Below are 230,686 nucleotides of genomic sequence, written 5' to 3' on the forward strand. Positions count from 1 at the left end.
TTGACACCAGTCGCACCGCAATTGTTGGAGGCGGCACGTGCAGAGGTGCGTGCAGTGCAGGTGGAATCAGCGTTGTTCGACTATCTTCTTGCCATTGTGCGGCGCACACGAGAGTGGCCTGCGTTGATGCTTGGAGCATCGCCCCGTGCAGCTACAAGTCTGCTGTTGGTTGCCAAGGCATATGCGGCGCGTGATGGGCGCGACTATCTTCTTCCTGACGATGTGAAGTTTGCTGCCGCGCCAGTCTTGCGTCACAGGCTGATCCTGAAACCAGAAGCAGAGCTGGAAGGATTCAACACGGACCGCGTGATTGCAGATGTGCTAGCTGCGACTCCATTGCCTCGTTAACAAAGCATGCAGACGCTGATCCCATTACCGGTTACCGCTATTGCGCATCCCAAAGGGAGGCGTTTGGGCAGGCTGCTGGGCTTTGGCGCCACACCGCGTCTATTGCTTCTGCTGGCCGCATCGATACTACTCAGCATCCCGGCTTTCCTTGCCAGCCGTACACCATGGTTGATGTTTGGTTTCGATGCGTTGCTGCTTGGAGCATTCGTCGTGGACGCTCTATTGTTACCAGCGCCTGAGCGGTTTGAATTAACGAGAAGATTTCTTCACGCCCCAGAGTTGGGAACACCGATCGCTATTGAATTGCAGGCAACGAAGTCTGCGGTTGGAATTCATAAGTTGCGCTTTACGGATGACCTTCACGCATCCATGTTGTTCTCTGAGGCGATCGGAACCGCTGTCAGTTATCCAAGCGAGCCGTCGAAAGTGGAATACGTGGCGACGCCGTCGCAACGCGGCGATTTGGCGCTCGGAAAACTGTACTTCCGATATCGCAGCGCGATTGGATTTGCCGAGCGGTGGGCGGTAGCCGATCTTCGTCAGACCATTCGTGTCTTCGCAGCGGGCGAGCAAGCGAACGAGTCTTCGGAATTATTTCTTTTGCGTGCGCGACAGATTGAACTAGAAAAAAGAAGGCTGCGCCGCATTGGTCTGGGGCGCGAATTTGAACAATTGAGGGACTATCGCATCGGCGATGAACTGCGCAATATTTCATGGAAGGCGACGGCACGGCACAATCGTCTGATCACGCTGCAATTCACTACAGAGCGTTCGCAGCAGGTGTGGATTGTGCTGGACGCCGGAAGGTTGTCGAGAACAACATTCGCGTTGGAAAAGGCGCTTGCGGTCAACGGTGAAGGGGATGCAACACAGATTGTCACGCAGTTGGATCAGGCGGCGTCAGCGGCTGGACAGCTTGCGCGCGTCATCCAGCAGTCGGGCGATCGCAGTGCGCTATTGACGTATGGCCGCAGTGTCCAGCAGCAGTTGCTGCCATCGTCGGGAACGTTACATCTGCGTCGCATGATTGATGCGTTGTCGCAGGTGCGATCCGAGACAGCGGAGGCTGATCATCTGATGGCTTCTGTTCGTTTGCGGCAGTTGCAACGCCGACGCGGACTAGTTTTATGGATCACGGAGATGACCGAAAGCGCGGGGAGGCCGGAGATTGTGACGGCTGTCAGCGCGCTGGTGCGCCGTCATCTGGTCGTGCTTGTTTTGCTGCAGCAACCAGAGTTGGAGGCATTGGCTTCGTCTTCCCCGAAAAACGCGCACGAGATGTATGCCATTACTGCAGCGCAAGAAATGCTCGATCGTAGAAGAACCTTGCTAGCTCAGTTGCGTTCACAAGGTGTGTTGGTCGTGGAAACCAATGCGGCCAACGTTGCCGCCGACAGCATTTCCAAATATTTGGAAGTTAAATCGCAGGGACAGCTTTGATATCGAGCTGACGATTGCGTCCGCCCTCGCTCAACCAGAAAAACAGTCCGGTCAGCAACAGTGCACAAACAGAAAATTTCACTGCTCTTGGCACGTGCGTGGGATCGAGAAAAGCTTCTAGAATTCCCGCGATGAAAAGCATGGGTATGGTGCCTGCAAGCAGCCTCACAGCTTCACTGCCTGCGCGCGCAAGTGAGGTTCGCCGTGTTAATGTTCCTGGAAACAGCAAGCCTGTGGCTATGCGAAGGCCGGCGCCACCGGCTATAAAGATGCTCGGCAGTTCCAGTGCGCCGTGAGCCGCGACAAAGCTCCATAAGTCCAATGCCATACCGTGCTGCGCGCAGGCGGTGGAGATAATGCCGACGCTCATGCCATTCCAGAACAACATCAACACGGTGGGAATGCCCGCGAGAATGCCGCCCGCAAAGACATAGAACGTAACCGCAATGTTGTTCGTCATGATGGCGCTGGATTCCTGTGGCTTCGCGCTCAATACACTCTCAGTCCACATCTCATGGCGCTCAATGGTGGCCACCATCTCCGGCCCCAGAACGGCGCGCATGAAGTGTGGGCGAGCAATTGTTTCCAGAGAGCCAAGCAGCGCACCCAGAAGGCAAAGCGTAACTGAGGCGGCGATGTATGGCCACAGCCGTCGCACCAGTATCGGGAAATCCGCACTCAGAAAGCGCCAGACGCTGAGCATACTGGTGCGCTGTCCGCTATAGACATGATTATGGGCGCGGCTAACAAGGCGATTGAGATATTCCGCTAGCGATTGCGCCGTGCGATCGCTCCTTACCGCCGAGAGATCTGCCGTTGCGCGCCGATAGAGCAGGCCGAAGTCGCGCAGTTCGTCTGCTGTGAGGGACTTCAATCCCTTGGTCTCCACAGTTGTCGTTAGCGCATGCAGCCGATCCCAATCTTCACGTCGCGCCGCAATCCAGCCGTTGGAGACCATATAGTGAATGCTAACTGGAGAGTCTGCCTCTGTGAGCACGTTTTCCCAACCGCCCGCCACTTTTGACGACCACGCAATCGACACGCCGGAGCAGGTGGCGCTTTACTTTCCACTGGCTGGCTTGGGAAGCCGGTTTCTCGCGGCTGCACTGGACATTGCGATCCAGACTGCGGTTACGTTATTGCTCGTCCTTGTTGCGGTAATCGTATTCAGCGCCATTGGCACACACAGGCTGGACAATATGTCCAACACTGCTGCGAAGTGGTTTACAGCACTGCTCATCCTTGGATACTTCACGCTGATCTGGGGTTACTACACGCTATTCGAGGCATTTCGTAACGGACAGACGCCGGGTAAGCGAGTTCTGAAGATCCGCGTGATCAAAGACAGCGGACGACAGATCACGTTCTTCGAGGCATTGGCGCGCAATCTACTACGTGTAATCGACAATTTGCCCGGAGCTTATCTCACAGGTGTAATTTCCATCCTTGTTACGAAGCAGAATAAGCGGCTAGGCGATCTGGTTGCCGGCACCATTGTCGTGCATGAACGTACCGACGAGTTTGGTGGATACTTGTCTGCACCTGTGAGCCGTAGTTTCACTTCCAACATTTTTCAGGCCCCTGCGGCTCCGCCTCCAATGTTGTCTGAGATTCCAGCGGATCGCGTTGCACGTCTCACTCCTAATGATTTGCATCTGATCGATAGCTTTCTGGCTCGTGCGATTTCGTTGCCCATGGATGTACGCGCTCAGCTTGGGTCGCGTCTTCTGGATACGCTATGCACGAAGATGGATGTGCCCGTGCCGACGGATGTGCCTCCTGAGAGAATATTGGAGGCGCTCGCTTATACCTTGCGCGGCGCGGGAAGAGCGTAATGCCAGCCGCGTATACTTTGCGATGCAGATAGCTTTTATCCGTGGAGAGTAAGTGCATGGCATTTCCGCAGTCGTACGTTGCCAACCCTGATCGCTACAGCAATGCGCAGTTCCGCCGCTGCGGCAAGAGCGGCATTCAGTTGCCCCTGATTACGTTGGGCCTATGGCAGAACTTTGGTGGCGATGATGTCTATGAGACAGGCCGAGCCATGTTGCGTCGTGCATTCGACCGTGGTGTGACGCATTTTGATTTGGCGAATAACTATGGGCCACCGTATGGCTCTGCTGAGGAGAACTTCGGCAAAGTGCTTCGCACAGACTTCGCAGCGCATCGCGATGAACTCATCATTTCGTCCAAGGCTGGCTGGGATATGTGGCCCGGGCCGTATGGCATTGGTGGATCGAAGAAGTACCTTGTTGCTTCGCTGGATCAGTCGCTGAAGCGTATGGGGCTCGAGTATGTCGATATCTTCTACACGCACAGGCCTGATTTCGATACGCCAATTGAAGAAACAGTAAGCGCTCTTGCGCAAATCGTCCGCCAAGGCAAAGCGCTTTATGTAGGCATTTCCTCCTACTCTCCAGAGCGCACGAAGATTGCTTATGAATTGTTGGCGAAGGAAGGCATTCGTCTGCTGATTCATCAGCCTTCGTATTCCATGTTGAATCGCTTCTTAGAGCAGGGACTGCTGGACACGCTGGGAGAACTCGGCGTGGGATGCATCGCGTTTTCGCCGCTCGCACAGGGACTGCTAACAAACAAGTATCTGAAGGGTGATGCAACACAAAACACACGAGCAAGCGGCGGCGACAGCAGTTTCAGTAAAGATCTGTTGAAGCCGGAAACGCTTGATCGGGTACGCGCGTTGCATACGATTGCGGAAAAGCGTGGACAATCGCTCGCGCAGATGGCTATCGCGTGGACACTGCGTGATTCTCGCGTTACTTCATCGCTGATTGGAGCTCGCAACGTTGCCCAGTTGGACGATTCGCTGAATTCTTTGAACAATCTCGCATTCACCGAAGAGGAACTGAAGCAGATTGATCAGTTTGCCGTCGATACGCCAGAGATTGATTTGTGGCGTCCGGTAAACAGCAGATAACTTATCGACCGAAAGAAGAGGCGCGGAGGCGTGTGATCACTTTCACGCCTTCGCGCCATTTTTCATTCAGACCTAATACTGTCCATTCCACTTCCGGTTTGAGATAACGCAGAACCGTTTCTGTTACAGGATGAATGCGTAGCGATGGTGCAACCAGATACAACCGCGGCGGTAACGCACTGAGGCGCAGCGTAGGGAAGTATCCATGTTGCTGCAGCGCGCCGAGGCCTGAAGATGCGTCTATGGTTTGCGTGTGGTGCCAACGAACGCGGAGCCAGTAATCCAACCCCTGCAGGGCAAAGTGCATGTCTTCATTTGCCTTCAGTTCCAACACCGCAAGACGACCATCGCGCGTAACAGTCAGCAGGTCCAACATACCGCGATCACCCGCCTGGAATGCAGGAACCTGAGGGTAGACATGTTCCGGATCAAACTGTGACAGGCTGCTTTGCCCATCGGTCAATGGTCCTATGTCGGCTCGTAAGGAAGACTCAAGCCATGCTTCCGGAGCCATGCGATACAACGGATCTTTCTGCGATCCTGCTGCGTGACGTCGTTCAAAGAGCCGTTGCACAAAGTCTCGCAACATCGGTTCCGTATCTGGTTCCAGTGGCGTTTCCTGCGCGCCGCTTCCAAACGTGATCTCTGTTGTGCGGTCAAACGAGTTTGGCGACGCGCCATGACGAATCCGTGCAAACTCCAGGCCGTGCAGTAGCAACGCCATCTCCGTTGTGGAGCGCGGACGTAACTCAACGTGACTGCGCATCGTCTCTGGCACGAGAGAGACAGCTTGCTCGATGGCAGAGGCAAAGCGCTCCGTCATGCGTTGTTGATCCACGGCATGAATCAGGCGAGTTGCAAGGTTGCCGGTATCGGCCAGGTCACACTCTTCTAGCGCTTCCGTACCTTCTTCCAGTTCGTACAACTCCCACTGGGCCGCGTCGGGCCGCAACCATCCCATGCGCGAGAGTGTCGTGAGCGCAGCTCCCCTTGGGAGGACGACGCGCAAGCCTCGAAACAAACGCTTGCCACCTGCATGATCGCGACAGTGTTGCAGCCACAAAATGCCAACAGTCAGAATGCCGTCAATGGTGCTTTGCGACTCCTCCGCATTCACACCAACAACAGCCCATGCATCTTGCCCCCGCGAGAGTATGCCGCGTGCGTATGCAGGACCGAATGATTTCTCCAGATCCATAGCAGAGCGAAATGCATCACACTTCCAATCAGAGAACTGACGCTGTAGTACTCGCTCGAGACGTGCAACATACTGTCTCCGCGTAGTGTCGCGTTCTGTCGGTGTACGACGATCAGGACGCGATACGAACTCCAATGTCTGAGGCTTGCTCTGACCGAAGCGCATGCTGGCGAGTCGCAACGTGTCCTTGCGTAGCGCGGTACCGGTGATGCGCCGCACCATGTTGCGATCTTCACTCCATAGGTGCAGTGTGCAACGTCCGCGATCCTGTTGAATGGAGTAACGTGCGGATCGCATGTCGAAGATTGCGTTTCCTTCTTCCAGCACGAGGGATGCCGGGTAGTCCGCAAGGAAGTCTTCCAACGCGCGCGCAACCACTTCTGGCGATTGCTCCTCCACTGTCCGCGAAGATGCCAATGCTTACCAGCCTTTGGCTTCTCGGAGGGAAGTGATATGGGCGAGGTGATGTCTGCTGTGCCAGTCGTACATCAGCACAGCAGTTTGCAGGTTAAGCGGGCCATGCTCAGGATGCGCAAAGGTGCGTTGCCATTGTTCATCCTTCAGAGAACGCAGCATCGTTACCCAGCGTGCGTGTAACGCTTCCAGAAGCTGCAGCGACCACTCCACGGGCGCGTTCTTGCCGTCGGACAATTCTGCCCAAAGCGCCTCTTCGTATGTCTTGATCACGGGCGCATTTTCCGTCAGTGCAAGCTTCATACGGATGTACGCGTTCATGTGCGAGTCGGCTACGTGATGCACCGTCTGTCGCACCGTCCATCCACCTTCACGATACGGTGTGGCAAGTTGTGCATCGTTCAGATCCTTCACTGCATTCCGAAGCTGCTGTGGCAATTCTTGTAGTGTCTTCAATGCGTCTTCGATAGCGGCAGCGTCGATGGTCGGTGGATTGTGGAAGCGGCCCATCGGGTACCGTGGATCGCTGGACGGTTGCGCTGGGGTGTTGGTTGTCATCCTCCTGAACCTAGCACACCGCAGGCGTAGAATCAGGACAGAATGAGTAGCCTGGCCGCCACGCCTTCCGCATCGACTTCTCCCAACTATTTCCAGGAACGCTTCGGCGTCGACCATGCGCTTGTTACGCGTTGCCTTGCTGCCGCTTTGAGCGCTGGTGGCGACTTCGCAGAGCTGTACTTTGAGTCTGTTACCTCCTCCTCTATTGGGATTGATGAGGGGATTGTGAAGTCCGCTAGCCAGGGCCACAGCATGGGTTGTGGTGTCCGCGTGCTCAGCGGCGAACGCACTGGTTACAGCTATACCGATTCGCTTGAGGAAGATCGTCTGATCCATGCGGCGAAGACGGCCGCGTTGATAGCCAGCGGGCCCGCGAAGCAACAGGTTGTGCCGTTTGTCGAGACGCAGGTACATGATCTGTATCCGGTGATTGGTCTTGATGCGGAGATACGCGAGAAGTTGGCGTTAGTTCAACGTGCGGACAAAGCGGCGCGCGCGTATGACTCGCGTATCACGCAGGTTCGTGCGGGATTCAACGACGAGGTTCGCCACATTCTGATTGCGGCCAGCGATGGAACATGGGCTTCTGACACGCAGCCATTGAGCCGGTTCAGTGTTTCTGTAATTGCCAAGGGGGCGGACGGGGTCACCACGCGCGGGTCTGGTGGAGGCGGTGGCCGTGTCAAGCTGGACTACTACACGACTGAGCGTACTCCGGAGCACTTTGCCCAGCAGGCAGCACGGCAGGCCATCCTGCAACTGGATGCGGTAGCTGCGCCGGCGGGTGAGATGGAAGTGGTGTTAGGGCCGGGATGGCCGGGTGTGCTGATCCATGAGGCTGTGGGGCATGGTTTGGAGGCGGACTTCAACCGGAAGAAGCAGTCGGCTTTTGCCGGGTTGATGGGACAGCGTGTTGCCACGGACAAGGTCACAGTAGTGGACAACGGCACCATTGCTAACCGTCGCGGGTCGCTGAACGTGGATGACGAAGGCACGCCTACGCGTAACAACGTCCTCATCGAGAAGGGCATCCTGAGGCAGTACATGAGCGACAAGCTGTCGGCCAAGGTGATGGGGCTGCAGTCGACGGGCAGTGGACGACGTGAGAGCTATGCCTGCGTGCCGATGCCGCGCATGACCAACACCTACATGCTCGCTGGCGAGGACGATCCTGCGGATATCCTGCGGAGTGTGAAGTGCGGGTTGTACGCGGTGAACTTCTCCGGTGGTTCGGTAGACATTACCAACGGCAAGTTCGTATTCGCCGCCAGCGAGGCGTACCTGATTGAGGATGGCAAGGTAACTGCGCCGGTGAAGGGCGCGATGCTGATCGGCGATGGTGCTACGGCGTTGAAGCACGTCAGCATGGTGGGCCATGATCTGGCGTTGGATGAGGGCATTGGTACCTGCGGTAAGCGTGGGCAAGGCGTGCCTGTTGGCGTCGGGATGCCGACGGTGAAGCTGGACAAGGTGACGGTCGGCGGGACTGGTCACGGAGCAGGGAACTAAGCATGGCGATGACAAAGCAAGTGAAGTTGGCTCTTGTGCAGGAGATTGTGGAGCGTGCGTTGGGGGCGGGGGCTACCGATGCTGAGGCTGTGGTGGTGGAGGGGGATGAGTTCTCCACCAAGGTGCGGCTGGGGCAGGTGGAGACGCTTACGGAGTCTACGTCGCGGGCGATTGGGTTGCGGGTGTTTCATGGGCTGCGTACTGCGAGCACCTCTACCAACGACCTGAGTGAGGAGAGCCTCAAGCGGTTGGTGAGTGGTGCGGTGGAGTTGGCTCGCATCACCGAGGAAGACCCGTTTGCGGGGTTGCCGGATGCGAGTGCGTACTCGACCGTGCGCAATGCGGATGGTCTGCATATCTACTTCGAGGATGTGTACAAGCTGCCTGCTGCGGAGCGGATTGAGATGGCGCGTGCGACCGAGGCTGCGGCGATGGCGGCGGATGTGCGTATCCAGAACAGCGATGGCGGGACGTTCTCAGCCGCGACATCGTACAAGGCGATCGCCAACTCGCGTGGGTTTGCGGGTGAGTATCGCAAGAGCTACTGCGGCATTGGCGTGACTGCGATTGCGCAGGATGCTTCTGGGATGCAACGCGATGGATGGGGCAGCAGCGCGCGTACGCTAACGAAGCTGGAGTCACCTGAGGACGTTGGCAGAGAGGCAGCGAAGCGTGCGGTGCGTCGCCTTGGCTCTCGCAGGGTGAAGACGCAGAAGGCTTCCGTAGTGTTCTCGCGGGAGATTGCGCGCGGGATTATTGGGAACATCTTCGACGCGGTGAATGGCGATGCGATCTATCGTCATGCTTCGATGTTCGAGGACAAGTTGGGCGAGCAGATTGCCAATCCGCTGGTGACGGTTGTGGATGATGGCACGATGATGCTGGAGCCGATGCTTGGTGGCTTTGGCACGTTGCCGTTTGACGGTGATGGTTTGCCGATGCAGCGCAAGGTGATCGTGGACAAGGGCGTGTTGCAGACCTATGTGACGAACACTTATACCGCGCGCAAGCTGGGTGTGAAGAGTACGGGTAACGCTTCGCGTGGGTTGGCTGGAGCGCCTGGTATTGGTGCGGGGAACTTCTACCTAGAAGCCGGAACGCTGACACCGCGCGAGATCATTGCCGAGGTGCAGAACGGGCTTTATGTCACCGAGGTTCTTGGTAGCGGTGTGAACCTTGTTACGGGCGACTATTCGCAGGGCGCTGCAGGTTTGTGGATTGAGAACGGCGAGTTCACGGGTGCTGTGGAAGAGATCACCATTGCGGGCAATCTGAAGGACATGTATCGCAACATTGTTGCGGTTGGGAACGACCTGATTTTTCGCGGTGCTTCAGCTTCTCCATGCTTCCGCGTAGAGGGCATGACGATCGCCGGCTCCTAGTACTTCGTACCGTTCTCGAGTACTTCGTACTGTTCTCGACGCCTTCGGCGTGTTCTCTGGGGATAGGTGGGTACCCCCTCCCCCCTGTTTTTCTAAAATCGTCTTTCTATTCGACTTACGATTTTAGTGTCGCTAAAATCGTCTTTTCATTGGAGTTAGAGGCAAAATCGTCTTTCTAAAGGGGTTAGGAGCGGAGTTTGCAGCTCCGCCTATTCCGGGATTGATGGCTCTATTTCTATTTTAGAGATTGCGAGGAAATAACCTGCCAACTCTATTTGGTTTGTTTTGATGGAGATGGGTGGGTTAGGGGCTTGACAGGATTTTCGCTCGTGCCTGTTCGTGTCTGTCTATAGGAGCTTTTCGACGATCTTCGCAATGCCGGAGATGTTTGCGAGTAGGTTCTCCGGGATGTGGTGGCGCGCGGCTAGATAGGCCGGATCGTTGTAGGCCAGTTGCGTTGCTCCTTGTTCGTCTTCCCAAACGAGAATCTTGAGCGGCAGGTCGATCGCGCTGGTGATGGACGCGAGCATGAGTGGAGTACCTGCTTTGGGATCGCCGAAGATGAACAGCTTTGTCGGTCTCATGGTGAGGCCAGCCTTTACGGCTTCTCCGCTGTGGTCGATGAGAGCGAAGAGATGGATGCTTTTTGCGACTAACATCGCCTGCAACGACTGCACGACTTCATCAACAGTGTGACTGCTGCGGCGTATTACGAGACCGTTGGTTGCTTCCTGCTGCATGTTGTTCCTCCGACCTGTGTGCGTTTGGATTCGTGATTACTGTTTGTTAGTTCGAGGTCGTTCCAAATCTCACGAGTCTTCCCGGTCTCACGTATCGTGCATACCCCACAGTAATTGCAGTGCATGCATCGCTTGTTGTGTGAATGATGCAGCCCCGCAATTTTTCGCTGGTTGAGACGATTCAATTAAGGCTAGGATGGTGCGGCCCGGATTCCTGAGTGGGCACTTCTTCTGAATGAGAATATCTATGGCTTCGTGGTCGCGCAGGGACGTACTGAAGAGTGGTGTGGCGCTGCCTACGTTGGGCCTGCTACCTGCAGAGTTATTACCAGCGCAGACTTCGGCTTCTCACACCGTACGCGAACGACTCTGTCTGGACGCTGGTTGGCGGTTTCATTTTGGCCATGCGACCGATGCGACCAAGGATTTTGGTTACAACTCAGGCCGCAACGGTTCGTTTCAGAAGACGGGAAACTTCCTGCCCGCGGCGGCACTTCCATTTGATGACACTGGTTGGACAGACGTTGATTTGCCGCATGACTGGGTGATTTCACTGCCGTTCAAGAACGATCCGTCGCTGAGCAGCAAAGGCTTTTATCCGATTGGCCGTTCGTATCCAGAGAACAGTGTGGGTTGGTATCGGCGTGTGTTCACGCTTGCGAAAGACGATGCGGGAAAGCGCATCAGCATTGAGTTTGATGGTGTGTACCGTGAAGCGCTTGTGGTGTTTAACGGGTACTACATTGGGCGTCATCGCGGCGGATATGATCCTTTCCGTTATGACGTGACGGACTTCATGAAGCCGGGCGAACCGAATGTGTTGTTGCTGCGTGTGGACGCGACTGAGAGCGATGGCTGGTTCTATGAAGGCGCGGGGATTTATCGGCACACGTGGCTGGTGAAGACGGCTCCTGTTCACGTGGCGCAGTGGGGAACGTTTGTTCGCTCGACGGTGGAGGGCAGAAAGGCGAATCTGCAGATCCGCACCGAGGTGGAGAATAACGCTGGTGCTTCAAAGGCTGTGCGCGTCACATCGACTGTGATTGATCCGAGCGGAAAGACTGTTGGGAAAGTTACAAGTAAGCCGATGGCGGTTCCTGATGGCGAGACCGGAACGTTTGAGCAGCAGGTGAGTGTGAATGATGTTGCGCTGTGGTCGCTGGAAGAACGCAATCTGTATCGGCTTGTGACTGAGGTGGATGCAGATGGTGTGGCGATGGATCGATATGAAACGCGCTTTGGTATTCGCACGTTGCGTTTCGATGCCAACGAAGGATTTTTCCTGAATGGGAAGTCGGTCAAGATCAAGGGCACATGCAATCACCAGGATCATGCGGGGCTTGGCGTGGCACTGCCGGATGCGGCACAGCGCTTTCGTGTGAAGACATTGCAGGAGGTGGGATGCAATGCGTATCGCAGTGCGCATAATCCGCCCACGTCGGAACTGTTGGATGCGTGCGATGAGATGGGCATGTTGTTTCTGGATGAGACGCGCATGATGTCTTCGAATCCGGAAGGCATTGCGCAGTTTGAAAACCTGATTCGTCGCGATCGCAACCATCCTTCTGTCTTCATGTGGAACATGGGCAATGAAGAGCGCGAGGCGACGACTGAGACGGGGTTGCACATCCTGTCGACGATGAAGCGGTCGGCAATAAAGCTGGATGGCTCGCGACCGGTTACAGTGGCACCGCCACCGCTTGGCATGGGGCTGGGGCAAGGCGGTCTGATGGTGAGCGACGTGATTGGTTATAACTACACTGACCCGCAGATTGAAGCGTTCCACAAGACGCATCCCACGCTGCCGTGCCTGGGGACGGAGAATGTCAGCGCCGTGGCGACGCGCGGAGCGTACGCCATTGATGAGGCCAATGGTGCTGTGAGTTCTTATGATCCGTACACCACGTCGGGGCGCGCATCGGCTGAAGGATGGTGGCGCTTTGTGAACACGCGTCCGTGGATGAGTGGCGGATTTGTGTGGACGGGATTTGATTATCGCGGTGAGCCTTCACCGTTTCAGTGGCCCAATATCAACTCAGAGTATGGCTTTCTGGATACGTGCGGCTTTCCCAAGGACACGTACTTTTACTACCAGGCATGGTGGACTGCGAAGCCGGTGCTCCACATTTTTCCGCACTGGAACTGGCCGGATTTTGTAGGTAAGGAGATCGCAGTCTGGGCGCACTCCAACATGGACGAGGTGGAGTTGTTGCAGGATGGCACGAGTCTTGGGCGGCAGCGTGTGCCGAAGGATTCGCACCTGCAATGGATTGTGACTTACAAGCAGGGAACGTTGGAGGCTCGCGGCTTCAAGGCAGGAAAGCAAGTGATGTCGACGAAGCGTGAGACAACGGGTAAAGCAGCGAAGTTGGCGATTCGTGTTGATCGTACTGAGATGGATGCTGACGGTGCGGATCTGGTTTTTGTCGTGGCGGAAGTACACGACGCTGAAGGTCGCGTGTTACCTGTTACGGATAACGAAATCTCTTTCAACGTGAGTGGGCCCGCGCGTGTGAAGGGGACCGGGAATGGTAATCCCGTGTCGCATGAGCCGGACACGGGGAGCAGTCGCAAGGCATTTGCAGGGATGTGCATGGGGATTGTGCAGGCGACGCGAGAGAGTGGCAACGTCGTGATCGAGATCACTTCGCCGGGGTTGGAACCGGCTTCAGCGACTGTGACATCACGCGTTGTGAAGGAACGGCCAGAGGTCGTTGTTTGGAAACGTGAGGTGCCTGCTGGTGAGGGAGTGACCGGACTGTGGCGACCTGTGTTGCAGGATGGTCCGAGCGGACCTGATCCGCTTCAGCTGGCTGTATCTGGTGACACGCTGTATACATTCATCCAGCGTGGCAGTGTGTTGACGGGATCTATCGATGCTCCACCAGCGATGTTCGGACCTGCTACTACTGGCGCGGTGCAGGGAACGGTGGAAGGTGGGCGCGTTCACTTTACGTCTGGAAGCACGACGTATGACGGCGGTGTGACGGGAGACCGTATGGAGCTGCACCGGACGATGCCGCCGCGTGGAGGACAGCCAGCGCGTGCGGCTGAGACTGGTGCGCATCCTGTGATTGGACCGCCGCCGGATGGTTCGGATCCGTCGTTGGGGCTTGGTCGACGCGGAGCAGGCACTCAGCCTGCGTTGATTTTGCAGAGGGCGAAACGCTAGGAGCAAGCCTTCTCCAAAGAGCGAGTGGTGACAATGCTGCTGCGCGCTTCCTCCACTTACGTTGGACGGTTGTTTTTTCGCTGTCTGCTCGAAGTTGTTCCATTTTGGACAAAGTCAAGAATCCTATATTTTGCCTAACGCTTCTTTCATAGCGCATCTTGACTTTGATATGTATTCTCCCAGTGAAGATGAACGTTAGTACTTCGGGCTAGCGATTCAGACTATTGTTCTCTCTTGCTTCTTCGTTCCAATTTTCTGTTTTGGAGATTCGGTGAAAAGTTTTTCTCTCTTGTGTTCTCGTGTCGTTCGAACTGTCTGCCCAATTCTCAACAAAAAGAATGTAATAACGGCAGCGGCGATGCTTTGCGGCATATCTGTGGGAACGATGGTCCCCTGTGGCTATGCGCAGAGTGCGCACTTTAGCGGATCGCAAGTTACATTGCCGATCACTGGTCTGAACAACCCTGAGCAGATTGCGTCGGATGCCAATGGGAATTTATACATCGCCGATGTACTGAACAATCGCGTACTGAAGGAAACCCCGACTAACGGGAGCTACGTCCAGACCACGATCGGTGCCGGACTGTCTTCTCCGCGCGGTGTTGCGGTGGATGTCAGCGGCAACGTCTACATTGCCGACTCCGGTAATGGTCGGCTACTGAAAGAAACGTTATCAGGCGACACGTACTCCCAGAGCACGGTCAGTAGTTCTGTTGGTGCGGCATGGAGTGTTGCTGCGGACGCGAGCGGAAATGTTTTTGTTGTAAATCCCGGCAGCAACCAAACACTGAAGGAAACACCGTCAGGCAGCAGTTACGTTGAAAGCACGATCGGTACCGGGATATTGCTGCCGACCGCCGTAGCAGTGGACACAGTCGGCAATGTTTATGTCGCTGACCTATACATGAACCAGGTTTACAAAGAGACGCTGACCGGTGGAAGCTACGTCCAAAGCACGGTCGTCAGCGGCCTGAACGCTCCCATCAGCATCACCGTGGATGCCAACGCGAATGTCTTTATTGCGGTCCTCGGTATCCCGGGCAATGCGCAGGCGAGCCAGATCCTAAAAGAGACGCCGTCGGGGAACAGCTACACCCAGAGCCTGGTGGGGAGCACTGCCTACAACGTTGGTCTTCCCTATATTTCGGCGGATGCCAACGGCGATATTTTGATGGCAGCTTTGGGTAGTGGTTCAGGCTTCATTGCCAAAGTGAGTCCGTCGTCCGGAGACTTCGGTGCCGTGAATGTTGGCAGTTACAGCTCGCCGGTATCGTTGATCTTTACGTTCGACTCGGCGGGTACCATTGCCACTCCGTCGGTGCTGACTCAGGGAACAGAAGGTCTCGATTTTACGGATGCTGGCACCGGAACCTGCACGAGTTCTACATATGCCGCAGGGACGAGCTGTACCGTTGATGTGCTTCTGAACCCGAAGTTCTCTGGCCCCCGTTATGGTGCGGCAGTGCTTCGATCGACTTCAGGAAATCTGATTGCTACTGGTTATGCTCACGGCTCTGGGGTAGGACCTCAGATCAACTTCCCGGCTGGCAATCTAAGCGCCCTATCCCTGAGCAATGTGACGAGCCCGATTGCAATTGCTCAGGATGCAGCCGGAAATCTTTATATCGTCGAGGCCGTAAGTTCCGGCAGCCCTCAAAACGCAGTCGTTAAGGAGACCTGGACGGGAAGTGGCTATACCCAGAGCGTTGTAGCTACGGGCTTTACGTATCCCATTGGGGTGGCGGTGGACGGAGCCGGAAATGTCTATATTGCTGACCAGAATGCTACGAGAGTAGTGAAAGAGTCGCCCCTGAGTGGGGGTGGCTACACGCAAAGTGTAGTCTTCAGCGGCCTTGGCAATGTAGAGTCCGTGGCAGTTGATGGTAGCGGCAATGTGTATATCGGAAGCCTGGCCTACAAACTATTGAAGGAAACATTGACTGGTGGCAACTACGTCCAGAGCCAGATTACAAGTTCTGTCTATCCGTGGGGAATTGCAGCGGACGAGAAAGGCAATTTGTATGTGAGTGATGGCTCAAATCAGCTTCTTAAGCAGACCCTATCCAACGGCAGTTATACAGAGAGCACGATTGCCAGTGGGTTAAGTGGACCCCATGGGACGGCTGTCGATGGAAACGGTAATGTCTACATTGCGGAAACCTTCGGAGATCGGATACTCAAAGAAACGCTTTCGGCTGGCACTTACTCGCAGAGCACGATCGCCAGCAACTTCGGTAATCCTTTCGGTATAGCAGTCGATGGGAGCGGCAACGTCTTTGCATCCAGTGCTTCTGCCAACAGGGTCTGGAAATTGAATGTTGTAGATCCCCCGAGTTTGACCTTTGCAACAACGACTTCGGGTTCGACAAGCAGTGTGCAGAATGTAACGGTTCAGAACGTTGGCAATTCCCCATTGAGTTTTCCGATTCCGATCTCTGGAAATAACCCCAGCATCGCTACGAACTTTAGCTTGAACAGTACGGGAACGACGGCATGCCCTCTTATTGGGTCGGGTGCCTCGAACGCGGGAACACTGGCTGCAGGTGCTTCCTGCCAACTTTCTCTAAGCTTCGCGCCAACTGCAGCGGGCAACATCACTGGTTCGCTGGTATTGACGGATAACAATTTGAACGCGGCTGCTCCGAGCTATGCGACCCAAAGCATCGCGTTGAGTGGTACCGCGCTTGAGTTGCCGATACTGACTTTTGCAGCCATTCCTACGCAGACGTATGGCAATGCACCTTTCACTGTAAGTGCAACATCGGCTTCAACTGGAGGGGTTACCTACTCTGTTGTGAGTGGTCCCGCGAGCATCTCGGGGACGACAGTGACGTTGACTGGAGCAGGCACGGTCATGTTAAGGGCAAGCCAGGCAGCGAGCGGAAACTATGGCGCGGCGACTGGGACGACCAGCTTTGTTGTTATGCCCATGGTGCCAACGCTGACGTTTGCCGCGATCCCTGCACAGACGTATGGCAACGCGCCTTTCACTGTGAGCGCAACGTCTGCCTCAACTGGAGCCGTTACTTACGCCGTTGTCAGTGGTCCGGCAAAGATCGCCGGAGCGACGGTTACATTGACTGGAGCAGGTACGGTGGCGCTGAGCGCTAGCCAAGTGGCCGACGGAAATTACGCGGCTGCAACGGCCACTACGAGTTTCAGCGTAGCGGCACAGAGCTTTACGCTTTCTGCCGGAACAGGTTCCAGTAGCGTTACAACCACTGCAGGCGGGGCAGCAACCTATACCCTCTCGTTGTCGCCAGGGGCCGGAACAACCTTCCCAAATGCGGTGAATTTCTCGGTAAGCGGTCTTCCTACAGGAGCGACTGCGACGTTTTCTCCGACGACACTTCCAGCCGGTAGCGGGACGACATCGGTCACCTTGACGATTCAGACCAGCAAAACCCAGACGGCACGCAATGAAAGCTCTTTCCCAATAAGCCCTATTGCACCTGTTGCATTGGGATTGTTGTTGCTGCCGATCGCAAGTAGTAAGTCTGCTTGTAAGCGCCTGCAACATGGTCAGCGTCTATTGGCGATGCTGGCTTTGGTATCGCTCTCTCTGGGGGCAGCTATGGGCTTGAGTGGTTGCGCTGGCAACGGTTCGGGCTCATCGGGGCAAACGACTGCCAAAACTTACACCATGGTTGTTACAGCTACAGACGCGACAACCGGTCTCCAGGGCACGACCAATTTGACACTGACCGTGCAGTAGAGTGGCGTGGTTTTGTAATTGGAAGTAAATGCAAATGGCGGAAGTAACTTAGTTACTTCCGCCATTCATTCATTCATTTATTTGTTTGGTTGACTAGGAGAGAGCCCAGCCGGTGCGGTTGGGGCGCTTGATGTATGGGGCTGCTTGTGGGCAGTTCTTTGCTTCCATCTTGTGGGCGTCCCACTCGATTTTTTGGCCGACGCGCAGGGAGACGCAGCCGAGGAGCATGATCTCTACGAGGCGGCCTGCTACGTCGAAGCGTGAGTAGCAGTCCTCGGGCTTGTTGGCCTTGATGGCGGCGAGCCATTCGGCGGCGTGCGCCTGGACGAGGTTCGCGTTCTTTCCGTCGGTGGACACCACGTGCTGGTTGCGCGGGATGCGTTCCGGATACTTCGCCATTGCCGGGTGCTTGAGGTAGTTCACGAATTCCTTCTCGCCCTTGAGCTTGATGAAGAAGTTCGTGCCGTAGTCGTCTGGCGAGAAGATCATACCGCCTTCGCCTACGAGCAGGCAGCCGCTGTCAGGGAGTTTGCCCTGCAGAGCGGCGATGTCTGCGGTGAGTTCAGCGGGTGGCTTGTTGGTGAGGTCGTGGCCGCCTCGGAGCGATTCGTCGGGCTGTCCGCCGTCATACCAGAAGAGAGTGCAGGGATCGTATTCGACCTTGCGGCTGTGGTGGAAGAAGCTGGGGTGCTCCAGCGGCACGTGGGCGGTGCGCTTCGGGAACTCGAAGCGGATCTTGGTGCCAACGGGGTAAGACTCCTTGTTCATGGTGCCGAAGGGGACGGCTTCAATTTCAGTTGGTGCATCGAAGCCGAGCGAACGGAACGGCATGTTGACGGTGTGGCATGCCATGTCGCCGAGAGCGCCTGTACCGAAGTCCTGCCAGCCGCGCCAGTTGAATTGCGTGTAGACGCCGTTTTTGTCTTTGGGATTGCGATGACCGACATACGGGCGCACGGGCGCGGGGCCAAGCCAGATGTCCCAATCAAGTGTGGAGGGGATTGGGTCTTCTCCGACGGGGCGGTCCATGGCCTGCGGCCAAACGGGGCGGTTGGTCCAGACGTGTACCTGATGCACCTGGCCGATGATTCCGTCCTGAACGACTTCGACGCCGCGGCGCAGACCGGGTGCTGCGGAACCCTGGTTGCCCATCTGCGTGACGAGTTTCTTATCGTGCGCCATGTTGCGGAGGTAGCGGGCTTCGTAGATGGTTTGCGTGAGTGGCTTCTGGCAGAAGATGGCCTTCTTACGCTTCATGGCAGCGGACGCGATGATGGCGTGCATGTGATCCGGCGTGGAGACGGTCACGGCGTCGATGCGGTCGCCCATCTGTTCGAGCATCTGACGGTAGTCCTTGTAGAACTTCGCGTCAGGATACTTCTTGGTTTGGATCGGATAGGCGTCGGTGCCGGCGTCGACGTCGCAGAGCGCGACGATGTTTTCACCGGCGCAGGCGTCGGTGTCGCTGCGGCCTTTGCCGCTGATGCCGATGCAGGCGATGTTCAGCTTGCTGTTGAGATGTTGTCCGCGCACGATGGCGGGCGCCCCGATAGCGAGTGCACCTGCGGCCAGAGCGCTGGTTTTAAGGAAGTCACGGCGGTCGACACGCGCGGGGGCAGCGGTCTCAATTTTCAGAGAGGGCAGATTATCAATAGGTTTGGACACGGGCACAGGATACACATGGCACATTACAGATGCCAGTGTGCTGTCATTACAGGTGAGGGGATTGGATTAGTTGGCGGAAGATGACTCGTCCGCGACGATTACGACCGCGGTCAGAGGCGCTACGCTGATGGCGCTTGCGGCGTTGTTATCGAGTGACTTACCGACGAGCTTTGCGTTGGTTGGAGTCGTGAGGGAGCCGTATTCGTAGCGCGTGATGTTGGTAAGTGCGCCCTTGCCCTGCACGTTGACGTATGCCGTGTCCGTGGTGCCGCGGTTGATGAGCATGACGGAGAGCTTGCCGCTCTTTTGCTTTGCCGCGTGGACGAGAAGATTGCTGCTGGCGCTGGTGGTCATGACGAGTTGATCGCCTGCGCTGGCTAGGATGGTGGCGAGTTGGAAGCCGTAGAAGGCTGGGCCGGGAGCTTCGGCTTCACTGAGGAATGTGCCTGCGCCGCCGTGCAGTTCGAGCCATTCGGCGTTGTCGATGCCTGATTCAAATGAGGTGAGCAGATCGTGCGCGGCGAAGAGCGCGGTGGCAACGTCGGGTGTGGTGGTGGCGAGTGTGCCGTTGGGGTTGGTCTCCGTCATGAAGATGGGCATGGGAGTGCGTGAGGTGGTGCAGAGACTGTTGGTCTGCGATTGAATGCCTTGCACGATGCCGGGGAAATCCTTTTGCGGATTGCTGAGGAGTTCGTCGGTGGTGACGGCGTTATAGGTGCCTGGGTAGTAGTGCAGGATGGTGAAGTCGAAGGTGGCCTGGCTGCAGGCCGCGGTGAGTACGTCGCTTGTCCATGTGGATGGGATGGGGTCGATGTCAGAACCGACAACGATGCCGACCTGGATGGTGGGATCGACGGCGCGCATGGCGTTTGCGTATGCCGCTGCGCCGGTGCCGTATGCGGTGGGTGATAGTGTGCTGATGCCTTGTCGGCTGTCGGGATCGTTTGAGTATCCGTTGGAGTAAATGAACGGCGCGTGCAGATCGGTTTCTGTCAGGATGCTGTTGTAGCCGTTGTAGTAGATCTCGTTACCGATCTCCCAATAGCGGACGCCGATGGGTGTGGTCATGCCGAGGCGTAGGAAGTTGAAGCCGTCGTCTTGTGCGAGCGGTTGACTGGCGCGCAGCGATGCCCAGTAGCCGACGGTCTTCCAGTCGTAGCCGGTTGCGTCAGTGCCGATGGTTTGAGTGTTGCCAGGGGCTCCGTTTGCGTAGGCGACCCATGCTGCGGCTTCCTGCGGCTGGCCTCCGGTGTTGGGTGCGGAGCAGTCGTTGTCGCCGCTCCAACTGGTGGAGATTGTGCCGGAAGCATCGGCTACGCTGGTGCCGTAATTTACGGTGACGATGCCCGTGGCGCCGCTGGCCTGGAGGAGTTTCGCAAAGTTTCCGAAGTCAGAGTTGGCGGCGAGGTAGCCGTTCCAGATGTTGGCGCAGGCTCCGGTGTCGTTGGGCGAGAAGTTTGGCGTGAGAGTGTGTTGCGCCCAGTGGTAGCGATCGGAATACGAGCCGCCGGGGAAGCGGAGTACCTTTGCGCCCGCTGTTACCAGTAGCGGAGCTGTGCCGGTGATGTCGCCGATGGAGTGGTCGTAGACCGAGGTATGGATGCCGTAGGCTTCGGCGGAAATTGTGCGCAGCGGGATGTCGGAGTTGACGTGCACGCTGGTGGTGGAGACGAGGAACGAGACGGGGATGGTGATGGTCTTGCTTGGGATGGTGCTGTCGGTGACGGACACCACGACGTTGTAAGTGCCGGGTTGCGTGACTTGTCCTTGCAAGGTGCCGGTGGAGGTGAGTGTGACGCCGGTTGGCAGTGTGCCGCTGGTGATGGCGAAGGTATATGGCGATGTGCCACCCTGCACAGTCAGCGGTTGCAGGATGTTTTGGTTGATGGGGACTATGAGCGGGGCAACCGTCGTGGCAACCAGCGGCGGTGATGTGACGAGGATGTCTACGGTGCCGGTGCCGGTTTGGCCGACAAAGTCTGTCCAGCGAATGGTCGCGGTGAAGGGAGCTGCCACGCTGGCGGTGCCGGAGACGCTGCCATCTGCATTCAATGCGACTGAGTCAGGCAGAGTGCCGCTGGCGATGGAGAAGCTATACGGTGCTGTGCCTCCGCTTAATAAACGCGAGGTGAAGGATGCTCCGCGCGCAATCTGCACAGACACCGTGGATGCCACTTGTAGGCGTGTGGATGAGTTGAGTGAGAAGGATTGTGTTGCTGTCTTTGCAGGGGTTTCGGAGTCAGTGAGTGTGATCTGAAACGCGTAGGTGCCTGTGCCGGTTGGATTGCCAGTGAGTGCGCCACCGGAGCTAAGAGTGAGGCCCGTGGGCGGGGCGCCGCTGGTGACTGCGTAGGTGTACGGCGATGTGCCGTAGCGCGCGAGCAGGCTTGTGCTGTAAGTGGTTCCTACGATGGCTAGCGGGAGCGTAAGCGGCAACAGTTCCGGCGCAGTGATCTGCTGCGGGGAATCTGGGGTCTTTGTCTCTTGTTGGCCGCAACCGGAGAGGAGCAACAGGCAGCAAAGAAAAAGTCGGGGGATGGTGCGTGTTTGCATCATGCAGCGCTTGGTTGAGGATAGCAGCGCGTATTGCGTGACATAGTGACCGCTTCAAAAGCGCTTTCACTGCACAGATGCACGAATGCCCAGGCTCATCTTGTGAACCTGGGCATTCGGTTTGTTTCTCTCTACTTGAGGCCGTAGACGACGATGGAAGCCGAGCCTGAGGCCATGGGCCAGGTGTTGGATTTCATGCCGGAGGTTACGGCGATGCGTTGTTTGCCTGCGATGGCGTAGCTGATGACGCCGCCGCCGATTGCGCCGCCCGTGGCCGTCTTCCATGCGATGTCGCCGGTCTTAGCGTTGAAGGCATAGAGAGTGCCGCCGAGGTCACCTGCGAAGATGAGATTGCCTGCGGTGGGTGTTATGCCGCCTACGACGGGTGCAGGTGTGCGGAAGCTCCATGCTTCTTTACCCGTTGCCGGGTTGAATGCTTTGACCCAGCCGGTGGCTTGTGTGGGTGCGTCAAAGGTGATCTTTGGTTTCGGTGTGTTGGTGCTGGTGAGTGTGGCGCACCAATCAACGGCTCCGTTGTAGATGAGCTTGGTCGCGGGCGAGTAAGCGGGGTTGCTCCATTCATTGCCGCCGAGTGTGCCGGGGCAGACGTGCGGGCCGGTGGCGGTGAGCGGTGCGGTCTCGTTACTTACTGTTGTGGCGTTCGCTGTCCATGCGGGTTTGCCAGTCTTGATGTCGCCTGCGTAGATGCGGCCGTCCTTGGTGGCGGAGGCGACCATGGCTTTGCCGTTGATGGAGTAGAGCAGCGGAGCCGCGGAGACTTCCCAATCGTGGAAGTCATGCTTCACGGGGAGATAGGTTTGTTTAACGGCGCCGCTCTTCGCATCGAGCGCTACGGAGAAGGCAGCGTCTTCGGTGCTGATGGGGTCGCCGCCGGGAACGTAGAGCGTGCCGGTGGCTTCGTCGAGTGTGAAGGCGGTCCAGGGTGTGCCGCCTTCGTCAGCGGTGCCCTTCACTTTGGGTGCGGGGGCTGCGGGGCCGCGTGACTTATCGTCTGCGGAGCGCGGCACCATGTACTGCTCCCAGATGATCTTGCCGGTGGCGGCGTCGATGCCGTACATGCGGCCCTTGGTGGGCATGCGGCTGCTGCCTGCGTTGCCGGTGAAGACCATGCCCTTCCAAGCGAGGACTGCGGCGGAGGTGGTTTCAAGGTGCTTGGGGTCGCCGAGGGAGATGTCCCAGAGTTTCTTGCCGGAGGCGGCGTCGTAAGCGAGCAGGCGCGCGTCCTGTGTGCCGCGGAAGACGCGGCCATCGGCGAAAGCAACGCCACGGTTGGTGTCGTTAGGGATGGCCATGGTGTAGTCGTCGTGCGCGCGCCATTTTTCAGCGCAGGTGTTTGCGTCGATGGCAATGGTGTCGTGTGCGGTGGTGATGTACATGGTGCCGTTCACCACGACGGGGCCGGTCTGGAAGCTGCTCTGTAGTTTGAGGTCGTAGCGGCAGAGTTCTTTCAGGTTGGCTGCGTTTGCCGGTGTGATCTCAGTCTGCGGGGCGAAGCGCTGGCCGTTGAGCGTGCGGTTGTAGCTGGGCCAGTCGGATGCGTTTTGTGCGTGCGCGGCGAAGGGCAGAAGGACGAGGCTGGCTGCGATGATGTGACGCATGATTGTGCTTGCTCCCAAGGTGCATGGCGGGTGTCACGGCTGCGTTCACGACGCGGTCTGTGCGTGCCATGCGGACACGAGGATTGTAGTGCTTCGCACCGTTCTCGACGCTACGTGTGTTCGCGTTTTGGTAGAACGCTAGAATCGGTGAGTGGCAGTCGAACCCATCTTCGAGCATGAGATTGCGTTTGATCCGGCGCAGGCGGCGGATGCGTTGAGGCAGTTGCCTGCGGGGCCTGCGGTGGTGGGGCTGTTTGGGCATAGCGCTACGGATCGTCCGCATTTGATGAAGAGTGCGAATGTGCGTCGGCGGTTGCAGCGTTTGCTGGAGCCTGCGGAGGGGCAGACGAAGCGGCTGAATCTGCGCGATCGGATTGCTCGGATTGCGTGGCGTGAGGCGGGCAGCGAGTTTGAGTCGTTGCTGTTGCTGTATCGCGCGATGCATCTAGCGTTTGGTGCGGATGAGGCGCGGAAGCGGATGCGGTTGTTGCCTCCGTTCACGATTCGGTTTGCAGCGGAGAATGCGTATCCGCGGATTTATGTGACGAACCATTTGCGTCGGCGTTCGTTAACAACGACATTTGGTCCGTTTGCTTCTCGCACTGCTGCGGAGCGTTATTGCGAGGCGGTTGAGGAGTTGTTTCTGATTCGTCGTTGCTACATGGAGCTGCATCCTTCGGTGGATGATCCGGGTTGCATTTATGGCGAGATGAAGAAGTGCATGGCGCCGTGCCAGATGCGATGCAGCGATGAGGAGTACAGCGCGGAATGCTCGGCTGTGTTGAGCTTTTTACAGACGCGTGGTGGCTCTCGCATTGCGGCTCTGGAGGCGGAGCGCGATGAAGCTTCTGCTGCTATGGAGTTTGAGCAAGCCGCGGCGGTGCATGGACGCATTGCGAAGGTGAAGGCTGCGGCTGCGTTTGCGGATGAGTTGGTGCAGCCGTTGAGTGAGTTGAAGGCGGTGTTGGTGATGCCTTGTCCTTCGCGCGCAGAGGATGATGCTCCGCATGTGGCGGTGTGGAGTTTTGCGGATGGATGTTTCCGCGGACCGGAGCGTGTGTCGTTGCTGGGTGTGCGGTTGGCGAAGGAGCAGGCGGAGGTTGGGTCCAGCTTGTTTGCGCAGCCGATGATGCTTGCGGCTACTCCGCTTGAGGGTGGTGCTGCTTCTGGTGGTTCGTCTTCGGGTTCTGCGGAGGAGCGGATGCTTGCTGCTGTCGCGCGATTGTTGGATAGTGCTGCTGGTGCGCGGGACATGGTGGAGCTTGGGGATCAGTTGTCGCTGTTGAAGCGTTGGTATTACCGGCCGGAGAAGCAGCGTGTGGGAGCGATCTTCTTTATGGCTCGTGGGGAGTGGCCCGTGCGACGGATGGTGCGGGCTGCGGCTAAGTTGGTTGCTCCGGTTGAGGCTGCTCCGAAAGTCGATGTAAAGCCCGAATAGTTATTAGCTTTCTTTTCGTGATCTACCCATCCTCGATTTCCTAATCAAAGAGCAGGCAGTCAGGCGAAAAAGCTGTGCTTGACATCTTTCTGAAATCCACTACCATTTGGTTGTGAATCGATTGGACACTACGTTTGCGGCTTTGTCTGATCCGACTCGGCGAGCTATGGTTGAGCGGCTTGCGCGGGGGCCGGACTCGGTGCATGGGTTGACCGAGCGATTTGATGTGTCGCAGCAGATGATTTCGAAGCACATTGCCGTTCTGGTGCGCGCACGGATTGTTGTGAAGACGAAGCGTGGGCGTGAGAGTGTGTGCTCGCTTCGGCCCGAGGCGATTAAGACAGTGAGTGACTGGGCTTCTAACTATCGCCGACTTTGGGAAGAGCGTTTGGACAGGCTGGATGCGGTTGTAACTCAACTGAAGAATGAGGAGATCAGAAATGGGAAACAGCATGGCAAATGAAACAGAGCGGATGACCATTACGCGCGTGTTTGATGCTCCGCGCGAGTTGGTTTGGAAGGCTTGGACAGACCCGAAGTATGTTGTGCAGTGGTGGGGGCCGAAGGGATTTACGACGACTGCATGCAAGATCGATTTTCGCGTGGGAGGGAAGGCGCTCTTCTGCACGAAGTCGCCGGAAGGGCAAGAGTTCTGGAACGGGATTGAGTATTTGGAGATTGTGCCGTACGAGAAGATCGTCTCGCTTATGTACTTTGCTGATGTGGACGGGAACAAGATTGATCCCGCGCAACTGGGAATAGAGCATGAGGCAATTGAAGGGGCGTACGACATGACTCTGTTTGAGGATCTTGGAGACGGTACGACGAAGCTCACCTTTATTGGCAATGAGCCGATGAAGGACGCGGCAGAGAGCGGTCAGCTTGAGGGCTGGATGGAGACTCTGGACAAACTTGCTGACGTTGTCGCGGAGTTGGTTTAAGGCGAACTAAGAAGCCGACGATTGATGATTGTCGCGTGCGAGATGCAGTCAGGTGTGGCGAGAAGGTTTCTCGTCCCTTGGCTGTATCGTCGTTTTGGTCGACCTACGAGCGCTTATTGAATGTGATAGGGATGCTTGTATCTGAAGTGGGTGGCGGAGATACATCCTCACTGCCCATCTTTAGTTTACAAGAGGCGGGTGGGCTTGCCGCAAGGTCCGGGTGTTGGTTCATGATCGTCATTCGGCGTGGAAGAATGCGCCGCGGAAGATGCTTCGTCTGGACCTGATGCTGACTTGATCTGGTTCGACGTTTCGTCACTTCAAAGGAGCGATTGAACTTATGTCGGAAGTGGATAGCAGGTTTCGTCGGCAATACTTTCATGGCACCCGTGCTGATCTTCAGCATGGCGATCTGATCACTGTTGGCTACGCGTCGAACTTCGGAGAAGGGAAAGTACTGTCGTGGGTGTATTGCACGGGAACGCTGGATGCTGCGATATGGGGTGCGGAATTATCTGTTGGGGGTGGGGCGGAGAGGATCTACGTGGTAGAGCCGACCGGGGATATTGTGGATGATCCGAATTTGACGGATAAGAAGTTTCCCGGGAACCCGACTTTGTCTTATCGATCGCGTGAGCCGCTTCGCGTTGTGGCGGAAGTTACGAAGTGGCAGGGACATTCACAAGAGCAGATTCAGAAGATGAAGGGTGGTCTTGAGCGTCTCAAGACGGAACGCGCTGAGATTATCGACTGAGCCTTCCTTTGTGAGAAAGCGGAGCGCACAAAACTTCAGAGCGGCTGTTTTGGTTATGTAGGGCGACTCTAAAGAAACCGTCTAGGCTGCAGTATCCTGATGGCATGCGAGAGCAAGAGCTTCGGCAATATTTTCTAGGTCAAAGATCTGACTCTGAATTGAGCCAAGATTTGATCGGCTCTGTGGCGCAGATTGATCAAATTGTGTCCTCCGTTCAGATCGTCGACATGCAGGAGTCTTTCTGCGTAACGAGGCCACACCTCGTAAAACTTTGTGACGCTTTTGTCAGAAGGGCACTATCGGCAAGTGATCTGAGTGTTGTTGCTTTTGCATTGCTGGCTTCAGACGCTTTCGAGTGGCATGACGAAATCGTGAGTGAGGTTCTATCGGACTGGTCTGCGCCTGAGGTGAATTACGTATTGAACGCAGACACGATCAACATGCATCGTGACTGGTTGCTGGGATATGCAGAACCTTCTGAACGAACACCCAGTAATACCCATCTCAAAGTGGGCAACCTGCTTGCAGTGAGAACGAAGACAGTATCTAACAATTAGGATGTCGTCATGCGGAAGACCTCGTCGAGCTTTGAACCGAATATAGCTGACGAAGACTTTTTCCAGAGGCTTCGCCGTGACTTAGATCGCCAGATCGCAGATTATGTGTACAAAATTCCCGAGGAGGCGATAGGAAATCCCCTTCCTGCTGAGACGATTTCGGACTACCTCGAGTCGATGCGTCTCTGCCTTGTTGACCCTCATTGGGAAGAAGCAAACATTTGCACTCCTGAAGAATCGCTCGCTGGTACGGGTGTGAAGCGCATGTGCGTGACTATGGCCGAAGAAGATAGTTATGTCCTCATTTTTGATCCACTATGTGAGGAATACCATCTGGCATGGCGAAGCGCTGAAGGCCTTGGGACATGGGGTATCCGAGGGGCTGGAGTGGATTGCTTTATCGCGCGATAGCAAAGCGATATGTGCTTTGTACCGGGTTTTACGTCCTGATTTGTGGGAAGGCGGAGATGCGGAGTTTGGCTCCTGCGTAGGGGACTAGTGTGATGGTTTCTTGTGGGCGGGCGCTGGCCAGGTCTTTGCCTGCGAGTGGGCTTTCTGGGAGTGGGTTGGCTACTCCGTCGGTGCTGCGCCAGCGGTCTATCTGATGGGCTTGGACGCTGATCGTTACAGCGGGTGTTGCGGTGGCGAATGGGTGATCGCCGATTGGTTTCTCTTCTACTTTGAGTTTTGGAATCGTGGATTCGTCTGCGGCTAGTGCGTAGTTCCAGGGGCCGGTGGGGAAGACTTGCCAGTCGGCGGTGGGTTTGCGGTCGCGGAGTTTCATCCAGCTTTGGCCGGGGTCGAGTGAGAAGAGTAGCGGGCCGCGTTCGATTGCCAATGAGTTGTGGAACCAGCGGGTGGCTCGGGGCTGCATGGGCAGCTTGAGGGTGATGGTGTCGCCGGATTTCCATTCGCTCGTGATGGGCGTGAAGGCTGCAGGTTTGAGTGGGGTGGATTGGCCTGCGATGGTTGCCGTCGCTGCATCCGTCCATGCGGGGCCGCGGAGATGCAGCGGGAATTGAACAGGTTTGTCGGTGTTGATGGTGATGCGGACGGTGTCGCGGAAGGGGTATTCGGTTTCTACCGTGATGTGGACGGGCGTATCGCGGACCTTGGTTTTGATTTCGCACGGCGCGTAGAGGGTGATGGCCAGGCCGTCGTCTGGTGTGCGCATGGCGAGGCTGGCGGCGAATTTGGGCCAGCCTTGGTGGAAGTTGGCTGTGCAGCAACCGAAGTGCGGTTCGAGGCCGTATAGGTTGGATTCGGGGCCGTTGGTGCTCCAGGGTTTGCTGTTGAGGCTGCACTGGACCTGGTTGGGTTGCTGGTCGTACTGGTGTGCCCACATGTCGTCCGTGAATGTTCCGGGCAGGGCGTTGTAGGCGATCTTCTCGATGCGGTCTGCGATGGCGGCGTCGCCGAAGGTGGCCAGGGCGACTTCCAGCGAGAACATGGTGTCGACCACGGTGCAGAGTTCGGTGCCCTGGACGGGATTGGGGCCGGCGAGGTGTTCGTCGCAACTGAACATGCCGTTGGGTAGGCCGTGGTACTTGTCCAGCGTGGCGAGCTGATAGGTGAAGTTGGCGTGTTCTTCGGGCTTGCCGTTGGAGCGGTACTGGACGGCGGCCGTCTTGAGGGCCATGCCGTTGTTGACGCCGTGGGCCTGCATGGCGCGGTCGGGCAGCGGCGAGTCAAAGCCCTGCGGGCCGAGGATGGTTTTGTCCGTGGCTTGCTCGAAGGGGAAGTGACGGAACTCGGTCTCCCAATCAAAGCCCTGCTTTTGCAGGAGGGCGGCAAGTTTGGGGAGTTCGGGGTCGTGGGTCTGGTCGTAGAGCCACTGGACGCCGTAGGCTGCGTCCTGCCAGCGGTAGAGTCCCCAGCTTTGCAGTGGGCGGGTGGGGAGTTCGGCGAGCTGGTGATGGAAGTATTTGGTGAGGAGTTCGGGGACACGCTTGTCGCCGGTGGCTTCGTAGTGCTGGATGAGGACTTTGACCATGACCATGCGGGGCCACCAGTCGTTGTTGCTGGCGGGGCCGATCATGCCGTTGGGTTGCTGGTGGGTGAGTGTCCATTCGACCCAGCGGTTGGCCTTGGCTTTGAGCTTGGGGTCATCAAGGAGGACGGCGAGGGGGTAGAGGCCGTCGAGGAAGTAGGGGCCGCGCTCCCAGCTTTCGCCGGTGCCGCCGAGCCAACCGCTGTTGTTGCTGAGGTCGGGCCAGAATTCGTCGAGGTGGCCGCCCATGCCATCGGCCTGGACCTGGAGTTGGCGGCGGAGCCAGCCGGTGGGCTTGATTTCGCCCAGGGGGAGCGGCTGGAAGGCTGTGGGGGCCAGCTTTTGCGCCTGGTCCTGCGTTTGGGCGAAGGCGCTGGGGAGCATGGTGGCGGCGGCGGAGAGGGTGCCGAGTTTCAGGGCGTCGCGGCGGGACAGGTTCATGGCTGGCAGGAGTCCTTCAGGGGAAAAGGGTAGCGCCGGATGAATAGACCTGTCATCCGGTAGCCAGAACCGCTGTGGGTGATGCACAATAAAGGCAGGTTTCAACCCGTCTGCTGGCGCGTCTCGCCGCCGCCGGGGAAGTGTAGCCGCTGACGTGCGCAAAGGTCGCCGGGGCGGTTGAACAAAGTTTAGTTGTAACGAATTGCAAGCTGCCGGTTACGGGCCATTGGGTCACGAAGGGCGGCTGGGTACAAAGTTCTGAACTACAGCAGTTGCTTCACCGGACGGTAAACGGCCCCGCCTCCACCCCTTTGTAACGGAGGCAAGCGTGGTCACAAACTCCGGAAAGCAGTTGATACGAAGAGGTTTTGCAGGAATGCATCACTGGTCGCACACGAGAGTTCCATCACCACCCGGAGGGCGTTTTGGCGCTCGTTCGGGGGAGCTTGTGCTGCGCTCGGGTAGCCTTGGTTCAGATCCCACCCTGCCGTTTGGGATTGTTTCGCGCTAAGACAAGCGCAGCTCCCGCACTGACCTGAAGTCTCTCGTAACCGTTAGCGGAAACGAGCAGGACACATGTCGAAGGAAATTTATATCTCCACAACGCCGCATGAGACGCGGCTGGCCATCGTCGAAGACGAGCAACTGGCGGAGATTTACTACGAACGCGAGAACGAATACACACTCGCAGGCTCCATTTACAACGGAAAAGTGACCCGCGTGCTGCCAGGCATGCAGTCGGCGTTTGTCGACATTGGCCTGGAGCGCGATGCCTTCCTGTATGTCACCGACTTCATGGAAGAGCAGGGTGACTCCGCAGATTTCGATTCCAGCGAAAGCAACGGTGGCGGCGGTGGTGGTCGTCGTGGCGGACGCGAGCGCGGTGGTCGTGAACGCGGCGGACGGGATCGTGAGCGTGGTGGCGAGCGTCGCCAGGCTTCGGATGCTTCTGCAGAGACCGAAAGCACTGTTTCTTTTGATGAGCCGATTGCACCTTCGCCGACTGAAGGCGTGGGCACGATTGATGCAGAGGGGACGGGTGGCAGCCGACGGTGGCGTGGACGTCGCGGACGTCGTCGCGGTCGTGGTCGCGGTGAATCGCCTGAGGTTACGGCAACGACTGCGGATGATACCGAGTCGGTGACGATTGAAGGCGGTTACGACGAGGACGAAGAGACGACCTCGTTGAATGCTGCTGATGAAACCAGCGCTATTGAGATTGATCTTTCTGCTGAGGCTGAAGCGCCGACGCAGGGTTATAACCCGAGCCAGGGCCGTGAGCGCGGTCGTAAGGATGATCGTCGCGGTGGCCGTGGTGGACGGGATCGTCGTGGACGTAACGGTGGGCGTGACCGCGATCGTGGTGAACGTAACAGCCGTCCGGCAGAGGCTCCGCTGTATGACAACAGCTATGCGGGATACGATGCACCGGAGGACCTGCTGCCGGAGTCGACGGGTGAGCCGATTGTGCTGCCCGGAGAGTCGATCCGTAAGTATCGTGACCCTGCCGAAGTAGCCGCGGAAGAAGAAGAGGCACGGAAGAACGCGCCGCCGAAGGCTGAGGTGGTGACGGTTTCTACGCCGTCGATTGAGATTGTGGGTTGGGATGGTGGTTCGGTGTTGCCGGGCGAGACGCTGTCGCGCCATAAGAATCGTGCGCCGAAGGTTGTTGCTCCTGCAGTTGCAGAAGCTCCGGAACCCGCGCTTTCGCCGGAGGTGGAAGAGGCGCTGAGTGCTGATGCTGGCGCGGCCTTCGATGATGTGCCGGTTGCTCCTGTTGTGGAAGATGCGGAGCCGGTGGCACCTGAGGCCGAGTTTGAAGTGGCCCCGGTGACCGAGGTTGTTGAGGTCACTGAGCCGGTTGAGTATGAGCCTTCTGAAGGCGAGAGCGTGAGTGTGAAGGATGAGACTCGCCGCGATCTTCGCCGCTTTGAGCAGGAGCCAGATAAGCCAGAGATTTCTGCAGAGGCGGAAGCCATCATCGAAGCCGAGACGGATGCGATTGGCGAGAGCACTGAAGAAGTTGAGTATGTAACGGCGGCAGAGCCTGCGGAGACAGTGGCTGCAGAAGAGGCCATTGAAACGGGTGCGGAGACTGACCCGACTACTTATGATCTGCATGCTGAAGCGGAGACTGTTGCGGAGCCGAATTTCGCTGCTGAACCTAACTTCTCTACGCTGCAGGCTTCGGGCGAGTTGTTGTCAGTTACTGCTGGTGTGGAAGAGCAGGGTGTATCGCCGATTGCGCAGCAGGATATCTATGAGCCTGCAACGCCGGTCGCGGTTGAAGGTGCAGTGCAGTCTGTGACGCTGGCTGAGGCAGAGACCACGCCGGAACCGGTGGAGTCTGAAGAAGAGTTCCAGCCGCAGATTCATGCGTATGGCGATGGCGACTTCCACGAAGAAGAGATCGACGAGGAAGATGAGTTCGAGTACGAAGCTCTGACTGGCCACGCAGACGACGAAGAAGACGAGTACGAAGAAGAGACGCTGGAGGGTTCGTCGGATCTGGGCGGTGTGTTGCACGAGATGCACCTGGACCGGGAAGTACAGACCGAAGAGTTTGACGAGGAAGAGGATGCCAGCGGTGGATTCACCGAGGCTGACTTTGCCGGTGGTGATGAGGAAGAAGAGGAAGAGCCTTCCGAGTCTTCGACCAGTGAACCGAAACCGGAACGCAACGAGCGCAGCCGTCGTGGTGGACGTGATCGTCGCGGAGGTCGCAACAGTGGTGGCGATCGTGGACGTGGGCGTCGTCAGTCAGTGCAGACGCAGGACCTGCCGGCGATCAACGAATTGCTGAAGCCGGGTCAGGAGATTCTGGTTCAGATTGCGAAGGAGCCGATTGCAAAGAAGGGTGCGCGTATTACTTCGCACATCGCTTTGCCGGGACGCTTCCTTGTCTTCATGCCGACGGTGAATCACACGGGCGTGTCGCGCAAGATTTCATCGGATGACGAACGTCGTCGTTTGAAGTCGATTCTGTTGTCTGAAAAGGGCGATGCGCAGGGTGGATTCATTGTGCGTACCGCTGCGGATGGTGCGAGCGAAGAAGAGCTGCGTACCGATCTGCGCTTCCTGATCCAGATCTGGACTGACATTAAACAGCGGTCGGAGTCTTCGAAGTCGCCTGCGCTGATCTATCACGATCTGAATCTTGTCGAGCGTATTCTGCGCGATCAGGTGACGGACAACTTCTCTGCGATCTGGGTGGATACGGAGCAGGAGTATGAGCGTGTATTGCGCTTCCTGCAGCGCTTCCAGCCGTCGCTGGTGCGTCGTGTGAAGTTGTACACGAAGGAGACGCCGGTCTTTGAACACTTCGGCATTACGCAGGAGATTGATAAGGCGCTGAAGTCGAAGGTGTGGCTGAAGTCGGGTGGATCGATTGTGATCAACCAGACGGAAGCGCTGGTGGCTATCGACATCAACACCGGTAAGTATGTTGGTAAGACGGCTCGTCTGGAAGACACGATTGTGAAGACGAACCTGGATGCGATTCCGGAGATTGTGCGTCAGATTCGTCTGCGCGATCTGGGCGGCATCATTGTGATCGACTTCATCGACATGGATGACCGTAAAAATCGTGCGAAGGTGCTGCAGGCACTTGAGGACGAGATGAAGACGGATCGTGCTCCATCGAAGATTCTGCCGTTCAATGATTTCGGCCTTGTGATCATGACGCGTAAGCGTGTGAAGCAGAGCCTGGAGCGCACGCTGTGCATTCCTGATCCGATCACTGAAGGTACGGGCATGATCAAGTCGCCCATCACGGTTGCGAATGAAATCTATGTGGAGATGCGGAAGATGCATCGTCACCTGGAGAAGCAGGATGTTCTGCTGCGTGTGCATCCGGAAGTGGTGAAGACTCTGAAGCTGAATAATGCGAAGCGACTTGTGGAACTGGAAGAGATGACTCGGAAGACGATTCTGTTGAAGAGCGATCCTTCCCTTAGCCCTGAGGCGTTTGATATCCACTAATCGTTTTGTGAGTAGGAATAAGAAAGGCGGATGCGATTGCATCCGCCTTTTCTTGTTTGTGAATTTTTGTGTGTTAGTTGCAGAGTTTGAAGCCGGGATCGGACATGGAGGGTGGTGGTGTTGCTTTGCCCCATGTTGCGCTTGGAGATGAGCCCATGGTGAGGATAAGTTCGCCTCCGTTCGCAATGTCGGCGTGACGGAACCATGTGTTGTTGAGTGGCTTGCCGTTGAGTGTGGCGGATTGGATGTAGCGGTTGAGGCCGTCTTCGCCTGCGTTTTTCGCTACGATATGCAGCGTCTTGCCGTTGCCGACTGCGATGGTGGATTCAGGGATGGCGGGTGTGCCGAGGATGTAGATGCCCTGGCCTGCGACGGGATAGAAGCCGAGTGTGTTGAAGATGAGCCAGCTCGACATGGCACCGGAGTCGTCGTTGCCGGGGATGCCGCTGCGTGTGTCGCTGAACCATTTTTCAAGCGTGAGGCGCAGAACGTCTGCAGTGTGATCCGGGTGGCTGGACCATGCGTAGAGCATGGGTAGAAGGAAGCCGGGTTCGTTGCTGACGTCGTAGTGGCCGTGGGTGAAGGTGTAGTCGAGGCGGCGTGCGAATTCTTCCGGGCCGCCTGAGAGTTCGACGATGCGACGCATGTCATGTGGTGCGTAGAGCGAGTAGGTCCACTCGTCGCCTTCGTAGAAGAAGCTCCACCATGAGCCGCGTACATCTTTGTTAGGTGCGGCCCATGTGCCGTCGGGATTTTTCGGACGGGTGAAGCCTTTGAAGCCGGGAACGCTGCGTTTGGCGCGTGGATTTACGTCAGCGCCCTCTTCCAGATTTTTATCCCAAAGGTTTTCAAAGTTGTGTGAGCGGGCGAGGTACTTCTTTGCGATGTCGTCTTTGCCGAGACCGCAGGCGACTTCCGCGATGGAGTAATCGTCGTTGCTGTACTCGACTGTGCGGGAGCCGGAACGCTCGTCTCTATTCGTTACGTAACCTAACTTGTTGTAATCGTCGATGCCGCCACGGCCTTCCTTTTGCAGGTCAGCGGGAGTGACTTCCGCGTTCTTGATCATTGCCTGCAGAGCGGTGTTCCAGTCGATGCCGGGAAGATGTTTCACGTAGGCGTCGGCAACCATTACATCGGTATTGCTGCCGCCTTGCGTGCGGCCGGTGACGTTGCCGCTGCGTGCGTCGGGCATGTAGCCGTCGTGCTGATAGATGTTCAGCAATGAGCGTACGAGGTCACGTTCACGATCGGGTGCGACGAGTGTGAGGAAGGGCGCGGAGGAGCGGAAGGTGTCCCACACTGCGTAGTAATCGTCGTAGTAAGGTTCGGTGGATTGCCAGAGCGGATTCTCGCCGGTGCGGTCTACGGGCATCATCATGGTGTGGTAGATGGCCGTGTAGATCATGCGGCGTTGCTTCTCCGTTGCGCCGCTGAGGTGGATGGTGTCGAGCTGTTTCTGCCACTGCGCTACGACGTTGCGACGCGCTGCGTCGAGATCGTAAGTGGGCATCTCTTCGCGCAGGTTGTTGCGTGCCTGATCGATGGAGACGAAGGAGATGCCGACGCGCACGTGGACCTGTTGCTGCGCACTTGTTTTGAAGTCGAGGATGGCGCCGATGGGTGTTTCTGCGTTCACCGTTGCGTTGTGGTCATTGGTGATGCGGATGGTGGACGTGTCAGGGATGCTGTCTTTCCATGGGTTGCTGCCGTTGCCGGTCCATGTGCGTGCTGTGGTGACGGGCGCGTCGGTCTGGAGAACGAAGTAGACGCGGTATTCGCCGCCGCGATTCCATCCGCCACTGTAACGGCCGATGCCGGTGATCTCATGCAGGTTGGTAACGTGGACTTCACCGCCGACGAAGTGTTGGTCTTCCCATCCCTGCGAGTTGCCGCGCGAGAGGCAGTGTTCGAGATCGAGTGTGAGATGTGCGTTCTGCGATGCGGGGAAGGTGTAGCGATGGATGCCGGTGCGGCGTGTGGATGAGAGTTCGGCGCGGATGTTGTAGCGCGTGAGTGTGGCGGCGTAATAGCCGGGTTGCGCGGTTTCTTTTTCGCGCGGCGATGCGATGGCGAGTGGTGTGACGTCGCCCGTTGTGGGCATGACGAGGATGTTGCCGTACTTGCCTTGCGCGCCACTGAGATGTGTGTGGCTGAAGCCGAGGATGCTGCCGGTTGACGAGTAGCCGAAGCCTGAGGGCCTGTGGTCAAACGTCTCCATGTCTGGGCCGAGCTTGACCATGCCGAAGGGAATGGCGGAGCCGATAAAGGTGTTGCCGCCCCAGTCGACGCCGATGTAGGGATCGATGTATGAGGTGAGCGGCTTCGGCTGCTGCGCGTGAAGCGTGGAGGCAAGGAGGAGCGCGAGGGCAAGAGTCTGCTTCGTCATGGCGGGTCTTGAGAAGGGTACAACTTTGCGATGACGATTTGGTTGACGGAAAGTTTGGCTCGCAATGCGAAGTGCCCACATCTCTTGATCGAGATGTGGGCACTGTTGTTGGCTTTGGTTGTTGCTGGCTTACTTGGGGGTTACGCGGTAGACGCCGCCCTTGGCATCGTCTTCGAGGAACCAGAGTGCGCCGTCGGGAGCTTCTTCCACGTCGCGGATACGCTTACCCACGTCCCAGCGCTCTGCGGGCTTCGCCGTGGAGCCGGTGATGATGACGCGGTTGAGGGTGTGTGTGGCCATGCCGCCCATGAGCAGGTTGCCGTCCCACTGCGAGAACATCTTGCCCTTGTAAAACATGATGTTGCCGGGGGCGATGATGGGCGTCCAGTAGATGACGGGCTTCTGCAGGTCAGGGCGCGTGTCCGGGCTGGGGATGGGCACGCCGTTGTAGTTCACAGCGTAGGAGACGAGGGGCCAGCCGTAGTTCTTGCCCTTCTCGATGAGGTTCAGCTCGTCACCGCCGCGGGGGCCGTGCTCCGCTTCCCACAGCTTGCCATCGGGAGCGAAGGCGAGGCCGTAAGGCGTGCGGTGGCCGCTGGTCCACGTTTCAGACGGGGTAAGGTTGGGGCCTGGGAAGGTGTAGTCGCGGACCTTGGGTGCGGTCTTGGCGGCTTCCGTGTCTGACGGCGGATCGATCACAGGAACAGTCGGCGCGCCGGTCTTGCCAGCCCAGGGGTTGCCGGGTGCGGGCTTGCCGTCGAGCGTGAGACGGAGGATTTTGCCGAGGGGCTGGTTGGGATCCTGTGCTGGTGTCATGCGCTGACGCTCGCCCACGGTGAGGTAGAGGAACTTCTTGTCAGGTGAGAAGGCGATCTGCGCGCCGAACTGGCCGCCGAGTCCGCGTTCGCCGTCGCGCCAGATGACCTTCAGGTCTTCCAGGCTTGCGGCGTTCGGCTTTAGATCAAGACGAGCTTTTGCCAATGCAAGGCTGGAACCGCCCGGTTCACCGGGTTCGGAGTAGGTGAGGTAAACGCTGTGATCCTTTGCGTAAAACGGCGAAAGGAAGACGCCGAGCTGACCGCCCTGGCCCTTGTACAGCACGGGAGGAACGTTGGCGACGGGAATGCTTTCACCCTTCTGCGTCATGAGGACCATGCCGCCAACCTTTTCTGTGATGAGCATGCGGCCGTCTGGCAGGAAGGCAATGCGCCAGGGATAACGCAGCGTGGCCACCTGGGTCATGGTGAAGGGCAGGCTAGCTTCAGGCTTCTGTTCACCTGCGTTGATCTGTGCCAGGGCAGGCTGGAGAGCGGAGGCCAGCAGCAATCCTGTGAGTGCAAACCGTTTCATGGGTTTCCTTCCTTTTATGGGGACGTACACGATGAAAGATGACGAACTCAAGGATACGATGCGCGTTGTTTTCTGTGCATGAAAGATTGCGCCTGCGAGCGTCAGAAGAAAATTCGGTTCACGAAGATGTATGGGGTCACTTAGGATGAGGTGCCTTACAGGAGATCTTCTGGTGATGGGTTCTGGCTACATGGGGTTGAGATTTGCGTTGTTGGGATTGGGTGTTTGGGTTCCGGGTGTCGCGATGGCGCAGGCTGCAGGAACGAATCAGGGATGGACGCGATGGAACCCGGTAACTCCGCTAACGGCCCAGAGCTTTGCGCACCCGTCCATGTCGGACAGGCCGTGGGTGCGGATGAATACGCCAGATGGGCTGACTTCCGATGAGTTGAAGGCGGAAGTGGATGCGATGGCCACTGCGGGTATTGGCGGCGTGGAGATTGGGCAGGGAACGTTTCCGGCGACGCCGCAGTTGATTGCGATTTTGCAGGAGGCGAATCGCAAGGGGCTGAAGGTGAGTTTGAGCCATGGGGCGACGACGGCTCCGAAGGGATACAGCCTGGACGAAGAGAACGTGCGTAAGACGTTGTTGTTTACCGCGTCGGATGTGAAGGGCGGGCTGACTGCGGATGTGACCTTTAAAGCTCCGTTGCCGCCGGTGAATCGTGGGTTTGGTGGAGGCGGTGGTGGGGGCAGGCCTGCACCTGCGCCGCAGCCTCGCCGCAGCACGCTGATTGCAGTGATGGCTTACAAGTGTGTGTCTTCCTGCGAGAGCGGCGTCGCTACGCTGGATTTTTCTTCGGCTGTGGATGTGACGTCTCAAATTACGGCCAAGGATGCGGCTGGAGTGGGTGGTGGTCCTACTACGGGCAAGCTTGCTTGGAAGGCTCCTGACGGTGGTGACTGGAAAGTTGTTGCGTTCTGGTCGCAGGGCGCTAATGCGCAGCCGGATCTGTTTAGCAAAGCAGGCACGGATGAACTGATTCGCGGCATGGAGGCTGATTGGACGCCGGACGTGAAGGCATTGCTGAAGGCGAATGGTGGGGATATTTTTTATGACTCGCATTCGGCGGATCGCGGCAGCCCGACAGAGTTGTGGACGAACAACATGGAGGCAGAGTTCAAGGCGCGGCGTGGGTATTCGCTGTTGCAGAGTGCCGCTGCTTTGTTCCCGCAGAACTTCACGTTCAGCGATGGCAGTGCGGAGCGTGTGCGCAATGATCTGAATGCGGTGCGTACACAGCTTTGGATTGAGAACCATTTGAAGCCGATGCGTGCGTGGGTGCATGGATACAATCTGCGTTTGCGTTTGCAGCCCTATGGTGAAGTGGTTGCCGCAACGCCGGATGAGATTGAAGCGGCGAGTGTGTTGGATAGGCCGGAGACGGAGTCATTGTTCTTTGGCGATGAGGTGGATAGTTTTCTACCGATTGCTGCGGCGAATCATATGACGGGCAACACCTGGTACTCGACGGAGTGTTGCGCCGCTGTGTCGAAGGCGTATGCGCAGACATTTCAGGATGCTGTGATTCGTATGCATCGTGAGTATGTGGCGGGTGTGACGAAGCTGGTGTATCACGTGTATCCGTATCGTGATGCAAAGGATTCGAAGTGGCCCGGATATCACTCGTTTGGTTCTGCAGGATTTTCGAATGCGTGGGGGCCGCGTAATCCGAATTGGATTGATGCGACTACGTACAACGATTACTTCGCTCGCACGCAGCAGGTGCTGACGCAGGGTACGGCGAAGGTGGACGTTGCGGTGTACATGTTGAGCTATACGTTTCCGCAGCCGATGCAGGTGAAGGGTGGTTTTCACATCTGGCCGGATACAAAGCTGCAGGAGGCTGGATTTACGCGGGATTATCTTGATCCTGCGTTGCTGGCGATGCCGAGTGCGACGGTGACGAATCATGTGCTTGCAGCGAATAAGCCTGCGTATAAGGTGCTGATCCTGGATGGAGAGCAGCAGCCTAATGCTAATCCGGAACGCGATGCGATGCCGCTGGCTGCGGCACAGAGAATCCTCGCTCTGGCGAAGGCGGGATTGCCTGTGGTGGTTGTGGGTAAGGCGCCGGATCATGTGCCGGGACGCGATACGAAAGATGATGCTGCTGTGAAGTCGACCATGGACGCGTTGATGCAGTTGAAGAATGTGCATCGTGTATCGCATGAAGGGGATGTGCCTGCGTTGTTGTTGTCGTTGGGCATTCATCCATCGGCAGAGCCAGAAGCTCCTTCGCAGGTGTTAAGTCTACGGCGCGAGGATGCGGCTCGCGGCGTGCAGTATTACTTCTTCTACAACCAGCAGGAAGTTACGCCAGCGGGTGAGCCTGCGAATTTGTTTGAGCCCGCGGGGACGAAGGTGTTTGACGGCAAGGTGACGCTGCATGGGCAGGGTAAGCCGTACGCGCTGGATGCGTGGAGTGGCGCGATTGTGCCGTTGAAGGGATTCGAAACAGTTGAGGGTGGTGTGCGTGTGCCACTGCATATCGCGGCTGATGACGCAGTGGTCATCGCGTTGAGTAAGACGCCTCTCACTTCGGCTGTTGTCGGCGCTGTGGTGACTGCTGCTGGTAGCGGAAAGACGATGGACCTTACGGGAGCGCGATGGCATCTTGCGGTGGAAGATTGGAAGCCCGCTGTGAAGTATGGCGCAACGGGTGCGGAAGCAACGCAGACTTCGAAGGATGCGATTCCTGTGGAGTTGGAAGGACTGAAGTCGTGGAAGCAGATTCCGGGGTTGGCGGATGTGAGTGGTGTTGGCACTTACACGACAACGCTTAACTTGCCTAACGATTGGAAGTCCGGATCTTCCGTGTTGCGGCTGGGCGAGGTAATGGATTCGTTCCAGTTGAAGGTGAATGGGAAGCTGGTGCCTGTGAATCAGATCAGTGCTTCCGCGGACGTGGGTAAGTATCTTCATGCCGGTGCGAACACCATTGAAGTGCGCGTGGCGACGACGCTGAACAATCGGCTTTCGCAACTGGACGCAGATGTGCGCAAGCGAAAGATTGTGCAGGAGTATGGATTGATTGGGCCCGTGGTGCTGCAGACTTCAGCGCAGCAGTAATGGCCCCATCTATCTTAGGGATGGCATTGAACCGTAATGGTGTCCATGCCGCTGAGCCTGTGAAGCAATGCTTCAATGCGATAGGCATGTTGCACTTCGCAGTCGAAACGCACCGTGATGGTGATGGTGTTCTGACTGCTTTCACCGGTAAAGGAGCGGATGTTGACTCTCTGCGTTTCAAAGACCTGAAGCACTCTTTGGAAGAAGAGATGTGTCTGCGTTGCGCTTAATTCGAATGTCCATGTCATAAGTTGTTTCCTGCTGAAAATGAAAATGCCACCTACCCGCTTGGGTGGTGGCCATGAGCTGTCGGAATGTAAAAGCGTCTAAGTCGCTATCCGGCCACCCATGGCAGAAGTAATGCAAATCGGAAGAATCGCGCACACGGTGCATACCTGCGAGCGAAGCGAAAGTCCGAGATGGAGGTTGGTCGGGTACATACGTTTGTTGTCCTGAGTTATACCAAATTGCTCTTTCCGCTCGCAATTCTGTGCTACGAATTTACCGATAGGTGCTGGATGAATCGATTTGTGCTGCACGTTGTATTTGCAATGATCACAACAGGTTCTGTGCTGGCACAGGCACCTGCAAGTGCTGATCGACCTGCGTTTGATGTTACTTCAGTGCGGCCAAGTAAAGCAGGTGTGGCGCAGCGATCGAATGTGCCGTTGGACTCTGGCAATGTGTACAGCACGGTGAGTGCGGATGATGCGCGCACGGCTGCGGGTGGGTATTTTGTAGCGACGCATCAGCCGCTGTGGCGCTACATCTCGTTTGCTTATAAGTTGTCAGGAACGCAGGAGCTTTCGTTTCGCTTCAACATGTTCTCTGGTGCGCCGAAATCTGGTGCGCCTTTTTGGGTGACAGGTGGGTTTGATTCACCGCCGGAGTTCTTCGACATCTCAGCGCGTGCGCCTGCGGAGACGACGATCGACCAGATGCGGTTGATGATGCAGTCGTTGTTAGCGGAGCGTTTTCATCTTTCGATGCATACGGTGCAAGCGGACGCGCCGGTGTTTGCGTTGGTATTGGAGAAGGATGGTGTTACAGGTCCGAAGCTGCAACCGCATCCAGCTTCCGATACTTGCAGTGCGCCTGTGGCTGATCTGCCGCCGGTGTGTGGTGTGGTTGCGCATGTTGCTGCGACAACGCCTGGGCAGCACTATGGTGGACGCGGAGTTTCTCTTTCGCTTTTCGCGAACTCCATTCAGACGATGACAGGCATTGCTGCTGTGCCTCGGCCGGTGGTGGATGAGACGGGGCTGAAAGGGCTGTATGACTTCCATCTGACATGGGTGCATGATGCTGCGAGTGGAGACGCAGGCGTGGTGGATAACTCCGCAAACTTTCGCGATGCGTTGAAGCAGCAGTTGGGATTGAAGCTAAAGAACGATCGAGCGCCGATCCAGTTTTTGATTGTGGATCGTGTGGAGCGGGCTACTGAGAACTAGGTCGCTTTAAGGCATTTGCTGAACCCATTGTTTTCGCCATGCAGGCGCTTCGAATGGATCGGAAAAGTATTGCGTTTCGTGCACGACCTTATCGTCGCGGAACTCCATGATACTAACGGTGAATGCGGGCTTGCCCTGGTAGGTGATGGTGTATTCGGTGACCCAGAGGTTGCCCTGTCCGACGATTCGGTGCACGTGGAAGCCTGAGGGCTTTCCCGGATGATGGCCTCGCAATGCTTGAAGATTGTTTCGTCCGATGATGCGTTCGCCTGACTGCGGGTAATCGCAGATGGAGTCGTCGTCGTAGATGGCGTGCTCTGCGTTCAGGTCGCCGGATGCGGATGCCTGCCAATGCGCATCGAGCGCTGCGCGTATCTGTTGTTCTGACATGATGCGATCCTTCTGGACTGCGCACTCATTGTGAACCTTGCGAAGAGCGATTGACGAGACTGGCGGAAATCAGCGTTTGCCGCGAGTGCGTTGCCATTCGCGGTAGGCTTCGCTTTTGCCGATGCCGAGCTCTTTCGCGACCTGCTTCAGTGCGTCTTTTTCACTGATGCCGTTGCCGATGAGGCGACGGACTTGTTCGGCGAGGCTGGCGCTGGATTCGTTTTGTTCACTGAGAAGTTTGCCGGAGATGAGGAGGACCATTTCGCCGCGGATGCCTTCGCGTGATTGCACGGTGCTGCGGACTTCGCTTGCGGTGCCGCGTAGAAATTCTTCGTGCAGCTTAGTTAATTCGCGTGCGACTGCGATGGGATGCTGTGGCCCGAAGACGGCTTCTACATCCACCAGCGCTTCTGCGATGCGGTGTGGCGTTTCGTAGAAGATTTGTGTCGCTGACTCCTCTGCGGATTTAAGCGTTTCGCGTAGGGATTCGAGGACGGTGCGGCGTTCGCCTGCCTTGGATGGGAGGAAGCCGTGGAATGCGAATTGTTCCGTGGGTAGGCCGCTGGCGGTGAGCGCGCTGAGGACTGCGTTGGCACCCGGCACGGGGTAGACTGCGATGTTTGCTTCCACTGCCGCGCGCACGATCTCTTCGCCAGGATCGGCGATGCCGGGCATGCCTGCATCGCTTACGACGGCAATGCGTGCGCCTTCACGTAACGCGTTGACGAGTTCTTCGGAGCGGCCGCGTTCGTTGTGCAAGTGATAGCTGACAGTGGGCGTGGTGATGCCGAAGTGATTGAGCAGCTTCTGCGTCTGACGTGTGTCTTCGCAGGCAATGCGGTCGGCACTGCGCAGAATGCGGAGGGCGCGCAAGGTGATGTCTTCGAGATTGCCAATGGGGGTGGCGACGAGGTAGAGGCCGGGCGCGAGTGGTGCGTCGTTACTCATCTTCGCCGGACCTTGCTGCGGCCAGTTCCGTGACGCGTCGTGCATTGCCCAGCATAGACATGGATTGCGTGAGGCTATTGGGCGTGAGGATGCCGACGAGTTTTTCTTCGCGCATGACGGAGACGAGTTGCGCGTCGCGATTTTTCTGCATGCGTTCCAACGCGGGCAGGAGAGGCGCGTCGGCGAGGACGACTTCGACGGTGCGTGTCATCACGCCCTGGACGTAACCGTTGCCATCGGCGCGCAAAGCTTGCGCGAGTGTGTCGCGATGGATGGAGCCCACGAGGATGGGGCCACGCACGACGGGGAAGACGTCTTGAAGAGAATGAACGCTGCGACGGAGAGCGTCTTCCAGCGTGTCGGATGCGGAGAGTGTTGCGAAGTCAGTGAGCATGACTTCAGCTGCAGTGATCGTGCCCGCAGCTTGTTGGCCGAGACGGGTGATGGCGTCACCACGGCTGGAAAGCAGCAGCGAGCAGCCCATGACGATGAGCCACGCATTCGTGAGCGCTGCGCCAAGGATGATCAGGACCAACGATATTGCGTGTGACAGGCCTGCGGAGGCGCGTATACCGGAATCGTTGCCACGGATGCGGCGGAACTGGCGGCGCAACACGATGCCCGAGTCGAGTGGCCATGCCGGAAGAAGGTGTAGGCCGCCGAGGAGCACCTGCGCCCAGATGGCAGAGCGCAGCAGATGCTGCGGAGTGACCCACGGCTGCGCAAAGAGATTGATGGCCGGTGTTGCCGCGTACATCAGCAGCGCCATGGTGATGCCTGCGGCGAAGTTGGCGAGCGGGCCAGAGAGAGCGATGAAGCGCTCGCCACGGGTGCTGGCGTTGAGAGATCGCTCTTCCGTGGGGGCGGAACCGGTGGGTAGCAGTAGCAGGCGGTCGACGGCGAATCCCGCGGATGCTGTGGCGAGGCCGTGACCCACTTCACGCACGATCACTGCTGAAAGCAGTAGCAGCCAAAGGCCGAAGCCACGCATGCCGCTGCCGTCCAGAAGCGAGGACAGCATGATGATGATGGGCAATGAAAGAACGAAAATGGCGTGAAGACGAACCTCAACGCCGAAGTATTTGCCCAGAGTGACAGACCATCCACGCATGTTGGATTGATTGTAGTTTCTTTCAGAGATCAGGGTTCGTTATCAGAGCAGGCTTTGGGGACTGCTGCCGGTTTTCATAGAATGGATTTATGCGTGTGATTGCAGGAACATATCGTTCGCGGGTGTTGGGGGCTCCAAAGGGGTTGGCTACGCGGCCTACGAGTGACCGGCTGCGCGAGACTCTTTTTAATGTGATTGCGGCGCGGGTGCCGGATGCTCGGTTTGCTGATCTGTATGCCGGTTCCGGTGCGGTGGGCATTGAGGCGATTTCGCGGGGAGCGGCTGAGGTTTTCTTTGCAGAGAAGAATGCTGCGGCACTGACCGCGATTCGCGGGAATCTGCGGACGCTTGGGATTGCGGGTGGATTTCAGGTGGAGGCTGGAGGGACTGCACCGTTGCTGAAGCGGCTAGCGGGAAAACCGCTGGACGTGTGGTTTCTTGATCCGCCGTATGAAGAGGTAGAGGAATATCGCAAGACGTTGACGACGCTGGGCGATGCCGGGAATGAGTTGGTGGACGCCGATTCGCTGGTGATTGCGGAACATACGCGCAAGCAGGCATTGCTGGATCGTTATGGTGTTTTGAAGCGGACGCGGACGTTGCTACAAGGCGACGCCGCGCTGAGCTTCTATGCCATGGAGACTACGGATTAAGGGTTGAAGCCGCCACCTGTCAGGGTTTGCGTTCGCAGGTCGAGTGCGAATGGGAGTTCCTTATCGGAGGGCATGTGCCAACCCTTGCCGCGGAGAATGGTTCCGTCGACTGCGACTTCCGTGACGCCTTCCCAGGTGAGTTTTGGGCTTTGCCACATGCCGTCTGGTGTGAGGATGACGGCGTCGTGGAAACCGATGAGGATGAGCGCCTCTGCTTCCGGAGCGGCGTGGACGCTGACTACCGGGCGGATCGGCAGGAGAGCGGTGGCTTCTGGTTGGCTGGCGGGAATGCGATAGGCGTAGCCACCGGCGACGGCGAGAAGATGGTCCGGATTGGGTGTGGACCACAGGCCGGAAGCCAGGTTCTTATCCGAGAAGCCCAGAGCGCATTGGGCCACGAAGTTTGATCCGTCCACGGGTTTTACGTTGAGCCAGAGAGCGCCGCGGGCGAGCGCTTCTTCTTCGCCTGCAATGGCCAGCGGAAAGACGAAGTGGCGCGCGGGCATGATCATGGGCGCCCCGTTGAGGACTGATGCCTGCCAGGTGTGGGGAAAGTCGTCGGTCATAGTGAATGCTCCCATCCGGCGGGCTCTAATCGTTCCGTTTTGCCGTTGCTGCGCAGGGTGATGTCTTTGCCCCGAACGATTTGGCCGATGTGGGTGATGGGGATGCCGCCGATGCTGCGCGGGACTTTACTGGTGGCGGATGCGGTGAAGAGGAGTTGGTAGTCTTCGCCGCCGTGCAGGGCGTGTTGCAGAGCGTCTTTCTTATTGGTCAGGAGCTGGTGAAGTGGAAGCGAGTCGGCTTCGACGATGGCGCCTACTCGGGACTCTTCGCAGAGGTGGGTGAGGTCGGTGGACAGGCCGTCGCTGATGTCGATGGCTGCGGAGGCGAGGCTGCGCAGGCGTTGGCCAACGCGGAGTTGCGGCTGCGGGTAGAGGTGCGGATGGTCGTCAGCCGGGGAGGCTTTGCGGAGGCTTCGAGGCGATTTTGCCAGGGCGGCGAGTTCGGCAGAAGCTCCTCCCAAATGGCCGGTGACATAGAGGCCGTCGCCGGGACGCGCTTTGCTGCGGCGGAGTTCCGTGCCTTCCGGGACGGAGCCCAGAAGGACAATGTCTGCGAGGATGGCGTCGCCGGGAGCGGTGGAGGTGTCGCCGCCTGCGAGGGGTGTCTTGGTTTGTTTCGCCAGATGAAGCAAACCGCCTAGAAAGCCGTCAAGCCATGTGCGGTTTGCAGCGCGACGGGTGAAACCGGTGGGCAGGGCCAGGGACAAGAAGGCGGCCATCGGTTGCGCGCCCATCGCGGCGAGGTCGCTAAGGCCCCGGGCCAGGCAGCGGTGCCCTGCGGAGGCGGCGGGGTGCCAGTCTCGGCGGAAGTGGCGTCCTTCGAGGGAAAAGTCCGTGGTTACAAGAACATCGTGGCCCGAAGGAGGGCGCAGAACGGCGCAATCGTCGCCGATGCCGAGGCGAACCGCGCCCTTGGGGCGTCCAGCCCGATTGCGAAGCTGTTGGATGAATTGGAGTTCGCCGCTTGCCACGTCTTTCAGGATAACGGCGAAAAAGTTCGTCTTTTCGCAAAGGCGGCGCGTATTTATTAGTGTCGGGAAAGAATTCGCGGAACTATCACCGTCTATGAGGCAACCCGTGTTTACCGGACAGCTTCGAGGCGGGTAAACTTAAAGAGTCGGAACGATCTGGCAACTCGCATTTCTGAATCGAGATCGGTAAATCGCATTTCGCGATCTTGGTCCACAGGATGAGCTTAGTTTTGAAGAAAAGTTTTTACGTAGTACTGGTATCACGCGAGGAAGACGGATCGTTGCGCAGGGTTCCTGTGCCGCTGAAGTTCGCCTGGATGTTTGCGGGCGCGGCGGTGGTGGGTCTGTTCACGATCGCCGGTCTGGCTGGATCGTATTCTCGTATGTTGTTGAAAACGGAGCGTTTTAATCAGCTTCGTCAGGAACACAATACCCTTCTGGGCGATTACGCGAAGCTGCAAAAGCGCGAGCATGAGAAGGAAGTCCAGGCAGCGTCGTTGGGTGCGCTGGCCAGCGAGGTTTCCGCGCTGTATGGTCTGACCGCGAAGGGCATTGCCAGCAGCACACAGGGCGTTTTTGGACGAGGCCGCAAGTCTGCCGGAACAGAGACTGCCGTTATTGCGCCGACGGAGACTACATCGGCTGACGCTGGTTTTAGCAATGCGAACTATTACAAGTCGTTGCAGGCGTTTTATTCGTTGCGGAACACCGCGATGGATGGCTCCATGACGCGCGCAATTTCGAACAGCTTTGCGCCCTCCGGGTTGGGCAATTTCGGTATCGGTGCAAATCTGACCGGAAGCAATATTCCTACGTTGTGGCCGGTTCTGGGTTCGATTTCGTCTCCGTTTGGTGGACGGCAGGATCCGATCCTGGGCAATGGCGAAGGCGAGTTCCACAAGGGCGTAGACATCTCGGCCCCGTATGGCACTCCGATCCGTGCGACTGCGGATGGTGTGGTGCAGATGGCTGGCATGGGCAACGGATATGGCCGCGAGGTGGTGATCAACCACGGTGGCGGCGTAGAGACGACCTATGCACACATGTCCGGTTTCCACGTTTCGGCGGGTGAGCAGGTGGTGCGCGGACAGGTGATCGGTTATGTGGGTACCAGCGGCCGTTCGACCGGCGCACATGTTCACTACGAGGTGCGTCTGCGCAATGTACCGGTGAATCCGCACAAGTATCTGCGGGACTCAGTTAATGGAATCGGCACCGAGATCGCCAGCAAGTAGCGTTTGGATATTTGAGGAATAAAAAGGCCGCTCATGGAGCGGCCTTTCTTCATTTGTAATTGGAATCTTTAGCGGACGCCTACGGGACGATCGTTGTTCCATTCGTCGGCGACGACGCCGATGGAGTTCAGCGTATCCATGGCTTTTTCCATGTTGATGCGAAGCTGGCGGCGAGCGACTTCCGGTGCGTCATGTGCTTCTTCAATGGCGACGACGCGGCCGTAAGGCCATGCTTCCTTGGGGATCGCATTGAGTGCTTCGGCCAGATTAGTGGGATCAATGTTCAGAATCTGGCGACGTGCAGCCTCAGGACGCAGCATGGTGCCCTTACCCAGATCGCTGGGATTGGCGTCCGGCATCAGCACGTGCAGCGTGATCATCTTTTCCTGCACGGTGAGCGATGGGTTCTGCCAACCGGAGATGGAACTCACGGACATGTAGAGGGTCTTGGACGGCGGGGGAATCTGTGCCAGATCGCGTCGCGCGTCGTTCAGTTGCGCTGCGGCTTCACGGCTGGCTTCCGCCGCAGAGGCGGGCCGGCTGTGGCAACCGGTCAAGGGGACCACGGAGAGGGCAGAAAGGAGAAGAAGGGCGGAGATACGCACATTGTTAAGAATAACAATGCCAGCTATCGACGTTGCAGCAGAATGTGGGCGGTGTGTCCCATTTTGTTACACGGTGGTAATGTTTCCATTCACACCGTTGGGGAAGAACGCGCCCTTGGCGGTTCCTGTTGCGGTGTTGTTGTACAGAATGGCCAGCGTCTGCGAAGTGGAGCGCTGATAGGCGAAACCGTTGAAGGTATTGGTCTGACCGGGAACGCCGTTGGAGGCGGTATCGAAGAAGCCACCGTTAGCCGTTGTGGGACCCTGCTGGGCGAGGGCGGAGGTGCCGGGATCGCCGGGTTTGATATCAAAGCCGTCGGCGGGAACATACCCGGGAAGGCTGCTAGGGTAGCCGGAATTCTGCTGAATGGCGATAAGACGCAGCGCACCCGCGTGGAATCCTTCGACGGCGAGCATCTGCGCCAGCGCGGTGGAGTTGTTGCCGCTGAGGCGAGCCATGATGCCCGCATAGGCTGTGGCACCCACATCCTCCAGCAAGCGCGCGATGGGGGTAATGTTGGACGCGTTGACGGCGGTGATGGCGGAAAGATTGAGTTGCGGCCGAGCAATGGCTAGCCCATTGCCGACGGCGGTTCGCAGCGCGGAGACGTGTGATATCTCGTCAAAATAAATTTCAGCGAAGAGATCGGTGATCTGCTGATTGGGGAAGGTCAACTGCCCAGGGGCACCTGTGGGTGCGGGGCCGCCGCCTGTCAGTGAGCTATCCAGATCTTTGCCCGTAACGATATAGGAATACAGAGTGGCCTGGAGATACTCAATGTTCAGAGCGAAGTTCAGTGTGTCGATTTCTGGTTGCGTTGCGGCATCCACGTAGGGTGTAGGGTCGCCGCATCCGACGGTGATCGCCGCAGCTCCGGCAAGGCTTGCGCAACTGAGAAAACGACGCCGGCTCAGAAGGTCGTCCGTGATGTTCTTCTTCAAGCCGGATGCTGAAACGTCTGCCATGTTGCCATTCTCTCCTTACGGCGTGGTCGCGAAAAGATCACATCGCCATTCCTTCCCATTTCGTGAAAGGATAAGCCCGAGCCGTTGCGCACTTAGAGCGCAAAACAAGGTTAAGCGTTGCAATAAAACCGTATGCTTTCATGAGAAAAGCATTCGCGTCCGGTAAGCGCACAGAGGTCTCTGCCTGAAAGTAATTTTTGCTTCCGATCGGAGTAGTCGTGCGTACTTACACACTGGATACTTTCCGCAGGAGAAGGATGAATGGCCAAGAGCAATGAAACCCTGGAGAAGCTGAAGCGTGGGATTCTGCAGTTTCAAAGCGAGGTGTACCCGGCACGCCGCGAAGAGTACGAATACGCTGCCACACACCCACAGAAGCCGCATACGCTGCTGATCACATGCGCGGACTCACGCATCGATCCCGAAGCACTCACGCATAGTGGCCCCGGCGAAATCTTTGTCGCACGCAACGTGGGCAACATGGTGCCAGCCTATGGCGACATGCTGGGTGGTGTGTCTGCCGTGATTGAGTATGCGGTGGATGCGTTGAAGGTGAACCACGCTGTTGTATGCGGTCATACGGACTGCGGCGCTATGAAGGGAATTCTTGCAGGTGAGGGAGCACTGGATGCCATGCCCACTGTCAAGACCTGGCTTCGCAATGCGGATGCTGCTAAGCGCGTGGCGCAGACAATCGACGGCGAGAAGCCTGCATTGCATACGATGACGGAGCAGAATGTGTTGCTGCAGTTGCAGCATCTGCGCACGCATCCGTCGGTAGCGGGAGCGATTGCTCGCGGTGACCTGACGTTGTCGGGATGGGTATACGACATTGGTCACGGCGATGTGCGCATTTATGACGAGGCGGCGAACCGCTTTCTGTCTGTTCGAGAATCCGTAGCCCAGGAGGCCACTGCTTGATCGTTCCTCACGCGCCGCAGCTTCGACGACTGCTGGAATACGTAGGCATGCCGCTTCTGCTGTTGTTTCTTTGGGACGCTGTCATTGTTCTGCTGTACAAGGTTGCTCATTGGGATTGGCTCGCTTTGCCACATATTCCACTTGCGCTCTTTGGCTCATCCATTGGCCTGATTGTTGCGTTTCGCAATAACAGCAGCTATGGCCGATGGTGGGAGGCGCGAACGATCTGGGGTGGTATCGTCAACAATTCAAGATCGTGGGCACGAGAAGTGCTCACGGCCATTGCACCGCAGAAACCCACGGAAAAGGATGCGGTTCGTGCCATGCAGGTGCGCATGGTGCATCTGCAGATTGCGTGGGTGCATGCGTTGCGTCAGCAGTTGCGTGGTCTGCCTCCGCTGGACGAGTTACATGGTCTGCTTCCAGAAGATGATCTGGTGGCTTTGAAGGACCAGAAGAACGTGGCCTTCACTCTGCAACTGTGGCAGGGAGACCTTGCACGGCAGGCCCTTGAGAACGATTGGATCGATAGTCTGCAGTGGTCTTCGCTAGATGGGACGCTGAACGATCTGATCGATTTTCAGGGCGGTTCGGAGCGTATCAAGAACACTCCGATGCCGAAGCAATACGACTTCTATCCACAGTTGTTTGTGAAGATCTATTGTCTGCTGCTTCCGCTGGGGCTGGTGCAGAACATGGGTTGGTTTACGCCGCTCGGTTCCACGCTGGTGGGATTCATCTTTATCGCGCTGGATAAGATTGGGCGCGATCTGGAAAATCCTTTCGACAACACGATCTACGATATTCCGTTGACAGCGATGTCCCGGACTATCGAGATCAATCTGCGGCAGTCTCTGGGTGAGCGCTCTTTGCCTGCACCGGCAGAGGCGGTTCATGGCGTGCTCTGGTAATACCGGAGCATACAAACTCCTAAACTTTTAGTTGACACACGGCGGCGGACAGGCGCATTCTTACTCCTAAAGATTTAGGAGGAACGAACGCGAATGTCCGCCGCCGCTTCTGATAAGACTGCACTCACGCCGCTGGAACTGGAAATTATGCAGGTGCTGTGGAGCCAGGGGCCGAGCACGGCTGCGGAGATTGTGCCGCTGCTGAATGGCAACCTTGCTTACAACACCGTAGGCACCATGCTGCAAGTGCTGCTACGCAAAGGGCGTGTAAAGCGTACGGCAGAAGGGCGTGCCTATCGCTATCGTGCGACGGTGAGCCGTGAGCGGGCTGCGGGGTCGGCCATTGGCGATTTGTTGAAGCGCATGTTTGCGGGTGATGCGCAGGCCATGCTGCTGGCGATGGTGGACTCCGGGCACGTTGACGCGGAAGATTTACAACGCGCGCGCAAGGCTCTGCAGGCAGCGGAACGCGAAGATGCGAAAGAGGCACGGGGATGAGCGCGCCGGGGCTGTTTGACCAGGCGCTTGCTGCGTTTGCGCTGCATGCTGTGTGGCAGGTGCCATTGCTGGCGTGTGCGACGTGGTTGGCGGTGCGAGTAGGGCGGCCGAAGGTTCGGATTGCCCATGCGTTGTGGATGGCGACGCTGCTATTGTGTGTCGTTGCGCCGCTCTTATCGACCTGGCAGGGATATCGTGTGGCACGTGCTCACGCTCAGCAGAGTGCGGTTTTCATTAGCTACTCCGCGGACGATGCAGCGCACGATGTTCCGGCCATGCAACGCGAATCGGCCTGGCTGCGCTTCGCGCACAAGCACTTTAATACTGTGGATGGCTTACGGCCCCTTGCATTTGCTCTTCCGCCGCATGCGGCGCGTGGTATTGCAGCGCTGTATGTGTTGTTGCTTCTGTTTGCGTGTGTGAAATTCGGCATTGCGTGGCGACGTGCGCGGCTTTTGATACTCGCCGCGTCAGCTGACGTTCCGCAGCGGTTTGTTCAAGAAATGCGGGAGCAGTGCGAGTTGATGGATTGTGCGCTACCGTCTGTTGCGATGAGCGATGAAGTTGCGGGGCCGCTGTTGGCTGGAGTGTTGTGGCCAACGTTGTTGCTGCCTGCACACTCTGCAGATGAACTCAGCGAAGAGGAAGTTGAGGCGGTGTTGGCGCATGAACTTTCTCACCTTCGTCGCCGCGATCCTCTTTGGCATGCCGTGTCTTCCGTGATGTTGTTGCCGGTGCAGTTTCATCCCGCGGCAAAGTGGATTGCGTCGCGTATCCGGCAGACGCGTGAGATGGCCTGCGATGCAGATGCCGTGGCGTTGATGGGATCGTTGCGCTATGCGGATGCGTTGTTGTGTGTCGCAGAGCGTATGACCTTTTCGCCTGCTGCTACAGAAGGCGTAGGGTTGAGACTTTTCGATGTTGAGCACGTGTATACAGCTACCGCTCGCGACGGTCGGCTGCGGTCAAAAACAGGGCCTGCGACGGTGGGCCTCGAACTCTTCGACGCCACGGGCGCCATGGAGGAACGTATGAGGTCCATGATGAAAAACGATGAACCGATGAGCCTTCGCAGTCGTTGGACACGCGGCATTGCTGCTGCTGCAATTACCGCAACAGGAGTGGCGGGTGCTTGCATGATCCAGGTGCAGCCTGCCTTGGCTGCACAGCAGAAGGACGCGACAGCAGAAGCTCCAAAGATGAAGGTGGTGGTCGATGCAAACGACAATGGTCCCGCTCTGGTAAGCGGACGTCGGGTGCAAAAACAGTTGCAAGATGCAAGCCGGCGATTGAATGACGCCGAGACACATGCAGCGACCGACGAAGATCGCAACAAGATTGCCACCGCACAGCAGATGCTTCGCGCGGCGCAATCGGAACTAACAGCGCAGAGTGCTCCGCGCACGATGATGCTCCGTGTCGATCATGATGCGCAGTTGGAAAGTGGCGATAGAGTTAAGATCCACCTGCAACGCTTGGATGCGCAGTTATACAAAGTGCAGCTGGACGGACAGAAGCCCCGAGTGGATGTGAAACTGCAGGCGTTGCAAGTGCAACCGCGTGTGGAGTTGGAGCGAAGCCTGGTGATGATTACAAAGCTGGAGCCGCCTGTACTGGCTGTTTCTTTGCAGGAGAGCGACAGACCGATAAAGGTTTCTGCGAATGTAATGGCAGGAAATACGTTGACGAAAGTGACTCCGGAGTATCCAGCGTCAGCGAAAGACGCGAAGATTCAGGGCCAAGTGGTGTTGCACGCGATCATTGATGAGAACGGCAAGGTGGAACAGATTTCCGTCGTTAGTTCTCCGGATAGTGCGTTGTCAAAGTCTTCCATTGAAGCAGTACAGCATTGGACGTATAAGCCATATCTGCTGAATGGAAGGCCGACGGCAGTTGATACGACCATCAACGTGAACTTCACACTGGCACCATGATTCGTAGCTATCTTTCTGCAGCGATGGCGGCTGTCTGCGTTGCTCTTACGGGATGCAGCGCCGCGCATCGCGTGGATGCGCCTTCGATTCATTTGATGGAAGCTGCTGGCTATCCTGTGTTGACTTCTGCTGCGGATGCTTCGCAGAAGTTGACGGTGCAGACGACGATTGCGTTGGGTGCATCGTCAACTGCCGATTGTTCGATTGTGAGTAAGGTGTTTTCGCTGCAGCCCCCTGCTGATGCAGGTACTTCGCAGTGGATGATGACGAGTCCGAGCGTACAGGGATGGCAGGTGGCGGATACCGCTTCGCAGCTTCGCACAGAGTGGAGCGCGTTTGTGGCACAGCTTGCAGAACTCAGACGTGCGGGATGTTTTGGTGCAGGCCGGAGCACGGCCGTGTTGCAGCAGATGATTGCCGATGCCATTCCTGTGCCTTCGGATGAAGCGCTTGTGTTGCGTTATGGATTCAGTGGCGAAGGTGTCGCGGATCTGCAGCCGGGAATGGTGTTGCAGGTGGAACGTAGTGTTCTCGGCGAACGCAAAGGGCGGCGTGAGTTGCAATCGCTACAGGCAGATTATGAAGTGATTGCTGCTGGCGATGGTGTGCGGCTAAAGCAGGTGCGTGCGGAGACGCTGCACATGCAGGAGCGGCCTGATGAGATCTTCGCCCTGGATCGGCTCACGCAGAATGTTTCGCATCTGCGGTTGTTGTTGCAGAACCTTACACCGGGAACGTCGGCGCAGCGGCCGCCGATTTTGCTAATGGGTAAGGAAGACGCCGCTTTGCAGCGCGTTTCCGCAAATGTGGAAGCACAGGGTTGCGAGGCTGCTAAGAATGTTGCCGGTGTGCAATGTCTAACGTTTCATGAAGCGGTCAGCCTGCTGGTGGCGGTGAAGGTGAATCGTAAGCCTGTGACGTTTGCATTGGGAACAACGCTGGGAGTGGTGCTGGAGGCGCAGGGGATTGATCCTGCGACCGCAACACTACGTCGTTTGTTAACGAATGGCCGCGTGGCCGCGGTGATCTTTCCGCAGACGCGCGATGGCGCCTCCCGCATTGTGTTGCAAGGCGAGGATGAGATTGTCGGAACTAAGTTAAGTAAATGAACTAACGTTCCGGGTGCAGATTCATCTTGAGGAAGTCCACATAGACTGGCCAGTCGGAAGGAACCATGCCGTGGCCGCCGTTGTGCATCTCGTAGCTTAGATCGTGAAAAATTGGTACGCCTGCTGCGGGTAAAACATCTGTGCCGAGGTCCTGCTTGCCGTAGAGACGGTAGACAGGGCCTGCAGCGACGGCGGCTAGAAACTCGCCTTTAGGATCGCTCCAGAAGTCGGTGTTGCCAGTTTGCAGCAGCAGCGGACGCGGCGCAACGAGTGCGACGAGCATGTTCGCGTCCATCGGTGCGTTATCCGGGAAGCCTGCGTAGTTGGCCCAGTTCTTCGCGAACTGATAGGGGTAACGGCTAGGCGCGGTCATGTGTGCGATGGTCTCGCCGTAGTTGCGATGGCTGAGTGCTCCGCCGCCTTCGCCACCGCAGCTTGCAATGACTGCGGCGAAGCGTTGGTCATGCGCGCCCGCCCACAGCGCAGTTTTGCCCAGGCGTGAGATGCCGTGAACGGCGACACGTTTTGCGTCGATGTCTTTGTCGGTTTCGAAGTAGTCCTGTACGCGGCTCATGCCCCACGCCCATGCCGCGATGGAGCCCCATGCGTCGCCGGGACGGTCGTCGTTGTTCTTGATGTTCATGGCGCGTATGCCATCAGGAACGCCGGCGGGATAGTCAGGATCGATGTCGCCGTAATAGAAGGTGGCGATGCCGATGCCTGCGTCAAGGAAGATGTCGGCGTTCAGTTTGCCGAAGGCGCGCGTGGGCATTTCGCGTTTGCCGGTCTTCGGGTTCCACACTTCGACGGGGCGGATGCCGGGATCGTCAAAAGCCATTTGCGGTGCGCCGAAGTTGATGCTGAGCAACACTGGCGTGCGCTTCTTGGCCGAGACTTTTGCTGCGGGAAGATATTCGACCAGGTTGATGTGTGGGCCGGTCTTCTCTTTGTTCAACCAGATCACAACCTGTTTGCGAATGGCCTTGCCGTTGAGGGCGGGGGTGCCTTTGTCGAAGACCTCGAAGCTCTCGTCTGCTGGCTTGCCGGGCGCAATGCCGTATTGCTGCGTTTCAAAGAGGCGTACGATTTCGGGGCGGCGTTTGGTTTCCCATGTCTTTACATCGCGGACGGGAGTGCCGTCGGCCATCTTCAGTGCGTCAGGAAGTGTGTACGTGCCTACTTTGCTCTCGTCGTAATTGACGGGAATGCCTGCAACGTCTTCAGGCTTGGCCGGAGGCGTCGTGGACGTCGCGGATGGCAGATTGGGGCCAGCCTGCGGCGTTGCCGGAGCGCTTTGTGCGTTTGCTGTAGCTGCAGCGAGAAGGATGGCGAGCGCGAGAGGCAGGCGGGTGGCACGCAATGTACGGCGCAACGGAATACTCCATGTGCGAAATTAAGTACCGTCACACCGTAGTTTCACGTAACAACAAGCGTCAAGTGCCAGCCTGAGACATTTGTATTAATTAAGAAAAAAGTAAAGCCTTCGTCATCGCTAACGGAAGACGAAGGCTTAGAACTTCATGCTTTGTTGCTTAGCCTGCCAGCAGGCTGCCGATCAGTGACTTGCGCGATTCGCGGGGTGGTGGCGGCGCGTCGTGCAGGCGGCCGTCGCGGACGTAAAGTATGCGGTCGGCGATGGCTGCGGCTTCCGGATTGTGGGTAATCATCAACACGGTCTGGCCCATTTCTTTGGAGGCATGGCGCAGCATTTCCAGCACGGTTTCGCTGTTTTCCGTGTCGAGATTGCCGGTGGGTTCGTCGGCCAGGATGATGGCCGGGCGGGTGATGAGTGCGCGTGCAATGGCCACACGCTGCTGCTCGCCACCCGAGAGTTCGCTGGGACGGTTGTCCAGGCGATTCTCGATGCGGAGAAGCTCCGCAAGATGGTGCAGCAGATTCTGGTCCAGCGGCTGGCCGTTATCTGCAATGGAGTGCGCCAGTTCCACGTTGCCGCGCGCGGTGAGCGTGGGCAACAGGTTGAAACGCTGGAAGATGAAACCGATCTTCTGGCCGCGCTTGCGCGTGCGCTCCGCGTCGGAGAGGGAACTGAAGTCTACGCCGTCAATGGTGACTGAGCCGCCGGTGGCTCGGGTGAGGCCGCCGAGAAGGTAAAAGAGTGTCGACTTGCCGGAACCCGAGGGCCCAACGATGGCGACAAACTCACCGCGATCAATGGTGAAGGTGGCGTCGCGCAGCGCGTGTGTTTCGATTTTTCCGCTGCGATAAGTTTTTCCGAGCTGCTGTGCGACGATGATGGGCGGCATACCTGTTTTAAGTCTATCGCGGATGGGCGATGGGCATGTGTTGGGGCCATCCTGCTACCATTCGCCTATCCATGAATATGGCTCCTGCGGGGAACATGCATTCTGTTGCGCTTGCGGTTTTTTGTGTTGCGTTTGCGCTGGTGACGGTGGCGGGTTTTCTTGCCGCAAAATGGCGGCGCCCGGATGAGGGTCTGCACTCGTTGGAGGAGTGGGGGCTGGGCGGGCGTTCGTTCGGCACGCTGATCACTTGGTTCCTGCTGGGCGGCGATGTGTACACGGCCTATACCGTGATCGCGGTTCCGGCGGCCCTGTATGGTGCGGGTGCGCTCGGCTTCTTCGCGGTCCCGTACACCATTCTGATCTATCCATACATGATGCTGGTGCTGCCGAAGCTGTGGACGGTGTGCCACCGCAATGGCTATGTCACGTTTGCGGATTTTGTGAAGGGTCGGTTTGAGTTTCGTCCGCTGACGGTGGCGATTGCTCTTACGGGCATCCTGTCGCTGATGCCGTACATTGCGCTGCAGCTTGTGGGTATGAAGGTGGCACTAGCGGCCATGGGGCTGCGCGGCGAATGGCCGCTGATTCTCGCGTTTCTAATTCTTGCGTTTTACACGTACTCGGCTGGCCTGCGCGCGCCTGCGATTATCGCGGTGGTGAAGGACATCATGCTGTACGTGATGGTGATTGCCGCGGTGATCTGGCTGCCCTCGAAGCTGGGTGGTTTTGGACACATCTTTGCCGTGGCCGCTGCGGAGTTGCCGAAGCATACGCCGCCGGGTGGAACGCTGTTGAAGGCGGGGCAATTGCTGCCGTATTCCACGCTGGCCATTGGGTCGGCGCTTGCGTTGATTCTTTATCCGCACACTTCGACGGCGACGTTGTCATCATCCGGCCCGCAGACGTTGCGACGGAATGCAGCGTTGTTACCCGCGTACACGTTGATGTTGGGACTACTGGCGCTGTTGGGCTATGTGGCGCTGGCTGCAGGTGTGAAGGCAGCCGATAAATCAGAAGTGATTCCGCTGTTGTTCCTGAATGGTTTTCCGGAGTGGTTTGCGGGATTCTGCCTGGCGGCCGTGGCGATTGGTGCGCTGGTGCCTGCGGCGATCATGAGCATTGCTGCGGCGAACCTGTTCACGCGCAACCTTTGGGGCGAGTTTGTAAAGACACCAATGAGTGCGCAGAAGGAAGCGGCGCAGGCAAAGATTGTGTCCTTGATTGTGAAGTTTGGTGCGCTCGCGTTTGTGCTGGAGACGCCGGGGTCTTACGCGATCGAGATGCAGTTGCTGGGCGGCATCTGGATTACGCAGTTGTTTCCCGCAGTGGTTTGCGGTGCATTTGTGAAGCGCAGAACTCTGCATCCGTGGGCTGTGTTTGCAGGATGGCTTGCGGGTATGGTGTGGGGATCAGGGATGGCCATAGCGCTGGAGTTCAAGGGCAGCGGCGTGTATCCATTGCATGTCTTCGGGCAGACGTGGAGCATGTATGCTGCGATTCCTGCGTTGATTCTGAACCTGGTGATCAGCTTTGGATTGTCGCCGGTGTTCGCTCGGATCCGGCCAGTTGCTGTGAGTGCTTAGTTGTCCGACGGTTTCTCGACGTGGTCGATGACGAACACACGGACTGGGCCTTTGGAGGCTTGTAGCCTAAGCCCGAGTTGTTCCTGAATCGCGGTGAAGATGTCGGGAGCGTTTTGTTCGCTTGTAGCTTCTGGACGAACGGCGACCGATTCAGGTGTCCATCGCAGCTCGACGTCGTAGATGCCCGCGAGATTGGTCTGGTTGATGACTGATTTTGATAAGAGCCAGGAGAGGCTTGCAGCAAGCTCGTCTGCCGTCAGCTTGTAGCCCTTGGTATCCCCTGGGTGATTCTGCAGATCGCCACACGCAGCATCTTTCGGGAGGCCTTCTGGGCGTGGAAGGAAGGTGCAATCTCCCTTTACAACGGAATCCTTGAGCTTGCCCGGCTTGACGAGGACCAGGTCGTAGACGGGTTGCTCTCTTGTCTCCCAGTGGTATTTGAGTTGAAACCGATCTTCGAGCACGCCCTGAAGCATGATGGGGATGTCGTCGAAGCCGTGAACTTCGGCGGGTTTTGCGTTCAGGTCGTACCCGACGGATTTGATCCAGTCTGGGCCGCCTGCAAATTGGTATGGCTGTATCTGGAAGGCGTAATGGATGAGCATCCACAGGGAGCTATTGTCCGAGGTGAATCTGCCGTCTGGATACGCCTGAAAGTTGTTAAAGTTCTTACGGTCGGCCGGATCGTGGGCTCGGACAGAGGCGACATCAAAGGAAGGCCGCTGTGCATCGGTGGGTGATGCTGCGGTTTGTCCACAGGCTGCGATCGCGATCGGCGCGACCAGCATGGTCACGACGAGAAGCTTCCTGGCAGGATGCATCCACTCGAACATGTTGCTTTCTCTTATCAGAAAGAGCGATTAGAAGACTTTGAAGTGGATGGTCAGATACTTCTTCGGGTCGCTGCGGATGGTGTTCACCAGCATCTGCGAATCGACGGCCAGCTTGTCGAGGTTGTGATACAGCGCGGGGTCTTTTACCAGCAGACCTGCAGAGCCTTCGCCCTTGTTGATGCCTGAAAGAATATCGTTCAGGTTGCTGACAGTGGCGTTCAGCTTGCCCGCAAAGGCGGGGTCTTTGGCGATGAGACCGAGCGCGCCCTTGCCCTGATCCGCTTCGGCCAACAGGCTGTTTGCGTGGGCCAATGTGGAGTTCAGGTTGTTATACAGCGCGTCGTCATGCAGAAGCTTACCTGCGGAACCTTTGCCAGCGGCAAGGTCGTCGACGATCTTGTTCAGCTTGGCAGTGGTTTGGTTCAGGTTGTTATAGACATCATCGTCATGCAGCAGCTTGCCCACGGAACCTTTGCCCTGGTTCAGGTTCACTTCCAGCGTGTGCAGCTCTTCAATGGTGGCGTTGGCGCGCTTGTAGAGCGTGTCATCGTAGATGAGTCCGCCGACAGACCCCTTGCCTGAGGCGATCTGATCCACGATGCGATCCATCTTGGCGAGGATGACGTTCAGACTCTCGATGGTGCCCTGACCTGCCTTGACCACATCCTGAAGGTTGGGCGTTTCCAACGTCTTCAGCTCCGTATGATCCTGCACCATGGGACCGTTTGCAGTTTGGCTATTCAGGTCGATCACGGTGTCGCCGAGCACACCCACAGTGGAGAGCGATGCGCGCGTATCGGTGTGCACGTCTCTCTGAAACTTGCCGTCAATCCGCATGACCACCTGAATGGGGGTCAGCTTGCGCTTGGGGTCCTCCACCACGTTCACGGATTTGACGGTGCCAATGGTGACACCCTGCAAGTTGACGGCGGCGCCTTCTTTCACGCCCGCGGCATTTTCAAAATAGGTGTAGAGGGTCAGCTTGTGGGAGAACAGTCCCAACCCTTGCGAGCTTGTCATCAGGAAGAGCAGCGCGATCAACAGGGACAGCGACACCATGACCACAATGCCAACCTTCAATTGCGACCACTTCACTTCACTCTGGCTGGGCATGCGTGCGAGGCTACTCCTAATAGATCAACAATGTGCGGAGCAATGGTGCGCGCCCCGGCCAGTTCATTCCAAACGAAAGCTTACGGTAAATGGATGCAATTCCTGTGACTTTCGTTTCAAATCGTCGGCAGGCTCTCCAAGATTACCTGTGCAATGGCGAGGTCACGGCCATGAGACAGGCTGAGATGCACGGCAGTCACTCCCATGGTAGCGGCTCTTTCGGCTGCCCGGCCATGAAAGAAGATTGTGGGACGTCCGCCGGGTAGATGCGCCACTTCGATCTCGCGCCAGCTTACGCCGCGGGCAATACCGGTACCGAGCGCCTTCGCTCCGGCTTCCTTGGCGGCAAAGCGTGCTGCCAGGCTCTCCGCGCAGTTTCTCTTGCGCATGCAATAGGCGATTTCGCGCGGTGTGTAAATGCGATCCAGAAAGCGTTCTCCGAAACGATCCACGGAATCCTGGATGCGCGAAATTTCAGTCAGATCAACGCCCGTTCCAACGATCAAGAGAGAATTCCATCCTTGCACATTATGAGACATCAGAAGAGGACTTTTCGATAGTGGCAAACTGTTCTGCAACAGGGCAGTGGCGGCCGTCATGAGGGCCGGTGGATAGGCCGATATGCCTGTTGTGAGCGATTCTGCAAGACAACCCGAACTGCGACTGCGCGGTTTCACCTATCTGGAACGAAACGCGCTGATGCCGGAGTTGGGCGTGTCGATTGACCTTGCCGGGGGATGGATTCTAGATCGCAGGACGCTGGATGCGAACTCGCTGGAGTTGGTGATGGAGTCACAGGCTGCGTCGCTTCCGGATGTGTACGGAGCTCTGCTAAGCAGTGGCCTGGAACTGACTCGTGATAGCCATCGGGCGTTGGCGCAGCGATGTTTATGTTGCCAGTACTTGCCGGTACGCCGTGGTCCAGCGGGTGTTGTGGTGATGTATGTGGAGATTCTGTTCCTAGAGCAATCGCCGCAGGCTCTGGACATGGTGCAAGTTTTGCCCCTGAAGAGCGCCGTGGCCTGATTCGTTGCCATTTGCCTTGTCGCGAAGGCAAGATGGAGCAGATGGATTCGGTTCGACTGGACAAATGGTTATGGGCGGCGCGCTTCTTCAAGACGCGTGCGCTGGCGGTGAAGGCTTGCGAGCTGGGCAGGATTAAGCTGCGCGATCAGCCGGTGAAGCCTGCTCGCGAAATCAAGGCAGGTGACGTGCTCCGCATTACCAATGACGGCGGAATCTTCACGGTGGATGTGCTGGCACTGAGCGATGTGCGCGGACCAGCCGCGGCGGCGCAGGCACTCTATTGCGAGACGGAAGAAAGTGTAGCCGCCCGTAAGAAAGAACAGGAGGCGCGGAAGATGAACCCGTGGTTTGAGATGGATCGTTCCGAGCGGCCTACGAAACGAGATCGCAGGGATTTGAACAGGCTTCGCGGACGATAGTCGTTCACAAGAACAAAACAGAAATGCCCTGAACGTAAGCCTTACGTTCAGGGCATTTCTGTTTAGAGCGTTGGTGCGTCTACAGGAGCACGCCGGGGTGAGCGTGGAGCCAGTAGAGAATGACTGCGCCAATGATGATTCGATATGCGGCGAAGATGCCGAACCCGCGTGTGCGCACCCATGACAGGAACCATGCCACCACCACGTAAGCCACCACAAACGACACGGCCATGCCAATGATGAGGACGATCCAGCGTTCCGGCCCCATCACCAGTGGTGTGAGAGCCTCTGCGCCCTGGGCTGCGATGTCCTTTGCGCTGGGGTGGACTGCCTTCAGCAGCGAGTAGCCGGTGGCGGCGATCATGGTGGGGATGGAGAGCAGGAACGAGAACTCCAGCGCGGCGGGACGATCCATGCCCACGATCTGACCGGCAGCAATCGTGCTCATGGAGCGCGATGTGCCCGGGACGACAGCAGACAGCACCTGGCAGATGCCAATCCAGACGGCCTGCGGCAGGCTCATGTCCTCTACGTGTGTGGTGGAGGGTTCGCGACGCGACGCCCAGAAATCCACGGCCCACATAATGATGCCGCCAATGAGCAGCGCCAGTGCGATGACCGTCATGTTCTCAAGGTTCTCGCCAATCTTCTTCGTCAGCAGCTTTGCCGGTACGGCCGTGCAGACGAAGGCGATGAGCGTGAGCGAGATGGGATGCGTAAGCCATGTCTTGTCGCCACGCTCGCCCTGCGGATAGGTCCGGAAATAACGGACGATGCGCAGCAGGAAGAAGAGCAGGAGTGCAAGGATCGCTCCAAGCTGGATGACGATGGTGTACATCTTCCAGAATGGGTCGGCCAGCGGGATGTGCAACAGCGCTTCGGTGATGCGAAGGTGGGCCGTGGAACTGACCGGCAGAAACTCGGTAAGGCCTTCAACGATGCCAAGGATGACGGAAAGAATGTATGCGTTCAAAGGGCCTTCACCAGCAAATTAGTCGCGGTCACTGCCGTAAATCGCAATGCCTTGCTCCACCCTGTATACCAGACTGATGGCTCGAAGCGTGTAGTCGCTGTTCGGGAAGTTCTGCACCATGCGGTCACGAAGCTGATGTACGCGCTGTGTGGCGACGTCTGCCTTCTTCTTGTTCTCTTCGGCGGCGTACATGGTGACGAGGACGCCCTGGCGGTAGGCAGCGTCCCAGAGTGCCTCGGCGGTTTTGGGGCCGTCGGGGAAGGCGTCTGCGTATTTAGCGTACAGCTCGGTTTCGCGTTCCGGGCATTTTGTCAGGCCCTGCCAGTCGCCGCAGATTTTGATATCCAGCAGATCGAAGGCTGCCAGTGCGGGATATTTGCCCGTGCCGGTCTTCACGATGCGCTCCAGATCCTTCTGGTAGAGCTTCGGACGCATGTTCGGATCGGGATCTTTCCACGAGGGCAGGGTTGAGGCGTCAAATTTTGCTTCCTGCCAGCGGACGTCGGCGGAGCGCCATTGTGCTTCGGCTGCCAGCGGCGACGAAGGGAAGTACTCGTAGACGCGGCGATAGAGCAGGTAAGCCGAACCCACGGCAGTCTTGGGTGCGTGTGGTTCGCTGGCGGCGGCTTCCCAAGTGGCGGCTGCGCCGTAAATCAGCTTGTCGCCGTTTGGGGTGGCAGAGGTGACGATGCCCTTGTCCTTGATCCAGCCGGAGCGGGGAATGCTGCCCTCGTCAGTGGAGAATTCTGGCTCGTCTTCTGTCTCGGAACGCTCCTGAATATCGGTGTTCGCGAAGATGGAGACCCAGGGGCCGCTCTTTTCGTTCACCACAATCTCGTGCCCCGGTGTGACCGTGCTGACGCGCTGCGAATTACCGTCGGGCGCAACGTAGACGTCCGCAGTGTGCAGAACGACACCGCGTCGGGAGTCAGGCGCAACTTGTTTCTGCGCCACGGCGACAGTCGGAAGAGCGAGGCAGAGAACAACGGCAAGCTTGCGCATATGTTTTCTTAGACGACGATTATGCTTTGGCGGTCAGCAGTTCTTGTTTCAACGACGGGTCAATGTTACCGCCGCTGACTACTACGACGATCTTCTTGGCTTCCGGCAGGCGATCACTGTGGAACAACGCTGCGGCGAGCGTGACCGCTCCGCTCGGTTCGGGAACGATATCGGTGGCCAGCAGAAGCACGCGCGTGGCTTCCAGGATTTCCTCTTCCGTGACAGTCGTAATGCCATCCACGAATTTCAAAATGTGCTGGAAGTTGCGCTCACCCAGGCTTTGCGTGCGCAGACCATCGGCAATGGTGCGCGTGGTCTTGTTGCCGGGCCACTCGATGAGTTCTTTCTTGTAGAAGCTTTCGGTAGCGTCGCCAGCCAATTCTGGTTCGCATCCCCAGACCTTCGCGTTACTGCCGGAGAGCTTAATGCCGGAGGCTACGCCGCTGAGCAAGCCTCCACCGCTGACGGGTGAGAGAACAAGGTCGGCATCGGCAGCCTGCTCGGCGATTTCGAGGCCGCAGGTGGCCTGTCCCGCGATGATGTACGGGTCGTCATACGGCGGCACCATCACGTAGCCGTGTTCTGCGACGAGTTCCTCGGCCATCTCTTTGCGCTCGCTGCTGGCAGGGCCAACGAAAACCACTTCACCGCCAAGCGCAATGGTGGCTTCGCGCTTGTTGATGGGCGCGGATTCCGGCATGACGATGACGGCTTTTGCACCCATCGCACGACCTGCATAGGCCACACCCTGCGCGTGGTTGCCGCTGCTGTAGGTGATGACGCCGCGGCTGCGTTCTTCGTCGGTGAGGGATGCGACCTTGTTGTAGGCGCCGCGCAGTTTGAAACTGCCGATGGGTTGCTCGTTCTCTGCCTTCAGCCAGATTTCGCTGTGCAATGGGATGTCGAATCCGGCGGCGGCCATGCGTTCGGGATCAAGCCGGTAAAGGCCTGTGCGGACACAGGTTCCGGCGATGCGTTCGCGTGCGGCGTGAATGTCGGCGAGGGTGATCAGCGGCTCTGTCGGCATGGATCTATTGTCGCCCATCTGCGTGCGTGAGAGGAAACAAGCGAATTGGCGGGCGATTCGGTATCCTAGAAGCAGGCGTTTCGCCGTGATTTGAGCGAAGTCTTGATCGGAACAGGAGCAGTATGCAGGAGCGCGTCAAACTCGAACTGCCGGAGGGGAAGAGCAATCTTCTTCTGCACTCGTGCTGCGCGCCGTGTTCCGGCGAAGTGATGGAAGCGATGGTCGAATCGGGCATTCGCTTCTCGCTGTTTTTCTACAACCCCAACATCCATCCGCGGCGCGAGTACGAGTTGCGCAAGGAAGAGAATGTCGACTTCTGTAAGAAGATGGATATTCCCTTCATTGATGCCGACTACGACATGGATAACTGGTTTGCGCGCGTGAAGGGTATGGAGAACGAGCCGGAGCGCGGTATTCGTTGCACGGAATGCTTTGAGATGCGTTTTGAACGCACCGCACTCTATGCTGCTGAGCACGGCTTCGACATCATCAGCAGTTCGCTTGGAATCTCGCGCTGGAAAGACTTCAATCAGGTGACGGGAGCCGGTGTGAAGGCCGCCTCGCGTTATCCAGAGTTAAAGTACTGGGAATACAACTGGCGCAAGGGTGGCGGCGCATCGCGCATGATTGAGATCAGCAAGCGCGAGAACTTCTATCAGCAGGAATACTGCGGCTGCGCTTACTCGTTGCGCGATACGAACCTGGTACGCATCTCCAACGGACGCGAGCCGATTCGTATGGGCGAGAAGTTCTACGGCATGGAATAGCCGCATTCTTTGTGCTTAACGATCTTCCGGTAGCAGAAGAATAATCAGCAGAATGCCTTCAATGGTGACCATGCGGAATGCTGCTTCCTGACCATTCCATATCTTTGATTGCCACATCAGGAACCACTCCGCACCCACTTCCAGAAACGCTACCAGCCACAGCAAAATACCTGCGGTAAGCGCCACGACTCCCACAACCTTTGTCTGAGTGAAGACCTGCGGTGTGGCATTGCGTGCGCGGAACATTGCTGCTGCGGCCCACCAGCACAACATCATGTTCAACGCCTCATACGTAATGATGCCGAGGTAGAAAACCAGGTGTGTCCACGCCGGATGCAGCGCACGCCACATGCCTTTATTGCCGGGGAAGGTGGTGTCCATGTCCAGCACGTGATGCACGAACTGATAGTTCGATTGGAAGTCGGTGATGTTGTTGAAGACCACGAGCGCAAAGAAGAATGCCATGGCCGCCATCAACACGGACTTGGCAATGCGGACAGTGGTTGTGAAATGCAAGGATGACTCCTTGATTGTCAGGATGCGACTGAGAACCAGATCATATCGCGATTTCTATTGCATGCAGGCAAACACAACGGCGGCCTTGTGGGCCGCCGTTGTGCTCTGTGTTTGTGATGTGTTCTAGAAGTTGCGTGCGTAGGTGTCTCTTGGCAGGCCGGATTGGCGGGCGCGGTTGCGAAGTGCGAATGCGCTGGATGAATCCAGTGGGCCGCCCAGTGCAACGAAGTATGGCGCGTGACCAGTAGGGGAAAAGACCTGCGGTTGTAGCCCCATGTACTTCTGCTGGAGTTGCAGCGCTTTGGCCTGTGCCTGTTGCTCGTGATTGTAGGTGTAAGCGATCACGCGCCAGCCTGCTTGCGCTGTTGATGTGAGCAGCGAAGCCGTTGCGGAAGGTGACGGCGTCTTGGTCGCGGCTGGTTGCGCAGGTTGTGGCTGTGCTTCGACGGGTGCTTGCGCGACCACAGCAGCGTGCGTTTCTGACGGCGTTGGTTCGCTGTTGTGGAAGGTCATCCACATGACGATTGCGAAGAGCGCTAGGAGTGAGCCGGAGATTGCATAGGCCTTGCGGCTGATGGGACGCGGCATGAGGGGCCGCATTCGCTTCCACATCGCGGATGCTGCGGACTCCGTGCCTGCCTGATAACGCGGTTCATTGCGCAGGCTTCCTAAGCCCACGTCGAACGGATCATCTGACTTTGTTGTGGATGGTTGGGTGCGACGTGGTTCTGATGCAGCAGTCTTTGCGGATGCTTCGCGGCTTGCCAGGGCTCCCAGTACCGCATCGGGAGAGTTCGCTGCGCTTTGCGAAGCGGGCTGCGGTTTGACGGCGTTGGATGGCTGCTCATTCGCAACAGCAGCAACTGGCGCTGGCTTTGCGATGGGAGCAGGCTTCAAGTTGTTTAGGATGTCGACGACACCTTGCGCCGTTATGGTGCCATTGAGTGCATTGGGAACGATGCGATCCATAGGGCTTGGCAGCTTCATAGATGCCGGCCCTTGCCATTCAAGTGCAAGACAACGCAGCAGCAGCAGCCCCAGGTCGCGGACATCGCGCTTGCGCAGAGCTTCATGTGATTCAGGCGTGTCGGCTTCAAAATCGCCGATGCATTCGCGGGCGCAATCGCTACGCAGTTTCACCACTTCGCCATGGGCGTAAACGTTGGAGGCATCCAGATGCTCATGGATGAGTTCTGTGGCGTGCAGTGCGGCGAGTGCACCTGCCACGGCTTCTGCTACTTCTTTTGTTTCGTCGAGTGTCAGTGGGCGGTCGCGCAGCACGTCGGCCAGGCTGGCATCGATGGGCTCTAACAGGCAGCAGGCAAGTGGAACGCTGTCAAACGTGATCTGTCCGCAATGCTTGATAGCCTGCAGATTGGGATGCGTGACGGCAGAGATCTTTCGCCATCTGCCTACGAGTTCGCTCTCGTCAAAGTGTGATTCGGTCAGGCGTAGCAGGGCCGGTTGGCCATCGGGCGTTGTGGTGCTGAAGAAGGCGCTACGACCTTCAGAGCGGAGTAGCCGGAGGATGGGGTAACCGGCAAGAACATTGTCTTCGTATTCGGTCCATAGGTGCATACGTCACGATCCTGGGGGATTGAATTCTCAAGGGATCACGTGCACGTTATTCACCAAAACGAAACAACAGCAATCATGCGGTGTTTCGTTTGCTCTGTTATTACTCGCAGGGAAATTCCTGCCGCATTTCATGCGAAACGGGAAGATTATCGGCATCTTTCGAGATACTGCGTCACCTCGTGCCTTCTCATCTGGTGAACATTGCTTGCGTTTCGATGAAATCGCACTAAGTGCTAGCCAGCTTCGCCCGCTTTCGGATTGGGCTTGGGATCGGTGCGGTGATAGCCCTCGGCAAGCTGCTTGCGACTGCGTTGTTCAATCAGATTCGGGTCTTGACCGAGTTCTGCAACCAACACCTTGTGCATGTTCACAATGCGTTGTTTGTGTTCAGGCAATGAAGCCAGGTTGTGAAGCTCCTTGGGATCGTCGGGGAGGAAGTACAGTTCGTGTTCGTCTGGATGTTGCGCGTCAATCACGCAGTGGTAGACGTATTTCCAGTCGCCCTGGCGAACCATGGCATAGCCGCTGGAGGTGAACTGCGCCCAGTACTCACTGACAGCTGTGTCCTTCCACTTGTGCGTGGAGTTATCCATCCATGCGAGCATCGAGATGCCGTTCCAATCTTTTGGTGCAGTGCCGCCGCCAACTTCAATCAGTGTTTGCACCAGGTCCAGATGTGAGCTCGCGCCTTTGCGTCGCTGACCACCCTTCCAGCGTTTGGGATAACTCACGATGAGCGGTACACGTGCGGCGGTTTCAAACATGTTGTTCTTCCACCACATGCCATGCTCGCCCATGTTTTCGCCGTGGTCACTGCTGTACACAATGATGGTGTTCTCCGCGATGTGCGGGTGTGCCTCAAGCGCGGCGAGCACTTTGCCAATCTCGTCATCGACCCAGTTGGTCAGGCCGTAGTAGCACTCGCGTCCTTGCTTTACGACGGCGTCTGGAACGCCAATCTCTTGGAAGCCTGCGCGCTGCACCTTGTAGTTCAGTGGCAAGGAATCAAGGTAGCCCTCGGGAATCTCCGGCATGGGCACCTTGTCCTTGTAACGATCGAAGTATTGCTGCGGCACGGTCAGAGGGAAGTGCGGCGCGAGATAGCCAACGAAGAGGAACCATGGCTCGTCCGCGTCCTTGTGCTGTGCGAAGAAGTCCAATGTTCCTGCGGTGACCTTCTGGTCGTGATTCATGATGCTGGAGTGGTCACCGGGATGGAACGATTCGAAGCGGTCAGAGAGGGAAGATTGCGTCAGATGCGTGGGCGCATCGCGATGGCCTTCGCCGGTCTTGTAGTTGTTGTTGAAGTTGCCGCCCCACTCAATGAATCCGTAACGCCGCGTGTAGTCGTAATGCTGCTTGCCGCATAGATAGCTCTTGTAACCTGCGGCATTCAGCACGCGTGGCAACGTGGCCATGTTGGCATCGGGCAGTTCGCTGGTAAGTCCCCACGCATCCACACGCGAGGCATACTTGCCCGCGGTCAACGATGCGCGCGAAGGCACACACAGGGGCGAGTTGCAGTAATGCGTGTCAAAGGTAATACCTTTGGCCGCAAGCGAATCGATGTGCGGCGTCTGCACCAGCTTGTTGCCGTACGCACCGGTGATGGCGTAGTTGTGCTCATCCGACATGATCCAAAGGATGTTCGGCTTCTTCTTAGTTGTGGACTTGGGAGCAGCATGTGCAGCTTGTGCTGCAGCAAGAACGGCTGCGCTTGCGGCGGTATCGCGGAGAAACTTGCGTCGGGAGAGTTTGGCTTGGTCGAAGTTCATTCGTAGCTTTGCTCCCGTAGAGTGTACTGCGAAGATTAGTCGCGGCCGATGGCGATGACGTAGTAGTTCGCTGCGACGTCGCCCACGCATTTGACCGCGTGGGGTACGTTTGAGGCTACGAAGAAAACGCCTCCGGGGCCTGCGGTCGTCTTTTGGCCGTTGTTGTCGAACTCAAGTTGGCCTGACCGCACCAGCATCAATTCCGAGTGGCGGTGGTGGTGGGATGGGTGTGGCATCTGCCCTGGCGGCAGAGTGGTCTCGTGGACTTCCAGGGCTTCGCCTGTTGCAATCAAGCCGTGAAGCACTACCTGGTCCACTTGTCCGCTTGGAAATGGCACCGTGGGCAAGGCAGAGAACTGGTAGACCTTTGACTCAGTGAGTCGTGGTGCGCCTTCTGCCTCGGCACGGCGACCGGTTGCGTTCACAAGTGCCGAGGCGGAGAGTGCGGCGATCATCTGTCGTCTATTCATAGGAAACCTCGTTCCCTATGAATAGAGCCTCAGCACGGCGACCGTGTATCAGATCTCCAGAATCACCGGCATGATCATTGGTCTGCGCTGCGTGTTCTTCTGGATGTAGCGCTTCAGGTCGGCGCGGATTTTTTCCTTGATCAGGATCCAGTCGCGCTTCTCTTCTGCGCTGCTTTCTTCCAATGTGCGGCCGATGATGTTGCGGGCGTCGGACATGATGCCCTCTTCGTTTACGGCGAATCCGCGGGTCACGATTTCTGGAGGTCCGGCCTGCTTGCCCGTCATCTTGTCGATGGTGATGATGGCCATCACCAATCCCGCTTCGCTCAGGTGGCGGCGATCGCGGATGATGATGTCTTCCACCACATCAGCAGTGGAGCCAGAGTCGATGAGGATGCGTCCGCTGGCGACTTTGCCGGTCTTCTCAATGGATGTTCCGGTCAATTCCAACACTTCGCCATCTTCAATGAGCATGGCCTTTTCTGGGATGCCGGTGCCTACAGCGATTTCGACGTGCTGCGTCAGGTGGCGATAGTCGCCATGGACGGGCACGAAGAACTTGGGGCGCAGCAGGTTGATCATCAGGCGCAGTTCTTCCTGTGATGCGTGGCCGCTGACGTGGATGAGGCCGCTCTTGCCGTCGTCGTGGATGACCTTTGCCTTGCGGCGGTAGAGGTGATCGATGACGTTGTAGATGGGCTTCTCGTTACCGGGAATGACGCGTGAGGAGAAGATCACGGTGTCGCCGGGTTCAATGCGCGCGTGCTTGTGGTTGTCCACTGCAGCGCGGCTGAGCGCGGACATGGGTTCGCCCTGCGTTCCGCTGATGAGCACGCAGACCTGTTCCGGCGGCAGGTCCTTGATCTGGCCACTATGGATGAGGAGGCCCTGCGGCGGATCGATGTAGCCCAGATCCATAGCGATCTCGGTGGAGTTGTCCATAGAGCGGCCGATCAGCGCGACCTTGCGGTTGTGCTTGTGCGCCAGTTCCATTGCCAGCTTGATGCGGTGGATGGACGACGAGAAGCAGGAGAAGAAGAGGCGCTTCTCGGTGCGCGCAAAGATTTCGTCCAGCCTCGGCTTCACGGCGAGTTCGCCGGGCGTGTAGCCGGGGCGGTCGCAGTTGGTGCTGTCCTGCAGCAGCAGGAGGACGCCTTCTTTGCCCAGTTCCGCGAAGGAGTGCAGGTCAAAGGGCTTGCCGTCAGGCGAACTGAGGTCGATCTTGAAGTCGCCGGTGTGGACGATGGTTCCCACGGGCGTGCGAATGGCCAGCGCAACGCAATCTACTAGCGAATGGGTAACGCGGATGGGCGAAATCTTGAACGGCCCCAGGACGAAGTTCTCGCCGGGCAGCATCTCGATCAGATCAGCGTCGTCCAACAGCTTGTGCTCTTCGAGCTTGCCTTCCACGTAGGTCAGCGTGAACTCGGTGCCATAGACCGGAACGTTCAACTGCGACAGGATGCGGGGCAGGCCGCCTATGTGGTCCTCGTGGCCGTGCGTGAGGATGATGCCGCGGACCTTGTCTCGGTTTTCCAGCAGATAGGTAATGTCGGGCACGACAATGTCAACACCGAGGAGGTCGTCCTCGGGGAACATCAGGCCGGCGTCGATGACGATGATGTCGTCTTTCCACTGGATGGCCATGCAGTTCATGCCGAACTCGCCCAGACCGCCCAGCGGGATTACTTTCAGTGTTTCGTTACCCATGGACTTTCAGGGTAGCACTCTGGGGGTGGGCATTGGCCAGATTGAGGGGCATTTAGGGTCTTGAAGCGTTGGGCAACGGGGTCACTGCAAAGGGCGCGGACTTCTGTTCATGCTGTACACCGGCTAAGGCCGCATCGTTGCCATCTGTAAAGGGATAGCGCAATGCAAGAAAGAACATAACGGCCAGGACAACGGCTTTTGACTGGCCGTAGAGATCCCGTCCGCCGATGTAAATGAACAGTTCCGGGGAGAGCACCAGGGCGAAGCAGGCCATGGTGGCGGTTGCTCCGGGAATGCGTCTGCCTTCCATGGCAGCTTCCGCAATCGCCAGGACAATCCATGCAAACGGGATATAGAGGAGCTCCAGCGTGTAATCCAACGACATCGTAGGCGCAGAGACGCAGGCCAGTGCAATGAACAAGACCTGATTTGCCCGCGGCATCTTCCATACCCGCGCGAAGAAGGCCACCATGAGGACAACGCCCAGTGTGGGCAGGTAAACCTTGAGGATGGGCATAAGGATGGACGGATGGCCGTCCAAAAGCAGGTGCAGAAAACCGCAGAAGGAATGCTCAAACATGGCTGCGCCCGGCCACGCGAAGGCTGGCGCCAGATTCAGGGCGCCGAAGATGTGGACACCCTCGGAGACTCGTCGGTTCGCTTCCAAAACATTTGGCCCAAGATAGGCCAGTGACGCCACGGTGACTCCAGCGAATACTGCGATGGAGAGAAGCATCGGCATGAATTTACGGGGACGCAGGCACAGAGCCAGGAACAGCATCGGATAAATTTTTGCCGAACCGAAGATACCGATCAGGACGGCGAAAAGCCACCAGTTTCGACGGTAATAGGCCCAAAGCGCCACTGCGACGCCCACCCACAGCAAAGCCTCGATGTTGCCCTGGTGCAATGCGTAATCGACGGGCCAACTGCAGACGAGAGCGGTAAGCAGGAACAAGAATGACTGCTTTGCATTGATGCCGCGTTCCTGCAAGGCGCGATGCATCCGCATGCACATGAGCGCAATGGCGGCCAGTGCGATTCCTACCAGCGCATAGCAGCTTCTTGCGAAGATGCGAGCGGGGCCTGCAAACCAATGCAGGAAGACATACACGAAGATCGCCGGAGCGGGGTAGTAATAACGAACGCCCTCCGTGTACATAGTCGGAGAGTGGATGATGTCCACCTTCCCGATGTAGGCGTACACATCGCCAAACCAATCCTTGGTGTAGATGGCCGAAGGCAGACCATGCTGCGGCACATGCACCAGCAACACACGCAGCACCACGCTCAGGATGGAGAGCGCAAGGCACACAAGGCTGATGATCATGAACCATCGCAACTCCGTAGGCAAAGCCGGGAGAGTGCGAGACGAGCGTGCGTTCGAAGCGGTTTGCATATCTTTAGATCGCCAGTACCAGGTGTGCAGTGGGGGAGCCGCAGCTCTGTCTTCGTCGCCGATGGACTTCAGGTTAGCATCGGTAGGTTTGGCGTTCGATGGACGTGTCTTTACGATTTAGAACTTCAGGCACAGAGCGGCGGCTGCCTACTCAGCTTGCGGTTGTTGGATTGCACTCGCCTGCGCGTCCATGGAGCGCTTCAGGTGGCCGCAGCGATAGCCCATGTAGCTTTTCCACGGGGCGATGAGCAGGAATAGCAGGCAGGCGGTGGCAGCGCGGTTGGGCATGGTGAGGGCCACAATGCAGACCAGCACGCCAATGGTTGCTGTTCCGCTTTCCTCCAGGATGAAGTTGCGCGTTAGCCCACGCTCCAGCGGCGTAAATTGCAGCGCCTCCCGCTGACGATAGCCATTGGCGTATAGCGCGGCGAATAGGTAGTAGATTGTGGCGAAGCCACCCGCATACAGCACTACCAGTTCCTGCATCTTGCCGATTTCCAACTGGCCACTCTGCCCGAAGGCCGACAGAAACAAGAACTTCAACGGATAGACATAAAACAAAATGACGAACAGCAGCATGCCGTTCAGCCAGAGCGTCCCGGCGTCGTGCGTCCCAAGGCGACGGAAGATGTTGAAGTGGCCGAACCACACCAGCATCAGCAGGAGAAAGCTCACGCCAAAGGGAACAAACCCCGCAAGAAGATGATGCAGCTCGCCGAAATCGCGTGGGACTTCGAGCGAGACGACGAGCAGCGTGAGCGCAAAGCCGAAGACAACGTCAGAGAATCCGTCCAGGCGAGAAAAGCCAAGTCCCCGCAGGCGAAAGCCGTCACTGTCGTAATGCTCGTGGTCGTCGTGCAACAGCGTTCGCAGCATCGGCTCTCTCCGGCGGGGATTCGGATGGATGTTCTTAACGCAGCAGATCTTCCAGCGCGAGTGACAGCTCGGTCTTCTCATCGCGGTACTTCACGATGACGGGGGTGTACACGCTGAGTCCCTCCGCACCAGCCTTGGTGATGGCGCGCGATCCCGGAACGACAACCGCGCCCGACGGGATGATCAGCGGAGTCTCGGCTGTGGCCTTGATGACGGTGTTGTTCACTACGTCATAGACCGGTGTGCCGCGAGTCAGGATGGTTCCAGCGGCCAGAACGGCCTTGCTGCGAACGATCGTTCCCTCGTACACGCCGGTGTTGCCGCCAACCAGCACATCATCTTCGATGATGACGGGGGTCGCGTTCACGGGTTCCAGCACGCCACCGATCTGTGCAGCGGCGCTCAGGTGAACACGCTTTCCAATCTGCGCGCAGGAGCCAACAAGAGCGTGCGAGTCGACCATGGTGCCTTCATCGACGTACGCACCCACGTTGACGTATGCAGGCGGCATCATCACGACAGACTTTGCAAGGTATGCGCCTGCGCGGACGCTGGATCCGCCGGGAACAACCCGGATGCCCTGCTCTGCAGCGAAGGTGCGCGCGGGGTAGGTGTGTTTGTCGACGAAGGAACCCGCCGACATCTCGATCAGGTTGCCGAGACGGAAGCCCAGCAGGATACCGCGCTTAACCCACGCATTCACCTTCCAGCCGATGGGGCTAGTGGCGTCAGGCTCGGCGGAGCGGATGGTTCCGGCTTCCAGAGCGTCGCGGAGTTCGTTGAAGGCGATGAGAGAGTTCGGGTCGGCGGCAGCGGATGCGCCAAGCGAAAACGCATGCTCGATGCGCTGTTCCAGATCATTCAAAGGCATGAAGAAAGTTTATCAAGCGGAAGGTGTCCGCCTTGTAAATGAAAGAGCCGTCGCCATGAAGACGACGGCTCTTTTCTCATCCTGCTGCGGTTTAGTGGTGTCCGCCGCCACCACCGGGATGGCCAACACCGCCAGGTCCGCCGTGGCCTGAGAAGCCCGGCGCATGTTCGCCTTCCGGTCCGTGAGGTGCATTGCCAATGTGGCCCTGTCCATCGCGTGCTTCGTTACCGTGGAAGTGATTGAAAGGCACTTCACCGCGGGCGGGCATTGGACCGTGGTAGCCATAATGCGGGTCATAGCGGTTGTCTACGTGACCGTAGAAACCGTGCGGTCCGTGGAACCACGGGCCGGCGCCGATGAAAACGCCACCGGTAAACCAGTCCGGGCCGTAATAACCGTAGGGTGCGCAGGCATAGGGCGCATAGTCAAAGTAGCCGTAAGGGCAGATCGGTGCAGGGCCAAGGTTGACGCCGATTGAAACCTGCGCGCGATCTGTACTGGGAGCAGCCAATGCCAGGGCGGCTACTGCCACCGCAGACAGGCCGAATGTTTTCCAGGAAGCCATGAATGTGTAACTCCTCTCGCTATCGTTTGATAGCAGAGGGAGAACACTTCGTTGCGGCGTCATTCTATGTCAGCAAATCGATTACAGCAGATGGAGTTCCGTGGCGATTTTATGTAGCGATTCGCGCGTCTTGTCGCCAACCGGCAGCATGGGGAGACGAAGCGTATCGCCTGCGGCGATCTTCATCGCTGCCAGCAGAGCCTTGGTGGGCGCTGGGTTGGGTTCAGCAAAGAGCACCGTGTTCAACGCGTGAACCTTACTGGCAGCTTCTGAGGCTGCTTCTCGGTTGCCGGAAAGTGCAGCAGTGACCACTGCCTTCACTTCCTTAGGAGCAACGTTCGACGCCACAGAGATCAGTCCCACGCCACCGCCCGCAACGATGGGAAGCGCAAGATAATCGTCGCCGGAGAAGACGGCGAAACTTGCAGGCTTGATGGCGAGTAGTTCGCCGATCTGCGCAAGATTGCCGCTGGATTCCTTGATGCCGATGACATTTGGCAACTCAGCCAGACGCACGACTGTCTCCGGAAGCAGGTTTGCGGCCGTGCGTCCGGGGATGTTGTAGAGCAGCACCGGCAGCGGCGCGACGGCGTCCGCGATGGCCTTGAAGTGTAGATACTGGCCCTGTTGTGTGGGCTTGTTGTAATACGGGTTGGCGGTAAGGATGCCGCTCAGGCCCTTGATCTTCGCAATGCGTTGCGCGCGCGCGACGGCCTCACGTGTGCTGTTGTGCGTGCACCCAGCTACAACAGGGATGCGTCCAGTAGCAGCTTCAATCACGGTCGCGATGACCGCATCCGTCTCGTCTTCGGTCAGGGTGCTGGCTTCGCCCGTGGAACCACAGGCCACCAGGAAATCGACACCACCTGCAATCTGCGCTTCCACCAGTTTCTTCAGCGAAGCGTGATCGACGCTCTCGTCCGGGTGAAAAGGGGTGATGATTGCAGTGCCGAGTCCAGTAATAATCGCGGGTTCCATACCACTGTTGAGTGTATCGCGTTCCGGTTTGTTTCTTGATACGCGCTTCGTGAAAGACGAAGGCTGGTGCTAACCGCGGTGTTTGCGGTGCGATGGACGTTGGGTGCCCAACTCCGGCACGATCCAGATCAGCGTTACCGCAAAATCCAGCGCCAGCGACAGGATCGGTTTGTAATACGCCACTGGAAGGGCGATGACGTAGAGAGCCAGACTGGTGATGTGTTTCACGGTCTCTTTGCGATCACGGCTGGGCAGCTTTTCCTCATGATCGTCATGCAGGCCGTTGAGCGAGAGTCGCAGCACCAGAAACCCTATCGCAACGACGATGAAGGTGACGGTATAGAGCGCAGTGGAGAACGAGTCGTAGTGATGTTCGGCGACGTAGTCCGTGAAATAGGGCAGGAGCGACAACGTGAAGAGGAAGAGCAGATTCGCCCAGAGCACGCGGTAGTTGATGACCTCAGTGCGACTGCAGAGGTCATGGTGGTTCACCCAGTAAATCGCCACCACAAGAAAGCTCAGTCCATAGATGCCCAGGCGCGGCAGGATGTGAAGGAAACCCGCGAAGCCGTGCGCCTCCGGCACGTGAAGCTCCAGCACCATGATAGTGATGATGACGGCGATGACGCCGTCACTGAAGGCTTCCAGTCGGGTTGACTTCATTTCATGTGCGGGCATTAGCTGGCCTTCCCTAACTTCTTACCGAGCAAGTAATAGAAGAGCATAGCCCAAAACACGGCACTAGCGAATGCCGTAATCACCAAAGATGGATCATGTGCGTTGTGGCCGCCGATCCCAAGTATTGCAAAGGGAAATGCAGCAACGAGCCCCGGCAGGTTGGCGGCAGCGAAGGGGATAAGCCATGGACTATCAGACATAAAGTAGTCGGCGAGAACGAGTATGCCGGGGATAACAAGCGCAGATGCTGCAGCCACACTGAGTGATAAGCGAAGCATCTGCGACGACATTGCTTATACCCACTCGCCGAGACGCATCAGTGGCTCTTCTGTGCCATCTGCGAAGACGCCGTGTACATCCATCTTGCCGGAACCAATCATCCAGTCCACGTGGATCAGGCTGCTGTTTGCGCCCTTGCTGTTCAGCGTTGCTTCGTCCATCGTCTCGCCGTCCTTGATGCAGGTGGCGTACGCCTGGCCCAGAGCAATGTGGCTGGCTGCGTTTTCATCGAACAGCGTGTTCCAGAAGAGCAGGCCGCTCTGTGCAATGGGTGATGAGTGCGGTACGAGTGCGACTTCGCCGAGGCGGCTTGCGCCATCGTCTACGGCGATGAGCTTCTTCAGCGCCTCTTCGCCAGCGGTGGCGTGCGCTTCCACGATCTTGCCGTTTTCGAAGCGGACGCTGATGTTCTCAATCAGCGTGCCTTGATGCGACAGTGGCTTCGACGCAGTCACGGTGCCGTTCACACGGTCCTTGTGCGGTGTGGTGAAGCATTCTTCCGTGGGAATGTTCGCATTGCAGAAGATGCCGTTGCCGCAGACGCCTCCGCCACCGGCCCACAGATGATCGTCAGCAAGACCAACGACAAGATCAGTTCCGGGGCCGCGGAAGTGTAGCGCGTGATAGCGCTTGTCATTCAGCAGGGCCACGCGCTTCATGATGTTTTCGCCGTGCTGCTTCCAGTCAGCAACTGGGTCGTCGCCGGTAATGCGCGATGCGGAGAAGATGGCGTCCCACAGGCGAGCGACGGCTTCGTTCTCCGGCAGGTCAGGGAATACGAGCTTGGCCCATGCTGGTGTTGCACCGGCGAGGATGCTCCAGTTGATGGCGTGGCGCGTCACCAGTTCCATCGCAGGCTTCATGGCTTTGGATGCAGCCACGTTGGCGCGGCTGATCTTGCTGGGGTCCTGATCCTTTAGCAATGCTGGGTTCGCGCCGGTAATGCCAAGCCGCGCGGCGTTGCTGCGAAACGCGTCTGCAATGCCGTCGGCCAGCCACTTAGGTGTGTAGTCGAATGCGGCGTCCGGAGCGTTCTGGTAGCGCGCGAGTGCTGCCACGTCATCCTGATAGAGCACCGTCACAGCGTATGCGCCTGCCTTGTACGCCTCTGCTACAACTTTGCGGATGAACGGAATGTGGTCAAGCGATGCAGTGACGACAACTTCCTGGCCTTCCTGGAGGTTCAGGCCAACGCGAACGGCGACAAGTGCAAGGCGGTCGAGCTTTTCATCAAAGGTGAGATTGGCAAACGGCTTGTTCGACATAGATGCGTTCCCTCAGAGGACGAAGCCTCGTGTTGCTTGTAAGACGAAAAGGCCCGACCGAAGCCGGGCCTTGCAAAGTTTTAGATCTGCGTGAAGATGTCGCGGAAGTCGTAGACACCCTTGCGTGTGCTGAGCCACTCGGCGGCGCGCACCGCACCTTCTGCGAAACCACGGCGGCCAAAGGCCTCATGACGCAGGCTGAGTTTGTCGCCTGCGCTGATGGCTTCAGCAATGTGAATGCCTGCTACATCACCCTCACGGATGGATTCGATGGGCACTTCGCCAGCTGCGTTCATCGCTTGCTGAATGCTGACGGCGGTGCCGCTGGGCGCATCCAGCTTCTGCGTGTGATGCGTCTCTTCAATCTTGAAGTCGTAACCGTACTTCTTCAGCGAGTCGGTCATCTGCTTGGCAAGTTGCAGCATTACCTGAACGCCGATGGAGTAGTTTGTGCCGTGGAGCAGTGCAGCATCCTTGCGGATTGCCAGGCTGGTCATGTCGTTCAGCTGCTGATACCAACCCGTTGTACCTACAACTACCTTCGCCCCTACGGCGAGACATGCGCGCAGATTCGTCAGCACTGCTTCGGGCGTGGTGAAGTCAATCACCACATCAAAGCCTGCGACGAAGGGCGCCGTGAGCGCTGCTCCGCGCGGGTTTTCCTTCGCATCCAGAACGTGTACGCCATGGCCGCGCTCTGTGGCGACCTCTGCTACCAGCTTGCCTGTCTTGCCGTGTCCCAGAACCAGCATCCGCATGGTTGGTTTTCCTTCAGGGGCTCAAGCCCCTTGTTGATGATTCCGATGGAACGGCCCGGCCGAAGCCGGGCCTCTTCAAAAGCGTTTACTGCACCGTGATGCGTGCTGGTTCGTTCACTGGTGGTGCGCCGGTGGTGTTGGCGCGTGCATCCAGATCAAAGATGTTCGGATCAGGATCGGCGAAGAAGGTACTGTGCAGCGAACGGATCGCCTCTGATGCATCATCCTCTTCGATCATGAAACTCATGTTGATTTCGCTGGCACCCTGAGAAATCATGCGCACGTTTACGTGGCCAATCGCAGTGAAAACTTTGCCTGCAATGCCAGCGTGTCCGCGAATATCCTCGCCCACCAGGCAGACCAGCGCCTTGTTACTCTCGTACTTCACGTCGGCAATCTTCGAAAGGTCTTCTGCAATCTGCGGCAGCTTGTCACTGGTGTCCACTGTGACGGAGATGGAGACCTCCGAAGTGGAAACCATATCGATGACGACCTTGTGCTTGTCGAAGACGTCGAAGACTGCCTTCAGATAGCCATGCGTCATCAGCATGCGGCTGGCGACGATGTCCACGATGGTCAGCTTCTTCTTTACCGCAATGCACTTGAACGGCGAACGGCACGGCGGTGCAACAGCGCTGATACGTGTGCCTTCGTTTGCAGCGTTGCGGCTGTTGAGCACGAACACAGGAATGTTCTGCTGCACAGCGGGCAGGATTGTTGCAGGATGCAACACCTTCGCGCCGAAGTAAGCGAGTTCCGCTGCTTCTTCAAACGAGATGGTCTTCACACGCAACGCGTCCGGGCAGATGCGCGGATCGGTCGTCATGATGCCGTTGACGTCCGTCCAGATTTCAATGGCGCCGCCATGCAGACCGCCGCCAACCAGCGCAGCAGAGAAGTCACTGCCACCGCGGCCCAGTGTTGTTGTGATGCCTTTTTCGGTGGCACCGATAAAGCCACCCATAACCGGCGTCAGTCCCTGTTCAATCAAAGGAAGCGCATGTTCCTTCAAGCGCGCTTCAATCAAGGCTTCATTCGGGATCGCCTTGCCGTAGCCGTCATCGGTGACGATGCACTGGCGTGCGTCGAGATGGATACCCTTGATCCCGGCAGCATCGAATGCAGCGGCAACAATCTGGCTGCTGAGGCGTTCACCGTAGCTCACCACGTTGTCCGTTGTGCGCGGAGTAAGTTCACCCACGGCGGCAATGCCACGCAGCAGATCGTCCAGATGATCGAAGTCGTGCTGGATGTGGTTTAGCAACACATTCAACTGCGGCTGCTTCACCAATTCACCTGCGGTTTCCAAGTGGCGCGAACGCAGACGCGCAGATAGTGCCAGTGCACCGGACTTGTCACCATGACCGGCTGCTGCTGCAGCGGCCAGAAGCGTGTCTGTCACCTTCGCCATTGCTGAGACAACAACGACAACTTCCAAACCCTTTTCGCGGCGGCCACGCACAACAGCTGCGGTGCGGCGGATTGCAGCGGCGTCCTCTACGGAGGTGCCACCAAATTTCATCACAACGAGTTGCGGACGGGATGCATTGCTCATGCGTTCACCAACTCATTCTCGGCAAGCCCTGCTCCAGTCTTGGTGTGCAGATGCTTTCCGGGCAGCAAATCCATCTTTGCGAGGACTTCTGCGTTCAGAACCGCAGCGCCAGCGGCTCCGCGCAGTGTGTTGTGGCTCAGCAGGACAAACTTCCAGTCCAGCAGCGGGCACTCACGCAGCCGACCCACGGTGGTGCTCATGCCATTGCCTGCACCCACGTCAAAGCGTGGCTGCGGACGATCCGGCGCGTCGGTGAAGATCACCGGATGCGCAGGTGCGGTAGGTAGATGATGCTGCGCCAGCGGCTGGAACTCAGCCCATGCGGCGAGAATTTCTTCGCGCGTGACGGGCTTCTTGAACTTGATGGAGACGCACTCTGTGTGACCGTCGATCACGGCAACGCGGTTGCAGTGCGCGCTGACCTTTGCCGGCAGCATGTCAATGCCATTGCCGTTGAAGCTGCCCAGCAGCTTGCCCACTTCTTCTTGCAGCTTTTCCTCTTCGTTCTTGATGAAGGGAACCACGTTGCCCAGAATGTCCAGCGAAGGCACGCCGGGATAGCCAGCGCCGCTAACGGCCTGCATGGTGCTCACGAATAGCGACTCAATCCCGAAACGCTCTTCCAGCGGCTTCAGCGCAAGCACCAGGCCAATGGCCGAGCAGTTGGGGTTGGTGACAATGTAGCCACCACTTTTCGATGTGTAGGCAGCCTGCTTCGTCAGCAGAGGCAGATGGTCTGCATTGACCTCAGGCACTACCAGCGGTACATCCGGAGTCATGCGGAAGGCGGACGAGTTGGAGATGACAGCGCATCCCGCGTCTGCAAACTGCGGCTCCAGTTCCTTGGCAATGTCGCTGTCCAGCGCGGCGAAGATGATCTTCGGCACGTCACCGGTGTTGGCAGCAGGCGTGTTCGGTTGCAGTACCAGGTCCGCAATGCGCGCGGGCATGGGGGTGTCCAGCTTCCATTTGGCGGCGTCGGCGTAGCGTTTGCCCGCCGAACGATCGCTTGCCGCAACCCACGTGATCTCAAACCACGGGTGCTGGTCCAGAAGTTGAATAAAGCGCTGGCCGACGGTACCGGTCGCGCCGAGAATCCCCACCTTGCGACGTTCCATTATGTTCTGCAGTCCTTAATCCATACCGGATGTATCCGTTAAGGATACCGGATTGCAGCGGCAACAATCGAATTTCCGTCCTTAGAAGTCAGATGCCCGGCGACGCGTGACGTAAACCGTCCTTGTCCGCGTGCCGAACGCGCCCCATGCGATGAGAAGGCCAACGGCATGGATCAGGAACCAGATGCTGAGCCCCTGGGTGGTGTAAATCCAAAAAAGGATCAGAATGCGCGGTATCAGCAGCGCCACCAGCGTGGGAATAAGGCTGATGACGAACACATTCCCCGTATGACCCTGCAGGTACAGCGCCAGCAGCGAAAGCCGCGGCAGGAAGAGACTGAGGATAAGAAACCAGAGGGGAAGTCCAAGCGAATGCAGATCGGGCATGGGTTATTGCACCTTTACTGGGGGAGGGGTCTGAGCCTGAGGTTGCGGCGGCTGATTCTGTTGTGGCGGCGTGGGTGCGGCCTGTCCTGCTTTGCCGGTGTCATGACCGCTGGGCGCAGCGTCAATCACCGCGCCGTGCTTCACGGCGGCGTCGGGCTTGCATCCGGCCATGGCAACCATCAGAACGCACACAAGCGTTCCCGCCAGCAGTTTCATGAATGCTGTGATGCGAAGTGGATGCTGTGTGGTTTGCGAAGCGGGGAAGTTTATATTCCCGTGGATGGCTTGCGAATTCTCGATCCCAGCAGCTCTTCCAGCTCTGCCTTGAATTCGCGCACGTCCTTAAAGTCACGATAGACGCTGGCGAAACGGATATACGCGACCGTATCAATCTCTTTCAGTCGCGTCATGATCAGTTCGCCGACCTCTACGGTCGTGCGTTCGCGCTCCGGCGAATCCACCACGTAGGCTTCAGTCTCATCCACGATCTTGCCCAGCTTGCCTGTTGGGACGGGACGCTTCTGGCATGCGTGCAGCAAGCCATTCAGGACCTTCTGCCGATCAAACTTCTCGCGGCGTCCGTCCTTCTTCACGACCATGTAGGGAATTTCATCGATGCGTTCGTATGTGGTGAAGCGCTTATTGCACTTCTCGCACTCGCGGCGGCGACGGATGCTATCCGCCTCCTTGCTCTCGCGTGAATCAACGACTTTATCCTGAGCCCAGCCGCAAAACGGACACTTCATGCAAGGCCAATTCTATCAAGCATTCCCATCATGACTTCTGTGCGCTTTCGCGGGCCACCGTGCGCAGGTTTACGCTTTCCACGCGGGCGTAGATCAATCCGGGCAGGATCACGTTGATTGTGGTCACAAAGTACATGATGATGGCCGCACTTGCCGCTAGCTCTGCAGGAACGCCAAACAAACGAGTCAGCGCGCCGAAGGTGAGTGCCTGCGCTCCACCGCCGACTCCCGGCAACGTAACAATGCCGCCCACCACGCTGAAGCCCATTAACAGCAAGCAATGCGCAATGGTCAGGTTGTGCACCGGCGCTGGAAACGCCTTCATGGTGAGCACGTAGGCCACCGCAACGGCTCCCCACAAAGCAAAACTGCACACGATAATGCCGATGAAGTCACTGGTGCTGCCCACGACGTTCAAACCGTTGCGGAATTCCAGTACTTTGGCTTCCGCACTTTGTCCCGTTGGTTTGGAGAGAATGCCCACAATATGACGGATCAGGCGCGCCATGAACTCGCCAGCCACGCGAATTGCGACAACGAACGCGACCAGTACAGCAATCATGGCGGCGATGACCCATCCCAGCTTGTGAAACAGCTCATGGTAGGGCAGAGCGTTCAGTTGCGGACTGACGATGAGATTTCCGGCGAAGAGAATGCCGAAGGCAGCGAGATCGAAGATGCGCTCCACCGCTACGACCGCAATCTGCGATGAGAACGACAAGCCAGTGCGTCGGCTGACGAGGTAAGGGCGAATCAGTTCACCCACGCGCCCGAAGATGGCGAGACCCGTAAAACCGATGAACTGAGCGCCGAGCAGCGTCCACCAAGGCTTCCGTTGTTCAGGCGGCAGAGACGGCTTTAGAAAAATGGTCCATCGCACAGCGCGCGCCACGGAGTTGCTGTAGACCATCAGTGTTGCCATCAAAAACAGTGGCAGGTTCACCTGGCGGCAGGCCAGCCAGAACGCATGCCAATCAAACTGCGATTGGTGAATTTTCCAAAGAAGAAATGCTGCAAGGAGGACGACGATCGTCCAGATAGCGATGCGGCGTTTGTTCATGCTTTAGCGAACCACCGTGGCGGAAACTGCGCGTGCCTGTTCCGCAACACGGCGATTAAATTCCCGGATCACGCGCGCCACATACGCCCGCGTTTCACGGTAAGGCGGGATGCCATGATAACGATCCACCGCGCCCGGGCCTGCGTTGTAAGCAGCCAGCGCCAGTGCAAGGTTGTCGTGGTATCGAGTCAATAGCTGATCCAGATAGGCGCTGCCACCGTTGACGTTCGATGCGGGGTCAAAGCTGTCCTTCACGTTCAGTTGGTTCGCCGTTCCCGGCATCAACTGCATCAGACCGCGTGCTCCCGTGCGTGATACAGCCTTGGTGTTGCCACCGCTCTCGGCCTGAACGACGGACGCCAGCAGAGCCACGTTCACGTTGTGGCGAGCGCCGGAGTCGGCAAGGATGATGGCGGTCCCGGCGGGCTCGTGGGCCTCGGCCTTTACAGGCGCAGGGACATCTGGTGCCGCCTCTACTGAGGTGATGGAGGACGCCGCAACATCCATGAAATTGTCCGCGCGAAGATACAGCCGGGTGATGTCTGTGGAGAGGGCCTCATGGCGTTCGCAGGTGATGCTGAACCCATTGCGCAGCGTTACCACCTCCGCGGCGTGGGCGGCAGCCACACACATACCCGGTAGCAAAAGAAGCGCTGCAATCCTTCTGACGGAGAGGGAGGCCATCCCCACCAGAGTAGCATCCGGGGTTCTGCCGATTGGGTCAGCGGGCGGCATGATCAGCCGCAAAGCAATGGGCGATGGCCTCGGCCACGCCATCTTCGTGATGGTGCCGCGTGACCGTCCAATTACGCTCTTCCGCCAGCAGCCGCAGATCATCGGGTGCATTGCCCATCAACATCGGCCATTGCGCCTGCTCCAGCATGGTCAGGTCGTTCCAGTTGTCGCCAATGGCCATCAGGTCGCTCGCCGTAAGTCCTTCTTCGCGCAGCAGATGTGCCAATCCCGCACCCTTCGAGCAGCCCTGAGGCAGGATGTCCAGAATGCAGAGATCACGCAGCGGATAGACCGTCCGCGTTAGCGACAGACGGCCTTCGTGCGCAGCATCCAGATGCCGGAAAGCCATTTCCATGCGTTCCATGCCACCGCACAGCATGGCCTGAATCGCAGGGAACTGAGCTGTACGAAAGGCAGATTCAATGGGCGTAAAACGACGGATGTCTGCTGCGTTGGCCACCATCCATTTCTCAATGCTGGCGTGCAGATCGTCGACTTCCTCCAGCACCAGTGCGCCACCAGCTTCGTTGCCATGCGGGTCCATGGTGTCAAAGGTGAAGACGAGGCAGTTGCGATAATCCGTGACTGTTTCGCAGAGCCACAGTGCCGTTTCTGCTGGCATTTCCTCGCGAAAGAGCAGACGACCATCCATGGTGCGGGCCACGGCTCCGTTCGAACTGAGCACGATGTCGTGGGGCTGGAAGTTGCCAGTCTGCAGCACCTTCATGGCGTAGCTATGGCGGCGTCCCGTGGCGATCACGATACGCGCACCGGCGCGGCGTGCACGATCTAGCGCGAGCTGATTGCCTGGCGACACCGTGCCGCCGGGATGAACCAGCGTGCCATCCATGTCGATGGCAATCATCTTCGGTGTATCGCTCACACAGACTCCATCTGGATGGCTTCGCTGGCGACTTCTCCACGTGTCGAAAGCACCACAGCCGCGCCCACAATCAGCGATCCACCGAGCCATGCAATCAGACCCAGATGTTCATGCAGCAGGCACACTCCCAGCACCGATCCAATGACCGGCTCTAGGTTAATAAAGATGCCGCCCTGCGATGCGGGTACCTGCGTCATACCCCAATTCCACAGCAGGTTGGTTGCAGCGGTGCAAAGAACACCACTGGCTGCAAGTGCCAACCACGCTTTCATGGAGACTCCATGTACTGGCGGTATCCCATACTGCAGTGGCACCCAGATGAGCAGCATGATCGTCCCCAACACCAGGCTGCGCGCGCTGACCTCTAGCGCGCTATGGCGAAGAAGAAGCTTCTTGTTGCCCAGCAGCCACACCAGTGCAATCACCACAGAGAGAACAATCAGCGAATCGCCCAGCAGTGAGGATGTTCCGCTTGCGTCGTGACCGCCCAACGCGATCATGCAAGCGCCCGTGGTCGAGGCGATCAGGGCAGTCCATCCCACGGCATCCAGCCGCTCTTTCAGGAAGATGGCTGCGGCTGCGGCCAGAATGACGGGCAGCGTGCCGATCATGAGCGCGGCATGCGAAAGAGAAGTGATCGAAAGTCCCTTAAACTGCACCAGAAATTGCAGCGGCACTCCGAAAAATGCGGCGATGAGCAGCAGCCGCCATTCGGATGCGGTCCATCGTTCGCCACGGCCTTTTACCAGCGGCAGGATGGGAAGTGCTGCAAAGAGAAAGCGATACAGCACCATGTGGCCCACGCTGACCTCGCGCAGGGCGATCTTGCCAAAGAAGAATCCTGTGCCCCAGAGCGCCCCCGCCGAGGCGCAAGCCAGAAATCCAAGCGGACGGGAAGTGGTAGAGGAGGGCATCTTTCCACTGTCGCACAGGATGGCGCGAAGCATGATGAGCAGGTTGTTGAAGGCTCGCGTTACCATAGGATTCTCAACCCGGACCACTGCAATGCCTGCCTCGTTCCGCCACCGCTTGTTTGTGCTCGCGCTGTTGTTGCCGAGTCATGCCTTTGCAGCTGCAGTAAATGATGATCCTGCAACGAAACCCGCCGTTCCTGCGATTCAACTGCCCCTGGAGCCATTCGGCTATCGGCCGATGACCTCTGGGATGGGCCTCCGTGCCGGGTACACCAGCGCCACGGTGCACTTCATTGATGCTGACCATCTTCTACTGACCTACACCGCGAAGAAGCTGATAAAGCGCATGCCAGATCAGCGCGAGACAGACGACGACCACTTTGTACGCGCGTTGGTCATCAGCCTGCCCGATGGCAAAGTACAGCGCGAGGCAGAGTGGCGGATGCATGATCGCTCTCCCTATCTGTGGGCGCTTGGGAGCGGTCGCTTCCTATTGCGCATCCGCAACAATCTCTACTCGCTCGATCCCATGGGCAGCTACGACCCATTGCATTTGGGCCAGCGGCTACTGATTGAAAACGAAGACGATCTTGAGGCTCTGCAATTCAGCCCGCAGCACGACCTGATGCTGCTTGAGACCACGCCCGCACGCAAAATTGGTGATGATCCAACAGATCAAAAGGAACGTCCCGTTTCTGTCTTCTTCTATGGTGTGGCCTTGCAGCCGGACGGTTCTGTTCGCCTAAGCAACCGGGGCCATGCTGAGTCCAAGAGTGCTTTCACGCTCTCCTTCACCTCGATGGGAGTTCTGGAGACGGTACACGAGGATCGCACCCACTGGGGTTTCGACTTTCACGGTTACAACGGCGCCAAGATGGAATTGGGAGGCTTCACCTCCACCTGTCGCCCCATCAGTATGTTCATCTCCGACGCAGAGTTTTTCGCCTTTGGCTGCCGCGGCGGTGAAGAACACAAACTGATGGGTGGGTTCAACCTGCTGGCCGAAGCGAAGTGGGTCTTCACGACGGACGATGAGCCGTTGTGGCTCGCCGTAGATAACTCCCCGGCAACGGGGCGATTCGCTGTGCGGAACACGCTCACGTCAGTCAGTACCCAGGGCACCGGATTAGCTGACTCAACCGACGTGCGGGCGGAAGAGATTCGCGTCTATGGCAATCGCGAAGGTGACGAGCTGTTGCGGGTCAACGCGACACCTGTGCAACGCCCAGCAGGCAATTTCGCGTTATCGCCAGACGGTATGCGGCTGGCTGTCTTCCAGGGAACGCAGCTTTCCATCTTTAACCTGCCGGAACTCAAGCCTGCAGAACGTTCTCTGCACAACAAGGAACAGGGAGCGCTGGCGCCGTTGCGGCCGGCTGCAACCCTCGGCGTCATCTCCACACTTGCTGGTAGCAGTGACAACCGAACGCCGTAATCGCTTTTACAGCACAGTGTCCATGCGTGTGCGGTCCAGCAGCAGGAAGATCGGTATCGCGACGGCAGAATTGATTGCTGCGCGGATCAGTTCATGTATCCAGCGTGGATGCGCCTCTGCTTGTCCCAGCAGGATGCTTTGAATCAAGTACAGCAGCGCTGATTGCAGCAGGCAGAAGACGAAGTTCATGGCAACGCGGGTCACCATGTTCTCCACGTCGACCTTCAAACCGATCGACGCTGCAGCATATCCCAGAACAGACTTGGCAATACCATTGACGCCGATGAACTGATTGCCCGGCAGGTCCTGTAGCAATCCAATGACAGTGCCAAAGAGCGTGCCCGCAATCGGGTTTCTCCACGCGATGGAGAAGTACAGCACAATAATCAGCGGAAGATCCAGGATCGAAAGCGGCTGCCAAATACGCGGCAGATAAGCGTTCAGAAACAGCGCGCACAAAGGCACTGCCAGCAGCACAGCCGGATGAAAGCTGTGCTCTTCCAACTCGCGACGATTGGTAAAAGGGCGACGGGGCATCTTATGGCTCCTCCGGCGCGTTGGGAGTGCTGGTGCTGCGTTGCGGCGGCGTTGCGAGTTGCGTATTCGGCGCACCCGGCGTCAAGCTTGATGCGGGAGGAGCGGCACCTGGCGAATAACGGTCCGTGTGAATTGCAGGCTGAGGTCTCGGCAGGGTGGGAGCGGGGCTGGTCGCAGCGTTCTCATCCCCATTTTTCTCATCGGCCTTCTTCAGACCCGGCAGTCGGTCCGCGACCACTTCAGCAGCCTTCTTGCCTTCTTCTTGGTCGTCGTCCGTCGCAGTATTCAACTGCTGCGAAACCTCTGTCACCACCAGTACTTCTTCCAGCCGATCGAGATTCGCAGCAGGTTTGATTGCGATGGCCGCATAGGGTTGATGATCTGGGTCAGGCTTCATGTAGATCACGTTGCCTACGGGAAGGCCGCGAGGATACACACGGTCGCCGCCACTGGTGATGAGCGGTTCGCCCGCCTTGATGCGCTCGTCAGGCAGCAGGTTGTTGATCAGAAGAGTGCCTCCGGGGCCACCACGCAGAATGCCGCGGCTACGCGTGTTCAGCAGGATGACTCCCGCACCGGAACTCATGTCGTTCAGCAACAGTACCTGTGACGACATCGCGAACACATCACGCACCTTGCCAACAGCGCCATCGGGTGTAATGACAGCCATGTCCGGACGAATGCCGTCATTGGAGCCTTTATCGATCGTGACGACACGACCCTGATCGCCACCACCAGTGCCGATCACCTGTGCGGCAACAGTCTTGCCAACGTATTGCTGTTTAAACGCAAGCAGTCGTTGCAGTCGCTGGCCTTGACGTGCATCTTCCGCCAGTGATGCTTCACGGACACGAAGCTGATCAATCTGATACTGAAGATCCTTGTCGTGCTGACGGACATGACGAAGGTCAATGTAGCTATGCCATACACCGCGTACACCGCCGCCCATGTGTTTTAGTAGCGATTCAACTGGGGCAATGGTGTAGGCAGGCCATGCCCGCAGGCCGCGCACATGGTGTCCATCTTCTCGTGCAGCGTAGTTCAGGCGCTTCATCTGCGACGCAAGACCGATCACCTGCGCCAGAAGCACAGCCACCAGCACCAGAGCACTCTTGAAGCGGCTGAAGAAGGATTCCATGGGGAGTCTCGAGTCTTAGTTCAATGCTCAGCCCTTCGTTCGTTTTGCGAATGAAGGGCTGAGCCAAGACTGACAACTAAAACTACGAACTAGTCGATGGCCACCTTGCGCAGCAGGCCGAAGTCATTCAACATGCGACCGGTGCCCAGCACCACGGATGCCAGCGGATCGTCCGCAATGGAGACGGGCAAGCCCGTTTCTTCGCGGATACGGCGATCGAGATTCTTGATCAGCGCGCCACCGCCTGTCAGCACAATGCCACGGTCGCTGATGTCCGCGGACAGCTCCGGCGGGGTCCGTTCCAGTGCCACGCGGATGGCATTCATGATGGTGGCAATGGATTCGCTCAGGGCTTCCCGGATTTCCGAGTCGTCGATGGTGATAGTCTTCGGCACGCCCTCAATCAGGTTGCGGCCCTTGATCTCCATGGTCAGCGGCTTGTCCAGCGGGAATGCCGAGCCAATCTCCATCTTGATCATTTCGGCGGTGCGTTCGCCGATCAGGAGGTTGTACTTCCGCTTCAGGAAGTTCATCACGGCTTCGTCCATCTGGTTGCCGGCCATACGGACCGAGCGGGAATAGACGATACCTGCCAGTGAAATGACGGCGATATCCGTGGTGCCGCCGCCAATGTCGACAACCATGTTGCCGCCGGGCTCCGTGATGGGCAGGCCTGCGCCAATTGCAGCCACCATGGCCTGTTCCACGAGGTAAACCTCGGACGCCTTGGCGCGATAGGCGCTGTCTTCCACGGCGCGCTTTTCCACCTGCGTAATCTCAGAAGGCACGCCGATGATGATGCGCGGGTGAACCAGCATCTTGCGGTTATGTGCCTTCTGAATGAAGTAGTTCAACATCTTTTCCGTGTGGCGGAAGTCGGCGATCACGCCGTCTTTCATCGGCCGGATGGCGATGATGTTGCCGGGCGTACGGCCTACCATCTCCTTGGCTTCCTTGCCCACGGCTTCCACTTCGTTCGTCACTTTGTTGACTGCGATGATGGACGGCTCATTGACGACAATGCCTTTACCGCTGGCATAGACCAGCGTGTTTGCGGTTCCCAGGTCGATTGCAAGATCGTTCGAAAACAGCGAAAAAAGCGAGCGCATGGAGCGCTGACGGGAGGTGCGGCCCTGGTATCCGTTTTGAGGCATGGTTGGTGTGTGCTTCCCCAGCAAAAGGCGTTCTACCCATTGTAGCCGCCGGACAGAGGAAAAACGGGGACACCCAATTCCGCGCTGTCATGGAATGGAAAGAAGTATCAGACCATTGCCGCCGAACGGCGTCCCCGCACCCGACTCCAGAGTTTTTGGGGCCAGTTGGGATCCATGCACGGTCGTTCAATCGCTACAAAATACGCGATGCTGGCTATGACGATGGCTGGCAGTAGAAGGAGAAGCTGGATCAGATAATCCGTATAGAAATTGCCCGTAAGCGCAGCGTGCCGGGTAAGTGGGAACAAAGCGGAAATCACGAGCATGTGAAGGAGGTAGATGGAATAGCACATGCCACCCAGCAGGGCGATCCAACGAGTGGAGAGGATTCTCCGGCTAACAGGTCCCATAAACGTGGCGTGGAAACCCGCCACAAGCAATCCGCATAGAACTATCGGCAGAAAGCGGAACTCTGGAAGAAACAGAAATGCTGGCCAGATCAGCAGGCTGCCAAGATCCCAGAAGGGATGGTCTTGAGCAAGCTTCTGTTCTACTCGAAGATCTGCCAGCAGAAATCCTGTGAAGAAATAGCAAAGTTGTGCCGGTAGGAAGAAGCCGTGTGCTGTGGCAGCACTCCATGCAGGAAGAGCGGAACAGAGGATGCAGGCTAGCAGTACCAGACGGCGAGTCGTTGGGCTGCGGATGCAGAAAAGTTTGGCTAGCAGCGGCACCAAAACATAAAACTCAACCTCGACTTCCAGGCTCCATGTCACTAGGTTCAGCGGTGGTGTGCCCTTTGCGAAAAAGTTATGTACGTAGAAAGCGCACATCGCAAATGATCGCCACACCACGTGCGCTGCCATGCGGTGCAGCAGAAGCAGGCTTACAGCGTAGATCAGCAACGAGAGGATATAGGGCGGCTCAAGACGCGTCAGGCGACGAAGGTAGAAACTTCCCAGGCGTACAGGTTTTCCACCATCTACATACTGTCGCAGGAAAGGTTGCGCAAGAATGTAGCCGCTGATCGCAAAGAAAAGCTGGACGCCGCGCCCGAGTTGATACATGACGGCGACAAAGGCTTCATGCCCTGAAGCATGTAAGCCATATAGATGGGCATGCGAGTTCATCTGCGCCAGAATGTGAATCAGCAGCACAGAAGATATGGCTACAAAGCGTAGCCCATCCACTTCTGGAATCCAGCGGCTACTGGTTGTGATTCGTTGAAGGCGCATGAGAAACAGGGAATTTGTTCCGGGTTTCCTGCCTAGTGTAGCAGTGGCGTTCCAGCTAGGCCGGTCTGATCATCATTGATAAAATTTTCTTGAGGATGATGAGGATGATTGTCGGTGTACCCAAGGAAGTTAAAGATCACGAAAGTCGCGTTGGCATTACCCCCGCCGGAGTGCGCGCGCTGGTAGAGGCTGGACACAAAGTGCTGGTGCAGACCGGCGCAGGCGAACTTTCCGCATTCCCCGATGACGAGTATCAAAATGCTGGCGCAGAGATCGTTGGCAGCGCCTATGACACATGGCGGCTGGCGGATATGGTCGTCAAGGTGAAGGAACCCATCGAGAAGGAGTATCAGTACTTCCGTCCGGGTCTAGTTCTGTTCACGTATCTGCATCTTGCGCCGCTCCCCGCTCTGACGGAAGCGTTGATGGAAAAGCAGGTTACCGGCATTGCGTATGAAACCGTGCGCGATCGCGCTGGTTCGCTGCCGTTGTTAACACCCATGAGCGAAGTGGCAGGACGTCTCAGCGTGCAGGTGGGTGCGGAGTATCTGCAGAAGACGAAGGGCGGACGTGGCCTGCTGCTGGGTGGTGTTCCGGGCGTACCTCCGGGCAACGTGGTGATCATCGGCGGCGGCATCGTCGGTATCAACGCGGCGAAGATGGCTCTCGGCCTGGGCGCGAAGGTCACGATTGTGGACCTTAGCCTGAACCGTCTGCGCGATCTGGACGATATCTTCAATGGCCGCGTGTTCACGCTGGCATCGAACAGCTACAACATCGCGAAGGCCTCCTCAGAAGCTGATCTGTTGGTGGGTGGCGTGCTCATCCCAGGTGCCGCTGCGCCGAAGCTGGTAACGGCTGCAATGGTGAAGAAGATGAAGAAGGGCGCAGTCATTGTTGACGTGGCCATCGACCAGGGCGGCAGCATCGAGACGGCAAAGCCCACGACCCACACTGAGCCTGTGTACGAAGTGGACGGCGTGGTGCACTACTGCGTGACGAACATGCCTGCGGCAGTGCCGAACACCTCGACGCTGGCGCTGACGAATGCCACCTTCCCCTATGTGTTGAAGCTGGCCAACGAAGGCGCGGAAGCTGCGATTAAGGCTGATGCAGGCCTCGCGGAAGGCGTGAACACCTACAAGGGAACGCTCACGTACCAGGCCGTCGCAGAATCGCAGAACAAATCCTGGAAGGCAGTCGCCGAACTGCTGTAGTACGAGTATCCGTAGAAGAAGAACCTGTATCACTCCATGTGGCATTGGGGGATGCAGGTTCTTTTCGTATCCATTGGTGTAACGCCTATAATCGCGAACACCGTCACAGGAGGCATGATCATGGGCACAACACGCCAGCGCAAGATTCTGATGATTGTGCTGGGTGTATTCCTTCTCCTCTTGTTTCTCGGTCTGGCTGCGCTGAATGCATTCCGCCTGAGCTTCCTCACGCCAGACACGCCGGGCGGCATCTTCCTCTTCATCGCGGTATCGTTCCTTGCATTTCTGATCTTCCTTGCCATCCTGATCCTGCTCATGCGCAACGTGTTGAAGCTGTACGCGGAGCAGCGCAATCGTGTGCTTGGCGCACGTCTGCGGACCCGCATGTTGCTAGGCGCAGTGCTCTTGAGCCTGCTGCCTGTGGGCTGCATGTACGGCTTCAGCTATCTGCTGATGAACCGTGCTATCGAGCGTTGGTTTGCCCAGCCCTCAGACCACCTGCGGCAGGAATCGCTAGCGGTTTCGCGTGATCTTTCGCGTTACATCGCGGCAAACGCGCGCTCTGAAGCAGAAGAGATTGCCAGCATCATCTCAGAAGCCGGACCCGATGTAACACCAACAACATTGCAACGTGCCTTGCAGAGTCATGAAGTTTCATTACTCGGAGGATTCGCTCAGGTTTACAGCGGCGATGTCGTGGTGTCGCGTTTCCATACGCCATCTGACCCGGCCGTCCTGAGCGTGTGGCAGCAGCCGGATACGCTCCCCATTGAAGACGACGGGCTAAGCTCGCCTTTGCAGAAACGCGATGGTGGCACGGTGAATGCGATGCTGCTGGCAGGCGTTCGGCGCAGCGATGAGCCGATTTTGACAGCGGGTGGTGTTGACTACATCCTTGGCTCGGCGCATACGTCGTCGGGCTTGCTGGTGGTATCCGGTGCGCCGCTGCCGAGTGGTATGACAGCGCATATTGCTACGTTGAATCGCGCGGGCCAACAGTACTGGCAGTTGTTCCGCATGAGGCAGCAGGTGCGCGCCACGTACATGATGCTTCTGATGATGATCACAGGCCTTGCGCTTTTCATCACGAGTTGGCTTGCACTGCATCTCTCCAAGCAAGTTACGAAACCTGTAGAAGCACTGGCAGACGCGATGAGTGCCATTGCGCAGGGTAACTATCAGCAACGAGTGGAAGCGTCGGCAACGGAAGAACTCGGCGACCTTGTACAGACCTTCAACACGATGGCTGATGATTTGGAGTCCAGCCGCCGCATGGTGGAGAAGACCACGTTGCAGATCTTTGAGGCCAACGTGGAAGTGGAAGCACGGCGCCGCGAGTTGGAGACCATGCTCCAGACCATCCCCAACGGTGTGGTCATGCTGGACGTGGATCGTCGCATTCGCGTTGTGAATCGTGCTTTCAGCGAAATGCTGGACCCCGGTGGTCAACGCGCATTCGTCGGCTTGCTGATGGACGAAGTCATTCCCGCAGAAAGCCTGGAAGTGATGGACCGCCTCTTGCGCCGCAGCCATCGCATGGGTTCTGCGTCGTCAGAGACAGAGATGCCTACGGATAACGGCACGCTGAACCTGGCCATGACCGCTGCAATTCTTGAAACCACCAGCGGTGGCACACGAACACCCACGGGTTACGTGCTTGTACTGGAAAACGCGACAGAGCTTTTGCGTGCGCAGAAGCAGTCTGCATGGAAAGAAGTCGCGCGTCGTGTCGCCCATGAAATCAAGAATCCTCTCACACCGATTTCGTTAAACGCAGAACAGATTCGACGTCACATTGTGCGCCTCGGCGATCTTCTGCAGCAGCATCAACTGGAATCTCCATCCGTAGGTACGATTCGTCGTTCGAGTGAAGTGATCAGTGCATCGGTAGATAGCATGCGAGGCCTCGTTGATCAGTTTTCATCGCTCGCAGAATTTCCCAATGCGCAACCACGTCCGGCAGACCTGAACACCATCATTGAAAACACGCTCAGCCTTTTTGCAGGTCGACTCTCTGGCATCACGGTGGTGAAGTCATTGCAGCCTCGGCTGCCACTTGTCATGGCCGATCCTGAAGCCATCAAGCGCGCTCTTTCTAATCTCATTGATAACGCAGCTGAGGCCATGAGTGCCAGCCTGTTGCGAGAGATTCACATTGAAACGCGGCGCAGTGAACAGTCGCAAGGCATGTTGGAAATTGTGGTGGCTGATACGGGACCCGGAGTCACCGACGATATGCGCGAACGACTCTTTCTGCCGTATTTCTCCACCAAGCAGCGCGGCACAGGATTGGGCCTGACGATTGTGGCGAAGATTATGGCGGACCACCAGGGCACCATCCGTGCGGAAAAGAATTTGCCCACAGGTGCTCGCTTTTTATTGGAACTTCCCATTGCGGCACCGACAGAAAATAGTGGGCTGAACGATATTGCAACGGGCGACGAGTCCTCTGCATCGGAATTCTCAAAGGCAGAGATTAGGAACGCATCGGCATGACTCACATCCTTGTTGTTGATGACGAAACAGAGATCCGCGAATCGCTGGAGACGATCCTGCGCGAGGAAGGCTACGTCGTCACCTCCAGCGGCACAGCGAAGGAATCGCTGGAACTGATCCGCGACGTGGAGTATGACGTGGTGCTGCTGGATATCTGGCTGCCTGACGGCGATGGTCTGGAAGTGCTGGCGCGCATCCGCGAACTTGCACTGGCCGCTCCGCCGGAAGTCGTCATCATATCCGGTCATGGAACCATTGAATCGGCAGTGCGAGCTACAAAGCTGGGCGCGTACGACTTCCTTGAAAAGCCACTGTCGCTCGATCGCACGCTTCTCGTTTTGAAGAACGCAACGGAGGCACGTCGTCTTCGGTTGGATAACTCTGAATTCCAACAGCAGCTCGCACAGAAGGCATATCTCACGGGTGAAAGCGTTCCCATGAAGGCTCTGCGACAGCAGATCCGCTTAATGGCTCCAACGAACGGACGAGTGCTCATCTACGGCGAATCAGGTAGTGGCAAGGAACGCATTGCACGCACCATGCATGCAGAGAGCCTCCGGCCTGACCGTCCCTTCATTGAACTGAACTGCGCCGCCATCCCGGAAGACTTCATCGAAAGTGAACTTTTCGGCTATCGTCACGGAACCGTTCCCGGTGGGCCGCCAGAGAAACGTGGCACCTTTGAGCGTGCGGATGGCGGGACGCTGTTTCTGGATGAAGTGGGCGACATGAGCCTGAAGACACAGGCAAAAGTGCTGCGAACACTGGATGAACAGCGCTTCTATCCTGTTGGCGCATCGCAGCCTGTTCACGTTGATGTGCGTGTGATCGCTGCCACGAACAAAGATCTGGAAGACGAAATCATCAAAGGGAACTTTCGCGAAGACCTGTTTTATCGTCTCAACGTGATCCCGTTTTTTGTTCCCCCATTGCGAGACCGCATGGAAGACATTCCATCGTTAGTGCAGGAATTTCTGAGCGAATTCGGCAGGGAATACGGCCGTCCACGTATAGAGATTTCGCCGGACGCCATTGCTGCATTGAAGCAGTATGCGTGGCCGGGCAACGTGCGCGAACTGCGCAACGTGGTGGAACGCGTGCTCATACTGAACCCCAAGGCAATCCGCATTGAACGGAAACACCTGCCTGCACTCCTCTCGCGCGAAGTGAGTGCGAAGTCCAAGAATGACAACTTCGGCACGCTGCTGCAGGCACGCGAGGCTTATGAGCGTGACTACATCCTGAAAAAACTGGAAGAGTGTCACGGCAACATAAGCCGCGCTGCGGAAGCACTTGGCCTGGAGCGCAGTCATCTCTATCGCAAGATGAAGGCGCTTGGCGTCACGATGAAGGAAGCGTAATGCGATAGCGGATGGTTCCTTCTTCCGCACCTTCGCCATCGAAGCGCATACCGCACTTCTCCATCACGCGAATCGACTCCTGCATCGTTGGAAAGGTATGCGCAATTACGCTGCGCACGCCCTGCGCGAACAGTAGTTGCAACAGCGTCTGCGTTGCTTCCGTTGCGTAACCATTGCGTTGCCACGGTTTCAGAATGGCGTACCCCGTTTCCGCTTCGGCTGCGTTCGTGGGACCGCCCCCTACAGTTCCAATCAAAACCGGTTCAGGTGAGGGAAGCACTATGTAGCGACTCCAGCCAATGGTTTCAGGGCGTTCCGCAAATTGCTTACGGAAGAAGTCGAAGACGTGTGGCTCCCAGTTGCTGTCAGGCCACTCTGGTGGAACACGCGCTCCAAGGCGCGCAGCAAGCTCGGCATAGCTGGCAGTTTCTGCATCCAGCAGTTCGGGTGTGATAGCCACAAGGCGCAGCCGCGCCGTAAGAATGTCAGAGGTATTCAAGCGATTGTCTCCATCAACATTGGTTGCAGACAAAGGTCGGCACATGCACCGCGAAGAAGCGAAGCGCGTGCAAAATCACTTAGCGGCAGGAGACAGTCATAGGCGCGGAGCCAGCATAGCAGAGAAGGAAGGTGCAGGGCGATGCTCAGCCAGCGGCATCGTAGGCTTTGCGCAATCGTTCCAGAGCTGCGCCCAATTCCTTATCGCTTGCGACCGCAAAGAATTCCCACTTATGCGTACTGCCAGCAAGCGGCTTTTGCCGCCGCAGCCCAATCGAGTTTGGGTTCTCAATCGCACGCGTGGCTGGCAGTACGGCAAAGATAGCGTCGTTACGATACAGGCTTACCATGCCGAACATCTTGCCGCGCCGCGTGCCCGGCCATGTCAATGCTTCGTGTTCCAGCATCACCGAACGGCGACGCATCTCGTCGGAGACGACAGGAAACTTAGGCCTCATTCTCTTTCTTAAGCGTCTGCGCAGCCTGCAAAGACTCCAACTGGCGTCGCCAATCCAGCTCTTCTACAAAGCCCTTCTTCGAACGCCAGTCTTCCTTCACCTTCACAAACAGTTCCAAAAAGACGCGAGTGCCAAGAAGGTTCTCAATCTCTTTGCGCGCAGCAGTGCCAATCTGTTTCAGCATGGCACCCTGCTTGCCGATCAGGATGGCCTTCTGTCCGCTGCGTTCGACAAAGATAGCAGCGGCAATCTTCGTCACCGGGAGTTTCGGCTCTTCACCCTTCTTCGGCTTGCGCTGTGGACCCGGCTCTTCCCACTTCTCAACCACGACGGCGGATGCGTAAGGCACTTCCTCGCCGGTGAAGAGCAGAATCTTTTCGCGGATCAGTTCCGCCGCAAGAAAGCGCATCGGCTGATCGGTGAGTTGGTCCTCGGGGAAGTAGCGGTTTGCCTCGGGTAGTTGCTCCACAATGCGACCCAGCAGCGTGTCCAGGCCGTCCTTCTTCGCGGCCGAGATCAGCACCGTATCCGTGAAAGCGAACTTCGTAGTCCAGTGAGTGATGAGCGGCAGAAGGTCTTCGCGCTTCACCAGGTCAATCTTGTTGAACACAAGAATCACCGGGCACTCCACATTCCGCAACATACTCAGTGCAAACGCATCTTCTGCTGCGCTCAGTGCTTTCTTATCTTCTGATGGTGTGGGCGACTTACCTTCCACGCGCGGAGCGGGTTCGTGAATACGATGAGTCGCGTCCACGAGGAACAACACCACGTCGCGGCTTTCCAGCGCGTCGTGCACTTCCTGCATCATGCGTCGGTCAAGCTGTGTGCTGGGTTTGTGTACGCCGGGTGTGTCGACAAGAACAATCTGCGCGGCAGGCAGAGCTTCGCGTGTCTTCGTCTTTGGCGTGGCCGGCTGTTCCAGAACGCCCAGAATGCGTGTGCGCGTGGTCTGCGCTTTATGCGTGACGATCGCCAGCTTCTCGCCAAGGAGAGCGTTCAGCAGCGTGGACTTGCCTGCGTTGGGGCGACCGATGATTGAAACGAAACCTGCGCGAAATGCCATTCTACTTAGTCTACGCGCTCTAGTTTTCCGTGGGGTCGTCGGGCGGCAGCAGGCTCACGCGCACTCGCTTCACCAGCCGCGATGTCGCGTTGACCACTTCCAGCCTTAGCCCGTCCTCTTCAATCACTTCGCCTGGGTGCGGAATATGCCCGGCAAGTTCGGAAACAAGCCCGCCCACGGTGCTTGCTTCTAGGTCGGTTCGCAGCCGAAGCGGTTCGCGCTCGTCTTCCTCTGCGTCCTTCTGCAACAGATCGCGAAGCTTTGCAACATCCATGTTGCCGGGCACAATCCATGAACCGTCTTCTTCCTCAATCACCTCGGCATCTTCATCGTGCTCGTCTTCAATGTTGCCCACAATGGCTTCAATCAGATCTTCAATGGTTACAAGCCCAGCAACGGTTCCGTATTCGTCAATCACAATGCGCATGTGCTGCTTTTCGCTCTGCATCTCGCGCAACAGTTCGTTGACTTTCTTAGGCTCAGGTACAAACGCGGCGGGTCGTTGCATATCGCGCACGGTGCGCGTATTCGCATCGATATCGGTGATTTGCAACAGGTCATGCGCAAAGGCGATGCCGGTGATTTCATCCACGGTGTCGCGATAAACCGGCACGCGAGAGAAGGCATTTTCATTCAATGCTGCGGTGAACTCCGCGAGCGTCATGCTTTCAGGCACGGTGAACATCTCTGGTCGAGGCGTCATCACTTCGCGCACCACCAGATCGCCAAACTCCACCACACTGCGCACCAGCGCGCGATCACTCTCCTCCAGAATGCCTTCCTCTTCTCCGGCTTCCAGCAGAGCGTCCACACCTTCGTCTGGGTGTTCTTCTTCTTCTTCGTTATCCGGTTCCGCCAGCGAAACGATGGATTCCAGCAAACCAAGCGTAAGCGTCAACGGCAGGATCAGGTAAAACAGCACCTGCAATGGAATGCGTGCATTCGATACCCACTCGCCACGCGTGCGTGCAAACAACACCTGCGGCAACATGCGATCAAACACGATGATAATCAGCGCAAGCTCTGCGACTGTCTCTGCGTACGCAGGCCAGCCTCCACCAACACGTGCTCGATGCACACCCAGAATCAGCGCAAGCAGTGCCAGCGAGCCCTGCCGAAGAATGGAAGCGGACAGTGCAACGGAATCGCGTGAGAGTCCCAGCCGCGGCTCAATGCGCTCGGTCCAAGCATCCAGATTTTCCTGGTAGGCACGCGCAAGAAACTTGCCCATCTCGCTGTACACGCGATCCGCGTACGACGACAGGGTAAGCACTGCCAACAACAGCACAATGGAGAGCATAAAGATGAGTGGGCTCATCGCCGCGCCCTCTTGATTGCACTCTTCTTCGCTGCGGTCTTCTTTGTTTTCGTCGCTGTGCGTTTCTTGGGGGCAGCCAGTGTGCGCTCAATTAATCCTGTGGGCAGTTTCAACTTCTCGCGCAGCTCTGCTTCCAGTGCGCGCATCTCGCCCTTGTCGGTTTCATGGTCATATCCGGCAAGATGTAGAACGCCATGCAACATCAGCGTCCGCAATTCATCTTCGAGAGTGTGACCGTGCTCGTCCGCCTGTCGCTGCGCGGTCTCCAACGAGATCGCAAGATCGCCCGCGTAGCCCTCTTCATTTTCAAAGGCAGGGAAGCTTAAAACATCGGTGGGTTTGTTCTTACCGCGGAAGCTGCGATTCAATTCCTTCAATCGCGCATCGTCTGCTAGCAGCACTGTCACTTCGCCATCCAGTTCAGCGGCTTTTTGTGCACGCTTCAGGAAACGTGAAAGTGTCGCCTTCTGCAGCGAAGGTTGTTTGCCATCAGTTCGACTCGGAGGTTCTGTAACGATCAATGCGCCTCGCGTACCTAAGAGAAAAGAGACAGGAGAGGGAAATCCCTCTCCTGTTTATGCTACCTGTTCTGATGCAAAGTTATTGTGTCTTGCGCACAGTCGGCTTCGTTTCTGTTGCGGGAACGTCGATGCCGCCTTCCAGTCCCAGCGAAAGCTGCTGTTCGCGCTGATGCGTTTCGTACGCGCGAACAATGCGCTGTACAAGGTTGTGGCGCACCACATCCTTGTCTTCAAAGTGACAGAAGCCGACGCCCTCTACGCCTTCCAGCACACCAAGAGCTTCCAGAAGACCGCTGCGTTTCGGATTCGGCAAGTCAATCTGCGTCAGGTCGCCTGTGATGACGGCCTTGCTGTTCATGCCCAGACGCGTAACAAACATCTTCATCTGTTCGTTGGTTGTGTTCTGCGCTTCGTCCATGATGATGAATGCGTTGGACAGCGTACGACCGCGCATGAAGGCAAGAGGCGCGATTTCAATGATGCCCTTTTCCAGCATCTTGTCCACGCGCTCTTTTTCGAGCAGATCGTAGAGCGCGTCGTATAGCGGACGCAGGTAGGGATCAACTTTTTCCTGCAACGAACCAGGTAAGAAACCTAACCGTTCGCCCGCTTCCACCGCAGGACGCACCAGCACAATGCGTTCCACCTTCTTCGCCATCAGCGCGCTTGCAGCCATCGCCACGGCTAGATACGTTTTGCCTGTGCCAGCAGGGCCAATGCCAAAGGTCATGTCGTTCTGTTCAATGGCCTCGACATATTTCTTCTGGTTGGCCGAACGCGGATTCACCATACGCTTCACGCCATTGGCGGTGCGTTGGCGACCACTATCGACAAGCTGTTTCAGGCTAGACGCTGGATCGGCTACGGCAAGCTTTACCAGTGCATGGAGCTCAGGTCCGGCCAGCACCACGCCGCTGCGGCGCAGAGCTTCAAAGTCTTTGAAGATGCGTTCCACCAGCGCCACGTGCTCGTCCGTTCCTTCCACGAGCAGGCCGTTCGATCGCAGATCGATCGAAACGCCCAGCTCACTCTCCATCCACCGCAGGTTTTCGTCACGAAGCCCGAACAGGGCTTCCGTATGGGGCGTGATTTCGAGCAGGATCTTGGCCAATGTGCGCTATGCCTCCATGGGGCTGGGGTGCGTTGAATTTGAGTGCTGGGATTTAGATGCGGGAGAGGCTCCGACCGACTGACTTCCACGCGCCACAGAGATGCGGCGTCGGGTGGAACAGATCGAATTGGCGGTTATCACCAAATCAGTCGAAGTTGCGCTGAGAATAGCTCCGCGTAACAACATCGTCAAGCAAAGAAACGAGGAAAAAGAAGGCCGAAACCCGAAGGTTTCGGCCCGTTGTAGTGAGAGCGTAAGGATTGTTAGAAGCTCAGGCGTCCTGACAGCTGAATCTGACGCTGTGCTCCCAGACCGACCTGGTTGCCAACCGTGGAGGACAGCGTTCCGAAGTTGCTGCCTGCACCGTTTGCACCCGACAGGGCGAACGGTGTTCCAGGCTGCGCGCCACCAGTAGCAGCGGACGGAATCACCTGTGCCAGACGAATGTTGCCAGGGTTGGCAAAGTTCGGGTGGTTGAGAATGTTGAAGGCGTCCGCGACGAACTTGAACCGGAAGCGCTCCGTGAAGGCGAATTCCTTCTGGAGGCTCAGATCCAACTGCACCAGGCCGGGGCCGGTGACATCGTTGCGGCGCTGGTTGCCGAAGCTGCCAGCAGCCGGCGTGGTGAAGGCTGCAGGGTTCAGGAACTGCGGGCCTACCGTGGAGACCTGATATGCACCGCGTCCGCCGACGTAAGGATTCACGCCAGGTATGCGGTTCGGACGACGCACGTTACGGCTGTTACCGCCGCCCGGTACGTTCTGGACTGCCGTGGTCTGCACCACGTTGCCCACAAGTACTGGGTTCGCGAAGGTCTGGCCAGCGTACGGCGTTCCGGCGTTGCCCACGTAGGCAACGTCAGGACGCGTGATCAGCACGTCGATCGGTACACCGGTGCGGAAGTTGACGATGCTACCAATCTGCCAGCCGCCTACAACCGTGTTGCCGATGCTGCCCAGGTCCATCGCCTTACCCTTACCCACCGGCACATCGAACAACGCCGTTGCGTTCAGAGTGTCGCGGATGTCGTTGATACCGCGACCGTATTCAGGTGCTTGACCGTAGATCTGCAGCGGCTCCTGCGACGTGGTGGCTTCGTTCGAACCAGAAGAGGTACCCAGTTCCTTAGCCCATGTGTACTGCAGGCCAAGCGACAGGCCGTTCGAGAAGCGGCGCTGCAACGAGGTCTGCAACGAGTGGTACTGATCCACACCGCCGCTGGTCTTGTAGTCGACTTCCGCGAAGCGGTTGCCGAACTGACGAATCGCAGTACCTGCACCCGTTGTGGGGCTGGTCGTTACGCCGGTGATCAGGTTGGTGATGGAGCGCAGGAACAGGTTGCGTCCCGTCGATCCAACATAGCCAACCATGAACTGCATGTTGCCCGGCAGCTGCTGCTGAATGCTGGCCGTGTAGCTGGCCACCTTCTCCGGCACCTTATAGGTGGGAGCGTAGGCGCGCGGCTGGTAGCCCAGCGTCGGGCTGTTGATGTCGTAGTTCGCGTATACGTCCGTCTGCGGATTGATCGGATAAACCTTACCGCTGGTCGCCGTACCACCCGTGTTGGTAAACGTACGGGTCGCACGGTCATTGGCTTCCGGCTGGATCTGATCTTCCGTCTGTCCGGGTCCGAAGTACCATCCACCACCAAGGCGAAGAACGGTCTTGTCATGCAGGCTGGCCGGAGCATAGGTCAGGCCCAGGCGGGGTCCAAAGTTCTGTGTGCTGGAGTACCAATCGCCCTTGTAGCTGGGGTAAATGGTGCCTGCAACCATGTCGAAGACCACGTTCTTGTTGCGTACTTCATGCAACGGCGAATAGTACTCGTAGCGCAGACCATAGCTCAGCGTCAGGTTGGGCTTAATCTTCCACTCATCCTGCGCATATGCGATGTAGTACTCCTGCTTCACCTGGGCGTTTCCGCTCAGGCCCGTGAATGGGCTCTTATCGCTCAACGTGCCGTAGAACTGAATCTGATCCGGAACGTTGTTCGCGAAGTTCGCAAAGCTGTTGTAGGTGTACGTGGTACCACCGATCTGGTCGTTGTACAGCGACAGCGGACGGATCTCAACACCGTACTTCGTGTTGTGGTTGCCGATCACGTAGCTGAAGTTGTCAATGTACGAGTAGCTCTGGCCCGTGTACGGAGCGCCCGTGCCGTTAAACGATGACGACAGCGAAATCAGCGCGCCAACGTTGGTCAAACCGGCAATTGCGATACGCGAAGAGCTGAGATTCACACCGCCGGTAGGACCGGCAACGCCCTGCACGCGCATCTTGATGCCGTTGTAGCCGAACTTGGTTTCGTTGAACATGCGCGGCGTCAGTACCTGGTTCAGCGCCAGAACGCCGTTCTGCGGTACTTCCACCTGGTTAAAGCGGCTCAGCGAAGCATCCTGCACCTGCGACGACACACCCTGATCGCGGTTGTAACGCGCATACAGGTTGAACCGGTCGTTGAAGTGATAGTCGAAACGGATGTGGCCGAAATCTTCCTGAATGCGGTTCTGACCAATGCTGATAAGGCCTGCCGCACCGTTGTTCGCGATGGGGAAGGCAGCCAGCAGCGGCTGCAGTGCCGGGTTGGTCACCTGCGCACGCTGTGCAGCGCTCAGAGTGGTGGAGGAGTAAGGAACAGCCCAAACCTGGCGCAGACCTTCATACACGGCTGCGAAGAACAGCTTGTCCTTGATGATGGGGCCGCCAACCGATCCACCAAACTGGTTCAGGCGGAACTTCGGCGTGTTGTTCGCAGTGTTGCGACGGTTGAAGTAGTTGCGCGCGTCGAAGAAGTCGTTACGCACATACTCAAACAGGCTGCCGTGAAGAGCGTTACCACCACTCTTGGTCACAAAGCTGATCTGACCGCCCGTGCCGGTACCCAGTTCTGCGGGGTAGTTCGACGAGTCAACGCGGAATTCCTGCACGGCTTCCAGCGACTGCTGCAGACGGAAGGTGGAGGTCAACTCACCGTTCAGGTTGCCCGGAGATGTATCGATGATGCTGGTGGCTTCAATGCCATCCAGGCGGATGATGTTCTGTTCCACGGCGCGGCCGGAGAAGTGCATGTTGTCAAAGGTGCCGCTGCCCGTGTTCGTCGCACCGGGGGTCAACAGATACAGCTGCGAAATCTGACGACCGTTGATCGGCAGGTTCTTAATTTCGCGCTCAGGAACGTTGCCGCCGATCTTCGCCGACGACGTATCCAGGTCCACTACGCTGCCCGCATTCACGGTGACAGAGGTTTCCGCACCAGCAACGCCTACGGAAAAGTTCTTTGTTACTTCCTGGCCTACAGCCAATACCAGGTTCTTCTGCTCATTGTTTGAAAAGCCGGCAGCCGTGATCAGCACGTCATACGTGCCGGGCGGCAGTGACACGGCAACATATAGGCCGTCGCCATTGGTGGTCACCACGCGTTCTTGCCCGGTGCCAAGGTTGCGGATGCTTACCTGTGCATTGGAAACGGCAGCGCCACTGGGGTCGGTCACTGTGCCGGTGAGCCTTGCCGTGGTGGTCTGTGCTCCAGCGGCTGCAGCGGAAAGACACGCAACCAGTGCGATGCGCGTGGGGAGATGGAAAAACTTATCTGGCCTCATGCTTCTGAGGATTCCGTTTACGCGTTGCCCAATGTTTACAGCAGGGTGAATGTACGGTTACAAACGGCGGATTATGGGGAAAATTTGGCACAATCGTTCGTTCGTTAACAAAGTTTCCGCTAACTGAAACTTCCCGATTTGGAACTCCGGAAATTCCGCGGATGAGAACATGAACTGTATGAAGGTTTTCCTGTTCGTTTTGATGGCAACCATCTTTGAGGCGGTCGGAGATGCGGTCATCCGAATCGCAATTGCAGCGCCTCGTCCTCATATGCGGATTGGCTTCTATCTTCTGGGAACGGTGTTGCTTGCACTTTATGGCACGTCGCTCAACCTGGCCCCGGTGGAGTTTGCGACTGTTACAGGGCTGTACATTGCCACCCTGTTTGTGGTCTTCCAGATCACCAATTATGTGCTGCTGCACACTGCGCCCACCCTGCCGGTAATGGTGGGCGGGTCACTGATCGTGGCGGGCGGCCTGACGGTCTATTTGTGGAAATAAGAGGGGAACCTCTTGCGTCAACGCCTAAAATCGAGTACCGTAGAAGGGTTGGAGAAACCCCGGCAGACCCGTGCCGTGGAGGCTCCCATCTTGCAGCCGGCCTGAAATGGTGACGGCGCTACCAGATTTCAGCCCCTGACAAGCGGCAAACGGAAGAGAAAAGAGTTCGATGGCAAATCACGTATCGTCCCTGAAGCGCTCCAAGCAGACCATTGCAAAGACCGCAGTCAATCGCTCCAACAAGACCAAGCTGCGCGGTTCGCTGCGCCAGCTGCGCGAGGCCCTGGTAAAGGGTGATGTGGAAGCTGTGAAGACACAGTACCGCGCAACCGTCTCCATCCTGGACAAGAGCGTCCAGAAGGGCGTGCTGCATGACAACACTGCATCGCGCTACAAGAGCCGCCTCAACGCTCGCGTGAAGGCTCTGGCCACCAAGGCTGCTTAAGCTAACACGAAAGTTTTCATCTCTTGCAAAAGGCACGGACACGATCCGTGCCTTTTGCTTTTACACTCGTCCATAAGAGTGCTTCTGCATGCTTCCAACTGACGCAAACAACCAGACGTTCTCCCGTCGCGACGAGAAAATTGCGCCGGGCAAGCTGGCTGCTGCGCAGTATGTCATCGCCGCGATTTTGCTGGTGTTGTTTGCCGGTTTGTGGCGATTGCAGATTCTCGGAGCGGACAACTACCGTCTGCTCGCAGAAGCGAATCGTGTCCGTAAAGTCCCAATTCTGGCACCGCGTGGTCGCCTGTTTGATCGCGAAGGCCGCCTGCTGGTGGACAACTACTCTTCCGTCACCTGCTTCCTGCTGCGCGAACAGATGCGCGATGCCGACCTGCCGCTGATCGCTGAGGGTCTGCACCTCCCCATGGATCAGCTTCAGTACATTCTGCGCCATTATCAGTACGCGCCAAAGTATCAGCCCATTCCTCTGAAGCAGGACATTACACCGGACGAACAGGCCTTCATCTCCGCTCATTTCAACGAGTTACCGGAACTGGAAACTCTGGAAGAGCAGCGTCGCCTGTATCCGCGCGACGGCTTTGCTGCCCACCTGATCGGCTATGTCGGCGAAATCAGCGAAAACGACCTCAAGAATCCCAAGTACGACTTCTACGAACCCGGCGACGTCGTAGGCAAGTTCGGTGTGGAAGAGGCGTACGACGCCATTCTTCGTGGCACTGACGGTTCGCGCGACGTGATCGTGAACAGCCACGGCCGCGAAATTGGAAAATTGGGCGAAGAACTCGCCGTCCCCGGTAAGGATCTCAAGCTGACCATCGATCTGGACCTGCAGATGGTGGCGGAAAAGGTGATGGAGGGCAAGAACGGCGGCCTCGTCGCCATGGATCCGCACACCGGCGAAATCCTGGCAATGGTGTCCCGGCCAACCTTCGATCCGAACCAGTTCGCAGTACGTCTCTCACGTTCCTACTGGAACGGAATCGTCACAGACACAAACCATCCGCTGATGAATAAGGCCATTCAGGCGCAACTTGCTCCAGGGTCTACGTTTAAGGTCATCATGACGCTTGCGGGCCTGCAGGAGAATGCTGCGCAGGATCTGCGCGTGGTCTGCAACGGCGGCGCGACCTTCTACGGCCACTTCTTCGGATGCGATCGCCACCACGGCTCCGTGGACATCCGCAACGCCCTCCCGTACTCCTGCGACACGTATTACTACACGCTGGCGAACAAGCTCGGCATCGACACGATTGCGAAATATGGTCATGAAGTGGGCATCGGTCAAAAGACCGGCGTCGACCTCCCCGGCGAGGCCTCCGGCATCATGCCTTCGCCGGAATGGAAGCTGAAGGCGCAGCGTGACAAGTGGTACGCGGGCGAGACGATCTCGGTCGGCATCGGCCAGGGCGCCACTCAGGCCAGCCCGATCCAGTTGGCGCGCGCACTCAGCGGCATCGCATCCGGTGGTGTCTTCATCCGACCTCACTCCGTCATGGCAGATCAGATCGATCCCCAGATGCAGCAGGCGCTTGAAGAGACCTATCCCGGCACCGGCAAGAAGCGCATCGAGATCTCCACGGAGAACTGGGAGACCATCACGGACGCCATGGCGAACGTGACGCAGAGCAGCATCGGTACCGCCGCGGAAGCGCATCTGGAAGGCATCGACTTCGCAGGCAAGACAGGCACGGCCGACGTCATCAGCGGTCGTAAGAAGGGAACTGCGGACAAGGCCACCCTTCCCAACGCATGGTTCGTTGGCATGACACCGCGCCGCAACCCGGACATCGTTGTAGCGGTTCTGTGGGAGCACGGTTACTGGGGCAACAACTCCGCGAAGCTCGCCGCACAGGTTGTGAACGCCTTCGTTGAAAAGCAGCGCAAGAAGGCCGGTAATCTTCGTCTGGTACAGGCAGCCTTGCCGCAGCCTCCCAATCAGGACAGTGGCGCGAAAGACGACAAGTCCGCTCAGCCGTCTGCGAGCGCGAAGCCAGTTGCACCTGCTGACAAGGACGCCGCAAGGCCTGCATCGCAGCCCGTGGCGCTGAAGCCGAAAGAACAGAAGCCAGCCGCTTAGACCGCGGCCTGATCTCCGCTGCCACTTATACTGAACTCAGCCGCAGATGACCCGTTTTTCCGCCTATCGTGACTTTGACTGGACGCTCTTCGGCTTCGTGATGCTGATGAGCCTCATCAGCGTTATGGAGATTTACTCCGCCACGCTCCACACCAAATTTCACGGCTTCCATACCAAGCAGATGATGTTTCTTGGTATCGCCGTGCCGTTGATGTTCATCGTTTCGCTCATCGACTACCACCGCCTTCTTGAGATTGCGCATTGGGCGTACGGCATCAGCATCGCGTCGTTGCTCGCGGTGCTTGTCGTCGGCAAAAAAGTGCTTGGCGCACGACGGTGGATTGCGTTTCCAGGCGGCATCCACTTTCAGCCGTCGGAGTGGGTCAAGCTGGTGCTCATTGTGGCGGCAGCACGTTATTTTTGGGGGCTTTCCGGTAAAGAAGAGCTTGACTGGAAAGACGTTGGCAAAGCCTTCGCGCTCATCGGTATCCCTATGTTGCTGGTGCTCAAACAGCCTGATCTTGGCACCACCATGACCTACTCACCGATCCTGATTGCGGGACTATTCTTCGGCGGTATCTCGTGGAAGAAGGCGGCCATTCTGGTCGTCACCTTCGTCGTGATGGTGGTTGGTATCTGGACCAGCGGCAAGGTTCTCAAGCCCTACCAGAAGGCGCGTCTAACCAGCTTCCAACACCCTGAGAACGATCCCAAAGGCAGCGGCTACCAGGTTCGACAATCATTGATCGCTGTGGGGTCTGGCGGCATCTGGGGCAAGGGCGCAACCAAGGGAACGCAGACGCAGGGCGACTTCCTCCCCATCCCGTACACCGACTTCATCTTTGCGGCGCTTTGCGAAGAGCACGGCTTTGTCGGTGCGGCGCTGGTGCTGATTCTTTACTTCCTCATCCTCATCCGTCTCGTGCAAAACGCGCAGACAGCGAAGGACCCACCGGGAACGCTGCTGGTCATGGGCGTCGCAGCGGTCATGATCTTCCAGATCGCCATCAACATCGGCATGGTGCTGGGCATGATGCCCGTCACCGGCATTCCGCTGCCGCTGCTCAGCTACGGCGGGTCCAGCATCATCTTCACGTTCCTTGCACTTGGAATCGTGATGAACGTGCGCATGACCCGCTTCGTGAACTAACGCACACCGTCTGTTGCGAAACAGACGGTGTGGCCAGATCTAAAGCGCTGGCGAACCTGCGCCCGGCAGTATCACCGGCACACGCACCCACTGCATGCCCGCTGCCTTCGCGGCGGCAATACCCGCATCGGCATCTTCAAACACCAAGCAGTCTTCCGGTGCAATCTTCAGAAGCTCTGCGGCCTTCAAAAACGGCTCAGGATCGGGCTTGCCCTTGGTGTAATCCTCCGCTCCCACCAGGACGGCGAAACGATCCAGAATCCCCAACGCGGTAAGCGTTTTCAAAATATTTTCACGTGGCGATCCTGACACCACAGCCAGCGGAATCTTCCCGTACTGCGCCGTGATGTGCGCAAGGACAGAGGCAATCGGCTTGATGTTGCTTACGCCCAGCAGATACTGCGCTTCTTTGTCGGCCACCACGGCTTCGGGATCCATCGTGTAGCCAAAGCGTTCATTCAGTAGCTTCACCACGCCCACTGGCGGAACACCTGCCCACTCATAGAACAGATTTTCCGGAAACGTGCCGCCGTGTTCGCGAATCGTATTCGTCCACGCAATGAAATGCGCGGGCATCGAATCCGCAATCGTTCCATCCAAATCAAACAGGTACGCCTTGAAATTGCCCGAGGGTAGGGCCAGTGAATCGCCGGTCAACATGGTTTCTCCTACTTCAACCATACCGGCTTGATAAACTCGGCTCTAGATGATCGACCTTGCGTTTTCCATTCTTGCGGCTGACTTCACCCACCTTGCGGAGGAGATCGCCACGGCCGAACGTGCCGGCGGCACCGTTTGCCATGTGGATGTGATGGATGGCCACTTCGTGCCTAACATCACCTTCGGACCGCCCGTTGTGGCTGCCGTGCGCCGCTGCACCAATCTGCCGCTGGACGTCCACCTCATGATCGAAGACCCGGATCGCTACATTCCGGACTTTGCCAAGGCAGGCGCGGACTGGGTCATTGTCCATCAAGAAGTTTGCCGTCATCTGCATCGCACGCTCACGCAGATTCGCGAACACGGCATGCAGCCCGCAGTCGTCATCAATCCGGCCACGCCCGTTGAGACCCTGATCGAAGTGCTTCCCATGGTGCATCACGTTCTGGTTATGACGGTGAACCCTGGTTTCGGTGGCCAGAGCTTCATCCCGCGCTGCGTGGAAAAGGTGCGACATCTTGCGTCGCTGCGTGAAGAGATGAACCTGAACTTCCGCATTGAAGTGGACGGCGGTATCGCTGTGGACACAGTGGGAGAGGTCGTTCGCGCAGGCGCTGATTTGTTGGTTGCAGGCTCTGCTATCTTCGCTGGTCCGGGAAATCAGGCTCAAACCACGAAGAACGCGGAAGAGTTTTTGCGTGTTGCTCGTTCAGCGGGTGAACTCACAGCATAGTTAGTTAAGAAACCTTTCTACTTGCGTGTAAGGCCCGCGGTGCTTAGGATGAGAGCCAATCTCTCATCCAACTCACACGCACCAGAAGAAGGGGATTTTCCATGCTGAAGAAACTCGTCTGTTCGTTTGTAGTGTGCTCGTCTGCAGCTCTTGCATCGGCGCAGGCATCCATGCCAGCAGCAGCCCCGGACCCCATCTCCGTTATGGTCGGACGTCTCGATCTGGAGAAATATAAAGCCACCATCAAAGGGCTGACGCAGTTTGGCGATCGCAGACAGGGAACTGAACGTAACCGCAAGGCCGTGGATTGGATTGAAGCGCAGCTCAAGAGCTATGGCTGCACCAACACGGAACGTATCCGTTACGACTATCAGCCGCCTGCAACTCCGCCGGTACGTCCTCGCAGCAACGATCGTTCTGAAGGCCCCGGCGGTTCACGCCGTCGCGGCAACATCTTCCCTGACACAGTGAACAACGATCCCATGAAGCAGCCGGATGAGAAGATTCGCGCACTCGATACCGAGCCCTCCAAACCCGGTGAACGCGAAGAGGTGTACTGCACCAAGATCGGCACAAAGCATCCGGATCAGATGTACATTCTGGGCGCGCACATGGACGGCATTGGTTGGGGCGAGGCTGCTAACGACGATGGCTCTGGCACCGCGTTGGTCATGGAATTGGCGCGCATCTTCAGCAGTCCTGATGTGACGACGGATATCTCGATTCGCTTCGCGCTCTGGAACAACGAAGAGACGGGGTTGAATGGCGCCGCCGCTTATGTGGCACAACGCAAGGACCTGCAGGGCGTTGAGTCGCCTGCGGGCTCCGGTAAATATCCAGAGCCGAAATGGCTGGGCATGGTCCAGCACGACATGATGATGTTCGATCACGGGATGCCGCACAAAGACGGCACTATGAGCAAAGAGCAGCGTCCTGAAGCCGACGTGAACATTGAGTACCAGGTCACATCAAAGTACGCGGATCAGGCCATGGCATTGGCTCATAAGTTTCAGCTTGCGGATGACAAGTACGCCACGGATTATCCAGCGAACGTGGGACCGCACATGACCAACACGGATTCGTCACCGTTCATGGACCTGACGCCGTCACTCAGTTTGCGCGAGGTGGAACGCGGTGCACAGATGGGCAGCGGATGGGACCCCCAGCATCACCAGCCCACTGACGTTTATTCGTTCTACACGGATGATGATTTCCGCCTCGGTCTCAATGCAGCGCAGACCACGCTTGGCGCCATCGCACAACTGACCGGAGCCACCATGGCTCCAGGCAAATAACTCAAACTCTGCGGAGCCGTCTGCCTCTGATGGTTCCGCAGAGCCGCGACAAAGGAATGACATTTCCTGTGCGTGCAAGTGGCTTGCGCGCGGAAGAGAATTTGTTACACTTCCGATAATTCGTTAAGAAAACTAATCAGTTTGCTATTGGAGTGCGCCTTGCCTCCGATTGGCTGCGCCTCTGTATCTCCAAGTGAGATCAGGCACACGTTCTCCCAGCGTGAAGTGCGCGTCTTCCTGCACCCACGAAGTTCTGTTTGCTCACCGTTGTACACACCGTGTTACCGGAGCTGAGACACATGACTCGTTTTTCCCGTTCGTTGTATGTTTCCATCGCCGTCGCAGCAACGAGTATTGCGCACGCGCAGACCACGGCCACACTTTCCGGTGTCGTGAAAGATCCGCAGGGAGCGTTGATTCCCAACGCCACTGTGACCGTTCATTCCAACGCAACGGGTGCAGAGCGTTCCGTAACAAGTGGAAACAGCGGCGAATATGTCCTGCCGTCGTTGCAGCCGGGGGAATACACCGTCACTGTCGCGGCCGCGGGTTTCGCCACTTTCAAGGTGGAGAAATTTGTTCTGCAGGTCGACCAGAAGGCCGACCTTCCCGTCCAGCTTTCCGTAGGTGCTGAGGGCGTTACGGTGCAGGTGGAAGGCGGCGGCGCACCGGTGATCGACGCCGGGTCCATGACAGTTGGTCAGGTCATCGATAAGACAACGGTGCAGGAGATTCCCCTGAATGGCCGTCACTTTCTCGATCTCACGGTGCTCACTCCGGGCGGCGTAACAGCTCCCGCAAACGGCAACCTCACAGCGCCCAGCCGCGGTGTGGGAGCTTTCTCTTTTCTTACCGCGGGCAATCGCGATGACAGCGTGAACTTCCAGATCAATGGCATCAACCTGAACGACATCAGCAATGCGCAGATTGTTTTTCAGCCATCGATCAACACCACCTCGGAAGTGAAGATCAACAACTCCACACCATCGGCGGAGTATGGTCGCAACTCCGGATCGGTGACGAATGTATCCACGCGTTCCGGTGACAATCAGTTCCACGGCGAAGTCTTCGAGTACGTGCGCAACAACTCGTTCGATGCGCGTAATTTTTTCAATCCAAGAGGGCAGGCGCAGGTTCCTCTGAAGCGTCACAACTTCGGCGCCTCTGTCGGTGGCCCCATCTGGCGTAACAAGACTTTTTTCTTTGCCAGCTATGAGGCTCTTCGTCAGCATCAGGGTCTCTCAGTGAACACCATCGTTCTTACTGATGCGCAACGCGCAGGCGTCACCGATCCCATCTCGCTCCAACTGATGCAGTTCATTCCGGAATCGCCGGGCGGTGTCTACACCGGCTTCATCAACGGTCCTGTCAACATTGACCAGGGCACCATGGATATCCTGCACATCTTCAATCAGAACGACACACTGCACGGCTTCTATGCCTTTCAGGAAGACATCCGTACAGAGCCCACAACGCAGGGCAACACGCTGCCCGGCTTCGGCGATCATCGCCCCGGCTATCGCCAGATCGCCACCATTAATGAAACGCACGTCTTCAGCCCGTCGCTGATTAACGAGTTCCGGCTGGGCGCTAATCGAGTGAATGTTTCCTTCATCAGTAATTTCACGCAGGGCGCTTCGAGCTTTGGCATGAACAACTTTCCAGCGGGAGTAACGCCCGCGGCAGGCATTCCGCAAACCAGCATCTCCACTACCGGCATCAACATTGGCGGTCCCAGCGGATTTCCCTCTGGCCGCATCGACACGCTGGGCGCATTGTCCGATGCTCTGACGTACACGCATGGCAAGCACTCCGTGAAGTTTGGTGGAGAGTATCGGCGATACCTGAACGCCAACTTCTCGCAGGATGCGGGCACGCTCAGCTTTGGCCCGTCTGCGGCGCTCACCACCACAGGCGGCGCAACAGTAACGCCTGCGCGAACAGCCATTCAAAATTTTCAGTTGGGTCGAGCCACCGGTTTCAGCATCACGCCACAGCCCAATACCAGCCGTGTCTTCGGTAATGCTCTGGGTGCATTTGTGCAGGACACGTGGAAAGTGACGCCGAACCTAACCATTGAGGCAGGCTTCCGTTTCGAGTGGTTTGGCACTCCCACGTTGGGCGCGGGCAAGGCGACCATCTTTAACCCGGCGGATCAAACGCTGAATCCAGTGGGCGCTCCCGGCTACAAAGATCTTTATAGCCAGAACTACAACTACATGCCGCGCCTCGGCTTTACCTATGATCCCTTCGGCTCGGGCAACACGGTGTTGCGCGGAGGTTATTCCATCGCCGCAGACCAGCCGCTCTCCGGCCTGGTGACAACGTTAAGCGCGAACCCGCCATACACCAACCGCGTCAGCTATACCGCCACGGCTTCTGGAACCTTCACGCAGGGCAGCAGCACATATCTGCCAACCATTCCGCTCAGCGCGCTTTATGCCTCCGCCGCGGCCACCGCCATCTCCGTGGGATCGGTACAGAACAACTACAAGAACGGCACAGTCCAGAGCTACAACCTGAATCTGCAACAGGCGCTGCCAATGAATATGGCGCTTTCCGTCGGCTACTACGGCTCGGTGGGCCGTCATCTGCGACAGAGCCTGAACGTCAATCAGATCAGCCCAACCACCTCCGCGAGAAATTTCACAAAAATCTCGGCCAGCAGCCCGATCAGCCCGAACGCATCCCTGAACACCAACGTCACGCAGGCGTCCAGCATTGGTCAGTCCAACTACAACGCCATGTGGTTGAACGTCCGCAAAAACATGGCACGCGGCTTCCAGGTAAATGCCACCTACCAACTTTCCAAGTCGCTTGATCTTGGTTCCGGCACCGGCACGCAATTCACTGACAGCACGCGCCCCTACCTAAACTACGGCCCGTCGGACTTTGATACGCGTCACCGCATCTCTGGCAACGCGGTCTACCAGTTGCCGTTCAAGGGCAACCGGCTGGTCAAGGGCTATCAGATCTCCGGCATCCTGCAGTGGCAAACCGGGAATCCGCTGAACATCACCACCACCTCCACCTTCACCGGCACCAGTGGCGTACAGCATCCCACGTTGTTGCAGGCGGTTCAGTACCGCAAGGATTACGTTTACTCCGGTACATCGCCGACTGTTCGCTGGTTTGCGTCCGGTGGCTCGGATGCCAATCCCGGCGGCTCAGTCTGCACCTCTGTCACCTCCGGCTGCACCTTTTACACACCCAGTACCGGATTCGGCACCATGGGCCGCAATGCTCTCGTAGGACCCGGTTTCGCCAACTTTGACCTGTCGCTAGCCAAGAACACGAAGATCGTGGAACGTGTCGCGTTTCAGCTGAAGGTGGACATGTTTGATCTTTTCAACCATCCCAGTTTTGGCAACCCAGGCACCACGGCGCAGAGTGGCGCCACCTTCGGCGTTATCACGGCGACCAGATTCCCCATTGGCGATCTTGGATCCTCGCGTCAGTTGCAGATCTCAGGAAAACTCACGTTTTAGCGAAATCCCATCCATCTCAGCCGCCGTCCCCTTCGGGCACGGCGGCATTTTTCTGTATCCAGCCCTGCTATGAAACGCTTTACCCAGCGCGCCGTCCAAAACGGAGAACAGGCTTTAGAATGGATTGAGCTTTATTCCGGCAGCAAGACCGGCCGCCGGACCCAGGGGTTTTCAGGCATGGTTTCACTCTTCGGGAAGTCGGCATTGCCGCGTTCCTTCTTCATTCGCCGTGGCGTTGCGGTCGCTCTCTTGATGGGCGGTATCGCAGCTTCGGCATGCGCGCAGCAGTCGCTTCCTCCGGGAACGACCGCCGCTACACCCGACGACCAGACGCCCACCGCTGTCCTCAGCAACAACTCCGGTAAGAAGACGCGTAAGTCCACACAGGATAAGAAGGATGACAAAGTCGTCCAGTCCAAGGACACCGTCAAGAGCGAGAAGGCCCGCAAGCAGCAGATGAAGGTGAATCCGCTGGGCGACGTCAAGAGCTCACAGCCGGACAAGCTGCTGTATGACAAGGCGATGGTTGCCATCAACAAGGGCCGCTTTGAAGTCGCCCGCCTTGATCTGCAGACCCTGCTTTCGACCTACCCGGACTCCGAATACCAGATGCGTTCCAAGCTGGCGTTCGCCGACAGCTGGTATCGCGAAGGCGGCAGCGCCGCGCTGGCGCAGGCTGAAACGGAATACCACGACTTCATCATCTTCTTCCCGAATGCTCCGGAAGCCGCGGAAGCGCAGATGCGCATCGGCGACATTTACTTCAAGCAGATGGACCGCCCCGACCGCGACTACACCAAGGGCATCCACGCGCAGGAAGAGTATCGGAACATGCTCGCCCAGTACCCGGATTCCTCTCTGGTTCCGGAGGCGAAGCAGCATCTGCGTGAAGTGCAGGAAGTGCTTGCCCAGCGTGAACATTCCATCGGCGAGTTCTATGGCACCCACGAGAACTGGGTCGCCAGCATCGCGCGTCTGCAGACCGTGGTCGACACGTATCCGCTCTATAGCCACATCGACCAGGTACTCATCAGCCTCGGCGATGCCTATCAGGCACAGTCGCGCTTTATCCGCACACTACAGTTGCCGGAAGACGCAAAGGCTCGCCTGCTGAAGACGTATGACGATCAGGCTGCTGCCGCCTATTCCCGCGTAGCCACGCAGTATGCAGCATCGCCCCACGTGGAAGATGCACGCGACCGCCTGGACGCCATGAATCGGCCCATTCCTGAGCCCACGCCAGAGCAGCTTGCTGCCAGCCAGGCGCTGGAAGACAGCCGTCAGACCTACACGCTGGCCAACCGCGCCAAGGGCCTCATCTTCCGCGGACCAGATACCGTGCAGACCGCCCGCATCGGCGATCCTGCTCTGGTTGATCCCAAGGCAACGCTCGCGCCGGAAGTGGCAAACCGCAGCAATGAAGCTTACAAGGCGGCGCTTGATCCCAAGGCAAGCGTGCCCGCAGTCGGCACAAATGCTCCTGCGGATGGCGCAACTCCCGCTGCTGCTGAAGGCACCGATGCTTCGACTGCCGCTGCAGCTGGAACAGGAAGCTCTCCCGCGTCGTTGCAGGACATTCCTGCTGAGAACGCAGCGCCCACAAACGCAGGCAGCAGCTTTACCGATACCCCCACGGGCGTCGCCACACCGACATCCACCGGCGGTCGCACCGCTGGCGTGACGATCCTCTCGCCCGGCGCCACGGACGGCACGGGTAACTCATCCGCACCGCCTGCCGCAGGCAGCGTTCCGGCAGGCACCATCTCCGGCGTAGGTCCGCGTAACAACACGGAACTGCCTGCAGTGGAAAAGGCTGCCGACGCTCCGGAGACAGTCAACGACGTCGCCGGACAGAAGACACCCGCTGGCCAGGCACCTGTACTGGATAAGAACGGCAAGCCGAAGAAGGTGAAGCCAGAGATCGATAAGGACGAAGAGTCCTCCAGCACGCAGAAGAAAAAGAAGGGCCTCAAGAAGCTCAATCCCTTCTAAACATCTGCAAGTTATCGCAACGGGAAGAGGCAGCCTTCGGGCTGCCTCTTTTCATGCACTACACGGGTTTATCGCAACGCGCTACACTTGCAATCCATGCGACCCCTTAGCCTGTTCGCCGCCGCCTGCTTTGCTGTTCTACCTCTTGCTCACGCACAGACCGCTTCCTCTCCTGCCTCCGCGCAGGGCATGGTTCCTCCGCCGCAGATCGTCTCGCCTGACGTCGCGACTGACGGCACGGTAACCTTCCGCGTTGAAGCTCCCAATGCGAAGAAAGTCACGGTCACGGTAGAAGGCATGGCCAAAGCCGTGGACATGCAGCAGAACCAGAACAACGGCGTATGGGAAGCATCCGTTGGCCCGCTGCGCCCCGATTACTACGGCTACACCTTCGCCATTGATGGCAAGCGCACGCTCGACCCGCGCAACGCGGCCATCCGCCCGAACCTTATCAGCCCCACCACGGTCGTCCACATCCCCGGAGCCACGCCACTCCCGTGGGAGATGCAGGATATCCCGCACGGCGAAGTCACACACCTTTTCTACCGCTCAAAGCTCGTGACGCCCAGCGCCGATGACGACGGCTTCCGCAACATCTGGGTCTACACACCGCCGGGTTACGACCCCAAACGCAAAGAGAAGTACCCCGTCCTGTACCTGAACCATGGCTATTCCGACGACTCCAACGGATGGACGCAGGCGGGTCAGGCGAACCTCATCATGGATGCGCTGCTCCACGACGGCAAGATCAAGCCCATGGTCGTCGTCATGCCGCTGGGCTACGGCACCATGAGCATCGTCCACGCAGGCTGGAATCGCGTCGGCAGCATGATCTTCAAGAACCAGCAGCTCTTTGAAGACCAGCTTCTGCACGAAGTCATCCCCATGGCGGAAGCGCGTTACAACATCGCAAAGGATCGCAATCATCGCGCAATCGCAGGCCTTTCGATGGGCGGCGGCCACAGCATCTACACCGGCCTGAACCACCCGGAGACGTTTGCTTACGTAGGCGCATTCTCATCCGCGGTCGTCTCACCCGCGTTTGAAACGACTGGCTGGCGTCCCACGGCGGAAGGCGCGGATCTGGACAAGGGATTTGCGCAAATCGTGCCGAATGCAAAGACGCAGCAGCCGTTAAAACTCTTCTGGATGAGCTGCGGCACAGAAGACTCATTGATGCCCGCCAACCGCGCCTTCGGCAAGTGGGCCAAGGTAAACATCAAGGGCGACGTCCAAACCCGCGAAACCCCCGGCATGCACACCTGGATGGTCTGGCGCGACGATCTGGTGGACTTCACGCCCCTGCTGTTTAAGGACAAGTAGCAGACCGCGTGATCTGGTTAGGAGAAACACGAGGCAATCTTAGCGACTGGACCACCCAGCGATGGGTGTGTCTCACGGGCCGCCGACTTTCACCCACTGAAGCAGAGTGGTTGGGTGGCCCCATCGGAAAAACGCGTCTGATTGGCGAACACGTTTTCGATGACTATGCGCAGCAACATGCATTGCGCCAGATCGTTGAAGGCGAACGTGGTCTGTTGCCAAATTTCGGAATTCTTGCGGACGGCAATCCATCCCTCGCAAATGTTGCGAGTGAGGTGCGCGATTTCTACGAGCACACATCGGAATACGACCTGGATGCGTGGTCGGAATGGTGTTCCGGCTTTCGCCCTTTCGGTAGTGCGCTCGGTCTGATCTTCAGTCGCCGTCTTCAACAATTGAACGTTCCGTTATCTCCCATGGACTCAGCAAAGGGTATGACCAGCCAGGTTATCTCCATGCAGGATGCGCAGGGTCATATCTCGCAAACAGCTTGGGTTCGCAAGCTGCCTGCCACAGGCAATGTGCTCTATGCAGGCATGTACTCCACATGCCAACCGCCACGCCAGTCTTCACGTTGCGTGAAGGTCGTTTTCCCATTGCCCAATGGAAATGCAATCGTAGTGATGAAGGCAGTAGGGCACGCAGACGGTTCGCTCTCGGTGCAATCCATGGGGGATGGCTTTGGCGACGCGGGTTTCTATTTCACGGTTCGCGGTACGGATGGATCACTCCACGGCCGATACGTGAAGACAATGAAGGAAGAGATTCGCGTGTATCCGGGAGAGAAGGACACCGTCCGAGCGGATCACACATTGTGGCTTTGGGGCAGGCAGTTTTTAAGGCTGCACTATCGGATGAAACGCCGCTCGTCCTGACCAACAGACAGCATTCCGGTATCCTGAAAGGAGCGCACAACAGCGCTCCTTTTCTTATGCCGAACGAACTTCCCAAAGCCTACGACCCCGCCGCCATCGAACAGAAATGGGCGGACTTCTGGGTCGCCGAAAAACTTTTCGACACCCCGCTGAACCAGCCCTCCGATGGCCGCAAGCCATTTGTCATGCTGCTGCCGCCGCCCAACGTCACGGGCCGACTGCACATGGGCCACATGCTCAACCAGACGGAGATGGACATCCTCGCTCGCTGGCACCGCATGCTGGGCGAAGAAAGCGTCTGGGTACCCGGCACCGACCACGCCGGCATCGCCACGCAGATGATGGTGGAAAAGCAGCTCAAGGCTGAAGGCACCAACCGCAAAGAGCTTGGCCGCGACGCGTTCCTCGATCGCGTGTGGCAGTGGAAGTCGCAGTACGGCGGCGCCATCACCACGCAGATGAAGCGCCTCGGCGCATCCGTCGATTGGGGCCGCGAATACTTCACCATGGACGAGAACCTGTCCAACGCGGTGACAGAAGCTTTCGTGCGCCTGCATGAACAGGGCCTCATCTATCGCGGCAGCTACATCGTCAACTGGGACCCCATCCAGCAGACCGCCGTGTCCGACCTCGAAGTCGAACACAAGGAAACCGTCGGCAAAATCTATCACCTGCGCTATCCCTTCGCAGATGGCAGCGGCTCCATCGTCATCGCAACCACGCGCCCTGAGACCATGCTCGGCGACGTTGCTGTTGTGGTGAACCCGGAAGATGAACGTTACAAGGCATTCGTCGGCAAGACCATCAAGCTGCCGTTGGTAGGCCGTGAAATCCCACTGCTCGCAGACGAATGGGCCAAGCCTGAATTCGGCACCGGCGCTGTTAAGGTAACGCCTGCGCATGATCCGAATGACTACGAGATCGGCAAGCGCCATCAGTTAGCTGAGTTAACCATCATGGACGAGACCGCGCACATCGACCTGCCCGGCTCGCCGTACCACGGCCTCGATCGTTACGAAGCGCGCAAGAAGATTCTCGAAGACCTGGAAGCACAGGGCCTGCTCGTCGAGATCAAGGACCACACACTTGCGATTGCAACTTCGCAGCGCAGCGGCGCAGTCATTGAGCCGCGCTTGTCGATGCAGTGGTTCATCAAGATTCAGCCGCTCGCAGACAAGGCCATCGCAGCCGTTGAAGAAGGTCACATCAAGTTCACGCCACCGATGTACGCCAAGACGTACTTCGAGTGGATGCGCAACATCCATGACTGGTGCATCTCGCGTCAGTTGTGGTGGGGCCATCGCATCCCGGCGTATCACTGCCCGCAGTGCGGCACCACCTGCGTTGCACGCACACGTCCGGAACGTTGCGGCTCTTGCGATCACGCAGAACTGCAACAGGAAACCGACGTACTCGACACATGGTTCTCCAGTGGCCTTCTGCCGTTCACAGTCTTTGGCTGGCCAGAGCCAACAGAAGACTCTGCAAAGTTCTACCCAACAGATCTTCTCGTCACCGGCTTTGACATCCTCTTCTTCTGGGTGGCCCGCATGATCATGTTGGGCACGCACTTCATGCTTGATGTGCCCATGCCCGATGGCAGCAAGCGCGAACTGAAAGATGCCGTACCCTTCCGCGATGTCTACATCCACGCACTCGTGCGCGATGCTGATCGTCAGAAGATGTCCAAGACCAAGGGCAACGTAATCGACCCCATTGAGATCATCGAACGCTTCGGCACAGACGCTGTGCGCTTCACACTCGCATCACAGGCTTCGCCCGGTACAGACATCGCATTCAGCGAAGCGCGTACCGAAGGCTATCGCGCTTTCGCCAACAAGATCTGGAACGCTGCACGCTTCCTCTTCCTGCAGATCGACCGCGCACGCACCGCTGGTTACAAGATGACCATGGGCGCTGCGAACCCGGTCGGCGCTCTGCCTGAGATCACGCCCATTGAAACGCGCTGGATCTTCGCGCGCCTCAATGCCGTGACCGTTGAAGTAGACAACGCGTTGAAGGACTACCGTTTCGACGAAGCTGCCAACGCGGTCTATCAATTCTTCTGGGGCGAGTTCTGCGACTGGTATCTGGAACTCGTGAAGCTGCGTCTCGACTTCCCGGAACTCAAGGAAGGCGAACAGCCCATCCAGAACCCGGAGACGGCAATCTCGCTCGCAGGCCTGGTCGGCGTCTTCGAAGCATCGCTGCGCCTGTTGTCGCCATTCATGCCCTTCCTCACGGAAGAGCTATGGCACGCACTCTACGAAGGCAAGCCCTACGCAAAGAGCATCGCACTCACACGCTTCCCGCAACCCAGTGACTTCCCGGCAGACGACGCAACGGTCTCTGCCATCAACACGCTGCAGGAACTCATCAACACCATTCGTGGCCTGCGCAAGGACCTCGGAGTTCCTGAAAAGGAAGCCGCTCCCATCCTCATCCACGGCGACCACCGCACTCTTGCACTCGCCGACGCGCACCGTGACATGCTGGCAAAGCTCGCGCGCGTTAGCGACGTAGACTTCGCCTCAGAAACGCTCACCGGTACCGATGCACGTTCCGGCGTTGGCTTCGATGTACGCGTAGTCTACGAGCGCCAGATCGACGTCCCCGCGGAACGCGAACGACTCACCAAGGAGATCGCCAAGCTCACCAAGGGCTTGGAGGCAGCCAACCGCCAGTTGGGTAACGAAGGCTTCATGGCCAAGGCCCCGGCAAACGTCATTGAAGGCCTGAAGAAACAGCAGTCTGAAACGCAATTGCTTTACGACAAGGCAAAGGCCGCACTCGAAGCACTGCCTGCGTAAAAGCTGTAAGTACATAGCAAGCCGACGGAATGCCGGACTTAACAATGGGTCCGGCATTTCCATTTTCATCCCCGGGAATATCTCCGAACAATTTCATTGCGTATAGAAAACTACATAGGTATGATGACCACGTTTGATCGCCGTAGATCTTCTGGTTGTGAATTGGTTTGGAGAGGCAAAGCATCAACTAAATCTTTAGGAACGAGCGGATTGCCAGGCACAAAGAACCAAAATAGACCCGGCATCTGAATTTTTCGAAAACGATTGCAATTTTTCCCAACCAAACTCACGCTGCCGCGTATATCTAGGTGCAGCCCTTTTTAATCTGGTTCCTTCGGGAGTAACTCATGCGCTTTGGTGTAAGTGCCCGCATCGCATTAGCCGCAGTTATGTTCACTGCTATTCCTTGTACCGTTGTGTCTGCACGAGCAGCATCCGCACAAGCTGCAGAAGCGAAATCAAACATCGAAGGCACCTGGCAGGGCGCGGTGCGTCAGCCTGATGGCCGCGACAATCGGTGGGTGGTGAAGATTGAAAAGGCGCCGACCGGTTGGAAGGGCACCTTGTGGTTCATCGATCAGAAGTCCCCTGCGATTCCAATCGATAAGGTCGCGTTCACTGACGGAACGCTGAGTCTCGACATCAGGCTCACCGGCCTAACGTATGAAGGGAAGATATCGCCGGACGGCAATACTATCGCCGGTACACGCACGGCGGGCGATAACAAGGCATCGCTGATCTTCGTGCGCGCTACGAATGAGACGGCATGGGCTATCCCGGAACCGCCCAAGCCGGTACCGCTCATGGACCCCAAGGCCGACCCCTCCTGGGAAGTTGCCACCATCAAGCCTGCGCCACCAGATGAGAAGGGTAAAGGATTCGGCGGCCGGCCACGTCACTTCCAGACCTTCAACACCACTCTGAATGACCTCATCTTCTTTGCCTACGGACTCAATCCGAAGCAGTTAGAAGGCGGCGATGCATGGCGGGAGTCAGAGAAATTCGATATCACGACTGGCGAACCGAATGAACCGGGCGCACCGGACCCGCTGCAGATGGAGTCCATGATGAAGAAACTGATCGCGGAACGCTTCGGCCTGAAGTTTCACATGGTGAAGAAAGAGATGTCGGCATACGTCATCAGTGTGGCGAAGGGCGGACCAAAGCTGACCCCATCCACCGCCGACCCACGCACCGGTTCGGGGTTCGGCTTCCCTGGTAAGTTAGGCAATCTTGTATTCCGGAATATCACCATGGATGGCTTCGCATCGTGGATGCAGGGTGGTGTCTTCGACCGTCCTTGCGTAAATCACACCGGAATTGAAGGCCATTTTGACGGCTCCTTGAAGTGGTCGCCGGACGAGACGCAGTTTCAAATCTTTGGTGTGAAGATCGTACCGGACGAATCTGCCGATGCACCGCCGCCCATTACTACCGCTATGGAGCAGCAGTTGGGCCTGAAGCTTACAACGGAAAGGACCGCGGTCGACGTGATGGTGATTGATCACGTGGAGAGGCCCAGCGACAACTAAGTCCCTCAAAGTCCGCAGGAAAGGGAAGTTCAATGGAATCTGAAGAAAGTGTGGAACGGATCGGCTTTCTTTACGTATATCCATGTGCAGCCTTGTAACCTAAACCTTTAGGAGTTCGTCCATGCGTCCCCTTGCTTTTGCTTTGCTTGCCTTCAGCGTCGTCAGTCTTCCCCCCGCGCGACTGCATGCTGCCGCTGTGCAGGCTGCGGCTGCAAAGACCAACATTGACGACACTTGGCAGGGCACACTGCATGCGGAAAAAGATTTTCGCACCGTCATCAAGATCAGTAAGGACGCGGACGGCAAGCTCAAAACACAGTTCTTCAGTATTGATCAGGGTGGACGCCCCATTCCTGTCGATACCACCACGTTTCAGGGGGGCCAACTGGTTCTGAAGATCGATGCCATCGACGGCCTTTACAGTGGCACATTGTCGCCAGATGGAACAACCATCACCGGTCAGATGAAGCAGGGTGACAAGCCCCTGCCAATGATCTTTGTACGCGCTACACCCGACACAGCATGGGCCATCCCGGAACCACCCAAAGCTGTACCACCCATGGCAGCGGACGCGAACCCGAGCTGGGATGTTGCCACAATTAAGCCCGCTCCGCCCGATGAACAGGGCAAGGGCTTCGGTGGTCCGCCGCGCCACTTCCAAACGCGCAACACCACCCTCAATGACATGATCGCCTTCGCCTACGATGTGAATCCGAAGCAGATCGTCGGTGGTCCTGACTGGATGGGAACGGACAAGTTTGACATCGTTACAGGCGAGCCGGATGTACCGGGCAATCCCACTGGTACGCAGGTGAAGGGCATGCTGCGCAAGCTGATGGCGCAACGCTTCGGCATGAAGTTCCATGAAGGCAAGCAGCAGATGTCAGCGTACGTCCTCACCGTCGCAAAAGACGGCGTCAAGATGACGAAGACCGATGGCGATGAACACAGCGGTGGCGGCTTTCAGTTCACCAAGCTAGGTCATCTCATCATGCGCAATCAAACCATGGACGACATCTGCCACGGCTTTCAGGGCGCGGTGTTTGATCGCCCGGTGGTGAATCACACAGGATTGCAGGGCCGTTACAACGGCACGCTGACATGGACGCCCGATGAAACGCAGTTCGCTGTCTTCAATGTAAAAATTGTTCCGGACGAATCCCCGGATGCGCCACCGCCAATCTTCACTGCCATCCAGCAGCAGAGCGGCTTGAAGCTCGACGCGGAAAAGACCGCCGTTGATGTCATGATCCTCGACCACGTCGAAAAACCAAGCGAGAACTGATTGATCCGAGCATTGTCCATTCAGTCGAAGGCGCGTCCCTCCGCAGCAGCACTGCTGTTTCTCTCAGCGGTGACAGCATCTGCTGCAGAACATCACGGACGCGTACTTGCCAACGGCCTGCCGCTCCCCGGCGTTACGGTCACAGCCACGCAGGGCGACAAGAAGCTGGTCGCCACAACTGATTCACAGGGCATCTTCCAATTCCCAACGATTGATGCGGGCCAATGGAAGCTCCACATGGAGATGCAGGGCTTCCGCGCTGTCGATGCAACGGTGACCATCCCGGAGACAACGCCCACAGCCCCAGTGGAATTGCAGATGATGCCGCTCGCAGAGGTGCTTGCTTCGGCAAAGGCCATGCTGCCCAACGCGCCCGCGCCGGTGATTACGGCCGCCGTCGAAAAGCCCGCACCAAAAGCGAAGGCGAAGGACGCTGGCGACAACTCTGCACCGCCACCACCGCCAGCAGATTCAGCCGCTTCGTCCGAACCGGACAAGAGCGCAGACGGCATGCTGATCAACGGCAGCGAGAACAACGCAGCCACCAGCAAGTATTCGCTGGCACAGGCCTTCGGATCGCGTCGTGCTGGCAGCAAGAGCCTCTACACCGGTAGCGCTGGCTTCCAGCTCAGTGCATCACCGTTTGATGCCAAGCAGTACTCCGTGTCGGGCCTGCAACTGCCAAAGCCTTCGTACACACAATTCACCGGCATCGCCACCATTGGCGGCCCCATCCGCATCCCGCATCTCTTCTACAACGGGCCAAACTTCTTCGTTGCCTACCAGTGGACGCGCGACAATAACGCAACGAACTACACCGGCCTCGTTCCCACAGCGGACCAGCGCAATGGCATTGTCGCCGGTACCATCGTGAACCCGGCAACAGGCTTGCCCGTCGTTGGTCCTGTACCCATCAGTCAGCAGGCTGCAGCTCTGCTTGCGCTGTACCCGTTGCCCAACGTCACTGGCAACACCAGTTACAACTATCAGACACAAGCGCTAACCGGCTTGCATGCGGATGCCTTGCAATCGCGCCTGGACAAAACCATAGGCCGCCGGGATTCGTTCTTCGGCGGATTTGGCTTCCGCAATCTGCGCTCCGATAGCGCCAACCTATTCCAGTTCCGCGACACTACACGCACCCTCGGCATCGACACCAACGTGCACTGGCAGCATCGCTTCCCGCACCAGTTGTTCGTCGACACTGGGTATCGCTTCACGCGCCTGCGCACAAACGTTACACCGTACTTCTCCAACCGCACCAACATCAGCGGCAACGCGGGCATCACGGGTAACAATCAGGACCCCACCAACTGGGGCCCACCAACGTTGGCTTTCTCCAGCGGCATCGCAGGACTCACAGATGGCATCAGTGCCTTCGATCGCAACCGCACCGATGAACTCTCCGTTGAAGCGACATGGACACATCGTCGCCACACCGTCACCTTCGGCGGCGGCTTCCGTCGGCAGGAGTCTAATCAACTCGCACAGTCCAATCCGCGCGGTAACTTCACCTTCACCGGTGCAGCCTCCGGATCAGACTTCGCAGACTTCCTCTTAGGTGTACCCTCTGCCAGCAGAGTCGCCTTCGGCAACGCGGACAAATATTTCCGCCAGTCCGTCAGCGATCTCTTCGTCACAGACGACTGGCGCATCAAGCCGGAACTCACTCTCACCACCGGCATCCGCTGGGATTACGGCGCACCGAACACCGAGTTGAAGGGGCGCCTCGTTAACCTCGATGTCGCACCAGGCTTCACCAATGTGCAGCAGGTGCTTGGTTACAACCCGGTAGGCCCGCTCACCGGCCAACACTATCCGTCATCGCTGGTCCGTCCGGACTTTCGCAAATTCCAGCCGCGCTTCGCTTTTGCATGGCGTCCACTGCCTGCGCAGCCGCTCGTCATCCGTGGTGGCTACGGCATCTATGTAGACACCTCTGTCTATCTCAACGCTGCAGAGTCCATGTCGCAGCAATCGCCGTTGTCCACCAGCCTCAACGTCTCCCGCAGTGCAACCTGCCCGCTCACCATGGCAAACGGTTTCATCAACTGCGCAGGGACAACGTCGAACACCTTCGCCATCGATCCCAACTTCCGTACTGGCTACGCGCAGATGTGGAATCTGAGCGTGCAACAGGATCTCCCCGGTTCTCTTGTGCTCACTGCGAAATATCTCGGCTCCAAGGGAACGCATGTGCCGCAGGAATTCCTGCCCAACACCTACGCGCCCGGCGGCACAGCCACCTGCGCATCATGCCCACGCGGCTTCGTCTATCGCACTTCGTATGCCAACGCCATTCGCCACGCGGGAGAAGTGCAGTTGCGTCGTCGTCTGCGTAGCGGAATAACCGCAACGCTGGATTATCTCTACGCACACTCCATTGATAACGCTGCCTTCCTCGGCGGCGGTGGCACGAACACTGCAGCCGTCTCGTCGGCTCTCACGGCTTACAACACTCCGGCAGAATCCTTGGCGCAGAACTGGCAGAACCTCCGTGCCGAACGCAGCCGCTCATCCTTTGATCAGCGTCATCTGTTGAAGTTCACGTTGCAATACACCACTGGCATGGGCATGGGTGGTGGCACGCTGATGACTGGCTGGCGCGGCAAATTGCTCAAGCAGTGGACCATCGCATCAGAGTTCAGCGCGGGCAGCGGTCTGCCGCAAACTCCCATCGTCGTCTCCACGATCCCCGGCACAGGCTTCACCAACATCCTTCGGCCCAACCGCACTGGTGCAGACCCTTATGCAGCACCCACGGGCTATCATCTCAACTCAGCCGCATACGCAACACCCGCGAATGGCCAGTTCGGCAATGCGGGTCGTTACTCCATCGAAGGCCCCAACGCGATAACGTTGGATACATCACTGGCGCGCGTCTTCAAGTTCCGTGACCCATACAGCTTTGAACTTCGCGTCGACAGCACGAATATCCTGAATCACGTGGTCTACACGGGTTGGGTCACCACTCTGCCCGCCACCACCTTCGGCTTGCCTGCGTCAGCCAAGGGAATGCGTCAATTCGAACTTAGCGGGAGGCTTCGCTTCTAACCATGAAATCTCTCGTACTCATCGCAACCCTCGCGCTCGCAAACTCGGCCCTATCGCAGCAGATTGGCACCAATCAGCCCCAGGGTCAGGACGGTTCCTACACGCTTAGCGTCAAGTCACAACTCGTCACAGAAGCGGTCGTCATCAAGGACAAGAGCGGCAAGTTCATTCCGAACCTTACTGCCAACGACTTCACGGTCACCGAAGATGGCACACCGCAGAAGATTCGAGTCTTCGAGCATGAATCATTGCCCGTTGACGCCGAGCCACTGCCCAAACAGGACCCGAACGACGAACAGGTCAAGATCTACAAGAGGCTGGCGCGCACATCGTTTCAGCAGTCCGCGCAGTACAAGGACAAGCGCCTGATCGCCATGTACTTCGACATGTCCGCCATGCGTCCTGATGATCAGTTGCGCGCATTGCAGTCCGCGGAAAAATTCATCCGCACGCAGATGACCTCTGCAGACATGGTCTCCATCCTGCGCTATCAGGTAGGCTCCGTCGACGTCCTTCTCGACTTCTCGCAGGACCGCAACAAGATGCTCTCCATCCTCGAAACCATGATCGTGGGTGAAGGGCAAGGCAATGATGAAACCGTCAGCGACGACAGCAGCGCAGACACAGGCGCGGCCTTCGGTCAGGACTCCGGCGAGTTCAACATCTTCAACACAGATCGTCAGTTGTCGGCATTGCAGACAGCAGCCAGCATGCTCGGCGCCATGAATGAGAAGAAGATTCTTCTCTACTTCGCCAGCGGCCTTCGCCTCAACGGCAACGACAATCAGGCGCAGCTCCACGCAACGGTCGAAGCTGCTGTGAAATCCGGTGTTTCCTTCTGGCCCATCGACGCACGCGGTCTTGTTGCTACGCCGCCACTCGGTGATGCATCGCAGGGCTCGCCCGGCGGCCAGGGCATGTACAGCGGCACCGCCGCTACCGCCGTGAATGATCGCTTCCAGCAATCGCAGGACACGCTCTACGCACTCGCTGCAGATACCGGCGGCAAAGCCTTCTTCGATAACAACGATCTCGATGCAGGCATCGTTCGCGCACAGAAGGCCATCACCGACTACTACCTCATCGGCTACTACACAACGAACACCTCGCTCAACGGTGCATTTCGCAAAATCAAGATCACCGTCGCCGATTCGCTCAACGCCTCGCTCGACTACCGCAAGGGCTACTACGCGAACAAGGAATTCGGTAAGTTCAACGGCACCGAGAAAGAGCGTCAGTTGGAAGACGCGCTCATGCTCGGCGACCCCATCACGGAACTCACCATTGCGATGGAGTTGAATTACTTCCAGCTCAATCGCGCGGAATACTTCGTCCCACTCACGGTCAAGATCCCCGGCCGCGAACTCGCACTCGCAAAGAAGTTCGGCAGTGAACACACCGTCATCGATTTCGTCTGCGAAATCAAGGATGAGATCGGTGGCAACACTGTCACCAACCTTCGCGACAACGTCGACGTAAAGATCAGCGACGCCACCGCCGCGGAACTCGCAAAGCGTCCCATTGAATACAGCACCGGCTTCACGTTGCTGCCGGGTCGTTACAGCATCAAGTTCCTCGCACGCGACGACGAGACGGGCCGCATCGGTACTTACCAAACCAGCTTCATCATTCCGAACTTGAACAAGGAAACGAAGAAGCTTCCCATCAGCTCCGTCATCCTCAGCAATCAGCGCGTTGATACCAAGTCCGCACTCTTCAACACCATGAAGGGCAAGGACCAGGCAAAGGCCGACGCGGTGAATCCGCTGATGAGCGCCGAAGGCAAACTCATCCCGTCGGTCACACGCGTCTTCCGCACAGACCGCGACCTTGAGATCCTGCTGCAGGCATATCAAGGCGCACCCGCTGCACCTGCAACAGCCCCGGCCACACCCGGCGCCGCTGCTCCTGCGGCTTCAGCACGCGGACCTCTGGTGGCATACGTCTCCGTCTTCCGCGACGGCAAGAAAGCAATGGAAACGCAGGCCGTCAAAGCCGAACCCATCGCTGAAAGTCGTCTCGGCACCACACCCATCCGTATGAAGGTGGCGCTCACAAACCTGACCGCAGGCGAGTACGACATACAGGTCACCGTCCTCGATCCCGCAGGCAACCGCATCGCCACATGGCGAGGCCCCATGGCTATCGCACGCTAAGCGAAACCACAAACAACACAAAGGGCACGGAGACATCCGTGCCCTTTGCATTTCCAATCAGAGACGACTAGCTCTTAACAATCACCGCTTCCGGCCGCGACGCATACTCCGCCCACGAACCGTCATACAGACTCAGCTTCTCAGCTCCAGCCAACTCCAGCGCCAGCGAAACCACCGCCGCCGTCACACCGGATCCACACGTCGTCGTACAAAGCTGTGAAAGGTCAACACCCTTAGCCGCAAAATACTCCCGCAACTCCTCCGGCGACTTCATCTTCCCATCCACCGCCAGCTCCATAAACGGAGCATTCATCGCACCCGGCATATGCCCTGACGACAAACCCGCACGAGGCTCAGGTGACGTGCCATCAAATCGTCCCTGCGCACGAGCATCCAGGATCTGCTCACCACCAGCAATCTTCCCCTGTAACTCTGCAAACGTCGTCATCGCACCCGGCTTCAACTCTGCTGCAAAGGACGCGCGCTCCCGCGTCACCTCACCACTCTCGGTAGGCAAACCCGCAGCCTTCCAGGCGACCAATCCGCCATCCAGCAGGTGCACATCCGTCGCACCAAAGCTGCGCAGCATCCACATCGCGCGCGGGGCAGAGAACACACCCACCTGCTCGTAGACCACGATGGTGTCATCCTTCCCGATGCCCAGCGCTTCCATGCTCGAGCCAAAGCTCTCGGCCGAAGGCAGCGTATGCGGCAACCCCGACGAATGGTCGCTAAGGTCATCAATCGAAAAGAAAACAGCACCCGGCAGATGCTCCGTCACATAGCGCCCGCGAGTATCCACGGCAGGCGTCATACCCACCGGAGGCATCGTCGCATCCACCAGAACCAGCTTCCCATCTCCCAGCCGATCCGCCACCCACTGCGTATTCACAATCAGGTTCATAAATCTCAGGTTAGCAGCCACCGGGTTGACCTTCAGCGCCATTCGGAGTCTCATAGAAAGAAGGACATGGTCTCCACCCGGGCAAAAGCGCGATGCTTCTGGTTCCTGCTGGCACTCACAGGCCTGTTCGGCATGTTCACGGTCCAATCCACCTACACGCTCAAGTTCAACCATATCCCCGGCAGGCTGAATGCCCGCGCCGGCGGTACGGTGGCGTCCCTGTCGCAGCGTGAACGCGTGGAAAAGGTCGCCGCAGAAGTCGCGCAGGCAGAGGAATCTCCTGCCCTTGACCTGACCATCGCAATGGAGGCTCCCCAGCCCCATATAACGCCGGTTCGGCAGCACATCGATTCAGTCCTACCCGCATCGCCCGGCCTGTGGCCTCCACCACTCCTTTTCCGGCCACCCCCAGCATTCTCCGTCGCCTGAAGCCCTCGCGCAGCTTTGTTTGCGCGCAGTCCCTTCTTGTTTGGCACCCAACGGAGAGTTTCGCCATGACATCTGCCTGCCCCACCACATCAGAGCGCCAACAGCGCCTCCTGCAACTCGTCGTGGATCATCGCAATTACTTTCTGCGCATCGCCCACCGCATCCTGCATAACGAGCACGACGCGGAAGACACCCTGCAGAACGCCTTTTATTCCGCATGGAAAGCGCTCGACGGCTTCCGTGAAGACGCGCAGTGGAAGACCTGGTTCACTAGCATCGTCATCAACAAATCGCTGGCCCTGCTGCGTTCGCAGAAGGTGCGTCTCGCCGCGTCCATTGATGAAGACCCGCTGCTGCTCTCGGAGTTTGAAATGCAGCGTGCCGACCACATGGAAACCCCAGAGCGCGCACTCCTCCGCAATGAAGACCACAGCATCCTTCTCTTGCGCATGGAACGTTTACCCGCAGGAACCCAGGCGGTCCTTCGCATGCGCTACTTTGACGAACTCTCCGTGGAAACCATCGCAGCCCGTCGCGGAGCCACGCCACGAAGCGTGGAAGGCCATCTGATGCGCGGCAAGAAGCTCCTCCGCCGCGACGCCCACAAAGTGCCGCGAGCTTTATTGCGCCCTTCAACACGCGCATTCGCAGTTACGGCAGCGTAAATCGCACCTCGCCGCGCCGGTGTTTCATCCAACACCGGCGCGGCCTACAATAAAAGGTGCATGTCTTCCGAACAGATCGTCGATCCGAACAATCCGGCCACTGAAGAACCAAAGCGTTATCAGCCCAACGAGATTGAGCCGCGCCTGCAGGCCATCTGGGACGCTGACCCATCGCTGTACGCGGCTGACCCCATCGCCACCAGCAAAAAGCCGAAGTATTACGTGCTGGAAATGCTGCCGTATCCCTCCGGCAAGCTGCACATGGGCCACGTCCGCAATTACTCCATCGGCGACGCCCTCGCGCGCTACCAGTGGATGAACGGCTTCAATGTCCTTCACCCCATGGGGTGGGACAGCTTCGGCCTGCCCGCTGAAAACGCCGCCATCAAGAACAACACCGCACCGCGCGAGTGGACGCTGAGCAACATCGCCGAAATGCGCAAGCAGATGCAGCGCATGGGCCTGTCGTACGACTGGTCGCGCGAAGTCACCACCTGCCTGCCTGAGTACTATCGCTGGAATCAGTGGCTGTTCCTGGAAATGCTGAAGCGCGATCTCGCCTTCCGCCGCAAGAGCAAGGTCAACTGGTGCCCCAACTGCAACACGGTGCTCGCCAACGAGCAGGTCATCGCAGGCTGCTGCTGGCGCCATGAAGATACGCTGGTGGAACAGCGCGACCTCACGCAGTGGTTCTTCCGCATCACCAACTACGCGGACGAACTGCTCGACGGCCTCGACAATTTGGAAGGTTGGCCTGAGAAGGTGCGCGTCATGCAGCGCAACTGGATCGGCCGCAGCGAAGGTGCTGAAGTCACATTCGCCGTGGACGGCTGCACCGACGAAATGACCATCACGGTCTTCACCACGCGCATTGATACCATCTTCGGCGCGTCGTCCTTGCAGCTTGCACCGGACCATCCCATCGTCCAGCACTGGGCTGGCGGGGATGCAGAACTGTCCGTTGAAGTCGACAAGATGCTCGCCGAGCAGAAGACCGCGCGCGACACCGACATGCTGGGCGAACTGCCCAAGCACGGCGTGCCCACAGGCCGTTTCGTCATTAACCACTTCAACGGCGAAAAGCTGCCAGTGTGGATCGCCAACTACGTTCTCTCCGGCTACGGCACAGGCGCAGTCATGAGCGTGCCCGCGCACGACGAACGCGACTTCGAGTTCGCAACGAAGTACGGCCTACCCATCAAGCGAGTCATCGCGCCCAACCTCGACACCAACGACCTGCCGTTGCCCTACACGGACAAGGCAGAGTCAGTGCTGATCGACAGCGGCGAATGGACCGGCGAAGCCGTGCTTGAAGCGCAGGACAAGATGTCGTCCTTCGCAGAGAAGAACGGCTTCGGCAAGAAGACCACCACATATCGCTTGAAGGACTGGGGCGTTTCGCGCCAGCGTTATTGGGGCACGCCCATCCCTGTCGTCTACTGCGACAAGTGCGGCATGCAGCCAGTGCCGGAAGACCAGTTGCCCGTACTGTTGCCAGAGAACGTTGACCTCGCAGTCGTCGATGGCTCACCGCTCTCGCGCGCGGAAGACTTTGTCAACACGACGTGTCCGAACTGCGACGGTCCCGCGCGTCGCGAAACAGACACCATGGATACCTTCGTCGATTCGTCCTGGTACTTCTATCGCTACACCGACGCGCGCAACAACACCGCGCCCTTCGCCAGCGAAGCCGCAAACTACTGGTTCCCCATCGACCAGTACATCGGCGGTGTCGAGCACGCGATCCTGCACCTGATCTACTCGCGCTACTGGACAAAGGTCATGCGCGACATTGGCCTCATCAAGAACAGTGAGCCCGCAACGCGCCTCTTCACGCAGGGCATGGTCATCAAGAATGGCGCGAAGATGTCCAAGTCCAAGGGCAACGTTGTCTCGCCCGACGACATGATCGCCAAGTACGGCGCAGACGCAACGCGTATGTACGCACTCTTCGCTGCACCGCCAGATCGTGATCTGGAATGGCAGGAAGAAGGCGTCGCCGGTGTCTATCGCTTCCTCTCGCGCGTGCATCGCCTCACCACTAAGTACGCCGCGCTGCATCGCGCAACGGAACACACGCAGACCCTCGAAGGCCTAAGCGTCGACGGTCAGCACCTGCTGCGCACATTGCATCAGACCATCGCAAAGATCACGCTGGACTTCAGCGGTCGCTGGCACTTCAACACCTGCATCGCTTCCGTGATGATGCTGGTGAATGAAATCTCCGCCAGCGAAGCGAAGATGGACGCAGGCGACATCTCGCCCGCAACCATCCGCGAAGTCTTCCGCGGTCTCGTGCTGTTGCTCGCACCGTTCGCGCCATTCCTCTCGCAGGAACTGTGGACGGAGCTTGGTCACACCGGCATCGTCTTCCGTCAGCCCTGGCCCATCGCAGATGAGGAACTCGCGCGCGAAGACGAAATCGAAATCCCCGTGCAGGTCAACGGCAAACTCGTCAACGTCATCAAGGTTGACGCAGCCGCGGACGCCGACACCATCAAGGCCGCAGCAAAGGCCGATGAGAAGGTGGCCGCACGTATCGCAGGCAAGACCATCGTCAAGGAGATCTTCGTTCCCGGCAAGATGGTCAACCTCGTTGTGAAGGGATAGTTCGTTTGGTTAAGGAACAGCAGCGCGCCACGCAGGGATTCGTCGCCACACTCACACAGGTGCGCAACCATCCTTCGTGGGTGCTGCTGGAACTCACTTGGCGATGGCTCTTCGGCATCCCCGCCATCGCCATCGTTTACCTGCAGGCGTCCAAAGTCTTCGCATCGGTGCCGTGGCAAGCCACCAACATTGAAGCCCTCACGGTGAATCAACTCCTCACCGACCCCATGAAGGCCTCCGCCACCATCGCAGACTTTGCAGCCATCGTCCTCCCCGGTCTGCTGCACGTCGCATCGTGGCTCGCGCCGGTAATGCTCGTCGTATGGGCTATCGTCTCCGGCATCGGACGCACCATCGTTCTCCGCCGCATCGACTCCACATTGCAACCGCGCATCGGTGTCATGGTCGCGTTGCAACTCCTGCGCATCCTGCCGCTCGCTGCGTTGTTTACCGCATGGTTCTTCGGCGTGCAGGCACTCGGCCGCTGGACCATTGTGAATCCCATCGCCAGCGGCGGCGAACCCATCATCATGGCTTACGTGGGTGGGGTTATCTTTCTCACGCTCAGCCTGTTCGTCGTCTCAGCACTCATCGGCTGGATTTTCAGCCTCGCGCCACTGCTCTCCGCAATCCATCGCAGCAGCGTAGGCGCCAGCATCACGCAAGCTATCCGCACCGGCGGCCTGCGTAGCGGATTGATCGAGATCAACCTCGTTCTCGGCATCGTAAAGATCGCACTGCTCATCCTCGCCGTGGTCTTCTCAGCCTGCCCGCTCCCATTCCAGACCGAACTAACAGACCAGTTCCTCTTCTACTGGAACTGCGGTGTCACCGTCTGGTACTTCATCGCGTCGGACTACTTCCACGTAGCGCGCCTCGCAGGTTACCTCCAGCTCATCCGCCCGCAATCCACTCAGATTTCCGAGTAACATTCCCGACATTCCACGCATCACAGCTTCCGTTACGTTTTGCGGAGGAATTACGGCTATGTCCTTTGGACTTTACGTCTTCGGCTACATCGTTATCATCATCGGCGCAGCCTATCTGCTGCACCTGGCGCACGTTCCGCAGCATTGGATCGCCGGTCTGGTCATCGTCCTTCTCGGCGCAGGCATCGTTACCGGTGTCGCAAACACCCGCCAGAAGGACAAATCCGAATAGCGAACTCCCGGCGAAGATTCACAGGCACGTCTGTAACCCGCGGAAGTTACAATCAGCCTGTGGACAGTTCAACCATTGTCATTCTGGATTTTGGCGCGCAATACACGCAGCTCATCGCTCGTCGTGTACGCGAATTCAATGTTTTTTCCGTCGTTCTGCCTTGCACAGCTTCGCTTGAAAGCATTCGCGCGCAGAACCCCATCGGCATCATCCTTTCCGGCGGCCCCAGCTCCGTATACGACGCGGACGCGCCCAAGGCTGACCCCGCAGTCCTGAAGTTCGGCCTGCCAACCCTCGGCATCTGCTACGGCATGCAGTTCATGGCGCATCATCTCGGCGGCAAGGTAACGCCTGCAGACAAGCGCGAATACGGCGACGCTGTTGTCGACGTTAAGAAGACCAACAAGCTCTTCGCCGGTCTGCCTGCAAAGCTTGATGTCTGGATGAGCCACGGCGACAGCGTCGTCGAACTCCCCGCAGGCTTCGTCATCGCAGGCGAAACGCACAACGCCATCTCTTCCATTGCAGACGAGAAGCGCAACATGTACGCGGTGCAGTGGCACCCGGAAGTCGCACACTCCAAGCAGGGAACTGAGCTGTTGAAGAACTTCGTGCTCAACATCTGCGGCGCCAAGGCAGACTGGACACCGGCACACTTCATCACCTCCACCGTCGAAGCCATCAAGAAGCAGGTCGGCGACGGACACGCCATCTGCGCGCTCTCCGGCGGTGTCGATTCCGCTGTTGCAGCAGTGCTCGTCTCGCGCGCCATCGGCGATCGTCTCACCTGCATCTTCGTCAACAACGGCGTGCTCCGCAAAAACGAGTTCGAGCAGGTGCAGAACAACATGCGCAAGAAGCTCGGCCTCAAGGTTGTTGCGGTCGACGCATCCAAGCGATTCCTCTCGCAGCTCGGCGGCATCACCGATCCTGAGACCAAGCGCAAGATCATCGGCCGCGAATTCATCACCGTGTTCGACGACGAAGCCGCACGCATCCTCGCCGATCAGGAAAAGAACGGCGAACTGCAGCACGACGCCGCAGGCAATGAGATTGCATGGCTCGTGCAGGGCACGCTCTATCCTGACGTTATCGAATCCTCCAGCGTCAAAGGCCCGTCGCAGACCATCAAGAGCCACCACAACGTGGGCGGCCTGCCTGAGAACATGAAGCTCAAGCTCATTGAGCCTCTGCGCGACCTCTTCAAAGACGAAGTGCGCCGCGTCGGTCGCGACCTCGGCATGCCCGAGGAAGTACTCGAACGCCAGCCCTTCCCCGGCCCCGGACTCGCCGTTCGCATCGTCGGCGAAATCACACCAGAGCGCGTTGAAATCCTGCAGAACGCAGACGACATCGTAGTCAGCGAAATCAAGAAGGCAGGCCTCTACAAGCAGATCTGGCAGAGCTTCGCGGTCCTGTTACCCGTCAAGTCCGTCGGCGTCATGGGCGACCAGCGCACCTACGCTTACACCTGCGCCGTCCGCGCGGTGCACAGCGACGACGGCATGACCGCCGACTGGGTGCCGCTGCCTTACGAAGTCCTCAAGACCATCAGCAGCCGCATCGTGAACGAAGTCCGCGGCATCAACCGCGTCGTCTACGACATCACCTCAAAGCCACCCGGCACCATCGAGTGGGAGTAATACGTCGTACTGCTTAAGTGTGTGTCCCGTCCGTGACAATGTCGCGGACGGGATTTTCATTTAGCGATAGCCAGCACGCAAGAGATGTGTTTTCACTGGACTTGCCAACCCTCGACCGATAGACTCCTGACTCATTCAGGAGCCTCCTTCCATGAAATCTCTTTTGCTCGCAGCTGCCTTGCTCACGCCCGTCTGCGCAGCTGCTCAGACGGCAGCCTCCGCCACACCCATGGCCACGCTCAACACCTTCGTCAACGCCTTCAACAAGGGCGATATGGCTACGGTGCATGCCGTCCATGCAGCTGACGGCGTCACGATCATTGACGAGGATGCGCCGTACATCTGGCAGGGCAAAGGAGCGCTCGACGCATGGCTCGCCGTGTTGGACAACGTCGGCAAGACGAAGGGTGAGAGTGAAAATGCAGTGGCACTGCGTAAGCCGCAGGTGCTCAATGTCTCTGGTAACCGCGCCTATGCAGTTGTTCCGGTCGAGTACACATGGAAGGAAAAGGGCGTACCCATGCATGAACCCGCAACCATGACCGTCGTCCTCCACCGCGGACCCGCAGGTTGGAAGATCGATGCATGGTCATGGAACGGCACGCCGCCACAGCGCATCGGCAAATAGTCGCTAGCGTTCCAGAACCACATGTGTGGCGGCCTCGGTCGCCACATGTTCTTTCACACTGAATCCCAGCGAAGGCAGATCCAGTCCTGCCAACAGGTTCTCGCCACGCCCAAGCATCACCGGAGCCATCGCCAGGTGGACACTGTCCACAAGTCCCGCCTGCAGATACTGCCGAGCAGTCGAAACACCACCGCCAATGCGAACATGTTTGTCGCCTGCGGCCTGTTTCGCCTTCTCCAACGCCGATCCAATGCCATCCGTCACAAAGTAGAAGGTCGTCCCACCCTTCATCATAATCGGATCACGCGCATGATGAGTCAGCACAAAGGTAGGCACGTGATAAGGCGGCTCCTCACCCCACCACCCCTTCCAGCTATCGTCCGGCCATGGCCCACGCACCGGCCCAAACATATTGCGGCCCAGTATCCACGCACCATTTCCTTCCATCGCACGACGAGCAAAGATGTCATCCGCAGTATCCTCGCCGCTAACATCTTGCCCCTGCATGGCACGAAACGCCTTCGTAGGAAAGAACCACTGCATCAACTCCGGCCCACGCTTGCCCAGCGGATCATTCAAACTCTGCTCAATACCCGCACCAAATCCATCCAGCGAAACCGAAAACCCCGCAATCCGAACTTTCCCCATGTGGCCTCTACTTGTTGTTTGCGAAAAAAGTAATCGTCACATTCACCGTGTGTGTCTCTGGATGCGCCACAGAATCAAACTTTGCCGTGTACGGAGCCAGTGACCGCAGCGCCGTATTGTTCTGCAGGAACTTCTCCGCATAGACGGAATCCCACACAGCCCCTGCTTTCAACTTCCAGTTTGCGTCAAAGTCTTTCTGTGCCTGCCCCGACAAACCCGTAATGTGAACACTGTCCACATGATAAACCTGACCGGGCGAAATCGTCAGGTCGTAAGCCACCGTATGGTTCGCCGTGTCTGCTTTTAACGCAGGCACTATCGCGGCATCAACATACCCCTGCCGATGGTAAGCATCAAGAATCGGCTGATAGCTCTCACGCAACGCAGCCACGGATACCGTATCGCCCGCATGCACCTTGTTGCCCTTCGCGAAATCATCCGCAGAGAACAGTGCAGTTCCAGGCCATGTAATCGAAGCCACACGGTACGGTTCTCCGGGAACAACCTGCGCAGCAACAGTAACGTTCGCCGAACCAGTCGCGCCATCTGCAACCGTGCGGCTTACATTGTCCAACTTCGCATCCACATAACCCGCATTGCGATAAGCGCTTAATAGCGTGTCTGAAAGATGGCTATCAATGCCTTCATTGAACAGCGTGCCCACGAGTTGTCCAATCGACTTCCGTTCCCCCGGAGCCAGATCGGCACTCACACCGGTCAGCTTCACATTGCTCAAAACCAGTCGCGGCTCGGTCACGCGGAAGGCCACGGCGGCTGTTGGACGTTCCGGCGTAGAAGGCTTTTGAAAGCCCTCCACCTTGGCATTCACACCTTTAGCCTTCACCATCTCCTGCAACGCGTCTTGCACCTGCTGTTGCAGGTATCCTGCAGCGGGCAGCTTGTCTGCATAGAGAGGTACGCGCTGCTTCAATCCGGCTTCACGTTCTTCCGGTGTCAGCCATGCAATGTTTTCAAATGAAACGGGCAGCATCGTCGCAGGATCAGCAGGCTTCAGTTTGAAGATCACATCAATGCCGCTGGCCGCCCCATTCAACGACATTTCAATATCGCCAAACGCACCACTGTCCATAATGTGCTGCGCGGCGTCACTCATCTCTTTCTGGCCAATCTTCTGTCCAGGAGCCAAACCACTCGCAGCCTCAAGCTGCTTCTGCGTATAGGGAGCGCCACCCTGAAATACCATGCGCTTTACGGTGTACTGGGCAGAAAGGGAAGCAGCAGCCATGAGCATGGCCGCAGGAACAGCAAATCGAAGCGAAAGCATAGCGCCGAGTCTAACTGCACCACCCCTAAAAGGAAAAGACCACCGCGCGACGTGAATGAATCTATTTCCCTATTCGGGAACCTCATGCGATTTGTTAGATTTTTTCAGGATTTAAATTTGAGGTTTGTCAGTGCGAAGCTCTAACTCGGCCGTGAGGATATCGATGCTGGTGGCGTTCGCATCCGTGACAATTTCACCCATAGGTTTCTTGGCTGCGCAAACTCCCCCTCAGAGCAAAAAGCTCGATCTCCAGCAACCTTTCCACGCACCTTCTGCTTGGCAGTTGGTCGTGACGGAAGGACCGCCTACAAAGGATTACGGAGATAACGACGCGCCTGGTGCATTGACCCTTTGTCTGCACAAAGGATCTTCTGGACCATGCGTATCGGGCCTAGTCACACCTCCGCTTCGTACCACTACGCCAGACGATCCCATTGCGTGGGAGCCGCACTATCTGCAGATTGCAAAGTTGGTATATCCGAGTGGACTGCAGGCGGCTCCTCTTCTATTGATCGTCACCGGAAGCCTGAATGCCGGGAATGGAAATCAAATCGTCTCTACACAATTGATCTCCTATGACGCTGAGAAGGATATGTTTCAGCGCGTGTATCAAAAGAGCACAGGACACAACAACAACGAAGAGGTTCGCTTCGTTGATCACGGACTACTTCAAGGCAGCGTAATATCCGCGGAGCCGCAACAGCATCTTCCGTATGGCTACTGGATCGTGGTCAATCAACGGATGGGTGGTGAGTATCATCAGGTTCTGCGCTACGGTAGCGCCACTCGCTACAACGATGGCAACCAACTCTCAGTCATTGATTCCGAAATGCTAGCGATAGAACGGCGCCTTGGATTATGGAAACCAGGCGATCCGCTTCCCGTACCAGAGCATATGAAGAATTGCCTAAAGCCGGTCCTGCGTCATGACGAGCTATGGTGTCGATGAAAATAGCGATGTTGCTCACGAAAAAGGACTGCCGATCGGCAGTCCTTTTGGTTCGACGCTGGTTAGAAAACTACAGTTCAGCCAACGACGAAGCACCATACTTCAGGTACCAGGGCGAAGCCGCCTTAAGAGCCTCATTCACATTCTGAATGTTCTCCACGCCCGTGGTGTCCAGCCATGCTTCAAAGGCCGCCGCACCCTGCTGCGCGTAGATCTTGATGCCGTCGTACCACGTCGCACGACCGCACAGAACGCCATTGAACTTCGTGCCGCTTTCACCCGCCAGCGCCAGCGTTTCAATGAAGATTGGATTGGTCACACCAGCCGAAAGATAGATGAACGGCTTGTCGGTAACAGTCTCGGCATCGCGGAAATACTGCAACGCTTGTGCACGCGTGTAAGCCGACTCACCTTTGAACGCCTTCGTGCCTTCCACGAACGTCATCTCAACGGGCACTTCCACCTTCAGCACGTCCACACCATAGCGATCCTTGGTGAACTCTTCCATTGTCTTCGTCACAACGGAAGGCTTCTTGCGCGCATACTCCAGCGTCTTCTCGCCCTTGCCGGCTTCGTCATAACCAACCGGCTCCAGGAAGAAGGGAATGTCGTGCCAACGGCACTCATCGCCAATGCGCTCAATCCACGCCTGCTTCAGGTTGTTCACAGTCGCGTCTTCGTACGGAGTGTAGTACAGCAGAATCTTCACGCAGTCCGCGCCAGCTTCCTTCAGACGGCGAACGCTCCACAGGTCCAGCAGATCCGGCAAGCGGCCCGGCGTGGTCGCATCGTAGCCGGTCTTTTCGTATGCCAGTAGCAAACCCGCGTCGTTACGCTGGCGCGCCGCAGGCAGACCATACTCCGGATCCAGCAGAATCGCCGACGCATACTTCGTCAGCGTCTTCGTTACCAGTTCCTTGAAGATGACCAGATCATCGCCCGATGCCGCCGAACCGCGTGCTGCGCCAATCGACTTCTGCAGCGATCCGCGCTGGTCCATCGCAGCTGCGGCAATCACGCCGCGCGCATCGGATACAGCCTTCAATCCCTTGATCTTTCCCGGTGTTGGCTTCGTTGCCACTGTCATCCTCCCTTTTGAATCGGTTCATTATTCTATCGATGCGCGAACACCGCATGAAAGGTTCAACGCGGCTACATCGCGTCCCGAACCGATAAACGCGCGATCACATTAGCCCTGCAGTAGTTCTTCCTGCAACTGGATAAGTTGTCGGATGCCGTTCTCTGCCAGGTCCAACATCTCGCCCAACTGCGCGCGCGAATACGGCACCTTCTCAGCAGTCGCCTGTGTCTCCACCAGCCCGCCAGAGGCCGTCATCACCACGTTCATGTCCACTTCGGCCTGCGAATCTTCCTCATACGCCAGATCCAGCAGAACCTGCCCGTCGACGATACCCACAGACGTCGCCGCCACCAGCTCCCGCATGGGCGACTTTGTCAGCGTTCCTGCCTTCACCAACCGGTTCAGCGCCAGTGCCAGCGCCGCACAGGCGCCTGTAATCGCTGCGGTACGGGTGCCGCCGTCAGCCTGGATCACGTCGCAATCCAGCACAATCGACCGCTCACCCAGAGCCTTCAGGTCCACCACGCTCCGCAGGGAGCGCCCAATCAGCCGCTGAATCTCGTGCGTCCTGCCGCCAATCTTGCCGCGTTCGCTCTCTCGCGGCGTCCGGGTCAGGGTAGCCCTTGGTAACATGCTGTACTCGGCGGTAACCCACCCCTTGCCGCTATTCCGGAGCCATCCGGGCACCGTCGGCTCCACGGTGGCATTGCACAGAACACGGGTGTTCCCAACCTCGATCAATACCGAGCCTTCGGCCGTTGCCACGAAATCCCGGACCAGCCGGGTCGGGCGAAGCGCGTCTGCGCCACGATCGTTACTGCGAAAAATCACTTCTTTGCTCTCTCTCATCCTCTCCAGTATCACCGATGACGTCATGTACCGTGTTTTCATCAGTATTTGTTCCAAAATGGGAATATTTTTCCTCAAAGAACCACAATTACCACGTGTCCATCGTTCTGCTATCGGTTACTTTTGCGAGCATTACTTAGGTCGCAATAGTACGTTAGTTGAGTAACCCCAAGAACGATGCCCCAACCATTGAAACCCTTGAATCCCTTCCCGCGTCCCGCTCTTTCGGGTGAAAGGCTTGCGAGTACGTCCGTCTCAAAAATTTCCGGCAGCAAGAATATCGCCAGCGGCACGGCCACATTGCCGTCTGACCGTCCTGGTGAGGGAGAGCCTATTTCTCAGCTTGCGTCTGCTGACCCCAAGCTCGAACTTCTCGTTGCCGATGATGACCTTCCAGTGCTCAAAGCCTGTTGTGAAGTGGCCTCAGGCATGGGATTCTCCGTCCACGCCGCAAACAGTTCTCAGCAGGCGCGGGATGTCATGCGTCTCTATCCGATCGATGTCGTGCTGATGGACCTCCGCATGCCCGGTGGCGGTCTCTCGCTGCTGGAAGAGATTCGCCATGCTCGCCCTCGTACGGCTGTCGTCATCATGACGGCCTTTGCAACGGTGTCCTCAGCAGTGGAAGCCATGCGTATGGGAGCCACGGATTACCTCACTAAGCCGTTCGCCATGGATGAACTCACCAACGTTTTGGAACGTGCCGGCCAACGCCGGTCCTTTGAAATGGAGGGCCAGCGCGTTCAGGGAAATCTGCGCGCCCAGGCCGGATTCGGGAATCTCGTCGGCCGTTCCCCGGAGATGGAAAAGCTCTACCGCATCATCTCCAAGGTCGCAAACGCAAATCATCCTGTGCTCATCCTGGGCGAGAGCGGTTCCGGCAAAGAAACGGTGGCGCGCGCCATCCATAGCAGTGGTCCGCTGGCTACCCGGGGATTTCACGTTCTGGAGTGCGGCCAGCTTGCGCCCGCGGTTCTGGAAAGCGAACTCTTCGGCTTCACTCGCGGTGCTTATACAGGTTTTGACCGTTCTCAGGAGCCTCTGTTGGCTCTGCCAGAAGGCGGCACCTTGTTCCTCGACGGCATCAGTGAAATGCCGTTGGATATGCAGTCGCGCTTGATGCGTGTTTTACAGGATCGGCAGATCATCCCCCCGGGTGGAACACAGCCTAAACCGCTCACTGTGCGGGTGTTGGCCGGTTCCAGCCGTGATCTGGCCACACTCGTCGCACAGGGACAGTTCCGAAAGGATCTGTACTACCGGCTCAACGTTGTCAGTCTCCGCATTCCAGCTCTCAGGGAACGCCGGGAAGATATTCCGTTTCTGCTGGAATACTTTCTCGAACGCATGCGTCGCGAGCGTGCCATCATCTATCGCTTCTCACCGGAAGCAATGGATGTGCTCGCTTCTTACGACTGGCCCGGAAATGTCCGCGAACTGGAAAGCGCAATTGAACGTGCGTGCGCTCTTTCCAGTGGACCCGTTCTTTACATGGGCGATCTACCCACGCAAATGCATCAGTTGGCGACTCCGGATTCCACCGCTGCGCTCACTCGCGTGGATGAACGTCGCTTACAACCTTCGGTTCCGGCTGCGGACCGTCCCTCGAATCCCATCGTCTCCATTGCGGAGCTCGAACGGGAGGCAATCCTTCACACAATTCGCCAGCTTCACGGCGACAAACTCATGGCAGCAAAATTACTTGGTATTGGGAAAACCACCCTGTACCGCAAACTCAAGGAATACGGTATCTCCGATATTTAATCGGGCATGACCGAAGCTTTAGCTTCGGCGCGCACTGTGGGGATGTCGTCTAACAAATTGTTTTTTTGTCGTACGGTTCTGGCTACCTTGGATGCTTTGCTTTTTTCTCTTCCCGATTTTCGTTAAAACCGTCGAGATGTGAGGCGGAAAATGGAGAAGACAGTACTAATCGTCACCGCCATGGAGGGCGCCGAGAACCTGGCTCGCGCGATCTCTCGTGAAGCGGATGCAATCGTTGAAATCGCCAGGAGCCGACGCGCTGCGTTGGCGCGTCTGCGGCGTGGTCCAGTCACCGCGCTGTTGTTGGATTCCGTCTTGCCTGATGCCGAGGTAACCACCTCGGACATTGTTTGGCAGAACGCGGATGGAGCTGTCCCGCTGGAGATCCCCCTGGCCAGCCTGGGAGCAATAGGAGTCGTGCGTCTCCTGCAAAGTGTTCTGGAAGGACGTCGTCAAGCGGAAACCGTAGGCCGAAAACAAGCCGCGGCAGCCGTTTCCGAGGAACTTCAATCCACGATTACCAGCCTCTTACTGGAAAGCGATCTTCTCTCTCGTGACAAGGCGCTCGCGCCAAGTCTCGCAGAGAAAGCACGCGTTGTAAGGGAGCTTGCAGACACGCTCCGATTGCGCCTTCGATCGGGATGCCCGGACTCTTCGCCGAGCTTGGGCTCTGTGATGTTCGCGCAGACATCTGAATCCGTGTACGCACGATAGCCTGTCCCAGGTCCGCGAAAAGGCGGGCCTGGGCGCCGCGACAAAGCGTCATCCTTACGCCTCTGCTATGCTGCCCAAGGCATCTGCACCCGCGGGGCCATTGAGAACCCGTACCCGCAGAAGAGAACGAAGGAGATCCACCCATGTCTGAACAGGCCCCTGTAACCATCACCGTCCGCCCCAACGGCCCGCTCCGCGTGGAAGGCCACATCCGCCTCATCGACGCCGACGGCGCTGAATGGGATCTCACCGGCAAGCCCGCCGTATCCCTTTGCCGTTGCGGCGCCAGCGAAAAGCGCCCCTTCTGCGACGGTGCCCACAACCGCATCGGCTTCCAGTGCATGACCTCGCCCGGTAACCTCACCGGCAAGTAACGATCAACGAAACACGAAAATGCCCCGGACCTGAGAGATCAGCCCGGGGCATTTCCTTTTCGTTTGTACGTGACCCTTACTTCTCGGAGTACCACTTCTCCAGGTCGTCGTGCATTGACTTCAGCGCATCCACATTCAGATACACCATGTGTCCCGCCGGATAGTACCCATACTTCACGTTGCCAAGCTGCGACTTCGGCAACATCATCTGGGCCAGGTCATGCTCCGTGCCAAAGAACGGAGTCGCCAAGTCATACCAGCCATTCGCAGAGAACACACGCAGGCTGGGGTTCTTACGCATCGCGTCTGACAGATCGGTCACAGTGTTCGGCTCTGCAGGAGCCTGCCCACCGCCACCGCCGCCACGCAAACCAGAGGGACGGTGATGCCAATCCCAGTTGCCACCCGGAGCGCGCAGGTCATACGTGGTGTCGGGGTTGTACTTCAACTCCTTCTGCATGTACTCGTGGAACGCACCCACATAAGCACCCGAAATGCCCGTGTCCGACGGGTCATAACCCGGCGTTTCACCCGCATCATCCGTGTCCGTGCCTTCAAAGCGAGCATCGTAACGGCCCAGCGTCAGACCCTTATCGCGCAACAACTCCTTGCGGAAGCGCGACGGATCAATGCGCAGCTTCACCTGCTTGCAGTACGCCACGGAGAGTCCCGTAAATCCTGCCAGCTTCGTGGCCACAGCATCGAACTCAGCCGCAGGAAGCATGTCGCCCTGATCCAGTGCGGTCGCATACTCACCACGCGTAAACTCGCGTGCCTTCTGCACAAAGTCCTGCATCGTTCCAGTATGCGGAACCCGGTTGTGATACCAGGCAATCGCCGCAAAGCTCGGGATGTAGCGCTTCGTATCCAGGTCATAGCCCGGCGAGTTCACAAAGTAGTTCAGCACCGACGACAGCAGTGTCACGCCATTGAAAGCAATGCCGTCGTTGTTCAGCGAAGCCACCAGCGCAGCCGAACGCGGCGTGCCGTAGCTCTCGCCAAACAGATACTTCGGCGACGACCAACGCTGATTCACCGTGATGTAGCGCGTAATGAACTTGTTGAACGCACGAACGTCCTGATCCACACCCTGGAAGTCCGTAGCCTTACCCTTACCAACCAGTCGCGAATAACCAGTCAAAGGCGCATCAATAAAGACGAGGTCTGACTTATCAATCAGGCTGTACTGGTTCTGCACCCACTCATACGGCGGAGCACCAGAAGCCTCAGGGCTCTTGGTCAACACGCGGATCGGTCCCATCGAACCCATGTGCAACCAGATCGTCGCCGAACCAGGTCCACCGTTGTAGAAGAACGTCACCGGACGCGACTTCGCAGGCACACCATCCTCGGTGTAGGCCGTGTATGACATCGTGCCAATCGGCTTCGCATCCTGCCCCTCACCATGGATCAGCAGAACGCCAACCGTTGCCGTGTAGTGCACAGGACGCGAACCAGCAGTCCAATCATGATGCGTAACAGAGGTAGTCTCCGCCGGAATCGGCAACTCGCCTTCAGCAGCATTGCCAGCAGGAGCGCCAGCATTGGCAGGACGTCCAGCACGCTGCTGCTGGGCAGCATTGGCTGCAGGAGCTTCAGGCTTCGCAGCAGCGGGAGCTTCCTGCGCGCAGAGCGAGAAGGGGAGCAGCAAAAACGAAAGCGCGGATACAGCAACAAGTCGAGCGCGCGGGTCCAAAGGGAAGGTCCTCCGTACAGAAACTGTTTTATCGATAATCAGAGAGTAGACGACAACTCACGCATCCGTCGCGACAAATTCCGCAACATGCAAAAAGCACACATGGGCGAAGCGTATCGCTCCGCCCACGTATGACGAACAGTGTGTCTATCGGCGGATAACGCTACTGCGCCAGACTCGCAAGATAGGCGGAGATATTCACGATATCCTCGTCGGTCAGCTTCGCAACGACCGGCTGCATCATGCTCGAGTTCTTTCCATGCCGGGCACCGGTCTTGAAGTCATACAACTGTCGCCCTGTAGCGCTCGGGCTCCGTCCCGCAAGTGGCGGAATCGTATCCCCTCCACCATGCAGATCAGCACCGTGGCACGCAACGCAAGCCATCGTTCTTCCGCCTGCGCCCGTCTTCACCAGCACCTCACCCTTCTTTATGCTGCCCACTGGTACATATGCCACAAAGCCTGACGTTGGATCACGCAACATGGTGCGATCAAAATTCTCTGGCAGTTCAATGATGCGATTGCCGATCGGCTCCTTCGCACCACTCGGATCAACAGCCGTCAATCGATGTGGTCCTGGCATCGTCTTTGGAACGGTATCGGTCTCAACCACCCGCACCCACTTTGCGGGCCCAATGGAGTGAAAGTACTCCAATGCCTCCTTGGCATCGTCTGCGGGCAGAGCCTTCGCCACCGGAATCATCGTGATCACGCCCATGTTCACCACGGACGCGTGTCGTAAATCGCCCTTCATGTCCTCAAGCTGCTGTTGCATGTAGGCAACAGGCATCCCGTTGAGATTCTCCGTATCGGACTTGCCATAGCCGTTGATCAAATGGCAGGTGCCGCAGGCCCGGTACACGCCAGGCTTGCCGTCAATGACCGGCGCCGGAGCCTTTGGGTGTGAGTCCGGAAACCAATCCACAGCGCTCGCGCCGTCGATCTCTTTCGTGGTGAACGCCTTTGTGCTGCCTGGCAGATGATGCGCTTCGCCATCATCAGGCGCAACGACAGCCGTGCCCTTCGGCGGCGTAGGCGTGTAAGGCCATTGCGGCAAATCGGTGTGTTGCAACTCCGGCGGAGCCTCGTAACTTACGCGTGGAGTGCGCTGTGAACCCGCCTGGAACGCTGTAGCGGAAACACCAATTGCAAGCACCGCGAACGCAGAAAAAGAGACGAGAAGCCGATTTGCCATAGTGATTTCGATACCGCCCAAAAGTGCTCGGAGACGCATCGGAATCTTCTCACACTGATCTTTCTCCGGCGTTACCAGTAGGAGACCCTGCGCATTCCATACCCCATGCTCTTGTCCTCATCTCCATAAGGCGTCTGCATATCCGGCCCATCACACCACTTGACCTTAATATCGCTAAATGAACACCTTCGTCCGCGTTCTTCGAAGTCGTCTCATCCATGCCGCGCCCACCATTACGGCAGTGAGTCTGATGACCGGGAACATCGGCCTTCTTGTGCGGCGTGGGCTGCACCCGAATCTCGAAACCGCAGTGGGCTTCCTGTGGATTGCATCCGATTACGCGCTTCGCCAAAAGACACGTCATCCCATCGCCGCGCCCCGGCTCAACGCTGCAGGAGTCATCCTGGGAAGTCTGCTGCTCTCCGTGACCGGCTTCCACGCGAACTACGTCGACTGGAACAGAGTAAGAACACCTCTCGGCTACATCCCCGCCGCAACAATAGTAGGTTTCCAAAACGAATTGCGCCGTCTCGGCCAGCACCTCTCAACATCCCGCTCCAGCATCACGAAGTGCATTGGAACAATCCTGAGACACCCCTACGCGCTATCCGCACTCATGTCCGCATACGGCGTCACAGAACTGATGAAGAGCGCCTTGCACGCAAACGATCACGGACTCATAGCCATCAGCGCCGCATACGGCGTAGGAACGCTATTCCTCTCGCTGCTGGACTACGGTACCTCGCGCGTGGAACCGGATCACGCGTCGGCAAAATTAAATCAGATCGAAGAGCCGCGATTTACAACCAGCGCCAAGGGCTAGAGTTCAGGCCGTACGCCGCCCGTCTTTTGTATTTGTTTAACCAGCTGGTTGATCGAGGTAATGGATTTCGAAGCAGCCTGCAACTGCAACTCCAACTCGCCCAATCGCTCCTGAATTCCGGCAGCGCGTTCGATCGGCACCCACGGCGGAATCGACAGGCTGCCGTTCCTGAACTTACTGAGCCGGCACGCCAGCTCAGCCTCAAGCTGCTTAATGTTGAACCGTTGTGAAACAGTCTGAAATGTATAGGTGCCCGTAGCGCTCAGCCCTTGTGTATTGGTCACTGTGACATTGATGGTCACGCTGGTCCCTGCCGCTGGCAGCGCCGTGATCGTAAGGGTTGGTGTGTTGGTTGCAACGGGTGTCGCTCCCATAACAGACCACACAAATTTCAACCCATTCTGATCGGGAAACTCATCCAGGTTTGTAACTACGAAAGTCTGTTCTGTGTTCGCAACCAGGGCGATCATGCACGGGTCCGCAGATGGATCCGGTTCAATGTCGAGTTGGTCGAATGTCGTTGCGCCAAGTGCCAGCACGCTAATGACGCGGGTCAGCGTCTTGCCTGCGTAGCTGACAGTGAGTGTCACCGGGGTTGTTGGGAATCCAGCTATCTGTGGTAACACCACCAGGGGTACAGATGCGCTCGTCATTCCTGCGCCAATGGTGAGCATCAATCCCGGAATGATCGCTGGGGCGCTGCTTGTGATCACAAGCGGAATCGGCATCACAGCTGGATGATCCACGCCAACCACAACAGGAACCGATGAAGTCGCAAGCCATGTCGCTACGGTTGGTGCAGCAAACACGCTCAGGTCCGACACGGGGAAAACAGTATCCAGCGGTGGAAAATATCCGTTTGGATTAAAACCGCTTATGCCTGGCGTAGTCGGGTAGTGGCCATTCACCAGCGCGCTGAACTTCGGCCACGCATTTGTCCGACTGTCGTGCGTTAGGTTCTCGTAGACGTTGGAGAGATGGCCCGCGCCCGCGTTGATAATGTCCACGATTGAGTAGCCAAGCTGGTCGTGCAGATACATCAGGAACAGCGTGGCGCCGCCCACATCCGGACTCGCCGGATCGATATCCTCGTCGTCAACTTCAAGAAAATTAACTCGCGGACTGTTTAACCAGGAGTTCGTGCAGTTCCACACGCCCGTCATCAGCGAAGGTAGCGCTGAGACGCCAGGATATTCCTTCACCGTGAACTGTTCGGCCAGCAAGCGCGACAGGCCTTCACCTTTATTGCCTTCACCGCCCAGGCGGAACCAGGGAGTGGTGGAGCCATACGTTCCGAATGCCCGCATGTACATCTCGCTTACTTCTGAGATGAGCAGGTATCGTGCCAGCATGATCGGCGTGCCAAACCCCATGGCCAGTTCGCCAAAATTGATCGTCAACTGCAGGGGAACCAGCAGTGCTCCCATCCAATGACCGCCCACGAACTGGGTCGGGTTTCCCATCGCGTCCACCGCGACGGTATTGATGTACACATGGATAGGAAGGGCCATATCAAGCCCGCGCCCTGAGAACCACGCCACCAGGATGGCCAGGTCCGCATCGCACGTTTGCATCATGGCGGTGGCAAGATCGCGCCCGCGCGAACAACTTAGTGAATCGTCATATTGGAAGTTGAAATACTGGGTCTGGCCACCATTGTTCAATCCCTTGCTGGTGTAGGAGGACATAGAACACCTCTAGGCTACGCAGGACCAGAACTTTATTGCATGTTTTGTTGAAAGAGCAATAAATTCTTTGCGCGAAAAAATCTCTGCAGCAGAACTTGTGCACAGTAATACGCCGCCGAATTTCGGCCTGAACAGTTAGCAACCGGCATGCCGCTCAACCCCGTTGTCGGTTTGCTTGCGATCCATCCAGAAGCACGACCGTCGCAATTTCGCGATGCTTCGCTCGAGGCGTGCCAAACGATCTCCGACAGTGAAGCTTCTATCCCCAGCGCCGTGAGAACCGCACCGATTTCTGTCAAGCCCCTGGAGCGCTCAACCCTAACAAACCAAAAGAAATAGAGTTGGCATGTTATTTCTGCCAAATCCATAAAATAGAAATAGGCACGGGTTAGTGGTTCCGGGCCGATAGTTAACTCCTTTAGAAAGACGATTTTACCCCTAAACCCAATGGGCAGACGATTTTAGCGGCACCCCATCCGTAACCCCAATAGAAAGACGATTTTAGAAAAACAGAGGGGAGGGGGGTACCCTAGGGATATATGCAGGAAAAGCCAATCCGCACGCTCGAGAGTCGCATCGTTTACCAAAACAAATGGTCCCGTGTCCGAGAGGACATCATCGAGCGAGCCGACGGTCAGCGCGGCATCTACGGCGTCCTGGACAAGGATCCTGCCTGCATCATCATCCCGTTGGAGCACACTCCCGAAGGCGACTTCCTGACGCTTGTACATCAGTACCGTTACACCGTGGAAGCCAGCTACTACGAGTTCCCGCAGGGTGGTTGGGAACAGGGTGAAGACGTGGACATCGAAGCCCTCGCACGCGGCGAACTCCGCGAGGAAACTGGTCTCACAGCAGGGAAGATGACTCGCCTCGCCGCCAACTGGATCGCCTATGGCGCCATGCGCCAACGCCATCACGTCTGGCTGGCACAGGACTTGACACAGGGTGAGGCGCAACTGGAGGCCGAGGAACACGGCCTGACCGTACACCGGGTCAGCGTCGACGAGTTCGAACAAATGATCTTCGACGGTCGCGTGGAAGACAACTGCACACTCGCCGCGTGGGCAACGTATCTCGTGTGGAAACGCCGCAGTTAGTGGATCGTCTTCATCCGCCGCGTCATGAAGTCCTGCAGCACATAGCTACCTAAACGATCCGGGCTGGTGAAGTAAGCCTTGCCCTTACACATCGCACTCACCTTCTGCACGAACTGCATCAGCGCATAGTCCTGCGCCAGCATGAAGGTGTTGATCACGATGTTGCTGCGCTTGCAGCGGTTCACCTCTTCCAGCGTCTCGGCAATCACCATGGGATCAAGGCCGAACGCGTTGCGGTAGATGCGACCATCCTCCAGCGTCAGCGCGGATGGCTTGCCATCCGTGATCATCACGATCTGCTTCATGTCCTTGTTGCTGCGTGCAAGGATGCGCCGCGCCAACCGCAGACCCTCGCGCGTATTGGTGTAGTAGGGCCCAACCTTCACACGCGCCACTGCCTGTATCGGCAACTCCTCAGCGGAGTCATGGAACAGCACCAGGTGCAGCGAGTCGCCAGGGAACTGCGTGCGGATCAGGTGCGACAACGCCATCGCGACACGCTTGGCCGGTGTGAACCGATCCTCGCCATACAGGATCATGGAGTGCGAACAGTCCAGCATCACCACCGTAGCGCACGACGACTGGTACTCACTCTGATGGATCACCAGGTCGTTATACTCCACGCTCAGCGGCACAGACAGACCCTCACGTTGCAGGGCATTGGACAGCGTAGCGTTGACGTCCAGGTTCATCACGTCACCGAACTCATACGGCTTGGAGGATCCACTCGCCTCAATCCCGCTGGCCTCATACCGAGTGTCATGCCGACCACTGATAGCGCGCCCCATTCCACCCAGCAGGTCCCGCAGGGACTTGTAGCTCAGGAAGTCCATGCTCTTGTCGGTGACGTGGAAGCGAGCCTCTCCCTGCGGCGGTGCGGGCTGTGCAATCTCCCCCGGCCCCACCTGCCCCTGCATCTCCGTAGCCTCCCCACCCTCCTGCTGGATGTAGTCCCCTTGCTGCATCCGCTCCACGAGTGAATCCAGCATTTCTTCGCGCTGTTCTTGATTCATTTCGTCGTACTGCTGCTGCATCTCTTCGTCGAGGAAGTCGCCGGATTCCATCACCTGCTTGATGGCTTCACGAAGGTTCTCCATCGTGTGATCGCCGTTCAGTTCCTGGAACTCTGACCACGGATCCTGAAATCCGCTATCCAGCAGAAAGTCTCCGAGAGCCTCCATCAGGTCATCAAGCCCGATGCCTCCGGCAAAGTCGCCCTGGAACTTCGTGTAGCGCGTACGCTTCATGCACTTCGTGCCGTTCTCGACGCGCTCCGCGCGTGTGGTTGAGGTTATCCGTCGGTTGCCTGCATCAGGCGGATACTGTTGCCGGTTTAGTTGAAGCCTCGCTTGCTGCGGTTGCGGTTTTGCCAGTCTTCGCGCTCACGCTCGCGAACCTCCTCGTGGAAGTTCTGCGCGCGTTCCTTGCGCGCCTGCTTCTCAGCGGCGGTGAAGCTGCGCTCTTCCGTACGACTAATGCGTTTGTGCGCAGTCATGCCTTCCAGGAGGAACTCTGCAGCAGATACAAGCACTTCGGCGGAAGCGCGATTCGGGAGTGATAACGGCTTTAGCTTGTCGAAGAGTCCCTGAATCTGTTGCAGCTCCTTCAGTGAGCCTTCTGCTGCAACTGCATCTGAGAGTTGCACCGTTCCACCAAGATTGAACCACTGTTCAATCTGTTGCGTGTTCGCTTCTGCGAAGTAACCATCGAATGTACGTTGTACGGCAGTACGAATCACATCACGAACAACTGTGTCTGCGCCGCGCATCTCGCCTTCGTATTCCAGCTCGATCTTGCCTGTGATGCCTGGCATCGCCGTGTATATATCGCCGATGCGCGGCACCGCAACTGTTTCGCCATGTTGCAACGCACGACGTTCGGCGTTGGACAGCACAAGCTCCATCACGGAGATGGGCAGTCGCTGCGACACACCACTGCGCTTGTCCACTCGCTTGTCTTCGCGTGCAACGAAGGCAATCTGCTCAACCACTTCGCGGATGTAACGCGGAATGTGTACGTCCAGTGCAGCGCGCGTGCTCCACGCTTCCTGCTCGGTTACCGAGATCGCCTGTTCCAGCGAGTCGAGATAGTGCGTGCGAATCTCGGAGCCGATGCGATCCTTCAACGGCGTCACGATCTTGCCGCGTGCGGTGTAGTCTTCCGGATTCGCGGAGAAGGTAAGAGCAACATCCAACTGCAGACGTACGGGATATCCCTTAATCTGCACGTCACCTTCCTGCATGATGTTGAACAGTGCCACCTGAATCTTGCCCGCAAGGTCAGGTAATTCATTGACGGCGAAGATGCCACGATTGGCGCGCGGCAGTAGACCGTAATGCATCGTGAGTTCGCTGCTCAGCAACTCGCCCGACTTGGCTGCTTTGATGGGATCAACATCGCCGATCAAGTCGGCAACGGTTACATCCGGTGTTGCGAGCTTCTCGACATACCGTTCGTCGGGTGTAAGCCATGCGATAGGAGTTGCATCGGCCTTCTCAGCGATCAGCAGCTTGGCATACGCGGAAAGAGGGACGTACGGATTGTCACGAATCTCCGACCCTGCAACGTACGGCACAACAGGATCAAGCAGAGTCGTTAACCCACGGAGGATGCGGCTCTTCGCTTGTCCGCGTAAACCCAGCAGAATGAAGTTATGCCGTGACAGCACGGCATTCACAATCTGCGGCACCACGGTATCCTCATAACCAACGATGCCAGGGAAAATAGTTTCCTTGGCACGTAGCTTTGCGATTAGGTTGTCGCGCAGTTCGTCTTTGACGGAGCGCGATACGCGGTCGATGGTCCACTCGCTGTTGCGAAGTTCGCCAAGTGTCTGGGGAAGATGTGACGGAATCGTGTGGTGTGTGGCCATCGGAGTAAGTATAGGACTCCGATGCGTGTCATTTGGTCGCAGCGATTATGTCTTCGATCGGTTAGCGATAACTACAAGCGCAATGTATTGCGTAGTCAAACTAGCGGAAGGCGCATCCATCGCGTGAGGCGTTATCGCTGCCAGCGGAAGCCCATGACTCCAGGAATGGTACGCAGAGTATCCAGACCGACAGGGCGATGGATGTTTCTGGTATTGGGAGCACGCCATGTCAGCTCCACGCGCACCTGCGCCAGGTGAGTGGGCGAATCGTACTCTGAGGCCCAGCTGATGACTCGACACTGTGCTGCCTCTATCCCAGAACGTAATTGTTGTTCGGAAGGGCCTCCTTCAGTGCAGATTAACGTAAGGATACCGGTGTGGTTACGGGGAATAGAAGCTTCGATAGGCCGCAGCACGATCAAAATGAAGGCTGCAATAAAGGTGCCCACGATACCCAGCACAAGCTGACCGCCGCCGAAAAGAAGTCCGAGTATGGTGCTGTACCAGAGTGTCGCCGCAGTGGTAACGCCGATGGCGGTGTTCTCTTTTTTCAGTATGGCGCCTGCGCCAATGAAGCCAATGCCCGAGAGAACTCCAAGCGGAAGACGCATGAGGTCCAGCCCAATGTACGAAGTGGACGAGCGATTATCCATGGGCAGCAACAGATTGACCTGCAACATCATGAGCGTCGCCGCAATGGTGACCAGCATGTTGGTGCGCATTCCTGCGGGTCGGCTGTGTTCATCGCGGTTCAGGCCGATCAACATGCTGGCCACGGTAGCCAGTAGTAATCGAAGAGCGATCTGAGAAGGCGTAATATGCAGCGGCATTAGGGTCAGCAGAGTTTAGCGCAACTGAAGATCAATAACCCAGTTCCAATTCATCCAACAAAGCTCCCATTTCCGATGAAGCATGGCGATTCCCGGTGCGTTGCGCTGCGGCAAGTCCATCCTGCAGGCGCTGCTTGGCTTCGTCCGTGCGATGGAGCTTGGCCAGGGTCTGGCCGCTCATCTGGTAAGCGGGAACATAGTCCGGGTTGTGCTGAATCGTGGCGGCGAACTCTTCCAGTGCCTTTTCCGGGTTGTTCTGCGAAAGATGCTCCATGGCCAGGCCGTAGCGGGCGAAGCTGTCGGCGGGGTTGGCCTGCAGAATTTCGGTGAGCATTGCAATCTTGTCCATGAACCTATTGGACGCTGGAACAGCGCTGCTCGGCAAGCGGTCGTACACTGGTAGACGATGGAAGAGCGGCACAGAACGGTAGCGGAGTCTCAGGCGGAACGCAGCGAGGTCATCTTTCCCGGTGACTCGAACTCGCTGGGCAATCTGTTTGGCGGCAGATTGATGCAGTTCATTGACCTTGTGGGTGCAGTGGCCGCGTATCGTCATGCGCGTTCCACGGCAGTGGTTACGGCGAGTATGGATCACCTGGATTTCGTCGCGCCTGTTCACATTGGCGATCTGCTTATCCTGAAGGCCAGCGTGAATCGCGCTTTTAAGAGCAGCATGGAAGTGGGTGTGAAGGCGATGGTGGAAGACCCGAAGACCCGGCTTCTGCGCCACGTGTCCACTGCCTATGTCACGTATGTTGCCGTAGACCAGACAGGGACGCCGGTTATGGTTGATCCGGTGATACCCGAAACAGAGCACCAGAAACGACGCTATGAAGATGCTCTGCGTCGCCGCGAAAGCCGCGCGGAAGAGACGCAACGGAAGCGCGAATTACGCAAGATTCTTACCAGCGACTGGCACGTTTAATCAGCGAACAATTTTAGACAGGAAGAACGATGGGACACATGGGACAGGGCGCGCCGCAAGGGCCGCAGGCTTTGCCGGGAATCGGCGCAGTGGTGGCAGTGGGCAGCGGCAAGGGCGGAGTGGGTAAAACCACTGTCAGCGTGAATCTGGCGATTGCACTGGCTAAGTTGGGTAAGCGCGTCGGCTTGATTGATGCAGACATCTACGGCCCCAATGTTCCCACGATGATGGGTCAGACGCGCCAGCCTTCGGTCACGGAAGACTCCATGATGGAGCCGCTGGAAAGCTTCGGTGTGAAGTTCATCTCCGTGGGCTTGATTTCGCCCGGCGACAAGCCGTTGGTCATGCGCGGACCCATGCTGCACCAGATCATCCGCCAGTTTCTGCAACAGGTGAAGTGGGGTGAGCTGGATTACCTCATCGTCGATCTGCCTCCGGGAACGGGCGACGTTGTGATCTCGCTCGTGCAGACGGTGCCGTTGACTGGCGCGGTGGTTGTATCGACGGGTTCAGGCGTGGCGCTGCAGGATGCTCGCAAGGCGTTGGAGATGTTCCATCAGGTGAACGTGGAAGTGCTTGGCCTGGTTGAGAACATGTCGCAGATGCGCTTGCCGAACGGCGAAGTGATCGATGTCTTCGGTGCGGGTGGCACGGCGAGCACGGCTCGCCAGTACAACCTGCCGTTCCTTGGTTCTGTGGATCTCGATCCGGCGATTCGCGCTGGTGGCGATCGAGGATTGCCTGTGTCGCTTGGCGGTGAGGATGACGCGAAGGCCAAGGCTTACTTCGACATCGCTCGCGAGGTGATGGAGCGCGTCGAAGAAGTGCAGGAAGATGCAGAGAACGTATTGGAAATCAATTAGTTCCTGCCGCCTGGCTTAAACCTGCGTCTTCAAGACTCATATTTGGCACAGACTGGCATTAGAATAAATGTCAATGGCGGATCTGCGCGAAACCGGCTGGGGTTTGCATGCGCGGCAGCAGGCGATTCTGGCTGCCGCCATTGAACTGTATGTGCAGACGGGTGAGCCTGTGGCATCGCAAGCACTTGCGAGCATCAGCGGATTAAGTTCTGCCACTGTACGCAACGTGATGGTGGAACTTGCTGATGCGGGCATGCTGGAGCAGCCGCATACTTCCGCAGGTCGCATCCCCACAGCTCGTGCATTTCGTTTGCACGTAGAACAGATTCGCGGAGCCAATCGCATTGCGCCACGCTGGCTTCCAGTGGAGTCGCGCACACAGATTGATGCACAGTTGCAGAGCCTTGGCGGTATAGGAGCGTTCTTTGAACGCACGCCTCAAGTGCTTGCTGCGTTGTCCAGCGGAGTGGGGTTGGCATTGGCAACAGCACAACCTGGTGATTTGTTGGAACACGTTCATTTTCAGCGGTTGGCGTTGAAGAAGGTGCTTGCGGTTGTTGTTACTCGCAGTGGCGCTGTGCGTGATCGCGTGTTGCCGTTGGAGCGCGATCTTTCCATGAATGATCTGGAAACTGCGTCGCGCTATCTGAACGAGAACTTCCGTGGTTGGGATGTAGAGCGCGTGCGTGCAGAGATTGCGTCGCGTGCGGAGCGTGAACGCAGTGAGTATCAGCGGTTACTGCAGGCGGCAGAAGAATTGTGGTCTCGTGCAGTGCCGGACGACCGTTCGCTGGAACAGAGCGTCTATGTGGAAGGTGTCTCAAACCTGCTGGGTGCTGCCGATAAGGACAGTGCGCGGCTGCGCGAGATGCTGGCAGCGTTGGAAGCAAAGGAACGCGTCGTAGCGCTGCTGACAGCGTATGTGAATTCAGAAGAGCGCAGTGTGCGCGTTGTCTTCAACATGGAAGATCGCGTGCCTGAGATGCAGGGCATGGTGCTGGTGGCAGCGCCTGCGGTAGTGGATGGAACGGTGCGCGGCACCGTAGGTGTATTAGCAACGCAGCGCATGCATTACGAGAACACCATCAACGCCGTGGGGTACGTGGCGCAGATGTTCGCGCAGGCCGGAAACGACACCGGCGATCGGTCATAAACGAACGCATTGCGCACCGTATTAAGTCAGGCTTTGAGATGTTTTCAGATCGATATAGGAAGTGGATAGGCATGAAGGGAACAGAAGAAACGACTGCAGCAACGGATCAGGAGATGGTGAGCGCGGCGGAAGCAGAAGAAAGCAATACCGCTTCAGAGGCGGAGGCTGCTACCGTGTTGCAAAGCGAGTTCGACCAGATCAAGGGCGAGCGCGATCAGTATGCCGACCGACTGGCACGCCTGCAGGCAGAGTTTGATAACGCTCGCAAGCGTGAAGCCAAGGAGCGCGCGGAGTTTCGTGACTACGCCGTGGGCAATGCTGCGGAAGGATTTCTCGGAGTGTTGGACAACTTCCAACTCGCGCTGAAGTCGACGGGATCGCCGGAGCAGTTTCGTGCGGGCATTGAATTGATCGCCAAACAGCTCGATGATGCGGTGCGCAATCTTGGCGTGACGGCTGTCGAGACAGTTGGTCAGCAGTTTGATCCGCGCACCATGGAGGCACTTGGCTCTGTGGAAACGTCTGAGTATCCAGACGATGCCGTGGTGGACGAAATCCGCAAGGGCTACCGCATCAAGGAGCGCCTGCTGCGCCCCGCACTGGTGCGTGTGGCGAAGAACAATCAGACGCATCAGGCGTAAGCATTGCTGTTGTAGCAGTAAAGGATTGAGAGGGAACTTTGGCAGGAGCCACGGTGAAAGCTGACTATTACGAGGTATTGCAGGTCACAAGGACGGCAACGGATCAGGAGATTAAGACTTCCTATCGCAAGCTGGCCATGCAGTTCCACCCAGACCGCAACCCCGGCGATAAGTCGGCAGAAGACAAGTTCAAGGAATGTAGCGAAGCATACGGCATCCTGAGTGACCCGCAGAAGCGCGCGGCGTATGACCGTTATGGCCACGCTGGCTTTGGCGGCGCTGCATCGCAGGGTGGCGGATTCCCCGGAGGCTTTGGTGGCTTCGGTGGCGACCCGCAGGATCTTGGTGACATCTTTGGCGATATCTTTGGTGAGATGTTCGGCGGCGGTGGCGGTGGTCGTCGTCAATCGCGTGCGCAACGTGGTCGCGATCTGAAGTACGACCTGACCATGGAGTTTGAAGAAGCGGTCTTCGGCAAAGAGCAGGAGATTAAGATCAGGCGCCAGGAAACCTGCGATGACTGCGGTGGCACCGGATCCGCAAATGGAAAACAGCCCGTGACCTGTGCACAGTGCCGTGGTGCAGGGCAGGTGCGTTATCAGCAGGGCTTCTTCTCGGTAGCGCGTCCATGCCCCAAGTGCGAAGGCAGCGGCGTGAATGTAACCGACCCATGCCAGACCTGCCGTGGCGAAAGCCGTGTGAGCCGTGAGCACACGATCAATGTGAAGGTGCCTGCAGGCGTAGAAGATGGCACGCGCATTCGCTATCAGGGCGAAGGCGAAGCCGGAAAGCTCGGCGGGCCCGCAGGCGACTTATATGTGGAACTTCGAGTGAAGGCTCACAAGTTTTTCCAGCGTGATGGGGACGATCTGCATTGCGTAGTCCCGGTCAGCTTCCCGCAGGCAGCGCTGGGCGATGAACTTGAGATTGAAACGCTGGAAGGTGTTGCCGTGCTGAAGGTTCCGGAAGGAACGCAGAGCGGCAAGAGCTTCCGCATCAAGGGCAAGGGCGTTCCACATCTCAATAGCCATGGCAAGGGTGATTTGATCGTGGAAGTGCGAGTACAGACGCCGGCCAAGCTGACCAAGAAGCAGAAGGAACTGCTGAAAGAGCTCAGTGAAACCATGAAGACGGACAATGCACCGCAGTCGCACAGCTTCATGGATCGCATGAAGGAGATGTTTAGCTAACGATGTTGCTGCGCGTGGGACAAATGGCGGTTGCGGTACTCGGCATGGCGCTGATCCTGCACTTCGGCATCACGCGCGATCCCGGCTGGGGTGAAACCAGCATGATGCATCCCGTTATCTGGACCATTCATTGGCCGGCACTAGGAGCAGGTATCTTTTGCCTGCTTGTTACCTTCGTTCTTATGGCTCTGCTCGGGCGCAACGAATAAATGATCCAACGGGATACCAAGATGACGATTGCATTGTGTCTTGGATTATTCCTGACAACGCTTGGCATCGTGGGGGATTACTCCCGTTGGGATCATCGATATAACGCGACTGTTCATCCACGCCTGCACCCTATAACTCTCGCTCTCGGGATAAGTGCACTTTGCTGGGCATGGACACTTCGCAGACATAGACCCAGGCGCTAGTTCCTCAATGCTGCAGCGATCGCGAGACCCGCGATCGCTGCCGTTTCTGCGCGCAGAATGCGTGGCCCCAGCGTCACATGCTGCCATCCACTATCGCGAAAGAGTTGCATCTCATCGGCGGTCCATCCGCCTTCGGGGCCGATCGCCAGTGCGATGCTTCCGTTTGCTGGAGCGGCTTCGAGAGCGGCGCGGATGGTGTTCTCTTCTTCTGTCTCTGCCAACAGCAGTTTCAGATTAGCGTCCACTGTCGGAAGAAACAGTTTCAGCGTTACGGGGTCATCGACTTCCGGTACATCGGTACGGCGTGACTGCTGCGATGCTTCACGAACGATTCGCCGCCAGCGCTCCACACGTTTTGTCGCAGCTTGGGACAGATGCTTTTCCGTGCGTCGTGCAAGCACAGGAGTGATGCGCGCCGCACCAAGTTCTGTCGCCTTTTCAATTGCCCATTCCAGGTGATCGAACTTGAAGACAGCAAGCAGCAGGTGGACGGGCAGGGCGACCTCTGCTTCCTGCTCTTCATGAAGAGCGAAGGTAACTTCGTCATCACCAACGCTCTTTACTTCCGCGCGATGTAAAAAACCATCTGCCACGACATCAAAGATCTGTCCGGGCTGTGCTCGGAGAACACGCGCAAGGTGCGCGGCTTGATCGCCGGTGAGTGCGGCTTCAGTGCGTTCTTTATTCCATGTATCAGCAATCCATCGACGGCGAGTCATAACTGTTTCAGTGTAATGAGTGATGCGAATTCATGCGCAAACACAACGCGGGGAGCGCTTTCGCGCTCCCCGTCTGAAGTTGCTTTGCCTTGTTGCGTTGCGGCCTTTGCCACCGCTTCGCATTGTCTTGCCGTCTTGCCTACTCTCCCTGAGTGAGAAGACTGCGCGCTGCATTCAAATGTTGCAGCTAACGAATGTATAGAAGCACGTGCGAAGAGTGTCAACAAAAAAGTTTTTAAGGTTGTAACGGGCCAGTTCCTTTGCAGCGTCTCGTGTGCATGCGCAAGACAAACTTAAGGTGGTCAATCGCAACCCGGAAGTCCTGTTGATGATGCTTCGCATCGCTCACGAAGTTGACGCGGGATCGAATGTAACGACGTTACACGGCGAGATGACGCATCGTGAAGGATGTTCGTTTTAGCCAATATCCATGCTGGTTTTGTCAGCACTCGATGACATTCAATGCAAGTCCGGCGAGAGAAGTTTCTTTGTAACGCGACTGCATATCGAGTCCAGTCTGATACATGGTTCGGATCACCTGATCGAGCGAAACTTTATGCTCGTCGAGTTCGTTCATGGACATGCGCGCGGCGTTTACTGCCTTCACGGCACCCATGCCGTTTCTTTCTATGCACGGGATTTGCACAAGTCCGCCGATGGGGTCGCACGTCATGCCGAGGTTGTGTTCCATCCCAATTTCGGCAGCGTGTTCAACTTGCGCGTTTGTTCCGTTGAGCGCAGCGACAAGTCCCCCCGCAGCCATGCTGCACGCAACACCAACCTCACCTTGGCATCCCACTTCAGCGCCAGAGATCGATGCATTCTCCTTGTACAAAATGCCGATGGCTGCCGCAGTAAGGAAGTAACGCATCAGTCCGTCTTCATCTGCTCCGGGAATAAAGTCCTTGTAGTAGCGAGCCACCGCGGGCACCACACCGGCGGCGCCATTAGTCGGCGCAGTTACCACGCGCCCACCTGCAGCGTTCTCTTCATTCACAGCCATCGCGAACACGGTGACCCAATCCAGAGGTGCCAGAGGATCGGATGAACCTTTCTCTTGCAGACGAGCGGAAAGGCGTGGCGCACGTCGGCGTACCTGCAGACCTCCGGGTAGCGTTCCTTCATTCAGAATGCCGCGTTGAATGGTGTCGTCCATCACAGCCCACAGAGCGAGCACGCCATTACGTACATCGGTGGCGGCATCGCCGGTGCTGTCGATACGTGGCCGCGGAATTTTCCTGTCGTCGATTATCGCAACTTCATTCGCGAAGACCAGTTCCGCAATGGTGATGTTCGCTGCTGCCGCTGATGCGAGCAGCTGCGCCGCACTGCGAAAGTTGTAGGGGATATCGCGTGATGACTCAGGAGTGGCAGCGCCGCTTGCAGAGAAGCGTTCAGCCGTCACGATGAAGCCGCCTCCGATGGAATAGAAGACTTCGTCGGCAAGTTTGTTACCGGCTTCATCAAAGGCGCTGAAACGTACGCCGTTGGGATGGGTGACTACATCTGCCTCGGGATACATCTGATCTCTGTGAAACAGCAGGTCACGGTCGCGCTGAAATGGAATGCGCCTCGTTCCTCCAAACGACAGGCTGCCCTCTGCAGCCTCACTCAGAATAGTTTTGTGGAGTTCCGGTTCGATCGTGTCCGGCATCTCTCCTGCAAGTCCAGTCAATACTGCGGAGTCTGTTCCGTGCCCGATACCGGTCAAAGCCAACGAACCATACAGATCAATCTGCACACGTTGCACGCGATCAAAGACATTCGCTCGCTGCAAGCCACGAAGAAATGCCTGGGCTGCACGCATGGGAGCAACAGTATGCGAACTGGAAGGGCCGATACCGATCTTGAAAAGTTCAAAGAGACTAGTCACAGCGCTATTCTAGGCGCTGCGGCTAGTCTCTTTGTGTTGCTCCGGTAGGTTGGAATTATTTCTTGCGCTTTGTCGGTGATGTTGCGCCGGGCGTCGTGGTCTGACGGATGAAAGCAGCACTTGCGGAGAAGCGCACATTCTCCTTGTCATCGGTCATCAACTGCCGCAATGCGTCGGTGACATCATCGCCAGGATAGTTACTGAGGATTTCTGCGGCGCTCAGACGTGCCACCGGATCTTTGGTCTTGGTGGCTTCAATCAACGCAATCTTGGCCGGATTCGTGCGTTCTTTACCGATCTGGTTGATGGCAGTGATCTGGGGCGAAACGCCACCAGAACCCCTGAGGTAGTTATAGGCTCCCATGCCGATACCAACTGGCGGCACCAGGATGGTGATGCTTTGTTGTGCGGCAATCTTCATCAACGCCACTGGGCTATGCAGCGTCCTGTTCGCCTGATGCGTGCTGCCTTTCCAGAAGTTGTAGTTGCCAGAGCGCTCGCCCTCGGCCACCGCGAGCAGGATGTCTTCCCCTGAAGGATCATCCAGTTTCCAGAGTGTGCTGGCTGTTGTGAAGACAACCTTGGGATCTTGGTCGTCCAATTCCGACCGCAACTCGTTGGAAAATACATTTGCGCTGCCGTTCTTCATCAGTTCTCCGGCCGCAACAATTGCCGCGAGGCGAACGTCAATGTCGGGATCGTGCAGGCAATTGCCGACCAGTTTCTCCGCTCGTTGTTGACCACCCAGCAAGGAGAGCGCAGAGATCGCAGCGATACGTGTGTCAGTGTTCTTTGTGCCAGTCACGCCGTCTTCCAGGCGCGTCCACGCAGCGTCGCGCAACATCTGCGGCCGGGTTTCATTGGTCGCTCCTACAACCGTGCCGTCTGCGGAGGATGATTGGGCGTAGAGCGGCTGTGTGGCAGATAGTAGCGTGAATGCAAGTAGGGCAGGAATATAGAACCTAGGCATGGAATCCTTCTGTCATTCATGGATGCGGAAACGACTAATTTTGCCGCTTCGTAGACACCCTAAGATGGCGCGCCCTTAAGCGCGCGATTCAACAGGAAAAGCAGTCGTGGATTTCTTCTTCGCGAGGAAGCGCTCCACGAAGCGACGCATCACCTTCACCATGGGCTTTTCCAGATAGATATGGCTTAGCAAACCCATGACGGTGGCTAGCAATATACCTGTCAAAACATAGAGCACGCACGCCGTTGTGCCGAATTCTGGAAACGGCTTCCAGACCATCCGCAACGCTCCAAGCGCAAAGAGATGGCACAGGTAGAGGGAATAAGATGCGTCTCCCAACAACTCCAGCAAACGAAGGTTCCAGGTAACGCGCGTACCGTACTCAGCGCTCAGGATGCCGTAGACCAGTAAAGCGGCTTGGGGTCCCCATGCGAGTGGTCGATAGACGCTGTCCACGAACCTCGTCATCGGATACATCCAGACGAGAGCGACGATGGCCATTCCGATTCCCACGAAGGGCGGGACCAGGCGACGTTTCTCGTAGAGCGCGCCAATCACCATGCCCGCGCCAAACTCCAGCAGGGGAAGATCGGTATACACGTGCAGTGGAGGGCTGTTGAAGTGAACCAATCTCCCGAGCACCACCAGAACAATCAGGGCGGACAGATTTCCCAGCAGGCGCTTGGAAGGTGGCAGTAGCAATAGAACCGCGAACAGAAGATAGAAGAACACTTCGTACTGAAGCGTCCAGCCAATCGGCAGTACCGGGTTGATGTTGTGCAAGATCGGATGCCACGCAGGAAACAGGAGCAATGACTTCGCAACGAACAGTGGTTTCACATACGCAAAGCGAAACGCCTTCGGCAAAACGATCGCCGTGGCAACCATGGCCAACGTGAAGAACCAGTACGGAGGATAGATACGCGTGATGCGGTTCAGGAGAAACGGGAATGGACGCGGACGCGACTGCGCTGAGATGTACCAGAGGATGAAGCCGGAGATAACAAAGAAGATGTCGACACCGAACTCGCCGGATCGCGTGAGGTAGTTACGCGAGATGACCTCATCAGGAAAATGACCAAGTGTGTGGCGCATCACCACCAGCGTTGCCGCAAACCAGCGCAGGTGTTGGATCGAATAGATTTTCTGTTTGGTTTCTTGTGGGCCGATGGAAGGAGCCACAATCTCCGCGGTACTGTTTGAAACCGATAGGTCTGACAACAATTGCTCCTTCGTGTCCCTATTTGGGAAACGGCCCGACGCTATCTCGTTGCGCGTGTTCTTTAACTATAGGAATAAATGCAAACGGGATACAACTGAATAAACGCCCCTGACGTGATGCCTCTGCGGATGCCGGTTGTGGTTTCCTGCAACGGCATTGCGCCGCCGCGAGTACACTGCCAGTCGGAGACCTCCCCACACAATCATGTTGTTCAAATCGCGTAGCGCAGCCGTGTATGGCATTGATGCTCATCCCATTGATGTAGAAGTCGACTTTTCCGGTGTGATGAGCATGAAGGACGCTACCTTCAGCACGGTCGGGTTGCCGGACGCTGCCGTGCGTGAGAGCCGCGACCGAGTCCGCGCCGCGATCAAGAATTCCGGATTCGATCTTCCACCCACTCGCATCACGATCAATCTCGCGCCAGCTGATCTGAAGAAGGAAGGCTCGGGGTTCGACCTTCCGATCGCAATCGGCATTCTCGGTGCGTATGGTTCTTTGCAGATCAAGGATCTGTCGGACTTCCTGTTGGTTGGCGAGTTAGGCCTGGAAGGAAATCTCCGCGCGGTCCCGGGTGTTCTTCCGATGGCAGTCATGGCCCGGGAACTTGGTATCCGCAATGTGATTCTCCCGGAAGCAAACGCGCGTGAAGCCGCTGTGGTGGAAGGCGTGGATGTATATCCGGTCCGCACCTTGGCAGAGGTTCGCGAACTACTCAATAGTTTTGCGTTCGGCGGCCAGCATGCTCACCCGCTGAAAATTCAGCCCGGTGAAGTGTTGAATGAACTGCAGCATTTCCCCTTGGACTTTAAGGATGTTCGTGGTCAACACACGGCGAAGCGAGCCATGGAGGTGGCCGCGGCTGGCGGGCACAATCTGCTGATGATCGGACCGCCGGGCAGCGGCAAAACGATGCTGGCCAAGCGTCTGCCATCGATCCTTGCGCCACTCATCTTCAACGAGGCTCTGGAGACTACGAAGATTCATTCGGTCGCGGGAGTGCTTGAACCCAATGAGGGATTGGTGGCACATCGGCCCTTCCGTTCACCGCACCACACCATCAGCGACGCAGGCTTGATCGGCGGCGGCATGGTGCCTCGTCCCGGTGAAGTTTCGCTTGCTCACAATGGCTTGCTCTTCCTGGATGAACTGCCGGAATTCCCGCGCAATGTTCTGGAAGTGCTCCGTCAGCCGTTGGAAGACGGAACGGTGACCATCTCTCGCGCGGCAATGAGTCTGAGCTTCCCGGCACGGTTCATGTTGCTGGCAGCAATGAACCCGTGCCCATGTGGCTTCTTCAACGACAAGAGTCGTGATTGCACCTGTACGCCGCCCATGATTCAGCGCTACGTCAGTAAGGTCAGCGGACCGTGGCTGGACCGCATTGATATCCATATTGAGGTGGCCGCCGTGCAATATAAGGAACTCCGGCAGGGAAGTGAGGGGGAGACCTCCGCGCAGATTCGCGACCGCGTTCTGGCTGCCCGGGAACGCCAGGCGGCACGCTTTGGAAAGGTCGGGGACCAGCAGACCACCAAACGGCACCGCCCGGTCTACAGCAACGCGCAGATGTCGAGTCAGCAGATCCGGGTCTTCTGTGAGCTGTCCAGCGATGCCGAACGGCTCCTGGAGAGAGCCATGCAGCAGCAGGGACTCAGCGCCCGTGCCCATGACCGCATTCTGAAGACGGCTCGGACAATTGCGGACCTGGAAGGGGCTCAAGACATCGTCGTGAAGCACATCGCCGAAGCGATCCAGTACCGGACACTGGATCGCAGCTATTGGGCATAAGACTGACTCATCAGGACTTACGGGAGGTCGTCAATTTTTCTCCACAATTTGGAAGTCTTGGCGTGATTTCTTCCGAAAATAAGTATTGATAATCAAGGGTGAAGCAATTATGGTGCTTTTGGAGCTGATTTTGGCCGGTTCAGAAAAGAATCCGGCGAATCTCCCTCCTGCCGACGCATCCAGGCCGGGTGTTGGTGAATCCCATATATTGGGAAATGCGATTCTCAAAGCTGCGCGGATGGCCGGCGCAACGATCCCGAATCGTCCCTGAGATTCAAGAAGTGAAGGCAACGGAGCCTTAAGCGCCGCCAGAAGAGCTGTGCAGGTCCATGCCGGAAATCCTGCAGTGTACTCCTCATTGAGGAGGAGATACTGCGCAAAACGTAACGCTGCGGCAGTGTGCCGCGATCTATCTGTCAGCGGATCCTGAAAGGGACCGTGAGACTTGATGAAGAAGGAGAATCATGCGCTCTGATCTGATTTTTGGCGCTCTTACCCACGTCCAGAATCGCTACCAGCTCTGCCAGCTCGCCAGCAAGGCGACGCGCAAGCTTCATAAGCCCAACACCCGTCTGCAAGACACCACGAACGAAGTGCTGGATCGTTTCCGCGAGACCGCTCCCAGCGATCTGAAGACTGGCCCCGAGCCGGCTGCTGTACTGGAGACCATCGAGGAGCGCCGCGCGGCCTAACCGGCCGTGCGGTCCCCGCACCGTTTTCTCGCTGCTGCAATACAATCGCTGTACCGTAGAACTTGCAGTCCTGAACAATTACTGCACTCAAGCTTTACCCGTACCAGCCCGCATCACCCTTCCGCACCGCAACCCCCGCCTTAGCTTCACCGCTTCCTTACATCACGGAACGAACGTACACAGGTACCCATGACCATCACTGAACTCAAAGAAAAGAGCATTGCCGAACTCGGAAAGCTCGCACGCGGCCTTGAAATTCCAGGCACCAGCGCTCTGCGCAAGCAGGACCTCATCTTCAAAATTCTCCAGGCTCAGAGCGAAAAAGAGGGCCACATCTTTGCCGAGGGCGTTCTTGAAATCCTGCCCGACGGCTATGGCTTCCTCCGCTCGCCGGATTACAACTACCTGCCCGGTCCTGATGACATTTACGTCTCTCCCTCGCAGATTCGCAAGTTTGACCTGAAGACCGGTGACACCATCTCCGGTAACGTGCGTCCCCCGCACGAAGGCGAAAAGTACTTTGCGCTGGTCAAGATTGAGGCGATTAACTTCGAGTCGCCCGAAGAGACACGCAACAAGATTCTGTTCGACAACCTGACGCCGCTCTATGCAGATGAGCGCCTGAAGATGGAGACCGTTCGCGACAACATCAGCGGACGCGTGATGGACCTGCTCACCCCCGTGGGCAAGGGCCAGCGTGGACTAATCGTCGCTCCGCCACGTACCGGTAAGACCGTGCTGCTGCAGTCCATCGCGAACTCCATCACGGCAAACCACCCTGAGGTTGTGCTGATCGTTCTGCTCATCGACGAGCGTCCGGAAGAAGTCACCGACATGCAGCGCTCCGTAAAGGGCGAAGTCATCTCCTCCACCTTCGACGAGCCCGCTGCACGCCACGTACAGGTGGCAGAGATGGTCATCGAAAAGGCGAAGCGCCTGGTCGAGCACAAGCGCGACGTGGTCATCCTGCTGGATTCCATTACGCGTCTTGCACGTGCCTACAACACGATTGTGCCGCCTTCGGGCAAGGTGCTCTCGGGCGGTGTGGACTCCAACGCTCTGCAGCGCCCTAAGCGCTTCTTCGGCGCGGCCCGCAACATTGAAGAGGGTGGTTCGCTCACCATCATGGCAACAGCCCTCGTCGATACGGGTTCGCGTATGGACGAAGTGATCTTCGAAGAGTTCAAGGGCACGGGCAACATGGAAGTCATCCTGGATCGCAAGCTTGTTGATAAGCGCGTGTTCCCGGCTATCGACATCCAGCGCTCCGGAACACGTAAGGAAGAGCTGCTGATTCCGAAGGAAGACCTGCAGCGTACGTGGATTCTGCGCAAGGTGCTGAATCCGCTGTCGCCGGTGGAAGCTATGGAACTGCTCACGGACAAGCTGGGCAAGACCCGCAACAACCAGGAATTCCTGCACAATATGAGTTCGCTGTAAGCGATTCCTCAGTACGTGAGAAAAGCCCGCGATTCTGCGGGCTTTTCTTGTGCCTACAACTTCTGAGAATAGCCCTGTGTCGGGGGTTGATTTCCTCTATCCCATTTATGCAACAGCCTGTTGTGGTGCGGCGTCCAATACGCAGAAATGATGTCTTCAACTTCGCGGTACAGTGTCTGTGTTTTTATTGTGGGGCTTTTCTCCCTCTCGTGTAGCGCCCAGGTGAGCGCGTTGCCAGAGCGTGCGCTTGTCGAGGCCGATGTGCTTGCCTCTCTCCCAGACTCTCCTGGTTTCAGCAGTTCGCAAGCGCCTGCTTCGTCCTTTGCAGCAATGAACAGCGAGGTTGAAGGGCAGACCCCAACTGCAGCACCCACGGTTGCTAGAAAGTATGCCCACACCATCAAGCCGGGATTCACCGCAGTTCCATGGGGACCAAAGGATAAGATCGCTGCTTCCATCCTGAAGATGGGAACAGTCGGTGCAGTCTTTTCCGCCGCATTCACTGGTGGCCGACAGCAACTGTTTGATTCGCGACCACACTACGGTACCGACAGCGGGGCCTACGGTGAGCGTGTCGGCGCTGACTATGCGCGTCAGAGCGTCCAGGCCATGATGAACGGTGGCATGTCAGCAATTCTGAGGGACGATCCGCGGTATTACGTGCTCGGAGCCGGGCATTCTTTCAAGTCACGCGTGGTCTATGCAGCAGAGCGAGTGCTGATCACACACAAAGACAGTGGTGGCGATACAGCAAACATCCCATTGCTTACCGGCATTGTTGCCAGTCAGGCGCTTGCAAATGGTATCTATCCTGAACGGGATCGTGATTGGGCCCGCGTGGCGACGGGCTCATTGGGCAGTATCGCAAGCCGCATGGGTACGCAGGAGTTCAAAGAGTTCGGTGACGACATTCGGCAGTATCTGCGCCACAAGATCAAGAAGAACTAAGTGAAGCACGGAGATAACGCCGCAATGGCAGTGGACAACAACCAGCAGCCGGACCGGCAATTAAAGATCAAGGACCTTCTGCGTCCGCATCGCCGTGCCCTGATTTTGGGACTCGCCGCAATCGCGGGCGAGAGCATCGCCGACGTTGCGCAGCCGTGGCCGTTGAAAATTGTCCTCGACAACGTCATCGCCAAGAAGGAATCGCATGGCTGGCTCTTCGCTCTGATCAAGCGCACAGTAGGAACAGAGCCGCATCAGATACTTCTTTTCGCATGCGGTGCGGTTGTGTTCATTGCGATGGTCGATGCCTTCTGCTCGTATTGGGAGAAGTACACCACCACCAGCGTCGGACAATGGGTCACGCATGATCTGCGTCGCAAGCTGTATGCGCAGGTACAGCGTCTATCGCTCTCGTACCACGACACCAGTAAGACGGGCGATCTCATTAGCCGTGTAACCACTGATATCGATTCTATTCAGAGCTTCATCGTCTCTGGTCTCCTCAGCATCCTTGTCGATATCGCGACGATTCTCGGCATGATTGGTGTGCTGTTTTATCTAAGTTGGAAACTAACGCTGATTGCGCTTGCGGTTGTGCCAATTCTCTTTGCCATCGTTTACACGTATACGCGTCGCGTGAAGAAAGCATCGCGAGAGGTGCGCAAGCAGGAAGGCAAGATGATCTCCGTGGTGCAGGAGGTGCTTGGTTCCATTCGCGTAGTGAAAGCATTTTCGCGCGAGGAATATGAGCTTCATCGGCTTGAGGGCGAAAGCCTGGAGACGGTGGAAGCCTCGTTGCGTGCGCGAACACTCAAAGCAAAACTGGTTCCCATCGTCAACATCGTTACCGCCATTGGCACATGCCTGGTTCTGTATTTTGGTGGCAATCTTGCGCTGGATTCTGACATGACTGGCGGCAAGATTTACATTTTCATCGCTTACATCGTCAGCATGTATAAGCCCATGCAGGACATCTCCAAGATTATGGATTCGTATTCCAAAGCAGATATTGGCTACGAACGAATTAAGGAGATCATCGGCAATAACAACGAGATGCGCGATGTCCCGGGAGCAAGGCCATTACGTGTCGTAGAGGGCCGCATCAGTCTCGAACATGTGAACTTCTCTTATGACGGCGAACACGAGATTCTGCATGACATTACGTTGAATGCTGATCCTGGTTGCGTCGTCGCTCTGGTGGGGCCGACTGGTTCTGGCAAGACCACGATCATTAACCTGATTGCTCGTTTCTATGAAGCGCAGAGCGGTACTGTTCGAATCGATGGTCAGGATGTCACGAAGGTGCAGCAAGGTTCACTGCGTGAACAGCTCAGCTTCGTTCTGCAGGACACGGTTCTCTTCAGCGGCAGTATCTGGGACAACATTGCTTATGGACGTCCGGAAGCGTCGCACGCAGAAATCGTTGCGGCGGCCGAAGCAGCGAACGCCACGGAGTTCATCGACAACCTTCCGCATAAGTACGACACAGTGGTTGGTGAGCGGGGCATTCTGCTTTCCGGTGGTCAGCGACAACGCATTGCCATCGCCAGAGCAATGGTTCGCAACAGCCGCATTCTCATTCTCGACGAGCCGACATCAGCACTGGACGCCAACACAGAGCATCTTGTGTTCGAAGCGTTGGATCGCTTGATGGAGAACAAGACGGTTATTGTGATCGCTCATCGTCTTGCAACAGTACGTAAGGCAAACAATATTTATGTCATTCAGGACGGTCGAGTCGTGGAAAGTGGAACTCATGACCAGCTCGTCAAAGCGGGCGGCCTTTATCAGGAACTGAACGATCTTCAGAACAACGAAGAAGAACGATCCGCACTGCTCACGTAAGAATTTAGCAAAAAGAAAGCCGGGCATTATGCCCGACTTTTCTATTTAGATTGCGTACCGCGTCAGAGCTTCTTCAATTCCGTGATGCGGCTTTCCACTACTTCTACATACGCCTGAACTTCTTCTTCCGAAAAGTTTGCTGCGCGGAAGACATCTGTCAGTTGCTTATGCGAAAGTTGGCCAAGCAAGCCACCGATCCAGCGGGCATCCTGAATCGGAATATCGTTTCCAATCCAATCCATATCCTTGCGCATAGCAAATGACTTAGCAGTTGCGCCCATGGTTGCGAGCAACATTCCTGTTGGCTTCTTCGGCGTTGAGAAGCTCACAGTGGAATTGGTTTTGCTCTGAATAAATCCTGATGAGCGGAAGCTGTCGATATTGCCTTTAGAGCGCGAGCGCGTCCACGAAACTCCATTGGAGCCAAAGCTTGCACCAATGTCACTCACCAGGAAGATCTGGCGATTGTTTTTGGAGTCCATGTAAACAGCATTGTTAACGTCTTTCAGATCCCAGTTGTTGATTACGGCCATCATCACGCGGAGACCATTGAACTCGCGCGTGCCGTAAAACGAGGAGGTTTTCCACTCCCAGATGCCAATCTTTTTCTGGCCGTCCGGTTTGCGCGCAAATCGTACATTGACGAGCGTTCCTCGTTCCTTCAGATCGTTGGAACCGCGCTTCATCTTGACGTTTTGCACTTGCCCGCCGGGGATGAGGTAGTCTTCGTTCGCGTAATAACCCATGGCCCACAGCAGGCGCGAGGCGGCGACCTCAGGCTGTGCTTCCTCGCCTTCCTTCACACGCCACTTGGTTCCGTTTGCATCGCGCACGTCGAATTTCGGATTGGTTCCACCCGTGTCTTCACTCAGAAAAACGAACGGAGGCTTGGGCTGGTTGGCTTTTCCGCCCGCCCCCCAGTAGAGATCCAAAGCGGCTATGTTGCCGGGGTTGTGCCACAAAACGGGATTCTGAATCTTGGCCCACAGAGCAGCATTGGATCGGACATCGCGATCGTTGTCCTTATCGCTGTCGGCGACTTTGGCATGGGTAGTCTGGGCAGCACTATCGTCCTGTGCGTGGGCGGCAAAGCCTAAGGGAACGGCTGAAAGGGTACAAAGCAGCGCCCAGTGTGAAAGGCGATTCAAACGCATGAGAGTTCTCCCATCGGGTTCAGTAACCAGATGTACAGAAGTTCAGATGCGCAAACTGTAAGAAAAAACATCTTCCCCTGTTACATTTGCATCCTCATCATGTAGAGACATGCATCCGGTGACCCCCGGCAGGAGAACGACTGTAAACATGAAGCTAATGGTGCAGCCGGAGGACGGGATCGAACCGATCCTGGACGCATTGCGGAAGGCGAAGAAGAGTATTCAGATCCTCATCTTTCGCTTTGATCGCAGCGAGATTGAACGTGCGTTGGTTGAGGCCGTGGAGCGCGGCGTCTCCGTGCAGGCGCTCATCGCATTCACAAACCGTGGCGAGGAGAAGAATCTTCGTAAGTTGGAAATGCGGCTGCTTGAAAAGGGCATCACCGTCACGCGCACCGCGGATGATCTTGTCCGTTATCACGGAAAGATGTTCATCATTGATCGCAAGGAACTGTATCTGCTTGCGTTCAACTACACCCATCTCGACATCACGCTGAGTCGTTCATTCGCGGTTGCGATCACCACGCCGTCTGTTGTGGCCGAGGCCATCAAGTTGTTCGAGTGTGATGTGCACCGCAAACAATACGTATCAACTTCTAAGAAGCTGGTTGTCAGTCCGGTCAACGCGCGGAAAGAGTTGATGGACTTCCTCGGTGGCGCGAAGAAACAGATCCTGATGTACGAGATGAAGATCAGCGATCCAGACTTCATCGCGCTGCTGCGCGACAAGGTTTCGCAGGGTATTGAGGTGAGGGTGATTGGCCGTGTCTCGCCGAAGGCTTATTCGCTTCCGCTGCGCCTTTTGCCTACCCGCCTTCATACGCGCCTGATCATTCGTGATGGGAAGTCTGCATTTTTAGGCAGTCAGAGTCTTCGCAAGCTGGAACTGGAAGCGCGTCGCGAGATCGGTGTTATTTTTGAGAACGCGCCTGCCATTCACAAGATGATGCACGTCTTTGAGCAGGATTGGGGACGCTCCCAGGCTATGCAGGATGTTGCGCAACCGTCCCTCGAGCTACCAGTGCGTCGCGTGGCCAAGATCGTTGCCAAACATATCCACGTGAAGCCTGTCGTGGAGGAGGTATTGGAGAGAGTACTGGATCGCTCCAATAGTGATGTTCCGTTTGAGCCGGATGAAGTGGCGCAGACCGTCCGTGATGCCTTCCGTGAAGAAGTTCACGATGCAGTGCTGCTCGCGCTCCGCGATATGGCACAGCAAGCTGCGCTAGTGCAGACCGAAAAGGAAAGTAAAGTTCCTTAACTTAGGCGTTGACGACATATTTCCATAACATCAGGCAAAGTCGTGCAAGTGAAAAGACGTCGCCGCCTGCGTGTGTCAATTCGGTCGTCTCAAACTGTTCCGTTGACACGATGAGCTTCCATTGGCCGTCACGCTGCATGTGTGGCAATGTAAATTGCACAGTCGTCTGATGGTCATTGATGACGCATAACAATGTTTCTGCATTACCTTTTTCGGGAAGTCCGGAAGGGCGTGCTTCTCCGTCGATCAACATTCCGAAAGCTTCAGGAAAGTCCAGATTCCAATTCTCGCGATGGCTTTCATTTCCATCGGAGCCGATCCAGGTCAACTCACGAATTCCAAGTTCACTGTCGACCCCCTCATGCAGATATCGGCTGCGGTGAAGGAGCGGAGTGGTCCTTCGCAAGGTCAGCAGGCGCTGCGTGAATGCAAGCATGGGGGCGTTCGTCTCAGCGAGTTGCCAATCCACCCAACTGACTTCGTTGTCCTGACAGTAAGCGTTGTTATTGCCACGTTGCGTACGCCCAAATTCGTCTCCGGCCAGCATCATGGGCGTGCCTTGCGAGAGCAATAACGTAGCCATCAAGTTGCGCATCTGTCGCTGCCTCAGGGCAATGACATCGGTATTCTGCGTGGGCCCTTCTTCGCCACAGTTCCACGAAAGATTATTGTTGCTGCCGTCGCGATTATCTTCGCCGTTGTCCAGGTTGTGTTTGTCGTTGTAACTCACCAGGTCATTCAGCGTGAACCCATCGTGCGCGGTAATAAAGTTCACGCTGGTCCATGGGCGTCTTCCCACGTGATCGAAAATCTCTGGTGATCCGGTAAGTGCTTTGGCGAAATCAGTCGCTCCCGTACGCCCTGTCCAGAAAGCGCGCGCGCGGTCACGGAAAGTGTCGTTCCACTCAAGCCATCCCGGAGGAAACTCACCCACGCGATACCCGCCAGGCCCAATGTCCCATGGCTCGGCAATCAATTTAACGCTGCTCAGAACTGGATCCTGCATGACAGCTTTCAGGAAGCCGGCGCCTTTGTCGAAGCCCCCGAGTTCTCTCGCAAGGATCGTGCTCAGGTCAAAGCGGAAGCCATCGACATGAGTCTCTTCCACCCAATACCGAAGGGAGTCGCAGATCATCTGCAACACACGCGGATGGTTCACATTCACGGTGTTTCCCGTGCCGGTGTCGTTTACGTAGTAACGACGATTTTCTTCGTGAAGACGATAGTAGTTTGCGTTGTCGATTCCCTTGAAGGAAAGGGTGGGACCGCGCTCGTTGCCTTCCGCAGTGTGGTTATAGACCACATCCATAACCACTTCCATGCAACGTTCGTGATACTGCGCCACCATCGATTTGAATTCTTGCAATGCAAAGCGTGGGCGGGCCGCGTAACGCGGGTCGGGCGCGAAGAAACCAATTGTGTTGTAGCCCCAGTAATTTGTCAGACGAAGATCATGCAGATGCGCCTCATTCATGAAGGTCTGAACAGGCAACAACTCAATGGACGTTACACCGAGCGATTCAATGTAATCCACGACTGCTTTGTGGCCCAGACCTTCATACGTACCGCGTATTTCCGGAGGCAATGACGGATGCAGTTTTGTGAAGCCGCGCACGTGCGTTTCGTACAGAATCGTGTCCTGCATGGCGATGCGGCAGGAACGCGGCTTTGGCGGAGCATCATGCCAGGGGAACTGTGGATCGGTAACAAGACATTTCGGAACGAATGCCGCACTGTCACGCGTATCGAATGTCGTGTCATCATGGGTCTCCATGATGTAGCCGAAGATCTCCGGTCCCCATTTCAACTCACCAAGGTGCGCCGTAGCATATGGATCTAGCAGCAGCTTGTTCGGATTAAAGCGATGTCCCTCACCAGGCGAATAAGGTCCATAGACGCGATATCCATAGGCGGTTCCGGGACACAATTCAGGAACGTATCCATGCCATATGCCGTCTGTGTATTCGGGCAGAGAGATGCGCTGCAATTCCTGTTGACCGTTCTCATCAAACAGGCAAAGCTCCACGCGCGTCGCGTTTTCGCTGAATAACGCAAAGTTTGTCCCGTGGCCATCCCATGTGGCGCCTCGTGGTGCGGGTGAACCTTCGTGAACGCGATATGTTTTCTCTGCCAACGTCTGCCGCTTCCTCGTTCTGAAACCTGCTGCTCGTGCAGCGTCCCTCCAGTGTATTGGTCTTCGTGCATCCTTGTGGTGCAAAGACAAACCGCCGGAATATTCCGGCGGTTCGTGTCGTGCTTGTAGAAGTATTACTGCTGAGGTGGGAGAAAGCTGATGCCGTACGGGTCGGATATCTGTACGACCTCTTCTATCACCGGTGGCATAGAGAGCTGTGAAAGCTTTTCCAGGTATTCATCCAATCCGCCTGGAATGACCGTCGCCTGAATGCAACCCATCGCGCTGCCACGATTGCGGAACGTGTGAGGATTGCTGCGCAGGGTATAGGCAGCTTCGCCTTTATTGATCGGGTGCCAGTTCGCTCCATCGAAGATTTCGAACTCACCGTCAATCACGGTGAAGAATTCATCTTCCTTGGCGTGAATATGAGGTGGTGGGCCACCGCCAGGATTTGAATACTGGCGAATGACGCAGAATGTTCCATTGGTTTCCTTGCTACTCACAATGACTTCGACTAGTTCGCTGAAGACATAAAACTGCTTCTTTGCTGTGGACATGGTGTATTGATTCACTTTCAATGCAGAGAAATTCGCACTGCAATCGCGTGCGGTCATGCCTTATTCTTTGCTGCTCTTTTTGCTGCGGGCTTCGCGTGGCGTTGGCCCTCGCGTGCCGAAACTTTCTGATCTCGGTAAAGCTGTGCCAGCAAGGTACGCATGGCCCATTCTGTAGCGCGCGCCGGTTCGCCTTCCTGAAGATGTGCGCGATCGCGCATGGTTTCCCACGCGCGGCCACTGAAGATTGACTGAAAAATGCCGAGCACTCCACGCTTTCCTGCCGCATCCAGATGTGCCGTTGCAGGTGCAAGCGCACGCTCCATCGCAGCGCGACGACGCTCGTTATCGCGCCTGCGCATTTCCTGTCCAGCATTTGACCGCAACAGCCCGCGCATCAAAGGTGCGTGGGCGTCCATACGTGCGTAGACAGGCTCCACAGCGGCAAGCATGTCTGCTTCCGTGTCGGGATAGTGGCTTAGTTCCAATTGGCTATCACTGGTCTTCCATACGGCATCCAGTAATTCTGGCCTTGATGGAAAGTGCCGATAGACCGTGCGCAGTGCAATCCCAGCACGTCTCGCAATTTCCTCGTGCGAGAAGGCTTCTTGCGGTTGTTCCGAGATGAGAGTGAGCGCCGCTTCAACGATGCGTTGGCGCGTGTCCTCCATCTGTTGTTGCCGCAATGGGCTGGAATAGCTGCGCGGTTCTGTATTCATGGCATAAGAGTGTCATGAATACATGATTCGTGTCAATAAAATGTCGCGAATATGAGTTTGCAGAAACACGAAGGGCATGGCGACGGCCATGCCCTTCGTGTTTCGTCGTTCTGTTTGTCTTACGGTTTAGGAAGTTGCGAGGTGTTCCATCCGCCGCCCAGTGCCTTGACGAGAAGGACGGTTGCACCGAGTTGGCGGCGCTGCAGATCAATGTCGTTGCGCTGGTTCTGCAACAGAGCGGTCTGCCATGTGATCACCTGAAGGTAGGTGTCCACACCGCCTTCATAGCGAACATTGAACAGATCAAGTGATTGCTGTGCGGATGCTGTTGCCGCATGTTGCTGCACTGCTTCCTTCTGCAATTCGCGCAGTGCCGCAAGATTGTCTTCCACCTGCGCGAACGCAGTCAGCGTTGTCTGTTGGTAGTCTGCCACGGTGTTGTCGTACTGCGCGCGCGCTACATCGGTAAGAGAGCGTCTGCGTCCGTGGTCGTACAGCGTTTGCGAGAATGTGGGGCCCACTGAGAAGAACCGCGAAGGCCAAGTAAACCAGTTCACTGCGGACGTTCCCATGAAACCTGCAACAGCCGAGATGGAAAGCGTGGGATAGAACGCGGCCTGCGCAATTCCGATCTGTTCATTTGCTGAAGCAGTGCGACGTTCCGCAGCAGCAATATCAGGTCTGCGTTCCAGGAGTTGCGAAGGCACCATACCCGGTACAACTGGCAACACGGGAGGAGCGATCGTCAGCGGTGTACGCGGGATGGTCAGGTTCGCAGGCGGTTGGCCAGTTAGCACGGCGATGGCATGCTCCAGGCGCGTGCGCTGTACTTCAACATCTGTCTCCTGCACCTGTGCAGTTTGAAGCTGCGTGCGGGCCTGCGACACATCGCTAAGCGGTGCAGCGCCGCCGTCATAACGATCCTGTGTGAGTTGCAGGGCCTGCTGGAAGGCCTGCACTGTTTCGCTCAGCAGCTTCTGCTGTGCATCCGCGGCGCGCAAATCCATGTAGTCCTGCGCAAGTTCCGCGTGCAACGATAGCCGCAGATTCTCTTGATCGGCAGCGGTGGCTTGCGCCTGGTCGCCGGCAGATTCAATGGAACGCCGAATGCGTCCCCATAGATCCACTTCGTAATTCAAAGAGAAGGGAAGTGAAAGATCACCTACTCCGTTGGCACCGGCGAGGCTGCTGGACTGATTGAAGTATGGCTGGTTTGTCGATTGCCGGGTTGCTCCCAGGAAGGGCGCGACTCCGACTGTCGGTGCTCTGTTGGCGCGATAGTAGCTGACGTAGGCCTGAGCTGCGCGATAGTTCGCTTCCGCTGCTTTGAGCGATTGGTTTGCGCTATCTACCTTTGCTTCCAACGCATCCAGTTGCCCATCGCCAAACATTGCCCACCAATCACCACGCAGTTGTGCATCGGAGGGTTGTGCCGTCTTCCATCCCTCCGCTTCACCGAACGAGGCGGGAGGAACTTCCTTGAAGGCAGGTGGAGCCATGGATACCGGCTTTTGATACGTAGGGCCGACGCGGCAGCCAGTCAGCGTCAACGCCACAAGTCCAAGGCTGAGTAATGGCAGTTTCTTCATTACTCAAGCCCCTTCGGTGCAACTGTGCTGGTCACACGCACCTGCGCTCCGCTTACCAGCGAATCAGCAGGACTGAGTACGAGAGCATCCTGTGCCGTGATGCCTGAGAGCACTTCCACCGTGTCACCGTAGTCATGGCCAATCTTGATGGGCTTCAGTTGTACGCGGTCATCCTTCACCACGGCCACCTGTGCGCCCTGTGCGCGGAACAGCATTGTGTTGCTCGGAATGGTGAACGTTCCGGGTGCTCCGGGAAGATCGAAATGCACGAACACATACGCACCCGGACGTAGCAGGTTGTTGCGGTTGTCGATGTCTACTTCGACATTCAGCGTTCGGCTAGTGCGATCAATCGCGCTGGAGTTGCGGACGATATTGCCTGTAATGACTTGTCCCGGATTGCTATCCTGCGTGATCTTTGCAACTCCACCATTGCGGACGCGATCGGCATAGAGTTCAGGAATCGCTGCATAGACACGCATTTTGTTGGTATCTGCCAAGTGGAACAGCTCACGCGGATTTGCGGAGCCGGAACCTGCATTGATCAAGTCGCCAATGTCTGTATTACGTGCCGTAATCACGCCGCTGAAGGGGGCCGTGATTTTCTCGTAATTCTGCAGCTCTTCTAACCGCTTCACGTTCGCCTTGCTGGCGTCCACTGCGGCCTGTGCTGCGATGTAGTTGCTGCGTGCCTGATCCGCTTCCTGCTGCGATACGGCATGCTTGGCCAACAGGCTCTGCCAGCGATCGCTAGTAGTTCCAGCAAGCTGCGCATTCGCTTCCTGACGCTCTAGCTCCGCGCGCGACTGAATTAACTGCTGGTCTACTTCAGGCGTTTCAATCAGGGCAAGCAGATCGCCCTGCTTCACATGCGCTCCAATGTCGTAGTACCACTTTCTCAGGTAGCCATTGGTACGGGAGTAGATGGGCGTTTCAATGTAAGCAGAGACACTGCCCGGCAATGTTAGTTCGCCGCTCTTAGAACCTATGGATGCATGCGTCACGATTACAGGAGGGATCGATTCTTGTGCTGTGGTTTCCTGCAGCGACGACTCGTGGGAGCGGCGTGAATAAATTCCATAGCCGATGGCTGCCAGTATGACCACGGCAAAAAGAATGCCGATGGAGCGCATGCTGCCAGGGGCGTCGATGTGGCGTTCCGCATGTGCTTCCTCATGCGCCGGAACTACATCGGTGTGGATGTTGCTCACATCGCTGCGTGCATCGTTCTCTGTTTCTGCGTCGACGATGTGGGATTGCTCACTCATGCATGCACCTCTGCCAGTTGCTCCTGGCTGCGCTTGGGATTAGATTTTTTGCGACCGTGAATCAATGCGAAGACGGTAGGAACGAAGACCAGCGTGGCGCAGGTCGCGCACAACAGACCACCGATCACGGCGCGTCCGAGTGGTGCGTTCTGCTCGCCGCCATCGCCCATTCCCATAGCCATGGGAACCATGCCGATGATCATGGCCATCGCAGTCATCAACACAGGGCGGAATCGCGTTGCGCCAGCTTCAATGGCTGCACGCAGCGCGTCTCCGTGCTCTTCAAGTTGCTGCTTGGCGAATGAAACCACAAGGATGGAGTTTGCTGTGGCCACACCCATACACATAATCGCGCCCATCAGTGCGGGGACACTCAATCGCGTTCCAGTGAGGAACAAGAAGAGGATGATGCCAGCCAGTGCCGCAGGCAACGCTGTGATGATGATGAATGGATCCACCCAGCTCTGGAAGTTCACAACGATCAGCAGGTAGACGAGCACGATGGAGAAGACAAGGCCACCGACAAGGCCAATGTAAGAACTGCGCATCGTCTCCACCTGGCCCTTCAACGTGATGTAGGTGCCACGAGGCAGGTCCTTGCGATCTTTTCCAAGAATCCGTTCAATATCTCGGCTTACAGCTCCAAGATCGCGGTTTTGGACACTGCCATAGATATCCACCACACGACGGATGTTGTAGTGGTTCACCACGGTCATCTCTGTACCGCGCTTCACCGTGGCAATGTCACTCAGAATTTCCGGCTGTCCGTTGCCAGCACCTGCTGCAATGGAGGTGCTGCGATTGATCGGTACATTCTGGAGATCCTGAACGGTGTCCATCTTGTATTGCGGAGTCTGCGCGGCCATGTTGTAGTTCACGCCGTTCTTCCAGTTCAGGAAGAACATTGGCGTTACCTGGAATGAGCCGCTGAGAGTGTTCAACAAACTCTGCGAAACGTCGCGCGCAGTGAAACCGCCTTGCAACGCTTTCGTACGATCCACATCAATGTTCAGTGTGGGACCGTTAAAGGGCTGTTGAATGCGAAGGTCTGTCAGGCCAGAAACATCGCGCAGTTGGGCCAAAATCTTATCCGCCTGCGCCTTGCTTGCGATGATGTTGTTGCCTTCAATCTGAATGTCGATTGGAGCAGGAATGCCAAAGTTCAGAATCTGCGTCGTGATGTCCGCTGGCAACATGTAGAACGTCGCCTGCGGGAACATCTTCGGAAGATCGCGACGGAGAGCTTCTACGTACTTCGCTGTGGGGTGGTGATCTTCTTTCAGCGTGACGAAGATGTCCCCATCGCCTGCGCTAATCGTGCCATTCGTCAGATGCTGCGTGTTCATCGACGAATACGGCATACCGATGTTGTCCAGAACGCCGGACATTTCATCGGCTGGAATGGTCTTGCGAATCTGGTTCTCTACCTGGTCAAACAGGTTGGCCACTTCTTCAATACGCGTACCCGTTGGGGCGCGCACATGCAATGTGAACTGACCACTGTCTGTATCCGGGAAGAAGTCCTGCCCCAGGAAGGGAATCAGCAGCATGCAGCAGAGGCAGATGCCAAGAAATACAGGGACAAATGCTTTGCGTGCTGCAATCAGGCGACGCAACAGACCGTCGTAGGCGTCACGGACCTTGTCAAAGCGTGCATTGAAGCCCCTCTGAAAGCGCGCGAAGAAGCCATTCGCATGCTCACCGTGCGCATGTGCCTTCAACAGATACATCGCCAGCGTAGGAACCAATGTACGGCTGAGGATGTAGCTTGCCAGCATGGCAAACACCACGGCTTCAGCCAACGGCACGAACAGGTAACGCGATACGCCGCTCAGGAAGAACATGGGCAGGAACACGATGCAGATACACAGCGTGGAAACCAGGGCTGGCACGGAAATCTGCGCAGCACCCTGTTCGATTGCTTCCAATAGTGGATAGCCATCTTCCAGATAGCGCTCAATGTTTTCAATGGTGACGGTGGCGTCATCCACCAGGATGCCGACGGCGAGCGCAAGGCCACCAAGCGTCATCGTGTTGATGGTCTCGCCAATCAGTCCAAGCACAATGACCGACGTCAGAATCGACAGAGGGATCGAGATGGCAATGATGATCGTGGAACGCCAGCTTCCCAGGAAGACCAGGATCATGATGGCCGTGAGAACAGCAGCGATGATCGCTTCACGGATCACGCCCTCCACGGCGGCACGCACAAACACTGACTGATCGCCCAGTGGCGTCAACTGCAACTGAGGTGGCAGTGTGGTCTTTACGCGTGGCAGCGATTCACGAATACCCTTCACAACGTCCAACGTGGAAGAGTTGCCGTTCTTCAATACGCTGATCAGAACGCCGCGCTTGCCGTCCTGGCGCACGACATTCGTTTGGAACTGGAAGCCTTCTGCCACCGTGGCTACATCGCGGAGGAAGATCGTGTTTCCATTGGCCTGTTTGACGGGCAGGCCTTGTAGATCTTCAATGGTGCGCGGTGCACCGTTTGGACGGACGTCATATTCGGTGGTGCCGATTTTGATCGTTCCTGATGGCGTAATTACATTCTGTTGCGAGAGTGCCGCCAACAAGTCGCCTGGAGCAATGCCTTTGGATTGCATTGCCGTCTGATCCATCGAAATGGTTATCTGGCGCAGCTTACCGCCATACGGCAAGGGCACAACTGAACCGGGGACCGTCACGAACTGCGTACGCACAAAGTTAGTGGCGTAGTCGTTCAACTGTGCTTCGGACATGCCCTGGCCGGAAACGCCGATCTGAACGATAGGGACGCTGGAAGCGGAGAAGTTAATAACCTGCGGTGGCAGAATGCCGGGAGGCAACTGGCGCAGTTCATATTGCGATGCTGCCGTGACCTGCGCGTTGGCGGTGTCAAGGGAAGCTCCGGGCTGCAGGAAGACGCGAATAACGGCATATCCGTTGTAGCTGGTGGATTCCGTGTGCTGAATGTTGTCCACCAGCGTGGTCAGTGCCTTCTCATACGGAGTGGTTAGTCGCCCTTCCACTTCTTCCGGATTCAGGCCGGTATACGTGAAACCAATCGAAATAACCGGGATGTTAATGTTCGGGAAAATGTCGGTTGGCGTGCGCAGGATCATGATGGGCGCCGCCAGCAAAATCAGCAGCGCCAGCACGATAAAGGTGTAGGGGCGGGTTAGCGCAACCTTGACGATCCACATCCGGTGGTTATCCTCGCGGGCCGCAGAAGCGGCCTTTGTACTATCAGATTCCCCACCCACCTGATTTGCACGTGGTTTCTTCCGTGCATACCTATCGGAAAAACCGATAGCATGCTCGCATGGAACTCCGTCATCTCCGTTACCTCGTGGCTGTCGCAGAGCAGCAAAGCTTCAGCCGCGCTGCAGCGCATCTGCATGTCTCTCAATCCGCTATCAGCGAGCAGATGGCCGATTTGGAGGATGAGGTTGGCGTGCGTCTGCTGGAACGCGGTCATCGACGAACGGAACTAACGGAACCCGGCAAGATCTTTCTGGAACACGCACGTCGCGTACTGGAGATGAGTCGCACCGCTGTTCTGGAGGCACAACGTGCCGAACGCGGCCAGGTGGGTACGCTCCGCATTGGGTTTTTTGCTGGCGGCGTGGGAGACGGTTTTCCGGCGCTTATCCGCAACTTCCGCGACACACATCCGGGCGTGGAACTAACGCTTATGGAGATGCATGTCACCGAGCAATGGCGTGCCTTGCAGGACGGCCGCATTGATCTTGCCTTCACCCGTGCTCCCGAGCCGCAGATGCGCCGGGATATCCGCTATGAAGTCATTCAACACGATCCCATGGTGGCCATTCTTCCTCTAAACCATCCCCGTGCATCCGCGAAACGGCTGGATGTGAAGGATCTTTCGGGGGAACGCTTCGTCGTCTCATCCCGCGGCACATCGCCCAGTGTTTACGACAAGGTCATTGAGCTTTGCATGACAGCGGGTTTCACACCAGAAATTGCCAGTGTTTCTACGGTATGGAGCAGCGTTATCCTCATGGTGCAGTCGGGCGAGGGGGTCTCGATTTTGCCGTATAACCGGCAGCAGATTGGGTTTCGCGATCTGGCATTCGTTCCGCTCAAGGCGAAAAATGCGTTTGTAGAGCTTTGTGTCTGCTGGACGGCACGTCGCGACCGCATCCTGCTCCGCAACTTCCGCGAGATGGCGAAGGAGCATGTCCGGACTGGTCGTTTGTAGCTCTACGGGTTTACTGGCGTGATTCTGCGGTGCGCGTGTGCATATCTCTCAGCGTCTACATACATAAGCTCTTTAAAGAGAGGACTTCCCCCATGCGCCTTCGTCATATTGCAGCCACTGTTGCACTTTCCATGTTTTCCATCATCTGCGGCGCCAATGCGCATGCGCAGACAGCGATTTATGCGCAGGCCACTGGGCAATCGAACAATCTCACGAGTGGCAATGGCTACTTCTGGGGTCCGACCTTCGGTATCTATCACGACAGTCACAGCTTGGCGCTGGTTCACATTGGATACGATGTGCGCGGCTCCATTCTGAAGAATGGCAGCGCACAGTTCTCCAGCGGCCTGGGTGGCATCCGCGCCTCGGTCGTGCCGCACGTCATTCCCATCAAGATTTATGCTGAGGTGCTTGGCGGAGTGGGTTTTATCAGCAACGGCTCCAGTTCCACAAACTTCCAATACCAGATCAATGGTGGTCTTGAGTACACCTTGCTGCCGCATATCGACTGGCGTGCATTGGAAGTTGCGTATAACGGATACTCTGGAAATTCTGTGGGTAATCCCGTCGCACTATCCACGGGCATTGTCTTTCGGCTCTAATCCATAAGCGCTGTGCGCCTTGAGGAAACTGGCATGAGCCAGATACGAAGCGTTTTCGGAACGCCTGTGCCGGAACTTCCTGTGGCGGATGTGCCTCGTGCGCAGCAGTATTACCGGGAAGTGCTTGGCTTTGAGGTTGGATGGCTCTATCCGGGCGATGAAATTGGTGCTGTATTACGCGATAACGTGACCATCTTTTTTCGCAAGAAACAGCCGCCGTTTGAGGCCGCGATTCACTGGATACATGCTCCCGACATCGAAGCGTCTTATCGAGAATTGACTGACCTCGGGGCAAATATTGTCGATCCACTCGCAGAGAAACCCTGGGGCCTGCGTCAATTCACCGTGCAGGATCTGGATGGCAACTTGTTCCACTTTCACCACGGGTAAGTAAGCGCGAATGCGGACTGAAGTGGTCGGCATGATAACCTAATAAGTGACCACGATGAGCACTGAGACGCAGAAGTACACCCGCAATAATCCCTACGAATCGAAGATGCTGGTCAACTATGTGTTGACCGACCGGGACTCAGAGAAGGAGACCCGTCATATCGAACTGGCGTTGGAAGAGGGCATGGCTTACACGCCCGGCGACGCAGTCGGCATCCAGCCCACCAACCGCGACAGCGAAGTGGAAGCAGTTCTAAAGGCGCTCAACTTCAAGGGCGACGAGAAGGTTCTCGACTTCTTCAAGAAAGAAGACACACTGGACAATGCTCTGCGCACCAAGCTGCACATCGGCAAGCTGACGCGCGGCAGCGTAAATAGCTATGCCAAGATTGCGCCTGAGTCTGTCCCAGGCCTCGACTTCTTGAAGTCGCTTGCCGGACAGGACAACAAGTCTCGTGCAGAAGAGTATGTCTGGGGACGCGAGTTCCTCGATCTGATCACGGAGCATCCTGGCGGAATCACCGACCCTCAGCAGCTTTTCACCGTGCTGCAGCGCCTCACGCCGCGTATGTACTCCATCGCGTCTTCGCAGGCGAAGCATCCGGATGCCGTGCACACCACAGTGCGCGTGGTGCGTTATCACACACATAGCAGGGATCGTCAGGGTCTGTGCTCCGGCCATCTCGGCGAGCGTGCCGACGAGGGCAGCACCATGCCCATCTTCTTGCACGCCAATGCAAACTTCCGCCTGCCGGAAGACACAGAAACCCCGGTCATCATGGTGGGACCTGGCACCGGTGTTGCTCCGTTCCGTTCGTTCCTGCAACACCGTCAGGCGCACGGCCAGAAGGGCAACAACTGGCTCTTCTTCGGTGAGCAGCGGTCGGCTTCGGACTTCCTTTATAAGCAGGAGTTCGAAGGCATGCTGAAGGACGGCACGCTTACACGTCTGGATACTGCCTTCTCGCGCGATCAGACGAAGAAGATTTACGTGCAGGATCGCATGCGTGAGAGCCGCCAGGAACTGTGGGCATGGCTGGAGCGCGGTGCGTATTTTTACGTTTGCGGCGATGCTTCACGCATGGCCAAGGACGTTGAGCAGACTCTTCTCGATACCATCGCGGATGGCAAGGACTGCAGTCCGGAACACGCGCAGGAATACCTCAACGATCTTAAGAAGCAGAAGCGTTATCAGCTTGACGTGTATTAAGTTCGAGCATGAACACAAGAGAAAGGCACCCTGCAGAGGGTGCCTTTTCTATTTCATAGCGAGAAACTGAGCAAATTAAACCAGAGGGATTCGAACACACACGGCAGCCAACGACGCATCCAACGGAATCGTGAAATGTATAGGACTGCTTGTCCTTCTTCTTTCGTTAGGGGTGAACTCCAGCATGACTCAACCGCCGCTGAAGACCGTCGACCATGTTGATCTCAATCGTTATCTCGGCAAGTGGTACGAGATTGCGCGTCTACCGAATCGCTTTGAGAAGAAGTGCCAGCGTGATGTCACTGCTGAGTATTCCAAAGATGGCAACAAGATTCTCGTCCACAATTCCTGCATTCAGCAGGATGGCTCGCCCAAGGTTGCTGAAGGTAGAGCAAAAGTGGCCGATTCTGTGACGAATGCGAAGCTCAAAGTGACGTTCTTCTGGCCGTTTTATGGTGATTACTGGATTATCGGACTCGATCCCGCGTATCGCTGGGCCATCGTTGGTGAACCGGATCGCAAGTACATGTGGATACTGTCACGCACGCCGCACCTCGCCGATGCGGATCATGCCCACATTCTGAACCTGGTGCAGCAGGCCGGTTACGAATCCGGCCAGCTGATTTATTCACAGCAGACTGGCGCGCGTTAGAGGCGAACGACTAAACGCGCTCGTAATCCGCGCGCCAGTTCACAATCGCCTGTTTGATCTGCTTGCCAGAAAGTTTCTCGGCGCGTGCCCGTTCCGTCAGCGCAGGCAATTCCGCATCGGATGCGAAACGCAGTGCCACAAATTGGCGAATGGTTAATCCAGCAGACGACACACCCAGCCTTTCCATCCGCAACGATTCTTCCAACCGGATCAGGCGATCCTGCACCTGCAGGGCATACATGCGCGCAATGCCCGCAGTCATGAAGAGCACGAAGGTGACGGGTACCAGCAAAATGTTTGGCGGTGTGGGCTGCTTCCACACATGAAAGATCGAAGCTATGAAGCAAAACAGAGCCAACGGAATTGTGAAGAAGTGGAACTTCGGATCGACGCGCCCGTGGTTCTGGTAGTTTTGCGGTGCTGACATAGCTCATTCCCTTCAGACTTGGTTGAGGAGTACACACAGTCTCGCACGCAGTCTGCTCTCCGCTACCATCAAAGTGTGGCTTCTTTGAACTCTCCCCGGCGCATCGGCATTCACCTTTCTACCAGCGGTGGCACCTGGACGGCTGTGCAACGTGCTGTTGATTGCGGCGCTAATTGCTTCCAGATATTTTCGTCGTCACCGCGTCAGTGGAAGCCTTCCGTTGTCAGTGCTGCCGATGCGGAAAAGATGCACTCTCTCCGCGCACAATACAACATCTCTCCGCTGACGATTCATGCGTCTTATCTGATCAATCTCTGTTCGCAGAGTGAAGAGGTGCGAAAGAACTCGACTGCAGCGTTTCGTGGTGAAGTGGAACGCGCACTCGCGCTTGGTGCGGACTTTCTCGTCTTCCATCCCGGTTCGTGGAAAGGCCTGACACGAGCCGAAGCGTTGCAACATGCAGCGGAAAACATCGAGCGCGCCGTCGATGGTCTTGACTGCCAGAGTTCGCAGCTTCGCATCCTCATCGAAAACACCGCAGGCAGTGAGTTCAGCATGGGGGGCAAACTCGATCAGGTAGCTGACCTGCTGCACATGCTTGACCGTTGCGCGCCAGTTGATGTGTGTCTGGACACCTGCCACACACACGTTGCGGGATACGACATTGTGACGGCTGAAGGCTACGAAGAAACCCTCGCACTCATGGATGAGAGCTTTGGCACCAAGCGCGTCAAGGTTTGGCATTGCAACGACGCGAAGGCGCCGCAAGGCAGCAAGCTGGACCGCCACGAACACATTGGCGACGGCACCATCGGCCCCGAGCCGTTCCGCCGCATCCTCCGCGATCCGCGCTTTGCTCACTGCGCTTTTATCGCGGAAACGCCGGTAGATGAACCCGGAGACACGCTGCGGAACGTCAGCATCCTGCGCACACTGGCAGCGGTGTAATTCTGCGCAATTTGGCGTTGCTGATTTATTCGGGTCCTGCTTAGAATCGCCTCACTGCAAGGGAAAGGCGTATTCGCATGCTGGCCCGATGGTCTGTAGTTGCGTTCCTTATTTCTTCTGCCATGGTGGTTGCGTCCGCCCAACGCCAGCCCGGTACGTTTACCTACACTCACACAACGCAACAGACGCTTGCCGACGGCACGCACATCACGCGTGTTACGCATAGCGTGACGATTCGCGATGGGTATGGACGTACTCGGAATGAGAACGAGCTGCAGATGCCGGGCCAGTCCATCATTCGCACCGTGAATATCGCGGACCCCGTTGCTGGCGTGACGTACTTCTATCAGGAAGGGGAAGGGCAGAACGTTTCGCACACATACACGCGTTTAGAAATGCATCGGCCTACACAGAATCCCGGCCTTCGTACGTTGCCTTCTCCGCCACCGCCATCAGGTGCAGTCGGTGGGCAATCCTCTTCGGTAAGCGGAACTGTTGGTGTGGCTGGCGGGGTTGTTTACAGCGGCCTCATCCCTGTGAACCAGCCAGGAGCGGCTGAGATGCGACCCCAGATCAAGAACGAAGAGCTTGGTTTTGATACGGTTCAGGGGATTTCCTGCAAGTCACATCGCACAACGGAAACCTATCCGGTGAATTTCTTCGGCAACGACCGGCCCATTGTCATTACGCGGGAGATCTGCACGTCCGTGGAAAGCGGAGGCATGCTGGTGCGGAATGTCGTTGACGATCCGCGTATGGGAACACAGACCATGCTGCTTGAGTCTGCCAGCTTTACGGAACCCACAGCAAACGTCTTTCAACCACCGCCGGGCTATACGGAACGCAAGCAAAACCAGACACAGTAGTGAGAATGAAAAATTTCTTCCTTTCGTGTGCCACTTTCTCTACAAATCCCCGTCTTTAGTTATCAGACCGTCCTTCTACAGGAGTTCGAACCATGAAACTGCATTTGCTTTCCGCCTCGGTTTTGCTGGCCGCGCTGCCGGTCCTGGCTCAGGGACCCGCCGGGCCGGACGCTCACCCATTTGCTCCCGGAGTCCCCGGTCCCATGGGCTTTGGCTTCGGTCATCAGCCCGTAACCAACGCCCCGTACTCCGCTACCTTCACCACCACGGCGACGGAAAAGCTGCAGGATGGCACCATGCTTACGCACACCGCAACACGCATCGTTTCGCGTGATTCGCTGGGCCGCACCCGTGAAGAGGTTACTTTCCCCGCACACGGTACAGATACGCAGCCACACACCATGATCACCATCTTTGATCCCGTCGCGAAGACCATTACGACGCTTCGTACAGAAAAGAAAATTGCTGTTGTGCGCGCCATTCCTGAGCCCCGCGGCGCAGGACGTCGCGGCCCCGGCGGACCTCCGCCAGCCGGCGACAATGCGCAGGCCCAGCCAGAAGGCGCTCCACATCGTGGATCCCGTGAAGACAAGAACGTTGCCACTACTGATCTTGGTAGCAAGACGATTGCCGGTGTAGTTGCTACGGGCAAGCGCATCACGCGTACGATCCCCGCGAACACCATGGGGAATACGGCTCCGATTGTTACCACGCATGAGGAATGGTTCTCGCAGGACCTGAAGGTGGAACTCAGCCGTTCGGATGTGAATCCGTTCCGTGGCACAGACACCATGACGGTTAGCGGTCTCACCAAGGCGGAACCGGTTGCCACGTTGTTCCAGGTACCCACGGGATACACCGTGCAGGCCGCCCAGGATCACGGTTTCGGACGCCGCGGTTTCGGTGGTCCAGAAGGACAGCACCGTGGAGGAGACAATCCGCCGCCTCCGCCTCCGGCTGGCATGTAAACACTTCAGCAGCAATAGATAAGGGGACGGGTGACCGTCCCCTTATCTATTTAGAAACCAAAATTAACGGCCGCCAAGCGCTCCGCCGGCTCGCTTCATCACCTGCCGCACAAGCGCGGAGTAGGTCTCCGCAATCTTCAATTTCAGGTCGAACTGCCGGTCATAGGCCTGTCTTTGGATGGGCATGTATGGTTCCAGCTTCTTTGTAATCTGGTCAATGTTCAGGCCGGTGTTGCTCTGGATTACGGCGAAGATGCCTTTGTCATCCGGTGAGAAATGCTTTGCTGCATCCCACTTCTGCAAGTTCTCGCCGCCTGTGCCCGCGCGCCAGATGCTCTGGCTGGTGTGCAGTTCCACTCCGCCCGGTTCAGGGAAGGCGTGGAACTGGTCGATCAGTCCTTGCTGCTCCGCGTTCAGCCAGTACAGCGTGTATTCGGTCCAATCCATGGCATAGCGCTGTAGAAGAACCTCCATCCACGGAATGTCGAACATGTCTTCCAGGCGCTTGTGTAGAGCACGGCAAAGCGTGGCGGACATGGTGACGGGCGTAAGCCAGATGCCGTCCTTTTCCAGATGCGGGTCCTGCTTCAACAGTTCTGCTGAGTTACTCCAGAAGACTTTTTCAATCTCGCGTGACTGCATGTGTGTCAGTGCTTTGCCGCCGGGCAACAGAGTGTCGATCGTGAAGGGATGAGTGGCGAAGGTGTCCGGATCGAAGACTAGGAAGTATTCGGTGTTAATCAGTTCAGAGCCGTATAGCTTAATGATCTGCTGGCGGTGCCAGTTACGAATCTGATGGCGCTGGTTGTACTTCTGGAAGACACCGAAGTGTTCGCTTTCATCGACAATCTCGATGGGGAAGTCGCTCCAGGCCTGCGAATACTTCTTTGCGGTCTCGACTTCATCGTGAGGAACAACGATCAGGAAGCGGTCAAAGATGTCCGGCGTGGAGAAATGGCGCAGGGAAGAGAAGAGAATGTCGCAACGGGGAATGTTGTCGGCATAGTGCCGTCCCGTGGTCTTCAGCGGCATAACGGCACTTAGCTTCATGCGGTTCCTCGTCCCAGCAGCACACGATACAGCCAGCCGGGGATGTAATATTTGCGACCTGTCATCACCAGACCATCCACGTTGCCACCAATGTAGCTGGCCTGCGACAGAATCGTTTCCACCACAGGCTTGCGTGTCTTTTCTGCGGCGAGGATCAGAACGGTCAGGTCGGCGACGGTCGTCAGTTCTACGCTTTCAAACCACTGATACGCAGGCGGTGCGGTCACCACCACATAGTCGTAAGTGGAGCGTAGTTCGTGAAAGAGATTGATCAACCGCGACCGCGTCATGGTCATGCCGACGGTGACTACTGCATCCTTCGTCAGCGGACGCAGTGCCAGCAACGAGCCTTCTACCGGTGTATCGCCCTCTTCTTCCATATGAACCAGTGCCACGCGTCCGGGCGAGCGAGGTTCCAGCGCTTCTACCAGGCCGCGCGCCACCATGCTCATACCGCCTTCGTTCTGCCCGGTTAAGAGAAGGATCGTCTTGCCCTGACCACCGGTGGGAACGGAATCTGCGGCGGCAATCAAACGACCAAATGCGCGTCTTGCCGTCTGTTCTGGAGCGCCGCGTCGCGCAATGTCGGAGAGCACCGGCAGACGCAGGCTGCGTTCTGCTTCATCCGGCGAAAGGAAGGTTTCGCGCATGCTGGATGCCACCACTATCACCACAATCGTGATCAGAACGGAGGCTACGACAGCGGCAGCAATGAACAGCAGGCGTGAGTTGGTGCGCTTCCGCGGCACGGTGGGCGTCTCGATCATGCGCACGTTCGTCGTACCAGAAGTCATTGTCTGGTTCTGCTCAACGCGCGCTTTCTCCACCTGCTCGGCATAATTCTTTGCGGTTTCCGCCAGTAGATCGCGCTGCGACGTGAGGCGTGCCAGCGTGTCGTTCACGCTAATCAAGTCCTTCAACTTGCCTTGCGATTCGGACACTTGTGTCTGCAACACGTTGTAGCGGCCCTGCGCTCCGGCGAGCGAGGCCTGCGCCTGGGAAAGCTGACCGTTTACCTGATCTTTGAAATTGTTGTAGCCCACGCGCGTTGAAACAGAGATCTGTTTCTTCTGCTGTTCAATCGCCGTTTCCAACTGAGCTATCTGCGCTTCTACCTGCGTGACAAACGGAGATGTGGCCATATAACGCGACATCAGATCTGCGCGCTTCGCCTGCAGTTTGAATAAATCCGATTCCATTGTGCCGATGGTGTGTGCCGCTTCCGTGTTGTCACGGAACAGCTCCACTTCCTGCGGTACATGGGATGCGTTGTTCTGCAATACATCCACACTGCGACGGGCTTCGGCGACGGCGGTCTCAGCTTCTGCCATGCGTTGGCGCAACTGTCCGTCCAATTGCACGGCAGAATCGATCTGGCCTTTCACGTCTACTACGCCGTGCTGCTTTTCGTAAGCTTCAATCTGCCCGTTTGCGGCGTCGAGTTGTGAGCGGATGTTGTCTCGCTGTTGGGTAAGGAACGAGACCCGGCCTGAAGTAAGAATCTCCGCGCGCTCTTCGAAATACACCGCCAGCAGAGTCTTCAATACAGCCGCCGCGCGTTGCGGATCCCGGTCGCGATAGGTGATTTCAATCACATCGCCGGTTTCCAGTTTGGAGACCTTCAGGTGATTTTCAAACTGGGCCAGTTGCTTTTCAAAGTCCTCAGGAGAGACACGATTGCCCAGCTCGCGTCGAAGCACATCGCGATGCAACTCGGCACTTTCCAAAAGCTGCTGTTCTACATCGGCAGCGGGTGGTGCTGTAAGGGAGCGCGCATTTGGAACCCCGCCGGACTGCAGGTCGTACACACCGCCGTTGAGTGCGAGCAATCGGGCCCGCGCCATGTAGGACGGTGGCAGTAACAGCGCCACCAGAACGCCGATCAAGAGCAGCGAAGTGGCCAGCAGGAATGCCAGGCGGCGATAGTAAAACGCAATATTCAGGAGATCGCGTAGGGATGGGGAACGTAGCCCCGGACCGTGAGGGGGGACGTTGACCGAAGGAGTTGGGTTAAGAATTGTCGTCACTCAAAACCGCTTCGTATATTCCCCGGAAAAAGGCAGAGAGGCAAGTGGGGCATCTCGGTTGGCAGATCCAACCTGTGCTTCTCTCGTGACCCCGCACCATTATTTAGGCAATAATAACATTCGATATCTCTCTGGATGAGAGGTGCGGAGGGCAGAAATGATCCCGGTTTATCCACGGAAAAACAGGCGCATTCTCTGCCGTTTGGCAGTTCTGCTGGTTGCCGCGGCTCTGTCTTCATGGGTGCCGTTGGCGGCTTCAGGACAGGCACCAGCCGCACCAGCCCAAACTCCTCCCGCACCTCCAGCGCATTACACGTTGGAGGAGTATCGCCTGGCCCCTGGCGATGAGCTTTCCATTAACTTTCCTAACAATGCGGAACTGAATCACTCCGGTCCCATCGGTCCGGATGGTCGTGTTTCCATCCCGCTGCTGGGTAATGTGATGCTGGCAGGCGATACGTCTACACAGGCCGCTTCCATTATCACCAACGTGCTACGTGACCGCGGCATTGCTGCCAATGCGGTGCCGGACATCACCATCATGCGCTATGGCACTACGGTTTACGTGGGAGGCCAGGTGAAGTTGCCCGGCGCCATTCAGCTTGCTTCAGGCATGGACGTTCTTCAAGCCATCATCGCCGCTGGTGGCATGACGGATATGGCCCGTACAGGTCAGGTAGCCATCATTCGCCGCACATCCGACAATCATGCGAACGTTTTCTACGTCAGTGTGAAGGACTACATCAAGGGGAGTCCCAACGGTGCGATTGCTACGCTGGAACCGCGCGATGTAGTGTTCGTCCCCCGCAGCAAGATCACCGAAGTGGACATGTGGATCGACGAATATATCAATAAGACGATCCCCTTCAGCCGCAACTTCAGCTACAGCTACGGCAACTATCCTGTGACCACGGTGACCAAGTGATCCAGCAGCAACGGGTGCCTGCGTTCGTTTCACAACGCACGCAGAAGACATTTCGCGCGTCCGTTGTCACGATCGATTCGCCGGATGAATTACCTATCCGCTGGCCACAGTTCCTGCTGCTGTTTGCCGTTTTGCCATTGTTTGGCGAAGTCTTCCACTACCTGAAGGTTCTGCCGCCCATGTGGGCGTTGTCGAAGGCGTTCCCGATCCTTACGCTGCCTCTGTGCTTTTTTGCCATGAAGGACGGACCGGCACCGCGAGGATCACGGCAGATACTGCTTTCGCTGCTGTATCTGTTTCTTGTTCCCAGCTTCACGGCCGTCTTCGCTTTTCAGCAGAATTTCTTCCTCGGTCTCACAGCGCAGGTCAAGCTTCTGCCCATTCTGTACTTCTTTTCCGTAACCGGTTTTCTGCGGCTTTTAAAGCCCACATCCAGCGAAATTGCGAAGGGCTTTCTTTACTGGGGCCTGGTGCTTTTCGTAGTGCTGATCCTGTTGTGGATCTTCGTGCCGCAATCGGTCTATGAGGTGCTCCATAAGGCTGGCGACGCACCCATGTTCAGCCACGATAGTCGCGGCAACCGTATTCGTATGCCGTTTCTCTTCGGCACCATCGGTATCTTCTATTGCTTCCGCCGCTTCTTTGCAGAGAAGAAAGTTTGGTGGCTGCTGGGCACTATTGCAGGCTTCGCTGCAGTGATGGGACTGATCCGTATGCGCGCGGCTGTGCTGGGATTGTCTATGGTTTTTGCGATAAACACGCTGCGCTTCTCCAAGCCGAAGACACGCATTCTCATCCTTGCACTATTGCCTTTTGCCGCAGCCGCGCTGCTATCGGTACCGTATGTGGCATCCACGTTCGATACCGGATCGCAGGCAGGATTCGACATCCGTCGCGGCACGATTGAAGGAGCCATCGCCTTTCTTGGCAACGATCCCTTACGTTGGCTGATCGGTGTGGGGACCATCACGCCGCTGGATCCCATGGGCCTTATCCGTTACTTCAACCATTCGTTCTTCCTGGCAGACATCACCTGGTTGGGCATCACATTTGAGTTCGGACTTATCGGTGCGGTGCTTCTGCTGATGATTCCTGTGCGTGGCTTATGGGAATCACGCTATGTCCGGGATTCTCGTCAGGGAGCATTTCTCGGATCGCTTCAGGACTACCTCATTTACTCCATCCTTATATCTACTGGCTATCCGCTCACCATGGCGCCTGGCGAGTTCGCCATGATTCTGGCAATTATGGTGCATGAAAGTGCACGTTACGGCGCGAACGATCCAAGGTTTCGCTACCCATGAAGACTTTGTCTTTTGTGCTCTGCAGCGTTCTATGCACCGGGTGCTACGGGCAGAAGAGCGCGCCGCGCGTGACGGATATCACCGTGGACGCCAATAAGAATCGTCACCCAATAAGCCCGCTCATCTACGGCGTGAACTTCGGGACAACGAAGCAGCTACAACTTCTGCGCGCGCCTGTGAACCGCCTCGGCGGTGAAGCTGCAGATGTCTACGACTACCAATCTGGAGCACGGAACGCAGGTAGCCGTTGGTTCTACGAAAGCTATCCCGCGAACAAAGCAGACATTCTCGCGCAGTATGGTGAAGACTTCATCTCGCTCACACAACGTGCAGGCGCGGACAGCATGATCACCATCCCCATGATGGGATGGGTGGCAAATCTCGGATTCAATCACACTCGTTTGTCCAGTTATTCCATCGCGAAGTACGGTCTGCAGAAATCCACGGACACACAGGGGATGACTGAGGCCGGCAACGGCATTCGTCTTGACGGCAGCGCTATTCATAATGACCCCAACGATGCGATGCAGCCCGACACACCCGCGCGCGAAGCCTTATGGATACGCTCTCTGGTGAAGAACCGCAGGCTTGGTGAAACTCGCTATTACCTGCTTGGCAACGAACCCTCACTCTGGCATGAGAGTCATCGTGATGTACATCCAGAAGGCGTGCACGCATCGGAATTGCTGGCGAAAACATTAGCCCTGGCTGCGGCGATTCATAAGGCCGATCCCGCTGCCAAAGTCGCCGGGCCGGAAGAATGGTCGCCCATCGGAACGCTCAATAGCGGCTTCGACAATCAGCTTCAATCCACAAAGGGAAGCGCTCCTTCCGACCGTGTTCGTGAAACCGGCGGTGTGGACCTATTGCCTTGGCTTCTTCGTAAGTGGAAGGCCGCTGGTCATCCCGTGGATGTGGTGAGCGTGCACTACTATCCGCAAAGCAATCAGTACAGTGACGATGTAAGCGAAGCCATGCAACTGCTTCGCAACCGATCCACACGTGGCCTGTGGGATCCGAATTATCACGATGTGCCATGGATTCCCATAAACACCGCGCTGATTCCGTCGCTGCGTGCAATGGTCGATCGTGATTACTTTCGCGGGACGCCGATTGCCATCACCGAGTACAGTTGGGGCGCGGACAGGCACATGAATGGCGCTACTGCGCAGGCAGATGTGTTGGGCATCTTCGGCCGCGAGAATGTTTCGCTCGCCACACGCTGGATCGCACCACCCGAAGGTTCACCCGCTTTTCTCGCTATGCAGATGTATCGCAACTATGACGGTAGAGGTGGCAGCTTTGGCGATCTCAGCATCTCCGCATTCGCGCCAGATTCGGATAGCGTCAGCGCATTCGCCGCAGAGCGTACCGCGGACCATGCCGTTACGATAATGGTCGTCAACAAGCAGCTCCACGAACCAGCGAATATCCGCGTGTCATTGCGCGGTGTCCCCGCCGCCGGCACTGTGGAAACGCACATGCTTTCTCTCGGTAAATTGTCGACGTCTTTGCCAACTGGGTACAACAGCGGCGTAATTTCATTCGTTATTCCGGCGCAAAGCATTACTCTGTTCGTTGTACATGGACATGGCAGTTAACACTCGCGAAGCTTCCAACTCCTCCGCGTCACGCGCTGGTGCGCTCACTCGCACAGTAGCAACGGCGAGCACGCGTCTGCTTGATCTGCCGACGCGCTATGGTCTGCACCTGCTCATTGCGCTGCGCCTTGGCATTGAGGACGTGGGTGCGTTCTATATCGTCTTCAGCGTCATGACCATGGCCTCGGGGCTGGGCCGTCTCGGTGTGGATCGTGCGATGACACGCGAAGTCGCGGCTGCGCTGGGACGCGATCTCCCCAGTACTGCACGTCGTATCGCATGGCGCGGTATGCGCCTCACGCTGGTGAATTCTGCAGTGATTACTGCAGCGCTTGTACTGCTTTCGAAGCCGATCGCCTTGTACATCCTTCATAAACCGGCAATGGCGATTCCGTTGGCCATCGGTGCAATTTCCATTTTCCCGCAGAACATCGCCAACGCCGCAGCTGGTGTTTTGGCAGGTCTGGGGCGCGTTGCCACGAGCCAGATGATCTATCAATGGCTGTGGCCGGCTCTGTTCTGCGCCGGTGCACTCGTGATGCACCTTGATGTCAATCGCACGCTGCTGCTGATCGTGGCCGCTATGCTCCTGGATGCGGCGTTTGGAGTAGCCCTCATGTTGCGCGTGTTGCCGGTGCGTCACGCAGAACATCAGACGTTGGAAGTACCTTCACTCTCGCGGCTCGGCGTGCAGTTATTCAGCGCAGAGCTTCTGCAGCTTGCAATCTCTTCTGCGCCACCCTTCGTTCTTGGTATCGCTGCTTCCACGACTGAAGTTGCTCGTTACGCTGTGGTGTGGCGCATTGTGCTCCTGCTGAATCTTCTGGTTTCCGCGATGGCCGCTGTCGCTTCGCCTCAGTTTGCCTCTGCATCGGCTCGTGGTGATCGTGCAACTCTGCGACGTGTCGCACAACAGACTGTAGGGATAACTGCAGTTCTCTCTGTGTTGCCCACAATTCTTCTCGCTATCAATCCCACCTTCTTCCTCAATCGTTTTGGAGCGGGTTACGCACCGGCGGCTCCTGCCATGCGCATTCTGCTCCTCGGCCAACTTTCGCTCATCCTCTGCACGGGCGTACCGGAACTGCTCGGCATGACGGGCCACGCGCGTACGCTGCTGAAGATTAACGCTGTTTCCATTGCCGTTCTTTTGCTCGGACTGGGAGCGCTCACCCCGCATTTCAGTGACGCGGGAGCCGCCGCAGGTACGGCGTTGGCGATGCTCGTAAATGCTGTTGGAGTTAGCTTCGCAGCGAGGCGCGATCTGGGGCTTACGCCCCTCTGGAATTTTCTTCAGGATGGACGATTACAGCTTCGACGACGTCTTAGTCCGGCCACTCCTGAAGACGCGCCGATCGATGAAGACATCGCCGATGTCAGCAACGTCTAACTCGGGTGCTACTTAGGAATCGATGGTTTCATCGAGCTATTTCGTGGTTGAAAATAGCAAGAAAATCCATATTTCCGGTGCTATACTCCGTCTATCTACCACAAAAGGCCTAAGTCTCCACATATGTCGGCAGGAATTCCATTGTCAGTAAGAAATCTGCCGTACCAGCCGGGCACCATCGACGAAGTTGCGATGCGCGTTGTGCTGCATGCGGAGGCGAAGCAACCTACTCATCTTGTCATCGCGGTTAACGGCCAGGTCTTTGTGCTTGGCCATCAGCAACCGCGTTTTGCTGATGTAATACGTCGTGCCGAGACGGTCGTTCTTGACGGTATTTCTATCTTCCTTGCGACGAGGGTGCTCCGTGATTCTCATGCACATCGTGTGCAAGGGGTGAAGCTGGTTACACGTATCTGCGAATGCGCCAATCCTTACTCGCAACGCGTGATGTTGCTTGGTGGACGTCCTGGTGCAGGCGAGAAGATGAAGGAACTACTCGCGAAGACATGTCCGAACCTGATCGTCGATGCACATTGTCCGCCATTCGGTTTTGAGCGGACAGAAGAAGGTTTGGAGACTGTACGCGAGGCTGTTCGCAATTTCGCACCAGACATTCTCTTCGTCGCCTTTGGCGCACCCAAACAGGAATTCTTCATGGATGAACACATTCGCCCTCTGAATGTTCCTGTGGCTATGGCAGTGGGTGGCAGTTTCGAGATGATCAGCGGCATGGTCCCCCGAGCTCCCGAATGGATGCAGGCGATTGGTATGGAGTGGCTGTTCCGTACCATCATGGAGCCGCGTCGTTTACTCTGGCGTTACGTTTATACAAATACGGTCTTTATCTGGCTCTTTCTGTGCGAACGATTTTCGCGACCCACAAACGCGTAAATTTCACTTTCATCCTGCATTGATCTTTTCGGAAAGGGATCGCTAAACGCATGCCTCTCTATCGCGCACGTGCGCCACTTCGTCTCGGCCTTGCCGGTGGTGGTACAGACGTTTCGCCTTACTGCGATCTCTTCGGTGGAGCTGTTCTCAACGCCACCATCAGTCTTTTCGCACACACCACGTTGCAGACAAACACGAACAACTGCATCCGTTTCGTCGCGCAGGATTTAAACATCGTAGAAGAGTTTCCGGTGGATGCCCCCATTCCCGAGGACAATAAACTCTCACTACACCGCGGCGTCTACAACCGCATGATCGCTGATTATCGCGAGGGTAAGCGTGAGCCGTTAACGCTCATCACGCATTGCGACGCGCCCGCGGGTAGCGGTCTCGGATCGTCGTCCACCATGGTCGTCTCTATGCTGCGCGCTTTTGATGAAGCATGGAGTCTCGCACTGGGCGAATATGATCTTGCGCAACTCGCCTTCGCGATTGAGCGTATCGATATTGGTTTGCATGGCGGACGGCAGGACCAATACGCAGCGGCCTTTGGCGGATTCAACTTCATGGAGTTCCATGACACAACGCAGGTACTGGTTAATCCACTGCGTGTGCGGCCAGATATCATCTCGGAACTTGAAGCGTCGTTGATACTTTTCTATACGGGTAAATCGCGTTCTTCCGCGGCCATCATCGAAGAGGAATCGAAGAACGTCCGCGACAAAAATGAAGATGCCATGGACGCGATGCATCGTACGAAGCAGGAGGCCTTCCACATGAAGGCCGCGTTGCTTCGCGGTGAAGTGCACGGCATGGGCGACATCATGAAAGAGGCGTGGCGGCAGAAGAAGCGTCTCGCATCCAGCATTTCCAACGCCACCATCGATGCTCTTTACGACACGGCGCTGCGCGAAGGCGCATACTGCGGCAAGGTTTCCGGTGCGGGCGGTGGTGGTTTCATGATGTTCCTCGTCGATCCAGCGCGTCGCTTGCGTGTGGAAGCCGCGTTGAACGCAACGGAAGCGGGTCGCACCATGGCATGCAGTTTCATGGGCGAAGGCGCCACAGCATGGCGTGCGCGCTAACAGAACGGAGCATTGCGTAATGGAAGCCATCATTCTCGCAGGGGGAAAGGGAACACGCCTCGCCGGCGTCGTTCCGAATCTGCCTAAGCCCATGGCGCCCATCGCAGGACATCCGTTTCTTCGTTATCTTCTGCAGTCGCTGCAGCAGCAGGGTTTTACTCGCGTGATCCTTTCCATCGGACACCTCGCTGCAGAGATTCGCAATGGTTTCGCTCATTGGGACGGTCTCCTGGAAATAATCTTCTGTGAAGAAAATGAACCGCTCGGCACCGGCGGAGCGATTCGTGCCGCGATGCGCATGGCGCAAAGCGAGTCCGTCTTCGTGCTTAACGGCGACACCTTCGCTACGGTTGATTACATGGCGATGCAGGAACAATATATTGCCGACGCAAACTCACTCAGCCTTGCGCTGATGCCCGTTCCTGATACTGCACGTTATGGCGCCGTTGAAGTGGAGGGTATCCATGTGCAGGGCTTTTCAGAGAAGGGGCGAACCGGTCCGGGATATATCAATGCGGGTGTCTATCTTATGCAGCGCAATCTGTTGGAAACCCTCGACCTTCCGGAACTGTTCTCATTTGAAGAACAGGTGCTGATGAAGCATCTTCACGACCTGCATCCCACAGCCTTCCTTGCCAGCGGATACTTCATCGACATCGGTATCCCGGAAGACTACGCGCGCGCTCAGGAAGAACTTCCTCGCGAGATTCGGCTTTGACAAACCTGTAATACAGGTCTTTTGTTATTGCGGTTCCCATGTGTCACATAAATCACACATAATGGATGCCATGTCAGATGGCACTCAGCGCCAGTCCATGGCGGATCGCGTCAAGCACGAGTTATTAAGTCGCATCATGGATGGCCGCATGGCGCCGGGCCAGCGCATCGTTGAACTCCATATTGCCGACGAGATGAAGACCAGCCAGGGTCCGGTGCGTGAAGCACTGCGCGAACTGGAAGCGATGGATCTCATCATCACGGAACCGTACAAGGGAACCCGCGTCCGCGAGATCACACCCAAGCAGGTAGAGGACGCCTACGATGTCCGCGCGGTATTAGAGAGGCTAGCCGCGGTTTCTGCTGCGAAGCATTTCAAGGGCAATGTGTCGGCATTGCGGAAGCAGGCGCATGCGGTGGAAACAGCAGCAAGGCATAAAAATCAAAGCGCTTATGGTCATCATGATGTGCAGTTCCATCGCATGATCGTAGCTGCCGCAAACAATCGTGCTCTGTTGCGAAGCTGGGAGGCGTTGGCGTATGAAGTTCGTATCGCCACACGTCTCGGCAAGGCGCATGTGGATTTGTTAGAAGCCCAGGCTATTCACTGGCAGGTAATCGAAGCGCTGGAAAAGGGCAACGGAGCTGCTGCCGGTCGCATGCTTGCAGCAAACGTTGTTACAGCGTTCCATCCCCATGATTGATTTCGCTCAAGGATTAGCGCAATGAAATTAGGTCTTCTTACCGCTGTCTTCGGTCAACTGAATTTCGATCAACTCCTGGAAGAGTTGAAGAAATATCCGCAACTGCAGACTCTCGAATTTGGCACGGGAAACTTTACCGTCGACAGCCATGTTGGTCTGGATGATCTGCTTGCCTCGCCGCAACGCGCAAAAGAATTCCGCCGTCGCGTGGAAGACACCGGACGCATCATCAGCGCGCTCTCTTGCCATGGCAATTCCATTCATCCAGATCCTGCGGTGGCTGCGCGTGAAGATAAGGTATTTCGCAATACGATCCGGCTCGCGCAACTGTTGGAAGTCCCCGTGGTGAATACTTTCAGCGGTTGTCCTGGCGCAGGTCCTGATGACAAAATCCCGAACTGGATCACCACGCCGTGGCCGCCGGAATACTCTGATGCGCTCGATTGGCAGTGGAATGAGCGCGTGATTCCTTACTGGAAAGAAGCAGCCGCTTTCGCCGCCGATCACGGCATCCGGGTTGCGCTCGAAGCGCATCCGGGGTTTGTTGTGTACAACCCGGAAACAGCGTTGCGTCTGCGTGAAGCTGCAGGGAAGAGCATCGGTGTGAACTTTGATCCCAGCCATTTCTGGTGGCAGGGCATCGATATTCCCACGGCGATTGCAGACCTTGGCGAGGCCATCTTCCACTTCCATGCGAAGGACGTCTTCATCTCCCCCAATAATCGCGCCAAGAATGGTGTGCTGGACACGAAGAGCTATCGCCACATGGCGCAGCGTTCGTGGCTCTTCCGTTCGGTTGGCTGGGGGCACAGCGAGATTGAATGGAAAGCCATTGCGTCTGCTCTGCGCCTTGCGGGCTATGACTATGTGCTTTCCATTGAGCATGAGGATGCACTCGCAAGCATCCACGAAGGTCTAAGCTCCGCGATCAACATGCTCAGCCGCGTGCTTCTCACAGAACCGCAGGTAGAACCGTGGTGGACGTAGCGATAATCAGCTGCGTGAAGCGCAAATAGAAAGGGGGATGCGAAGAACTCGCATCCCCTTTCTGCTTCTGTTCTGTTTCTTTAGACTGTTCCTTCTGCTACGGCCGTGCCTTCCACCACCAATGGCGTAGTGCCCAGCGTGGAATCTGCTTTGTCTTCGTTGTCCTTGAAGACGGCGGTGAACAGGATCAGAACCACCAGCGAAAGCCCCGCCGCCACGATCCAGATCGCGTGCCAGTTGTGTGCTGTGGAGCCGTCGGCCAGGGTGGTGGCGTACTTGTCCACTACCACGCCGCTGAGCCATGCGCCCACAAGCATACCCACACCGTAGGTGATCAGGGTGATCAGACCCTGTGCGGCGCTGCGGTAGGCCAGCGGAGCCTTGCGGTCGGTGTAGATCTGGCCTGTGACGAAGAAGAAGTCATAGCAGATACCGTGCAGCAGGATGCCCAGCCACAACATCCATACGCCTGAACCGGGGTTGCCGTAAGCGAAGGCGGCGTAGCGGAGTACCCATGCAAGCATGCCGCTGACCAGCATCCACTTCACACCCAGGCGGCGGAAGAACCATGGGATGAGCAGCATGCAGCCCAATTCGCTCATCTGTCCACCGGTCATGATGCCCGCTGCATTGTGTACCTGCAGCTGGTTCAGGAAGGGGTTGGTGAAAGCGTAATAAAACTGCAGCGGAATGCAGATCAGGAAAGACGCTATCGCGAAGATCAGGAAGCTCTTATCGCGGAACATGCGGCGCACTTCCACCGGGAACAGGTTGCCCACAGAGAAGGGCTCGGTGGCCTGCGGCGGTGTGGAGGGCAGCGTCAGCGCGTAGAAGGCCATGATCACGGAGGCAACTGCGGAGATGCGCAGTGGCAGGGACGTGGCGTCGGCGTGGAAGAAGCTGATCAGCAGACCAGCACAGATCCAACCAATAGTGCCCAACACGCGGATGGGTGCGAATTCCGTCTTGGGATTGTTGATGTGGCGGAAGGCGACCGTATTCGCCAGCCCCAGCGTGGGCATGAACAGAACCGCGTAGGTCAGGATGATGCCGTACAGGGGACCATAATGAGTCTGGTTCGATGCCAGATACAGCAGCACGGCGCCGACTAGGTGAAGAAGCGCCAGCATGTACTGCGCGGGCATCAGGTTATCCGCAACCCATCCTGCCAGAAACGGCGAGACGAGCGCGCCAATGGCAGTGCTACCCACAATCCACCCGGTTTGCACACCGGAGAAGTGCAGCGTCTGGCTCACCCAAGTGCTGACGGTTACATACCACCCACCCCAGATGAAGAACTCCAGGAACATCATTGCTGCAAGTTTTACTTTGGTCATTCGACAGATGGTCCTTAAATGTCTTGTGAAGGCGTATGTGTCAGCTTACTGGTAACAGGTGTTCCAGCGCTAGAGTCTTACTTGACTCCGTTTGCCGGATTCCAGGAACCCTGCAGCTTGCGTACGTACAAAATCTGGCCGGTATGGTAAGCGTTATGTGTTCCGACGTGTGCCAGGGTGCTGGCAGCCTTGGCCAGATCCGCATCGGAGGCATGCTCCGTCCATTCCTCAAAACCGATCATTACCTTGTCCAGGCGGGAGACGATGTCCGCCCAGCTCTTGGCGTCGAATTTGTTGAACGTTTCATCGTTATTGCCACTGAATTGCGCCGGTTTTTCGCCACGAAGCTGCTGGAGACTTCGCTCATTCCAAAAGACAAGATGCGCGGCCAGCATGCCCACGGAATGGTTATTTTCGGGGTCGACCTTGCCGGCGGCATTCCTGGGAATCCAGCTTGCCTGTTCCGGAGACATACCCGCTACGGCGGCGTTCACCGGCGTAAACCATTCTGCTTTGTTATGTGACGAACGCAACTGCTCCAGCAGGATGGACCGTAGGGTGGCGGGCGCGGCAGGTGACTGCGCGGAAAGTACAGTCGCGGCCAACAGCGATGCTGCGAAAACGACGGAACGAAGCATGGACGGCAGTATACGCACGGCGGAACAGACTTCGATAGGTGCGCTGGTTGACGCTGCAGGCGGCGGGACACGCCGTAACTTCCGGGCGTAAACTGCGTCTAACAACATAGGGCTTCGTGCGCCCGGGAGCTTCCTCCATGAAACTGAAGAATCTGGTTCTCCTCACCACTCTTGCTGCGGTTCCAGCCGTGCCCGTGGTTGCACAAACATCCGGACAGCAAACGCCCACCTCCACGCAGACGCCCACGTCCTCCAATCCTGGCAATACGCCGCAGTCTAAGTCGCCCAGCAATGGTGGTCCCACCGGCGATGGCCCGGTGACTGCAACCAAGGACGACATGGACAAGGCGCGTGCGGAAGCAGCGAAGAATAACAATCAGCCCATTCCGGAGCCGGGCGACGAACTGAAGAAGGACATCAAGAAGGGTTCTGAAGAAGACGTCAGTGCCACAGGTACGCGCGACATCGGCGGTCGTGGCCTAGGCAACTGGTTTTCGACGGACTGGGAAGTCCGCAATGGCAAGTCCTACGCCGTTGAGATTGAGCGTTCCTCGCACCTCATCACAGACCCCGTCATCGTTGAGTATGTGAACCGCGTTGGCCAGAACATCGTGAAGAATTCCGATGCAAAGGTGCCCTTCACCATCAAGGTCATCGACTCCGACGAGATCAACGCCATGGCTTTGCCTGGTGGCTTCTTCTACGTGAACAGTGGCCTCATTCTTGCTGCGGACAATGAAAGCGAACTTGCTGGCGTTATGGCGCATGAGATTGCCCATGTCTGTGCGCACCATGCAGCTCGCCAGATGACGCGTCTGGAATACATGCAGCTTTCTACCGTGCCGCTTATCTTCATGGGTGGTTACACGGCTTATGGCATCTACGAAGCATCGCAGCTTGCTATTCCGCTCGGCTTCTTGAAGTTCTCGCGTAACTTCGAGGCGGAGGCTGACTATCTCGGCATCCAGTACGCGTATCGCTCTGGCTATGATCCGCAGGGCCTCATCACCATGTTTGAAAAGCTGGATGCGTTAGAGAAGCGCAAGCCCGGTGTTCTGGCCCGCGCATTCTCTGACCATCCGCAGACGCCCGATCGCATCGACCGTTCCGAGCAGGAGATCGCGACGATTCTTCCCGCGCGTCCGGATTATCTGGTCACGTCCTCCGAGTTTGATGACATCAAGGCACGTCTGGCTCGCATTCAGAACAAGCGCAAGGTTGATGGTGGCAAGGACGGCAACAAGCCCACGCTGCGCCGCACCTCTGCGAGCAATAACGATCCGGCCAGCACGCAGGACAGCGGCAACAGCAATGACAATCGTCCGGTGCTCAACCGCCGCGATTAAAACATCTTCAATCAAGCGAAAAGGCCCGCAAAACGCGGGCCTTTTCGTGGTTTTGGGGGAGCGGCAGAATGATACCCTTATAGAGGAAACGCAAAATCTAACCTATCGATTTTCGATCCGGACGAGACGCGCCGTACCCGGTAAGGACAAGACGACGCAGCGGAGCGTCTCTTTATGTCGAACCCCTGGGTTCTTATCTTTGTCGCGGGTCTTCTTGAAACCACATGGGCTGTTGGCCTGAAGTACACACACGGTTTCACTCGTTTGTTTCCCAGCATTTTCACACTCATCGCGCTCGCGGGCAGCATGTATCTGCTGGCGCGCGCCGCGCAGACGCTTCCCATCGGCACGGCATACGCCGTATGGGTTGGCATCGGTGCTGTAGGTGCAGCCATCCTGGGCATTGCACTCTTTGATGAACCGGCAACAGCGCCGCGTCTGCTGTTTCTCACGATGCTGATTGGCTCGATCCTCGGTCTAAAGTACACATCGCACTAAAGGCGTCGTTGCCTGCGTTTCTTTTGACGGAAAGCAGGGCTGTTGCACAGATGCGGCCCTGCTTCTTCCTGAGCTGTCTGTATTACAAAGTCACATCGCTGCCGGTCTACAATCAACCGCAATGCGTATTCGATCTCTTCTTGCCACGCTTGTTTTCGCAGCCACTGCCATGGCGCAGTCCACCTTTACGAATCCGGTGCTCGATCACGGCCCCGACCCGTGGGTGGTTCGTTACAAGGGTTCCTATTTCTACATGAACACCACAGGCAAGGATCTGCAGATACGTAAGACCGCGGATATGGCTGCTTTAGACAAGGCTGCGCCGGTGGTCGTGTGGACTCCCGAACCAGGTCACGCTTGGTCGAAAGAGCTGTGGGCGCCAGAGCTGCATCGCTGGGGCAACAAGTGGTACATCTACTTTGCTGCGGACGCAGGAAAGAATGAAGACCATCGCATCTACGTAGTCGAAAATCCGTCAGACGATCCCACGCAGGGCACATGGACGCTGAAAGGCAAGGTCGCCGACAGCACAGACAAGTGGGCTATTGATGCTTCTGTCTTCGAGCATCGCGGCCAGCATTACATCATCTGGTCAGGTTGGCAGGGCGATCAGGATGGCGAGCAGGATATCTTCATTGCGCACATGAGTGACCCGTGGACCATCGATAGTCCGCGTACGCTCATCGGTAAACCCACCTACGATTGGGAACTGCACGGTGATCTGCCAGGGCGCCACGTCAGTGTGAATGAAGGCCCGGAGTTTCTGCCGCATGGCGACAAGCTCTTTGTCACCTTCTCCGCCAACGGATGCTGGACAGATTTTTATTCGCTCGGTGAGCTCGAAGCAAAAGCAAATGCGAATCTGCTGGACGCAAAGAGTTGGACGAAGATTGATCATCCTTTCTTCACAACAGACGCATCGGCACACGCATTCAGTCCCGGTCACAACGGTTTCTTTAACGCACCCAACGGTCAGAATTGGATCGTTTATCACGCAAACCCAGAAGCCGGACAGGGCTGCGGTATTCATCGTTCGCCGCGCATCCAACCCTTTATATGGAATGCAGACGGTACGCCGAATTTCGGCAAGCCGGTGCCTATCAACCAGCCCATGACTGCACCGAGGTGACAATCTGATGCATGTGAGTCTCACGCGCCTGCGCATTCGTTCCCTGCGATTTCTTCCCGGATTTATGGTGTATGCGCTACGGTCAGAGTCTCAGGTCCGCGGCGCGGCAGGCTTTCGTCAAGGTTCGTTGCTGCCGGATCGCAAACGCACTTTCTGGACCATGACGTTGTGGGACAGTTCAGAGAGTATGCGTGCGTATATGACTTCTGGAGCGCATAAAGCAGCCATGCCAAAGCTATTGCATTGGTGCGATCAGGCCAGCGTAACGCACTGGGAGACAGATGAAGACACGTTGCCTTCATGGGAGTTTGCAGCCACTCGCATGCGAAGCCAGGGACGTCCATCCAAGGTGTTGCATCCTGCGTCCGGTCATGCTGACCTTACGTTCGATCCGCCACGTCTGAGTCCGTTCAAACCCATCGCGCCGCGCTAGGCGAAAATCTTTGTTCTTTCCAACCAGACTGGAATCCAATCATCATGAGCGATCTCGTTCTTGTTACCGGTGGCACTGGCTTTGTTGGTATCCACTGCATCGTTGCGTTGTTGCGCCAGGGCTACCAAGTTCGCACCACGGTGCGGTCGCTTGATCGCAGTCATGAGGTCTGCGACATGCTGGTGCGCGCCGGTCTGGGTGATAGCCGCATTGAATTCAGCACTGCAGACCTTACCTCTGACGCCGGATGGCCAGAGGCCGTTGCAGGTTGTCGTTATGTGTTGCACGTCGCGTCGCCGTTCTTCTTCGGCAAGGATGAGAAGGAGATGGATCTGACCACTCCGGCTCGTGAGGGCACGTTGCGCGTTCTTCGAGCAGCGAGAGATGCAGGCGTGGAGCGAGTTGTTCTGACCAGTTCCTTCGCGGCTATCGGTTATGGTCATCCGGATCGTTCCACACCTTTTATGGAAGAAGACTGGACCAACGTAGAAGGCGATGACGTGAGTCCTTACATCCGCAGTAAAGCGATTGCCGAACGCGCGGCATGGGACTTCGTGGCTCGCGAAGGCGGCAATCTTCAACTTGCTTCCGTCAATCCGGTCGGCATCTTTGGCCCTGCGCTTGGCCCGAAGCTCTCAACATCAGTGCAGATTCTGCAACGTATGTTGAGGGGAGAATTTCCCGGCGTTCCGCGCATTGCGTTTGGCGCCGTAGATGTTCGTGACGTTGCAGATCTCGAACTTCTCGCCATGACGCGTCCTGAGGCCAATGGCCAACGCCTTCTTGCCATCAGCGGCAACGCTGTCCCATTCATCGAATACGCAAATATCCTGCGCAAACACTTAGGAGAGCGTGGTGCTAAGTTGCCCAAACGTGAATTGCCCGATTGGATGATTCGACTCTTCGCTCTCATCAAACCAGAGGCAAAAGACCTGATCCCACAACTTGGCAAACGCCGACAGACGACATCAGCAAAGGCACAGCAACTCCTCGGCTGGCATCCGCGTTCCATTGAGGAAGCCCTTAACTCCAGCGCAGACAGTCTCTTTGACCTCGGCCTAGTATGAGCGGTTTGCGATAGGCTGGATGCGTTATGCGAATGCTGGCCAACCTACTCGCAATCTTCGCGCTCACCCTCCCTGTGGCGGCGCAGCAGAAGCTCGCCTTCGACGTGGCCTCCATCCGCGAGAACAAATCCGTCGCGGGACCAGGTGGAGAACAACCCAGCACCAACGTCCCGCTTGGCCCCGGTAATGTCTACTCGCCCACGGGCGGCCAGCTTAACATCCGCAACACCGGATTATTGTTGCTTGTCTCCTTCGCTTATCGGATGAGCATCCCGCAGCAGGATGCATTCCGAGACATGGCCCCCACGTGGGTCACCGAAGAGCGGTTCGACATTCAGGCACGTACCGACAAGACCGATGTCACCAAGGACGAACTTCGCCTTATGATGCGTTCGTTGCTGGCGGATCGTTTCGGACTTGTCGTCCATAACGAAACCCGCACTGCACCGGTGTATTCAATGCAACTTCTCAAGGCTGACACGCTGGGCCCTCACTTCCGTAAACACACCGGGGCTTGTTCCAAAGACTTCAAGGGCAAGACTACCGTTGATGCTGACGCCGACGGTTATCCCGAAGTCTGCGGCGGTCTGCTCCTTCTCTCCGGTAGCGCCAGTACTCATTTCCGCATTGGCGCACGCGACATGCCCATTACCGTCTTTGCCACGTCGCTCACCGGATGGGGTGATCTTGGTCGTCCGGTTATCAACGACACCGGCATTAAGGACAACATTGATTTCGTTCTCGATTTCGTTCCGCCTTACGCGCAAGCTGCCGCAGGAGCAGACGTGGACGGGCAAGGATTTCAGGAAGCGTTGCGTAAGCAACTTGGCTTGAAATTGGAGGCACAGAAGCAGCCTGTTGAGATGATGGTGCTGGATCACATCGACCATCTTTCGGAGAACTAAGCCGGGCTTAGTATCATGCTGCCGTGCTCATTCGGACAGCTTTTCTCGCAGTAGGATTCATCGCGGCCACATTGCCTGCGCTCTCGCAGACCACGCTCAAAGCTATTTCCACGGATGCATCGCTGGTCACCGGTGGCGATGTTCTTGTGGAGTTGCACACCCTTGCGCCCAAGCCATCCGTCACGCTGAACGGCACAGACATCAGCCGCGTCTTCCATGCAGAAGGGCACGGTGATTACCTGGCACTGGTCACCGGTTTGCGTAACGGTTCAAACACACTGCGCAGTGGAACCACATCGCTTACGTTGACGAACTATCCCATCGAAGGTCCAGTCTTCTCAGGCCCGCGCATTGCACCGTTCATCTGCCAGACCAACGATTTCAAACTTCCTGACGGCACAACGTTAGGGAAACCATTGGATGAAAACTGTTCCGCGCGAACGGTAGTGCAGTACGTTTATCTGCCGAAGAACTCGCTGCAATTCAAACCGCTGAAAGACCTCACCAAGGTCCCACGTGACGTAGCGATCACGACCACGGCATCCGGCAACACGGTGAACTTCATTGTCCGTGTGGAGACGGGAACCATGGACCGCGGCATTTACCAGAGCGCCATTCTCCATGACCCCACCAGCGAGCCGCAGCCTACGCCTTTCGCTCCGCCCCGTGGATGGAATCACCATCTTGTCGCATTGCAGGGTTCAGGCTGCCCCGCAGGGTGGTACGTACAAGGTTCGGCGCTCGGTGTCTCCACGCTGGATCGCGAACGGCTCGCACAGGGCGACGCTCTCTTTTCCAACACGCTTAATCACACCAGCAACTCCTGCAATGCCATCCTCGCCGGTGAAGCTACCGCCATGGGCAAGGAGCACTTCATCGAGACGTTCGGTGTGCCTGACTGGACCATTTCCATCGGCGGTTCAGGTGGTGCGTACACGTCATTGCAAATTGCCGATGCCTTCCCTGGACTGATCGATGGTGTGATGATTCGCGCAACATTTCCTGACGCGCTCGCCATTGCGCTTGCTGGACTCGATGCGCATCTGCTGATGCATTACTTCCAGTCCACCGCACCGATGGCGCTAACCGCTACTCAGCAAGCGGCGATCGGTGGTTATCCATCGGTCGAGGCCATGATCGATGCGGCAAATCAAGCACAGCGCACTGATCCTGTTCCGCATCGCGACGATATCAAGGGCTATCTCTCCGCCATGTGGAAAGACGCCGTACCGCGGCCGCTTCGCTACGACCCGGACAAGAATCCAACCGGCGCGCGTCCCACCATCTTCGACTGGGCGCGCAATGCTTACGGTGTCGATCCGCAGACGGGCTTCGCTCTTCGTCCCTTCGACAACACGGGCGTGCAATATGGTCTAAGCGCGTTGAATCGCGGCGTCATCACTCCTACTCAGTTTCTTGATCTCAACGAAAAAATTGGCGGCGTCGACAACGACTCCAACTACATTCCATCGCGTACCCAAGGGAACCTCGATGCCATTCGTCGCACCTATCAGTCTGGATTAATGCTCAGCGGTGGAGGTGGCCTTTCATCAATCCCAATCGTTGATGACGGCACATCCAAAGAAACCGGCGGCTATCACTACGGCTGGTTCCACTTCGCTTTGCGTGATCGCGTCCGCCAAGCCAATGGCAGTTCGGCGAACATGGTCTTCTGGCGCAACATCGTTACCGACGCCGCATCGCAGGACCTGCTCGATCACTGGATTACGGCTTACAAAGGCGACGCGCGTCCCGGTACACAACGGGATAAAGTTCTGCGTAATAAGCCGTCTGCCGGCGTTGATGGTTGCTTCACCGAAGGCCGTTTCACTCGCGACGAACTGGTTTTTCAAGACGCTGGAAGCCCCTGCCAGCACGACTATCCCGTCTACTCCAACGCGCGCCATGAAGCTGGCGGGCCGGTCGCCGGGAACATCCTCAAGTGCGCGCTCAAACCTGTTGATCCTGCTGACTACAAAGCTCCATTCAGCTCAGATGACCTTGTTCGCCTGAAAACCATCTTCCCAAATGGCGTTTGCGACTGGTCCAAACCCGGTATCAACCAGGTTCCTCTCACACCCTGGCCGTCCTTCGGCCCCTCGCCCAAGAACATGGTCTACCAGGCCCCCGCCGTCGAAAATCCAGCGAAAACGCTAAAATAGAGGGCAGGGAATAACAAAATTATGATGACCAACACCAGCCCGCTCTACACCGACGAGCACGCAGCCGCCGGCACTAAAGAGCCCATGCCCGCCATCGAGACGTGGCAGAACCAGTTCCGCTCCTACGAGATCCTGATTGACGATCCCGAGTTCACCAGCGTGTGCCCCCGCACAGGCCTGCCAGACTTCGGCCACATCATCATCCGCTACATGCCAAAGGACAAGTGCCTGGAGCTCAAGAGCCTGAAGGAATATCTCTTCTGCTATCGCAACCTCGGTATCTTTCAGGAAAACATCTGCAATCGCATCCTCGATGACATGGTTGCTGCTTGTGACCCCATCTGGGCTGAGGTGAAGGGTGACTTCCGTCCCCGCGGTGGTATCAGCACCGTGGTTACTGCTACGTATCCGCGTCCGCACCACCAGACCACCCCGTCAAAGTAAGCCACAGGGCAGTCCCGGCGAGATGACACGCATCACAACGTGTCATGAAAAGGCTAACCCTCTCCCTCGTCTTACTGATTGGCTTCGCCACAACGATGGTGAATGCTGTGGCCCAACCCTATCACCATGATCGCGGATGTCGCGATTGGCGCTATCACCATCATCATCGTTACTGCGCTCGCTGGCGCTAGTACTGGAGCATATGACCGGACCTGCTACAAGCGGGTCCGGTTCTTCATTTGCTTACTTAGCGATTGTTGCGGGTCCACACATTTGCACAAAACGCCAGCCGTGTTCGAAATCCAAGACTTTCGTACAGCATCTTTGCTGGAGTGTTTGCTTCGGTCACTGTGAGGGTTATGGCACGTGTGCCTTTCTGTGCCAGCTGCGTGGCCACATGCCTTAGCAACATCTTGCCCATCCCATAACCGCGCCGTCTTGGAGATACACAAAGCTGTGTAATGTGCGCCACGCCAACATCCACTTTGGATACCAGCGCGATGGCCTCAAGTTGACTGCTACGCTCATCCCTCACGACAAAGCTGTTCTCTGCGTCGAACACACCACAGCCGGGGAAGCGCACGATGTTGTGCAGAAACCGCAGCGATCCTTGCACGGTGCGGTACTGATCGTTGATGTTGGAGTCGCCATGAGCCTCATACGCGCGATGGATGAGATCGCCCGCAGGCTGATAGCAAGGTGCTGTCCATCGCACCAGCTTCAGATGTTGCGGCAGCTTCGGCATTGCCTCATCCTCACGCCGAATGAGGCTTCCTTCTGGAATCAGCTCCCGCAGATCTGGCAGGTCCACTTCCATAAACAGGCGAGCGTGTGCCCGAAACTCATGTTCCTGAAACGGCTCCTGCAATTCGCTACTCTCCAGCAGCAACTGTGATTCGACTCTGTCTACACCCGGCGTATGTTGCAACATGGGGAGAAGGTGATGCAGCAACGTAATTTCCAACTCGCGCGCATCATCCCCAATGGCAAACACATCGCCAACCACGGCCTTCTGGGTTTCATACACGGAGAAGCAATAGCCGTGCACTGCACCTGTTGCACGTTCCACTGCGACAAAGCCGGGCAGAATACGCGAATCCAGATAGCCCAGCAGCAGCGCAATGGACTCTGAATAATCCCACCGCAGCCGTTCGTGCCACAGGCGTCCTTCTTCCGCTAGCAGGTCGCGGAGGTCGCGGCCCTTATACAGCCGCAAATCACGTATGTCGTATCGTTCCAGCACGTCTTCCCATCGCTGAGAGTAGACGGTTTTGTCTTTGTTTTGCGGGGTTTATGTGAGCAGGGAACCTCTTTGGTTCCTACTTCAAGGCATCCACGCGATACACCGCCAGCCCTTGCCACACATTTACAAACATCAGCTTGTAATGTCGCCATGGCAGCAGCTTCTGCAGCGAAGCCGAATCATCTGATCGAATCACCAGGATGTGTTCCTCGTTGGGAACGCCTGTGATCACGCTCTGCTTCTCTGTCGCTGACTCTTCCTGCAGATAATGCCGCAACGGCTGGTTGCGATAGAAGCACAACCCATAGTCCGTATCGCGTCGGATATGATGCGTCACCAGAAGCTTCACATCGGGCGCCATTTGATGAATCTGTCGTGCCATGGGCCGCGCCGAATAGTTTTCATCCAACAGCCATCCATTCCGCTGCAGCAGGAAGAACAGCAGGCATAGCACCGGCACGAGCGTCAGCGGACGAAGCCACTGTAGCCCATAACGACGCGTTAGCAGGACGATAGCTACGCCCGTTACCAGCGCAATGGAACCAGCCCATATCAGTGTCCGCGTGGCGGGAATCATGCGCTGATACACCATGTATTGCGGGCACAGAAGCAGGACGAACGTCAGCAATCCGCACATCACTCCGTGCGACACCATCAGCCAGCGTGGCAATCTGGTGCGGCGCACGCGGTACATATAGTCGCCGGTGAGAATCGTGATTGGAGGAATTGAAGGCAGAATGTATCCCGGCAACTTCGATCCAGAGAACGAAAAGAACAGTACTGGAAAGATGGCCCACAGCACGAGAAACTCCGGGAAGGCATCACCTGCGCGCGTATGACCCAGATAGCGAGCGGGCTTATGACGTACCCGCCATTCGGCCCAGGCAATATCCACGGAATCCCACAGGGCGCGTAGCGCCACGATTGTCCAGGGCATCAGCGCGAGTATCAGAACGATTAAGTAATAGAACGGATTCTGATGGTGCTGATAGCGGTCCGATGCAAATCGCTGCAGGTTCTGCTCAAACAAAAAGAACTTATAGAACGTGGGATTGCGTAGCTGCACCGCGATGAACCACGGCAGGACAATCGCCAGGAACAAACAAATGCCCGGCAACCAGATCATCCTTCGTAGCACCTGCCACTCACGCCGTAATCCAACAAACAGCAGGATGATGCTGACGGAAAGGAAGATTGCAACGGGGCCCTTTGCCAGTGTGGCGATGCCGCCAAAGAAGTACAGATCAAACAGCCAGAATTTCTTGCCTGTTTCGTACCACGCGTACCAACCCAACATGCCGATACAGAATGGTGCCGCAAGCTGCATGTCAGTACTTGCACCGCGAGCAAACGCGACAATCGCTACTGCAGAAGCTGTGATGAGAGCAGCGTCTAGATGTCCGCCAGGACGGAATCTACGCATGTGGAGGAAGATCAGAAACACCAACGCAAACGCGCCAGTTGCGCTCGACAATCTCGCAGCCCAGTCGCTCTTGCCAAACTCTTTATAGAAGCTCATGGTGCGCCAGTAATACAGCGCAGGCTTCTCCAGCCACGGATGGCCATAAAGGATTGGGGTAATCGTTCCGCCTTCAGCGCAGAGGAAGCTTGCGTGAATATCTTTCCAGCGCAGGGAGTGCGGGATAACCCGTGCGTTCAATTCATGACAAACGGCCGAGTGCTCTTCCAGCATCTCGACGGCGATCTGCGCATACCGTGGCTCATCCGCTCCAACCAGGCCAATCGCCGGTTGCGAGATCACTGCTGGCCCGATACGAAACGGCACGAGCCCGAAGAACAACAACAACGCAGTTACGACGCACAGCACCACCAACTCGCGCAAAGTGCATGCAGCTTCCGTCTGCAGCCGTGCGCGCCATCCTAGTGGCTGCGCGGAAACATCATCCGGCGGAATCGCCGATTCGTTCTGTATGGGTTCGTTCACGGTTTGGGATGCCGAATCTGAGGCTAACAGACAGTCCCGGCTGCCGCGGCACGTTCGATCTCTTCATACATGGCAGTCAGTACTCGCGCCACGGAAGCATCAAACGATCCCTCCAGTGTGCAACCTGCGGCATTTCTGTGACCTCCGCCGCCAAGACGGCTGGCAACGGCCGAAACATCCACGCTTGATTTCGATCGCAGGGAAGTCCGGAATCCCACAGGGCCGCCATTCGTTTCTCGAAGGAACACTGCCGCTTCCACGCCTGCGATGGAAATCAGATAGTTCACGGTACCTTCAGAATCCTCATCCGTTGCTTTGAACTCAGCGAGGTCATCCTGGGTGATCCACGACCAAGCCACGCCCTGCTCAATCCTGATCCGCGACAGCGCGCGACCTAACAACTGGATGCGGCACGCCGGTACGCTATACAAAACGTCACGCGCCACGCTATCCGCTTTGGCTCCCAAATCGATCAGTGCATGCGCCAGGGTAAAGGTATCGGCAGAGGTGCCGGGATAGGTAAACGATCCTGTATCCGTCATCAGCGCTGTGTATAGGCAGGTGGCAATCGCCGGCGTCACATCAACACCCAGTGCAATCGCTACCTCAAATACCATCGCCGCCACAGCCGAAGCTTCCGGGTCAATCCAGTTCAGCGTGCCAAAGTGAATTCCCGTCAGGTGATGGTCGATGTTCAGAAGTCGCATGCCGTCCAGTCCAGTTAGACCGGTGCGTAGTGTACCGTCGCATTCCAGAATGATGGCGGCGTCATACGCGGATGCATCCACCTGACGCGCCTGCCGGATGCGTGCGATTCCCGGAAGTGTGCGATACACCTGCGGTACCGGATCGGCGAGGACCATGTCCACTTCTTTGCCGAGGCGATGCAGGATACTTCCCATGGCCAGCGTCGATCCCACTGCGTCACCATCCGGGCGCGCATGCGACGTCACCAAAAAACGGCCGTGCTGACGAATCTCCTCTGCAATCTGCTGCAGAGGGGTTTCCGCTGGCCCAGGCTGCGGATCAAAGTCTTGCGACATATCATTGGAATAGCGCAACGGTGACGCCATCAGGATGGATTTGCCTCCGTGGCTCCGGCGCGCCGCCGTCCTTCACGTTTCCTCATCCGCGTCAGCAGTGTGTCCATGCGCGCGTTAATTTTCTCAGACCGGTCAATATGAAACGAAAGATCCGGAATATGGCGCGTTCCCATGCGGTCCAGCAACTCGGCGCGAATATAGCCCTTGGCTGCGCGCAGGCCATCCAAGGTGCGCTGTTCGTCCCCTTCGTCGCCGTTTACGGCTATATACACGTGACCGCTCTTCCCACCCGGTTCCAGCGTAACTTCGGTTACCGTAGCCGATCCAATCCGCGGATCGGAGAGCTCGCCGTCAATAATGACGCCAATTTCTTCCCGCAGCGTCTCCTGGACACGGCTCCGATGATGTTCTCTTGCGCGATGTTCCGGCATGGCAACTTCCCCGTTTCTGACAGTTCAGGATACCAAAGCAGGGTTGTGGAAACCTTGGTAAAGAAAAAACTTGCTCTTTCCGGTAACTTCCTGCATTCGCCTCGGCCATGTAGGACGTATTGAAAAGTGAACAGGCTGTTTGAGGAGTAAGGAAAAATCGGGTGACGGCAACCGAAGACGAGTTTCGGGACATCGTTGAAAGCCACAGTTCCATGGTCTTTTCCGTGGCGCTGCGTCTTGTCGGCGACCGCGGTCTGGCAGAGGAAGTAGCACAGGATGTCTTCCTGGAGCTGCATCATTGGCTTCCTCGGCTGGAAAGCGCGGACCACGTGCGCCATTGGCTTCGTCGCGTCGCCACCCACCGTTCCACAGACGCTCTCCGGCGCCGCAAGGTTCGGCCGGAGGGGCAGTCCGACGAGTGGGAAGACAAACATGATCGCCCCGGCGATTCCGGCGGATCAGACTGCGGTTCCATGGGGGTTGCCATGGAACGCATGCTGCTCAGCCTGCCAGAGGCACAACGTACCGTGCTGGTCCTTCGCTACAGCGAAGACCTCACACCGGAAGAGATCGCCCGTACCACCGGCGACCCAGTGGCTACCGTCAAGAGCCACCTGCAGCGCGGCCTGCAACTGTTACGCCGCAAAGGATCAGTTGTTTTGAAGGAGTATGTTCGTGGATAAATTCGAGCGGAACGAACAGATCGAAATCGAGGAGTTGGAGCACGACTTGCGCGCATGCATGCGCCACGTACCCGCTCCGGAAGGATTTACGGATCGTGTGATGCAGCGTGTCGCGGCCCGCGAAGCTGCACGGAAACAGAAGAACCGTCTTGCCGTTTTTGCTTCGGCTCACAAACGTGCCAGTTGGTGGACAGCCGTAGCCGCAACGCTTCTCTTTGCCGTCGGTGGTGACATGGTGCATCTGCACCACGTCCGCGAAGCGCGTCGTGCAGCGGAAGCGCAGCAGCAGCTTGATCTTGCTTTGCAGTTGACCAACCACGCTCTTGATCAGGTAGACACCAGTATGGAGCGCACGCAGGCAGCCCGCTTTACCCAGATCGCGCTGGAACTAGCGAAATAACTTTTAGAACTTAGGTTTTGAGGACACGCACGATGAACGACATTCTTTCTCCCCGGCAACTCGCTGCAGCAACTATGTTGGCGGTCTGTACGCTGGCGGCCCATGCGCAAACTGCCAGCACGCCTGCTAACAAACAGCCGTATCTGCTGGCGATGCGCAGCGGATCGAGCACGACGACCCTTACGGCTTCGTTCACCGGCGAAGGTGCTCATGCGTATTCCGTCACGACGCACGATGACGGTTCGACGGTAGTTACAGAGCAACCTGCTACCGTTAGTTACGATCCGCAGACGAAAGACGATCTGATGGAGGGGCTTGATCGCCTTGGTGCGAATGCGAAGGAGCGTAACGAGGTCAATCTGGACAAGAACATGATGGCGCTCGCCGGTAACAACGGTCGTTATGGTGACCTTTCCTCCAAGATTGATCTCATCACCGTTCGCAACTATGAGTTCGCGCAAAAGGGCCAGTACCAGCGGAGCGATCTGGATGCTCTGCGCCGCAAGCTGGAGGGCAACGGCTGGTCTCACGTGATCCGTAACGAAAGCGATGGCGAGAGTAATGACATCGTGATCCGCAGTGGCGGAGACGGCTTCATCAGCGACATGGTCATCGTGAACGCTGAATCGCGTGAAGTGAATGTTGTTCACATCCGCGGCCACTTCCGCATGGAAGACGTCAATGGCGCGATGGGCCGTGTCATGGGCATCTCGCATGGCGCTGGAGCAGGTGCCATGGGGCCGCTTATGGGGATCACTGGCAGCAGCCACTATTCCCGCAACAAGGCAACGCCACCTACACCGGCCACACCCGCAACTCCTGCGACACCTGCCACACCGGCTACTCCCCCTTCGCCGCGATAGGACGACTCTAACTGCAATAACGATGCCCAGGTTCAAATCGAACCTGGGCATCGTTGGTTTAGGGCGAATCTCTTTCAGTAAAGCAAAACCGTTACTCTCCAACAGAATCTTCTGGTCGCAAGTCGGAGTGTCGCACTGCGATTCGCTCGTCGAAGATGTAGCAATCACCCTTCCATTGGCTTTCTTCTGCCGGGGTTTCCTCCAGGTAACGCAGAATCCCGCCACGTAGGTGATACACCTCTGGAAAGCCTTGCTGCAGCATGTAAGCGGAAGCCTTTTCGCAACGAATGCCACCCGTACAGAACATCGCTACCTTCGTATGTCGTGCCGGATCAAGATGCTCCTGCACCCATTGCGCGAAGTCTGAGAACTTTTCGAGGGGAGGCATTACGGCTCCTTCGAAGGTTCCGATCTCAGTCTCGTAGGTATTGCGGGTGTCCAGAAGAAGCACATCGGGGCTGGAGATCAACTCATTCCAACCCACAGGCTCAACATACTTACCGGGTCGCGCTGGATCCACTGGGTCATCTGTGCGAAAGGTAATGATCTCGCGCTTGCGCTTGAATTTCAGGCGACGGAAGGGCGGCTTCTCACTGTAAGAAAACTTCACCTCGGCGCGATCCAATCCCGCGCGCTCCACAAGCAGATTCAGAAACTGCTCCATTGTCTCTGCTGAGCCTGCCATCGTGCCATTGATTCCTTCGGGCGCCAACAGCGTGGTGCCGCGCAGGTCAGTAAGGGCAAACTTCTCATGCAGTTCGTCACGCAGACTCTGCGGATCGGTGAGAGCGAAGAAGCGATAAAAGGCAGCGACCGTGTACATCTTGTTTCCAGTGTAAAAGCCGCGCAAAGCAGTGGGAGCGCTTGCTCAAGCAAATTGCTCAAGTGCGAGGCTATGTTCATGAAAATCTGGCTGGAAAAGAGAAGTGAATGGTGACCCGGGCAGGAGTCCAACCTGCGACCTTCGCCTTAGGAGTGCGCCGCTCTATGCAACTGAGCTACCGGGCCACGTTTCGCTAGTGTAGCTGAATCATTCCAGTAATTTAGTTACCCCCGGAACGGAAAACGATGTAAATCGCCCCTAGCAGATCATCCGTTATCAGGTAGCGATCGTTGTCGAGCCGCAACACCCCACAAGGGCGTCCTGCGACACGCGTCCGTCCTGCTGTGGTTTCCAGGAAGCCCGTCATGAAATCCTTCGCTTTCCAATCGGTTCCTGCGACAGAAACTACGCGATAGCCTGTGCCAATCCGAGGATGCCCAGCCCCATGCAATGCGACGAGATACTCGTTATTCGTAACTTTCTCGATACCGAGTGGCGAACTGTGGGCGACAAAGCCGGTAAGGGGAACTTTCACACCGTCGCAAACTCCCGGCGCTTTGCCTAACTCCGGGTCAGGATGAACCTTTCCACCCTCCACATAACAAGCTGGCCATCCCACATTCATCGGTTTGCCTGACGTATATGCTGCAACGATCTCCGCTGCTGAAAAGCGCAACAGGGTGTCTTCAGGAGCCTTATCTCCTAACTGGTCGTCGCCCATGTTGGTCGCCAGCAGGCTGGAGGAAGCCTCATCCCAGAGCAACCCCACTGCGTTGCGCACATTCTTCACCACGATCTTGCTATGGCTGCCGTCTGGATCCATCACACTGATGGTGGCTCGGACAGCTTCCTTTTCTGCGCATGCGTTGCACGACGAGCCAACCGAAACAAACATATGTGGCTTGCCCGCAATGGTGCCAAACACAACGGTACGAGTGAGATGCCAGCCGCCGTATTTGTAGTCCAGACCGTAGTCAGGATAGTGCGCTAATACCTCGGGTTCGCTCGATGGTTGCGTATCACCAGCCTTGTACCTGTAGCGGACCAATCGGTCCGTTAGTGCAACGTAAAGCCACGTCTGTCCACCGGGATCTGTGAAGAAGGCGATGCTATTGGGATTTCTCAAGTTTTGCAGATACGGAATCGCACGCGCGAAGCGGTTCTCTGAGGGATTCCAGCCATCGAGGATCAGGACCTGGCCGCGCTTGTTGTCGGTGCGGTTGAGCATGTCTGTGGCGAAGATGCGACCGTCTGGCGACTTCGTAAGAAAACGAACCCTCTTTAGCCCGTCCAATGCAACTCGCACATCGTATCCAGCAGGCAGGTTTAGGGTTATTGCCTTGCCATTGGCTTGTAATCGGTGTGAAACCATCTGGCATTTCGCTTGAATGATCGACAACAGGAGAAGGAAAACCGTTACGCTCCGATTCATATGGGAAAGGGACTGCATTAAGGGGGCTCGGGTTGCCGCTTTGGTAAACTTAATGCTGAGGTTCCCATGCCCGAGATCACTCGCCGGAAGGCCGTCACGGTTAAGATTGGCAACGTTCGCGTCGGCTCTGACGCCCCGGTTGTCGTGCAGTCGATGACCAACACCGACACCGCCGACATTGAAAGCTCTATTCAGCAGATTGCCGCTCTCGCACGCGCCGGTAGCGAGATGGTACGAGTTACCGTCAACAACGATGACGCTGCGAAGGCACTGCCGTACATCGTGGAAGGCATCCGCAAGAAGGGATGGGAGACACCCATCATCGGCGACTTCCATTACAACGGCCATCTACTGCTCGCCAAGTATCCGGACTGCGCACAGGCGTTGGCGAAGTACCGCATCAATCCCGGCAACGTATCCATCGGTCGCAAGGACGATGACAACTTCCGCACCATGGTAGAAGTTGCAGTGAAGTATCAGAAGCCTGTCCGCATTGGCGTGAACTGGGGGTCGCTGGATCAGGCATTGCTGACGAAGATGATGGACGAGAACAATCGCTCCGCGAATCCTTTGCCTGCGCGCGAAGTGATGCTGGAGACGATGGTGCGTTCTGCACTTGATAACGCTGCTGCTGCAGAGCGTTATGGACTGCGTCGTGACCAGATTGTTCTCTCAGCCAAGGTCAGCGGTGTGCGCGATCTGATTGATGTTTATTCCGAACTCGCAAGCCGTACGGATCATGCTCTGCACCTTGGGTTGACTGAGGCAGGTATGGGCATGAAGGGTACGGTGGCTTCTACCGCTGGACTTGCTCCGCTGCTGTTGAAGGGCATTGGCGACACGATCCGCGTGTCGCTCACACCGACGCCTGGTGGTGACCGCAGTGAGGAAGTGCGTTGCGCACAGCAGATCCTGCAGGCTCTCTCCATACGCAGCTTCGCACCTCAGGTCACAAGCTGCCCTGGTTGCGGACGCACTACGTCGACCTACTTCCAGATGCTGGCGGAGCAGGTGCAGAACTACATCACCTCATCGATGCCGGAGTGGAAGGTTCAGTATCCGGGCGTAGAGGAGATGAAGCTGGCTGTGATGGGTTGCGTGGTGAATGGACCGGGCGAATCCAAGCATGCCAACATTGGTATCTCGTTGCCGGGTACGTTTGAGGAGCCCAAGGCGCCTGTGTATATCGATGGCAAGTTGGCCATGACGCTGAAGGGCGACCACATTGTGGATGAGTTCAAGGTCATCCTGGACGACTACGTGAAGAGCCACTACGGCAAGGCACAGATCGAGGAGTTGGTCTCCGCGTAGTTCACTTACCTACACACATACACAAAGGCGCATGCTCTCTGCATGCGCCTTTGCTATTGCTGCTGACACTACGAAGGTAGCGTGATCTCCTTCGCTACATCCGCAAGTATCTCGTACGAGCGGAGACGGTCAGCCTGCTCGTAGGTATCGGTCACAGCGAAGATCTCATCCACTCCGAGCCAATCTACGGTGCGCTGCAGTCGTTGTTTTACAGATTCATGATCACCAACAACAGCGAGTGCAAGTCGCGCTGCGACGGCGTCGGCTTCGGCGGAGGTCCAGAGGTCGGCCATGGAGTCTACTGGGGGGCGTACCTCTATGGGTTGGTTGCGTACCAGGGAGAGGAAGCGTTGCTGGGGTGTGGTGAACAGCCGCTTGGCGTGTGCCTCCGTGTCGGCGGCGATGACTGGGAGGCCGACCATTGCGTATGGCTTGTCTAGTACATCGGACGGTGTGAAGTGTCGGCGGTAGAGCTCCATGGCCGGTTCGACGTACTGCGGGGCGAAGTGGGCGGCGAAGGCGAAGGGCAGCCCGAGATGTCCTGCTAACTGGGCGGAGTAGCCGCTGCTGCCTAGCAGGGTGATGGGTACGTGGGTGCCTTCGCCGGGGACGGCGTGGACGATCTGGCCCGGTTTGGGGTCGCCGAGATACTGGCGTAGCTCCGCTACCAGTTCGGGGAAGTCGTCGCCGCTGCTGGTGCGGCGGAGGGCACGCATGGTGGGCATGTCAGAACCGGGTGCGCGGCCCAGGCCGAGGTCGATGCGGTTGGGGTACATCGACGCCAGTGTGCCGAACTGCTCCGCGACCACTAATGGTGCGTGGTTGGGAAGCATGATGCCGCCGCTGCCGACGCGGATGGTGGATGTCTTGTCTGCGACGTGGCCGATGAGGACGGCTGTTGCCGAACAGGCGAGGCCGCGGATGCTGTGATGTTCCGCCAGCCAGAAGCGCTTGTAGCCAAGACGTTCCACGTGTTGCGCCGTCTCCACACTGCGCGCGATGGCGTTGCCGGTGGATTCGTCGGGACGCATACCAACCAGATCGAGTACAGAAACCTGTAATTGCCTGCTCATGCATATTGGATGATGCTTCGATGGACATCGAACCATCGCTTGGATTACGGCGATAATGGAGCGATATGACACGCGCCAAAGCCTTCCTGATCCGACCTTTGCCTGCAACCGTTGAAGCCGCCATTGCGACACATTTCGATGTGGTTCGTGCGGAAGGGGATCGAATTCTTTCCGCGGCGGAAGTGCTGGAGGGGGCACGGGGTTGCCGGGTGGTATTCGTGTCGGCCATGCAGCCGATGGGGCGTGAGGTGATTGCGGCGTTGCAGCCGGAGCTGAAGGCTGTTGGCACGGTGTCTGTGGGCTACAACCACATCGACCTGGAGGCTTGCCGCGAGTATGGCGTGAGCGTCTTCTACTCGCCCGGGGTATTGTCCGATGCGTGCGCCGATCTGGCTGTGATGCTGGTGCTGAATGCCGCGCGTCGTGGGCATGAGGCTGAGGCGCTGGTGCGCAGTGGTAAGTGGCCGGGTTATAGCAACGTGCAGTTGCTGGGTATTGGATTGACTGGTCGTCGTGCGGGCATTCTTGGCATGGGCCGCATTGGACAGGCGATTGCGGCGCGTCTGCGTGGCTTTGGTACCGAGATCCACTATCACAACCGTCGTCAGCTCTCTGCCGCCGAGGAGCTTGGTGCGACTTACCATGCGTCCGCGGAAGAACTGCTGCGCGTGAGCGACTTCCTGGTGCTTTGCGCGCCGGGAACGCCGGAGCTGCACCGCTTCCTGAACCGTGAGCGTATTGCGGTGCTGCCCGAGAATGCTGTGGTGGTGAATGTGTCTCGTGGTGACACGGTGGATGATGATGCGTTGATTGAGGCGCTGAAGTCTGGTCGTGTATTCGCTGCGGGGCTAGACGTGTATGCGAATGAGCCTGCGCTCGATCCGCGGTATATCGAGTTGGAGAATGTCTTCCTGACACCGCATATTGCCAGCGCTACGACCGATACTCGTCATGCGATGGGAATGCTGGTGCTGAATGGCATTCTTGCGCATGACGCTGGGGAAGCGCCGGAAAATCAGCTCTGCTAGTTATTTCGTACCGTTCTCAACGGCACTTCGACGTGTTGGGGTGGGACCCTCCCCCTCCCCCTGTTTTTCTAAAATCGTCTTTCTATTGGGTTTACGTTTTGAGTGGCTGTAAAATCGTCTTCCGATTGGGGTTAGAGGCAAAATCGTCTTTCTAAAAGAGTTAGGGCCGCGCTCAGCGCGGCCCTTTTCTCTTCTATTTCTATTTTAATTGTTTGGTGGAAATACCATGCCAACTCTATGTTATTTGGTTTGTTGTGTTTAGGTGGTCCAAGGGCTTGACAGCACTTTCTAATGGTTCTGAAGCTCTCCTTGCGTAAGGTTCGAGTTTCGTACCAAGATGGCCCAGCGGTATGCGGCGAATTCTATCGCTTTGGTCCCCACCATTCAGGAAGTAATTTCGGAACTCGAAGTTTGGCAGCCACAGGTCCCCAAACGGGTTGAAATTCAGAGAGCAGATTCGAAATTGCCTTCCCTTCGATTCCCATGGCCATGCGTTGCTCAGCGTGGGTGACGTCGTTGTAGCCATCCGGAAGGTACGCAATGCCGACGAAGCCACCTGCCGCAGAACTCGTGAAGGTACTCAGTGCGAACATGCGGTGACCTGAGTCGGACTTATCCACCACTGTCCATGCCAAGGCATGGCTGATACGCACTACCGGGTTCTTGCTCTCGGAACGTTTGTATCGAGGGTCTTCGTGGAACAGTACTTGTGTGGCGAAATCTGCCGTACTCCGAGCCGAACGCTGGGCGAGCTCGTTGCCGTAGTTCGCCCAAAGGCTCCCATTCCGTCCTGCCATTCTCGCGGGTACTCTTTCTTCGGGTTTGCCATCTTCATGCCCGCGCCAAAGAGCGGGTAAATCACTGCGGCTGGTGAATAGGTCTTGTGATAGTAGATCTCCCACTTATCGTGTGCGGTGAGCATGGTTCCAGAGACAAACTTGGGAGGCAACAGAGGAATTGTGTTGATCTTCGTCTGTGTCTGATGCGATGTCTCTTGATCTTGCGCGTCCATTTCGTTCTGAGGAGCGGGTGCGTCCGGGAGCGCATCGACTTCGGTGAGAGATGAGGATGTATCTTTCGCGGTCGGGTTACTGCTTGCGATGGAGGTCTCTGTGAAGAGCACGCTCTGAGAGTTTGCGGATTTGGCGATACCAAGCGAGGCTACGGCGATCGCAATTGTGGCAAACAGCTGATACAGGTTTTTCGAGGCGAAGCAGTCCTTCATAATCTCCCGGGAACACTTGATGATTTGTTATTGCGAGCCTTCGTTTCGACCTGCAGCACGTTCTTGTTGCCAGTGCGGCCGAGCGTTGGATTGAGTGGCTCTTTCCCGATTAGAGCGGCTCAAGGTGCTTTCGTTAGGTCGAGAAACTACTTCTCGACACTTCACGACAAATCTCTTTCACAACGAACCAGTGAAAGATTCATCCTGTGTTGAGAAGTGTCGACTAACGCATCTTCCCGCCAAAGCTCCCGTCTAGCACACAGGAGCCAGCATGTTTCATAACCGCAGGGCAAGCCTTACTCAGCACGCAGCCAAGATGTCAGTTTCGGTCTCGCCGTTTGGTGATGCACGCATATCACGAGGGGAGCGGCACAGCACATCCTTAAGCATCGCGCTTACACACATAGCAACAAGCATCCAGTGGCTCTCGCCTATGGTTGGCGCATTGGTTCCGGAAAAGGCTCTTTTGATGTGCTGTCTTGCGTCGGGCATCCGAGCCCTGGCGAGACGGATAGCGGGATTCTCTACGTCACAACCAACCAGAGATCGAGCTGTGTGACCATGAGGGATTTGAAATGATGATGGCCTTTTCCGAATATCTGGCGGCAGTTCTCGACGTTCCCATGATCAGGATGAGCGAAAATACGTTAATGACACGTCAAGTGGTAACGGATGCGGGACAATCGATCCCTCTGCTGCTGATTGACGATGATCGTTCTCTCGCGTCTCTGCTTATGGAGTACTGCATCCCAGCAGGCTTTTCTATTCATTCGGCACTGAGTGGCGAAGATGGACTCCTTCAAACACGTCAGAGATGCTTTTCTCTCATCATCCTCGACGTAAGCATGCCTGGCATCGACGGTTTCGAAGTGCTCAAGCGCTTACGCGAATTCACAGACACGCCGATTCTCATGCTGACTACGCGGGATGCGTCGGTAGATCGAGTACGTGGACTAGAGAGTGGCGCTGATGACTATCTAGCCAAGCCATTCCAGCCAGAAGAACTGATTGCCCGCATCAAGTCCATACTGCGACGCGTACACCGCAAAGAGAGGAGTGGTCAGATTGTGGTGGGCGACCTTGCGATGTATGAGGCAGAACGATCTCTCTTGTTATCCGGTCAGCGGCTTGACCTGACTGGAGCGGAATATGGCTTACTCCGTTTGTTGTTGCTTAGCTCAGGAGAACCTCTCACTCGTGAAGAATTGATTCCCATCATCTTTGGGCGTGAACCCAATAGCTTCGATCGTAGTATCGACAATCTAGTGAACAATCTTCGGCGAAAGCTTGGAACACATCCCGATGGTTCGGAGCGAATCAAGTCTGTTCGCAACGTAGGGTATTGTTACGTGCAGATGAGCGGCGAGAGTGGAACATGAAGTTGTTTTTTCGCACCATGCTCATCACCTGGGCCGTGATGTCATTGGTTGCGTTATTGGCATTATCCTTGCCGTCTGTCTTTAAGCCATTTGGAGCGCGGGCCGTTCCGTTCCACGCACTGGAAGGATGTGCTGAACGAGCAGTACTGCAACATCAGAGTGGTCAACCCCAACTTCACGAAGACGGTTCTGCTTGCGCGAATGGACGGCTGGTGGCAGTCGACACTGCGATCAAGACTGACCTTGCGGGACATTCTCTCTCCGCCGATCAAATACAGATGGTGCGGAGTGCGGAGCAGAGTGGTGGCTTCGTGGTGAAGTTTTCACCAGAGGGCACCGACGTGGCGCTTCGCATTGATTCTGCTCCACGGCCGAATGTTTATCTAGCAACGATTCCTTCCGCGGAGCCGCACTTTTTATTTCGTCATCTCAGCACATTGTCACCGATCTTCATCGCGGGCGTTCTCTCTCTGTTTGTAGCGGCTTATGTTGTGCGTCCACTTACCGGTTTAAATACTGCGACGGA

At 57.0% G+C, this 230,686-nt stretch carries 202 protein-coding genes, 1 tRNA gene and 1 riboswitch (2 of these 204 cut by a window edge); of the genes, 104 read left to right on the plus strand and 99 right to left on the minus strand.

Annotated features, from left to right (window positions below; translation table 11 throughout):
* Both BLT38_RS01410 and BLT38_RS01415 read left to right on the plus strand, forming a co-directional pair.
* On the plus strand, positions 1-348 hold the end of the coding sequence (locus tag BLT38_RS01410; RefSeq protein WP_083343567.1) for an AAA family ATPase. It extends 609 nt beyond the left edge of the window; the window shows 348 of its 957 coding nt (coding positions 610-957); the start codon falls outside the window, past its left edge; the stop codon is at positions 346-348.
* 6 nt (positions 349-354) lie between these two features.
* On the plus strand, positions 355-1,788 hold the full coding sequence (locus BLT38_RS01415; RefSeq protein WP_083343568.1) for a DUF58 domain-containing protein: 1,434 nt from the start codon (positions 355-357) through the stop codon (positions 1,786-1,788).
* Here BLT38_RS01415 and BLT38_RS01420 read toward each other — a convergent pair.
* Positions 1,766-2,785, minus strand: coding sequence for a stage II sporulation protein M (locus tag BLT38_RS01420; RefSeq protein ID WP_231966675.1), 1,020 nt, complete (start codon positions 2,783-2,785; stop codon positions 1,766-1,768). The genes BLT38_RS01415 and BLT38_RS01420 overlap by 23 nt on opposite strands.
* Between BLT38_RS01420 and BLT38_RS01425 the strand changes: the two genes are divergently transcribed.
* Positions 2,778-3,623, plus strand: a complete 846-nt coding sequence (locus tag BLT38_RS01425; RefSeq protein WP_231966676.1) for an RDD family protein — start codon at positions 2,778-2,780, stop codon at positions 3,621-3,623. The two genes, BLT38_RS01420 and BLT38_RS01425, sit on opposite strands and share 8 nt — an antisense overlap.
* A 56-nt stretch (positions 3,624-3,679) precedes the next feature.
* A complete protein-coding gene (mgrA, locus tag BLT38_RS01430) occupies positions 3,680-4,726 on the plus strand; it encodes an L-glyceraldehyde 3-phosphate reductase (protein WP_083343571.1) in 1,047 nt (348 codons plus the stop codon).
* Position 4,727: 1 nt separating this feature from the next.
* Here the strand turns inward: mgrA and BLT38_RS01435 are convergent, their stop codons facing one another.
* A complete protein-coding gene (locus tag BLT38_RS01435; protein WP_083343572.1) occupies positions 4,728-6,341 on the minus strand; it encodes a hypothetical protein in 1,614 nt (537 codons plus the stop codon).
* A 3-nt stretch (positions 6,342-6,344) separates the two neighbouring features.
* The gene (locus BLT38_RS01440; protein ID WP_083343573.1) at positions 6,345-6,896 is read right to left on the minus strand and encodes a YfiT family bacillithiol transferase; all 552 of its coding nucleotides are present in this window, start codon (positions 6,894-6,896) and stop codon (positions 6,345-6,347) included.
* Positions 6,897-6,938: 42 nt separating this feature from the next.
* On the opposite strand from BLT38_RS01440, the gene tldD reads away from it, so the two are divergent.
* Together tldD and BLT38_RS01450 are read left to right on the plus strand one after the other, a co-directional pair.
* Positions 6,939-8,405 carry a metalloprotease TldD gene (gene tldD / locus BLT38_RS01445; protein WP_083343574.1) on the plus strand — a complete coding sequence of 489 codons (1,467 nt, stop codon included), beginning with the start codon at positions 6,939-6,941 and terminating at the stop codon, positions 8,403-8,405.
* 2 nt (positions 8,406-8,407) lie between these two features.
* Positions 8,408-9,787 (plus strand): TldD/PmbA family protein, encoded by a 1,380-nt coding sequence (locus tag BLT38_RS01450; protein WP_083343575.1) that lies wholly within the window; start codon positions 8,408-8,410, stop codon positions 9,785-9,787.
* A 347-nt stretch (positions 9,788-10,134) separates the two neighbouring features.
* Here the strand turns inward: BLT38_RS01450 and BLT38_RS01455 are convergent, their stop codons facing one another.
* A complete protein-coding gene (locus BLT38_RS01455) occupies positions 10,135-10,527 on the minus strand; it encodes a DUF302 domain-containing protein (protein WP_083343576.1) in 393 nt (130 codons plus the stop codon).
* A 247-nt stretch (positions 10,528-10,774) separates the two neighbouring features.
* On the opposite strand from BLT38_RS01455, the gene galA reads away from it, so the two are divergent.
* Both galA and BLT38_RS01465 read left to right on the plus strand, forming a co-directional pair.
* Positions 10,775-13,699: a beta-galactosidase GalA gene (galA, locus tag BLT38_RS01460; RefSeq protein WP_083343577.1), complete on the plus strand. Its 2,925-nt coding sequence runs from the start codon at positions 10,775-10,777 to the stop codon at positions 13,697-13,699.
* Between the two features lie 385 nt (positions 13,700-14,084).
* Positions 14,085-17,414 (plus strand): choice-of-anchor D domain-containing protein, encoded by a 3,330-nt coding sequence (locus tag BLT38_RS01465; protein ID WP_172838102.1) that lies wholly within the window; start codon positions 14,085-14,087, stop codon positions 17,412-17,414.
* A gap of 93 nt (positions 17,415-17,507) precedes the next feature.
* Here BLT38_RS01465 and BLT38_RS01470 read toward each other — a convergent pair whose 3' ends face one another.
* The 3 genes from BLT38_RS01470 to BLT38_RS01480 all read right to left on the minus strand — a co-directional run bounded on the left by BLT38_RS01470 (position 17,508) and on the right by BLT38_RS01480 (position 23,251).
* Positions 17,508-19,079 (minus strand): Gfo/Idh/MocA family protein, encoded by a 1,572-nt coding sequence (locus tag BLT38_RS01470; protein ID WP_231966677.1) that lies wholly within the window; start codon positions 19,077-19,079, stop codon positions 17,508-17,510.
* Positions 19,080-19,145: 66 nt separating this feature from the next.
* A complete protein-coding gene (locus tag BLT38_RS01475) occupies positions 19,146-21,635 on the minus strand; it encodes a putative Ig domain-containing protein (RefSeq protein ID WP_083343580.1) in 2,490 nt (829 codons plus the stop codon).
* 128 nt (positions 21,636-21,763) lie between these two features.
* Positions 21,764-23,251: a PQQ-binding-like beta-propeller repeat protein gene (locus tag BLT38_RS01480; RefSeq protein WP_083343581.1), complete on the minus strand. Its 1,488-nt coding sequence runs from the start codon at positions 23,249-23,251 to the stop codon at positions 21,764-21,766.
* Between the two features lie 151 nt (positions 23,252-23,402).
* On the opposite strand from BLT38_RS01480, the gene BLT38_RS01485 reads away from it, so the two are divergent.
* The 6 genes from BLT38_RS01485 (at position 23,403) to BLT38_RS01510 (ending at position 27,352) form a co-directional block, all read left to right on the plus strand.
* Complete coding sequence (locus BLT38_RS01485; RefSeq protein ID WP_083343582.1) at positions 23,403-24,689, plus strand: UvrB/UvrC motif-containing protein; 1,287 nt, start codon at positions 23,403-23,405, stop codon at positions 24,687-24,689.
* A 112-nt stretch (positions 24,690-24,801) separates the two neighbouring features.
* Complete coding sequence (locus BLT38_RS01490) at positions 24,802-25,152, plus strand: ArsR/SmtB family transcription factor (protein ID WP_269456829.1); 351 nt, start codon at positions 24,802-24,804, stop codon at positions 25,150-25,152.
* Entirely contained in the window at positions 25,142-25,630 is a 489-nt protein-coding gene (locus BLT38_RS01495) for an SRPBCC family protein (protein WP_231966679.1), read from the plus strand. The genes BLT38_RS01490 and BLT38_RS01495 overlap by 11 nt, the downstream gene beginning before the upstream one ends.
* A 340-nt stretch (positions 25,631-25,970) precedes the next feature.
* A complete protein-coding gene (gene arr / locus BLT38_RS01500; protein WP_083343585.1) occupies positions 25,971-26,384 on the plus strand; it encodes an NAD(+)--rifampin ADP-ribosyltransferase in 414 nt (137 codons plus the stop codon).
* Positions 26,385-26,488: 104 nt separating this feature from the next.
* Positions 26,489-26,941, plus strand: coding sequence for a hypothetical protein (locus BLT38_RS01505; RefSeq protein ID WP_083343586.1), 453 nt, complete (start codon positions 26,489-26,491; stop codon positions 26,939-26,941).
* A 9-nt stretch (positions 26,942-26,950) separates the two neighbouring features.
* A complete protein-coding gene (locus tag BLT38_RS01510) occupies positions 26,951-27,352 on the plus strand; it encodes a hypothetical protein (protein ID WP_083343587.1) in 402 nt (133 codons plus the stop codon).
* A 28-nt stretch (positions 27,353-27,380) separates the two neighbouring features.
* On the opposite strand, the gene BLT38_RS01515 is transcribed toward BLT38_RS01510, so the two are convergent.
* Positions 27,381-29,315: a beta-L-arabinofuranosidase domain-containing protein gene (locus BLT38_RS01515; protein ID WP_231966680.1), complete on the minus strand. Its 1,935-nt coding sequence runs from the start codon at positions 29,313-29,315 to the stop codon at positions 27,381-27,383.
* Positions 29,316-29,948: 633 nt separating this feature from the next.
* Here BLT38_RS01515 and BLT38_RS01520 point away from each other — a divergent pair.
* Positions 29,949-33,353: an Rne/Rng family ribonuclease gene (locus tag BLT38_RS01520; RefSeq protein WP_083343589.1), complete on the plus strand. Its 3,405-nt coding sequence runs from the start codon at positions 29,949-29,951 to the stop codon at positions 33,351-33,353.
* A gap of 73 nt (positions 33,354-33,426) precedes the next feature.
* On the opposite strand, the gene BLT38_RS01525 is transcribed toward BLT38_RS01520, so the two are convergent.
* Positions 33,427-35,742, minus strand: a complete 2,316-nt coding sequence (locus BLT38_RS01525; protein ID WP_083343590.1) for a GH92 family glycosyl hydrolase — start codon at positions 35,740-35,742, stop codon at positions 33,427-33,429.
* 129 nt (positions 35,743-35,871) lie between these two features.
* Positions 35,872-37,092 carry a PQQ-dependent sugar dehydrogenase gene (locus tag BLT38_RS01530; protein ID WP_083343591.1) on the minus strand — a complete coding sequence of 407 codons (1,221 nt, stop codon included), beginning with the start codon at positions 37,090-37,092 and terminating at the stop codon, positions 35,872-35,874.
* Between the two features lie 175 nt (positions 37,093-37,267).
* Between BLT38_RS01530 and BLT38_RS01535 the strand changes: the two genes are divergently transcribed.
* A complete protein-coding gene (locus tag BLT38_RS01535) occupies positions 37,268-40,165 on the plus strand; it encodes a glycosyl hydrolase (protein WP_172838103.1) in 2,898 nt (965 codons plus the stop codon).
* A 14-nt stretch (positions 40,166-40,179) separates the two neighbouring features.
* Here BLT38_RS01535 and BLT38_RS01540 read toward each other — a convergent pair whose 3' ends face one another.
* Positions 40,180-40,413 carry a hypothetical protein gene (locus BLT38_RS01540; protein WP_083343593.1) on the minus strand — a complete coding sequence of 78 codons (234 nt, stop codon included), beginning with the start codon at positions 40,411-40,413 and terminating at the stop codon, positions 40,180-40,182.
* Between the two features lie 270 nt (positions 40,414-40,683).
* Here BLT38_RS01540 and BLT38_RS01545 point away from each other — a divergent pair, with 270 nt between their 5' ends.
* Positions 40,684-41,616, plus strand: coding sequence for a TIGR03435 family protein (locus BLT38_RS01545; RefSeq protein ID WP_172838104.1), 933 nt, complete (start codon positions 40,684-40,686; stop codon positions 41,614-41,616).
* A gap of 6 nt (positions 41,617-41,622) precedes the next feature.
* Here the strand turns inward: BLT38_RS01545 and BLT38_RS01550 are convergent, their stop codons facing one another.
* The 3 genes from BLT38_RS01550 to BLT38_RS01560 form a co-directional block, all read right to left on the minus strand.
* Positions 41,623-42,006, minus strand: a complete 384-nt coding sequence (locus tag BLT38_RS01550; RefSeq protein WP_083343595.1) for a nuclear transport factor 2 family protein — start codon at positions 42,004-42,006, stop codon at positions 41,623-41,625.
* Positions 42,007-42,075: 69 nt separating this feature from the next.
* A complete protein-coding gene (rsmI, locus tag BLT38_RS01555; protein WP_083343596.1) occupies positions 42,076-42,954 on the minus strand; it encodes a 16S rRNA (cytidine(1402)-2'-O)-methyltransferase in 879 nt (292 codons plus the stop codon).
* Positions 42,947-44,065 (minus strand): CBS domain-containing protein, encoded by a 1,119-nt coding sequence (locus BLT38_RS01560; RefSeq protein WP_083343597.1) that lies wholly within the window; start codon positions 44,063-44,065, stop codon positions 42,947-42,949. The genes rsmI and BLT38_RS01560 overlap by 8 nt, the downstream gene beginning before the upstream one ends.
* 89 nt (positions 44,066-44,154) lie before the next feature.
* On the opposite strand from BLT38_RS01560, the gene rsmD reads away from it, so the two are divergent.
* Positions 44,155-44,718 (plus strand): 16S rRNA (guanine(966)-N(2))-methyltransferase RsmD, encoded by a 564-nt coding sequence (gene rsmD / locus BLT38_RS01565; protein ID WP_083343598.1) that lies wholly within the window; start codon positions 44,155-44,157, stop codon positions 44,716-44,718.
* On the opposite strand, the gene BLT38_RS01570 is transcribed toward rsmD, so the two are convergent.
* Both BLT38_RS01570 and thiL read right to left on the minus strand, forming a co-directional pair.
* Positions 44,715-45,284, minus strand: a complete 570-nt coding sequence (locus BLT38_RS01570; protein ID WP_231966681.1) for a hypothetical protein — start codon at positions 45,282-45,284, stop codon at positions 44,715-44,717. The two genes, rsmD and BLT38_RS01570, sit on opposite strands and share 4 nt — an antisense overlap.
* Complete coding sequence (thiL, locus tag BLT38_RS01575; protein ID WP_083343600.1) at positions 45,281-46,255, minus strand: thiamine-phosphate kinase; 975 nt, start codon at positions 46,253-46,255, stop codon at positions 45,281-45,283. Before thiL ends, BLT38_RS01570 begins: the two co-directional genes overlap by 4 nt.
* 230 nt (positions 46,256-46,485) lie before the next feature.
* On the opposite strand from thiL, the gene BLT38_RS01580 reads away from it, so the two are divergent.
* Positions 46,486-47,490, plus strand: a complete 1,005-nt coding sequence (locus BLT38_RS01580) for a M23 family metallopeptidase (protein WP_083343601.1) — start codon at positions 46,486-46,488, stop codon at positions 47,488-47,490.
* A 68-nt stretch (positions 47,491-47,558) separates the two neighbouring features.
* On the opposite strand, the gene BLT38_RS01585 is transcribed toward BLT38_RS01580, so the two are convergent.
* Positions 47,559-48,056 (minus strand): hypothetical protein, encoded by a 498-nt coding sequence (locus BLT38_RS01585; RefSeq protein WP_231966682.1) that lies wholly within the window; start codon positions 48,054-48,056, stop codon positions 47,559-47,561.
* A 105-nt stretch (positions 48,057-48,161) separates the two neighbouring features.
* The gene (locus BLT38_RS01590; protein ID WP_083343603.1) at positions 48,162-49,061 is read right to left on the minus strand and encodes a ferritin-like domain-containing protein; all 900 of its coding nucleotides are present in this window, start codon (positions 49,059-49,061) and stop codon (positions 48,162-48,164) included.
* A gap of 261 nt (positions 49,062-49,322) precedes the next feature.
* Here BLT38_RS01590 and BLT38_RS01595 point away from each other — a divergent pair, with 261 nt between their 5' ends.
* The 5 genes from BLT38_RS01595 (at position 49,323) to BLT38_RS01615 (ending at position 54,434) form a co-directional block, all read left to right on the plus strand.
* Complete coding sequence (locus BLT38_RS01595; RefSeq protein WP_083343604.1) at positions 49,323-49,982, plus strand: carbonic anhydrase; 660 nt, start codon at positions 49,323-49,325, stop codon at positions 49,980-49,982.
* On the plus strand, positions 49,979-50,893 hold the full coding sequence (locus tag BLT38_RS01600) for a bestrophin family protein (RefSeq protein WP_083343605.1): 915 nt from the start codon (positions 49,979-49,981) through the stop codon (positions 50,891-50,893). Before BLT38_RS01595 ends, BLT38_RS01600 begins: the two co-directional genes overlap by 4 nt.
* Positions 50,894-50,986: 93 nt before the next feature.
* Positions 50,987-51,391, plus strand: a complete 405-nt coding sequence (locus tag BLT38_RS01605; protein ID WP_083343606.1) for a BlaI/MecI/CopY family transcriptional regulator — start codon at positions 50,987-50,989, stop codon at positions 51,389-51,391.
* Positions 51,388-53,325 (plus strand): M56 family metallopeptidase, encoded by a 1,938-nt coding sequence (locus BLT38_RS01610; protein ID WP_083343607.1) that lies wholly within the window; start codon positions 51,388-51,390, stop codon positions 53,323-53,325. Before BLT38_RS01605 ends, BLT38_RS01610 begins: the two co-directional genes overlap by 4 nt.
* A complete protein-coding gene (locus BLT38_RS01615) occupies positions 53,322-54,434 on the plus strand; it encodes a hypothetical protein (RefSeq protein ID WP_083343608.1) in 1,113 nt (370 codons plus the stop codon). Before BLT38_RS01610 ends, BLT38_RS01615 begins: the two co-directional genes overlap by 4 nt.
* A 1-nt stretch (position 54,435) precedes the next feature.
* Here BLT38_RS01615 and BLT38_RS01620 read toward each other — a convergent pair whose 3' ends face one another.
* A complete protein-coding gene (locus tag BLT38_RS01620; protein WP_231966683.1) occupies positions 54,436-55,806 on the minus strand; it encodes an alpha/beta hydrolase family protein in 1,371 nt (456 codons plus the stop codon).
* 160 nt (positions 55,807-55,966) lie between these two features.
* The gene (locus BLT38_RS01625; RefSeq protein ID WP_083343609.1) at positions 55,967-56,698 is read right to left on the minus strand and encodes an ABC transporter ATP-binding protein; all 732 of its coding nucleotides are present in this window, start codon (positions 56,696-56,698) and stop codon (positions 55,967-55,969) included.
* Between the two features lie 95 nt (positions 56,699-56,793).
* On the opposite strand from BLT38_RS01625, the gene mctP reads away from it, so the two are divergent.
* The gene (mctP, locus tag BLT38_RS01630; RefSeq protein ID WP_197674914.1) at positions 56,794-58,281 is read left to right on the plus strand and encodes a monocarboxylate uptake permease MctP; all 1,488 of its coding nucleotides are present in this window, start codon (positions 56,794-56,796) and stop codon (positions 58,279-58,281) included.
* Here mctP and BLT38_RS01635 read toward each other — a convergent pair.
* The 3 genes from BLT38_RS01635 to acpS form a co-directional block, all read right to left on the minus strand.
* Positions 58,278-59,114, minus strand: coding sequence for a TIGR03435 family protein (locus BLT38_RS01635; RefSeq protein ID WP_083343610.1), 837 nt, complete (start codon positions 59,112-59,114; stop codon positions 58,278-58,280). The genes mctP and BLT38_RS01635 overlap by 4 nt on opposite strands.
* Positions 59,115-59,141: 27 nt before the next feature.
* Positions 59,142-60,227 (minus strand): MlaD family protein, encoded by a 1,086-nt coding sequence (locus BLT38_RS01640; protein ID WP_083343611.1) that lies wholly within the window; start codon positions 60,225-60,227, stop codon positions 59,142-59,144.
* Between the two features lie 116 nt (positions 60,228-60,343).
* Positions 60,344-60,766, minus strand: a complete 423-nt coding sequence (acpS, locus tag BLT38_RS01645; protein ID WP_331711394.1) for a holo-ACP synthase — start codon at positions 60,764-60,766, stop codon at positions 60,344-60,346.
* Positions 60,767-60,848: 82 nt separating this feature from the next.
* On the opposite strand from acpS, the gene BLT38_RS01650 reads away from it, so the two are divergent.
* Positions 60,849-61,253, plus strand: coding sequence for a hypothetical protein (locus BLT38_RS01650; protein ID WP_083343612.1), 405 nt, complete (start codon positions 60,849-60,851; stop codon positions 61,251-61,253).
* Between the two features lie 32 nt (positions 61,254-61,285).
* Entirely contained in the window at positions 61,286-61,672 is a 387-nt protein-coding gene (locus BLT38_RS01655; RefSeq protein WP_331711395.1) for an RNA-binding S4 domain-containing protein, read from the plus strand.
* Positions 61,673-61,751: 79 nt separating this feature from the next.
* On the opposite strand, the gene BLT38_RS01660 is transcribed toward BLT38_RS01655, so the two are convergent.
* The 3 genes from BLT38_RS01660 to BLT38_RS01670 are packed head-to-tail and all read right to left on the minus strand — an operon-like array spanning position 61,752 to position 64,674.
* On the minus strand, positions 61,752-62,645 hold the full coding sequence (locus BLT38_RS01660) for an undecaprenyl-diphosphate phosphatase (RefSeq protein ID WP_083343613.1): 894 nt from the start codon (positions 62,643-62,645) through the stop codon (positions 61,752-61,754).
* Positions 62,646-62,663: 18 nt separating this feature from the next.
* On the minus strand, positions 62,664-63,647 hold the full coding sequence (locus BLT38_RS01665; protein WP_083343614.1) for a hypothetical protein: 984 nt from the start codon (positions 63,645-63,647) through the stop codon (positions 62,664-62,666).
* Positions 63,648-63,666: 19 nt separating this feature from the next.
* Complete coding sequence (locus BLT38_RS01670; RefSeq protein WP_083343615.1) at positions 63,667-64,674, minus strand: threonine ammonia-lyase; 1,008 nt, start codon at positions 64,672-64,674, stop codon at positions 63,667-63,669.
* Positions 64,675-64,796: 122 nt separating this feature from the next.
* On the opposite strand from BLT38_RS01670, the gene BLT38_RS01675 reads away from it, so the two are divergent.
* The gene (locus tag BLT38_RS01675; protein WP_083343616.1) at positions 64,797-65,441 is read left to right on the plus strand and encodes an epoxyqueuosine reductase QueH; all 645 of its coding nucleotides are present in this window, start codon (positions 64,797-64,799) and stop codon (positions 65,439-65,441) included.
* Positions 65,442-65,456: 15 nt separating this feature from the next.
* Here BLT38_RS01675 and BLT38_RS01680 read toward each other — a convergent pair whose 3' ends face one another.
* The 23 genes from BLT38_RS01680 to BLT38_RS01790 form a co-directional block, all read right to left on the minus strand.
* Positions 65,457-65,957 carry a DUF2165 family protein gene (locus BLT38_RS01680; RefSeq protein WP_231966684.1) on the minus strand — a complete coding sequence of 167 codons (501 nt, stop codon included), beginning with the start codon at positions 65,955-65,957 and terminating at the stop codon, positions 65,457-65,459.
* A 123-nt stretch (positions 65,958-66,080) separates the two neighbouring features.
* On the minus strand, positions 66,081-67,535 hold the full coding sequence (locus BLT38_RS01685) for a hypothetical protein (protein WP_083343617.1): 1,455 nt from the start codon (positions 67,533-67,535) through the stop codon (positions 66,081-66,083).
* A 233-nt stretch (positions 67,536-67,768) separates the two neighbouring features.
* The gene (locus BLT38_RS01690) at positions 67,769-69,310 is read right to left on the minus strand and encodes a sulfatase-like hydrolase/transferase (protein ID WP_172838106.1); all 1,542 of its coding nucleotides are present in this window, start codon (positions 69,308-69,310) and stop codon (positions 67,769-67,771) included.
* A gap of 35 nt (positions 69,311-69,345) precedes the next feature.
* Positions 69,346-69,780, minus strand: coding sequence for a cupin domain-containing protein (locus tag BLT38_RS01695; protein ID WP_083343619.1), 435 nt, complete (start codon positions 69,778-69,780; stop codon positions 69,346-69,348).
* A 48-nt stretch (positions 69,781-69,828) separates the two neighbouring features.
* Positions 69,829-71,490 carry a ribonuclease J gene (locus tag BLT38_RS01700; protein WP_083343620.1) on the minus strand — a complete coding sequence of 554 codons (1,662 nt, stop codon included), beginning with the start codon at positions 71,488-71,490 and terminating at the stop codon, positions 69,829-69,831.
* Between the two features lie 52 nt (positions 71,491-71,542).
* Positions 71,543-72,820 (minus strand): glycosyltransferase family 87 protein, encoded by a 1,278-nt coding sequence (locus tag BLT38_RS01705; protein WP_172838107.1) that lies wholly within the window; start codon positions 72,818-72,820, stop codon positions 71,543-71,545.
* Positions 72,821-73,036: 216 nt separating this feature from the next.
* The gene (locus BLT38_RS01710; RefSeq protein ID WP_172838108.1) at positions 73,037-73,765 is read right to left on the minus strand and encodes a TMEM175 family protein; all 729 of its coding nucleotides are present in this window, start codon (positions 73,763-73,765) and stop codon (positions 73,037-73,039) included.
* 34 nt (positions 73,766-73,799) lie between these two features.
* Positions 73,800-74,636 carry a 2,3,4,5-tetrahydropyridine-2,6-dicarboxylate N-succinyltransferase gene (locus BLT38_RS01715; protein WP_083343623.1) on the minus strand — a complete coding sequence of 279 codons (837 nt, stop codon included), beginning with the start codon at positions 74,634-74,636 and terminating at the stop codon, positions 73,800-73,802.
* A gap of 91 nt (positions 74,637-74,727) precedes the next feature.
* Positions 74,728-75,201, minus strand: coding sequence for a hypothetical protein (locus BLT38_RS01720; protein WP_083343624.1), 474 nt, complete (start codon positions 75,199-75,201; stop codon positions 74,728-74,730).
* Positions 75,202-75,282: 81 nt separating this feature from the next.
* On the minus strand, positions 75,283-76,179 hold the full coding sequence (gene dapA, locus BLT38_RS01725) for a 4-hydroxy-tetrahydrodipicolinate synthase (protein WP_083343625.1): 897 nt from the start codon (positions 76,177-76,179) through the stop codon (positions 75,283-75,285).
* A gap of 69 nt (positions 76,180-76,248) precedes the next feature.
* A complete protein-coding gene (locus BLT38_RS01730) occupies positions 76,249-76,857 on the minus strand; it encodes a TMEM175 family protein (protein ID WP_231966685.1) in 609 nt (202 codons plus the stop codon).
* Positions 76,857-77,147: a hypothetical protein gene (locus BLT38_RS01735; RefSeq protein ID WP_083343626.1), complete on the minus strand. Its 291-nt coding sequence runs from the start codon at positions 77,145-77,147 to the stop codon at positions 76,857-76,859. The genes BLT38_RS01730 and BLT38_RS01735 overlap by 1 nt, the downstream gene beginning before the upstream one ends.
* A 3-nt stretch (positions 77,148-77,150) precedes the next feature.
* A complete protein-coding gene (locus BLT38_RS01740; RefSeq protein ID WP_083343627.1) occupies positions 77,151-78,401 on the minus strand; it encodes an aminopeptidase in 1,251 nt (416 codons plus the stop codon).
* Positions 78,402-78,481: 80 nt separating this feature from the next.
* Positions 78,482-79,159: a 4-hydroxy-tetrahydrodipicolinate reductase gene (locus tag BLT38_RS01745; RefSeq protein ID WP_083343628.1), complete on the minus strand. Its 678-nt coding sequence runs from the start codon at positions 79,157-79,159 to the stop codon at positions 78,482-78,484.
* A gap of 85 nt (positions 79,160-79,244) precedes the next feature.
* A complete protein-coding gene (gene lysC / locus BLT38_RS01750; protein ID WP_083343629.1) occupies positions 79,245-80,714 on the minus strand; it encodes a lysine-sensitive aspartokinase 3 in 1,470 nt (489 codons plus the stop codon).
* Positions 80,711-81,832: an aspartate-semialdehyde dehydrogenase gene (gene asd, locus BLT38_RS01755; protein ID WP_083343630.1), complete on the minus strand. Its 1,122-nt coding sequence runs from the start codon at positions 81,830-81,832 to the stop codon at positions 80,711-80,713. Before asd ends, lysC begins: the two co-directional genes overlap by 4 nt.
* An 81-nt stretch (positions 81,833-81,913) precedes the next feature.
* Positions 81,914-82,219, minus strand: a complete 306-nt coding sequence (locus BLT38_RS01760; protein ID WP_083343631.1) for a hypothetical protein — start codon at positions 82,217-82,219, stop codon at positions 81,914-81,916.
* Positions 82,220-82,222: 3 nt separating this feature from the next.
* Positions 82,223-82,435 carry a hypothetical protein gene (locus tag BLT38_RS01765; protein WP_083343632.1) on the minus strand — a complete coding sequence of 71 codons (213 nt, stop codon included), beginning with the start codon at positions 82,433-82,435 and terminating at the stop codon, positions 82,223-82,225.
* 50 nt (positions 82,436-82,485) lie between these two features.
* A complete protein-coding gene (nrdR, locus tag BLT38_RS01770; protein WP_083343633.1) occupies positions 82,486-82,965 on the minus strand; it encodes a transcriptional regulator NrdR in 480 nt (159 codons plus the stop codon).
* A gap of 28 nt (positions 82,966-82,993) precedes the next feature.
* Positions 82,994-84,025: a lysylphosphatidylglycerol synthase transmembrane domain-containing protein gene (locus tag BLT38_RS01775; RefSeq protein WP_083343634.1), complete on the minus strand. Its 1,032-nt coding sequence runs from the start codon at positions 84,023-84,025 to the stop codon at positions 82,994-82,996.
* 3 nt (positions 84,026-84,028) lie between these two features.
* On the minus strand, positions 84,029-84,760 hold the full coding sequence (locus BLT38_RS01780) for a lytic transglycosylase domain-containing protein (protein ID WP_331711396.1): 732 nt from the start codon (positions 84,758-84,760) through the stop codon (positions 84,029-84,031).
* Positions 84,747-85,643, minus strand: a complete 897-nt coding sequence (locus tag BLT38_RS01785) for an HAD hydrolase family protein (protein WP_231966686.1) — start codon at positions 85,641-85,643, stop codon at positions 84,747-84,749. The genes BLT38_RS01780 and BLT38_RS01785 overlap by 14 nt, the downstream gene beginning before the upstream one ends.
* Entirely contained in the window at positions 85,640-86,623 is a 984-nt protein-coding gene (locus BLT38_RS01790) for a DMT family transporter (protein WP_331711397.1), read from the minus strand. Before BLT38_RS01790 ends, BLT38_RS01785 begins: the two co-directional genes overlap by 4 nt.
* A gap of 25 nt (positions 86,624-86,648) precedes the next feature.
* On the opposite strand from BLT38_RS01790, the gene BLT38_RS01795 reads away from it, so the two are divergent.
* Complete coding sequence (locus BLT38_RS01795; RefSeq protein ID WP_083343637.1) at positions 86,649-87,992, plus strand: hypothetical protein; 1,344 nt, start codon at positions 86,649-86,651, stop codon at positions 87,990-87,992.
* A 6-nt stretch (positions 87,993-87,998) separates the two neighbouring features.
* Here the strand turns inward: BLT38_RS01795 and mreD are convergent, their stop codons facing one another.
* The 4 genes from mreD to BLT38_RS01815 all read right to left on the minus strand — a co-directional run bounded on the left by mreD (position 87,999) and on the right by BLT38_RS01815 (position 92,053).
* Positions 87,999-88,529: a rod shape-determining protein MreD gene (mreD, locus tag BLT38_RS01800; protein ID WP_083343638.1), complete on the minus strand. Its 531-nt coding sequence runs from the start codon at positions 88,527-88,529 to the stop codon at positions 87,999-88,001.
* A 1-nt stretch (position 88,530) separates the two neighbouring features.
* Positions 88,531-89,667, minus strand: coding sequence for a rod shape-determining protein MreC (gene mreC / locus BLT38_RS01805; RefSeq protein ID WP_083343639.1), 1,137 nt, complete (start codon positions 89,665-89,667; stop codon positions 88,531-88,533).
* Between the two features lie 89 nt (positions 89,668-89,756).
* On the minus strand, positions 89,757-90,821 hold the full coding sequence (locus BLT38_RS01810) for a rod shape-determining protein (protein ID WP_083343640.1): 1,065 nt from the start codon (positions 90,819-90,821) through the stop codon (positions 89,757-89,759).
* Positions 90,822-90,928: 107 nt separating this feature from the next.
* Complete coding sequence (locus BLT38_RS01815; RefSeq protein WP_083343641.1) at positions 90,929-92,053, minus strand: acyltransferase family protein; 1,125 nt, start codon at positions 92,051-92,053, stop codon at positions 90,929-90,931.
* A gap of 104 nt (positions 92,054-92,157) precedes the next feature.
* Here BLT38_RS01815 and ald point away from each other — a divergent pair, with 104 nt between their 5' ends.
* From ald to BLT38_RS01830, 3 genes are all read left to right on the plus strand, one after another.
* Complete coding sequence (gene ald / locus BLT38_RS01820) at positions 92,158-93,270, plus strand: alanine dehydrogenase (protein WP_083343642.1); 1,113 nt, start codon at positions 92,158-92,160, stop codon at positions 93,268-93,270.
* 120 nt (positions 93,271-93,390) lie between these two features.
* Positions 93,391-95,766, plus strand: coding sequence for a sensor histidine kinase (locus BLT38_RS01825; protein ID WP_083346865.1), 2,376 nt, complete (start codon positions 93,391-93,393; stop codon positions 95,764-95,766).
* Positions 95,763-97,127 carry a sigma-54-dependent transcriptional regulator gene (locus BLT38_RS01830; protein ID WP_083343643.1) on the plus strand — a complete coding sequence of 455 codons (1,365 nt, stop codon included), beginning with the start codon at positions 95,763-95,765 and terminating at the stop codon, positions 97,125-97,127. The genes BLT38_RS01825 and BLT38_RS01830 overlap by 4 nt, the downstream gene beginning before the upstream one ends.
* On the opposite strand, the gene BLT38_RS01835 is transcribed toward BLT38_RS01830, so the two are convergent.
* From BLT38_RS01835 to BLT38_RS01865, 7 genes are all read right to left on the minus strand, one after another.
* A complete protein-coding gene (locus BLT38_RS01835) occupies positions 97,108-97,626 on the minus strand; it encodes a GNAT family N-acetyltransferase (protein WP_172838109.1) in 519 nt (172 codons plus the stop codon). The two genes, BLT38_RS01830 and BLT38_RS01835, sit on opposite strands and share 20 nt — an antisense overlap.
* Positions 97,627-97,771: 145 nt before the next feature.
* Positions 97,772-98,083, minus strand: coding sequence for a hypothetical protein (locus BLT38_RS01840; RefSeq protein ID WP_083343645.1), 312 nt, complete (start codon positions 98,081-98,083; stop codon positions 97,772-97,774).
* Positions 98,073-99,149, minus strand: a complete 1,077-nt coding sequence (gene era / locus BLT38_RS01845) for a GTPase Era (RefSeq protein ID WP_083343646.1) — start codon at positions 99,147-99,149, stop codon at positions 98,073-98,075. The genes BLT38_RS01840 and era overlap by 11 nt, the downstream gene beginning before the upstream one ends.
* A gap of 19 nt (positions 99,150-99,168) precedes the next feature.
* Positions 99,169-100,467: a hemolysin family protein gene (locus BLT38_RS01850; protein ID WP_231966687.1), complete on the minus strand. Its 1,299-nt coding sequence runs from the start codon at positions 100,465-100,467 to the stop codon at positions 99,169-99,171.
* Positions 100,464-100,988 (minus strand): rRNA maturation RNase YbeY, encoded by a 525-nt coding sequence (ybeY, locus tag BLT38_RS01855; RefSeq protein ID WP_083343647.1) that lies wholly within the window; start codon positions 100,986-100,988, stop codon positions 100,464-100,466. Before ybeY ends, BLT38_RS01850 begins: the two co-directional genes overlap by 4 nt.
* Positions 100,989-101,067: 79 nt before the next feature.
* Positions 101,068-102,099, minus strand: coding sequence for a PhoH family protein (locus BLT38_RS01860; RefSeq protein WP_083343648.1), 1,032 nt, complete (start codon positions 102,097-102,099; stop codon positions 101,068-101,070).
* Between the two features lie 263 nt (positions 102,100-102,362).
* Positions 102,363-105,698: a TonB-dependent receptor gene (locus BLT38_RS01865; RefSeq protein WP_083343649.1), complete on the minus strand. Its 3,336-nt coding sequence runs from the start codon at positions 105,696-105,698 to the stop codon at positions 102,363-102,365.
* A 178-nt stretch (positions 105,699-105,876) separates the two neighbouring features.
* On the opposite strand from BLT38_RS01865, the gene BLT38_RS01870 reads away from it, so the two are divergent.
* The 4 genes from BLT38_RS01870 to rodA all read left to right on the plus strand — a co-directional run bounded on the left by BLT38_RS01870 (position 105,877) and on the right by rodA (position 109,893).
* Entirely contained in the window at positions 105,877-106,200 is a 324-nt protein-coding gene (locus tag BLT38_RS01870) for a hypothetical protein (protein WP_083343650.1), read from the plus strand.
* 169 nt (positions 106,201-106,369) lie between these two features.
* Complete coding sequence (gene rpsT, locus BLT38_RS01875) at positions 106,370-106,645, plus strand: 30S ribosomal protein S20 (RefSeq protein WP_047496143.1); 276 nt, start codon at positions 106,370-106,372, stop codon at positions 106,643-106,645.
* Between the two features lie 88 nt (positions 106,646-106,733).
* A complete protein-coding gene (gene mrdA, locus BLT38_RS01880) occupies positions 106,734-108,743 on the plus strand; it encodes a penicillin-binding protein 2 (RefSeq protein WP_083343651.1) in 2,010 nt (669 codons plus the stop codon).
* A 46-nt stretch (positions 108,744-108,789) separates the two neighbouring features.
* A complete protein-coding gene (gene rodA / locus BLT38_RS01885) occupies positions 108,790-109,893 on the plus strand; it encodes a rod shape-determining protein RodA (protein WP_083343652.1) in 1,104 nt (367 codons plus the stop codon).
* A 39-nt stretch (positions 109,894-109,932) separates the two neighbouring features.
* On the opposite strand, the gene BLT38_RS01890 is transcribed toward rodA, so the two are convergent.
* Positions 109,933-110,553, minus strand: a complete 621-nt coding sequence (locus BLT38_RS01890) for an HAD family hydrolase (protein ID WP_083343653.1) — start codon at positions 110,551-110,553, stop codon at positions 109,933-109,935.
* A 46-nt stretch (positions 110,554-110,599) separates the two neighbouring features.
* On the opposite strand from BLT38_RS01890, the gene rpe reads away from it, so the two are divergent.
* From rpe to BLT38_RS01945, 11 genes are all read left to right on the plus strand, one after another.
* The gene (gene rpe, locus BLT38_RS01895) at positions 110,600-111,286 is read left to right on the plus strand and encodes a ribulose-phosphate 3-epimerase (protein WP_083343654.1); all 687 of its coding nucleotides are present in this window, start codon (positions 110,600-110,602) and stop codon (positions 111,284-111,286) included.
* A 101-nt stretch (positions 111,287-111,387) separates the two neighbouring features.
* A complete protein-coding gene (locus tag BLT38_RS01900) occupies positions 111,388-112,581 on the plus strand; it encodes a M28 family peptidase (protein WP_083343655.1) in 1,194 nt (397 codons plus the stop codon).
* A gap of 299 nt (positions 112,582-112,880) precedes the next feature.
* Positions 112,881-116,069, plus strand: coding sequence for a TonB-dependent receptor (locus tag BLT38_RS01905; protein WP_083343656.1), 3,189 nt, complete (start codon positions 112,881-112,883; stop codon positions 116,067-116,069).
* Positions 116,070-116,246: 177 nt separating this feature from the next.
* Positions 116,247-118,061, plus strand: a complete 1,815-nt coding sequence (bamD, locus tag BLT38_RS01910) for an outer membrane protein assembly factor BamD (protein WP_083346867.1) — start codon at positions 116,247-116,249, stop codon at positions 118,059-118,061.
* A 96-nt stretch (positions 118,062-118,157) separates the two neighbouring features.
* A complete protein-coding gene (locus tag BLT38_RS01915) occupies positions 118,158-119,384 on the plus strand; it encodes an esterase (protein ID WP_083343657.1) in 1,227 nt (408 codons plus the stop codon).
* 8 nt (positions 119,385-119,392) lie between these two features.
* Entirely contained in the window at positions 119,393-120,259 is an 867-nt protein-coding gene (locus BLT38_RS01920) for a hypothetical protein (RefSeq protein ID WP_156784975.1), read from the plus strand.
* 56 nt (positions 120,260-120,315) lie between these two features.
* Positions 120,316-123,069, plus strand: coding sequence for a valine--tRNA ligase (locus BLT38_RS01925; RefSeq protein ID WP_083343659.1), 2,754 nt, complete (start codon positions 120,316-120,318; stop codon positions 123,067-123,069).
* A gap of 347 nt (positions 123,070-123,416) precedes the next feature.
* Complete coding sequence (locus BLT38_RS01930) at positions 123,417-124,601, plus strand: TIGR03435 family protein (protein ID WP_083343660.1); 1,185 nt, start codon at positions 123,417-123,419, stop codon at positions 124,599-124,601.
* A 121-nt stretch (positions 124,602-124,722) separates the two neighbouring features.
* Complete coding sequence (locus BLT38_RS01935) at positions 124,723-125,886, plus strand: TIGR03435 family protein (RefSeq protein WP_083343661.1); 1,164 nt, start codon at positions 124,723-124,725, stop codon at positions 125,884-125,886.
* A complete protein-coding gene (locus BLT38_RS01940) occupies positions 125,887-128,940 on the plus strand; it encodes a TonB-dependent receptor (protein ID WP_231966688.1) in 3,054 nt (1,017 codons plus the stop codon).
* A gap of 2 nt (positions 128,941-128,942) precedes the next feature.
* Entirely contained in the window at positions 128,943-131,096 is a 2,154-nt protein-coding gene (locus BLT38_RS01945; RefSeq protein ID WP_083343662.1) for a VWA domain-containing protein, read from the plus strand.
* Between the two features lie 67 nt (positions 131,097-131,163).
* Here BLT38_RS01945 and sseA read toward each other — a convergent pair whose 3' ends face one another.
* Entirely contained in the window at positions 131,164-132,042 is an 879-nt protein-coding gene (gene sseA / locus BLT38_RS01950) for a 3-mercaptopyruvate sulfurtransferase (RefSeq protein WP_231966689.1), read from the minus strand.
* Positions 132,043-132,066: 24 nt separating this feature from the next.
* Here sseA and BLT38_RS01955 point away from each other — a divergent pair, with 24 nt between their 5' ends.
* The 7 genes from BLT38_RS01955 (at position 132,067) to BLT38_RS01980 (ending at position 139,136) form a co-directional block, all read left to right on the plus strand.
* Positions 132,067-132,429, plus strand: coding sequence for a hypothetical protein (locus BLT38_RS01955; RefSeq protein ID WP_083343663.1), 363 nt, complete (start codon positions 132,067-132,069; stop codon positions 132,427-132,429).
* 65 nt (positions 132,430-132,494) lie between these two features.
* Positions 132,495-133,094, plus strand: coding sequence for an RNA polymerase sigma factor (locus tag BLT38_RS01960; RefSeq protein ID WP_083343664.1), 600 nt, complete (start codon positions 132,495-132,497; stop codon positions 133,092-133,094).
* A gap of 60 nt (positions 133,095-133,154) precedes the next feature.
* Positions 133,155-135,704, plus strand: coding sequence for a leucine--tRNA ligase (gene leuS, locus BLT38_RS01965; RefSeq protein ID WP_083343665.1), 2,550 nt, complete (start codon positions 133,155-133,157; stop codon positions 135,702-135,704).
* Between the two features lie 5 nt (positions 135,705-135,709).
* Positions 135,710-136,633 carry a hypothetical protein gene (locus BLT38_RS01970; RefSeq protein ID WP_156784976.1) on the plus strand — a complete coding sequence of 308 codons (924 nt, stop codon included), beginning with the start codon at positions 135,710-135,712 and terminating at the stop codon, positions 136,631-136,633.
* A gap of 58 nt (positions 136,634-136,691) precedes the next feature.
* Positions 136,692-136,865, plus strand: coding sequence for a hypothetical protein (locus BLT38_RS20640; RefSeq protein WP_172838110.1), 174 nt, complete (start codon positions 136,692-136,694; stop codon positions 136,863-136,865).
* A gap of 59 nt (positions 136,866-136,924) precedes the next feature.
* Complete coding sequence (gene guaA / locus BLT38_RS01975) at positions 136,925-138,508, plus strand: glutamine-hydrolyzing GMP synthase (protein WP_083343667.1); 1,584 nt, start codon at positions 136,925-136,927, stop codon at positions 138,506-138,508.
* Positions 138,509-138,659: 151 nt separating this feature from the next.
* Positions 138,660-139,136, plus strand: coding sequence for a YybH family protein (locus BLT38_RS01980; RefSeq protein WP_083343668.1), 477 nt, complete (start codon positions 138,660-138,662; stop codon positions 139,134-139,136).
* 3 nt (positions 139,137-139,139) lie between these two features.
* Here BLT38_RS01980 and BLT38_RS01985 read toward each other — a convergent pair whose 3' ends face one another.
* Positions 139,140-139,784, minus strand: coding sequence for a dihydrofolate reductase family protein (locus BLT38_RS01985; RefSeq protein WP_083343669.1), 645 nt, complete (start codon positions 139,782-139,784; stop codon positions 139,140-139,142).
* 7 nt (positions 139,785-139,791) lie between these two features.
* Positions 139,792-141,069, minus strand: a complete 1,278-nt coding sequence (locus BLT38_RS01990; RefSeq protein WP_083343670.1) for a POTRA domain-containing protein — start codon at positions 141,067-141,069, stop codon at positions 139,792-139,794.
* A gap of 289 nt (positions 141,070-141,358) precedes the next feature.
* On the opposite strand from BLT38_RS01990, the gene BLT38_RS01995 reads away from it, so the two are divergent.
* Entirely contained in the window at positions 141,359-142,018 is a 660-nt protein-coding gene (locus BLT38_RS01995) for a hypothetical protein (protein ID WP_156784977.1), read from the plus strand.
* Between the two features lie 70 nt (positions 142,019-142,088).
* On the opposite strand, the gene BLT38_RS02000 is transcribed toward BLT38_RS01995, so the two are convergent.
* Together BLT38_RS02000 and rph are read right to left on the minus strand one after the other, a co-directional pair.
* Positions 142,089-143,099 (minus strand): tagatose 1,6-diphosphate aldolase, encoded by a 1,011-nt coding sequence (locus BLT38_RS02000; protein WP_419865731.1) that lies wholly within the window; start codon positions 143,097-143,099, stop codon positions 142,089-142,091.
* Positions 143,100-143,207: 108 nt separating this feature from the next.
* Positions 143,208-143,948: a ribonuclease PH gene (gene rph / locus BLT38_RS02005; RefSeq protein ID WP_156784978.1), complete on the minus strand. Its 741-nt coding sequence runs from the start codon at positions 143,946-143,948 to the stop codon at positions 143,208-143,210.
* A 189-nt stretch (positions 143,949-144,137) separates the two neighbouring features.
* Here rph and BLT38_RS02010 point away from each other — a divergent pair, with 189 nt between their 5' ends.
* The 3 genes from BLT38_RS02010 to BLT38_RS02020 all read left to right on the plus strand — a co-directional run bounded on the left by BLT38_RS02010 (position 144,138) and on the right by BLT38_RS02020 (position 146,800).
* On the plus strand, positions 144,138-145,712 hold the full coding sequence (locus BLT38_RS02010; protein WP_231966690.1) for a sigma-54-dependent transcriptional regulator: 1,575 nt from the start codon (positions 144,138-144,140) through the stop codon (positions 145,710-145,712).
* Between the two features lie 150 nt (positions 145,713-145,862).
* Positions 145,863-146,426: a hypothetical protein gene (locus tag BLT38_RS02015; RefSeq protein ID WP_083343675.1), complete on the plus strand. Its 564-nt coding sequence runs from the start codon at positions 145,863-145,865 to the stop codon at positions 146,424-146,426.
* A 143-nt stretch (positions 146,427-146,569) separates the two neighbouring features.
* Entirely contained in the window at positions 146,570-146,800 is a 231-nt protein-coding gene (locus BLT38_RS02020) for a CDGSH iron-sulfur domain-containing protein (RefSeq protein WP_083343676.1), read from the plus strand.
* A gap of 76 nt (positions 146,801-146,876) precedes the next feature.
* Here BLT38_RS02020 and BLT38_RS02025 read toward each other — a convergent pair whose 3' ends face one another.
* Positions 146,877-148,496, minus strand: coding sequence for a S10 family peptidase (locus BLT38_RS02025; RefSeq protein WP_231966691.1), 1,620 nt, complete (start codon positions 148,494-148,496; stop codon positions 146,877-146,879).
* A 163-nt stretch (positions 148,497-148,659) separates the two neighbouring features.
* Complete coding sequence (locus BLT38_RS02030; RefSeq protein WP_083343677.1) at positions 148,660-149,730, minus strand: c-type cytochrome; 1,071 nt, start codon at positions 149,728-149,730, stop codon at positions 148,660-148,662.
* A 139-nt stretch (positions 149,731-149,869) separates the two neighbouring features.
* On the opposite strand from BLT38_RS02030, the gene BLT38_RS02035 reads away from it, so the two are divergent.
* Positions 149,870-150,514 carry a hypothetical protein gene (locus BLT38_RS02035; protein WP_083343678.1) on the plus strand — a complete coding sequence of 215 codons (645 nt, stop codon included), beginning with the start codon at positions 149,870-149,872 and terminating at the stop codon, positions 150,512-150,514.
* Here BLT38_RS02035 and BLT38_RS02040 read toward each other — a convergent pair.
* Positions 150,511-152,202, minus strand: coding sequence for a hypothetical protein (locus BLT38_RS02040; RefSeq protein WP_083343679.1), 1,692 nt, complete (start codon positions 152,200-152,202; stop codon positions 150,511-150,513). The two genes, BLT38_RS02035 and BLT38_RS02040, sit on opposite strands and share 4 nt — an antisense overlap.
* Positions 152,203-152,741: 539 nt before the next feature.
* On the opposite strand from BLT38_RS02040, the gene BLT38_RS02045 reads away from it, so the two are divergent.
* Entirely contained in the window at positions 152,742-153,302 is a 561-nt protein-coding gene (locus BLT38_RS02045; protein WP_083343680.1) for an NUDIX domain-containing protein, read from the plus strand.
* On the opposite strand, the gene BLT38_RS02050 is transcribed toward BLT38_RS02045, so the two are convergent.
* From BLT38_RS02050 to BLT38_RS02065, 4 genes are all read right to left on the minus strand, one after another.
* The gene (locus tag BLT38_RS02050; RefSeq protein WP_083343681.1) at positions 153,299-154,549 is read right to left on the minus strand and encodes a vWA domain-containing protein; all 1,251 of its coding nucleotides are present in this window, start codon (positions 154,547-154,549) and stop codon (positions 153,299-153,301) included. The genes BLT38_RS02045 and BLT38_RS02050 overlap by 4 nt on opposite strands.
* An 86-nt stretch (positions 154,550-154,635) precedes the next feature.
* Positions 154,636-156,174, minus strand: a complete 1,539-nt coding sequence (locus BLT38_RS02055) for a magnesium chelatase (RefSeq protein WP_083343682.1) — start codon at positions 156,172-156,174, stop codon at positions 154,636-154,638.
* Between the two features lie 131 nt (positions 156,175-156,305).
* Entirely contained in the window at positions 156,306-157,004 is a 699-nt protein-coding gene (locus BLT38_RS02060; protein WP_083343683.1) for an MgtC/SapB family protein, read from the minus strand.
* 31 nt (positions 157,005-157,035) lie between these two features.
* A complete protein-coding gene (locus BLT38_RS02065; RefSeq protein WP_083343684.1) occupies positions 157,036-157,353 on the minus strand; it encodes a tetratricopeptide repeat protein in 318 nt (105 codons plus the stop codon).
* 57 nt (positions 157,354-157,410) lie between these two features.
* On the opposite strand from BLT38_RS02065, the gene BLT38_RS02070 reads away from it, so the two are divergent.
* The 6 genes from BLT38_RS02070 to BLT38_RS02095 all read left to right on the plus strand — a co-directional run bounded on the left by BLT38_RS02070 (position 157,411) and on the right by BLT38_RS02095 (position 161,985).
* Positions 157,411-157,929, plus strand: a complete 519-nt coding sequence (locus BLT38_RS02070) for an acyl-CoA thioesterase (protein WP_083343685.1) — start codon at positions 157,411-157,413, stop codon at positions 157,927-157,929.
* A 29-nt stretch (positions 157,930-157,958) separates the two neighbouring features.
* Complete coding sequence (locus BLT38_RS02075; protein ID WP_083343686.1) at positions 157,959-158,792, plus strand: Mrp/NBP35 family ATP-binding protein; 834 nt, start codon at positions 157,959-157,961, stop codon at positions 158,790-158,792.
* 67 nt (positions 158,793-158,859) lie between these two features.
* Positions 158,860-159,945 (plus strand): heat-inducible transcriptional repressor HrcA, encoded by a 1,086-nt coding sequence (gene hrcA, locus BLT38_RS02080; protein ID WP_331711399.1) that lies wholly within the window; start codon positions 158,860-158,862, stop codon positions 159,943-159,945.
* Between the two features lie 71 nt (positions 159,946-160,016).
* A complete protein-coding gene (locus BLT38_RS02085; RefSeq protein ID WP_231966692.1) occupies positions 160,017-160,586 on the plus strand; it encodes a nucleotide exchange factor GrpE in 570 nt (189 codons plus the stop codon).
* A 38-nt stretch (positions 160,587-160,624) separates the two neighbouring features.
* On the plus strand, positions 160,625-161,776 hold the full coding sequence (gene dnaJ, locus BLT38_RS02090; protein WP_083343687.1) for a molecular chaperone DnaJ: 1,152 nt from the start codon (positions 160,625-160,627) through the stop codon (positions 161,774-161,776).
* A 2-nt stretch (positions 161,777-161,778) separates the two neighbouring features.
* Complete coding sequence (locus tag BLT38_RS02095) at positions 161,779-161,985, plus strand: hypothetical protein (RefSeq protein WP_083343688.1); 207 nt, start codon at positions 161,779-161,781, stop codon at positions 161,983-161,985.
* A gap of 200 nt (positions 161,986-162,185) precedes the next feature.
* Here the strand turns inward: BLT38_RS02095 and BLT38_RS02100 are convergent, their stop codons facing one another.
* The 4 genes from BLT38_RS02100 to BLT38_RS02115 all read right to left on the minus strand — a co-directional run bounded on the left by BLT38_RS02100 (position 162,186) and on the right by BLT38_RS02115 (position 166,972).
* Positions 162,186-162,908, minus strand: a complete 723-nt coding sequence (locus BLT38_RS02100) for an RsmE family RNA methyltransferase (RefSeq protein ID WP_083343689.1) — start codon at positions 162,906-162,908, stop codon at positions 162,186-162,188.
* Positions 162,909-163,350: 442 nt separating this feature from the next.
* Positions 163,351-164,781: an L-serine ammonia-lyase gene (locus BLT38_RS02105; RefSeq protein WP_083343690.1), complete on the minus strand. Its 1,431-nt coding sequence runs from the start codon at positions 164,779-164,781 to the stop codon at positions 163,351-163,353.
* A gap of 55 nt (positions 164,782-164,836) precedes the next feature.
* A complete protein-coding gene (locus tag BLT38_RS02110) occupies positions 164,837-165,751 on the minus strand; it encodes a HEAT repeat domain-containing protein (RefSeq protein WP_083343691.1) in 915 nt (304 codons plus the stop codon).
* A gap of 75 nt (positions 165,752-165,826) precedes the next feature.
* Positions 165,827-166,972, minus strand: coding sequence for an acyltransferase family protein (locus BLT38_RS02115; protein WP_083343692.1), 1,146 nt, complete (start codon positions 166,970-166,972; stop codon positions 165,827-165,829).
* Between the two features lie 205 nt (positions 166,973-167,177).
* On the opposite strand from BLT38_RS02115, the gene BLT38_RS02120 reads away from it, so the two are divergent.
* The 5 genes from BLT38_RS02120 to BLT38_RS02140 all read left to right on the plus strand — a co-directional run bounded on the left by BLT38_RS02120 (position 167,178) and on the right by BLT38_RS02140 (position 173,689).
* A complete protein-coding gene (locus BLT38_RS02120; RefSeq protein ID WP_083343693.1) occupies positions 167,178-168,764 on the plus strand; it encodes a YifB family Mg chelatase-like AAA ATPase in 1,587 nt (528 codons plus the stop codon).
* Positions 168,765-169,228: 464 nt separating this feature from the next.
* The gene (locus BLT38_RS02125) at positions 169,229-169,456 is read left to right on the plus strand and encodes a hypothetical protein (protein WP_047496028.1); all 228 of its coding nucleotides are present in this window, start codon (positions 169,229-169,231) and stop codon (positions 169,454-169,456) included.
* 189 nt (positions 169,457-169,645) lie between these two features.
* A complete protein-coding gene (gene rho / locus BLT38_RS02130; RefSeq protein WP_047496024.1) occupies positions 169,646-170,896 on the plus strand; it encodes a transcription termination factor Rho in 1,251 nt (416 codons plus the stop codon).
* A 222-nt stretch (positions 170,897-171,118) separates the two neighbouring features.
* A complete protein-coding gene (locus BLT38_RS02135; RefSeq protein WP_156784979.1) occupies positions 171,119-171,844 on the plus strand; it encodes a hypothetical protein in 726 nt (241 codons plus the stop codon).
* Positions 171,845-173,689 (plus strand): ABC transporter ATP-binding protein, encoded by a 1,845-nt coding sequence (locus BLT38_RS02140; protein WP_231966693.1) that lies wholly within the window; start codon positions 171,845-171,847, stop codon positions 173,687-173,689.
* Positions 173,690-173,751: 62 nt separating this feature from the next.
* Here the strand turns inward: BLT38_RS02140 and BLT38_RS02145 are convergent, their stop codons facing one another.
* Positions 173,752-174,843, minus strand: a complete 1,092-nt coding sequence (locus tag BLT38_RS02145) for a hypothetical protein (RefSeq protein ID WP_083343696.1) — start codon at positions 174,841-174,843, stop codon at positions 173,752-173,754.
* A 148-nt stretch (positions 174,844-174,991) separates the two neighbouring features.
* Here BLT38_RS02145 and BLT38_RS02150 point away from each other — a divergent pair, with 148 nt between their 5' ends.
* The gene (locus BLT38_RS02150) at positions 174,992-176,104 is read left to right on the plus strand and encodes a phospholipase D-like domain-containing protein (protein WP_231966694.1); all 1,113 of its coding nucleotides are present in this window, start codon (positions 174,992-174,994) and stop codon (positions 176,102-176,104) included.
* A gap of 1 nt (position 176,105) precedes the next feature.
* Here the strand turns inward: BLT38_RS02150 and glgX are convergent, their stop codons facing one another.
* The 6 genes from glgX to BLT38_RS02180 form a co-directional block, all read right to left on the minus strand.
* Entirely contained in the window at positions 176,106-178,238 is a 2,133-nt protein-coding gene (gene glgX, locus BLT38_RS02155) for a glycogen debranching protein GlgX (RefSeq protein WP_156784980.1), read from the minus strand.
* A gap of 134 nt (positions 178,239-178,372) precedes the next feature.
* The gene (locus BLT38_RS02160) at positions 178,373-178,855 is read right to left on the minus strand and encodes a cupin domain-containing protein (protein ID WP_083343699.1); all 483 of its coding nucleotides are present in this window, start codon (positions 178,853-178,855) and stop codon (positions 178,373-178,375) included.
* On the minus strand, positions 178,852-179,514 hold the full coding sequence (locus tag BLT38_RS02165; protein ID WP_083343700.1) for a TetR/AcrR family transcriptional regulator: 663 nt from the start codon (positions 179,512-179,514) through the stop codon (positions 178,852-178,854). Before BLT38_RS02165 ends, BLT38_RS02160 begins: the two co-directional genes overlap by 4 nt.
* Before the next feature lie 119 nt (positions 179,515-179,633).
* Positions 179,634-181,103 carry an efflux transporter outer membrane subunit gene (locus tag BLT38_RS02170; RefSeq protein WP_083343701.1) on the minus strand — a complete coding sequence of 490 codons (1,470 nt, stop codon included), beginning with the start codon at positions 181,101-181,103 and terminating at the stop codon, positions 179,634-179,636.
* Positions 181,103-182,371: an efflux RND transporter periplasmic adaptor subunit gene (locus tag BLT38_RS02175; RefSeq protein WP_083343702.1), complete on the minus strand. Its 1,269-nt coding sequence runs from the start codon at positions 182,369-182,371 to the stop codon at positions 181,103-181,105. The genes BLT38_RS02170 and BLT38_RS02175 overlap by 1 nt, the downstream gene beginning before the upstream one ends.
* The gene (locus BLT38_RS02180; protein ID WP_083343703.1) at positions 182,368-185,559 is read right to left on the minus strand and encodes an efflux RND transporter permease subunit; all 3,192 of its coding nucleotides are present in this window, start codon (positions 185,557-185,559) and stop codon (positions 182,368-182,370) included. The genes BLT38_RS02175 and BLT38_RS02180 overlap by 4 nt, the downstream gene beginning before the upstream one ends.
* Before the next feature lie 119 nt (positions 185,560-185,678).
* Between BLT38_RS02180 and BLT38_RS02185 the strand changes: the two genes are divergently transcribed.
* The 5 genes from BLT38_RS02185 (at position 185,679) to BLT38_RS02205 (ending at position 189,432) form a co-directional block, all read left to right on the plus strand.
* Entirely contained in the window at positions 185,679-186,578 is a 900-nt protein-coding gene (locus BLT38_RS02185) for a LysR substrate-binding domain-containing protein (protein WP_083343704.1), read from the plus strand.
* A gap of 92 nt (positions 186,579-186,670) precedes the next feature.
* Complete coding sequence (locus BLT38_RS02190; RefSeq protein ID WP_083343705.1) at positions 186,671-187,180, plus strand: hypothetical protein; 510 nt, start codon at positions 186,671-186,673, stop codon at positions 187,178-187,180.
* A gap of 33 nt (positions 187,181-187,213) precedes the next feature.
* The gene (locus BLT38_RS02195; RefSeq protein ID WP_083343706.1) at positions 187,214-187,570 is read left to right on the plus strand and encodes a VOC family protein; all 357 of its coding nucleotides are present in this window, start codon (positions 187,214-187,216) and stop codon (positions 187,568-187,570) included.
* 55 nt (positions 187,571-187,625) lie between these two features.
* Positions 187,626-188,780 carry a diflavin oxidoreductase gene (locus BLT38_RS02200; protein WP_083343707.1) on the plus strand — a complete coding sequence of 385 codons (1,155 nt, stop codon included), beginning with the start codon at positions 187,626-187,628 and terminating at the stop codon, positions 188,778-188,780.
* 184 nt (positions 188,781-188,964) lie between these two features.
* A complete protein-coding gene (locus BLT38_RS02205) occupies positions 188,965-189,432 on the plus strand; it encodes a lipocalin family protein (RefSeq protein ID WP_083343708.1) in 468 nt (155 codons plus the stop codon).
* Positions 189,433-189,442: 10 nt separating this feature from the next.
* Here the strand turns inward: BLT38_RS02205 and BLT38_RS02210 are convergent, their stop codons facing one another.
* Positions 189,443-189,859, minus strand: coding sequence for a DUF6526 family protein (locus BLT38_RS02210; RefSeq protein ID WP_083343709.1), 417 nt, complete (start codon positions 189,857-189,859; stop codon positions 189,443-189,445).
* A gap of 84 nt (positions 189,860-189,943) precedes the next feature.
* Here BLT38_RS02210 and BLT38_RS02215 point away from each other — a divergent pair, with 84 nt between their 5' ends.
* From BLT38_RS02215 to BLT38_RS02225, 3 genes are all read left to right on the plus strand, one after another.
* Positions 189,944-190,807, plus strand: coding sequence for a deoxyribonuclease IV (locus tag BLT38_RS02215; RefSeq protein WP_419865732.1), 864 nt, complete (start codon positions 189,944-189,946; stop codon positions 190,805-190,807).
* A 77-nt stretch (positions 190,808-190,884) separates the two neighbouring features.
* The gene (locus tag BLT38_RS02220) at positions 190,885-191,673 is read left to right on the plus strand and encodes a hypothetical protein (RefSeq protein ID WP_083343710.1); all 789 of its coding nucleotides are present in this window, start codon (positions 190,885-190,887) and stop codon (positions 191,671-191,673) included.
* A gap of 92 nt (positions 191,674-191,765) precedes the next feature.
* Complete coding sequence (locus BLT38_RS02225; RefSeq protein WP_083343711.1) at positions 191,766-192,641, plus strand: hypothetical protein; 876 nt, start codon at positions 191,766-191,768, stop codon at positions 192,639-192,641.
* A gap of 63 nt (positions 192,642-192,704) precedes the next feature.
* Here the strand turns inward: BLT38_RS02225 and BLT38_RS02230 are convergent, their stop codons facing one another.
* Together BLT38_RS02230 and BLT38_RS02235 are read right to left on the minus strand one after the other, a co-directional pair.
* Positions 192,705-193,691, minus strand: a complete 987-nt coding sequence (locus BLT38_RS02230) for a DUF6492 family protein (RefSeq protein ID WP_083343712.1) — start codon at positions 193,689-193,691, stop codon at positions 192,705-192,707.
* The gene (locus BLT38_RS02235) at positions 193,688-195,718 is read right to left on the minus strand and encodes an exopolysaccharide transport family protein (RefSeq protein WP_083343713.1); all 2,031 of its coding nucleotides are present in this window, start codon (positions 195,716-195,718) and stop codon (positions 193,688-193,690) included. The genes BLT38_RS02230 and BLT38_RS02235 overlap by 4 nt, the downstream gene beginning before the upstream one ends.
* 202 nt (positions 195,719-195,920) lie before the next feature.
* Between BLT38_RS02235 and BLT38_RS02240 the strand changes: the two genes are divergently transcribed.
* From BLT38_RS02240 to BLT38_RS02280, 9 genes are all read left to right on the plus strand, one after another.
* Positions 195,921-196,643, plus strand: a complete 723-nt coding sequence (locus tag BLT38_RS02240; RefSeq protein WP_172838111.1) for a polysaccharide biosynthesis/export family protein — start codon at positions 195,921-195,923, stop codon at positions 196,641-196,643.
* 14 nt (positions 196,644-196,657) lie between these two features.
* A complete protein-coding gene (locus BLT38_RS02245) occupies positions 196,658-197,947 on the plus strand; it encodes a hypothetical protein (protein WP_083343715.1) in 1,290 nt (429 codons plus the stop codon).
* Positions 197,948-198,015: 68 nt separating this feature from the next.
* Entirely contained in the window at positions 198,016-199,548 is a 1,533-nt protein-coding gene (locus BLT38_RS02250) for a glycoside hydrolase family 44 protein (RefSeq protein ID WP_197674915.1), read from the plus strand.
* The gene (locus BLT38_RS02255) at positions 199,538-200,938 is read left to right on the plus strand and encodes a lipopolysaccharide biosynthesis protein (protein ID WP_172838112.1); all 1,401 of its coding nucleotides are present in this window, start codon (positions 199,538-199,540) and stop codon (positions 200,936-200,938) included. Before BLT38_RS02250 ends, BLT38_RS02255 begins: the two co-directional genes overlap by 11 nt.
* Before the next feature lie 141 nt (positions 200,939-201,079).
* The gene (locus BLT38_RS02260) at positions 201,080-201,829 is read left to right on the plus strand and encodes a WecB/TagA/CpsF family glycosyltransferase (RefSeq protein WP_172838113.1); all 750 of its coding nucleotides are present in this window, start codon (positions 201,080-201,082) and stop codon (positions 201,827-201,829) included.
* A gap of 50 nt (positions 201,830-201,879) precedes the next feature.
* Entirely contained in the window at positions 201,880-202,914 is a 1,035-nt protein-coding gene (locus tag BLT38_RS02265; RefSeq protein ID WP_083343719.1) for a dehydrogenase, read from the plus strand.
* A 19-nt stretch (positions 202,915-202,933) separates the two neighbouring features.
* Entirely contained in the window at positions 202,934-203,632 is a 699-nt protein-coding gene (locus BLT38_RS02270) for a nucleotidyltransferase family protein (protein ID WP_083343720.1), read from the plus strand.
* 70 nt (positions 203,633-203,702) lie between these two features.
* Positions 203,703-204,335, plus strand: a complete 633-nt coding sequence (locus tag BLT38_RS02275) for a GntR family transcriptional regulator (RefSeq protein ID WP_172838114.1) — start codon at positions 203,703-203,705, stop codon at positions 204,333-204,335.
* 21 nt (positions 204,336-204,356) lie between these two features.
* Entirely contained in the window at positions 204,357-205,322 is a 966-nt protein-coding gene (locus BLT38_RS02280; protein WP_083343722.1) for a sugar phosphate isomerase/epimerase family protein, read from the plus strand.
* An 80-nt stretch (positions 205,323-205,402) separates the two neighbouring features.
* On the opposite strand, the gene BLT38_RS02285 is transcribed toward BLT38_RS02280, so the two are convergent.
* A complete protein-coding gene (locus tag BLT38_RS02285; protein ID WP_083343723.1) occupies positions 205,403-206,659 on the minus strand; it encodes a nucleoside permease in 1,257 nt (418 codons plus the stop codon).
* Between the two features lie 77 nt (positions 206,660-206,736).
* Complete coding sequence (locus BLT38_RS02290; RefSeq protein WP_083346874.1) at positions 206,737-207,297, minus strand: DinB family protein; 561 nt, start codon at positions 207,295-207,297, stop codon at positions 206,737-206,739.
* Between the two features lie 137 nt (positions 207,298-207,434).
* On the opposite strand from BLT38_RS02290, the gene BLT38_RS02295 reads away from it, so the two are divergent.
* The 8 genes from BLT38_RS02295 (at position 207,435) to queF (ending at position 215,281) form a co-directional block, all read left to right on the plus strand.
* Positions 207,435-208,643: a M48 family metallopeptidase gene (locus tag BLT38_RS02295; protein ID WP_083343724.1), complete on the plus strand. Its 1,209-nt coding sequence runs from the start codon at positions 207,435-207,437 to the stop codon at positions 208,641-208,643.
* Positions 208,644-208,742: 99 nt separating this feature from the next.
* Positions 208,743-208,804: riboswitch (guanidine-III (ykkC-III) riboswitch) on the plus strand.
* Between the two features lie 13 nt (positions 208,805-208,817).
* Positions 208,818-209,141 carry a quaternary ammonium compound efflux SMR transporter SugE gene (gene sugE / locus BLT38_RS02300; protein WP_047495948.1) on the plus strand — a complete coding sequence of 108 codons (324 nt, stop codon included), beginning with the start codon at positions 208,818-208,820 and terminating at the stop codon, positions 209,139-209,141.
* A 121-nt stretch (positions 209,142-209,262) separates the two neighbouring features.
* Positions 209,263-210,270, plus strand: coding sequence for a family 43 glycosylhydrolase (locus tag BLT38_RS02305; RefSeq protein WP_083343725.1), 1,008 nt, complete (start codon positions 209,263-209,265; stop codon positions 210,268-210,270).
* Between the two features lie 7 nt (positions 210,271-210,277).
* Positions 210,278-210,703, plus strand: coding sequence for a DUF3291 domain-containing protein (locus tag BLT38_RS02310; RefSeq protein ID WP_083343726.1), 426 nt, complete (start codon positions 210,278-210,280; stop codon positions 210,701-210,703).
* Positions 210,704-210,747: 44 nt separating this feature from the next.
* A complete protein-coding gene (locus tag BLT38_RS02315; protein ID WP_083343727.1) occupies positions 210,748-211,770 on the plus strand; it encodes an SDR family oxidoreductase in 1,023 nt (340 codons plus the stop codon).
* A gap of 26 nt (positions 211,771-211,796) precedes the next feature.
* Positions 211,797-212,675, plus strand: a complete 879-nt coding sequence (locus BLT38_RS02320; protein ID WP_083343728.1) for a TIGR03435 family protein — start codon at positions 211,797-211,799, stop codon at positions 212,673-212,675.
* A gap of 23 nt (positions 212,676-212,698) precedes the next feature.
* The gene (locus BLT38_RS02325) at positions 212,699-214,837 is read left to right on the plus strand and encodes a DUF6351 family protein (protein WP_083343729.1); all 2,139 of its coding nucleotides are present in this window, start codon (positions 212,699-212,701) and stop codon (positions 214,835-214,837) included.
* Between the two features lie 21 nt (positions 214,838-214,858).
* Positions 214,859-215,281: a preQ(1) synthase gene (gene queF / locus BLT38_RS02330; RefSeq protein WP_231966695.1), complete on the plus strand. Its 423-nt coding sequence runs from the start codon at positions 214,859-214,861 to the stop codon at positions 215,279-215,281.
* A gap of 247 nt (positions 215,282-215,528) precedes the next feature.
* Here the strand turns inward: queF and BLT38_RS02335 are convergent, their stop codons facing one another.
* The 4 genes from BLT38_RS02335 to rbfA form a co-directional block, all read right to left on the minus strand.
* Entirely contained in the window at positions 215,529-216,524 is a 996-nt protein-coding gene (locus tag BLT38_RS02335; protein WP_083343730.1) for a GNAT family N-acetyltransferase, read from the minus strand.
* Between the two features lie 76 nt (positions 216,525-216,600).
* Positions 216,601-218,469 carry an ArnT family glycosyltransferase gene (locus tag BLT38_RS02340; protein ID WP_231966696.1) on the minus strand — a complete coding sequence of 623 codons (1,869 nt, stop codon included), beginning with the start codon at positions 218,467-218,469 and terminating at the stop codon, positions 216,601-216,603.
* A 23-nt stretch (positions 218,470-218,492) separates the two neighbouring features.
* The gene (locus BLT38_RS02345; protein WP_083343731.1) at positions 218,493-219,542 is read right to left on the minus strand and encodes a DHH family phosphoesterase; all 1,050 of its coding nucleotides are present in this window, start codon (positions 219,540-219,542) and stop codon (positions 218,493-218,495) included.
* The gene (gene rbfA, locus BLT38_RS02350; protein WP_083343732.1) at positions 219,542-219,943 is read right to left on the minus strand and encodes a 30S ribosome-binding factor RbfA; all 402 of its coding nucleotides are present in this window, start codon (positions 219,941-219,943) and stop codon (positions 219,542-219,544) included. Before rbfA ends, BLT38_RS02345 begins: the two co-directional genes overlap by 1 nt.
* A 161-nt stretch (positions 219,944-220,104) precedes the next feature.
* Between rbfA and BLT38_RS02355 the strand changes: the two genes are divergently transcribed.
* From BLT38_RS02355 to BLT38_RS02365, 3 genes are read left to right on the plus strand one after another with little or no spacing between them, the layout of a single operon-like run.
* Entirely contained in the window at positions 220,105-220,626 is a 522-nt protein-coding gene (locus BLT38_RS02355) for an RNA polymerase sigma factor (RefSeq protein WP_083343733.1), read from the plus strand.
* The gene (locus tag BLT38_RS02360) at positions 220,619-221,026 is read left to right on the plus strand and encodes a hypothetical protein (RefSeq protein ID WP_156784983.1); all 408 of its coding nucleotides are present in this window, start codon (positions 220,619-220,621) and stop codon (positions 221,024-221,026) included. The genes BLT38_RS02355 and BLT38_RS02360 overlap by 8 nt, the downstream gene beginning before the upstream one ends.
* 32 nt (positions 221,027-221,058) lie before the next feature.
* Positions 221,059-221,889, plus strand: coding sequence for a DUF4252 domain-containing protein (locus BLT38_RS02365; RefSeq protein ID WP_083343735.1), 831 nt, complete (start codon positions 221,059-221,061; stop codon positions 221,887-221,889).
* Positions 221,890-221,980: 91 nt separating this feature from the next.
* Here BLT38_RS02365 and BLT38_RS02370 read toward each other — a convergent pair whose 3' ends face one another.
* The 3 genes from BLT38_RS02370 to BLT38_RS02380 form a co-directional block, all read right to left on the minus strand.
* Complete coding sequence (locus BLT38_RS02370) at positions 221,981-222,712, minus strand: rhodanese-related sulfurtransferase (RefSeq protein ID WP_083346877.1); 732 nt, start codon at positions 222,710-222,712, stop codon at positions 221,981-221,983.
* Positions 222,713-222,820: 108 nt separating this feature from the next.
* A tRNA-Arg gene (locus BLT38_RS02375) sits at positions 222,821-222,897 on the minus strand.
* 35 nt (positions 222,898-222,932) lie between these two features.
* Positions 222,933-224,084, minus strand: a complete 1,152-nt coding sequence (locus tag BLT38_RS02380; protein WP_156784984.1) for a PQQ-dependent sugar dehydrogenase — start codon at positions 224,082-224,084, stop codon at positions 222,933-222,935.
* 126 nt (positions 224,085-224,210) lie between these two features.
* On the opposite strand from BLT38_RS02380, the gene ispG reads away from it, so the two are divergent.
* The gene (gene ispG / locus BLT38_RS02385) at positions 224,211-225,455 is read left to right on the plus strand and encodes a flavodoxin-dependent (E)-4-hydroxy-3-methylbut-2-enyl-diphosphate synthase (protein ID WP_083343737.1); all 1,245 of its coding nucleotides are present in this window, start codon (positions 224,211-224,213) and stop codon (positions 225,453-225,455) included.
* Between the two features lie 68 nt (positions 225,456-225,523).
* Here the strand turns inward: ispG and BLT38_RS02390 are convergent, their stop codons facing one another.
* Positions 225,524-226,528, minus strand: a complete 1,005-nt coding sequence (locus BLT38_RS02390) for an LLM class flavin-dependent oxidoreductase (RefSeq protein ID WP_083343738.1) — start codon at positions 226,526-226,528, stop codon at positions 225,524-225,526.
* Between the two features lie 65 nt (positions 226,529-226,593).
* Here BLT38_RS02390 and BLT38_RS02395 point away from each other — a divergent pair, with 65 nt between their 5' ends.
* Complete coding sequence (locus BLT38_RS02395; RefSeq protein ID WP_083343739.1) at positions 226,594-227,556, plus strand: 2-hydroxyacid dehydrogenase; 963 nt, start codon at positions 226,594-226,596, stop codon at positions 227,554-227,556.
* Positions 227,557-227,918: 362 nt separating this feature from the next.
* Here BLT38_RS02395 and BLT38_RS02400 read toward each other — a convergent pair whose 3' ends face one another.
* Positions 227,919-228,209 (minus strand): hypothetical protein, encoded by a 291-nt coding sequence (locus BLT38_RS02400; protein WP_083343740.1) that lies wholly within the window; start codon positions 228,207-228,209, stop codon positions 227,919-227,921.
* On the minus strand, positions 228,209-228,781 hold the full coding sequence (locus BLT38_RS02405) for a hypothetical protein (protein WP_083343741.1): 573 nt from the start codon (positions 228,779-228,781) through the stop codon (positions 228,209-228,211). The genes BLT38_RS02400 and BLT38_RS02405 overlap by 1 nt, the downstream gene beginning before the upstream one ends.
* A 575-nt stretch (positions 228,782-229,356) precedes the next feature.
* Here BLT38_RS02405 and BLT38_RS02410 point away from each other — a divergent pair.
* The gene (locus tag BLT38_RS02410) at positions 229,357-230,160 is read left to right on the plus strand and encodes a response regulator transcription factor (RefSeq protein ID WP_231966697.1); all 804 of its coding nucleotides are present in this window, start codon (positions 229,357-229,359) and stop codon (positions 230,158-230,160) included.
* A protein-coding gene (locus BLT38_RS02415) for a sensor histidine kinase (protein WP_083343742.1) crosses the window boundary here: on the plus strand, positions 230,157-230,686 show its 5' portion. It continues 805 nt past the right edge of the window; the window shows 530 of its 1,335 coding nt (coding positions 1-530); its start codon is at positions 230,157-230,159; the stop codon falls past the right edge of the window. Before BLT38_RS02410 ends, BLT38_RS02415 begins: the two co-directional genes overlap by 4 nt.

It is taken from the genome of Terriglobus roseus (assembly GCF_900102185.1).
Classification (GTDB): domain Bacteria; phylum Acidobacteriota; class Terriglobia; order Terriglobales; family Acidobacteriaceae; genus Terriglobus; species Terriglobus roseus_A.

What these genes read in the sequence shown, in the direction of transcription:
- BLT38_RS02380 (WP_156784984.1), bottom strand. Translation starts at nt 224,084, where the DNA reads ATGGTTTCACACCGATTACAAGCCAATGGCAAGGCAATAACCCTAAAC.
- rodA (WP_083343652.1), top strand. Translation starts at nt 108,790, where the DNA reads ATGACCCGTTTTTCCGCCTATCGTGACTTTGACTGGACGCTCTTCGGC.
- BLT38_RS01765 (WP_083343632.1), bottom strand. Translation starts at nt 82,435, where the DNA reads ATGAAACTGCTGGCGGGAACGCTTGTGTGCGTTCTGATGGTTGCCATG.
- BLT38_RS01740 (WP_083343627.1), bottom strand. Translation starts at nt 78,401, where the DNA reads ATGTCGAACAAGCCGTTTGCCAATCTCACCTTTGATGAAAAGCTCGAC.
- BLT38_RS02185 (WP_083343704.1), top strand. Translation starts at nt 185,679, where the DNA reads ATGGAACTCCGTCATCTCCGTTACCTCGTGGCTGTCGCAGAGCAGCAA.
- BLT38_RS02120 (WP_083343693.1), top strand. Translation starts at nt 167,178, where the DNA reads ATGTTGTTCAAATCGCGTAGCGCAGCCGTGTATGGCATTGATGCTCAT.
- BLT38_RS01495 (WP_231966679.1), top strand. Translation starts at nt 25,142, where the DNA reads ATGGCAAATGAAACAGAGCGGATGACCATTACGCGCGTGTTTGATGCT.
- BLT38_RS01525 (WP_083343590.1), bottom strand. Translation starts at nt 35,742, where the DNA reads ATGACGAAGCAGACTCTTGCCCTCGCGCTCCTCCTTGCCTCCACGCTT.
- bamD (WP_083346867.1), top strand. Translation starts at nt 116,247, where the DNA reads ATGGTTTCACTCTTCGGGAAGTCGGCATTGCCGCGTTCCTTCTTCATT.
- mreC (WP_083343639.1), bottom strand. Translation starts at nt 89,667, where the DNA reads ATGGAATCCTTCTTCAGCCGCTTCAAGAGTGCTCTGGTGCTGGTGGCT.
- BLT38_RS01440 (WP_083343573.1), bottom strand. Translation starts at nt 6,896, where the DNA reads ATGACAACCAACACCCCAGCGCAACCGTCCAGCGATCCACGGTACCCG.
- BLT38_RS01510 (WP_083343587.1), top strand. Translation starts at nt 26,951, where the DNA reads ATGCGGAAGACCTCGTCGAGCTTTGAACCGAATATAGCTGACGAAGAC.
- BLT38_RS02145 (WP_083343696.1), bottom strand. Translation starts at nt 174,843, where the DNA reads ATGCGTTTGAATCGCCTTTCACACTGGGCGCTGCTTTGTACCCTTTCA.
- BLT38_RS02390 (WP_083343738.1), bottom strand. Translation starts at nt 226,528, where the DNA reads ATGAGCAGGCAATTACAGGTTTCTGTACTCGATCTGGTTGGTATGCGT.
- BLT38_RS01865 (WP_083343649.1), bottom strand. Translation starts at nt 105,698, where the DNA reads ATGAGGCCAGATAAGTTTTTCCATCTCCCCACGCGCATCGCACTGGTT.
- BLT38_RS02280 (WP_083343722.1), top strand. Translation starts at nt 204,357, where the DNA reads ATGAAATTAGGTCTTCTTACCGCTGTCTTCGGTCAACTGAATTTCGAT.
- BLT38_RS01945 (WP_083343662.1), top strand. Translation starts at nt 128,943, where the DNA reads ATGAAATCTCTCGTACTCATCGCAACCCTCGCGCTCGCAAACTCGGCC.
- BLT38_RS01900 (WP_083343655.1), top strand. Translation starts at nt 111,388, where the DNA reads ATGCTGAAGAAACTCGTCTGTTCGTTTGTAGTGTGCTCGTCTGCAGCT.
- mreD (WP_083343638.1), bottom strand. Translation starts at nt 88,529, where the DNA reads ATGCCCCGTCGCCCTTTTACCAATCGTCGCGAGTTGGAAGAGCACAGC.
- BLT38_RS02405 (WP_083343741.1), bottom strand. Translation starts at nt 228,781, where the DNA reads ATGAAGGACTGCTTCGCCTCGAAAAACCTGTATCAGCTGTTTGCCACA.
- sseA (WP_231966689.1), bottom strand. Translation starts at nt 132,042, where the DNA reads ATGGCGCTGAAGGTCAACCCGGTGGCTGCTAACCTGAGATTTATGAAC.
- BLT38_RS01980 (WP_083343668.1), top strand. Translation starts at nt 138,660, where the DNA reads ATGAAATCTCTTTTGCTCGCAGCTGCCTTGCTCACGCCCGTCTGCGCA.
- BLT38_RS02060 (WP_083343683.1), bottom strand. Translation starts at nt 157,004, where the DNA reads ATGCCGCTGCATATTACGCCTTCTCAGATCGCTCTTCGATTACTACTG.
- rph (WP_156784978.1), bottom strand. Translation starts at nt 143,948, where the DNA reads ATGAGAGAGAGCAAAGAAGTGATTTTTCGCAGTAACGATCGTGGCGCA.
- BLT38_RS01890 (WP_083343653.1), bottom strand. Translation starts at nt 110,553, where the DNA reads ATGTTGACCGGCGATTCACTGGCCCTACCCTCGGGCAATTTCAAGGCG.
- BLT38_RS01960 (WP_083343664.1), top strand. Translation starts at nt 132,495, where the DNA reads ATGACATCTGCCTGCCCCACCACATCAGAGCGCCAACAGCGCCTCCTG.
- BLT38_RS01415 (WP_083343568.1), top strand. Translation starts at nt 355, where the DNA reads ATGCAGACGCTGATCCCATTACCGGTTACCGCTATTGCGCATCCCAAA.
- BLT38_RS01545 (WP_172838104.1), top strand. Translation starts at nt 40,684, where the DNA reads ATGAATCGATTTGTGCTGCACGTTGTATTTGCAATGATCACAACAGGT.
- BLT38_RS01810 (WP_083343640.1), bottom strand. Translation starts at nt 90,821, where the DNA reads ATGCCTCAAAACGGATACCAGGGCCGCACCTCCCGTCAGCGCTCCATG.
- BLT38_RS02050 (WP_083343681.1), bottom strand. Translation starts at nt 154,549, where the DNA reads ATGAAGCGTACGCGCTACACGAAGTTCCAGGGCGACTTTGCCGGAGGC.
- BLT38_RS02065 (WP_083343684.1), bottom strand. Translation starts at nt 157,353, where the DNA reads ATGGACAAGATTGCAATGCTCACCGAAATTCTGCAGGCCAACCCCGCC.
- BLT38_RS02275 (WP_172838114.1), top strand. Translation starts at nt 203,703, where the DNA reads ATGTCAGATGGCACTCAGCGCCAGTCCATGGCGGATCGCGTCAAGCAC.
- BLT38_RS01830 (WP_083343643.1), top strand. Translation starts at nt 95,763, where the DNA reads ATGACTCACATCCTTGTTGTTGATGACGAAACAGAGATCCGCGAATCG.
- BLT38_RS02365 (WP_083343735.1), top strand. Translation starts at nt 221,059, where the DNA reads ATGAACGACATTCTTTCTCCCCGGCAACTCGCTGCAGCAACTATGTTG.
- BLT38_RS01780 (WP_331711396.1), bottom strand. Translation starts at nt 84,760, where the DNA reads ATGCCGCCCGCTGACCCAATCGGCAGAACCCCGGATGCTACTCTGGTG.
- BLT38_RS02265 (WP_083343719.1), top strand. Translation starts at nt 201,880, where the DNA reads ATGCCTCTCTATCGCGCACGTGCGCCACTTCGTCTCGGCCTTGCCGGT.
- BLT38_RS02210 (WP_083343709.1), bottom strand. Translation starts at nt 189,859, where the DNA reads ATGTCAGCACCGCAAAACTACCAGAACCACGGGCGCGTCGATCCGAAG.
- rpe (WP_083343654.1), top strand. Translation starts at nt 110,600, where the DNA reads ATGATCGACCTTGCGTTTTCCATTCTTGCGGCTGACTTCACCCACCTT.
- BLT38_RS01815 (WP_083343641.1), bottom strand. Translation starts at nt 92,053, where the DNA reads ATGCGCCTTCAACGAATCACAACCAGTAGCCGCTGGATTCCAGAAGTG.
- lysC (WP_083343629.1), bottom strand. Translation starts at nt 80,714, where the DNA reads ATGAGCAATGCATCCCGTCCGCAACTCGTTGTGATGAAATTTGGTGGC.
- BLT38_RS01840 (WP_083343645.1), bottom strand. Translation starts at nt 98,083, where the DNA reads ATGAGGCCTAAGTTTCCTGTCGTCTCCGACGAGATGCGTCGCCGTTCG.
- sugE (WP_047495948.1), top strand. Translation starts at nt 208,818, where the DNA reads ATGTCGAACCCCTGGGTTCTTATCTTTGTCGCGGGTCTTCTTGAAACC.
- BLT38_RS02310 (WP_083343726.1), top strand. Translation starts at nt 210,278, where the DNA reads ATGCATGTGAGTCTCACGCGCCTGCGCATTCGTTCCCTGCGATTTCTT.
- BLT38_RS02195 (WP_083343706.1), top strand. Translation starts at nt 187,214, where the DNA reads ATGAGCCAGATACGAAGCGTTTTCGGAACGCCTGTGCCGGAACTTCCT.
- BLT38_RS02055 (WP_083343682.1), bottom strand. Translation starts at nt 156,174, where the DNA reads ATGGCCACACACCACACGATTCCGTCACATCTTCCCCAGACACTTGGC.
- BLT38_RS01610 (WP_083343607.1), top strand. Translation starts at nt 51,388, where the DNA reads ATGAGCGCGCCGGGGCTGTTTGACCAGGCGCTTGCTGCGTTTGCGCTG.
- BLT38_RS01625 (WP_083343609.1), bottom strand. Translation starts at nt 56,698, where the DNA reads ATGCCGCCCATCATCGTCGCACAGCAGCTCGGAAAAACTTATCGCAGC.
- BLT38_RS02125 (WP_047496028.1), top strand. Translation starts at nt 169,229, where the DNA reads ATGCGCTCTGATCTGATTTTTGGCGCTCTTACCCACGTCCAGAATCGC.
- BLT38_RS01475 (WP_083343580.1), bottom strand. Translation starts at nt 21,635, where the DNA reads ATGATGCAAACACGCACCATCCCCCGACTTTTTCTTTGCTGCCTGTTG.
- BLT38_RS01455 (WP_083343576.1), bottom strand. Translation starts at nt 10,527, where the DNA reads ATGCAGCAGGAAGCAACCAACGGTCTCGTAATACGCCGCAGCAGTCAC.
- BLT38_RS01560 (WP_083343597.1), bottom strand. Translation starts at nt 44,065, where the DNA reads ATGCGTGGATGGTCTGTCACTCTGGGCAAATACTTCGGCGTTGAGGTT.
- BLT38_RS02150 (WP_231966694.1), top strand. Translation starts at nt 174,992, where the DNA reads ATGAAGCTAATGGTGCAGCCGGAGGACGGGATCGAACCGATCCTGGAC.
- BLT38_RS01520 (WP_083343589.1), top strand. Translation starts at nt 29,949, where the DNA reads ATGTCGAAGGAAATTTATATCTCCACAACGCCGCATGAGACGCGGCTG.
- BLT38_RS01505 (WP_083343586.1), top strand. Translation starts at nt 26,489, where the DNA reads ATGCGAGAGCAAGAGCTTCGGCAATATTTTCTAGGTCAAAGATCTGAC.
- mrdA (WP_083343651.1), top strand. Translation starts at nt 106,734, where the DNA reads ATGCTTCCAACTGACGCAAACAACCAGACGTTCTCCCGTCGCGACGAG.
- BLT38_RS02170 (WP_083343701.1), bottom strand. Translation starts at nt 181,103, where the DNA reads ATGAAGAAACTGCCATTACTCAGCCTTGGACTTGTGGCGTTGACGCTG.
- BLT38_RS01685 (WP_083343617.1), bottom strand. Translation starts at nt 67,535, where the DNA reads ATGCACCTATGGACCGAATACGAAGACAATGTTCTTGCCGGTTACCCC.
- BLT38_RS01465 (WP_172838102.1), top strand. Translation starts at nt 14,085, where the DNA reads ATGGTCCCCTGTGGCTATGCGCAGAGTGCGCACTTTAGCGGATCGCAA.
- dapA (WP_083343625.1), bottom strand. Translation starts at nt 76,179, where the DNA reads ATGGAACCCGCGATTATTACTGGACTCGGCACTGCAATCATCACCCCT.
- BLT38_RS01595 (WP_083343604.1), top strand. Translation starts at nt 49,323, where the DNA reads ATGGCCAAGAGCAATGAAACCCTGGAGAAGCTGAAGCGTGGGATTCTG.
- BLT38_RS01655 (WP_331711395.1), top strand. Translation starts at nt 61,286, where the DNA reads ATGGAGCAGATGGATTCGGTTCGACTGGACAAATGGTTATGGGCGGCG.
- BLT38_RS01760 (WP_083343631.1), bottom strand. Translation starts at nt 82,219, where the DNA reads ATGCCCGATCTGCATTCGCTTGGACTTCCCCTCTGGTTTCTTATCCTC.
- BLT38_RS01905 (WP_083343656.1), top strand. Translation starts at nt 112,881, where the DNA reads ATGACTCGTTTTTCCCGTTCGTTGTATGTTTCCATCGCCGTCGCAGCA.
- BLT38_RS01615 (WP_083343608.1), top strand. Translation starts at nt 53,322, where the DNA reads ATGATTCGTAGCTATCTTTCTGCAGCGATGGCGGCTGTCTGCGTTGCT.
- BLT38_RS02285 (WP_083343723.1), bottom strand. Translation starts at nt 206,659, where the DNA reads ATGACCAAAGTAAAACTTGCAGCAATGATGTTCCTGGAGTTCTTCATC.
- BLT38_RS02305 (WP_083343725.1), top strand. Translation starts at nt 209,263, where the DNA reads ATGCGTATTCGATCTCTTCTTGCCACGCTTGTTTTCGCAGCCACTGCC.
- BLT38_RS01695 (WP_083343619.1), bottom strand. Translation starts at nt 69,780, where the DNA reads ATGAATAGACGACAGATGATCGCCGCACTCTCCGCCTCGGCACTTGTG.
- BLT38_RS02315 (WP_083343727.1), top strand. Translation starts at nt 210,748, where the DNA reads ATGAGCGATCTCGTTCTTGTTACCGGTGGCACTGGCTTTGTTGGTATC.
- rpsT (WP_047496143.1), top strand. Translation starts at nt 106,370, where the DNA reads ATGGCAAATCACGTATCGTCCCTGAAGCGCTCCAAGCAGACCATTGCA.
- BLT38_RS02015 (WP_083343675.1), top strand. Translation starts at nt 145,863, where the DNA reads ATGGAGAAGACAGTACTAATCGTCACCGCCATGGAGGGCGCCGAGAAC.
- BLT38_RS01985 (WP_083343669.1), bottom strand. Translation starts at nt 139,784, where the DNA reads ATGGGGAAAGTTCGGATTGCGGGGTTTTCGGTTTCGCTGGATGGATTT.
- BLT38_RS02200 (WP_083343707.1), top strand. Translation starts at nt 187,626, where the DNA reads ATGAGCACTGAGACGCAGAAGTACACCCGCAATAATCCCTACGAATCG.
- BLT38_RS01795 (WP_083343637.1), top strand. Translation starts at nt 86,649, where the DNA reads ATGCCTGCCTCGTTCCGCCACCGCTTGTTTGTGCTCGCGCTGTTGTTG.
- rsmI (WP_083343596.1), bottom strand. Translation starts at nt 42,954, where the DNA reads ATGAGTAACGACGCACCACTCGCGCCCGGCCTCTACCTCGTCGCCACC.
- BLT38_RS20640 (WP_172838110.1), top strand. Translation starts at nt 136,692, where the DNA reads ATGTCCTTTGGACTTTACGTCTTCGGCTACATCGTTATCATCATCGGC.
- leuS (WP_083343665.1), top strand. Translation starts at nt 133,155, where the DNA reads ATGTCTTCCGAACAGATCGTCGATCCGAACAATCCGGCCACTGAAGAA.
- queF (WP_231966695.1), top strand. Translation starts at nt 214,859, where the DNA reads ATGATGACCAACACCAGCCCGCTCTACACCGACGAGCACGCAGCCGCC.
- BLT38_RS01955 (WP_083343663.1), top strand. Translation starts at nt 132,067, where the DNA reads ATGGTCTCCACCCGGGCAAAAGCGCGATGCTTCTGGTTCCTGCTGGCA.
- asd (WP_083343630.1), bottom strand. Translation starts at nt 81,832, where the DNA reads ATGGAACGTCGCAAGGTGGGGATTCTCGGCGCGACCGGTACCGTCGGC.
- acpS (WP_331711394.1), bottom strand. Translation starts at nt 60,766, where the DNA reads ATGTCTCATAATGTGCAAGGATGGAATTCTCTCTTGATCGTTGGAACG.
- BLT38_RS02370 (WP_083346877.1), bottom strand. Translation starts at nt 222,712, where the DNA reads ATGTACACGGTCGCTGCCTTTTATCGCTTCTTCGCTCTCACCGATCCG.
- BLT38_RS02100 (WP_083343689.1), bottom strand. Translation starts at nt 162,908, where the DNA reads ATGACTCGCCGTCGATGGATTGCTGATACATGGAATAAAGAACGCACT.
- BLT38_RS02175 (WP_083343702.1), bottom strand. Translation starts at nt 182,371, where the DNA reads ATGAGTGAGCAATCCCACATCGTCGACGCAGAAACAGAGAACGATGCA.
- mctP (WP_197674914.1), top strand. Translation starts at nt 56,794, where the DNA reads ATGCATTCTGTTGCGCTTGCGGTTTTTTGTGTTGCGTTTGCGCTGGTG.
- BLT38_RS01730 (WP_231966685.1), bottom strand. Translation starts at nt 76,857, where the DNA reads ATGCCCGCACATGAAATGAAGTCAACCCGACTGGAAGCCTTCAGTGAC.
- BLT38_RS01720 (WP_083343624.1), bottom strand. Translation starts at nt 75,201, where the DNA reads ATGGCTTCCTGGAAAACATTCGGCCTGTCTGCGGTGGCAGTAGCCGCC.
- BLT38_RS01670 (WP_083343615.1), bottom strand. Translation starts at nt 64,674, where the DNA reads ATGCCGACAGAGCCGCTGATCACCCTCGCCGACATTCACGCCGCACGC.
- BLT38_RS01745 (WP_083343628.1), bottom strand. Translation starts at nt 79,159, where the DNA reads ATGCGGATGCTGGTTCTGGGACACGGCAAGACAGGCAAGCTGGTAGCA.
- BLT38_RS01990 (WP_083343670.1), bottom strand. Translation starts at nt 141,069, where the DNA reads ATGCTTTCGCTTCGATTTGCTGTTCCTGCGGCCATGCTCATGGCTGCT.
- BLT38_RS01715 (WP_083343623.1), bottom strand. Translation starts at nt 74,636, where the DNA reads ATGCCTTTGAATGATCTGGAACAGCGCATCGAGCATGCGTTTTCGCTT.
- BLT38_RS01635 (WP_083343610.1), bottom strand. Translation starts at nt 59,114, where the DNA reads ATGTTCGAGTGGATGCATCCTGCCAGGAAGCTTCTCGTCGTGACCATG.
- BLT38_RS01690 (WP_172838106.1), bottom strand. Translation starts at nt 69,310, where the DNA reads ATGAACTTCGACCAAGCCAAACTCTCCCGACGCAAGTTTCTCCGCGAT.
- galA (WP_083343577.1), top strand. Translation starts at nt 10,775, where the DNA reads ATGGCTTCGTGGTCGCGCAGGGACGTACTGAAGAGTGGTGTGGCGCTG.
- BLT38_RS01735 (WP_083343626.1), bottom strand. Translation starts at nt 77,147, where the DNA reads ATGTCGTCGCAGATGCTTCGCTTATCACTCAGTGTGGCTGCAGCATCT.
- BLT38_RS02030 (WP_083343677.1), bottom strand. Translation starts at nt 149,730, where the DNA reads ATGCGTCTCCGAGCACTTTTGGGCGGTATCGAAATCACTATGGCAAAT.
- BLT38_RS01675 (WP_083343616.1), top strand. Translation starts at nt 64,797, where the DNA reads ATGCAGGAGCGCGTCAAACTCGAACTGCCGGAGGGGAAGAGCAATCTT.
- BLT38_RS02225 (WP_083343711.1), top strand. Translation starts at nt 191,766, where the DNA reads ATGAAACTGCATTTGCTTTCCGCCTCGGTTTTGCTGGCCGCGCTGCCG.
- BLT38_RS01790 (WP_331711397.1), bottom strand. Translation starts at nt 86,623, where the DNA reads ATGGTAACGCGAGCCTTCAACAACCTGCTCATCATGCTTCGCGCCATC.
- mgrA (WP_083343571.1), top strand. Translation starts at nt 3,680, where the DNA reads ATGGCATTTCCGCAGTCGTACGTTGCCAACCCTGATCGCTACAGCAAT.
- BLT38_RS02220 (WP_083343710.1), top strand. Translation starts at nt 190,885, where the DNA reads ATGCTGGCCCGATGGTCTGTAGTTGCGTTCCTTATTTCTTCTGCCATG.
- BLT38_RS01710 (WP_172838108.1), bottom strand. Translation starts at nt 73,765, where the DNA reads ATGCTGCGAACGCTGTTGCACGACGACCACGAGCATTACGACAGTGAC.
- BLT38_RS02165 (WP_083343700.1), bottom strand. Translation starts at nt 179,514, where the DNA reads ATGAATACAGAACCGCGCAGCTATTCCAGCCCATTGCGGCAACAACAG.
- BLT38_RS01605 (WP_083343606.1), top strand. Translation starts at nt 50,987, where the DNA reads ATGTCCGCCGCCGCTTCTGATAAGACTGCACTCACGCCGCTGGAACTG.
- BLT38_RS01925 (WP_083343659.1), top strand. Translation starts at nt 120,316, where the DNA reads ATGCCGAACGAACTTCCCAAAGCCTACGACCCCGCCGCCATCGAACAG.
- BLT38_RS02095 (WP_083343688.1), top strand. Translation starts at nt 161,779, where the DNA reads ATGTTGCTGCGCGTGGGACAAATGGCGGTTGCGGTACTCGGCATGGCG.
- BLT38_RS02295 (WP_083343724.1), top strand. Translation starts at nt 207,435, where the DNA reads ATGAAACTGAAGAATCTGGTTCTCCTCACCACTCTTGCTGCGGTTCCA.
- BLT38_RS01825 (WP_083346865.1), top strand. Translation starts at nt 93,391, where the DNA reads ATGGGCACAACACGCCAGCGCAAGATTCTGATGATTGTGCTGGGTGTA.
- BLT38_RS01915 (WP_083343657.1), top strand. Translation starts at nt 118,158, where the DNA reads ATGCGACCCCTTAGCCTGTTCGCCGCCGCCTGCTTTGCTGTTCTACCT.
- BLT38_RS02085 (WP_231966692.1), top strand. Translation starts at nt 160,017, where the DNA reads ATGAAGGGAACAGAAGAAACGACTGCAGCAACGGATCAGGAGATGGTG.
- BLT38_RS01930 (WP_083343660.1), top strand. Translation starts at nt 123,417, where the DNA reads ATGCGCTTTGGTGTAAGTGCCCGCATCGCATTAGCCGCAGTTATGTTC.
- BLT38_RS02040 (WP_083343679.1), bottom strand. Translation starts at nt 152,202, where the DNA reads ATGTCCTCCTACACCAGCAAGGGATTGAACAATGGTGGCCAGACCCAG.
- rsmD (WP_083343598.1), top strand. Translation starts at nt 44,155, where the DNA reads ATGCGTGTGATTGCAGGAACATATCGTTCGCGGGTGTTGGGGGCTCCA.
- hrcA (WP_331711399.1), top strand. Translation starts at nt 158,860, where the DNA reads ATGTCAATGGCGGATCTGCGCGAAACCGGCTGGGGTTTGCATGCGCGG.
- BLT38_RS01535 (WP_172838103.1), top strand. Translation starts at nt 37,268, where the DNA reads ATGGGTTCTGGCTACATGGGGTTGAGATTTGCGTTGTTGGGATTGGGT.
- BLT38_RS01515 (WP_231966680.1), bottom strand. Translation starts at nt 29,315, where the DNA reads ATGCTCCCCAGCGCCTTCGCCCAAACGCAGGACCAGGCGCAAAAGCTG.
- era (WP_083343646.1), bottom strand. Translation starts at nt 99,149, where the DNA reads ATGGCATTTCGCGCAGGTTTCGTTTCAATCATCGGTCGCCCCAACGCA.
- BLT38_RS02345 (WP_083343731.1), bottom strand. Translation starts at nt 219,542, where the DNA reads ATGGCGTCACCGTTGCGCTATTCCAATGATATGTCGCAAGACTTTGAT.
- BLT38_RS02070 (WP_083343685.1), top strand. Translation starts at nt 157,411, where the DNA reads ATGGAAGAGCGGCACAGAACGGTAGCGGAGTCTCAGGCGGAACGCAGC.
- BLT38_RS01550 (WP_083343595.1), bottom strand. Translation starts at nt 42,006, where the DNA reads ATGTCAGAACAACAGATACGCGCAGCGCTCGATGCGCATTGGCAGGCA.
- BLT38_RS01935 (WP_083343661.1), top strand. Translation starts at nt 124,723, where the DNA reads ATGCGTCCCCTTGCTTTTGCTTTGCTTGCCTTCAGCGTCGTCAGTCTT.
- BLT38_RS01530 (WP_083343591.1), bottom strand. Translation starts at nt 37,092, where the DNA reads ATGAAACGGTTTGCACTCACAGGATTGCTGCTGGCCTCCGCTCTCCAG.
- tldD (WP_083343574.1), top strand. Translation starts at nt 6,939, where the DNA reads ATGAGTAGCCTGGCCGCCACGCCTTCCGCATCGACTTCTCCCAACTAT.
- BLT38_RS01700 (WP_083343620.1), bottom strand. Translation starts at nt 71,490, where the DNA reads ATGGGTAACGAAACACTGAAAGTAATCCCGCTGGGCGGTCTGGGCGAG.
- BLT38_RS01705 (WP_172838107.1), bottom strand. Translation starts at nt 72,820, where the DNA reads ATGATCATCAGCCTTGTGTGCCTTGCGCTCTCCATCCTGAGCGTGGTG.
- BLT38_RS01870 (WP_083343650.1), top strand. Translation starts at nt 105,877, where the DNA reads ATGAAGGTTTTCCTGTTCGTTTTGATGGCAACCATCTTTGAGGCGGTC.
- BLT38_RS01850 (WP_231966687.1), bottom strand. Translation starts at nt 100,467, where the DNA reads ATGAGCCCACTCATCTTTATGCTCTCCATTGTGCTGTTGTTGGCAGTG.
- BLT38_RS01665 (WP_083343614.1), bottom strand. Translation starts at nt 63,647, where the DNA reads ATGCGCAAGCTTGCCGTTGTTCTCTGCCTCGCTCTTCCGACTGTCGCC.
- BLT38_RS01480 (WP_083343581.1), bottom strand. Translation starts at nt 23,251, where the DNA reads ATGCGTCACATCATCGCAGCCAGCCTCGTCCTTCTGCCCTTCGCCGCG.
- BLT38_RS02020 (WP_083343676.1), top strand. Translation starts at nt 146,570, where the DNA reads ATGTCTGAACAGGCCCCTGTAACCATCACCGTCCGCCCCAACGGCCCG.
- BLT38_RS02190 (WP_083343705.1), top strand. Translation starts at nt 186,671, where the DNA reads ATGCGCCTTCGTCATATTGCAGCCACTGTTGCACTTTCCATGTTTTCC.
- BLT38_RS01650 (WP_083343612.1), top strand. Translation starts at nt 60,849, where the DNA reads ATGCCTGTTGTGAGCGATTCTGCAAGACAACCCGAACTGCGACTGCGC.
- BLT38_RS02205 (WP_083343708.1), top strand. Translation starts at nt 188,965, where the DNA reads ATGACTCAACCGCCGCTGAAGACCGTCGACCATGTTGATCTCAATCGT.
- BLT38_RS02410 (WP_231966697.1), top strand. Translation starts at nt 229,357, where the DNA reads ATGATGATGGCCTTTTCCGAATATCTGGCGGCAGTTCTCGACGTTCCC.
- BLT38_RS02395 (WP_083343739.1), top strand. Translation starts at nt 226,594, where the DNA reads ATGACACGCGCCAAAGCCTTCCTGATCCGACCTTTGCCTGCAACCGTT.
- ald (WP_083343642.1), top strand. Translation starts at nt 92,158, where the DNA reads ATGATTGTCGGTGTACCCAAGGAAGTTAAAGATCACGAAAGTCGCGTT.
- BLT38_RS01540 (WP_083343593.1), bottom strand. Translation starts at nt 40,413, where the DNA reads ATGACATGGACATTCGAATTAAGCGCAACGCAGACACATCTCTTCTTC.
- BLT38_RS01570 (WP_231966681.1), bottom strand. Translation starts at nt 45,284, where the DNA reads ATGACCGACGACTTTCCCCACACCTGGCAGGCATCAGTCCTCAACGGG.
- rbfA (WP_083343732.1), bottom strand. Translation starts at nt 219,943, where the DNA reads ATGCCGGAACATCGCGCAAGAGAACATCATCGGAGCCGTGTCCAGGAG.
- BLT38_RS01775 (WP_083343634.1), bottom strand. Translation starts at nt 84,025, where the DNA reads ATGAACAAACGCCGCATCGCTATCTGGACGATCGTCGTCCTCCTTGCA.
- BLT38_RS01450 (WP_083343575.1), top strand. Translation starts at nt 8,408, where the DNA reads ATGGCGATGACAAAGCAAGTGAAGTTGGCTCTTGTGCAGGAGATTGTG.
- BLT38_RS02270 (WP_083343720.1), top strand. Translation starts at nt 202,934, where the DNA reads ATGGAAGCCATCATTCTCGCAGGGGGAAAGGGAACACGCCTCGCCGGC.
- ispG (WP_083343737.1), top strand. Translation starts at nt 224,211, where the DNA reads ATGCCCGAGATCACTCGCCGGAAGGCCGTCACGGTTAAGATTGGCAAC.
- rho (WP_047496024.1), top strand. Translation starts at nt 169,646, where the DNA reads ATGACCATCACTGAACTCAAAGAAAAGAGCATTGCCGAACTCGGAAAG.
- BLT38_RS01590 (WP_083343603.1), bottom strand. Translation starts at nt 49,061, where the DNA reads ATGGCAGACGTTTCAGCATCCGGCTTGAAGAAGAACATCACGGACGAC.
- nrdR (WP_083343633.1), bottom strand. Translation starts at nt 82,965, where the DNA reads ATGAAGTGTCCGTTTTGCGGCTGGGCTCAGGATAAAGTCGTTGATTCA.
- BLT38_RS02230 (WP_083343712.1), bottom strand. Translation starts at nt 193,691, where the DNA reads ATGAAGCTAAGTGCCGTTATGCCGCTGAAGACCACGGGACGGCACTAT.
- BLT38_RS02035 (WP_083343678.1), top strand. Translation starts at nt 149,870, where the DNA reads ATGAACACCTTCGTCCGCGTTCTTCGAAGTCGTCTCATCCATGCCGCG.
- BLT38_RS02290 (WP_083346874.1), bottom strand. Translation starts at nt 207,297, where the DNA reads ATGCTTCGTTCCGTCGTTTTCGCAGCATCGCTGTTGGCCGCGACTGTA.
- arr (WP_083343585.1), top strand. Translation starts at nt 25,971, where the DNA reads ATGTCGGAAGTGGATAGCAGGTTTCGTCGGCAATACTTTCATGGCACC.
- BLT38_RS02255 (WP_172838112.1), top strand. Translation starts at nt 199,538, where the DNA reads ATGGCAGTTAACACTCGCGAAGCTTCCAACTCCTCCGCGTCACGCGCT.
- BLT38_RS02110 (WP_083343691.1), bottom strand. Translation starts at nt 165,751, where the DNA reads ATGCCTAGGTTCTATATTCCTGCCCTACTTGCATTCACGCTACTATCT.
- BLT38_RS02075 (WP_083343686.1), top strand. Translation starts at nt 157,959, where the DNA reads ATGGGACACATGGGACAGGGCGCGCCGCAAGGGCCGCAGGCTTTGCCG.
- BLT38_RS02180 (WP_083343703.1), bottom strand. Translation starts at nt 185,559, where the DNA reads ATGTGGATCGTCAAGGTTGCGCTAACCCGCCCCTACACCTTTATCGTG.
- BLT38_RS02320 (WP_083343728.1), top strand. Translation starts at nt 211,797, where the DNA reads ATGCGAATGCTGGCCAACCTACTCGCAATCTTCGCGCTCACCCTCCCT.
- BLT38_RS02045 (WP_083343680.1), top strand. Translation starts at nt 152,742, where the DNA reads ATGCAGGAAAAGCCAATCCGCACGCTCGAGAGTCGCATCGTTTACCAA.
- BLT38_RS01640 (WP_083343611.1), bottom strand. Translation starts at nt 60,227, where the DNA reads ATGCCCAGCCAGAGTGAAGTGAAGTGGTCGCAATTGAAGGTTGGCATT.
- BLT38_RS02160 (WP_083343699.1), bottom strand. Translation starts at nt 178,855, where the DNA reads ATGACCGCACGCGATTGCAGTGCGAATTTCTCTGCATTGAAAGTGAAT.